Genomic DNA, 228631 nt, shown 5'->3' on the forward strand with positions numbered 1-228631 from the left:
GCATCCGGGAAAATATCGGGAATTGCATGAACCCGGGGCAGGGTTCAGCCGAAATAGAGGTCCCCTTCCTCGTTGATATACACTTCAATATTTTCCCTGATGTGGCGCGCTTTAAAGCGTTCCGGGGACGATTCCCTGAGTTTGTTGATCAGGGAGATCGTGTCATACTTCACCTTTATACCCAGTTTCGCGGCTTCACGGTAGATAAACGGCGCAACCTCGAGCAGATCGGATCCCGCGGGTATTGTGCAGAGATGCGTGGCATCAAGCGTATAGAGAAAGTCAAGGGTTTCCTTTGCCCTCCTGATGTTCTCCATTGCGGACTTCTCGATCGTACACACGTTCGCTTTGGACGTGTCGATTATATCCGCTATCTGTTGTTGTGTCAGACCCTGCTTTCTGTACCTGAGCACCTCCTTCTGGCGATCAGTGAGCAGCCCTTCCTTCATTATTACCCTTTAGGCATGGTAAACTTAAACACTTTTCGTTAACTTCGGGCGTACACGCCCCGGCTACTCCCTGCGTGCCATGGCGTCCCGGTGTAATCTATCGGAATCCAAAAAGACGTGAAAATGCAATGAAATTTAAAATGTGAAGAGGATTTCAAAATATTTATATGTGCACGTGCGAATAGTTGACTGTTATACCCAAAAATTTTGAGGTGTACTATGGTAGTTAAAGTTGGAGTAGCTAAATTAGGCAATATTGCAAGCGGTGTCATGGCAGAACTGCTGCTTGACGAGAGAGCTGACCGTGAGGACATGCAGACCTTCATGGCGACCAGCGGCACGAAGCTGCAGCCCGAAGACATCGACCGGGTCGTCAACAACATGATCGCCTGGAAACCTGACTTCGCAATCGTGGTCTCCCCGAACGGAGTCCTTCCCGGACCCACCGGCGCCCGGGAGCGCCTTGCCGCGTCCGGCATCCCCTGCGTAGTCATCACCGACGACGTGACCACCAAGAAGGAGTGGGAGCAGATCAAGGAGAGCAAGTTCGGGTACATCATCATGAAGGCCGACGCCATGATCGGTGCACGCCGGGAATTCCTTGACCCCGTCGAGATGGCAGACTACAACGGGAACCTCGTAAAGGTCCTTGCTCTGACAGGAGCCTTCAGGAAGCTGCAGGCCGCCCTCGACCAGGTCATCGACCAGGTGAAGGCCGGAAAGAAGGGAGCCGACCTGGTGCTGCCGAAGATCGTCATGACTTCGGACAAGGCGGTAGACGGAGAGTTTTCCAACCCCTACGCAATGGCAAAGGCACGGGCTGCCTATGAGATCGCCCAGTCAGTTGCGATGGTCAACGTGAAGGGCTGCTTCATGACCAAGGAATGGGAGAAGTATATTCCCATCGTCACCAGCGCCCACGAGATGATGCGGGCAGCAGCGGTCCTCTGCGATGAGGCCCGGGAGATCGAGAAGGCCGGCGATGGCGTGGTCCGCAAGCCCCACAAGAAGGACGGCGTGATCGTTGCCAAGACCAAGCTGATCAGCAAGCCCGAATAAAACGGGAAAAAAATATTATCCTATTTTTCGAAAATTCGATCCCAGTTCTTCCGGGAGCGTAAGGATCACCGGTTCGAGATGGAGCCGTTCCATGAATGCGGTGTCCGCGAGCGACATTCCATTCGGATTGATCCTCGATATCATCGAGGAAAATGCCCGGAAACTTCCATCGCCCCGATGAGAATCGAAGAACACCGACATATTAATGGAGTGCGTGCCCTGCGTCCGGAAGTATTCGAGCACCCTGATTATCCCCTCGGCGAACTCTACGACATATGATTCGAAATCTACGAGAGAGGCAACCGGCAATATCCCGCGAACCTCCCGTTCGCCCTGCGGGACAGCCGATGCCAGCCAGGTAATCTCGTCCCCGAAGAGGTACCGTTCCGAGTCCTTTTCACCTTCGACCAGATCTTCCCAGTAGCAGCGCCCTGTCCTGACCCTGTACCGCGTGGAGCCGAGAAGATATTTCTCTGCAAGGACGGTGGGGCGTCTGTCCACCAGGCCCTGCAGGTGCGGATGGGCGATGCTCGCCCCTGCCGAGGGGAGGTAGTTCCAGTTTATACTCGGGTAGCCCCTTGCATCGGAAAGCGATCTCACCTGGCCGGTCAATGCGTCGGCGAGCTGGCGGACCGTGAAACGATCGACAAGGTGGTCACGAGTGATGACGGTAACCGTGTGCCATTCCGCGAACGGGAACAGGTTTGGAAACGTGACACTCTCCCCCACGAATATCCGTTCCCCGTTTGGGAAGGTCGGGGTGGCGGTGAGGATCTGATCTTTGCAGAACGGACACCCTGCCTGGACGGGTGGGGGAACATAGGGCGCGTCGAGACCTCGCTTCAGGCGCCCGGGGGAGATCTTGCACCGGAGACCGGTGAGGTGATCTTCCCTGAACTGGAGCACACCTTCGGAGTTCCTTATCTCTGTAATCGAAAACATCAATTACTCAAATAGATGGGTGGATCCCACAGGATAAAAGCAGTTTTGGAAAAATAGAGGGATCCGAATTCGGGCCCTCTTGGTCTTATACGACGTACTTGCCCAGCAGGCGGATGGAGTTGATCATGTCGGGGCCCAGCGGGGATCCGAAGATGATCTGGGTGACTCCTGCCTTGGCAAGGTCTTCGCACTTCTGCTTTACCGTGTCGGGGGTTCCCGCAATGGTGAAGGCATCGACGGTCTTGTCGTCGACGTTCTCCCCGGCAGTCTTGAAGTCGAACTTTGCCAGGGCGGCCTTGATGTTCGCCACCTTTGCGGCGTCGAGGCCGTGGCGTGCGATCAGGTCGGGTGGAGACCCGGCTGCGATGAATGCCGCAACGATCTTTGCCGCGTTCCTTGCCTTCTTCTCGTTCATGTCGATGGACATGGCGGTGTAGGCACCGACGTCAAAGCCCTTCTTGCCGACCTTGTCGCATGCGGCCTTGATGATCGGGATTGCGACCTGGAAGTCCTTGGGGTTTGAAGCGTTGATCAGGGCACCGTCACCTACGCGTCCGGCGAGGTCGAGCACCTTCGGGCCCTGTGCGCCGACGTAGATCGGGATGCCCTTCTTTCCGGGGAGGTTGACACCGGTCAGCTTCGCACCGTCGTAGTCGAAGAACTGCCTTCCCTGCTTCTTGACTTCCTCGCCCGCGGTGAGCTGCCGGATCACGGCGATTGCTTCCTCGAGCCTTCCCACCGGCTTCTCGGGCTGGATTGCCAGCTTGGGAAGGGTGGACAGGTCACCGGGTCCGATACCGAGCACCGCACGGCCGTCGGAGATCTCATTGAGGGTGCAGGCGAATGATGCCATTGCCGCAGGAGTGTCGGTAAAGGCGTTCATGATGCCCGGGCCCATCTTGAGGGTGGTGGTGTTCGCTGCGATCATGGCAAGGGTCGGATAGCAGTGGCGGTTGTTGTAGTGGTTGGTGATCCAGGCGAAGTCAATATCCTTTGACTCTGCAAGCTTACACATGTTTACAACTTGCTTGACATTGACATTGCCCGGTACAAATTCTATTCCGTAGGTTACCAAGGTTCGTTCACCTCATGGAGTAGTTATCGAACAAGGAGTTATATAAATTATGATTTAAAGCTCACATTTTGAAAATATTGTCACGGAATCATTGCGAATAACGAACGCTCCAGCCAGATCGGGTTTGGGATCGGGAAAAAAAGAGGTAAGGCGCAATGAGATTTCCTTCACCGGGTGACTTTGCACCTTTCTTTTCCACTCCCGGTTTCAACAGTTGACTCCGGAACGGGTTGTTCGGCTACAATATCCATCGCACTTGCCAGACACTCATTGTCGTCCCTTGACATTTCGGGCCGTACCGGGGAGGAATGACACCGAACATGACCCTTTTGTCCGGGAGACGGCGGCATTTTACCGGATTAACCCGGTTGCCATCAGAAACACTATAATCCTTCAATTACGAATATCTTTCACATTGGAGAACCCTGGCCCCGTTACAGGGTTCTCATGACAGTTGAGAGGCTTTGGACAGATGCAGGTATTGATGGTGGGGTTTGGAGGGGCCGGATGCCGACTTGTGGATCTCTTTCTCGAAAACGATCTCCGTTCAGGAACGATACGCTGTGTTAATGCGATTGCAGTCGATAAAAACGCCGAAAGCCTGGAAAACCTGAAAACAATCCCGGCATCCCAGAAACTCTACTTCCATCCGCTCGGCCTTACCCACCAGGAAGAATATATCTCGACGGTTGTTCCCGAAGAGGTCATCTCCCGTCTCCAGGGCATCGATCCGGGAGATATCGATGCGATCGTGCTTTGCGGTGGCCTTGGGGGAGGGCTTGTAGACGACGCCGCCCGTCTGGTGGCCCACATCCGATCCGCAATGATTGAACCGGTATTCGGACTGTTCACCCTTCCCTGCACCGCCGAGGGCCCTGCCGCATCCGCCAGGGCGGGAGCACAGATCCGGTCCCTCAAACCGATCCTCGACGGCCTGATTCTTTTTGATAACGAGTTCTGGTACCCGCGGGTCAGGGAGAAGGTCGAACTTCGGCAGGAAGCCCTCTCCACGCAGCAGCGGCGTCTTGCCTTTCAGAAGCCCGCACCCCTCCCGGATATCCGGGAAATGATATACAGGGAACTGAACATGCTCATCGTCCGCCGCATAGGGCTGCTCTTCAGGGCGGGCGAGTTTTCCGAGAAGAGCGGGGCCGAGCCCGCCGAAGTGGTGCTCGATGCGGGTGAGGTGCTGAATACGATCCGGGCTTCGGGATTCATCACAGTGGGATATGCGGTGGAACCCGTGGTCCAGGGAGGAGTGGATCTTTCACCCCGGGCACTCCTTCGCCCCGCATCGGTATCAGTGGACGAGGCCTATAAAAAGGCTTCACGGATGGTAGACCTTGCGAAACGGGCGGTGCAGGAAGAGAACTCCGTGCCATGCGATCCCTCGTCCGCCCGGAACGCCCTGGTCCTCATTGCCGGACCCACCCAGGAGATGAGCATGAAGGGATACATGACCATCCGAAAATGGATCGACCGGACCGTACAGGGAGAAGTCCGGGCGGGCGATTATCCGGTGAAGAGCAGCAGGTTCCTCGCGGTGGTGATCGTACTCGCCGGCGTGGAGACTATCCCCAGGGTGGAAGCGCTGTATTCCCTCGCCGACCATCCGGGATCCTTGGGTATCCGGCCTCCGCAATCCACGGGGGATGAAACCGTTATCGTTTCTGATGGTGCAGGGGAGACGAATATTCCCATACCCGGTTCGCCATTGTCATTGGAAAAAGAGTAATTTACCCGTGATCTCCCGGCAATCGGTGAGACCGGGTACCACATGGGACGTTATTTCCGGGAATATGCAGTTCACCTGGCCCCGGCCGACAGGTTCCAGTGATCCCGGGAAAAAAAAGCATCCCCGGAATGCTCACTGCATTATCTTTGAGAACGGAATATTTCCCGCCCCAATCTCGGTCCTGATAGGTATTCCTCTCTCCACGGTGTATCCGATGAAGTTCATACCTGAAAATGAAATAATTGAGAGCCTGTACGGGTCGTATTTCAAATTGAAAGCCCGCGTCCCCATTGCCACCGGGAACATGAACCCTGCGTTCTGCATCTGAGAAATGATCTCTTTTACCTGGCTCTCGGCGGCGGCCGGGACTTCCCGCACGTTTGCGAGTGCGATACCCGTTCCGGTTTCGACGAACTCGGACAGTGAGGTCAGCCCCGCGGATATGAAAAGCTGGAGGGGATCGATTGTAGAGCCCCGGTAGCCTATCAGGTCCCGGAATTCTACAGGATTGCCCCGGTCCATGGCCAGGCGTCCCCCGTAGGCCATCCGTACGGGGATGCCCCTGCGCTGGAATACCCCGTCCATGGTAATGCTGCAAATGGTCATTATCCCGGCCTGGCCGTGCGGAACCCGCGGATCGTTCTCGATAATACGGTAGGAGGAGAAGAAGCCGCACCGTGCGGCTATGATCTTGTCGTAGGTCTCCTGCACTTCCTCGATACGTTCCTCGGGAACAAAGGAGAGGTTGTAGGCAACATCCCCTGTCCCGGTGACAGGGTCGAAGGTGCTGCGGAATGCCAGCCGCTCCAGTTTGGAGATGATAAATCCAATCCTCTCCCCCACCAGAGCGCTCTCCGTCTCCTCCATTCCATAGGGGGTCAGGACTCTTCCCAGGTTGCCCACCTTCTCTGTGAACCCCATGTCATCGAGGTAGCGGAGGTAATACTGAACGGCCCTGTCGGAGAGGACAAAACCCCGTTCGGCCATCAACTCTGAGAGCCTTTTCGCCCCCATCGGTTCCTGGTGCTCCTTCAGGATCCGGAGAATTTCGATATACTTTCTCTCTGTTCGCAACATGGTTCTTACCTTGCTTCTATTGCACCCTTGCTGTCCTGGTAGCGGCCCTCGTACAGCGGTGCGCCATCGGATACCTGATGCAGGATCATCTGCACCACGCGGTCATTCTTACGGAGTGCGATATGCTCCGATCCCATATTTACGAGGCACAGGGTCAGCTGACCCCGAAACCCGGGATCCACGAACCCTGCAGTGATTATCACTCCTCTTCGCCCGAACGATGACCTGCAGCGGAGCGTTGCCGCGAGATCGGCAGGCAGCTCGACCCATTCCAGGCTGGGCACAAGGGTACATGTCCCGGGCGGGAGGATCATATCCTCGGATACCCTCAGATCGTAAGAGGCCGGTTGCTGGCACTCTTCGCCGTAAGGCCTTATCACCAGTTCTCCTTCCTGGCTGCTCTCTCCCAGGCGGCGGACTATCTCGCGAGATGACAGGATCATAGGATAGCTACAGTATCACACGGAAAATGCTTAATATCTTGCGATTCCAAAAGGTGAGAGGATCCATGGGGTAGAGGATATCCTCTTGGGCTTCGGACCCAAGGACGCGGGTTCGATTCCCGCTGGGTCCGCTCCGTTTCTCTCATACCACGGAATCTATTATGTGAAATGTTGTTCCCCGTCTCCTGGTCGTTTCAAAAAAAAAAAATTACAGCCTTCTTCGTCCTCTGCTGTAGGTCCGCCTGTTTTTTAACCTGATGGCGAGCACTACACCGGCTATCGCGATCACCGCGACAATAGCGACTATCCAGAGGAGTCCCAGGTCCATATCCGGCTGCATGTTTACCGTATAACTGACAGAGGTGCTCCCTGACGGCACGACAAGGTCAAGTCCTCCCGGCTGGTAGCCTTCTTTCGTGGTATTGATCACTACCGGCGAATTGACGGTTATATGAGTGGAGAATTGCCCGTGTGCATCGGTGGTCCCGGCTTCCTCCCCGTTGATCAGCACCTGTGCCCCCGGCACCATCTTGCCATCGGGCTCCTGGACATACAGCAGAACCGAAGCCTGTCCGAACCTGATGGGAAGGATCACATCCTGGCCGTCCGACGTTAACATAACCGTGGTATTGGCAGGCTGGTAACCCTCCTTCGCGGCGGATATCAGGTACGTTCCGGCGAGCAGATCCGACACTGAAACCTTACCATACGTGTCCGTGACTGCAGAACCGGAACCGTTCACCTGGATGGTAACCCCGGCGACAGGATGGTTCTCCTGGTCGTAGACCATCACAAACGTCTTATAACGCGCTTTGTCGATGGGTATGGTAATGAGTGCATCCTCTTCCCTGATGATCTCTTTATCCGAATACTCCTCGTAGCCCTCGCGGGTAACCCTTATATTGTAAATCTTGCCCCGGGGAAGATCGAGAGTGATCGCCCCCTTTGAGTCGGTGATACCCTTGCTCACCCCGTCCACGAATACTTCGGCGTCCTTCACCGGGGAACCGTCCGCACTGTCCTTTATCACCAAGGCAAACCGGTCATCCCGGTAAAGGAGAAACTGGACCGATTTCGAGTCCAGCGCCATCTCCACGTCCGCACTTCTCGCCTGGTAATTCGGGGCCCGGACGTTTATAGTATAGGTATCCCCGGCCAGGACCCTGAATTCCGCGAGCCCCTGTTCGTTGGTCTGTTCCTGCTGGGAGAGGACAGGGCCGGTCAGGTACGCCTCGGCCCCGGATATCGGGGTGAGCATATCGGCATCGTAGACCTGGACACTGAGGGTAAGGTTCTTTCGCATCAGTTCGACAAGGAGATTGGTGGCATTCGCTCCCAGTGTGCCGGACCATTCATCATAACCGGTCTTTACCACTTTCACGGTCAGATCCGAGATGCCGGGATGGGAAAACTGCAGCATACCCTCACTGTCGGTTTTTCCCACCGGGGCACCGTCCGCGTAGACCGACGCCTGGGGGATAAAAGTGATGTTTCCCTCCTTCTCGTACACACTCACCGCTACCGTTGTTGCGCCTGCGACGGTGACGATGAGAAAAAGAGAGAGGACCGCAAGCATTGCGGTGTGCTGCATCCGGATTTGCATAATGAGGTATCTTTTTTCCTTCTATATAGGAGCATTGGTCTTTTCCCCCATTTTATATATCTGGAATGTGTATTCAATCAAAAAGAAGGGGTTATTCCCATCTTGATTCATGGGGGACCCGGTCGAGAAGCATCCCTTCGACTACTACCGGCATCAGTCTCCTGCCCTCCTCTATCGCCCGCTGGAGACGCCAGGAACGCTCGGCGAAAATCGTGAATATCGGTTCTCCTGCCTTGACCCGGGCCCCTTTCTTTGCATGGAGAAGAATTCCCGCGCCGCGGTCATGGGGGGCTCCCGCAGATCGTGCGAGGCTGATCAGGGACTTGTTGTTGAGCTCGATAACATAGCCCGTCGCAGGAGCATTGACCACAAACATGAACTCGCCTGAGGGAATATCATCCGATCTGACCCCGGGGTCACCTCCCTGGATCTCTATTATTTGCCGGAATTTACTGAGGGCGTCTCCTTTTTTGAGGATATCCGATGCCATCGTACTTCCTGCTCCCTTTGCGGCCTTTCCCGACATCTCCAGGGCAATGCCGGCGATGGCAACGCTCTTCTGGAAGAGGGAGCCGGGGACCTCCGCCCCTTCGAGAATCTGCAACGCTTCCCGGACCTCGAGATTCGGGCCTATCGCCCTTCCTACAGGGGAGTCCCCGTAGGTCAGTGCCGCCTCCACCTGTATTCCCAGACGATCGCCGAGTTCAATAAAATCTCTGGCCAGTTTCCTCCCCTCAAGGACCGTGGCGACCTTGGCATGAGTCCCGACAGGGATGTCTATCACCACCAGGTCAGCCCCGACTGCAAATTTTTTCGCCATCACGCTGGCAAGCATCTGGCCGCGGGCGTCTATCCTGAACGGGTACTCCTGGATGATGATCTTGTCGTCCGCGGGGGCGATATTTGTCGCTCCTCCCCATACAATGCACCCTCCCACTTTCAGGGTCATCTGCTGGACCTCCTCCGCCGAGAATTCAACCCCGGCGAGAACCTCCATGAGGTCCGCGGTCCCCCCTGCACCGGTAATGGCCCGGGAACTGGTCTTCGGGATTTTCAGACCGCTTGCGGCGATGATGGGGACCACCAGGAGCGAGATCTTGTTGCCGGGAACTCCCCCTATTGAATGTTTGTCTACGATAGGGTGGGAGTGGAACGTGAGGTGGTTCCCGGTCTCCACCATCGCACGGGTCAGATGCTCCACTTCGTCCATATCCAGGGCGTTGATGTAACTTGCAGTAATATACGCGGTGAGTTCTGCCGGAGCAAGGGTGTCGTTTACCACATCCCTGACGATCTCCAGGGTCTCTTCCTTATTCAGGCGCTCCCCGTCCATCTTCTTTTTTATAAACTGAAGGGATGCAGGGCGATCTGCCATCCTGACTTCCACCGTATCACCGTCGGAGAGCCCGAGTCTCCGGTTGGTGAGCTGGTATATGCCTATAGTCCCTTTGGGGATGAGCGTGTTGGTGGTGTCCACAAATGCAGCCACCGATATCCCGGTATGCTCGTTCAACACCTGTACACGGTCGCTCGTGAGGACACCGATATTCTTGGCATCCCCGAGGTTCAGGAGCACCTCGTGGGTGCCGATATCGATGAGTTTGACGGTTAGTTTCATGGTTATCAAGCCAAAACTACCAGCCTCTCCGGGGCGTGCCGGAGAACGCTGCCATACTGTTCATTGGGAAAATCCCTTAATATGTTCTTCTCCTGAACACCCGGACGTAGCACAAATTCTTACAGGGTTCCGGAGACCAGGACAGCCCGATGCCGTACACTCTGGAATATGAATCGGGGCTGTAAAAAAAAGGAAAAATTGTTGGGTTTAGTGCTTCCGCACGATGAGGAATGCCACTGCGCCAAGGCCGATCAGGGCAACCAGTGCACCGAATCCCGGAGTTGTCGGGGTCGGGGTGGGGGTTGGCGGAACGGTGGTCGGCACGGTGGTCACTACGGTGGTCGGCGGGGCAGTCGGCGTGGCAGTCGGGGTCGGGGTCACTTCAACGACGTTGAAGAGCGCGGACGCGGACTGGCTCACGGTGATGCCGGACACGGTCACGATGTACTCATCGGGCTTGAAGGTTGCTGCATCTACCGGGAAGGACCAGGTGTTGAATCCGTCAGTGCCCTTCTGCACCTTTACAGTGCCGGTGGCGCCGCTGAATTCTCCGCTCTGGGTCTTCTGGGTGGGTGCGAAGGACGAGGAAACGACCTCTACGAGGATCTCGTCATCGACGGCCAGGTTGGTGGTTCCGCTGATGGTGAACTTGGAACCGACGGTCTGCTCGCCGATCGGGTTGATCCTGATGGTGGGTGCCTCGATCATGAACTGGAGCTTGGTGTAGGTATCGTCTACGCTCGGGTTGTTCAGAGCCTGGACCAGTGCCTCTGCAGCGTCAGAGCCCTGCAGGCTTCCGGGTCCCTGGAGTTTGAACAGCACAGAGTTCGGGGACGGGTAGCTGCCGAGTACAAGGTCGTACGGTGCGTAGGTCTGTCCGCCGTAGGTGAATACTGCGGTGTTGGGGTACACATCGAAGATGTCGTTGTACATCGGGTGCTGAACTACGACGAAGTACTGTCCGGCTGCCATGTTGGCAGTGACGCCCTCGTTGATCTCCTTGGAGAAGGTAGAGTCAGAGTTCACGCTTACAGTGCTGTAGTTCACGAAGTTCTTGCCGAGGATCCAGATTGCGACACCCGGAGAGGGCTGGCCTTCTGCGGTTCCGTCGACGTAGAACTTGTCACCAGCCGCCACTACAGACTGTGAGGCGGTTGCAGCGACGAAGGGCTTGCGGATGATGATGGATACGGTTCCATACTGGGTGTTGCCAAGGTTGTCCCGGTTGTTGGGGGTTGCAACGCCATATACGGTGTAGGTACCGGCATCGATGTTCAGGTTGGCGGTCTGCCACTTGAACGACCAGGTGTTGTCTTCCTGGACGTCCGCACTGTCGAAGGTGCTTGCGACTCCGTCAACCACGGGGGTCCTGGGGTCGGTCAGCCTGCCGCCAGCTGCGGGGAGGTTCGGACCGGTGATGAACAGGTACACGTTGTCAGTCTCGGAGTCGGTACCGGAGAGCTGGACTTCCTGTCCCATGAAGTAGTTCTGGTCGCCGGCTGCCACGATGGTGACAGTTCCCTTCTCGACAGTCACGTCAACCTCGTCGTTCTTGTAAACGCCGGGGCTGAGCTGCTGCTCGACCTTGATGGTGTACTTCTGATCCTTAGTGTCGGCAGTGGTCATCCACCCGATGGTCCGGGTGCCGCTGTCGGAGGTCAGGATGTATGCATAGTAGTAGGTCCCGGATGCAACACCGTCCCAGTTCGCGGGTACGTCCTGGGCGATGGTCCTTCCATTGCCACCCTCATACTGGTAGGCACCGATGTCAATGGCGGTGTAGCTGCCGGCGGGGGGGTTCTGGTTGACGTTGCTCTGGTCCTGTACGATGAACGGGGGCATGTCGTTCGGCAGTCCGGTCATCTGTCCGGTGCCCTTGATCCACAGGTAGTAGTTGGAGTTGGGGCGCCCGGTGACGGTTACTGAGAACGGGTTTCCACGGACGACGGTGTCCTTGCTCGCCTCGATCTTCACGGTGTCGGTGGCGATGGTAAGGGTCGTGGTCGCGGATACGGTCTTTCCGGTGTAGTCGTTGCCGGAGGGGTCCTTGTAGTTGTCCTTCATGTGGTTGACGTTACACTCTGCCCAACAGGTGTAGACACCTGCCTTGTAGAGACGGGCATTGAGCTGGTCAACTGCACCGGTGTTCCATCCTGCGTAGGGAGTCTGTGCTCCGACCAGGGGTGCAGTGGATACCCAGTAGAACGGCTGGGCATTCAGGTTGACCTTGAGTAACGACGTAGAGATGGTCGTGGTCTGGTAAAGAGCAGTGTACACCGCACCGTCAGAGGTCTTCACCTTGATAGTGATCTGGCCATCAGTCGCGGGGTTGTAGCCCTGCCTGTTGGCAATGGTGTAGAGATTGCTCTCAATCCTGAAGTTCTCGATGTTCCCTGCAGGAACTGCCTTACCGGAAACATCCTTCTGGCTGTTCTGGTCCCAGATCTTCAGGGCGATGTTGGGGTCATTCACATTGAATGCCTGTCCCTGGTTGGTTCCATCCCAGCGGTACCAGTTTCCGGTCTTACCAACGAAGTTGGACGGCGCGATGTAGAAGTCAGCCGCGTTTCCAACAGATATTACTGAATTGGGTACATCGGTGTTCGGGTTGGTTCCCGATGCGAACCAGGCAATCTGTGCGAAGCCTCCGGTTGCATTGACAACGTTTAATCCCTGTTCACCAATGAACACGTCATCGCCCTGATTGATTACATTCACCACGGCCGAGGCCGGCAGCACCAGCAGCGCCAGTGCAAGGCATGCAATCAGTGCAAGGCCTATTCGCTTAGTCATCATGTGAGTCCTCCTTACTCATGTCCAAATTCTGAACGTTCAAATCCAATGCACACGACCGAACCGCATCGACAATGGTCGAATTACGGTTCATTGTGCTCCATACTCCGAATAACGGAATATGATTCAATATTAGTGGAACACTTAATATATCCTTTTTGGTCGATCAGCCCCTGGGATAGAGGAATGTACGGGGAAAAATCGACAATTCGTATGAGGAACGCTGTTTTTTCTGCCCCGGGACTGCCGGCCTGAAGATCACACCAATCCGTCATTGCACGAAGAACGGTATCTCCCACGCGCAGCAACGAAAGGAATTGCAAACACCGTATAATTTTGCTCAATGCCCGGATATAGTTACCTGTTGCGGTATCAGGGATAGCGAGCGGGAGCGGTCCTGAGCCTGCGCCCCCCCCCCGGATGCGGTCCGCAGTCTTTACCTCGTACCTGATCAAGTACCATGTATGAGGTGTATCAGAGCCCCCACCCTTTCACATGCCCATGAACAGGTCATTAAGACGATACTCGAGAGAGGGTGGATCCTCCGGACCGAAGACGGTGAAGATACAGTCGAGGCCGAAGGGGTGGCGATCCGGGTGGAGGAGCCCGGAAGAGAGCCCATGATAAGCCCCTCCTCCCGGTTCCAGAGAAAATTCATGGAGAAATATGCCCAGGACCTGCTGAACGGGTCGGCGAGTGTGTTCGAATATGATTATCACGACCGGTTATTCAACTGGGGAGAGCACCTTGAAAAAGAGGGGACTCCGGTCCACGTGAACCAGATACAGTATATTGTGGATAAACTCCGGGAGTCGCCGGTCAGCAGGAGGGCGATCGCAATAACCTGGAACCCTGCCACCGATGAGACACTCGCCGATTGTCCCTGCCTCCAGCTTGTCCAGTGCCTGATAAGGGAGGGGAAACTGCACATGAAAGTGGTCTTCCGGTCCAACGACATGCTCACCGCCGCAGGGGCGAACATGTTCGCACTGGCAACGCTGCAGGAATATATTGCGGGACAACTGGGGATCCCGTGCGGTTCCTATACACACATTTCACTCGTCCCCCACATCTATTTCAGGAGGGATATCACCGATATCGAGCCTTTCTGCGGGAAAGGTTCAAAAATCAGCCCTATCCCGGAGGTATGCAGGGCGTGCGGGAAATGTCCCTGATCATGCGGGATAAGCCCCTGGAACCCGTGATTGAGGGCGGGAAATCCGGTCCAACCAGTCAGATTAATTATCCTGTATGTCCAAGGAAATAAGGTACATCGGGAAGCCCGGTAGTGTAGCGGTCAATCATGCGAGACTCTGGATCTCGCGACAGCAGTTCGAATCTGCTCCGGGCTATCGCTTTTCCTTTATCTTTTCTTACCGTCTTCACCCTGGGAGTCTGGATTCTCCCTGTCGTCCGGGATTCATGGATTGGACGTACCGGACATTTCGAGGTCCGGCGGTCCGGGAAAAAAAGGCTAATCCCTGGCACAGATCAGTGCCGCGTGGTCCTGGTGATAGGGGGTGAGCCAGACCGATTGTCTGACCTGAAGGCCCCCGGACCGAAGGGCCTCCTCTGCTTCGGCAAGAATATCCGGCGGACTTCTGGAGACGTCGATGCTCCGGGTCTTGAGGACCAGCACCAGATTTCCTCCCGGTTTCAGGAATACCGCATTGTTCAGGGCAATTGAGACCTGCCCGGGTTGGGCGACGTCCTGGTAGACCAGGTCCACCGATTCCATCAGGGGCGCATATTCCATGGGCCTCGTGGCATCTGCCATGATCGGCACGATATTTTTCCTCCTTCTCGCAACTTCCAAAAGATCCTGCATGGGTCGCGGAGCGTACTCCACCGCATACACCACCGAGGTATAATCGGCAACATGGGAGACAGTGGTCCCGTTCGCCGCGCCGAGGTAAAGGACGGTCTGGTCGGGCCTGAGCTCAGGCCCGGCGCCGAGGTAATACATCGCAGCGAGCTTGCTTCGGTAAGGGTCCCAGACACGGTATCCCTGCAGGATGCGCTCGCCGTATACACCCCCGGCGCCCTCCGAGACCAGTACTCCTTCGATCCAGATCATTGTTCCTCTCCCGCCCGGTTGACGGCTTCATCTGCCCTGCGCAGGAACTCCTCGTCCGGAACCCCCCGGTAATAGTCCAGCCGGGCGGCAATACCAAGTTTCGCAGCAAGTGTGCGGGATACCCTCCCCCGTACCCGGAGCGGGGCATTGTGGACCCGCCGATGCTGGAATATTATCCCGTGTTTCGGCGGGGGAGACCCCCCCCGGATATGGGAGAATAGTGCGGTCCGTGCCCCCAGGACTTGGATGGCGCTCCCCGGAAGCCGGGCGAGCTCCTGGAGACCCCCCGCATAGGAGAGAAGTCGCGCCGCCACAAGCCCGCCGACGAGTGCGCTGCAGTTCGGCATCAGCAGGTCCGCCCGTGTGGAGACATCCCGCATCAGGGAGGTACGGAGTTCCCCCATTCTCTCGATCTCGTCAAGCATGGTGCGAAATACACCTCCCTGTCCTCTCCTCATCACCGCGACCATCTTTTTTGCCGGGAGGTTCCGGTATTTCCTGGAGAAATCGGGTTTTTTTACCTTGTACCATTCGGTGAGCCGTTCGGTGAGAAGATTGATCACCTCGTCCAGTTCGTCGAGAACCCTGACCATCTGGAGCAGCTCGATGTCCGGGCGCTGGAAATGCTCCCCTATCTTCTGTTCCGCCATGAAGAAGCAGAGTTCGCGCAGTCTCGCCAGGTACTCATCCCGGGTGGGGAATATCCCACAACGGACCACCATCTCCCATTGGATCGGGGTGTAATGCTCCGGTTCGGCCGCGATCCTTTGCATGCGATCCCGCATCGCGGCAAGACCTCCCTCTGCCGGACTACAGGTCGAGCCTTCCACGTCCCCGAACCAGTATGAATTCATCAGAACAGATGGAAGCTCAGGAAATAAAAAAGTGAATCCCCTTACCTCGGCCCGGGCACCGCGGGTTCACTGCTGTTTCACAGCAGCGGCAGCCCGAACGAGTACAGGATCACTGGCACCGCGACGGCCCCCATACAGTGTACCCTGGGTACGTTCACCAGATCCGGGACAAAGCCCACGATGGATGCGAGGATCAGCACCGCCAGTCCGAAGGGACCGGCAAGCATGAAGCTGAGCAGCACCAGGAATACGATGACGCCGGTATTGAGCCTTTTCCGATCCAGGCCTGTGAGCATTCCGGCCTTGCCTGAGAACCAGATACAGAGTAAAAACGCGAACATTGCAGCGAGTGCGGCGCCGGCGAGCAGCACCGTGACCGGTGGCGGCTCAATCCCCGCGATAGCCGCCATTACTCCGTTTCTGGTCCGCGCCACCGCATAGAAGGCGGCAATGCCGAGGAATGCGTTTGCTGTATTGGCCGCCCCTGTGGCGAGGAGATAACTTCTCCCGTCATCACGGTAATTCACGGCTGACGCGAGAACCGCATTTGCAGTGGCATTTGAGAGGCCGGGGAGCCAGCCTACCATGGTTCCCGCAATAGTGCCTCCCGCTGCACTCCTCCGGAGTTCACGGTCCCCGAGTTCCAGGCCTGAATAGGACTGCGGGGGGACGGGGCCCGGGGCGGCGGTGAGGAGGAGAGGGACCCCGAACAGGCCCGACAGGAGCGGCATCAGGACTGCGCTGCTCTCTCCCGGCCCTCCCAGGTAGGAGAAACCGAACGAGAACAACCCAAGAATACCCGACACGATGAATATACCCCCGCACCACGCGGGAGATTCTTCCCTGAGCACAAGGTATCCCATTACTCCGACCAGAAGAATCCCGATCCCCCAGTCTATGTAACCCTGGACGATGGGGATCACCCCGACAAAGACGAGCACGAGGGGCACTCCTGCAGTCGCGCCGAGCGCGCTCCCGAGCGCGGATATCCTGACCGCCTCCTCACCTTTTCCCTGCATGCACAGTGCATGTGCCGGAAGGACTGCGATTGCCGTATCAGGGTCCGGGACACCGAGAAATGTACTGGGGACCGCATCCAGGAACGTGTGGGTCACGAGTGCGCTGATCATTGCAACCGCCACCATCGAAGGCCCGAATACCGGTACCAGGGCCGCGCCGGCTGCGAGAAGGATTCCTGCCATGGTATTGGCGTGGATCCCCGGGATAAGGCCACTCACCGTGCCCAGCAGCACGCCCACCAGGACTCCGGCAAGGATGTCCCACATTTAAAGCCAGAACGGGAGGGAATGGTGATAAATCAATCGAAACTAATACAGTGGTACCGGGAGGACGCGGGAATGAAGATCGCGATCACAAGGCTCGAGGGAAAAGAGGGCTCAGATAATGCCCGCTGCGCGAAATTCGGCTTTGAATGCTACAGGGTATCCCCCCTGCGGGCCGAGATACAAACGCAGGTGATCGGCGAATTCGTACGCCGGGTGAACGAGGAACACTATGACTGCATCTTCTTTACCAGCGCCCTTCCCGCCCGCCTCGTGGCACCCCTGCTCACCCGCTGGCCGAGGATAATTGCAATAGGCCCGCAGACGGCAGGGACTCTGGAGGAATACAAAATTCCGTGCGAGACGCTCCCCTCCCATTATTCCCGGGCGTTCGTGCCCTACCTTGGAAGCTGGATAAGGGGGAAGAAAATTGGTATCCCCCGTGCGGATGTTCCCAATCCCGGCCTGATAGAGGCGATACGCGATGCCGGAGGAATACCGGAAGAGATGCGTTGTTATGCGCTCATCCCCACGGAAGAACCCCTCGATCTTCGGGGGGCCGACGCAGTGCTCTTCACCAGCGCCATGTCATTTACAAGAGGGGTATGGGAAATGAGACCGGGCCTGCTCGTCATGGCTATCGGGGAAGTTACCGCAGACGCAATCAGGATGGGTGGGATAGATCCCGGGATCACCGGTGACGGGACCCTCGAGGGTACGCTTTCGGCTCTCCAGGGATACCTGCAGAAAAAAGGACACGTGAAAACCCCGTTTCAGAAACGATGACTGACAGGATGCCGGAAATGAATGTTCACAGAGGCTGGGACTTCGGAGACCCGGGGATCCTGGTCGTCGATAAACCAAGGGGGCCCTCGAGCCACCAGGTTACGGCCTGGGTCGGGGAGATTCTCGGCACCTCGCACGTGGGGCACAGCGGGACCCTCGACCCCATGGTCTCGGGGGTCCTGGTGGTGATGCTGGGCAATGCGGTCCGGTTGGCGCCCCTTCTCCTCCAGGAAGAGAAAGAATACATCTGTCTCGCGAGGCTCCACGGCGACGCATCAAGAGAGGAGATTGCGCGGGTGGCCGGCGAGTTCACCGGGAGGGTCTACCAGCGGCCGCCGGTCAGGAGCGCAGTCGCCCGTTCCCTCCGGATCCGGACGATATACGAGCTCGAGATCCTGGACGTGGAGGGGAGACTTGTGCTCATGCGGGTCAGATGCGATGCGGGGACTTACCTTCGCTCACTCTGTCACGACATGGGCCTCGCCCTCGGCACCGGGGGCCAGATGCAGGAGCTCCGCCGCTCAAGGTCGGGTCAATTTTCGGTCGATGATGCGTGTACGTTGCAGGATCTGAAAGATGCCGCGGTACTCGCACGGGAGGGCGCGATATCAGGGCTCAGAAAATTCATCCGGCCGGTCGAAGCCGCGGTGTTGCCGCTTCCCCGGGTAATCGTAAGGGATACCGCGGTGGACGCGATCTGCCACGGTGCGTCACTGGCATGCCCCGGGATTCTCTCCTTCGAGGGGGGGTTCCGGAAAGGGGAAATGGTGGCGGTAATGACCATTAAAGAAGAGCTCGTCTGCCTGGGGCAGGCGCTGGTCTCCTCGAAGGTCTGCCAGCCCGGCGGGAACGGGCTCGTCGTCGCCTCCCGGACGGTGTTCATGAAGCCGGGAACGTATCCCCGCGGATGGACATCGCACCCCCCCCAATCCGGACCCGTGTAAGCCGTGGTTTTGCAGGTGAACCGGGTGTATTGAGATAGGATTAAAAAAACCCGCGCCCAATAGTATGGATACACTCTTCTGCTGAGGTAGTCTAGTGGTAGGGCGCAGGCCTGGAAAGCCTGTGGGGCATTTGCCCCTCGGGAGTTCAAGTCTCCCCCTCAGCGTTCTTTCTTTTCCAGGAGGCCGGTTATCCTGTCCCGGGTGGCGGTCCCATGGAATGGCCCAGTCGCTCGAGTGCAAAATCGAAATATTCAGGGACGATCTCAAACCCCAGGAAATGTCTGCCCTCCTCTTGCGAAGCCACTGCGACCGTGCCCGAGCCCAGGAATGGGTCGAGGACCGTATCACCAGGGTTGCTTGAATACGCGAGGATTTTTTTTACCAGAGCCGAAGGGAGCTTGGTAGGGGTTTTTTTCTTTCCTTTCCAGTATTCCCGGTTAATGACCCAGACGTCTTCAGGATAATGGTCGATCTTGTGAAACGTGTAATTTTTAGGATTTTTTACCGCGAAGAGGATATGATAATGGCTGGTCACGAACCTGTTCCTGGTGAATACCCCGAACTGGTACTTCCAGATCAGGTGGTTCATGGTGATAAAACCGGTATCGTCGAGGGCGGACAGGACGTCTTTTAACCTGTTCCACCCCGAGAAGAGATACATGCTCCCTGAAGGGGCGAGTGCCCGGTAGGCCAGGCCGACCCAGTCCCGGGTGAACGCAGCGTAATTCTCGGCCGGGATCTCCCGGTACCCCTCCAGGACATGCCCCCCGGTCCTGTTGTAGTTAAGCCGCTGTGCCCGGAAATCAATAGCGAACGGGGGATCGGTGATGATGAGATCGACGGATCCCTCCGGGACCCGGGAGAGAAGTTCAAGGGCATCACCCTGGTAGATGCGGTCCCGCTCGAACGGCCCGAGATTTTCGGATTCTCGGGAGAGGCCGGCCGGCAGGTCCGCGACACCCTTTCCGCGGGTCCGGGACGTTCTTCCGGGGTTCATCGGGGGGTGATCCGGTCTCCGCATTCCTTTCCCGCGTCTCTTCCCAGCTCGAACGCCCTGATGTTTGTCTCCACCGTTTTCGCAGGGACCTGGAGTTCCATGGCTTTCCGGAGTGATTCGTATCCCAGGGGGAGGAAATGCGACGCTGCACCCATCATTACCACGTTCTGGGTGAGGGGGCTGCCCGCCTGTACCGCCAGGGCTTCGGCGTCGACCAGGCACAACCGGAACCCTTCCAGTGCCTCTTCGACCTGAGTGATGGTCGGTGGCGGGGTTCCGGCCATGTGCACCGAGGTGGGGACCACCAGCTGCCTGTTCACCACCATTACTCCTTCGGGCCTGAGGTAATGCGCGTAACGCCGGGCTTCCAGAAGGTCGAAGCCGATGAGCAGGTCCGCCGTGCCGGGAGGTATAAGCGGACCGAACACTCCCCCAATCCGGATATGACTCTCAACGGAGCCTCCCCTCTGGGCCATCCCGTGGGTCTCGGCACCCTTCACCGGCTTTCGCTCCAAAAGGCAGGCTGACCCGAGAATATTCGAGGCGAGGATGGTCCCCTGGCCTCCGATCCCCACGATGATTACGTCGAAGCTCTTCTCCCGGGTCATTTCTTCCCTCCCTTCCTGATGGCACCCGAAGGACAGATTTGCGTGCAGATCGCACACCCGCTGCAGAGATCGGTGACCCTGACCCCCTGGCCGGTGCGCTCGATACCCGGACAGCCGAACTGGATGCAGAGCCCGCAGTCGGTACAGACGTCCTGGTCGACGGTAAAGACTCCCCGCTTGATTCCTGCCCTACGGGCGGAGATGACGCATGCCTGCCGGGCGATGATCACTTTAACCCCCGGACGTGCCTTCGCATCCTTCAGCGCCGTAGTAAGGGAGACGAGGTTGTAGGGGTCGACAGTCTCTACAAAGGAAACCCCGCACGCCCGGCAGATCGCCTCGAGCGATACCGGGGGAGAGGGATCCCCCGTTGCGGTAACTCCGGTCGTGGGGTTCGGCTGGTGGCCGGTCATAGCGGTGATCCGGTTGTCGAGGATCACCACGGTCATGTCCGCACCATTATATACCGCGTTCAGGAGGCCCTGGATCCCCGTATGCAGGAACGTAGAGTCCCCGATGGTAGCCACCACATCGCGTTCCTCGCCTGCGTGCTTCATCCCGCTCCCTACCGTTATAGAGGCCCCCATGCAGATGGTGGTGTCGACCGCCCCCATCTGGAGTCCGAGGGTGTAGCAGCCTATGTCCGAAGGGTAAAGCCCGTCCTTGAAGATCTTCCGCATCGCGTAGAATACCGCCCTGTGCGGGCATCCGGCACAGAGGATTGGAGGTCGGGGCGGGACGTCGGGAGCCGGGGTCACCTTAGGATATGTGACCGCAGGGGAGATGCCCGCAGAAGAGAGGATCCCGCTGACGAGCCCGGGAGAGAACTCCCCTTCGTAGGGAGAATGCCCGTCCTTTTTTCCGTGCACCTCGACCGTGCCGGAGACCTCCCGCACCGCCCCTTCGATCACCGGGGCGAGCTCTTCGACCACCACGACCTTACGATGAAGCCGTACAAAGCCCGACAACCATTCCTCATCGATGGGATATGCCCCGATCTTCATGAACGAGACGTTGTCCGGTAGTACCTCGCGCACGTATTCGGCGGCGATACCCCCTGAGATAACCGCCACCTCACCCCGGACCTGGTAGTGGTTGTACCCGAGGTCCACCAGCCGTTTTTTTATCCCCGGTTGTTTTTCGTTCAATTTTTTGTGGAGCACCCGCGTATGGGCAGGTATAACCACGTATTGCCGCGGGTCACGGTGGAATTCTCCCTTCCTTCCGGGTTTTGCCGCATCTCCAAGAACCACGTCGCCCTTGGAATGGCATATCCGTGTTGTCGGCCGGAAGAGCACCGGGAGCGCGAACTCTTCCGAAAGCCTGAATGCATCCCTCACCATATCGTGCGCCTCCTGGATGGAGGCGGGGTCGAGACAGGGAATCCGGGAAAATTGCGCATAACACCTGCTGTCCTGTTCGTTCTGCGAACTGTGGGCAAAGGGATCATCTGCGCTCATGATCACGAGGCCCCCGGTAACCCCGGTATAGGCGCTGGTCATCAGCGGATCGGCTGCAACGTTCAGGCCCACGTGCTTCATGGTGCAGAGTGCCCGGACCCCGCACCATGCGGCGGCCAGTGCATTTTCCAGCGCGACCTTTTCATTGACCGACCATTCGACGTAGTATCCCCGGCCGGGGCACACCCGCAGGATATCGATGACCTCCGACGAAGGGGTCCCGGGATACCCGCAGGCGAGATCGATCGGTGCTTCCAGGCACCCGTGGGCTATTGCTTCATTTCCCAGAAGATATTGTGGCTCCATCTTCCTCTCACCGGATCTTCATATCGTTCCTTACGCACACGAGACTCTCCGTTCACGACCTTCCCTGTGAAAACCCGGAGGGGTCTTCATACCGGCAGCCCGAAAACCGCGTTCCCGTTGTCAGGGTCATAATCCAGAAAATGGCCGGGCCATTTTCATTGCAGAAGATACGTCTTTCTGTGGTTTTAAACTACTGCCGGACACAATCCATAACCTATAAAAACTAGGGACGATTTAACTAATAAGGCAACGCGAGGGCCCGTAGCATAGCCAGGTGGTGCGCCCGGCTGATAACCGGGAGGTCATGTGTTCGAATCACATCGGGCCCATTCTTACACCTTTTTTAGCAAAAACGTGACATTATCTGAAATTCCTGGCGAGATATACCAATAAATCCCGATAATCGCCGGACATATTCCTGACTGCCGGGCCATTTCCCGGAGCCAGCCCGGGCCCATGTTTCAGCGGATTGATATAGTCTTCAGGCTAAGTCATGAGCATGGACAGAAACCAGATAATCCTGCTTGTTGCAGGCCTTGTTCTGGCTGGAATTATCGCGGTCGTCGTTGATGTCTATGTCGGCCTTATTATTTTGGTGATAGTTCTTACCCTCTTCATGTCGCTCCTTATCATGGCGGACAGCACCATTCTTCCCGACGTGATCGCCACGCTCTCGGGGGACGCCAAGAACGTCAGGGTGACCAACAGGGGAAACGCCCCGGCATATTCCATTCACGTCGCCATCGTGCCGTTGGATAAGGAATATGATATCCCTGTCCTCCAGGTCGATGAGGAGAGAACTTACCACTTCGAAAACATGATTAACGAGGCGAAAGCATCGGTGGCGTTCAAAAACGAGCGGGGGGACAGGTACGAGAAAACATTCCGCCTTTCCGCCCTCAAGGGCGGAGATGAGGATCTCTTAAAACCAATGTTTCCGTTATTCAAATGGAAGTAAGAACTTCCCCTACTTCTCCATTTCCTCGGGATGGAGGAAATCAATTGTTTTTTGCAGGGCTTCCACCAGTTCTTTTTCCTCGGCCAGATAATCCCGCATCGCACGATAGAGCATGAACATGATCTCGTACCCGTAAATCTCGAGGGCCTCGCGGGGATCGATCGGGTTCCGGAAGGAATCCACGATAAATCCGTCCGAACTGTACATGAGCTCGTAAAATTTTCCCTCTTCCGATAAGACACAGAACTGGTCGGTTACTTTTTTACTGATATCGTCAGGCCGGTATTCTGCGGGATCGGTCTTTCCGAGGACGATCATCTTCTCCTTGTAGAACTGGGTATCGTACAGTTCTCCACAGTTGTCCGTTTTCCCCCGCTCGAGCATGACGAGGCCGATACCGGAGATTACCGGGGCGGTCTCCTCCCCCATCCTCGCCAGGAGAAGAGCCTCTTTCTGTACTACCGCACCCTTCAGTTGCTCTTTCTTCTTCTCGTATTCCTGCACTTTCGTTACTAATGCATCAAATCCCTTCTCGATGGCGTCCATGATTCACTTCCCACTACATCCGCGTCCCCCGGGGGCCATAAAACGGTGCGGACGTGATGAGAATCAGAAGGATTCGAACGGCAATAACCTTTTTTAGGCGAACGCCATTTTTCGGCTATAAACCCTATGATGCGATATACTAATGGAGAGAAGAATGAGTCCCCGGGCGGAACAGAGAAGCGAAAAGAGAGTATATCCTGGCGGCGACCGTTCGGGGCAGGATTACCCAAGAACGATCGCCCTTCTTTTTTTTGGAGGTCTTCTTATGGACCGGATGGTTCGCACCGTTCACCGGTCAGATAATACATCCGTTCCCCGGTAATCCGCGCATGACACCTGAATCCGGGGGGAAGGTCTTCGCGAAGTATGACATTGTGATATTCGGGGGTCCTTGCCGAGACCGACCCCTCGCGGATCCTCTCGGTCACCACGAGCGGGACGGTCTTCCCGATCCACTGCCGGTTTAATTCATGGTAGATTGCAGTCGCGTGTTTTAACAGCAATCGCGACCTGTCCTTTTTTATCCGGTCGGGCAGGTCGCCCGAATGTGGTATAATCGTCAGAGGACGCCACGAATAGCGGGTGATGTTTACTTTATTCGGTTTGACCCGGTAGAGCAGGTCGATCGTCTTTCCGATGTCCTCCTCCGTTTCTCCCGGAAACCCGCAGATAAGGTCGGTCATAAGGTACATCGAGGGAAATTTCTCGCGGAACGCATTCACGATCCGTTCGAAATCGTCGACACTGTAGTGCCTCTGCATCCCTGCAAGCACCTGATCGGAACCGGATTGCACGGGGAGGTGCAGAAATTTGAAGACCTTGTCATCGCGGAACGACCGGATGATCTCCGTGAGCAGCGGCAGGAGCGTCGCCGGGTTCATCATGCCCAGCCTGAGGAAGAAGTTACCCGGGACACTGCAGAGGCCGGACAGGAGATCGGGAAGGTCTTCGCCCCGATCGAGCCCCCAGGCGCTCACGTCCTGGGCGGTGATCCTGATCTCGCATGCCCCTCCCCTGGCCAGCTTCCGGGCGTGTTCCACGATCTCTTCCCGTGGAAAACTTCGCAACGGTCCCCTTGCTTTCCGCGTGATGCAATATGCACAACTCCCCGGGCAGCCTGACGCGATCTGCACGATCCCGACCGGGGATGCGCTCACCGTGTTCACTCTCCTGTACTCCCGCTGGATCTCCCCGGGAGAAATGAACCCGGGAGCGGCGACTTCAAGGATCCGGTCTCTCTGCACCACCCCCATACACCCGCTTACGTAAAGGGGTCTGTCCTTCAGGTCCGCGATCAGGCGGAGCATTTTACGTTCCGTCGATGCGATTACCGTGCAGGTGTTGACGATAACTGCTTCGGCATCTTCCGGAAGATCGACGATGGTGCATCCCTGATGTTTCAGGACTTCGGCGATCTTTCCGGCATCTGCCTGGTTGTAGGTGCAGCCGAACGTCAGGACGCACACCTTTACGTCCCGGACCGACCGGAGAACATTCCCTTCGGCGGGGTCTGGTAAAAACCCGGTCATGATGAAATTCTTCCCATGATCATCTGCCGGAGAACCGATTAAGCATCCCTTTCTTCCAAACGGTCAGTTTACGTCCATCTTGTCAGGATATACAGGATTCAGGCCGGGAAAAACCCATTCGGAGTAATGAAAATCCTTAACCGGTGGTAGGTGTCTATTTATAGGTGATGATCAGGATCGGGCTGGTAGGCTGCGGAAATATCGGACATATCATCGCAAAATACAGGGAAAATATCGAGATTGTCGCAGTTTATGACCTGATTTTTGAGAGAGCCCGTGAGCTCGCCGATGTATGCGGAGCGACCGCCTGCGAGGACTTCCCTTCATTTCTGGACATGGATTTCGACTATGCGGTCGAAGCGGCATCAGTCCGGGCGGTGCACCGCTACGCCGGGGACATCCTGAAGCACGGAAAACACCTCGTGGTGATGAGCGTCGGAGCCCTCTCGGACAGGGAGTTCTTGGAAAACCTGAAAACGATCGCGAGGTCATCGGAGCGCCGGATCTATATTCCAAGTGGCGCAATATGCGGGCTTGATAACCTGAAAGTCGGGCGTATTTCGAAGATCAACCACCTTCTTCTCCGCACCACAAAGACCCCGGAATCGCTCGGGATCGTCACCAGGGAGCGGAAAATGATCTTCCTCGGGAAGGCGAACGAATGCATCAAGGAGTTTCCCAAGAACGTGAATGTATCCGTCGCACTGAGCCTCGCGGCGGGGGCGGATGCGGACGTGGAACTGTGGGCCGACCCGGATGTCGAACGGAACATTCATGAAATTTTTGCCGAGGGTGAATTCGGGGACATTTACATACGGGTGAACAACGTTCCGAGCCCGGACAACCCTGCAACGAGCTACCTGGCCGCCCTCTCCATCCTCACGCTCCTCCGGGATCTTGAAGATCCGCTGGTGATCGGTACATGAACTACCGTGAAGAGATCCGGAGGCTGAAAGAGCGAAAATCGGCAATAATCCTGGCACACAACTACCAGCCACCCGGGATCCAGGACATGGCCGATGTCGTCGGGGACAGCCTGGAATTGGCAATCGCCGCAAAAGCGACCGATGCGCCGGTAATAATCTTCTGCGGGGTTGATTTCATGGCCGAAACGGCAAAAATTCTCAACCCCGGCAGGAAAGTGCTTATTCCCGTAAAGGACGCGACATGCCCTCTCGCGGCCCAGCTTACCCCGGAGATGATCCTTGCGGCAAGAAATGAACATCCCTCGGCGGCGGTGGTCCTTTATATCAACAGCACTGCACGGTGCAAGGCATATGCCGACGTGATCTGCACCTCCGCGAATGCGGTGAAGGTCGTCAGTTCGCTCGATTCCCGCGAGGTGATCGTGGGTCCCGACGCAAACCTCGCGGCGTATATCCAGGATAAGGTTCCCGGGAAGTATATCATCCCCCTTCCCGCTCATGGACACTGCTACGTGCACCAGATGTTTACCGAGGACGACATCCGCGAGGCCAGGATACGGGGTGGAAGGATCATCTGTCACCCTGAATGCAGGCCGGAGATCCAGAAAATGTCGGACCTTGTGGCGTCGACCGGCGGAATGGTGCGGAGCGCCCCGGAGGCCGGCACATGGAACGTGTTCACCGAAAGGGACATGGGATACCGCCTGAGGACCCTGTATCCCGGTAAGACATTTTACATGAGAGAGGACGCAGTCTGCGAGGACATGAAAAAGATCAGCCTGGAGGATCTCCGCGATTCCCTCGAATATGAACGGTTCGAGATCATCCTCCCCGCCGATATCATGGAAAAGGCGAGATCTGCGATCGAAAGGATGATTGAGATAGGGAGATAGTGAATTCCATGGTCGACCGTGAACAACTCCTCGGGTTCCTTTCGGAAGATGCACCTTACGGCGATCTCACCAGCGAACTCCTGATAGACCCTTCCCTCACCTGCCATGGCGTGATCCAGTTAAAAGAGACGGGTATAATCGCCGGGCTCGAAGAAGCCGCTGAAATCTTTTCGATCCTGGGGGTCGCGGTGAATTCGAGAGCCCGGGACGGTGAACTGGTGGTCCGTGGCGGGATCCTGCTCGAACTCGAAGGGCCGGCAAGGGGAGTGCTCCTCGGGGAGCGGACCGCCCTCAATATCATCGGAAGAATGAGCGGTATCGCAACAAAGACCCGGGAGATCGCAGATAAGGTCCGGGAAAAGAATTCATCGTGCACCATCGCCTGCACCAGGAAAACGGCCCCGGGGCTGCGGGTCCTGGACAAAAAAGCCGTTGCACTTGGCGGGGGGGTGCGTCACCGGTTTGGTCTGTCCGATGCGGTTCTGATCAAGGACAACCACCTCCTGCTCCTGCCCCTTGAGGAGGCGATATCCCGGGCGAAGATGGGGTCCGTATATCATCGGGTCGAGGTTGAAGTCAGGGATGCGGACCAGGCGAGAAGGGCGGCGTTGGCCGGGGCGGATATCATCATGCTGGACAACATGACCCCGGAAGCTGTCGCTGGCGCCGTAAGGGCTATACGCGGCGTTCCCGGCGGGGATTCGCGTATCATCGAGGTCTCAGGCGGGATTTGCGAGGAGAACGCGATCCTGTACGCCCTGCCGGGTGTGGATGTCATCAGCATGGGCTGCCTGACCCATAGTGTGGTGAATCTCGATGTAAGCCTCGATTTTTTACCTGACCTGTAGCCCTGCGGGTTCCGGACGTATTTGAACAGTAATATATAAGGCGGCATACCTCACAGATTCGCATGAGTACAAGACACCATGCCTGCGGAAAAAGATGAAGTCCCTTCACCTGCCGCTCCGGGCCCGGATGGGCCAGGGCCGGATATCGATCAGGTGGTGATCCGGCGGAGAGTTCAGTATTTTCTCGAACTTTTGGAAAGCCGTTACCTCGATGAGCGATGGAAAGCCGCCGAAGCACTCGGCGAGCTCGGGGACCCCTCCGCAGTCGAGCCCCTGATCAGGGCTCTCGAAGATCCGTATGTCGACGTAGGCTGGATCGCCGCGAAATCCCTGGGCAGCATAGGAGACCCCAGAGCGGTCGGGCCATTGATCACCGCACTGGCCTCGAAGGAGAAGTGGATGAAGATCGGGGCATCGATAGGGCTCGGAAAACTCAAAGATCCGCGTGCAGTGAAACCCCTTATAGCGACGCTGAAAGACAAGGACCGCTTGGTGCGGAGGCATGCAGCGTGGGCACTCGGTAACATCGGTGATACCGACGCGATACCGGCCCTCGAGGTCGCGGCGAAAGACCCCGATGAGACGGTTCGGACCGCCGCCGAGGTCGCCCTTCACATGTTGAAACAAAAAAAGTAACCGGGTCCAGCACTGGGGGCCCGGGATCGTTCCGCAGGAACCTATGACCGGGGCGCTGTCACATTCTTTTTAATTGTCATATCTCGGGAATATCGAAGAAAACACCCCGATTTCCGAATTTCTTATTACTCGCAGAGAAAGAACCTATGTATGCTCGAATTTGCTCTTCTCCTGACCATCGTTGCATTGTTGATCCTCGTGGTCTTTTACCTCAGACTCCGGGGGGCGCTCGAGTCGAGAGCCGAAGAGAAGTTCCGGCAATGGAAGAACACTACACTGGAATCCGAGGCGAGCGCACTGGCCACGCTCTATACCCGGGAATGGACGGGCCGGGAAGAGGACCGCATCAGGAAGGACGCGGTGAAAAAGAGTGAGTCGGTGATCCAGGGAAAAGTTACCGAGCACCTGATCCCGTATTTTCCCGGGTTTTCATATAATCCAAAGGATGCCAGGTTTCTTGGCTCTCCGGTGGATTTCGTGATATTCGACGGGCTTTCAACCGGTGACCTTAAGAAAGTGGTATTTATTGAGGTAAAAAGCGGCAGGAAACCCACACTATCCAGCCGGGAACGGATGGTGAGGGATTGCATAGGGAACCTCGCGGTCTCCTATGAGGTACTGCACCACCCCGGGGCTTCGGGCGATCAGGATACCTCATCATCCTGAGCATCCTCGCGGGGGGTGCTCCATGATCCGGATGCCTACGGGAACCCGGGCCCGACCTTGAACGGGCAGGTAGCAGCCCCGGCAAATAGAATTATCGAAGACCGCATGGCGATTAATCACGAATAATTTTCAGGTCGCCGGGAGATTCCACAAGGATTTCTTTTTCCCCCCGGTAGACCTGCACGACCCCGTAGAGTGCCGCGTGGTCTCCCACCGCGATAGTGAGCCCCTGCGCTGCGGCCGACGGGACGAATACATTCACCCCGTTAACTACCATCTGCAAGTGCGCTCCGTCCTGTGTCCAGGTCACCTTTTCGACCGCACCCTCGAGGAATACCTGTGCTCCTTCCTGGGCTGTACTGGTGAACGGACTATAAAACGGGCCTTTCCCGACTGCCTCCAGGACAACTGCCGCCACGGTTACCGTAAGCGCGACCGCGATGAGCAGGGCGAGTGCAATCCGTTCTTTCCGGTCAAGCATGAAGAGCTGTCATTATGCATTCTTATAATACCGATAGTTTAATATGTTAACAGCGTTAACATAGATACTATGAGTGAGGTGAACCTTCCCCCATCATCAAAGACCGTCCTGAAGATTCTGGACGAAGGGGGTGCGATGACTCACAAGGAGCTTGTGAAGAAAAGCAAGCTCGCACCCCGCACTGTAAGGTATGCACTCAAGAAACTGAAGGAGAAACACCTCATAATTGAGAAATTCAACTTCAGGGACGCCCGGCAGATCATCTACCAGTACAGAGAGTCCGTGGTGGCCGCATGATGGGGAGGGACTGCGATATCATGGTATGCGATGCCATGGTTCGCAAGTACCTTCCTGCAATGAGAGCCGAAATGGTCTATCGTCTGGTGAATAATCAGGGTTTTTCCCAGAGTGATGCCGCGAAAAAACTGGGAGTGAGCAGGGCTGCGATATCCCAGTACATGAGCAAAAAGAGGGGCGGGTCGGGAGCGATCGAATTCTCGGGCGATCTCGACGCGCTCATCGACAGGTGGGCCTCCGCAGTACGCGGCGACGGGTCCATCATTACCCTCTGCGACCTCTGCCGTTGTGCGATGAAAAAGAGTTAGAACCGCACCCGGCTGCTATCACCAATTAAAAGACTTTTCCGGATTGTTTTCCGCGGGGACATCCCGTGCACGCCCGGGATCCTGTTACATTATCTCACTCTTCTCCTTCGGAGCGTAAAGTAAACCGCAAGGACCGCTAACACCGCGAATGCAAGGCCGACTTTCAGGTAATCAGGTCGGGGAGTGCCCCCCGTTTCCACCCGCCCGCTGTTCCAGTCATCCTCGAACACTTCCGAAAAGTACGCCCCGACCCCGGGATGCTCGATGATGACTCCCGCCTCCCGGTTGAAGGTCGGGGAGTTCTCGTTCCAGTTGATGCTGCTGATCAGCACTTTTCTCCCGTCCACTATCACCCCCTTGTTATGCACCTGCATGAGGTTGTTTCCTTCAAGGTCGGCGAGCCGGGCCTGGAGCGGGAGCGCTTCCTCGACTGCGATCCGGTTGATGTTCGACACCATCTCATCGTTATCCGTGTCCTCTGCCACGTTGTACCACGACGAGTCAAGGATTACGCGTACCCGGACTCCTCTTCGCGATGCATTGATCGCTTCGGCGAGATAGGGATTCAGCTGCCCCGGGCTCCTGTCGGTGATGTATGCCTGTTCGATATCGATCCGGTCCTCCGCTGATCTGATAAGATCTGAAATCAGGCCGCTGCTATCCGGGGATATAACTGTAGTCACCCTGGCCGAATCGAATCCATAGGGCTCGAATTCCGGAGAATACCGGGAATTTTCCACTGGATCCTCAGGGAGGCCCGGATCTGCCGGTGATGCCGGGTCAACCCAGGCACCCCGGGAATCATGATAGAATATTCCGGAGAAGTACTCTGCCAGTTCCCTGCTTTCCAGGACCGCACCCCAGCCCCTGTTCCCCCGGGCGACCGGAACCGGGAACCCGTGGTCCTTGAAGTTCTCGCTGGTGATGAAGACCCGGGATTCGTCCACCACCATGTACTTTGCATGGTCGAACCGGTAGGGCGGATGGGCTTCCTGCTCTCCCGTCATCAGGTAGACCGGTATGCCTGACTGATTGAGCGAAAATATCACCCCCTGCTCCTCCCGCGATATTCCTCCTACGGGCCCTCCCTCCAGCAGCACCTCCACGGAAACCCCGCGATCCCGGGCCTCCCCGAGCAACGATGCCATCCGGGGGCTCGTAAATTCGTAGACATTCACCAGGATACGGGATGACGCCCCTGCTACGCAATCAGAAAACACGGAAAATGAGGAGTCCGGCGCGGCAAACACCGTCCCTCGGACCCCTTCGCAGGTTACCGGAAGTACCCTGGACTGTCCGAGCATGAGCACCCGGGGGTCCCATGTCCCGTCGTAGTAATGGACCTGCCCCTCCCGCGCCGTGACGTCCTCCGGCCAGGACACCGTTTGCACCAGCCTGTTCTGATCGTGGTAGAGAGAGAGCTGGTCCCCTTTGTTCGCCAGTTTCAGGGTCCCGCTCCGGATAACGTCTTCGATGAAGGGTGAGGTGTCGTACCATTCGTACCGGGGAGGGGTCCCGTGCACTGCCTGGTACGCGGTCCCGTGGGAGGCTATGATAATTTCCCCGTCAATACTCGCCCCGGTAGGAAACCTGAATCCTCCCTCCCCATCCGAGATCACCACTCCGTCCAGGGATCCCACTCCTGACAGGACCAGGTACTCGTCCGCGTCTTCAGGAAGATAGGTATCCGGGCAGAACTCGGTGATCTGCACCGCTGCACAGGGAATTGCGATGAAGATCAGGAGGAGCAGGAGAACCGGGATAGGGCGAGTCACTCCTGAAGAATGGCAACCTGTTTTTAATCAATCTGGTGAAATAGTTCTGTTATGCGGACGTCGCTCGTGGTGAAGATCGGAGGGAGCCTGATGGACCGGGTACCTGACCTGATCGCGGAACTGCGAGAGTTTCGTGTGCTGATCGTCCCGGGCGGAGGGAGTTTTGCAGACCTGGTACGGGCCTCTCAGGTCGGTGACCAGGACGCGGCACACTGGATGGCCATCGCGGCGATGGAACAGTACGGATGGTATATCTCTTCGTTCGGTCTTCCCGTGACCGAAAGACCCGAGATCCCTCGGGCAGCCACGGTACTGCTTCCCTATCGCGCGCTTCGCGATCTCGACCCGCTTCCCCACCGTTGGGAGGTATCGTCGGACACGATCGCCGGGTGGATCGCAGCGCGCCTCGGACTGGAGCTGCTCCTGGTAAAGTCAGTGGACGGGATCCGGTCCGGGGGGGTCCTGCTTGATCGGATTTCCACGCCGGTGGAGACCGGGGACGTGGATCCCTGTATTATCCCGTTCGCCCTTGCCCGCGGCGTGAAGGTATGCGTAGTGAACGGACGGCGTCCCGGGCTCCTTCGCGGGGTGCTGGGAGGAGAATCACGTGCCGGCACTACCATTTGCATTTAAGTCACATAAGAAAGATATTCTAAGGAACGGTTCGAGGATAAGCTATGTCAAATAAAAATTGTACCTCGTGTAACGCACCTCTGGCTGAGCAGGGTGCAACTGAATTCAAGTGCCCGGTGTGCGAGCAGAAGATCTACCGGTGTTTCCGCTGCAGGGAACAGAGCATTCCCTATATCTGTGCAAAGTGCGGGTTCCGGGGGCCGTAAATCATGGGAACTGTCGCATTGATCGCGCGGGTAATGCCGGAATCTCCCGAGATCGACCTCGTGGCGCTTACCGCCGAGATCAGGAAACAGGTTCCCGGTCTCCAGGATGTAAAGGAAGAGCCTATCGGATTCGGGTTGAAGGCGCTGAAGATCGCGGTCATCGCGGATGACGCGGCAGGCGTGAGCGACGAAGTAGAGGCCAAACTCAATGCGATCAAAGGCGTGGAACGTGCCGAGATCATTGAGGTCACCCTTACCTGATACTTTTTTTAAAAACGAAGTTACGATTTTACGGGTTTTTCCGGATACGGCAGTTCCTTCTCTATCAGGGAATGAACCTCGCGGGTGATTCCCCTGATCTTTTCCACCGATTCACGGAACTGTATCACTTCTTTTTCATCGATTTTGATCGGTACCGGAAATACACCTGCCCTGTTGATTCGTGCGGGAACTCCGATACATACGTTTCCTATCCCGTGCACCTCGGTGCGGATGTACGCGGATACGGTCAGAATCCGGTTCTCGTCCCCGAGCACGGTGCGGACCAGGGTGGCGATAGCCTCTCCGGGGCCGTATACCGTCGAACCCTTGTTCCGGATAATATTCTCTCCCGATGAGAGCACGGTGTCGACCATCTCCTGCACAGGGAGATGAGAAAATGCAGGCAGGTTGCTGATCTGGATACCGCCGATCGTGGTCGCCGACCAAAGGGGCACCATACTCATTCCGTGTTCCCCGATGATCCTGGTGTGCACTTCGCTCACATGGACCTTGAAATATCCGGCGATCAATGATTTCAGCCGCATCGAATCCAGGTGCGTCCCCAGCCCGAATACCTGGCGCGGCTCGAGCCCGGAATACTTGAGAGCAATCGAGGTCATCACGTCGACCGGATTCGTAATCATCAGGAGCATCGCGTCCGGGGCGACTTCGCCCACCGTCCGGGAAAGTTCGGCCACGAGCCTCGCGTTACCCACCGCAAGGTCGAGACGGTCCTGTCCGGGTCGCCGGGGGATCCCCGCGGTGCATACCACGATATCCGAATTACGCAGGTCGGAGAGATCGGTGCTCCATGAAAGCCGTATTGAGTTGCCGCATGCGGCAAACGAGTCCTGCAGATCCTGGGTAATTCCATTCAGCAGATCTTCGCGCCCGGTTCTGCCTATGAGCAGGATGTCCTGCACGTGAGGTATTTCAGAAATAGTATGAGCTGCGAAGGTGCCGACGTTGCCGGTTGCCCCGATAATGGTCACTTTCGGCATGATCACGACCTGCAAAGTGGGGACACGTTCTCGGTCGACTGTACGTCTCTACCCTCGCTGGAGCACCCATCCTCCGCCCCGCAACCCCATGGGCGCCGAATGTTCACGGTAAGTTTGCTCCCTTCCGGGCCTCAACCGGTTCCCGCGACAACAGGTCGCCACCCCCTCCGGGGCTTTGATCCCTGTCCACCGACCTCACAGGACGAGGTTTCAACGTCAGGACACAACAGTATCAGGCAGCTCGTTGCAGCCTTCCTCGAACTTCGCCCCCCGCATACCGACGGTCTCGGGTTATAGGTGACGCCGAACCACCCGGGCTAGTCCCCGTATAATTATGGCACGACTAGGGGATAAATACCTCGCCGGAGGCATGCTCCTTCCATCTTTGCAATGCACGGTCTACCCTTACCCGGTCCTGTTTTTCAAAGAGATCCAGGACCGTGAGGACCCGTCCTTCCGGAACAACCTTCGGGAGAAGGGCGTAATCCCCCTGGTAGACTTCCACGACCTGTTTCCCTGTCGCCTCCGCGATCTTCTCCGGCCCGTCGAGAACCGGGGTCTTTTCGATGGCTTCATAGTGTTTCAGGATGCGGATCTCATCGAGGTCGAGGAATTCCTTGTTCACGGACAGGTTAAACGCGGTCCAGAATGCGGCGGCATACCAGATGTCATTGAAGATCAGGTGGGGAACCTTCATCCTGCCCGCGGTGAGCCCGAGCGTACCAACCCCCGACGACGCGTCCACAAACACCTCGGGCCGGGCGGCACGGATCCGTTCTTCGACATTGGCGATCTTCGGGTTAAACTCCCTGGGAAACTCGATGTGAATCCGGGACTGCTGCTTGTACGTGACCACGGGGCCGGCAGTGGTCCGGAATACATCGGCACGTACGTCGCAGCCGGCGAGGAGCGTATAGGTCCTGGGAGTCTGTGTGCGTTCGGGGTCAGCAACTCCCGGAACGAAATTGCCACCTCCCACCACGCCCCGGATCTCGGGCACCTCTTTCTCCATCCTGGCCGCGATCTTTGTATCGGCCACCCTCGTCACCAGTACCAGCGAACCGGGCGGCAGGAATGGCGGGGAGTTCATGAAAAAACCGGGATGGATAAGGGGGATTCCGACTGCGCCGAGGGGCTCCTTCCCGGTGAACTTCCCCTCTTCGACAAGAATTGTATAGAGATGGGAGAAGACCTGGTCGATGAATCTCTTCTGGCATTCGCAGGGTTCGGCCGGGGGACCTGCGGGAGGCGGCCTGGACTTGTCGAGTACCGTGGCCCGGCAGGACGAACATCCCGAAAACACGTCCGGGAGCGTTGCGATCAGATCTCCCGCCTGGGACACACAGTCGTTCCCGCACACTGGACACTGCATAAAGGTGCTCTATGCTACCGGGGAATAGAAATGTTGTGAAATGAGCGGATCGCTGACGGCGGCATCGACTGAATAAAGTGGGCCCGATGCGATTTGAACGCATGACCGCCCGGTTATGAGCCGGGCGCTCTGACCGGACTAAGCTACGGGCCCCGATCTGGATGGCTTCCGGTATCCGGCATAAACCCGGAACCACACTGTATTGGTGCCGTTAATTCAAAAATTTTTGCGCATGCCACAAAGCTTCCCGGGATATTTCCCGGGCGTTTCCGACGACAGGTTTTCCGGAGGCGGCATTCGCGGGTGGCCGCGTCTGCACGGGAACTCCTCACCGAAACCCGGCATACCCTTGTCCGGGTGCTGGTGATAACGCTAAAAGGTGAACTCCAGGGAAAAAATAAGAATTGAACGCCGCCAACAGGACTCGAACCTGTGACATGCTGGTTAACAGCCAGCCACTCTACCAACTGAGTTATGGCGGCACGAGATGTGCCTTAATAGATTGTCCTCGGGTGTTTTTAAAGATACCGTTACGGAATACGTCAGGTACCGGCCGCACTACAGGGTTATCCGCCATCGGTTTTCATCGAAGAGAGAAGGCCGATCATCTCGTCCAGCCCCTCATCCAGATGAAGGAGCAGTTCCTCTGCCTGACGGGTGGCCATTGCGCCCGACGGCGAGGCACGAATGTATCCCATCTGCTCCAGTACCCGGAGGGAATACCGTATCCGATGAAACGGGAGGTTCAGCTGCTCGGAGAGCTTCATGATTCCGATCGGCTGCGATGCCACCACGGCCCTGAGTATGACGATATGGCGCTGCATCAATTCGATCTCGTGCTTGACCTTTTCCAGCATGATGTCGACCCTCCCCCCCCTCACGCGTTCTCATCGAGCCAGACTTTTGTAGTGTAATACCCTTTCCTGAAATAATATCCCAGTACCGCCGCAAGGACGAAAAATATCAGCGCGAGCGGAATGGCGAATCCCTGCGGTGCTTTGAACAGGGCTACGAACCCCACCGCAACCAGGATGACGATTATATTGAGCATTACGGCAAGCTTGTAAAATTTCCACTTGAATCGCTCTTTCGTGGGCTCGTCCATCACATCGTACCTGGTATGTTATGATAAAAGTACTTGTGGTATCGCGACATAATTCGAGGGTATTATGGACGCGCTGGACCAGATGCTGAAGAAGACCGGGGGAGGGGGATTCGTGGCGTTCGGCTCCTCGCAGGACGCAAATGTCCGATACCTGACACAGTTTACCAGCTCGGACCCTGTCGTATATTTCAGGCGGCGGGGTGAAAAGGGCACCCTGATTGTCTCCCAGATGGAAGCCCGGCGTGCGGCGCAGGAGTCGTCAGCGTCTGTGATGACCAGGGCCGAAGCGGGCCTTCTCGATATCGTCAGGGAGGAGAAGGACCGGGTGAAGGCGCTTGCCATGATGATCACGCGCCTGATCGATGGCGAGATCTTTGTTCCCGCCAATTTCCCGTTTCTCCTCGCGAAAGAGATGGAGCAGTTCCGGCATGTCCGTGCCGACAGGGGCACGGTTGAAACGATGCGTGCGGTAAAAACAACAAGTGAGGTAGGGAATATCGAAACCGTCCAGCAGGCGACCGAATCTGCGATGAACAAGGCCCTCGACCTGATCTCCGGGGCGAAGATCCGCAAGGATATGCTGTACCGCGGTGCGGCACCGCTGACCTCCGAGTTCGTGCGGGAGTCAATGCAGCGGGTCCTTGTCGGGGCGGATTGCCACGCCATGGAGACCATCGTCTCCTGCGGCGAAGAGAGCGCCGTACCCCATATCACCGGCTCGGGGCCGCTGCACGCGCACCAGCCCATCGTGATCGACATATTCCCCCGGAGCGAGAGGACGGGATATTATACCGATATGACCCGCACCGTGTGCAGGGGCGAAGCTTCCCCCGAGATCCGGGAGATGTACCGGGCCGTGAAGGGCGCACAGGCGCATGCGGCCGAAAGAATCCGGCCGGGCGCGACCGGAGAGGAGGTCCACCAGTCCGCGGTGGAGTTCTTTAAGGAATGCGGCTATGAGAGCGGAGACCGGGGGTTTATTCACAACCTCGGCCATGGAGTGGGGCTCGAGGTGCACGAGCTTCCGTCTATCGGCCCCGGGGGAGAGACGATCCGGGCAGGAAATGTGGTAACCAACGAACCGGGCCTCTACTATCCGGGACTGGGAGGCGTCAGGCTGGAGAACATTGGCGTGGTCACCCGCGACGGCTGGCGCTGCATCACCGCATTTCCGGAAACGCTGGAGATCTAAGCCATGGACCAGGAGGTATTCGATCTCTACATTGAGGCGGGAAAGATCGCCTCTCGCGTGCGTTCGGCGGGGGTCGGGGTGATCCGGGTGGGGGCCGGGTTCCTGGAAACGGTCGAGACAATCGAGGCGATGGTCACGGATACCGGCGCAGGCCTGGCCTTTCCGCTCAACATCTCGTTGAACGAGGACGCGGCCCACGACACCGCCTCGACAGGGGACGGGAGAGTTTTTCGTGAAGGAGATGTGGTGAAACTCGACCTGGGCGTTCACCTGGACGGCTATGTGGCCGATACCGCCACTACCATCGACCTCGGAGACCGCCCTATGCTGATCGAAGCGTCCAGGGAGGCGCTTGCCGGGGCGATACGCCTGGTGCGACCGGGAACGACGGTAGGCCAGCTCGGCGAGGCGATACAGAAAGAAATAACCCGAAGGGGATTTCTCCCGGTGGTAAATCTGACCGGTCACGGTCTAGGCAGGTATATCATTCATTCGCCTCCCAATATCCCCAATATCGCGATCTCGGGAGGTGCGACACTGGAAGCAGGGATGGTCTTTGCTATCGAACCGTTCGCCAGTACCGGATCCGGGCACGTAAGTGAGAAACCGAGGACGGAAATCTACCAGCAGATTCTGGAAAAACCGATCCGGATGCCCCAGGCAAGAAAGATCCTGGACAGTGTTCGCCCCCGCAAGGGTCTGCCGTTCGCAAAGCGATGGCTTCCAGGGACCCGGCTGGATATTCCTCTTAGTACCCTGGTGAGAGAGCAGATACTCCACGCTTATCCGGTGCTCTCGGATATCCCCGGCTCTTACGTGTCGCAACATGAACACACGATAATTGTCACCGAAGACGGGTGCATAGTGACCACTGCATGAGATACTCTTATGCAACCTAAGGAAGAATACTAAAGGTTACAGCCATGTCCGGAGAGGATGAATCCCTCAAGATTCTTGAAGTGCTACTCACCGCCGAGATCTTCAACCAGAATACAAACCTGGATGTCAACGACCTCACGCCGGAACTCCGTGAGCTTTTCGGGGTCCCCGATTCCGGGGAGGTGAAGCGGCCGCTCTATGTCAGCGAAGGGATGGTGCGAAAGACCCTGGGAATCGCCGATGCCTGCAAAAAGCTCCAGGCTAACCCGGTGGTCACCTGCGAGGAGTTCGGTCAGCGGATCAAGATCACCACCCTGGAGCCCGCGTCCCGCTGGTTCATCAACAAGGGCGGACTCCCCCTGGTAACGGCAAACCCGGCCCTGGCATATTTCTTCCAGAATTTTGATTCGGTGAAGGTCTCCTACGATGAAGTCAGGGAACATAATCCGCTCTTCCAGGATACAAGGGTCTTTCTTGCGGCCAAGATCTCCAGGATCACTGGGGACGACCCGAAGATGAAGAGTGCGCTCGACCTGGTGATCGTGAGTGCTCCCGAAGAGATCGAACAGCAAATGGCAGATCTTGTCTGCACCCCGGAGCAGAGAGAGGTTATTGAAAAAGTGAAACTCGCCCGCCGGCACACCGAGGAACTGCGCCGCCAGAGGATCCACGAGGTCGGAAAGCTACTCTTCGTGGGACCACCGGGAACGGGAAAGACTTCCCTCGCACTCGCCCTCTCGCATGAGATGCACCTCCCCCTTCTCGAAGTCCGGCTCTCCATGATCACCTCCCAGTACCTTGGAGAGACCTCGAAGAATGTCGACCGGATATTCGAGATCGCCAAGGAGATTGCACCTTGTATCCTCTTCATCGACGAGTTCGATTTCGTGGCAAAGAGCAGGGTGACCGACGACCACGGGGCCATGAAGAGGGCGGTAAATTCGCTCCTTAAAAATATCGACCAGATCAGCCTGGTGAAGAACCACGTCCTCCTTATCGGGGCCACGAACCATCCCCAGCTCCTCGACGAGGCGGCATGGCGCAGATTCGACGAAGTTGTCGTCTTCGGGCTGCCCGATGCGAAGATGCGGCAGGAGATTCTCAGGAAAGTGACCTCATCCATGGACTGCCGGTGCGATTTTTCTAAGCTCGCGGAAGAGACCGAAGGATTTTCGGGAGCAGACCTTCGGATAATGGTAAAAGAGGCATTCCTGTCGGCACTCATGGAACGTCGCAATTACATTACGGAGAACGATATAACCCGGGGAAAACTCGTGGTGGAAAACCGGAACGAGCTGCGCCAGCTGAACTGGTTGTAGTATGAAGCTCACGCTGCTCGGGACGGGGGACGCCATCGGGACCCCCAAGGTGAACTGCTCCTGCCCCAGGTGCAGTTATGCACTCCGTTTCGGGATCCAGCGTTTACGGACCTCCCTCCTCATCGAGGGAAACGGCGGGAACGTCCTGGTGGACAGTACTCCCGACCTGCGCCAGCAGCTCCTGCAGAACGGCTCTCCCCACATCTCCGCGGTCATCTGGACTCACGGGCATTACGACCATTTCATGGGTTTCGGGGAATTTTACCGCGTACAGCAGATCCCCGACGTTTATGCCGCCCCGCCGGTAATGGACTATTGCGGAGGGATTTTCTCGTTTCTCTCCTTCCGGCGCCATTACCAGGAGCCTTACCGGGCATTCTCCCTGTTCGGAATGACGTTCACCCTGGTCGAGGTGAACCACCCCCCGGCGTATACCTGCGGGCTGCTCGTCGAGGGGGACGGGTACCGGGTTGGATTCACCTCGGATACCAGCATGGATCTCCCCCGAAGGACCCTCGATCTCCTGGAGGGTGTGGACCTCTTACTGGTGGATGCGCTGGTCCCCCCCGAATACCATATCGCGAAGCACATGAACTACAAGGATGCACAGGATCTTGCGGAAACCCTGGGAGTCAGGGACTACCGTTGCGTGCATATCTCCCATAATATGCCGTGGGAGCTTCCAAATCTTGGAATGGACGGAGAGAAATTCTGCTTTCGGGAATCCCTGACAAGCGGCCGTTCCGGGAGCAGGGAGTGACATCCATCCATACCTATATAGAACTCAGGCCTCCATTTATAAGTGGATGAATATTAAGATACTCGAGCTGGAAGAGAACAAGGTCAGGATGGTAATATCGGGGGAGAGTCATACCTTCATGAACCTCCTCACCGAGGAGATCCTTCGCGACCCTGACGTGGACGTCGCCCGGTACGTCATAAAATTCCAGTTCTCCGATCCGGAGCTCCTGGTGACCACAAACGGAAAGAGATCACCCCTCGCCGCGGTGCAGGATGCGTGCGGGCGCCTGTCGGGATACTGCGTCAAGCTGATGGATGACCTGAAAAAAGAGGCCGCATAACAACCGGACGCCCGGCCGGTACTTCCGGCGCTCCGAATATCTGAAAAGTCAATCCTTTTTCCCGATACCTTCCCGGCCTTCACCCCGGGGGCCGCGTGTGCTTCCCGGATGGCTTTCGGATGGAAGACTGAATTTCCGGCTTATTGAGATCCGGGAGAAAAAAATATTGATATGACCTTATTCGGCCCTTTCCGTGAAGACGATGGATCCCGATACCCTTGTGACACGTACCTTGACCTGCTGTCCGGGCTTTGAATGCGCGACATAGATCACGTACTTGCCTCTCCTGACTACGCCATCCCCGCGCTTGCTGACTGACTGAATCTCGAGATCGAGGATAGAACCTTCCTGTATCTCGTTGGCCGGCGGTTCAATCCGGGCTTTGCGCTTCTTCACCGGGCGGTGTCCTCCGCAGGCGTCGCAGCGGAGCATAAGGACCCTGTCATCCTTTACCAGCCGTGTGTCCGGTTTCCCGCACTCCGAACAGATCACGTAGTCGTCCACATAACTCTTGACCAGGCTGTTGATCAGGGATGGTTCGAACTTGCCGTTGAACACCGCCCGGTTTCCGTCAATCTTTCCCGCAGTCCCCAGCTCGCCCAGGAGGAATTTCATCAGGTGATCCTGGTCCCTTCGCAGGATACCCGCTATCTCTGCGAAATTTTCAAGGACCGTTGTTTTCCCCTCAATGTAGGCCTTTGCTTCCGGGACGTTGAACCGTTCCGTGGACTCGGTCGGTTCGGTCACGTTTGCGTATGCCCGCTTGAGGAGGCTCTCGTACGTCTCCACCATGCTCATATATAGGGGGGCGCGGCATAAAAAAGGCCACATCAGACCAGTGCGGGATGGTTTTTTAGGTAGCGCAGGAGACATTTCCTCATGCTATCCACCGAGGACCAGGAGATCATCAGGAAGTCCCTGGGACGAGAGCCCACCGATGTCGAGACCGCCTGCTTTGAGAACCTTTGGAGCGAGCACTGCAGCTACCGCTCGACGAGGCACCTCTTAAAGACCCTCCCCACTACCGGGGATGCGGTGCTCCTCGGGCCGGGTGATGATGCGGCGATCGTACGGTACGACGAGGACCTGGCGCTCGCGGTGGGTATGGAAAGCCACAATCACCCGAGTTACGTCGATCCGCACGATGGTGCGGCGACGGGCGTAGGCGGTATCGTCAGGGATGTGCTCTCCATGGGCGCCCGGCCGGTTGCGCTCATGGACCCGCTGTATTTCGGACCACTCGACAGAGAGAAGAACAGGTATCTCCTGGAGCACGTGATCGACGGGATCGGCGGATACGGCAACTGTATCGGGGTGCCGGTAGTGAGGGGAGACCTGGTTTTTGACGAAGGGTTCAACGGAAATCCCCTGGTAAACGTGGTCTGCGTGGGGATCGTACATCCTGACCGTTACATCACCGCCCGTGTGAAGAAACCGGGCAGCCGCCTGGTGCTGATCGGTGCCTCTACCGGAAGGGACGGCCTGGGCGGCGCCTCTTTCGCCTCGCGGGACCTCTCCGAGGACTCCGAGGCGACCGACCGGCCCAGTGTCCAGATCGGAGACCCTTTTACCGAGAAACTCCTCATCGACGCAATTCTCGAGATGGCGGAGACCGGGAAGATCCTCTCGTGCAGGGACCTCGGTGCTGCGGGCCTGGCAGGTGCGTCCAGCGAGATGTGCAGCACGTTCGGAGGAAGGCTCCGCGCCGACAGGGTGCATCTGCGTGAGCCGGGGATGAAGCCGGTCGAGATCATGCTTGCCGAATCGCAGGAGAGGATGCTCATAGAGGTCGATCCTTCGGATGTACCCCTCATGGGGAAGATCGCGGAGAAGTACGATCTCGGGTGGAGCGATATCGGGGAGGTTATCGCGGAACACCGCTATATCGTGGAGTTTAATGGAAAAACGGTGGCTGATATTCCTCTTGATCTCCTTGTAGGGGGAACTCCGGGCTGCAGCTGGGAGAAAAAATCTTACAACGCGGTAAAACCGTTTACCATGCCCGCAGGGGACCTGGAGTCCCTTGCGCTCAAAGTCCTCTCGTTCCCTGAAGTCGCCTCGCGGCAGTGGGTTGTCGAACAATACGACCATGATGTGCAGATCAGGACCGTGACGCTCGCCGGGGACGCCGCGGTGCTCAGGCTCGGGAACGGCGGCCTTGCCCTCTCCTGCGGGTGCAATCCCCGGCACATCTATCTCTCACCTTATGCCGGGGCCGCGAATGCGGTGCTCGAGAACGCCGCGAACCTGGCCTGCGTCGGCGCCACCCCGCTCTGCATCGTAAACTGTCTCAACTTCGCCAGCCCGGTCCACCCCGAGATCTACTGGCAGCTCGAACAATCCGTTCTCGGGATGGGGGCCATGGCCCGCACGCTGGGGACTCCTGTTGTGGGAGGTAACGTATCGCTCTACAACGAGAGCGACGAGATGGGCACCCAGATCAAACCCACCCCGTCGATTGGGATGCTCGGGAAATGCGAGGTGCGGCACCCGGCGCGCCCTTCCGACGGCTGGGTACTCGCTCTGGCAGGAGATACCGGCGACCATTTCGGAGGGTCCGTCCTGGACGCGGTTACCGGGTGCGGAGGCGCCCCCCCGCCGCAGGCCGATCCCCGGCTCCTCCTGGCGATCAGGGATCTGATGACCAGGGGACGCGATATCGCGGTGACCGATCTCTCCCAGGGGGGCCTGATCGCCGCACTTTCAGACCTTGCACCCTGCGCAGACATCACGCTCCGGGGTCCGCTGGTGAAGATGCTCTTCGCAGAGACCTACGGCCGGTTCCTCGTCGCGTGTCGGGACGAGAGAGCACTCGAGGGGCTGGCTGCAACGCGTATCGGTGAGATCGGGGGTGACTCGCTCATTCTGCGGAGCGGTTCAGAGAAGGTCGTCATCGAACAGGACGCGCTCACCCGGGCACGAAATTCCCTCTCGGCGATCCTGCGGCATTAACGCAACCGGAGACGATTACCTTTTTTTAATCCTGTCAGCCAATTTTTCCTTATCCTATCCTCACTTCAGTGACGTTCTTATAATTCGACTCCGGGAAGTATGGTAGAAGGGCCTTTTTGCTTTTTTTGGAAAGTTGGCTTTCTTACTGCGCGATGGAGCGACATCAAAACCAGTTGGCTTTCTTTGATAAAGCTGGCGGGGGTTTTTAAAAAAGTCCATTGTGGTTCCGCCTGAATGTGGAAGAACGATTAATTAATTTGATTCATCAATTAAAACCCGGAAACGCGAATAATTACCTGTTCCAGCCTGATCGGACCTTGTCAGTCCTGCCTACGGTATGCCCGGGATTCGAAAAAATAAACGGGGGATCTCTCAAGAGTCTATTTCTTCTTGAACTGGGGCATGAGGTCCCGGACCTCTTTTCCCACGATCTCAACCAGGTGTTCCTCGTCGGCCTTGGTCAGCGCATTGAAAACCGGGCGGTTTACCAGGTTCTCGAGCATCCACTCCCGGGCGAACTCCCCGTCCTGGATCTCGCGCAGGATCTCCTGCATGGCGACATACGCCTCGGGGCCGATAACCCTGGGGCCCCGGGTAAGGTCGCCGTATTGTGCGGTATTGCTGATTGCGCTTCGCATTTTGGTAAAGCCACCTTCGTAGATAAGGTCCACGATCAGCTTGGTCTCATGGAGCACCTCGAGGTACGCCATCTCCGGAGCATATCCCGCATCGACGAGGGTCTCGAACCCCGCTTTGATCAGGGAGGTGATACCCCCGCACAGTACCGCCTGCTCTCCGAAGAGATCGGTCTCGGTCTCCTCGCGGAAGGTCGTTTCAAGCACCACCGCGCGGGTCGCGCCTATCCCCTTGGCATAGGCGAGGGCAATCTCGTGGGCATGGCCGGTATAGTTCTGGTGCACTGCAATCAGGGCGGGGACCCCTTTCCCCTCTTCGTACTGCCTGCGCACCATGTGTCCGGGGCCCTTGGGAGCGACCATCACTACGTCGACCGTGGGCGGGGGCACAATCTGTCCGAAATGGATGTTGAACCCATGGGAGAACATGAGGCATTTGTTCTCGGCGAGGTGGGGCATGATCTCCTGCCGGTACAGCGCGCCCTGCATCTCATCGGGGACGAGCACCTGGACTACATCCGCGGCCTTTACCGCTTCCGGGACAGGATGTACGCTGAAACCCTCTTCGCTCGCGGCCTTCCAGCTCTTTCCCGGACGAAGCCCGATGATCACATTGACTCCGCTATCCTTGAGGTTCAGTGCCTGTCCTCTCCCCTGGGAGCCGTATCCGATAACTGCCACCTTTTTGCCCGAAAGGACGTTCAGGTCGGCATCGGATTCATAAAATTTTTTCATCATGGTCGCACCCTTAGGTATCGATAACAGAGCTCTTAAATATTATATAAAAAAAATTTAACCTCACACCTTTTCGGAACCATCGATATGGAGCGATGAGCTATTCACGAAGTACTGAGTCCGGACCGCGGACGGGAACTGCCGGATGTGCAATCCACTACTCCGGACGTGAGGATCAACCTCACCCGCGTAGGCGTAAAAAACGTTAAAAAACTGGTAGAAGTCTCCAGGCCGGATAAAAGGCCTGTAATATTTATCTCCACCTTTGATGTTTTTGTGGACCTTCCCGGCAGCCTGAAGGGGGCGAACCTCTCCAGAAATTTTGAAGTGATCGACGAGGTCCTGCAGCAGGCCATCGACGGGGATGTAAAAGAGATCGAGGATCTGTGCAGCATCGTTGCCAGGAAACTGCTGGACCGCCACGAGTATGCCGACCGCACCGAGGTGCTCATGCAGAGCCAGTTCATGGTGAAACGCGAGACCCCTGTCTCCCACACCAGCTGCCACGAGGTTGTGACGGTCCACGCCCGCGCCGTGGCCAGGAGGACATTCCGGGAACCCATCGTGAGAAAGAGCATCGGGGCCGAGGTAACCGGCATGACCGCCTGCCCCTGTGCCCAGAATATCATGAAGGAGCGGGCCATGTACGTCCTCCAGGACCTGGGCGTCGAGGACGAAACCGTGGAGAAATTCCTTGAAAAGGTTCCCATGGCCACTCACAACCAGAGGGGAAGAGGATTTCTCTGCATCGAGATTGACGACGACCAGCACTTAAAACTGGAAAAGATCATAAGAATACTCAAGGAATCGATGAGCGCCTCAATCTACGAGCTCCTGAAACGGGGTGACGAGAGTTATGTGGTGCTCTCGGCGCACAACAATCCACGGTTCGTGGAAGATTGCGTCAGGGAGTGCGCAAAGAAAGTCCTCGCCGAGTTCAGTTACCTTCCGGGTGACTCCCTGATCACCATAAAGCAGACCAACGAAGAGAGCATCCATCAGCATGATGCATACGCCGAGAGGAAGGCCACTATGGCGGAACTTTTCGTGGAACTGAATGGGGAGCACCAATAAATTTTTTCTTTTGTCCGCCGTTTCGAAACCACTGCAAAGGGCACCCCGTTTAAAGGCTGAACAGAACTTAAATCAAAAAGCGCAGCGTTTTTAAGGGTTTTTTTGATTTTGATGCCGGCACCCCCCTTATCAAAGTCAAAATAAGCCCAATTCTCGGTTTTTCCGGGTAAGAGAAGGCGGGGGAGCCGAGAATTATTGCAAAGCAGATATATAATAGGAGCCGGTTAAACTATTTTGAACGTACTAAGTACGGTCAACCATCTTTCTACGGAAAGATGTGCGTGGATTTACGACGGTATCGTGATATGAACAACCCAATAAAATGAGGCGATAATATTGTCGAAAGTTGTAGAGATTTCCCCAACCACGAGGCATGAAGGACATTCCAAGCTCGTCCTCAAGGTGAATGATGAGGGCATCATCGAGCGTGGTGACTGGCTTTCCATTACTCCCGTCAGGGGAGTAGAAAAGCTTGCCATTGGCAAGACCATGGACCAGGTTCCAAAGATTGCATCCCGTGTCTGTGGTATCTGCCCGATTGCCCACACCCTTGCAGGTATCGAAGCGATGGAAGGTTCCATCCGCTGCGAGATCCCCGAGGATGCAAAGCTGCTCCGGGTCATTCTCCAGGCGGCCAACCGCCTGCACAGCATTGCACTGCACAACATCCTGATTCTGCCCGACTTTTACATTCCGGGCACCGAGACCAAGATCAACCCGTTCACTCCCGAAGAACCGGTCCGGAGCGTTGCCAAGCGCATCCAGCGGATCCGTGAGATCGGGCAGACTATCGGTGAGATCGCCGGCGGTGAAGCGGTTCACCCGAGCAACCCCCGTGTGGGTGGGATGTACAAGGCCTGTTCCGAACGGGCGGTCTACAAGATGTACGACCTGGCCAAAGAGGGACTTACCCTTGCCCACCAGCAGATGGAGTTCATGCTGGCCGTGCTGAACAACATGAAGAAGCGCGACTGGACGGACGTTGCCGGGAAGCAGATCCCCCTGCCGAAGACTCTCGGATACCACGACCTGGGCTACATGGCATCGCACCCGATGTATGCAAGCTCCAACCTTGACGAGATCCCCGGGTGGGACCCCGACCGGTGGACCGACGTCAGACCGTGGGACTGGTACATGGGCGAAGTCGAGGTCAGCCTCGCAGATCCGAGCTACCCGATCGGTGGAACCTCGCCTGTCGGCACCAAGGCCAACCCCCAGATGGAGGCCTGCACCGGTGTCCCGCTCTATGACGGCGCACCCGTCGAGGTCGGACCCCGTGCCCGGCTGGCGACCTACAAGAACTTCACTGAGAAGGGAACGTGGGCCCAGCACGTCGCACGTCAGCTCGAATACACCGACTGCTGCTACACTATGATCAATGCACTCGACGCGTACAACCCGTCAGGCAAGGTCCTTGCCGACTGCATCCCCCAGGGTGACGGATCCATGGGCTGGGCGGCAAACGAGGCCCCGCGTGGTTGTGACGTCCACCTGGCAAAGGTCAAGGATGGACGGGTCCTCTGGTACGAGATGCTCGTGCCGACCACCTGGAACTTCCCCACCTGCAGCCGTGCACTGACCGGTGCCCCGTGGCAGGTTGCCGAACTGATCGTCCGGGGATATGACCCGTGCGTCTCCTGTGCGACCCACATGATCGTGGTCGATGAGGACAAGAGGATAGTTGCCCAGAAACTCATCCAGTGAGCGTAACTAAATGCTGTTTCCAGAGATCGTAATCACAGGGTGCGGAAATCCCCTGTTCGCTGACGATGGGTTCGGTCCTGCCGTAGTGGAGGAACTGCAAAAACTCCAACTTCCCGACAATGTCAAGGTGATCGATGCCGGCCTCGGAGGCCCGCATTTCATTTTCACCCTGATTGACCCGGAAAAAACGAAGAAGTTGATAATTATCGATATCGCTGACTTCGGTGCGGAACCGGGCGACCTTACGTTGCTCAGGGTGGAAGACCTTCCAGCGGGGAGTTATCGGGACGCCCATTCATGGGACCTGACCGAGCCGTTGCAAAGGCTCAAAGATCGTGTGGATATTACGGTCATCGGATGCCAGCCAAAGCATGTTACTGCCCCCGATTTTGAATTGGGGCTCACTGAAGAGGTTTCAAATGCAGTACCCAAAACAGTACGGACTGTACTGGAATTAATTGGGGTGGACTATGGGATGGCTATCGAGAATCTTCGGAAAGAAGAATGCCAGCGAGCCTTCGGCGAAAGCTGAAGTGAAAATGGCTGAAAAAACTAAAAAGGAGGATAAGCCTGTGGCAGACAAGATTACAGTAGGCCATGTACACATGAGTGGATGTACTGGCTGTCTTGTGTCCTTAGCAGACAATTACGGTGGATTGTTAACCATTCTTGACAGGTACGCTGACCTGGTTTATGGTCTGACTCTTGCAGATGTCAGGCATATTCCAAAGATGGATGTTGCACTTGTCGAGGGATCCGTCTGTATTCAGGACAAATTAGCAGTTGAAGAGATCAAACAGACCCGTGAGAAGGCGGCAGTCGTGGTTGCAGTAGGCGGATGCGCCTGCTATGGCAACATCACCCGGTTCGGAAGGGGTGGACAGCCCAACCAGCCCCAGCACGAGTCGTACCTTCCCATCGGGGACCTGATCAAGGTCGATGTCTACATCCCCGGGTGTGCACCGACTCCCCAGCTGATCAGGAACGTATGCGTGATGGCCTACCTGCTCCTGAAAGGAACCAAAGAGCAGAAAGACCTGGCGACCGCGTTCTTAACCCCGCTCATGCAGCTCGCAGACCGCGGAACTACCGCCTGCGGGTGCGACCTGATCTATGACGTCATAAACCAGGGGCTCTGCATGGGATGCGGATCCTGTACGGCGTCGTGCCCGGTCAGGGCGATCACCATGGAATACGGGAAGCCCAACGTGAACCGTGAGATGTGCATCAAGTGTGGTGCCTGTTACGCGCAGTGCCCGAGGAGCTTCTTCAATGTCGATGTGGTGAACCAGTACGAAGGGATCATGGAAGCCATCGATGGAGCACTCAAGTGAGGTGATTTAAATGGGAACTGAACTTGGCGTTTACAAAACCTGTGTTTCGGCACGCAGCACCAGCAAGGAGATCCTGAAGAAGGCCCAGGACGGGGGCATTGTCACTCAGCTCTTCGCCTATGCACTGGACGAGGGCATCATCGACGGAGCCATCGTTGCAGGCCCGGGACCCGAGCCCTGGAGGCCGATGCCCATGGTGGCACTCACCTCCGAGGAGCTGATGGCGTCCCGCGGAACGAGGTACAACCTCAGCCCGAACGTTGCCCTGATCAAGGAAGTCACCAGGAGCTACGGCCTTGACAAGGTCGGTATCGTAGGCACCCCCTGCCAGATGCAGGCGGTCCGCAAGGGCCAGCTGTATCCCGCAGGACTCAGGGACGTCCCCGACAAGATTGCACTGGCAATCGGCATCTTCTGCATGGAGAACTTCCCCTACCAGAGCATCAAGCAGCTCGTTGAAGACCACGCAGGAATGGCACTCCCGGCCGTCAAGAAGATGGAGATTGGCAAGGGCAAGTTCTGGGTATACGGAGAACGCGGACAGGTCGTAACCCTCCCGCTCAAGGTGACCCACAAGTACGAACAGCCCGGATGTCATGTCTGTCTTGACTACGTGGCAAACCTCGCCGATGTCTCAACCGGTTCCGTCGGGTCCCCCGATGGCTGGAGCACCGTCTTTGTGCGGAGCAAGAAGGGAGACGACATCTGGAGCAAGGCGATGGCAGCCGGCTGCTTCGAGACCAAGCCGATCGAGCAGGTCAAGCCCGGCCTGGAACTGGTGAGCAAGCTCGCAAACGAGAAGATCTCCAAGAACCAGAAGACCGTCGAGTCCCGTGCGACCTTCGGGGTCAACAAGGCGCTCCGTAACCCCTACGTATCTCCCAAATAAATCTTTTTTTTATTATTTCAGGGTCGGGGTAAGATCCATTGAGAACAGGAAGGGGCCTCATCTACTTTGTGGTCTCATCAAATCTTTGTCGGGGGTTGTTTAGAACACAAATCTATAGATTATGGCGCTCCTGGGGCTGCGCCCCGCCACTGCGGCGCCCCAACAGGATATGCCGGACGGTCGGTAGGTCCAGGATCTTTTGGTTATTTGATATTGTGCGATATCTGCCGTGGTTAAACTTTTTTTCATAGATATCGCGCCGGGGGCTGCCGCAGTGGCGGGGGCGAAGCCCCCAAGAACGTCACAGGGTAATGATGTCAACAAAGCCAATAAAGCTCGTTTTTGGAGAAAAAAAGGTTACAGGCAATGATACGGGGGAAACCCCGTCGGTCCTGGAAAATTATTCCGGATAGAGGTTACTCCTCCCTGATCACTTCCACCGGGCTGATGGTGGCATTGATGAGCAGATCGAACGAGATCTCATCCAGCCATCCCGTCTTCTCGAACATGTTCATGAAGCATACCCCTATCTTTTTCGCATCCGGGTACCGGGACAGGACTTCCTTCATCTGTCGTACCTCGACCGGGACGTTTGGCATGGAGAGGCCGCCCATAACCACGAGGACGACAGGCTTCTTTATCGTGATCTTATCCGTCGCCTGCATCCCCACTTCAGGGACGAGGGTAAGGCTTCGGGCTCCCTGTTCATCAACATAGGGCACGAATACCTGGGTAAACTTCAGGCTCCTCACGGCAAACCCGAGCAGCTCCACGAAAGGAGTGCACGTGCCCGGGCATCCGTAGTACACGATCTGGTCTCCGGGCGCAAATCCTCCGGTTTCAAGGAATTCACGAAAAGGCCTGAGCATCCCGGGGACACCCTGGAACACCTCTTTCTTTGTCATCAATCTCCTTCGGCCCGCATGATTGTTTAACCTTGTCCCCCATCCGAACCGGGGATCCTACCGGCACCATTTTCTCTCTTCATTCGCTCAAGTGTATCGGGAAGGTCGATCCAGAACATGAAGAAGATAGTGCTGGTCTGCTATGCCAGCCGTTACGGTTCAACCGGTGAGATCGCGGAAGTTATCGCCGAACAACTGGAAACGATGGAGGTCTCCACAGAGGTCGCCAGGGTCGAGGATGTGAAAAGTCCTGCGGGATTTGATGCCGTGGTCCTGGGAAGTCCCCTGTATATGGGAAAAATGCTGCCGGAAGCGCGTGAATTCGTGCACAAATTCCGGGGTCCGCTTTCGGGCATGCCACTCTACGTGTTCGTCGCCGGATATACATTCCGGGAACGGCTCGAGGAATACCTCCGAAGCGGGGAGGACGCAATCGATGCGATAAGGCTGTACGTCACCCCATTGGGTACCGGCTATTTTGCGGGACGGGTGGATCCCGACCGGGTGAGCGGGCCGGACCGGGAGATTCTTATCATGGGTGGTGTGCATCCAGGCGATTTCAGGGAATGGGACAGGATAAAGAAATGGGCAGTCCAGATAGGGGAAAAGATCCTCGAAATGTAACTCCTTGCAATCAAACATTTTTGAAAATTACGGGATTTGCTGAGCGCTTATCGTTTTCCTGGCGTTCTCGGGACTTTTCCCCGCCACGCACCAGCCCGGGGTGCATTACCTCCGGAATAAGCCTGACCCTGCCTGGTGCTGCGGAGAATCAACGAAAAATCCTGGACACACGGTGACGGGGCATATCCGTTCGGAGCGCGGAAGCGGCGGGGCAGAGCCTGTGTAACTTTCAGTAACGCAAATCCCCCTTCTTCGCGTATCCTGGAATGGTATGGAGATACTCAGCCGCGCCGAAACCTCTTACCCGATCATCAGAGGTCCCCCACCAGTCCGTCGACAAACGTAGAAAGTGCCTGCCGGGCGCTTTCCCCGTCTCGTGAAGATATATCGAAGGTCTGCGTCGTATTGAGGGTTTTTCTCACCATTGAGGGGCACGCTTCGACCATGTCGCACTTGTTGAGCATCACCGCGAGGGGGATGTTCTTTCCGGAAAGATACTCGTAGAGTTTTCGGGTGAACTCATCGACCTGACAGGTGCAGTCGATCACAAGAATCGCCGCATCCATTCCCCTCATGATGATCTCCCGCACGAATTCGAACCGTTCCTGCCCGGGGGTCCCAAAGAGGAATATCTGCATGTTGTGCAGGGTTATTCTGCCGAAATCGAACGCTACCGTGGTGCTCCCTTCACCCCCCTGCGCCTCGATATGGCGGGAATTCGAGTCAATAGACTGGATAAATGTTGATTTTCCGGCATTAAACGATCCAAAGACCACAATTTTCAGCTTCCCGCCTGCCATCGACGAGTTATAGGTGAGCGGAGTTTTTACGTTTTCGATTTCTTTGCCTCTTTTCCACAGGTCCTCTATTCTTCATGGCATAGTCACCGGCTCTTATGGTACGCCCCCCATCGAAGAATGGATGATAAGATTTTATAAGTGCAGGAACCGATTCAATCCAGAATATTATGGCAGAGACGATACATCCCCCCGGCAGCAGGGTCAGGCTCGAGACCACTATGGGCACCGTCACCATCGAGCTCTATGCGGATATGCCCATCACCGCAGGGAATTTCGAGAAGCTTGCAAAGAGCGGGTACTATGACGGAGTCATCTTCCACCGGATCATTGCCGGGTTCATGATCCAGGGCGGGGACCCCACCGGGACTGGAAGGGGAGGCCCAGGGTACACCATCAGGGACGAACTCCCCCGGAATAACCGGAACGACCGGGGGACCATCTCTATGGCAAATGCCGGTCCCAACACGGGGGGAAGCCAGTTCTTCATAAACCTGGTAAACAATAATTTCCTTGACGATAAGCATCCGGCCTTCGGAAAAGTGATCGAGGGAATGGATATCGTGGACAAGATGGGGAAGGTGCGTACCGACCGGAGTGACCGGCCCCTCCAGGAAGTTAAAATCATCAAGGCGACGGTTGTCGAAGGATAACTTATTTTTTATTGTAAAATGTAAAAAAACTTTAAAAATCTCTTTTTCCATGGATTTCGGGGTATTTCATGTTCCTACGCTCCCGCCTTTTCCTCCCTTCGGGAGAGGGCAGTAATCACGATAATTTTTAGTCTTAATCTCACTTGCATTGAACTGCTCGGTACATTCTCACGGATATTCCCCAGGGGGCGCTGTTGCACGGTGCAGGGCGATGAGAGTGTCTTATCTTCGAGTGAACCTGTTCCTGAAGTTCACGAGAGGACGGGAAATATCTTCTGAACCTGTGTAATTCTCGAGAAAAGAACGCAAAATTGTCTAATAGCGAAAAAAAAGATTTATGCGAGGTAATCCGCAGGAGTGGGCATCTGCTCTTTCAAGCCCTTCCGCTTGCGGATACCGGTTACAACTTCCTTTACCATGCCCTGGGGCACAAGTTCGAACCCGGCGAACTCGGTGCTCCACATGGCCCTTCCCTCGGTCGCGGACCGGATGTCCCCGGCGAACCCGAAGAGTTCCGCCACCGGGGCCTTGCCGACCACGGTGATGGTGTCTCCCTCGCTGTTCATGTCGAAGACCTGGCCTCTCCGGCCCTGGATCTGGGAGGTCGCACTGCCCATCTGGTCGGTGGGAACCGTGATCGAGATCTTCTGCATGGGCTCGAGCAGGGAGTCTCCCGCCATAAGGAGCCCGGCCTTTACTGCGGCACGGACCGCGGGAATTACCTGCGCAGGGCCACGGTGGATTGCGTCCTCGTGGAGCTTGACATCGACCAGCCGGATCTTGACGTTCTGTACCGGCTCGTCCGCGAGCGGGCCGCCCGCCAGGGCCTCGTGAAGACCTTCGATGATCAGTTCCATGGTCTCGTTCAGGTACTGGATACCCTTGGTCATGTCGACGAACATGTTGGTACCATAGATGTCCTTGACACTCTTGGACTCGTCCTTGTCCATACCGGCAGCCATGAGGGTGTCCCTCCGCTTGAGGGCTTCCTGGTTCATGGAGACCTCCCCGCCCTTGATCAGGTTCACGATCTCTTCCGGCAGGGGTTCGAGCTCGATGTAGAACCTGTTGTGCCTGTTGGGCGACTTCCCCTCGACCGGTCCCGCCTTCATGACGGCGGTCTCACGGTAGACCACGATAGGCTCAGAGGTAATGATCTCCACACCCTTGTCACGCTTGATACGGCCGGTAATGATCTCCAGATGCAACTCGCCCATCCCGCTGATCAGGTGCTCACCGGTCTCCTCGTTGATGGTCACGACGAGGGTGGGGTCTTCCTTTGCCACCTGGCGGAGGACCTCGACGAGCTTGGGCAGGTCCTTCATGTTCTTCGCCTCCACCGCCACGGTCATGACCGGTTCGCTGTAGTGTTTCAGCGATTCGAACGGTGTCATATCCAGGAGGTTCGTCACGGTAGACCCTACGATGGCATCCTTCAGCCCGGTTACCGCGGCGATGTTCCCCGCGGTAAGCTCCTCCACCTCGACCCTGGTCGGGCCCATGAAGATCCCTACCTGCTGGAGCCGGTTGCCCCTTTTCGCGGTGCCCATCACGAAAAGTTCGGTACCTCTCTTGAGACGTCCTGAGAAGAGCCGCCCGGTGGCGACCTCACCCGCATGAGGGTCGAACGAGATGTCGGTGACCATCATGGAGATCGGGCCGTTGGGGTCGCAGTTCATCATCGATTTGCCTTCCGGGCTCTCGGCATCGCCATGCCAGATGATCTTGATCCTTCTCTTCTGGGCATCAAGGGGGTTTGGAAGGTGCCTGACGACCATGTCGAGCACGACTTCGCTCAGGGGGCTCTTCTTCGCGAGGGTCTTCATGTCCCCTGCTTTGCAGCGGTCGTACACTTCCTTGAAGTTGACCCCCGACTTCTGCATGTACGGTACCGAAACCGCCCAGTTATAGAGAGCCGACCCGAATGCTACGGTCCCTTTGGTGGCATCCAGTTTCCATCCACCCTCGTACGCGGCCTCGTTCATCCCTTTGATAAGCTTGTTGACCTTGTCGATAACCCGGCCGAGACGGATCTGCATCTCCATGTCATCGACTTTCAGCTCGTTGATCAGCCGGTCGACCTTGTTGATGAACAGGATCGGGCGGACACCCTCTTTAAGTGCCTGCCGGAGCACCGTCTCGGTCTGGGGCATGGTGCCCTCGACTGCATCCACCAGGACGACTGCTCCGTCCACCGCACGCATCGCGCGGGTCACGTCGCCCCCGAAGTCCACGTGGCCCGGGGTATCGATCATGTTGATCAGGTATTCCTGCCCGTTGTACTCGTGCACCATCGAGACGTTGCTCGCGTCGATGGTGATCCCGCGGGCCTGCTCCTCCTCGTCCGAGTCCATGAAGAGCTGCTTCCCAGCAAGTTCCTCGCTGATGATCCCCGCTCCCGCGAGCAGGTTGTCCGAGAGGGTGGTCTTCCCGTGATCGATATGCGCCACAATCCCGATGTTCCGGATGTGTGCGGGCTCACTCATGAGCTCGATTACTCTTTCAATTGATTTTTTGCCTCTGGCCATTACCAAACACCACAAAAAAGTAAAATTATTTATCGGGCGGATTTTGCGATCCGCTCGCGTTCTTCCTTCTTGTTCACGGAGTACGTCTTCACGTCGCCCTTGGAGGCCGCGATAAGTTCGTCCGCGAGACAATTAGCCGCAGGTTTTTTGCTCTTGTGAGCCCCTTTGCGGACCGCCTCGGAGATGAAGTAAAGGGCCGAGTTGACCCTCCGGATGGGAGCAGTGTCCACCGACTTGGGGACATTGATACCGCCGTACTTGAGCCTTACCGTCTCTTCACGCGGTCCGGTGTTCGCCACTGCCTCAACAAGGACCTGGACCGGGTTCTTCTTGGTCTTCTTATAGATGATCTCGAAGGCATCACGGACGATACGGATCGCCAGCTGCTTGTTACCGGTGTTCATCTCGGTCTGCATCAGGCGGTTGATCAGCCGTTCGACGATCATCATGTTTGCCTTGTTGAACTCCTGACGGGTTAATTTTCCAAAGGTATGGGGTACGATGACAGGGTCAAGGTTGACGTAGCGTACGAGCCCGGGGTCGGTGATCTGGACTTCGGACAGGTCCCAGCGGTTGAACAGGAGATGCTTTGCGGTCTCTACTTCTGCCATGATACGTTACCTCCGCGGTTTCTCCTTTCGCCCGATCACAAGTTCGTGAAGCGAGACGTTGTTCACCTTGGTGACCACGAACCGGACCCCGGGGATATCTCCCATGGAACGGCCCAGTCTGCCCCCGATCCCTTCGATCTCCACCTCATCGTGCTCATCGATGAAGTTAATCGCACCATCGCCCACTGCAAACGCAGTGACCTGGCGGCCGTTCTTGATCAACTGGACCCTGACGCACTTGCGGATGGCGGAGTTGGGCTGCTTGGCCTCCACCCCGATCTTCTCCAGCACGATCCCCCTGCCCTGGGGAGCCCCCTCGAGCGGGTCGGATTTCAAATCCAGTCCGGTCTGACGCCTGGCGTAGTTGATGTCACTCCACCGGAACTTTTTTGCGTCATTCTTCAGTTTTCTGGCTGCAAATTTTCCCTGTCCCATGAAATACCCTCATAGACTCATTTACCACGTTTGATAGAGATGGCTCGCGAGAGACATGCCTGAACGCGCGTGATTGATTTATATGTTGTGGATTCACCCACGTGTGCTTGTATAGGTTGCACCGCATGGCTAATAATATTATATCTCCCTCGGCCAAAATCCTGTACAATGAATTCCCGGATTTACAAAGAGGCGCATTTTGATGCCAGCCATAGGCTGCTCCATTACTGCGGGAAATGCGCAAACCTCCACGGACACCGCTGGAAAGTGGAGGTCTGGATCGAGGGGGCGGTTGACGATACTTCCCTCATACTTATGGACTACAATGCCATTAAAAACATCGTGGACCATTTCGACCACCAGATCATCCTGAACCGGGACGATCCTATGGTGGAGTGCATAAGCCAGTTCCAGGAGGTCATCACCACCCCGGGTGATCCCAGCAGCGAACTGCTGGCAATGCTCATCAGGGACATGATCCAGGAGTATTGCCGGGAACAGGGCTCACAGGCGGTGGTTTCCAGGGTCCGGGTCTGGGAATCGCCGACGTGCTGGGCAGAGGCAGTCGAATGAAGGTCTGCGAGGTGTTCCGGAGTATCCAGGGAGAGGGGAAGAGCCAGGGACGGCCCTGCACTTTTATACGGATGGCCGGGTGCAACCTGCGATGTTCCTGGTGCGACACCGAATACGCCAGGGAAGGAGGGGAGGAGATGACTCCCGAAGAGTTGTTTTCCCGTGCGGTGGAGCTCCGCGGACGTCTGGTATGCATCACGGGGGGGGAGCCGCTCCTCCAGGGAAGCGACCTGCTCCCCCTTCTTGCCCGGCTTCGCGAGTACGGGTTCTCCATCGAGATCGAGACCAACGGAACCGTCGATTTCCGCAGGTGCCAGGAGTATGCGACCGTGTGCATGGACGTGAAGTGCCCTTCCTCGGGAGAGACGAGCGATCTCTCGCTGCTCTCGCACCTTAAACCTGGTGACAGCGTGAAGTTCGTAGTCTCGGATTATTCCGATTGTGCCTACGCGGAACAGGTGATCCGCTCCCACCCGATCCCGGTGGAGATATTCATCTCACCGGTGTACGGGTCGGATTACCGTATCCCCGCAGAATTCGTCCTCGCAACCGACCTCCCCGTCCGCCTGCAGCTCCAGCTGCACAAGATCCTGGGGGTGGCGTGATGCGGGCGGTATGCCTCCTCTCCGGGGGGATGGACTCGACCACCCTCGCATACGTGGCAAAGGACATGGGGTACGGCATATACGCGCTGCACTTCAACTACGGCCAGCGTACTGAGAGAAAGGAAGGGGAATGTGCCCGGAAAATTGCCGGTCTGCTCCCGGTGGAAGAACTGCGGGAGATCGACCTTCGCTATCTCTCCATGTTCGGCGGAAGCAGCCTCACCGATCATCGCATGGCAGTGGATGACTTTGACGAGGACCGGGAGGGAATTCCCAATACCTATGTGCCGTTCAGGAATGCGAACCTCCTCTCGATCGCCACCAGTTTTGCGGAGTCCAGGGGTGCGGAGGCGATATTCATCGGGGTGCAGTCCCAGGACTACAGCGGGTACCCGGACTGCCGCCCGCAGTTTATCGAGACTTTCCAGAAGCTGATCGACGTCGGCACCAGGGATGAGACCCGGATCCGGCTGATGACCCCCTTTATCAACCTTACAAAGACGGATATCCTCAGGATCGGGGCGGGACTCGAAGTCCCCTACCGGTTCACCTGGTCGTGCTACCAGGACGAAGAGCAGGCATGCGGGACCTGCGGGGCCTGCCACTTCAGGAAGAAGGCGTTCGCGGAGATCGGGATCGCCGACCCCATCCCCTACAGGGAGGGATAATGGAGATCTACCGGGGGACGCGGCTCTCAATAGAGAAACGCGAGATTACGCTCCCGGATGGAAAGGTCGTTGACCGGGTGGTGGTCCATCCCGGCGACGCGGTCGCGATCCTCCCGGTACGGGGTGACTCTTCGTGCTACCTCATCCGCCAGTACCGCTTCGCGGTCGGGGATTTCATCTACGAGGCCCCGGCCGGGACGCTCGATCCCGGAGAGTCCCCCCTCGATACCGCTCACCGGGAACTGATCGAGGAGACTGGCTTCCAGGCAGAAACCCTCATCCCCCGGGGGTTCATTTATACCACGCCCGGATTCACCGACGAACGGATCTATCTCTTCGAGGCCCACAACCTCACCCCGTCCTGCGAATTCGAACAGGACGAGGACGAGGTCATAGAGGTGGTGAAGGTGACGTTCGCCGAGATTGCCGCGATGATCACCGACGGCAGGATAAGTGACGCCAAGACAATCTGCCTCGTGTACCGCTGTCTCGGTGAGAGGAGATGAGTCGGGGATCGGCCGCCCCTTTGCTCCTGCTGGCGCTGGTTGTTTCGGGGCTGGTCATTTCCACCGGCTGCACCAGCCCGGTGCCCGGGGAAAAGAGTTATTCGGTGGCACAGGACGGCGGTCTTTCCCTCTCCTGCGGGGAGCCCTCGGTCTCTTCGCATATCACCTCACAGGAGGGTGGAGTGGTCACCGAAAGGCTGGTCTTTTCGGACGATAACGGCCCGGTCTATGCCCTCCTCGCGTCCCCGGGCACCCCCCGTGCCGCGTTCGTCCTCGCTCCCGGAGCGGGGGTGAAGAAAGAAGGGCATCTCCCACGTGCACTCATGTACGCCCGCGAGGGGTACGCGTTCATGGTGCTCGACGTCAGGGGGAACGGGGGGGAAACCCCGGGCTATCCGCTCGATTTTAATGCAGATTTTACCCGGTTCGAGAAGGGGGAGTGGCCCGAGTACTATCTCTCGATCTGTGATATGATTCACGCCGAACAGTACCTCTCGGAACGCTACGGGGTCCCGGTATATGCAATCGGAGAGAGCAACGGCGGCAGGTACGCCGCGATCGCCGCGGCACTTGACCCCGGGTATGCCGGTTTTATCGGTATCTCCACCTCGGGATTCGGCCGTGCCGGAATGCAGTACGACGGTGATGCCCGCCGGTTCCTCCTCTCCGTGGACCCCGACCTGTATATAGAGAAGATCGCACCGCGGGAGGTCTGTATCTTCCATGCAGAGGCCGACCCGATAATCCCGTTTTCGGAAGGAGAGGCGCTCTATAACCTCTCGCTCCCTCCTCACCGGTTTGTCGCCTTCAACGGGACCCACGGGATCAACGAAGAGGTGGACCGGGCGATCATTGGGGAATGTACTCAGATTTATGGCGTTCAGGGATGAACATATATAAGCTCAGATACTGGTGAGAGGGGAAATGACCGAACAGGCAGAGATGGACGACGCGAGGAAACGCTACGAATTCAAAAAAATGCTGGAGAAGCTCGAGGCGAAGCAGGGGAGCGGCACGGAGCTGATCTCCATCTACATCCCGCCGGATAAGCAGATCCACGACGTTACCGCCCAGCTCCGCGACGAGTTCGGGCAGTGCGCCAACATCAAGAGCAAGCAGACCCGGACGAACGTCCAGAGCGCCATCTCCTCGATCCTCTCCCGTTTGAAATATTACAAAAATCCCCCGGAGAACGGGATGGCCATCTTCTGCGGGACCATCGAGCTCGGCGGTGACCGGTCCGATCTCCAGTGCACGGTGGTGGACCCGCCCGAACCCCTCAACCTCTACATGTACCGGTGCAGCTCCAATTTCGAGCTGGAGCCTCTCCGTGAAATGCTGGAAGAGAAGAGCGTCTATGGCCTGCTCGTCCTCGACCGGAGGGAGGCCTTCTGGGGCTTTTTACGGGGGAACCGGATCGATCCCGTTGCGGGGGTGACCTCCACGGTTCCGGGAAAACAAAGGAAAGGCGGGCAGTCGAGCGCCCGTTTCCAGAGGCTACGCGAGATCGCGATCAACGAATTCTATACAAAGATCGGGGAGCGTTCGAGCGCGGCATTCCTCGCGGAGAAGGATTTCTTCGAGCGGTTCAAGGGGGTCCTCATCGGGGGCCCGAGCCCCACGAAAGAGGAGTTCGAGGCCGGACAGTACCTCCACCACGAGGTGCAGAAGCGGGTCCTGGGGCTCTTCGACGTGGCGTATACCAACGAGAGCGGGCTTGCGGAACTGGTCGACGCTGCGAAGGACGCGCTGAAGGGCGTGGAGGTGATGAAGGAGAAGGACGTCATGAACCGGTTTTTGAAGGAGCTGGTCAAGGACGACGGTCTCGCCGCGTACGGTGAGGACAGCGTCAGGAAGAACCTCGAGCTCGGGTCGGTCGACGTCCTCCTGCTCTCCTCCGGGCTCCGGAAATCACGTGTCACCATCAAGTGCCAGGCCTGCGGGCACTCCGAAGAACGCACCATTGCCATGGAGCCGGGGAAGACCGTGTCGGATATCCTCGCGACCACCAACTGCAGGAAGTGTACCGGACCTATGGTGGTCGACACGGAGGTGGACATCATCGAGGAACTCACCCTGCTCGCCGACCAGAGCAACGCCCGGGTGGATATCATCTCGGACGACTTCGAGGAGGGGTCCATGCTCTATACCGCATTCGGGGGCATCGCCGCAATTCTTCGTTACAGGACGGGGATATGATGTACAGGGACGTATACCTGGCAATCGAGCGTGAACTGCGCTCGATGACCGGCATTTTGGATATCGCGCTTACCGACGGGGGAGAACACGCGGATCTCGCCTCTCCCGTGGCATTTGCGCTCGCAAAGGAACGACGGAAGGCACCGGCAGCCATCGCGAAAGAACTGGCAGACCAGCTTTCGGAATTTGCCGCAAAGAACGGCATCACTGTTGAAGCCGCCGGGCCGTACCTCAACTTCAGGCTGGGGGACGACCATGTCCGGCAGGCGGTCAGGGACGCGCTCGCACCGGGCTACGGCGATCTCCCGGCGCTCCCCGAGAGACTGGTGCTCGAGCATACCAGCGCCAACCCCAACGGTCCTCTCCACGTCGGACATATCAGGAACTCCATCATCGGAGATACCCTTGCCCGGTGCCTCCGCAAGGCCGGCCATGCGCTCGAGGTGCAGTACTACGTGAACGACATGGGACGGCAGATCGCCATCGTGGCCTGGGGATTCACGAACCTCCCGAACGAACCCGCACCGGATGAGAAGGGCGACCACCACGTGGCCCGGATCTATATCGCCGCCAACCGGGCGCTGGAGGCGGACCCGGAGATCGTGTCATCCGTCGACAGGCTCATGCAGCAGGTGGAAAAGGGCGATCCGGCAACCGTCAGGCTGTTCCGCGGGGCGGTGACCGAGTGTCTCGACGGCTTCAAGGTCACCATGGCCCGGCTCAACGTGCGCCACGACAGGTTCGTATGGGAAAGCGATTTCGTCCGGAACGGGGATACCGACCGCCTGCTAGGCCGGATCTCCCACATGAAGGAGGTCCACCAGGACGACCGGCTCTGGGTCGACCTCACGGAGGCCGGCTACGAGAAGGAGTATGTGCTCCGGAGGAGCGACGGGACCTCGGTCTATGCGGCCCGCGACCTCGCTTATCACATCTGGAAGGGGAGGAACTTCGGGCGGATGATCGATGTGCTCGGAGCGGATCACAAGCTTATCGGGGGGCAGCTGATCGCAACCCTCAGACTTATCGGGGAGCAGTACCCCGAGATCGTCTACTTCGAGTTCGTTTCGCTGCCTGAAGGGTCGATGAGCACCCGGGCGGGGAAGTTCGTCTCGGCGGACGAGCTGATGGACGAGGTGACCGCCAGGGCATTCCATGAGGTGACCGTAAGGCGCCCCGAACTTCCCGAGGAGGAACGGCAGCAGATCGCGAGATCTGTGGCAATCAGCGCGATACGCTACGATATCGTGAAAATATCCCCGGAGAAAAGCACGGTCTTCGACTGGAAAGAAGCGCTCGACTTCGAGCGGCAGAGCGGGCCGTACATTCAGTATGCTCATGCCCGTGCCTGCAGCATCCTCGAGAAAGCAGGAGCGTTCGAGCCCGCCTTCGAGCTCGCGAGCCCGAGCGAGATAGCACTCGCGAAACAGATCGCCCGGTTCCCCTTTGTCCTGGAGAAGGTCGCCGGGGAGCTCAAGCCCCATATGCTCGCAACCTATGCCAGGGACCTGGCCGATCTGTTCAACGCGTTCTATCATTACGAACCGGTGCTGAAGAGCGAGGGGATTACCCGGGCGAGCAGGCTCACCCTGGTAAAGGCCACGCAGAACACGCTGCAGGAAGCCCTCGGGACCCTGGGGATCGATGCCCTCCGGACCATGTGACGCCTTGAAGAGGCAGGGGTACCAGTTCGTCCTCCCCGGCTCCTCTGCCGCGGTAAAACCCTGCCTCTGGTGCAAGAAGGCGTTGAAAGGTGGAGACCAGTGCTATAAGCACCAGTTTTACGGTATCGAGAGCCACCGCTGTGTCCAGATGACGCCTACCCTCCGATGCAACCAGCGCTGCCTGTTCTGCTGGCGGTCGATGGAGCACGAGGTGACAGAGGAAGAGGAGTGCCCCCCGGAGCTCATTATCGGGGCCCTCGCCCGGCTGCAGAAGAAGGCACTGTCGGGATATAAGGTGTCCCCCTACGTGGCACACGAAAAATTCGCCGAGGCGCTGGCACCGCGGCACGTCGCGATCTCGCTCTCCGGGGAACCGACCCTTTACGAACCCCTCCCCGGCCTGATCCATGCGCTCAATGCCGGGGGATACACGACGTTCCTGGTGAGCAACGGGACCCGCCCATGGGTGCTGGAGCAGTGCGACCCGTTCCAGTTGTACGTCTCCCTCGCCGCACCCGACCCCGATACCTACCGTGCCCTCTGCAGACCGAGAGAGGATTCATGGGAAAGGCTCATGGAGAGTCTCGGACTCCTGGGATCGAAACGGTCGGCGATCCGGGTCACCCTTGTCGGAGGAGAAAACAACAAGAGCCCTGAAAAGTATGCCAGGATGATCCAGGACTCAGGAGCCCGGTTCGTAGAGGTGAAGGGATATATGTATCTCGGATACAGTAGAAAACGTTTGAAAAGGGATAATATGCCGGGGCACGAGCAGGTAAAGGCGTTTGCCGGACAGATCGCCGCAGAGTGCGATTACAGGGTCGCGGATGAGAACCGGGCGAGCAGGGTGGTCTGCCTGGAGCGGGAATCATGAGATTTGATGTGAACTATTTCAGGGATCTCTCCAGGGAGAACTTCGAACGGGCATGGCACGAGGGCCCCGGCGTCCTCACCCCGGCACGGGGGGAAGAACACTACCCCCGCCTCGCCTATCGCAGGGCTCGCCCTCACCCGGTCTTCGAGACGGTGCAGCGGCTCAGGGAGGTCTATCTCGCCATTGGGTTCGATGAGGCATCGAACCCTCTCATCGTCGAGGAGCAGGAGATTTACCGTCAGTTCGGGCCGGAAGCGAGCGCCGTTCTCGACAGGGTGTTTTATCTCGGGGGGCTGGAGCGGCCGAACCAGGGGATCGGGAAGGAGGAGCTGGAGGGCATTGCGACCATAACCGGGAAGCCGGTATCGAAGGACGAAGAGGACCGGCTCCGCGAGATCCTGCAGTCCTACAAGAAATCGGCGATCGACGGCGACGACCTTGTCCACGCGACCTCCGAGGCCCTGGGGATCGACGACGGACTGACGGTAGAGATCTACGAGCGGGTCTTCCGGGCGTTCCGGGAGCTCACCCCGAAATCTTCACGGAACACCCTGCGGAGCCACATGACCAGCGGGTGGTTCATGACCCTCTCCGCGATCTGGGACAGGAGCCCCCTGCCGATCCGCATGTTCTCGATCGACCGTTGCTTCCGGAGGGAGCAGGAGGAAGGCCCGACGAGACTGATGAGCTACCACTCGGCGTCCTGCGTGGTCGCGGGCGAGGACGTGACCATCGAGGACGGAAAAGCCGTGAGCCATGCGCTGCTCTCCGCGTTCGGGTATACGGATTTCTCGTTCAGGCCCGACGAAAAACGTTCCAAGTACTACATGCCGGATACCCAGACCGAGGTCTACGCACGCCATCCGGTCCACGGCTGGGTAGAAGTGGCGACATTCGGGCTCTATTCGCCATCAGCCCTCTCAGAGTACGGGATCGGGATCCCGGTGATGAACCTGGGGATGGGAGTCGAGCGGCTGGCGATGATCGCCTACCAGTCTTCGGACGTGCGCCAGCTCACCCACCCCCAGTTTTTCCCCAGGGAGCTCTCGGACCTGGAGATCGCCCGGGCGATCCACTACCGGGAAGACCCGGGGAGCCCGGAGGGTCTCCGGCTGGCAGAGGCGATCACAACGACTGCGACTACGAATGGCTCCGCCACTGGTCCCTGCTCGTTTCTCGCGTTCGAGGGGGCGATTGCCGGGCGCGAGCTTCGGGTCTTTGTGGAAGAGCCTGAAGAGAACGCCAGGCTCTGCGGACCTGCCTGCGGAAACGAACTCTTTGTGTACAACGGATCGGTGCTCGGCGTCCCGGACAACGAGAAATGGAAAGAAGTCCGGGAAAAGGGGGTTCCCGCGGGGATCTCCTACCTCGGGGCGGTTGCGGCCCTCGCCGCATCACGCATCGAGGAAGGTGCACGCTGCGGCAACCCGGTCCTCGTCCAGGTGAAGATGGCCAAGCTGCCGAGCGACATCAACCTGAGAATCGAAGAATATGCCATGCGGTCCATCACCGACAATAAAAGGAAAGTGGACGTGAGGGGGCCGGTCTTCCTGACCGTCCGCTCCATCCTGGAATAATTTTTTTTTCAGGCTTCTTCCGCAGGGGCCGGGACTTGCGGAAGGGCGGGTGCCGGCGGCCCTTTTTTCATTTTCCGCATCGCACCCTGCAGGTTCTGGCTGTATTTTGCGACGAACGCGCCCACGATGGAGGTGACGATGACCATCGCTGCGATGGTGCCCGATACCACCGCAGACCCGTACAACGCCGCGATTGCAATGGAAAATTCTCCCCTTCCGATGGTATTCGACCATATCTCTACACCGGAAGATGAGCTCTTATGTATGACTTTCCCGATGGCGATCCCCGAGAGGAGTTTACTCCCTATTGCCAGCAGGCTCACCGCGATGATCGCGAGGATCGAGACCCCTCCTGCGAAGATATCGACGCTGATCCCGAAGAAGACAAAGAAGACCACCAGGAACACGTCCTTGAACGGGCGTGAGTGAAGCTCGAACGCGATGGGATCGATGGTGCCGAGGATCGTCCCGAATGCGATGACCATGAAGGATTCGGGGATCCCGATAGACACCGCGAGGGCGGCGATACCCAGCACGGCCGAGAAGGTGAGGAGCACGGGGAGTTCGTCGTCCCTTTTAAGGACTGATATGATATACCGTTTCCCGTAATGGGTGATGGCGATGATCGCCCCGAGCACGACAAGGATCTTGGCGAGGATTATCAGGGGGTGCTCGGTTGTGGTCCCGATGAAGGCCAGGAAGATTATCAGGACAATATCCTCGAAGATCATCAGCCAGACGATCGTCTCCGACTCCCTCATCAGGAGCTTCTTGTTCTCTATCAGGGAGGTGACCGCCATCGCGGTGCTGCTGATGAAGAACGCCGCAGCGACGATGATGGAGTCAAAGAGGGTGAATCCAAGCGCATACGCGGCGAGAAAACCTATGAGGCCGTTGATCTGGAGGTCTATTAACCCGCTCTGGAGTATTGCCGACTGGTTGTGCCAGATACGGTCCGGTTTGATCTCGAGTCCCAGGAAGAAGAGCAGGAAGAGCAGCCCGAGCTGGGTCAGGAACTGGGAGACCGCGTCGGAAGCCACCAGCTGTAGTCCGCTCTGGCCCAGGAGCAGCCCCGCCAGGATGTAAAAAGGTATCGAGGGGAGGGAAAGCCGCTTGGTGATGAGCGCGAGTATCAGGCAGACGAATAAGGCAAGGACGATGCCTTCCATTACCCCACCAGTATTTCACGCTCGAACTTTTTCAGCTGGTCCGTCTCTCCTATCGCGACCACGGCATCCCCTGCCTGGAACACGAAACTGGGAGGCGGGTTAATTACGTTCTTGTCTCCCCGGGAGACGGCGATTATGGTTACCCCGGTCTTTGCCCTCACCTGGAGATCTTCCAGGCTTTTACCGGCCATCTTCTTCCCGAACACGAAGGTGTGGACGCTGATCCGGAGATCGGACAGGGCCGAGAATGCGATCTCGACACTCTCCCGGTCGGCCTCCATGATCGCCCCCGAGAGTATGGTCCCCAGCCTTCGTGCCTCCCCCGGTGAAAACTCCACCACGCTTGGCTGAGGGGTGTCATGGGGGAGCGTATACATCTGGATGTTGCCGCTTTTCAAAAAGAATATCGCGATCAGATCGTTCTTCTCAGTTTCCAGTTCATACTTGGTCCCTATCCCGGGAAGATTTATCGACCGAAGGCCCATAATTTCCGGTTCGCTGCCTGATATGAAATATATTGCCTAAAATTCCGGGAATCTATAGGAGATACCGTTTTAAAATGAGGAAGATTTTAAAAAGACGCTTCCCTACCGGTTCGAGGATCGCGGGAGCCAAAATCGACCGTGGATTGCCGAACAATTAAGGGATCGCAAAGACCGTTCCCTCGATCGCGCTTTCCTGACCGGCCGGGCACATTTCAGGAAATTAAACCCGTTGATCTGATCGCGTCCTGAAAAGGTAATCACACAAGATGCGGGATGATTTCCGTGTTCACCGGGGTCTCCCTGCTTCCGGTACATTCAGCCCGCACGCACATTCCTCGTCTTCCTCGAGGGGGGAGCTGGTTATCCTCTCGAGCACCTTCCCGACGAACGCATCGAACGAATCGATCTTTCCCCAAGATTCCCGGGTATAGATCTCGCTGCTCTGGGGACTTCGGATCACCAGGACCTCTCCCCCCGCGGTAGGGGTGGTGATGAACTTCCTTCCCCATATGCGAGGGCTCTTCACCACTTTGGTCATCCACACGGTCACGTCCCACCAGTTCACCTGCTCGTGCGGGTCGATGGTGACATCGTGGTCGTTCTCGAACTTTTTTATCAGGTCAATCGTCTTCGCCTGCATCCGGAAATTCCTCCCGAAGGATACGAGGTGAAGTGGCGGCTGGCATAAAAAAGTTTTCGCCCGGGTTTCACGGAGCACACGGACATCCGTTCTGTTACACCGGAAAAACGTAACAAAAGGTTTATGGACGCTATCCCTTCATAAAAACCCGGTCCCTCGGCTCAGGATACTCCCCCGGGCATCCACGCAGGAGAAGAAAAGAGAGGACGGGGTTTTTCCTGCCCCGCGTTAACGGTACCGCGAAAGGAGCCTGTCCCTCAGTTCCTGGAATTTCGTTCCGGTATCCTGGGGGGTTTCGGAAGATCCCCCGCCCGATTCTCCGTCGGCAGGGGTCATCACTACGTCGATGTCAAGGATCTTTCCCGCAAGGGGCGTGCCGGGGAGGGGTTCGTTGTAGGTAGTGTAGCCCTTTGCCGTCACCTCGATCGTGCTGTACGGGGTTCCGGTGGTATACACCCTGGCGAGCAGCATCCCCAGGCGTATCATTCCCTGGTAGACCCCGTCAAAGAACACGGTGGCACCATCCACGTTGCAATTGATCCGGTAATACCCTATACCTCCGCCTATCCGCGGCCCCGGACGATCGATCGACCCCGGAACCGGGAGCACCGCGGATACCGTCTGGACCATCAGGCCCATAAGCAGGAGCAGTGCACACACGGCGAGAACACGTCTCTTCCCGATCATGTCTGCTGAGAAGTTCACCCCTTAGAATACATAATGGGTATGGCTGCCAGGGAGCATTTTCCCTGGAGTGTCAGATCGAAAAGAGGGTGGCAAACCCTCGCCAGGGTTTACCTGAACCATTCAAGGTCTGGGTGCTGCAGACAGGAGGCCGGAATCTTCCGTTGCGTTCCTGTGGAAGAGGGGGTTTTCCTCTGCCTCCCTATTCATTACCTCGATGAGTCCCTTTTTAAACGAACGCCATGCGCGGGGTGAAAGTGGAAGGATCTGTTCGGTGGTATCATCGCACCCGGGGAATACCTTCAACGTCAGGGATAACGTACCATGACCGCAATGCAGATCCAGATCGTCGCCGCGGGGAAGATCAGGGAGTCATACCTGCTCGAGGGAATCCAGGAGTATGTCAAAAGATTACGCCCCTATGCCGATCTTTCCATCGCGGAGATTTCAGAAGTGGCGGTCCCTCCGAGGGCTTCCCCTTCGGAGGTGCGGACGATCCTCGAACGGGAGGGCGAACGCATCCTCGCGGCGTTGCGGGAGCCTGCAGTCACCGTCGCCCTTACCCCGGACGGGGAAGAATGGACGAGCGGGGAGCTTGCCGGGTTCCTGGGCACGCTCGAGATAGAGGGAAAAGGGAGGGTAGCGTTCCTGATCGGGGGGAGCCTCGGGCTTTCTCCCCAGGTCCTTTCTCGTGCGGAAGTGCGCCTCTCGCTCTCCAGGATGACGTTTCCCCACCAGATGTGCCGGTTGATCCTGCTTGAACAAATCTACCGGGCATTCCGGATTAAGACCGGACAGCCCTACCATAAGTGACAGGTCACCCCATCTCAAAGGACGTCACTCCGAAGATCTCCCGGAGGGGGAGGTCGGGGACATTCCGCGTATACATCCTCGCGGTCTCGAACACCAGTTCCATTCCGTAGCGGGCGGCGAGCAGAATCCCGTCACGGTTCGGTTCGGGAACGTCGAGGAAGACCGGGAGGCCGGGTGCATATGCTGCCAGACCCCGGTACAACCTGTCCGCCGCCTCCGGGCCTCCGGCAAAGAGGGGTCCAATCTTGAACCCGGAAAAACAGGTCCTGATTGTCCCGAACCCTGCAACACTTCCGTCCTTTCCAAACTCTACCAGGGTCCGGCTGTCGGCCTGCGATAGCCAGGCTTCCAGAAATGGAGAGCGGGGAGCGGGGAAATGGTCGCGGTCGAAGCGGTCGATCTCCCGGAAGGAAACCTCCCTGCCGGGTACGAGGCCTTCCGGGACATCTCCCCCGCCCCGCCCCTCAAAACGCTTGTTCCTGTACGCGAAGATAAACCCGTCCCTCTCTGCATATTTGGGTTGCATGGCCAGCACCCCGTCGATCCCGAGGTTCCGCGTTCCTGCATGGGCCATTGCGTGGCGGGAGATGCAGGTTCCGGCGCCCTTTCCCCGGTATTCAGGATGGACGATGAAAAGTCCGCCGAATGAGAATTCAGAGGAATAATTCGCCACGACCGCCGTGGCCACCGGCTTCCCGCCGGTTTCGGCGATAAAAAAACCCGAGGGATCGATCCGGTAGAAACATTCGCCGTCGTGGATCCCGGGGTTCCAACCCTCCTGTTCGGCCCACGACAGTGCAAGGTCCACCTCGCCGGGTTTCATAACCCGTACTTCATACGATTTCTCCATGCCAGTACAGGAATGATGGCTTCCTTCTGATATGCCTTCGTTATTGGACAGAAGCCCGCCCGTGTCTGCATGTCAGCGTACCGGGAGAGAATTCACGGCCCGCGTGCAACGGCAATTTCTCCGTCAGAATTCCTGGTTTCTCCCCTGTTCAAGGGAAGAACCTGAAATCCCGGCGATTATTTTTTAAGCCGGTGCGATGAGGTAGGGATATGACAACAGATTTCATCGACAGGGTCAGGGGATTTCTGCAAAACCCGGTCGAAGCGTTCCGGAAGTCCAGGGGGGACAGTTTCGGCACCTCCTTTACCTACTATATCATCCTGGTCATCATTTACGCGGCTCTGTCCACGGTTATCGCCGCAATAATCGGAGCCGCCGGAATGTTCCTCGGACTGCCCGGCCCAATAGGGGCGATGTTACCCGCGTTCGTTTTCATCTATTCGATCGTCGTCAGCATCGTGCTCTGGTTTGTCTTCGGGCTCTGGCTCCATCTCTGGGTGTATGTCCTCGGCGGAAGGAAAGGGATACTCCAGACCGTCAATGCGGTGTATTACGGGAATACGCCGTACCTCCTGCTGGGCTGGATACCGTTTGTGAGTATCATCGGGATTGTCTGGAGTTTCGTGCTCTGGATCCTCGGCGTACGGGAACTGCAGGAGATCTCCACGGCAAAAGCAATCGCCGCGGTCGTTATTGCGATTGCCATTGTTATCATTGTCCTTATCCTCATTGCGATGTATTTCATCGCCACCCTGATCTCTGTCACCCCCCTTGGTCCGATATACGGCTCGGGGCCGGCATTCTGACCTTTTTTCTCCCTGGGCCCCGGGGCCGAATATTTCAGCACGGATGCGGGAGATAAACGGGCCCCTGCCCCTGTGAAAGAACCGGGCGAACACGGCAATGCATCGCAGGTGTATCCGGGCGGGTTTCCGGAAAGGGTCGATCAGGTGCAAACGGCGATGGTCGGATATCCATTACCCCGAATCAGGGGATTATCTCGCAACCGTTGTACCGGGTATACTGGAAATCCTCTTCCCGCAGGACCCCCCCGGAGATAAGTTCCTTAATTCTGGGGATCTCGGTGCGCAGGGCATCATGGAGGTTCTGCACGGTGCTGCAGACGATTTTACGGTGGTCCGGCGGCCAGGGGTTCACCAGGTTTGCGTAAAGGCACCTCCCCCCGCAGAACGAGGAGATCCCGCACCCTTCACAATTCCGGTCGTATTCGAAACGGGGAAGGTCCCGGGGGTCCGACACGGCGACATGTCCAAGGTAGTACTTCTTCATCCCTATCATCACCGGGCACGGGACGATATGCCCGTCGGTAAGGATCGTGTAGTTGGAATGCCCGGCTCCGCACCGCAGGGGGGAGGGACGATCCGCCAGGAGGTCACGGACGGTCCCGAGAAACGGGTACCATTTCTGCACACTTCCTTCATCCTGCATCCTTTCCACCCATTCCCGGACGAGCAGTCGTATCCCCGGGTTGTAACTCGTCTCCACCCATTCGCGGAAGCTACGTTGACGGTAATCCGCCCAGAAATTGGCATCGATCTGCCAGTGGATCGAACCGAACGAATAATCGTTGTTGTCCGCGAGGAACTGCACCTCCCGGTGGATATCGGTCGTCTCGGTCACGGTCATCCGGGCGATAAGTTCACCCTGAGCGCCGCAGTCACGGAGCGCCTGGACGTTCCGCATTACCCGCCGGTAGACCCCCTCGCCCCTGTTACGGTCGGTAAGGTCGGGGGATCCGTCCAGTGAGACCAAAATTGTCTCGAACCTCATGAGATACTCCGGCCCGAGCCGGTCGAGCCGGAGGCCGTTCGTCTGGATCATATACCGCTTCACCGGGGCGCGGTCCATGATCTGCCGGACCAGGTCGTCCCGGAGAAGCGGCTCTCCTCCGTAAAAGGTCAGCACGGCGTCCGGGTCCTTCCCAAGGAACCTGAAAAGAATTCCGAGGTCGAGATCGAAGTCCGGCGGAAGCCCGATATCAACATCCACGGCGCCGGGGCTTTCATCCTCGAGCGCGAATGCCTTTCCCCTGCAATACGAACAGCACAGATTGCACGAATCGGTCAGGATCAGGTGATAAAACAAAACGGTCACTCCCGGGTTTCTGGTGGGTGCCCTGCACGGGGGAGGTCGGCAGGACGACCCCGGCTGCTGCGGACTACCGGTATTTCCCGGTCCTCCGGCAGTATATGAGGAGAAGAATACCTAACGCACCGCATACCGGCAGGCAGGAGACCGGCGCAGAGGGGGTCGGCGAGGGGGTAGGGGTAAGCGACTCCAGCGGAGGCGGAACCCCTCCGGGGGTCTGGGACGGCACCTTGAACACCGTCTCTACCGCTTTCCTGCCGCTGAGTGCCTGTTCCATCTTGGGGTTGATCTGAAGAGCCACCGAGTACGCATCCATCGCTTCCTGGTACCGGCCAAGACGGTAGAGAGCATCCCCCTTGTTCGCCCATATCCGGGCATCATAGCGGGCGTCGTTAGGGTGTTTCCGGACCTCGTAATCAGCGAGCCTGACGACATCCCCATAGAGCTGCATGGCCTCGTCGGGTTTTCCCAGTTCCTGGAGACACATCCCTTTATGGACCATTGCATAAAGATCGTTCGGATTGATCGCTATCGCCCTGTCATAGGCGTCGATCGCATCGTTACAGCTGCCCAGGTAGGTGTACGAATCCCCGAGGTTATCCCAGGCGGTCACATAATAGGGGTCAATCTCCACCGCTTTCTTGAAGGCTTCCGGGGCTCCTTTGACCGCACCCATCTTCAGGAGCGCCATACCTCTCCCGTTCCATGCCAGGCTGCTGTACGGGTCCTTCTCGATCGCACTGTCGAACGCGATCAGGGCATCCCCGTACCTCCCCTGGACCAGCAGGTCGTTCCCGGTCTGGACCAGGGTGACGGACTCTTCCATCTGGGTCGTGGCTGCGACAGGCATCACCATGGTTCCCGCGAGGAGCACCACCATAAAAACTGATAAAATTCTCGCGCCGCGGGAAATACACAATCCTGGCATTTAAAGTTCTCAGGTTAAGCTTCGGTGCTCAAGAAATATTATCCTGTCGAAGGTTCCTATTGCGGTATCCGTATCTGACCGGAATTTCGCATGTCGCCCCATTTTCCATGATTTTTTTATTTGCATTTCCCTTTTCGGATGTCCCCCGCCTCGTCCTTGGAGATCAAACGCTCTTATGGGAAGGACGACGGGCGTGGGTAATACAATCCAAGAACCGGGATTATTTCATGCCGGCAAGAGAAGGAAAACCTGCGGAGAGGATCTGCGGGAGCGCCTCCCCCGTACCGTTGATGATGAACTGGACGGCGATCGCGAGGACGAAGACCGCCATCAGGCGGGGAATGACCTTCATCTCGTGGTGACCGACGAACCTGAACAGGAGATGCGAATAGCTCATCGCCAGGTACGAGACGATGATGGCGAATATCACCGCCACGTACACGGACACCAGCTGGGGGACATTCGTGGCCTCCGAGGTAAGGAGGATCACCGTGGTGATCGTCCCTGCCCCGCAGGTGAGCGGAAACGCGAGGGGGACCACCGCGATATTCTCGAGCTGGTCCGCGGAGTACTCTGTAATTTTCGGGTTAAGCATGGAGAACGCTACCCCCACCAGCAGTATCCCTCCGGCAATCTTGAAGGCCGGGAGCGTCAGGCCCAGGATGGAAAAGATCAACTGTCCGGTGAGGGCGAAAAAGATCAGGACGAACAGGGAGAGTTTCATTGCGGATTTCATCACCCTGATACGGTCCGCTTCCGGGGTCTCCTCCGTGAGCACAGAATAGACCGCCGCGGTGCTTACTGGGTTCATGATCGCCAGGACAGAGGTCACGGCCAGTGCCAGAAATTCAAGGTCTGCGATGAGATCGGCCATATGCTCTCCACTCTCACTTCCCGGTGGACGAGTATCTTTCCCTGCGGAGATTACTTAACTATTTTGACCCGGAGGTCCTGCCAACCCTTTTGATATTCTTTTCGGGTGCCCCGGCAACCTTCTCCGGGGAAGAGCGGCCGGGTCCGCAACCGGCATCCAGGGACTCTTCTATGCGTCCGACCTGGTCCCGGAAGAAAGAGAATTCTTCCTTCCTGGCATCGATCTCGACGAGGAATGTCCCCATGCACCGTTTGGAGAACGGGAGATAGATTTTCCCGGATTTTTCATCCAGACCGACCAGCATAGGGCAGGCGAGGCTGATCCTGGTCTCACGAAAGATCACGACGTCCGGGGGGATCTCCACGAATTCGCTGCAATGAGTCCTGATATAGCGGTTCACCTCCTCCGGAGTGCCGTCTTTTATGGCAAACCTGTCGCCAAGGTTGTTGATACAGCGGAATACCATCGTGTCGTTCCCTTCGGGCTCGTACCCGATGTGCGGTACGTTCACATAAGCCTAACAGGTTCCGGAAAAACAGATGATGGGCTCGTCGTGATTCGAACACGAGATCTTCGCCGTGTGAAGGCGACGTCATGACCAGCTAGACCACGAGCCCAAATGCATCGACCGGGAATTGAACCCGGGCTATAGGCTTGGAAGGCCTAAGTCATGCCACTAGACCATCGATGCGAATGTGCCTTGATAATTTGGCGAAGAGATCTATTATTACTTTCTCATTGCCCTCAGGAGTGCCGGATCCGGTGGCAGGCATACATCGCAGGGACGGCACGGAAAAAAATAAAAAAGGGGGCGGGTTACTCCCCCCGGAATCAGTAACCCCGCAGTTCAAGCTCGACTTTTTCCAGGTTCGCGATTCTCTTCTCGAGCGGCGGGTGGGTGGAGAAGAGCTCCATGAGCGTCCTCCCCGAGAGCGCCGGGATGATGAAGAAGGCATTCGCCGTCTCGACCTGCTGCTTGGCCTGCGGGGGGACGTAATCCATCTTGTTCGAGATCTTCTGCAGGGCGGTGATGAGGTCCCTCGGGCTCCGGGTGATATAGGCGCTTCCCCTGTCCGCCGCGAACTCACGGTAGCGCGAGAGGGCCAGTATGAGCAGCTGACTGACGAAGTACACGATGATGGCCACGATACCCGCAATGATCCACGGGCTGTCGCGTTCACGGGAGAACATCGCCGCGAAGATGAAATTGTTCATGATCAGGGCGGCGAGCATGGCCAGGAAACTGGCCAGGGTGAGGGTGAGCACATCCCGGTTCTTCACGTGGGAGAGTTCGTGTGCGAGCACGGCTTCGAGCTCCCGGGGCGAGAGGAGCCTGAGGATAGAGTCGGTGACCGCGACCACCGCGTGCTTCGGGCTCCTGCCGGTCGCGAATGCGTTCGGGACCGGGCTCTGCATGACTGCTACCCGGGGTTTAGGGATACCTGCCTCGCCGGCAAGCCGTTCCACCATCCGGTGGAGTTCAGGGTATTCGTCGGGTGCTACGACTCTCGCCCGCGTGCTCCAGAGTACCAGCTTGTCCGAGAAGAAATACTGTACAAACGCCAGTACGAATACAATCCCGATGAGGAACGGCAGCCCCAGCCCCAGGTACGCCAGGACTGCGATGAACACGAGGTACACCAGGAAGAGCAGGAACATTGTGAGCCAGATCCTCATGGTGAGGCCCCAGTCGCGCTTCCATTTCATAATTTAGATCTATATGAGATCAGGCTGATAAACATTCTCTCGATACCATTCCGGATTCCGGAAATAACGGAAAATAATCCGGAATCAGGGGCTGTTTGGGACCCTGGTGTCCCACGGCCCGGGAGGTGCGCGAGCAAAACGGCCCCCGCCTGTCATGACTGCTCACTGCAGACTCCCGCCGGGACCGGCGGGTATGCCCGGGGCTACTTGGAATCACTATAATACCGTTCCGGAATAAGATCTTAGGAAGTGATCCGGATGGAACTGAACGAGATTACCATTAGCAGGGCCATCGTTGCCACCCAGATGGACCTGCTCCTCGACTATATGGAGATGGATGTGGCGGTGGTGGGAGGGGGACCTTCGGGCCTGGCCGCCGCCGCCCTCCTTGGGAAAGAGGGACTCAAGGTGGGAGTCATAGAGAAGAAGCTCTCCATCGGTGGTGGAATGTGGGGCGGTGGAATGATGTTTCCCCGGATCGTTGTCCAGGAAGAGGCGAAGAGACTGCTGGACCTTTTCGGGATACGCTCCAGGAGGTATGATGAGGGATACTACGTCGCCTCCTCGGTCGAATCGGTCTCGAAACTTACCGCCGCGGCTTGCGAGGCCGGTGCCGAGTTTTTTAACCTCACCTCGGTGGAAGACGTGATGATCAAGGATGACGGCAGAGTAAGCGGTCTTGTGATCAACTGGACTGCTGTCGAGATGGGGGGTTTGCACGTCGATCCTCTTACCCTCGGCTGCCGTTATGCCGTCGACGCGACCGGCCACGACGCGGTAGTGGCGAGACTGGTGGCAAAGAAGGGGAAAGGGCTCGAAGTGAAGGGTGAAGGCTTCATGTGGGCCGATCGCGCCGAGTCCAGGATCCTTGCCCATACGAGGGAGGTCTACCCGGGTCTGATCGTCACCGGGATGGCGGCCAATGCGGTCTCGGGCGAGAACCGGATGGGGCCGGTCTTCGGGGGCATGCTTCTCTCTGGCGAGAAGGCCGCTTCCATCGTTCTTGAACAGCTTCGCGGCTGATTCTTCAAACATAACCTTTTTTTGCCGATTCCTTCAATTCAGTACACATGAGCGATGTCGAGCCGGATGCACTGGCCGATGTAGCATACGGACTGTTCGAGCTGATGCTGAACCAGGAGCTCCGGGCCCGGGGGGAGGCGCTCTACCTGCTGGTGGAGGGGAACACCGACTTCCGTATGCAGTTCGACCAGATCTTCGACCGGTTTTCGGGAGAGTACCCCCAGCTCGCGGAGGCCCTCCTTTCCCGTTTTACCGACACCGATACCATCTATGGACTTATCCGGGAGGGCGAAGGAGTCACTCCCAGCATGACGACGCAGATGTACTGGATCGTCCAGGACGCTCCCGGCGTTGCCCCCGAGGCAATCCAGGACGAACTCGCGGGAAAATGGCTCATCTTCCTCCCCCCCGAGGAAGTCGACGACGCCTGGAAGAAGGTCCGTGATGCCACCTGGCGTGGTGAGCTCGGGATATCCGCGAAGGTGAGCACCGCAAAACCGAACCCCGACTCCCGGGACAATATGAAGGTGATCTATGTCTATACCCCGGACTGGCGTGACGAAGAGGACGTCATGAGGGTCAGGGAACGTTTGAGAGGACTCGGGTTCGTGGATCGCATCGGCTATAAGAGAAACATCGAAACATTCCAGGGCCAGTACAGCCAGAAAGGGAAAAAAGTTACGTTCTATAGTGCCTGAGTGATCAGGCCTTGCGCTCTTTATTCTTGGGACGAAGGTTCTGGTACCCGCACTTCCGGCAGCGGGTCGCGCGCATCGCATTCCGGGCGTTGCAGCGCATGCAGATCTTCACATTCAACGTCCGTGCTTCTGCTTCAGGGAATCTTGCCATTCTTATACACCACTTTCCTGTCTTATATAAAATGTCATATTCAGTATTAACGGTTACCTATCTTCCCGTTCCCGGTCGCCGGAGAGGAACCAGTCCCTGAAAGCCCCGAGCGCCCTGGCCCTGTGGGATATACTGCTTTTTTCCTCTATCGGGAGTTCCGCCAGGGTTTTCCCTTTCCACTCGAAGATCGGGTCGTACCCGAACCCGCAGCTCCCCCGCGGGTCCACGATTCGTCCCTCGATCCTTCCTTTAAAGACCCTGATCCCCCGATGGTCCGCGTAGGCGATAGCGGTCTCGAAATTCGCATCCCGATCGGGTTCCCCCTCCATGAGCTTGAGGATTCCCCGGTTGCCGAGGGTGCGTAATACGTAGGCCGCATAGGGCCCGGGAAAATCATTCAGGGCACTGATGGAAAACGCGGTATCATCCACGATCAGGGGGGTCTTCAGGGCGGACCAGGCGAATTCCGCCTTCTGCATGGCGATCTTTCCTACGTCGTCGTCACGGTATTCGGGGCATTCCAGTGCGACATGTGTCACGGTAAGGGTGCCGCCGAAGAACGACGCCACTTCTTCCGCCTTGTGGGGGTTGCTGGTAACCACGGTAAGGTTCACAGGTACCTCCCCCGGCGTTCGATCTCCAGTTCCCGTTCGAGAACTGCCCCCGCTTCCGGAAACGCGGCGCGGTAGCCCCGGGAGAATGCCTCCTTCAGGGAAGGGTATCCGTCCGTCGTGCTCTCCAGGGTCTGGAACAGGACGTGGACGTCCACCCCCCGGGACTCGACCTCGCTCGAATAGTATGCCAGTCCGAAATCGATCAGGACGCAGCGGCCGCCGCGGAGGATAATATTGCTCGGGGTCAGGTCCCCGTGAATGATCCCCGCTCCATGGAGCTTCCCTGCGGTCTTTCCCGTCTCTTCAAGGTGGTCCTCTTCCAGGGCATCTCGAAGGAGCGTCCCCTTCACCCGCTCCATGACGATGGTGTCCGCACGGACGTCCCGGATAAGCGGCGTCGGCACCCCGGCCCTCCGGGCCATGGCGATAAGCCGGGCCTCCGCCCGGGTCCGCTCGGTGATCAACCTCGAATCGAGCCCGGGAACCCGGTAGCCCTTCGACACCCGGGTCTTGATCGCCTCGTCCGGGGTGAGGGCGACCACGGCTTCGGCCCCCCTCGCCTCGGTCATCAAGTCGAGTGCGGGTCGGTGTTCCTTCTCAGGGACATCCCTCCTCCAGGTCACTTCCACCTGGTCCGACCGGAACGATGGGTCGACCTGGGAGTCCGCGAGCTCGAGCGTATACCCGCTCTCCAGCATGATCTTTCCCGTGTAGGCGATCATGGCCCCGTTGTCCCCCAGGTACTTCCTGGGAGGGACGTGGAACGATGCCCCCCGCTCTTCGCACATCGTCGCGAGCATCTCCTGCAGCCGGGAGTTCGCTCCCACCCCCCCGACCAGCATGACCTCGTCCTTCCCTGTATGGGCCAATGCTCTCTCGGTGACCTCCACGCACATGGCAAAGGCAGTCTCCTGGAGGCTGAAACAGACGTCCTCGAGCCTGGCACCGGTTTCCCGTGCAGCGCTTACCAGGCCGGAGAAGGCGAGGTCCATCCCCTTCACCGTGTAAGGAAGGTCGATGTAGCGCCCGTCACGGGCGAGTTCCTCGATCTTCGGCCCGCCGGGATGGGGGAGGTCCTTACTCCGGGCGAACTTGTCGAGCGCGTTCCCGATCCCGATATCGAGCGTCTCGCCGAAGATGCGGTACCTCCGGTTGAGGTACCCGATCACCTGGGTGTTCGCTCCCGATGCATAGAGCACGATAGGATCCTCGCACCCCGTCGCGAACCGGCCGATCTCCACGTGAGCCACGCAGTGGTTCACCCCCACGAGAGGAACCCCGAGCGCGAGGGCCAGCGACCGCGCCGCGGTTGCCACGGTCCGCAGGCAGGGCCCGAGACCCGGGCCCTGGGAAAAGGCCACCCCGGTAATGAGGGAGGAGTCCCCGATCACGCGGGAGATCACCCCCTTCATCTCGGTTGCATGGGCCTGGGCGGCCTCCCGGGGGTGGATACCCCCGTGGGGTGGCTGGTAAGGCTTCGAATACAGCGCGATAAGATCGGTATCAAAAAGAGCGGCGCTGAGGTTCCAGGCAGTCCCCTCAATCCCCAGTATCTGCCCAAAAACAGGCATTCAATTCTTATTTTTTGAATTCGGTATAGCCGCACCTGCCGCAGGCGACACGGTCCTTGTGCTCCGCGAGGATCACTCCGGGCCCGCACCGGGGGCAGAATCTCTTTTCCAGGACGACCTTATCGCCTTCCTTTTTGTAATAGGAACTCCGGGCCACAGACCGGGTCTTCGCTTTCTTGGCTGCCGCCATTATGCACCCTCTTCTTCCTTCGCCTTCGGGACTCCGCGGGTGAGGAGATAGCCACGCTCGACCTTGTTCCGTTCCTCTTCACTGTCGTAGATCCTGGCTGAGCCCGAGAGCTCCATGACCCCGAACCGGGTCTTCATGGTATCAAGCACGACCGTGTTCTCGGCGACGTTCATCATTGCCGCAAGTTTTCCGGTAACCTGCATCCTTGAAGGAGTGGGCCCTTCGAAACGGAGTTCAAAATCGACTTCTCTCCGCTTCAGGAGCGCATTTCTGGTATCCCTGGTAACCTCAAATTCCATCGATATCCTCTTATTATTCGTGGTGCATTTATTTATACCCTAGCGTTATCCATCCCGGGCTGCGCGGGACGGGGGTCACGACTCGTCGATCCGATCAAAGAGCGCGAGCATCTCTTTTGCCTTCTCCTTCGCCGTACCGTCCACTTCCCTGAACACGACTCCTTCCCCCGGCTGGCCGTAGAGCACGACCCCGCCCTCGTCCGCCGCAATGACCAGGGGGATCACCGCGAGGTCTTCCTCGCCGTCCACGTAAATCAGGGTGGGAGGGTCGGCGAGCGCAAGGTCGAGGGCTTCGATCAACTCGTCGGTGATGGTCCCCGGAGGGTTTTTCACCCGGATACACCGGGGGAAGACCGCGGGGGAGCGGTTGCATGGCGTGCGCATGGAATGACCGTCGATGATCGCGACATCCGGCATGATATTCCGATCTATCAGCCGGGCTGTGACCACGTCACCGACAGAGTATACCCGTTTCCCGGCGAGGGTCGGAATTCCTTCGTCAAGAGAAAAAAACAGGACCCCGAAGGGAGCCTTGAAAAAAGAACGTTGTCCCGGGGGGAGGCGGAGCATTCAGCGGACCTTCAGCGCGTATCTTCCGGGAAGCTTGATATTCATTTTTTTCGCCACGTCGGAGTGCGCAGGGTCGATTATCACCAGGTAGCCCGCCCAGTCGGTGGAGAGGTTGGTGGTCCCGCAGATCACACAGCTCTCTCCGTCCACTACCCGGTGACACTCACGGCAGACAGATACCTGTTTCTTCTTAATGGCCGCCACGCTCTCCTCCTTTCTCCTTCTCCTTGTCCTTCTCCTTCGCGAGGTCCTCTTCCAGCCACCGCAGCGTCCCGAGCCCGGACTGGCGCATAGTAAGCCCTATCTTGCTGTCCCTCGGCTCACGTTCGTTCAGGGAGAGGGTGACGACCCTGGCTCTCACCGGGTCGCCGACTCCAATGAACCTCTTCGATTCCTGGCAGATCAGACGGGAGTTCTTCTCGTCGTAGTTGATGTACTCGTCAGAGATCTGGCTCACGTGGAGCATGGCATCGATGGGCCCCAGGCTGATGAATGCCCCGAAACTGGTGGTCTCGACGGTCAGCCCTTCCACGATCTCCTGCAGGGTGAGCCGGAGCACCACCGCCTCGAATTCCACGTCGTAATACACTGCACCGTCGCCGGGGACGATCTCCCCTTCCCCGATATCCAGCACCTTGGTAATGGCGATGAATATGCCGATCTCCTTGTCAATACTTGCCTCAAGCTGTTCCTGAAGCACGTCGAGAATGACCCGGGAGAGCTCTTCCCCCAGGCGGTGGGGTGGAACCCTCACCTTGTCCGCCAGTTGCATCCGGTAATACATAACCCACCTATCTTCTTATGATATCCAGTTTTTGCTTTCCTATAAGGGATATTACGGGGATTTGAAGGTCAAGAAGCCTGTTCCTCAGTGCCCGGTCGTCGGAGAAAACCATGCAGCGGTGCGCCTTTGCATAGGACACGATCCTGTCATCCACGGAGCCTTCGCCATCTGCCTCAACCACCGTACATTGTTCTGCGAGCATCAGTCCATAGCGGGCTGCGCGAGCATCCTTCCCCCGCCCCCGGGCAAGCCCTTCCAGCTCTGCCCGTACCTCTTTCAGTATCAATGGTTCATACGCCCCGATAAGGTTTCTCAGCGCCTCAAAGATATCGATCCTGAACCTGGCCGGGATCAGGAGCGCATTGGTATCGAGGAGGATCACTACTCTGTCAGGACTCCCATTCCTATCAGGCGCCATCGTGCTCCCAACTGGCGGCTGATCGCGATCCGTGCGCCTAGCTCGGCACAGACCGGCCGTTTCAGGACCACTTCCACGAGTTCCTTCTTGGTGTTGGTGACCACGCCGACGGTGACCGCGGTCCCCACCGAGAGCATCAGCGGCTCGTGATGTTTCACCGGCTCGATGTTCTGTTCGCTGGTGGCACCCACGACCCGTTCCATCAGTGTCACACGGAATTTCAGCTTGTCCCAGACCGGGGGAAGGGCCCCGACATGTCCGGCTACCTGGCCGGCAAGGGCATCGCTCTTGGTGAGCGCGGGATCGAGCTTGGTGCCGATGGCCATAAGGCCCCCGGGCGTGGCTTCCATCACCTTTCTCGACCCCGCATTGATGGTGGTGATCTTGGTGGTGATTGGTTCCCACCTGGTACGGTTTTCGGCCTGGATCTGCCGTCCCGGCCGTATCTCGATATCATCTCCCTCTTTTAAGACACCGCGGATCAACGAGCCGCCGACAACTCCGCCCTTCACATCCTTCCAGCTGCTCCCCGGTTTATTGATATCGAACGACCTCGCGATCAGCATGAGGGGGTCCGCAGAGGGGTCGCGGTCCGGCTCGGGGATCGCCTCGTTGAGCGCCTCTATGAGGGCACCCATATTGATGTTCTTCTGGGCGGAGACCGGTATTATAGGGGCGTTCTCGGCGACCGTTCCCTTGATGAACTGGCGGATCTGCTCGTAATGCTTGACCGCATCCTTCTGGGAGACCACGTCTATCTTGTTCTGGACGATCACGATATTTTTGATCCCCACCAGTTCGAGGGCCATGAGGTGCTCCTTCGTCTGGGGCTGGGGACACGGCTCATTCGCGGCGATCACGAGCATGGCGCCGTCCATCAGCGCCGAACCCGAGAGCATGGTCGCCATGAGCGTCTCGTGACCCGGTGCATCCACGAAAGAGACCGAACGGAACGGGACGGCTTTCTCGCCGCACTGGTCGCAGGCGGGCTTCGGGGTATAGGCATCGGCCCCTTCGCACCCCTCGCACTTGTAGAAGACGGCATCCGCGTACCCCAGTCGGATGGAGATCCCCCGCTTGATCTCCTCGCTATGCCTGTCGGTCCAGGATCCGGTCAGTCCATAGACCAGGGTCGTTTTCCCGTGGTCTACATGGCCGACCACACCTATGTTGACACTTGGTATTGTAACATCCCGCAAATACGATCGAACCTCCTTAATACTATATACCCATCCTACTTATACATACTCGCAAAGATCGGCAGGAACCATCCTTTCTCATAATTATCCCCCGTTAGGCCCGGATCCGGAACGGGCGGGGAGATGCCCCAACCCCCGCCCCTGTAACACCAAGTATTACTCCCTTGGTCGAAATTTAGAAACATTATAAAGGAATGGCGAAGAGAGATCACATTGACGGGGTATCCATGACCATCGATAACGAACTCTCCCGGATAGGGATCTCCCTTCCCAAAAATCTCCTCGATAAATTCGATGACATTATCAATATGAGAGGGTATTCATCCCGGTCCGAAGGAATCAGGGACGCGATCCGGAACTACATCACCTATTACAAGTGGATGTCCGACGTGAAAGGCGAACGTCACGGGGTGATCACCATGATCTACGACCATGAGCAACGCGGGCTTCTCACCACGCTCACAGACATCCAGCACGAGTTCATGGAGATCATCCAGGCGTCGCTTCACTCCCACGTGACGCACGACCGGTGCCTTGAGGTGATCCTGGTGAGGGGCGACGGGTCGCAGCTGAAAAATCTTGCCGAACGGCTCATGTCCCAGAAAGGGGTGGAATCGGTGAAACTGACCACCATCCCGGTGACCGATTAACCTCCGCCTTCGCAGCTTTGATCGGAATGGGATACCGCCTCCTGGAAGGCGGTACCCGAATAATACTCCCGTTCCTCCTTTATTTTTTCCAGGTTCCCCTTCTCGTTCGCTTCCCGGGCTTTTCCCGCCTTATCGGCCGGGACGAGCTGGTCGACCCGGTAAAAGAGGTGCGTGCTGTCCAGTTCCGCGAAAGTCTCTCCTTCATTCTCCTGCAGTGCGATCACCCTGCCCGTGGTGCCCGTCCGGGTGTACCGGACCTTCATCCCGACTTCGACGCTCCCGGCATTCATACATAGGGGGGTTTTCTAAAAACTATAAAGGTATTTTTATCCCAATAGTACATCGATGACGACACCGCCGCGTTCGCTCACCGGCAAGGACGATCCCGAATACCATAGGGCTGTCGATCCGGACGACACCCTGGCAATGCTCGAACCCATATCGGACGAGATCGGAGTCCTCAAGATCCGCGACCTTACCGGGTTCGACAGGGTCGGGATCCCCTGTATGGCAGCCTACCGGAAGAGAGTGACGAGAAGCGGGTTCCCGTTCCTCCTGGGCGCGGCCCCGGACGAAAAACATGCCCGGATCGCCGCGATAATGGGCGTGGTCGAGCGTTTTTCCGCAGAGTTACGGGGCGATCCGCTCGAACTTGCAGCGTACGAGACCCTCGGCATCCACCGGGCACTCGACCCGGAAACGCTGATCCTCCCCCGCCCGCTCTCCCTCGGCGAGGAGCTCCACTGGCTCGAAGCCGATGATCTCCTCGACGGGAGCAGGGTGTTCATCCCGGGCAATGCAGTATTCTGCCCCTATGATTCCCGGGGGATTGCAACACAGCTCTTCTCCTCGGATACCCTCGGCCTCGCAGCAGGTATGGTCCGCGATGAAGCGATCCTCTACTCGCTTCTCGAGGTTATCGAGGCGGACGCCCTGTCCCGAGCGGAGAGGGGGAGGGAACCCGGACTCATGCTCGATGCCGAAGGTTCCGCCGCAGAGGAGTTGCTCTCCCGGTTCACCCGCCAGGATATCGATATACACCTCTGGATCCTTCCCGGGCGAACACGTATCCCCACCGTGGTCGCGGCCGCCGACGATCGCCGGCTGGAGGACCCCGGACTCCTGGTGGTGGGTTCGGCCGCACACCCCGACCCGGCGTTTGCAACCATGAGAGCGCTCTCCGAGGTCGCCCAGCGAAGATGCGTCAGGCTCGGAGGGGAGTTCGAGAACCCCGAGCGGACCGCCTTCCTCGAAAGGACCGGATACGAAAGGATGAAACGGATTAACCGGCAGTGGTACCTTGCCGACCGGGACACCGTGGCGCTTGGTTCGCTCCCCGACATGTCCACTCCCTCGATCGACGGGGATCTGAAACTGGTCCTCGGCGAGTTGCGGCAGCAGGCCGAACGTGTGCTGGTAGCGGATCTCACCAGGACCGCAATTCCAGTGGTCAGGGGCGTAATACCGGGTTTCGAGGTCTCGTGCAGGAACAAGGAAAGGATCCGGCGTCACGGATAAGTCCCTGTTCAGAACATCATCTTTTTTAACTGGGATACTATCCGCAGGGTGCTTTCCCTGGCGGTTCCTCCATTGTCCGGCACGGGTCGTCCCCCGAGCGCGGCAAAGATCTCGTTCACCGCAGGTCCGATCGATGGTCCGTATCCACCCTCGAGTACCAGGGCGAGAGGAGCGTCGACCGCCTCCATCAGGACCCGGGTCATCACCCCGAAGTCCGGGGGGATCAGGGTCATTCCCCCGTCGGGGTCGTCCCAAAGGGGGTCCTCGCCGGCCGAGACGATGAGCAGGTCGGGGCGGAATTTCGTTATTGCGTTCGCAAACGCATCCTCCATTACCGATCGGTAATCGGGGAGCGAAGCGCCTTCCCGTATCGGAGCATTCAGGGTGAACCCCTTCCCCCTTCCCACGCCGATCTCATCTATCCATCCGGTACGGGGGAAAAGGTTTCCCTGGTGCACCGAGCAGAATAAAACCCTGTCGCTGTCGTAGAATATCTTCTGGGTGCCGTTGCCGTGATGGAGATCCCAGTCCACCACCGCGACCCGGTCCACTTCTTCGAGCGCCCAGGCAGCGGCTACGGCCGCGTTGTTGAAGAGGCAGAAGCCCATGGCCCGATCCGGCTCCGCGTGATGCCCCGGGGGCCTGACAAGGGCGAACGCGTGCGTGCCCTCGAGCGCTCTCTTCGCCGCGAGGATAGCGGAACCTGCGGCCATTGAGGCTACGTGGAAAGAATCGGCGGTGACATAGGTGTCCATATCGATATACCGCCGGTCCCCGAGTGAAGAGAGATCGGAGATCATCCGGATATGCCGCGGGGTATGGACACGTTCAAGGTCGGCCTGCGAGGCCGGTTCGGGGTCCAGGAGGCGGATTCCAGGGGGAACCCCTGAGAGCGCCCGTTTCAGGCGTGCGGAGGTCTCCCGGTGGAGGTCCATATCGTGCCGGGTAAAGACCTCCCCGGAGATCGCCACACAGGGAAATGCCATTTAATTGACGGTAAGCCCCTGCATTACCGCCTCTTCCGGGACCTCGAACCGCGTACCCGTCCCCGCGATGCGGTAGCTTCCGGTGGCTCTTACCCCGTAGGGATTCCCGGTGGTTGAGTAGGGGACCACGAACTCCCCGTCCGTGCTGGCCTGGCGGTAGGTGAACTGCCTCCCCGTATCGGTGACCAGGTCGACCTCGATAACCCCCTCTCCCTTGATCCGCGCCCCGGGCACATACTCGAATACCTTGACGTATTTTATATCCGCACTCCCGTCCGAGACCACGTTGCTCGGCGATTCATGGACCAGCCGGTAGTGCCGGAGCGCGGGGATCGGGTCGAGCGGCTGGAGGATGGAGACTGCGTACACCCCGGCATGGGTACCCGGCGCCGCCTGGCTGTTATACTGGTCCGCCATGGCGTACGCATCCGCAACGGGCATCAGCTGGGCATTGGTGGCGACCGGAATGGGTGCCCCGGCCGATGCGGCGTCACGGTACTCCACGTAGTACGCGTTCCCCGGGACCACCATCGAGCCGTCGAAGTTGTGGAGCCGGGAGATCATGGTCCTGAAGTAAGGCGCCTCATAAAGCGCGAATGCGGAATAGGTGCCGCCCTGGCTGTCGGGGACCAGCATGCTGGTCTGGTAGGGGGCGACCCCGGCCGAGGTATTGTACCAGGTGGCCATTGCCCAGAATTTCTGGATGTCCATCTCGATGTCCGTGATTACGTACCGGGTCCCCTGGTGATCCGCGATCCGGTTCACTTCCTGTTCGGATTCGGTGATGAAGAAACTCGCCGCTCCGTACTCCCCTGCCACTCCGGCCTGGAACGGGTTCGCGTTCGGGATGCGCATGGCGATATAGGTGATCATGTGCCCATAGTCCCACCAGCTCATGACCCCGTACGACTGGGGCGGGTAGGTGAAGGAGGCCTTATCGTAGATGGTATAGTAATCCACCCCGGTCGCCGGGGTGTTCTCCCCCATCCACTGCAGGGACTCCTTCCAGTCCTGGTTCATCCTGATCCCCCCGGACCCTGCTACCTGGTACTCGAACCCGAACGATGACACAGCGAAAAGGGCCAACAGGACTATTACCACGGCGAGAAGTCCTATATAGAGTGGATTCACGTCCTTTGACGATGGTTTTGCGGCTTTCTTCTCCGGTTTTTCAGCCGCCTTCTTCTGGCCCTTGCCCTTTCCCTTCCCGGATGAGGCGGCCTCGGGTGCCGGAGTCTTGGCGGGGATACCGCCTTTCACCAGCGCCCGGATACCTGGTTCCGACTTATTGATGGCAAGCCCGACGAAAAGCCCCCCGAGAACCGCGAGCGGGACCGCGAAGTAGTATTCGTACCGGATATGCTGCCAGGTCGAGAATACGATGATCAGGGACCAGATAAGGATGAGCAGGTGTTCTCCCCGTTTTTCCTTCCAGAGCATCCAGCAGAGGGTCGCAAACCCGCCTGCCATCAGGATCAGCCCGTAGTTGAAAGTGGTCCAGGCCTCGGCGAGCGTCCAGGAACGTGCCTCCTGGATGGTGAGGTAGAGGGCGTTCTGGCCGAAGAACTCCACGAGACCACCTACCAGGCTGAAATACAGGTCGGGAGCCGCCACGAAAAGGATCGCGAGCGCCGCGATGATAATGCCCGCGATCACCGCCGGGTAATAGTGAAGGTTTTTATCCTTCATTGCCCGGGAGATGAGCCAGAGGATGACCGTGCTCACCATGACCAGGATGAACGCCACGGGGTGTGCGATGGTGTAGAAATTAAACTGCATCCCCGGGGTACCCGGCCAGAAGAGGAAGAAGGCCACAGTGACCACCGCAAAAAGGATCACGTTGAGCACTACCAGGTAGAAGGAATCTATCCTGCGGTAATGGTCCCATATGAACTGCACGAGCGTGTAGATGGCGATAATCATGGCGAACAGGATCATGGTGGGCATCACGAGGAACCCCACCAGGTAGGCGAACCCTGCGATGACCGCCAGGATGGCGGGTTGCTTCAGGGTCTCCGGGTTCCGGGGGTCGATCACATGGCCCCTGGACCTGGCGATGGCATAGATATAGACAAGAATGAATATGGTGGAGAAGAGCACTTCCGCGATGTGGTGGTCCAGGTACCCGAAGAGCGACCGGTAAAAATACTGGCCCGATACCAGGGAAATCATAAATGCGGCGGCGAGGCCTGCTTTCCAGTCCATGAGCTTCCTGACCAGGAAGAAGGAAACCGGGACCATTGCGGCTGCCATGATGGGGGGGATGGTGAGCGCGACCGAGATGATCTCGGGCCGGGTGGTTGCCCCGGCGAGGATGCAGGCGGCGCTGCAGATCCAGATAAACATCGGACCCCAGTGGATCGTCTGGCCCACAGGATAGAGGGTCATGGGGTCGAACCAGGCGTAGCCCGGGAAGTTCGCAAGCATCTGCTCGATCTGGCGCAGGTTATAGAGGGGGTCGTCGCTTCCCGCAAGGTTGAGCGGGTCGGTGACCCCGAGGAGTTCTGCCGGGAGCAGCCGGATCCAGAGCACCATTATGATAAAAATGACGAGGAGCCCTGTCACCAGGAGCAGTCGGGTCTTATTTTCGGGAAGTGCTATCATGCCATCATCCTTGTAATTTTAGAGAATACAGCTATTATCTCCTAACGATGCAAGATATTTGTTTTGTCCGTCCCATTCGCCGGGGGCCCGCCCCCGTTCAGGAAGATCTCCGGGCAGATTCCTCGACCATCATCCGGGCCTGCCGGGCGAAGAGATCATAATCGAATCTTTTCGCCCTTTGCAGGGACCTGTCGGCAAAGGACACCGGATCGGCTGAAATTTTTCGCACCGCCTTCTCGATCTCATCCGGATCCGGGCCGACCAGGATCCCGGTCTCACCGTCGATCACCGTTTCCAGGTACCCGCCTTCCTTGGTAGCGACCACCGGTTTTCCCGAGGCCATGGCCTCGACGGGGGTGTACCCGAAGTCCTCGTCGATCGCCGTGGTGACAAAACCCTCGCATCTCGAATAGAGGTCCCGCAACTCGTCTTCTTTCACATTCCCCAGGAATTCCACGTTCGGAGGGGAATTGGTCACCAGGTCGCGGTAGCCCGGGTAGACCTGGCCTACCACGCGGAGCTGGCGCTCAGGGATCTGCCTGAACGCCTCGATCTGCAGCTCGATCCGCTTCCACTTGTCCACCCTTCCCACCGACAGCCAGAAGGGTTCCGGCTCCCTGTTCCGGTAGAGGGAAGTCCTCACCGGCGGGTAGAGGACCCGGGCGTCCCGGAGGTACGCCTTGAAGATACGGTTCCGGACGTTGTGCGAGATGCAGGCGAGCTCCTTAACATGGTGGTTCACGAAACGGCGGTCCAGGTATTTCATCACGTTCAGGCCCGCCCGGTACGCCGGTCTCAGGAGGGGAGAGACCGATGCGAGATAATGATAGTACATGTCATACATCGCCCGCCGGGGGGTAAGCATGTAGTAGAGGTGGGGAGCACCATGGCGGACCGCACGAACGGCCATGTCGTCGATGCACACCAGGAAATCATAATCCCGGTCAAGGTCCGCTCCCGAGAAAAGCCTCATCCCGGCCGGCTGCCGGAACGGTTCGGCGGGCAGGGCTCTCCCCAGGGCCCTGACGCTCGCCCCGCCAGCCCGCCCGTACGCCCCGATTACCCCCGGGTCAACGGACGGTGCCACGACCTCCCCCGAGAGCGCTTCCGCCAGGTCAAGGATCAGGCGTTCGGCCCCGCCGATAAATTCGAACCCGCTCCCGGTCAGGATCCCGATCTTCACGAGCGGTCACCTCCCTGCGACGTCCCGGGGCCGTCTTCCTTTACAAGGTCGCCGCACAACTCCTCCCACCGTTCGGCGACCCGGTCCCACCGCAACTCTTCGGGGACCGGGTAGTTCTTCTTCTCCTTCAGGACCTTCGTGATCCCTTCGACGACCCCCCGGGTGTCTCCCGGCCGGGTGAAAGTCGTCCCCTGGTACCCCCCCAGACTTTCGACGAGGCCACCGACCTCCGACGCCACAACAGGAAGTCCGTACGCCATGGCGATATGTGCCACACCGCTCTGGGATGCCCGGGTATAGGGGATCACCAGGAGATCCGAGGCCGAGAAGAGGAGCGAGATCTCCCGGTCCTCCACGTAGCGGTCGATCACCGTGATCTGCCCTGCATATGCGGAACTTCGGGCCAGCCGGACGGATTCCTGGTCTTCCCACGCCTCTCCCGCGATCACCAGTCTCGATTCGCTGCGGAGCGACCCGGGGAGTTCTTCAAACGCGTGAATCAGCGTGGGGACACCTTTGTAGGGACGAAGCAGGCCGAAGAAAAGGATGATGTTCTTCTCTGCAAAACCGAGATGTTCCCGGGCCTCGCTTTTCCCGAATACTTTATACTGGTCGTAAAGTCCGTGAGGGATTATAGTAACCTCCTCCTCCGGGATCCGGTAATGCGTTGTTATGAGGGATCTGTCCGCATCCGAATGGACGACGTATCGTACGGCCCGGCGGCGGATCAGGGTGCCCATGAGCCGGGCATAGTACCGGATCGGCAGGATCGACTGCTCCAGGGGGTCGACGACCTCGTGGAACTCTATCACTACCGGGACCTTCCTCCGGTTCATCAAACAGAGGGCGAGATACATGTGAGCGACGCTCGAGGTCCACCACTCCAGGACGATCACCTGCTGCCGCCGGAGCGTCCGGTACGCCTTTGCCCAGGTGAGAGGGTTGTACCAGTCAAGGATCTCCTCAACCCTCACCCCGGAGTCGAACTCGAGCTCGGTAATCTCGCTTCCCACCCGGCGCCAGCCGGGAAAGAGCCTGGTGGGGAGCATGTTTCTGAACAGGACCGCGGTAACCCGGTTGCCGGGCGCGAGGGCATTTGACAGGCGCATGGTGAAGTAACTGATCCCGGATAGAAACCGGGGAGAAGGTCCGAGGATCGCCATCATTATCATCCTTTTACCTCCGGATTCTCCCTGGTTCTGGACCATGGCCACCACGCTCTCTATTCCACCGTGACGCTTTTCGCGAGGTTCCGGGGGGTGTCGATCTCCCGCTTCAGTCTGACGGCCGTATGGTAGGCGAGCAGTTGCAGCGCTACCGTCGCACCGAAGATATGCTGGACCGAATCTCCCTCGGGCAGGGGAATGAACACGTCGGCAAACTCCTCCAGGTCGAGATCCCCCTCCTGGCCGAGTACAATCAGGGGAACTCCCCGTGCCTTCATCTCCTTGAGATTGGAGACCATGACCGGGTAGGTCTCTCCGGGAAAACAGAGCCCTACCGCGGGGGTTCTCGGGGAGAGGAGCGCAAAAGGTCCGTGCTTTATCTCACCGGCGGCATAGCCTTCGGCATGGATGTAGGATATTTCCTTCATCTTCAGCGCCCCCTCAAGCGCCACAGGATAAAACGGCCCGCGCCCTACGAAGAATATGTGTGCGGCTTCGGAGCAGAGGTCGACTGCCCGGTCCATACTCGAGAGGAGCACCTGCTCCATCGCCCGGTTCACTCCGTCGAGGCTCTTTGTGAGCTCTCCCCTGCTTATCGCGTCCACAAGGTGAAGCAGGACCGCCAGTTCGGCAATGAATGATTTCGTCGCCGCGACGCTTATCTCCGGCCCGGCTCCCATGTAGAGGGTATGGTCTGCGGTCCGGGTGATCGTGCTGCCGAGCACGTTGGTTACGGCCAGGGTCGGGCTCTGGTAGGCCCGCGCCTGTTTCAGGGCCGCGAGCGTGTCCGCGGTCTCCCCCGACTGGGTGATTCCGATCACCAGGTCGCGGGTCGGAGAGGGGTAATACTTGAACTCCGACGCGATCTCGATCCTCACCGGGATCCCGCACCGCTCCTCGGCGAGGTACTTGAACACCATGCCCGCGTGGTAGGACGTGCCGCAGGCGACGAGGGTGACCGCCTTCTCGCGGAGGATGCGGGACGGGATCTCCTCCCGCCGGAGCGTCCGGATGGTATCTGAAAACACCTCGGGCTGCTCGAAAATCTCCTTCTGCATGTAGTGGGCAAATCCCCCCTTCTTCACCTGTTCCACAGTCCATTCGATCTTTTCAATCGGTCTGCATGCAGGAACCCCGTTGTTCCACACCAGGAGCTGCCCGGGGGAGAGGGTGGCGAGATCGCCGTCCTGCAGGTAGACCACGTTCTGGGTGTACTGGAGAAGGGGAGTCATATCCGATGCCGCATAGACGGCCTGATCTGCGATTCCGACGACGAGCGGGCTGTTCTGCCGGGCCGCCACGATCCGTTCGTCCCCTTCTGCGATCGCCAGCAGGGCGTACGATCCGTGGAGGTGGGGGATCGCGCATTTAAACGCCTCCAGGAGGTCCCCGTGGTATTCCTCCTCAAGGAGGTGGACTATCACCTCGGTATCGGTATCGGATGAAAAGCGGTGTCCTCGCGCGACCAACTGTTTCCGGAGCTCGTGGTAATTCTCGATGATCCCGTTGTGCACGATGGCGATGGTCCCGGTGCAGTCGACGTGGGGATGTGCGTTTTTGTCATCCGGGACCCCGTGAGTGGCCCAACGGGTATGCCCGATACCGGTGGTCCCCGGGAGGGTCCTGGCCCCCGCGACCCCCGTGGAGATACGGCCCTGCTTCTTGAAGACTTCGATCCTGTCCCCGATCGTAGCGATCCCGAACGAGTCGTACCCCCGGTATTCCAGTTTCTTTAGCCCGTCGATCAGCACCGGTGCCGCGCTCGATATCCCGGAATAACCGATAATCCCGCACACTTCAGATCACCAGTGCCGAATCAACCGCTGCAGAGAGTCCGCGAACACGGACATTGCCGTTTATCCGGACGTTGTTCCCCACGATCGCTCCCTCGAAGACGGTGAAGGGGCCGGCCGTGACCTGGTCGCCGATGACCGCCCCGAAATTGACTTTCATCAGAGCCCGCTCGATCTCCAGGAGGGTGGGGGAAGGGAGCACCGTGGTATGGCTCCCGAGGATGCTCCTCTCTCCCACTACCGCTCCGTCGATACGGGAATGGGAGCCCGTCGTGACATCCTTCATCAGGATCGAGTTGGACACTACGGTGAAGGGCTCTACGACCACCCGGTCGCCGATGCTGGTTCCGGGCATGATACAGCAGTGCGGCCCTATCTCGCACTCCTCTCCGATTATCACCGGCCCCTGTATCACAGTATGGGAGCCGATGGTCGTCCCTTTTTCCACCCGGACCAGGCCGCCGATCACCGCGTCCCTGCCCACCGTTCCGGCGATACTTCCCGGGATCGTCTCCAGCAGCCTCCTGTTCATGTGGAGCAGGTCCCAGGGATACACCGCGTCCTGCCAGTCATCCGCGGGGACCGCACGGAGGGTGCCCCCCTGCCGGATCATCTCGTTGTAGGCGTCGGTAAGGTCATTGGTACATATATAATCGAGGAAATCAGGCGTCAGCGATGCAATCCCGGTCGATATGGTAAAACTCTCGGTTTTTTCAGGTTTTTCCGTGATCCCGGTGATGGTCCCGTCCTGCATCGAAACCACCCCGAAGTTCGAGGGGTAAGGATGCTGTTTGACCAGCATCGCGTTGACCTCCCCTGCGACCCTCCGGATCGAGGTCCCGTCGATGTAATTATCCCCCGGAAGCACGAGAAAGTCCTCGTTTATGAGTTCCGCTGCACACTTCAGCGCATCCGCCGTTCCCAGCTGCTTGTGCTGGATCACCACCTTGACCGGGAGCTCCATCCTGTTCAGGTGCCGGAGCACGTGTTCCTGCCGGTACCCCACCACCACGATGATGTCACGGATCCCGCTCTCCAGAAGTGCGTGGACAGGGTAATCGAGGATAGGCGCATTGGCCACCGGGATCAATGCCTTCGGCCTGTTCCTGGTGAGCGGCCTCACCCTCTTCCCCTCTCCCGCCGCAAGTATTACCGCCTGCATCCTTACCTACCTCACTCGCGTGTTGTTTTCGACCGTTCCCTCGACCAGGGTATGGGGAGCGACCGAGACGCCGCTCCCGATCACCGCCCCCGGGTTCACGGAACAGTTAATCCCGAATTTCACCCCGTCACCGATGATGGCCCCCATCTTTACCCGGCCCGTGGAGATCCCTCCCGCTTTCACCGGGTTGTGATCGTGCCGGAGGTTCGCAACCTTGGTCCCCGCCCCGAAATTGCAGCCGCTCCCGATCACGCTGTCGCCGATATAATTGAAGTGGGGGACTTTCGTGTTCTCCAGGAGGATCGAGTTCTTCAGCTCCACCGCGTGACCGACGTGGCACCCGTCCCCGATGGCGGTTGCCCCCCGCAGGTACGCATGGGGGCCGATACGGCAGTTCTTCCCGATCAGGCAGGGGCCCTCGATATAGGTCCCCGACCGGATTACCGTTCCCTCGCCCACCTGGACCGGCCCGGACAGGTATACCCCTTCCTCTATCGTCCCCTTGTTCCCGGCCGGTAATCCTGAAAGGTAGGACTCGTTCGCCGCCAGAAGGTCCCAGGGGTGCCCGAGGTCCCTCCAGGTGTGGAGGTGGTGCCCCGTCAGCGTGCCTTCCCCGATATAGTGCCCGAGCGCGTCGGTGAGCTCCAGTTCCCCCCGGGAGGAATGCCGGACTTTCTCCAGCAGCGGAAAGATCTCCCGATCGAAAAGGTACGCACCCGCGTTGATCATGTTCCCCCGGGGTTCCCTCGACTTCTCCTCAAGGCCGGTGATCCTGTCTCCTTTCATGGTCACCACCCCGTAATCCTCGGGCCGGTCGGTGGTCGAGACTCCCATGGCGGGGGCGTCCCGGGCCATGAGTGCGGCGATATCGTCCGCGGAGAGGATCATGTCGCCGTTGAGCATCAGGAAACGGTCAGAAACGAGGTCCTTTGCGGTGTTCAGCGCATCTGCAGTCCCCTTTTGCCGCCGCTGGCTGACGTACCTGATGGAGATGCCCCGGTCCTTGCCGTCCCCGAACCACGACCGGATCGACTGTTCTTCGTAGCCCACCACCATGACCAGTTCGGATACCCCCGCGGCGACCACCGCATCGACAAGGTGAGCAAGCATGGGACGGTTGCCGATAGGGAGCATCACCTTGGGGCGGTGTGCGGTGAGGGGGCGCATCCTTTTCCCCTCGCCTGCCGCCAGGATCACGCATTGCATACTCTACTCTTTCCTCCCGCCTAAATGCAGTTTTCCCTCGCGAAGGAGCGCCCTGCCCTTCTCCATGTAGAATTTCGCCCGCTCCATGGTCTTTCCCTCGGCGGTGATCCTGACCTTCTGCTCGGTGCCCGAGGCCCGGACGAGGAACCACCCGTCCTCGCCCTGCACCCTGATCCCGTCGGTCGGGTTCGTAGCTCCCATGAGGGAAAGAACCTCACGGGGGCGCTCGACCCGGACCGATTCCCTGATCATCGGGTATCCCGGGATATCATCGAGTTCGGCCGCGATATCCCACTCTCCGGCCATCTCGCAGAAAAGAGCGGCTGCATACGGCCCGTCCGGGCAGAGGGAGTGCCGGGGGAATATCCATGCTCCCGACGGCTCACCGCCGAAGTCCCCGAAGCTCCGCAGCTCCCGGGAGACATAACTATCTCCCACCGGGGTCCTCCTCACCTCGGCGACCTCCTCCACCGCCATGGACGCGTCCACGGTGGTCACCACCCTCTTTGCATCCAGGTACCGAGCAAAAAGAATGAGCATCCGGTCACCGGTGATATACCTGCCCCGGGCATCGAACGCCATCATCCGGTCCGCATCGCCGTCGTGCACCACGGCTCCTGCCGCGCCGCTGTTTCTGACGAGCGGGGGGATATGGAGGAGGTGTTCCTCCAGCGGTTCGGAAGGTCTCCCGAACCGGCCCTGAGGGTTACAGTTGACGCACTCCGCCCGCACTCCGAGGGCGGAGAGGAGAGCGGGAGAGACCGTGCATCCTGCCCCGTTCCCACAGTCGAGCACCATCTTCTGTCCGTCCGGGACGTGTCGTCCCGCGATGACCGCTCGCGAATAAGGTGTGCGTGCATCGCGGGGAAGGAGGCGGCCCTGTTCTTTCCACCCGGCGTAGGATTCTCCGGTGAGTTTCTGTTCCAGGAGGTCCTGCCGGTCGGTCGAGAACGAGGACCCGTCAGGGTTGAAGAGTTTGATGCCGTTGTCCTGCTCGGGGTTATGGGATGCGGTGACCATGCAGCCGGTATCAAGGTCCCGCGCACAAAACGCCACCGCCGGAGTGGGAACGATCCCGCAGGAATGGACCGTCCCCCCCGCCGCGAGAATCCCTGAAACAAGCGCATTTGCGAGAAGCGGGCCGGTTGCACGGGTATCCCTGCCGAGCGCCACTGCCGCGCCCCCCTCCCCGAGAACCCTCCCCACCCGGAGGGCCAGGGTGACCAGGTCACCGTCGTAGCGCCTCCGGATCCCCGAAGAACCGAAAAGCATGTGGAATTAGTGGAAGGGGAGAGAAAAAGAACTATCGCTGCCCGAAGGGGCACCAGTGGGGGATATTCTCGAGTGCGGCGACTCCCGCCGTTGAGGGGCCGAGAAAGAGGACCCGTCCGGTATTCCCGGAGGCTTCCAGAAGGTCGCCCGCCCCCGGGGCGATCATTCCTTCGCCGGTGACCAGAACTCTGTCCGCATCGCCGGCGTGTCGTATTCTGTGTCTTTCGTGCTCGCCGGAAAGCACCCCGCAATCACCCAGTACGAAGACGGAGGATGCACCGATCTCCTCCCTGAGCCCGGCGAGGCAACGGGCGTGACAATCCGGGTCGCAGGAACGCATCACCCGCGATATACAGAAAAACCCCGCCAGGGCGTTCGTAATCGCCGCTGCCGCCGCACGCTGGGCGGGTTTTTCGAGTGCCGCGCCGAACATGAACCCCGCCCTCGTGGTCGCCCGGGTGGGGTTGTCGGTGACGAACTCCGCCGCCCGCCCGGCAAATACCGCCTCCATGCAGGCTCCGCGTTCGTACTGGCAGTACTTCCGTTCGGGATCCACCCGGAGCACTACCGTCCCGTCCTCGCACCCCGAACCCTTCGCCGTTTCTTCGAGTTTTTTTACCGCATCGACCAGCAGATCCATCTCTTCACCCTCCCGTATCCCGTTATTCTCCCTCGTCCTTCCATAGCATGACCCTGCAGGGAGCCCCATCGAGCCCGGAGAGTTTCAGGGGCAGGGCGGCGACAGTGTAATCCCCCTCGGGGACCGCGTCAAGGTCCAGGAGCTCGACCACCACCACGCCATGCGACAGGAGCTCGAGGTGCACCTCGCCGGTACCTGAGAATGATTCGATCGAAGGGCTGTCGATCCCGACCATGACCACCCCGTTTCCTGTGATCATCCGGGCGGCCTCCGGGGTGAGCGCGGGATAATCCGATGAGAATTCCTTCTTACCGGAGAACTCCGTCTTCAGCAGGACCCTCTCCGCCCCTTCGATCCGCCCCTCGAGGTCCCGGGCCCCGATCTCGCTTCCTGAGTCCCTCATGTCCAGGACTCTGCATTTCCCTATGAGCTGGCCGGGGGGGATCTTCTCCACCGAGCGCTCGTCCTTGAGGTAGTGAGAGGGTGCGTCGATGTGGGTCCCCGAATGCGAGCTCATGCACAATTCCGAGAGCAGGTACCTGCCCCGGTCTTCCTGGCAGAACCGGGGGATAAAATCTCCCGGATAGACCACCACCCCGGGAGCCAGGTCCCTGGTGGCATCGAACCATTTTACGCTCATAATTTCCAGCCGTATTTTCCAAGGAGGGGAACGAATACCACTCCACCATGTGATTCGCGGGTGAACTGTTCTCCCTTACGGATCAGCCTCACCAGATCCTGGAGGTCGCGGGACCCCACCGGGGCCACAAGCCGTCCTCCATCCGCGAGCTGATCCATCAGCGGCCGGGGGACCTCGGGGGTGGACGCCGTGACCAGTATGGCGTTGTACGGCGCCCCCAACGGGTACCCCTCGGTCCCGTCGGTGACCTCCACCTGAACATTCAAAATTCCCAGGTGCTCCAGGTTTTTTTTTGCCTGGTCCGCGACTTCGGGGATCCGCTCGATCGTGACCACTTCGCGGGCGAGTCTACCGAGGATCGCTGCCTGGTAGCCTGACCCCGTCCCGATCTCGAGTACCCGGTCTTCCGGCGATATCTCCAGGAGTTCCGTCATCCGGGCGACGATATAAGGCTGCGAAATCGTCTGGCCCTGCCCGATGGGGAGGGGCGAGTCCTGGTACGCCGCCGCACGGTACGGCTCGGGGACGAAGAGATGTCGCGGAAGCTCCCTCATGACGGTGAGCACCCGCTCGTCGCGGACTCCCCGTGCTGCGATCTGGTAGTCCACCATCCGGATCCGTTCCGGTTTCCGGGAATCCTCATTCATCGGAGTACCTTTGCGTGCACCATCTGGTGCTCCACGCTTAAAAACGATCCGCCAGGAGCGGGGGTCAGAACCCGCTCTTTTCCGCGGCGTCGATGGCCGAGTCGATCTGCGTCTGGAGGACTTCGGGGAGGCCCGCGATCTTCACGTCGAGGAATCCCCGGATGATGGTGGAAGTGGCGACTTCCTCTGAGAGCCCCCTCGACATGAGGTACTCGATCTCGTCCCTGGCGATCTTCCCCACCGCCGCCTCGTGGGAGAGCTCGGTGTCCACCACGTCCCCCTGTATCTCGGGGATCGCGTGGATGGTCCCGTCCTTGAGGATCAGGCCCTTGCACTCGATATGTCCCCTGGTGTCCTTCGTCTTGCCGTGGATCATCCCCCGGGAGATGATGTGCCCCCCGGTAGTGATCGCCCGGGTGATCAGTTCGGCACTGGCACCGGGGGCGCCGAGTACCACCACCGATCCCAGGTCGAGGTGCGACCCTGGCAAGCCCACCACGATGCTGCTGAAACGGGCGACCGAGTTCTTCCCCTTCAGGGTCGCCAGGGGGGCCATCTGGATCTTCCTTACCGGCTGCATGCAGACGTAGTTCGAGATGAACACCCCGTCTTCCTCGACAATCGCGGCGCTCCGGGGGAATACGCTGATCTCCTCGCCCCAGTAATGAATCATGGTCGAGGTGACCCGCGCTCCCTTGCCGATATAGAACTCAGTGACCCCGAGGTGCGAACCTGCCTGGGTATGGCTCGCGCTTGCGCATCCCGAGATGATATGGAGTTCCGCTCCCTCCTCCGCGACCACGATGTTGTGCACGTGCTGGACCGGGGCACCTGCAAGAAAGAGACATGCCTGGAGCGGGTATACGGTTTTACTCCCTTTCCGGGCGATAATTGCAAAGCCCTTGGGGTCGTGCTCCTGACCGGCGACGTACCGGGTATACTGGTCCTTGTCCCGCGGGACCGCATTCCAGGAGTAGTCCCGAAGCCACTCGTACTTTTCGAGGGCCTCCTTGATGGTGAGAACCTCCACCCCCTTTTCCGTCGAGGCCACCTGTTTGATCTCCTGGTCGATCTGGAAGAAACTCCCCGACCGGTTCTTCATCTCCACCTCGAGCCCGGTGAGTGCGAGCCGTTCCCGGTCCTCCGGGGAGAGGTCATTCATCCGCTCTATATCTTCTGGCATGCAATGCACTCCTTGTATCCCGAGGTCTTGATCACTTTCAATATCTCCCTCGGGTTCCCGTGGCACCGGAAGACACCGTCGCACATCACGTGCCCGAAGTCCGCATCGAGGTAGTCGAGGATGTACCCGGTGTGGGTGATCACCAGCCCGCTCTTCTTCCGGTTGACGATATGGACGTCCTTTTCCAGGAGCTTCGCGATGGCACTCCCGATCAGGGTGATGTTTTCCAGGTCGACCCCGCTCTCGGGCTCGTCGAGCATCACGAAGTCCGGGTTCTGCACCATCAGCTGGAGCACCTCGCTCCGCTTAATCTCGCCGCCGGAAAAGCCCTCGTTGATGGCCCGGCCGAGGAACGAGTCCATATTGAGGTATTTCGCGAGATCTTCCACCCTGTCCGAGGCTCCCTTCGAGGTCACTTCAAGCAGCTTGCCCAGCTTGAGCCCTGCAATGGTGGGTGGGCGCTGGTAGAGCATTCCCATCCCCATCACCGCCCGCTCGTGGATCGGGAGCCGTGTCACGTCCTTTCCCCTGAAAAGTATCTTCCCCTCGGTTATCGTGAGGCCGGAAAATCCCATGATGGTACGGAGCAGGGTTGTCTTGCCTGAACCGTTGGGTCCCATGAGCACATGGGTCTCCCCCTCGCCGATGTGGAGATTGATATCGTGGAGCACTTCCCTGCCCCCGATCTCCACATGCAGATCCTCGATGTCCAGCATGCAAATCGCGCAAGTACATCGGAGCTCAAGAGTGATAAAACTGGTTTTTGTCAAACGTTTCGGGGGCCGCAGGGGCAGGCCCTCATCGGTAACGAGGGCAAAACATATCCGCTCGCGGGAATATCATTCCTGATTGATGGCATCCGGAACCGCCAGGCCGGTAAAGGTGACGGACAAACCGGGAAAGGCCCGGATACGGAAGGGGACCAGGGAGGCACGGTCCGCGTACGCCGTCCCGGACTCCCCGGGGATACTTCCCCTGGTGAACCGGATCATCTGCGGTGACGCCCGGGATGTCCTCTCTTCGCTCCCGGATGAAAGCGTGGACATGGTGATCACCTCGCCGCCCTACAACTTCGGCCATGCCTATGCCCAGGACCCCGAGGGCGACACGCGGGACTGGAACGACTATTTCGAGAGGCTCCGCGGCATCTGGGCGGAGTGCGTCCGGGTGACCAAGCCCGGGGGGCGGATCGCAGTCAATGTACAGCCGCTCTTCTCCGATTACATCCCCACCCACCACGTCATCTCCGGGCAGCTGCAGGAGCTCGGGATGCTCTGGAAGGCGGAGATACTCTGGGAGAAGAACAACTACAACGCGAAATACACCGCCTGGGGGAGCTGGTGTTCCCCATCCATGCCCTACCTGAAATATACCTGGGAGTTTATCGAGGTCTTCGACAAGATAAGCCATAAGAAGTCCGGAGAGCGGGCCCGGATCGATATCACCGACCTGGAGTTCAAGGAATGGGTCTACGGGAAGTGGACGTTCCCCCCCGAACTCCGGATGAAGGAGTACGGACACCCGGCGATGTTCCCCGAGGAACTCCCCCGCAGGCTCCTGAAGCTGTTCACCTACCGGGGGGACGTGATCGTCGACCCGTTCAACGGCGCCGGAACGACCAGTCTTGCGGCGTGGAAACTCGGGAGGAGGTTCATCGGGATTGACACGTCGCTCGCCTACTGCCGGACCGCGATGCACCGGATGGAGGGGGTGCAGCCTCCCGGGGATTCCCCCCTGCCGATGCCGGCCCCGGAACTGATCACCTGGGGCGAAGGCCCTGGATCCGGACAGGCCTGATCAGTCCCGGTCCCCGGGAATAATTCCCGTCTGGTATTCTTTCCACCCCCTGATTTTTCACCAGGGGGGGACAGGGGATGTCAGGCCTGAATGCCGGTACCTCCGGATAGGTCCCGGTAGAGTCCTTCACGGTCGTACAGCCGGGACATGATGGTATTATGGATCTCCACCGCCCGGTTATACTCCTCTGCTATCGCCCGGTAACGTTCGAGGACCGCGTTGTACTCCCCGACGAGCCGGTTATATTCCTCGACACGGGCGTTATAGGCCGAGACGCTGCCCCCTCTCCGCAGGCTCCGGAGTATAGCGTCCATGCCGTCGATCCGGGCGGACAGCTCTTCCATGTCCCGCTCCGTCCGGTTAAGCTCCGGACCCGACTCCTCCATTCGCCCGATCGCCTCATTTCTTGCGTCCCAGATGTATCCGGTCTCGTTGCAGCGGGCATACAGGGTCCCCCCGGTGCTCACCGGGATCACCCGGGGTGCGGAGGTCAGGGTGGTCCCTCCTTCGAGTTCAAAGACTGCAACACCCACCAGGGAGAACTTTGTGGTCTCCACGTACGCGAACCCGGTGTCCCCGTACAACCCCTCCGTCGCTCCCACTCCCACTGCCATGTGCTTCTCGTCCGGGAAATAAAGGAGAGAGACGCGATATCCCTCGCGGCTAAGCAGCGCCGCGAGAAGTATGCTCTTGTCGTCGCAGTCGCCCGCCCCCTGCACCAGCGTCTCGACCGGGTAAAGGGGGGCGTTAACCTCTCCGGTACGGTAGGGGATCTGCTGGACGAACGAGGCGAGGAGCTCCAGGTATTCATCCTCATCGAGATCCTGTTCGTCTCGTATCACCCGGAATTCGCCGAGAACCCTGTCGTATGCCGGTATTTCTGCAGGGTCGAGGATCATCGCCCGGTAGAGGCCTGCCGTCCATTCGTCTTCCCCTACGGATTCGTCGTAAATCGTGGCCGTTTTATCCTGGGCGGCGGCCGCCTCGTATATCCCCCGGTCGACCGGAAAGGCGAGGGTATACTCGCCGCGCTCAAACCGGAACGGGTATTCCGGCGTGGCAAGGTCTCCCCGGCCGGACTCCGGTGAAAGTGCCGGATACACCACAGGGGGGTGGAAGAAGGGGAGACTCCCCGTGCACCCGGAGAGTACTACCGTCGCAAGGACCGTCGATGCAAGAACGAAAAGTATGGCCGGCCTCATTTCAAAGCATTTTTTCCAGACCCGCGAAGGTATCGATGATGGCCGTGGGGGTCACCGGGGACGCGCGGGTGACTTCGGGGCGGAACTTGCCCGTGCGGACGAGTATCCCCTTCATGCCGCACGAGATCGCCCCACCGATATCGGTCTCTATGTCGTCCCCGATCATTGCGACGCGTCCCGCTGGGAGGCCGACGGCCTCGAGTGCCAGGCGGAAGAACTCCGGCGAGGGTTTCCCCATGACCAGGGCAGGTTTCCTGGTCGCGAATTCCAGCGCCTGGACGAAGGGGCCCGCCGAGAGGGCCAGGCCGTCTGGAGCCATCCAGTACCGGTCCTTCTCGAGCGCGACTATCCCGGCGCCGTCCATCACGAACCGGAAGGCCTGGTTCATCCGGGCGTAGGAAAAGTTATCGCCGGCGTCCCCCACCACCACCTGTTCCACATCCCGGTCCACCGGAGAGTACCCGGCATCCAGGAACTCCGTATCGACATCGCCGGTGGTGACCAGGTGTACCCGGGGAGCGCCCTGTTGTGCAAGCCATGCGATCGCGGCTACCGCCGGGGTAAAGATCTCCTCCGGCGCGACCGAAAACCCCATCCCCTGCAACTTCCGGCATATGGTCCGTCTTGATTTCCTCGTGGTATTGGAGACGAACCGGAATGGGATATTTTTCTCCCGGATGACCTCCAGCATCCCGGCGGCGCCCGGCGTACCTTCATCGCCCACGTAGAGCACCCCGTCCAGGTCGATCAGCAGTCCCTCTATTGCCATCGCCCGTTCTCCATCGAGGCGAACCTGTTCACAGTCTCCCTGCAGAGCGAGATGCTCCGATCCAGGTATATCCGGGTATCCGACAGGATTTTCTCTCTCTGCGGTTCATCCAGGGTCTTTCCCCACCGGGCGATGATCTCTCCGGTGACTTCCATGTGAAACTGTACCCCCAGTGCGGAACCGAGCGAGAACATCTGGTGGGGGACCCGCTCCCCTTTCACCATCAGCCGGGCGCTTCCGGGGAGGTCGAAGGTGTCCCGGTGCCACTGGAACACGAAGAAGTCTTCCGGAACAGGTTTTCCGGGGAGAGGTACGAGCGAGCTGACCCGGTTCCACCCCTTCTCCTCGATGCCGGGATAGACGCGACAGCCCATCGCCGAGGCTATCATCTGGGCACCCAGGCAGAGCCCGAGTACAGGACGATTGTCCGCGATGCATCTCCGTATCAGCGCCTTCTCCTGGGAAAGGAACGGGTACTCCTTCTCGTCGTTCACGCTCATCACTCCCCCGAGGATGACGAGCCGGTCGGGAAGGATCGCGGGATCGACCTCTCCGGTGCGGTAGAGGGGAACGACCTCCGCCTCGTGCCCACCCTCCTTCAGGATATCAAGGATTACCCCTGGCGGTTCCTGTTCCCCATGCTGGAAGATGGTGATCATAACAGGATCGTTATCTTCAGGGAGTATAATCGCTTTCCGGGCCGGACGCACTGATCCACTTTCACTCCGCACCCGAACCCTGTATATCTGCAGGGCAGGAACTATTGACCTGATCAGATGAACTCACCCCTGGCCTACGACGCGATCAGCAGGCAATGGCAGGAAAGGGCGGACGCAGGAAGGGATTACACCGTAATCCGGAACGATAATATCTTCCGGAGCAGTTTTTCCGACTCCTACATCTTCGAATCCGATTTCCGGAGCGCGGGGACACTGCTCGCATCGCTGGTGGACCGTTACGGGGGGATCCCGGTGGAGGACGCGGTTCCTGGCACGGTAGAGGAGACCGGCGAGGGGACGTGTTACCGGATCGATACCCGGATCCCCCTGCAGGTACCGGCATACGGGGAGACGAGAGTGAAGGAGCGGCTTCTCTCCGAGCTGACCCTGATATGGGGGATCGGGAACAAGACCGAAGGCGAGCTGAAGAAACGGGGATACCGGAGGATACCGGACCTGGTCCACCACCGGAAATACCAGCGGAGAGCGGCCGAATGCCTGTCCGTCATATCCGATGCGGATCCCGAAACCCTCACCCGCTGGGTCTCCCGTAAGAGTTCCCCTGCGCACCCCCTCTCCATGCTCGCTTCCGGGCTTTTCCCCCCGGAGCGGCTGGTATTCCTTGACCTGGAAACGCTGGGATTCTTCTCCCGGCCGATCATCCTCTTTGGGATCGGGAGGTTTTCGGGGCAGGAGCTCGTGGTGTCCCAGTACCTCCTCCGGGGGATCGAGGAAGAACTGCCTTCCCTCCTCCGGGCCTCGGAACTCCTCGGACCGGGGACGGTGGCGGTCACCTACAACGGCAAGTCGTTCGACATTCCCTACCTCAGGGAGCGACTTGCATTCTACGGGGAGTTTCCTCCCCTTTCAGGGGTACATTTCGATCTCCTGCACCACTCGCGGAGGAGGTGGAAGGACCGTTTCCCCGACTGCAGGCTCTCTACGCTGGAGAAGCGGCTTTTCGGGGTGCGCCGCGAGGAGGACGTGCCGAGCGCCATGGTCCCCGAGTTCTACGAGACGTACCTGCGCACTGGCAACCCCGGGCCCCTGGTCCCCATCGTGACGCACAACTGCCAGGACGTGGTGAGCCTCGCACGGCTCTTCGCCCTGCTCTCGGAGGAGTGCCATGAGTGTGCATGAGCTCCTCCGCGATATCCGGAACGACCCGGGATTTGCGCCCGCTATCGCCCACGTAGAGAGCATTCCCCCGAGGGTTGCCGATTACGGCCCGGTCCCGGCCATGCTCTCGCCCCCGGCCCGGTCTTACCTCGAGCGCAGGTCAATCCGCCCGTACTCCCACCAGTGCCGGAGCATGGAGACGCTCAGGGAGGGAAAACACCTGATCCTCACCACACCCACGGCATCGGGAAAGACCCTCGCTTTCACCCTCCCCATCTTCGACCGGCTCTGGGAGGACCCCGATGCCTGCGCACTCCTGGTCTACCCCACCAAGGCACTCACCTACGACCAGCTGCAGGCCGTCCGGGAGATGGAGGAGGGGACCGGGATCAGCGCCTATCCCGCGGTATACGACGGCGACACCCCACGAGAGAAGCGGCCCCGGATCCGGGAACTCTCCAGGGTGGTCCTCACCAATCCCTACGAGCTCCACCACATCCTCCCCTGGCACCACCAGTGGGCGAGGTTCTTCTCACACCTCCAGTTCGTGGTCTTCGACGAGGCGCACCGCTACCGGGGGGTCTTCGGCTCCCAGATGGCGTATCTTATCCGCAGGCTGCGGAGGGTCTGCCGGCACTACGGGTCCGACCCGCAATTCGTCCTCTCCACTGCGACCCTGGCAAACCCGGGTGAGTTCGGGGAGCGGTTGTGCGGGGTCCCGTTCCAGGTGGAGAGCCGGGACGGGTCGCCCGCAGGGCCCCGGCAGTTCATCCTGTACAACCCCTTTTACGCGGGAGTGGAAGGGCACTCGGTCCACCGCGAGACCGCGGACCTGGTCGCCGCCTGCGTCCGTCACGGGTTGCAGACGCTCTGTTTCACCGGTTCGCGGAAGATCGCCGAACTGGTGTCCACCTGGACCAGGGAGGCGCTCCCCCCCGGGCCGAGCGGGGCCGCGGGAGCGCCGGGCAGAGGGATCGCCGCATACCGGGCGGGGTACCTCCCGGAGGAGCGGCGGGAGATAGAGCGCAGTCTCAAGAACGGCCTGTTGCAGGCGGTGGTCTCCACGAACGCCCTGGAGGTGGGGATCGACGTGGGCTCCCTCGATGCGGTGATCCTTTCAGGGTACCCGGGCACGATGATCTCCACCTGGCAGCAGGCCGGCAGGGCGGGACGTTCCGGGCAGGAGTCGGCGGCGCTGATGGTGGGGTTCGCCAATCCCCTTGACCAGTATTTCATGCGCCACCCCGGGTCGTTCTTTTCGGCCGGGCACGAACATGCCATCATCGACCTGGAAAACCCCTACATTCTCTCAGGGCAGGTGCTCTGTGCGGCCGCGGAACTGCCCCTCTCCCCCGAGACCGACGGGGCACTCTTCGGCCCCCATCTCGAAGGAATTCTGACCGCCCACCGGGACTGTTCCCTCGTCCGCCCCACCCGGAGGGGGTGGGTCTACTCCGGAAGCAAGAGGCCCGCGGAGCTGGTCGGGATGGGCGACGGGGGCCGGGAGAGTTATCAGGTCGTATGCGACGGGTCGGTCCTGGAGACCATGGACCGGGCGCAGGCGTTCAGGGAGGCGCACAAGGGGGCAGTCCTGCTCCACCAGGGAGACCAGTATCTGGTGTCGGAGATGGACCTCTCCCACCACCTGGTCAACGTGGATAAGGTCGAGGTCGATTATTACACCCGCCCCCTGAAGTCGGTGGAGATAGAGGTCGTCCGGACCATCGAGCAGAGAAACGAGAACGGGATCGATCTCGCCTTCGGGGAGGTCAGGGTTACGGAACAGTACTATGCGTACCGGATCATGCAGTACGACGCGATCCTCGGGGTGGAACCTCTGGAACTCCCCGCACTTAGTTTTGTCACCAAGTCCCTCTGGTTCGAGGTACCCGAACGGATCGAGCGGCAGGTGCGGACCTCCGGGGGCGACCTCGGCGGCGGGATGCACGGGGTGGAACACGCGTTCATCGCAATGATGCCGTTCCATGTGCTCTGCGACCGTTGGGATATCGGGGGGCTCTCCACCCCGTTCCACCCCGGGTTCGGGGCACCGGTGATCTTCGTATACGACGGGTACGAGGGGGGTATCGGGCTCTCTGAAAAAGCGTACCGGATCTTTTTCGATATCTGCGACACCACCCGCCGGCTGGTCCGGGACTGCGGGTGCGAGGAGGGGTGCCCTGCCTGCATCCTCTCTCCCAAATGCGGCAACGATAACCAGCCCCTTGACAAGCGGGCCGCCATGGTCATCCTGGAGGGGCTTCTACACCGTGACGACCCCGCCCTCCAAGGAACCGCGGGATCGTCCGGAAACGAGGTCGTTTCCGGAACTTCTTCCTAAAGATGAGAGGGTGGGATGATACCACCTAAATCTTTTCGCCCATCTCTTTGCCCGTGATGAGCCTGAAAAGACCCCCCGGTATATCACCCCGCGTCGGTCATCCAAATAGCTCAGGCCGGGAGCTCCCGGACTCCGGAACGGCAGGGAGTTTACCATTACAATCTAACGCCTCTCGTGAGCCGAGGCCGCTGCGGGCAGGAAAAACTGCCCTTCAGATAAGTTTTAAACCAGGTCAAAACCGAATGTCCGGAGGACTCTCCGCGAACACGAAAAAAAGAACCGGGAGTTCCCCGTTATTCCCTATCTTTCAAGACACAGATCGCCCCGGGCTCACGGATAAGCAGGGCGAGGCTCTCGGTGATTGAAAACTCCAGGCTGTCCCCCACCGGGCCGATGTACCCTATGGTCATGTCCTGGCCGAGAACGATGGAGGCGTACATCTTCCCTGAGGCGATCAGCACCCCGCCGCTCTTCAGAGAGGGGGCCTTGTAGACCCCGGCGGAGACGATGCTCTTCAGGTTCTCGAGTTCAGTGCCGGTCCCCTGGATGAATGCCCGATACAGGAGGTTGTACCGCGACGGTGCGAGTGCAAGGCTGTATGGGCCGTGGAACCCCGCCTCGTCGAGCTTCGTCAGGGCCTGGATGATATCGTCCGCGGCCTTCCCGACGGTATTCCAGGACGCGAGCTTGTGGGAGTTTGCACCCTCCACGCTCATCAGCCCGGGGCATCCCTCGACTCCTTCGAAGACCAGGGCGTCTTCCTGCCCCGCGCACTCGAGGGCGGCGGCTGCCACCGGCGATGCAGTGAACGGCAGGCCGGTCTGCTCGTATGCCATAAGGTCCCTGATCCCCAGGCAGAAGGTGGTGTAGAGCATGGTGACCGGGACAAACTGGCTGGTGATCATACATTCGGATACCTGGCAGTCCTCGAGGGGAATTCCCTTCAGTCCCAGCCCGTACGGGCCTTCGATATGAAGGAGCTTCCGCCCGGTCAGGATGCTCTTTGCCGCGCCCGCCATGGTCGCATCGAGCATCTTCCAGGTCTCGCCCCCGATAGGGGCTTCTTCACGTGCGAGATATTTTGATGCCATAATTTCCTCCTCTCCTTATTCCTTCATGGACCCGATGGTCAGGTCCGATGACTCTTCGGCCGGTACTGCGGGCTCTTTCCCTGACACGCGGGCGATCATCGCCTCGACCTCCGCGGTGCCGTCTGCATAGAACCCCGCTTCGTCCGGGGCGAGTTCAATAAGCAGACGGATGAACTCGCCGGCGTGGACACGTTCTTCGTCCGCGATGTCCATGAGCACCGCCTTTGCGAGGGGGTCGTCGGTAGACTCCGCGAGCTGGGTGTAAACCTGGATCGCCTCGTACTCGTCTGCGACGCTAATTCGTATCGCCCTGACAAGCTCGCTTTTTGTGAGTTTTCTCTCACTGTTTTTTCCCGAAAATGGGGTTGAAAATTCCACCATATGTCATTGCTCCAATTTATTTTTCCAAACGGCTCCGCCGTTTTTTATGGGTCCTGCATTTTTGGAATACAGGAATCGCGGTGAGTGTTAAAAGGGGATCCTCACGAACCCTCTACCCGTAATATACCCTATGGGACATATATACGTATGCCTCAAGCAGCCCTGAAAATGCCCGGGAAACTCCCTTCCGGCCATAAATTAGATATTACCGCCGCCGGGGTTCCTGCAGAGTACCCCCGGCCTTTCCGATTCGTTTTTATTTTCCGCAGGCTTTCCGGGATACTGTCTATTCCAGCAAAACCAGCCCGATGGAGGTGATGTTACCATGTACCACCTTCCCGTACTCGAGGTCCTTGCAGGGGATTGTGCGGAGCATCCACCCTGCCCGGGCGGCGGTGGCAAAGACGTCCATACCGGCGGCTTCCATGCTGGGACGGACCAGATCCATGTGCCGGCACCTCCTGCGGGAGCTCTCGTCCACCACCCCCTCGCACTCCTCCGCGATGCACTCCTCGCAGTAGATGCAGGGATACCCGCCGAACCCGAAAGCCTTGTAAAAGCCGTCGTAAAATGCAGTTTTTTCCAGGAGGTGCACGGTCGTGTTCACCCAGAGGATAAGGTCCCTGTAAAACCCGTGGAAGTCCTCGGGAATATCCTCCGGGCCGAAAGACTCATGACCGGGGACCCCCTCGAAACGGAGCAGAATCGCCGTCTGGTACTCGTTCACCATGGCCCGCGTTTCCCGGGGAGAAGGAGCGTACGGCGGGCATGAAAGGTGTTTTGCATACCCCTTGCATCCGAAACGACACTTGAACCGCACCCATTCTGCGATCACCACGTCTTTTGCGGGAATTGCCCTGACCTGGACTCCCCTGTCGGAGGCTATCCCGGTCAGCTTCCCGATCTCATGCTCGAGCACCGGCACCATCGTGAGACCTCTCGATGGAGGGTCTTTTCACCGGGAACGATAATGGTTTCCCGGTTTCTCACCCGACAGGTTTCCGCCAGTGAGCCAATCCGGGATATTTTTCGTCTTCACCCCATTGCAGGGGATATTGACCGCGAATCGAAAGGAAACAGACCAGGGGCCGGGTCTCTGGTAAAAAAGTGAGTGTGAAGAGCGCGCGTCATCCGCTTCGTTCTTCGCAGTTGTAACGCCCGAGGATCTCCTTGATGATCCTCCTCGAACTGCAGAGAGGGTATTCCTCCGAAGGGCCTATCCTGACCAGGTCGATTCCCGCGAGCCCCCTCTCCTCGAGCCCCCCGCGGATCTTCTGCTCATCGAAGTGCTGGTTGAACCCGAAGGTGATTACTGCCGGCCGGATCTCCTCGATTGGCCGGAACATATCCTCCCGGTCCCCCAGGACCACATGGTCTGCTACCCGCAGCGACTGCATGATCTTCAGCCGCTGGTCCTCGGAGATGATGGGGCGGGGCTTGTGCCGGACATTCGCGTCGCGGGCGACGATCACCCAGAGTTCGTCCCCGAGCTTCCGCGATTCCTCCAGATAGTAAATATGCCCCGGATGGAGGAGGTCGAAGGTGCCGGTGGCCACCACCCGCTTCATTCCACCACCTCGAGATCCACGGGGGTACCGTCTGCGGAGAAAAAGCGCCAGTCGCCGGCCTCGTACGGGAATCCGACGATACAATGGAAACGTCCTCCGACCCGGGGGAAGAACGAGAGGTCCGCATCCGAGGGGATCATGACCCCGTTCGGGTGGGAATGCGCACTTCCGGCGATGTGAGTGTCAAGCGGCATCATGTCGAGAAAGAGGCGTGCGCTGTGCTCGTTGCTCGTGGTCCCGGGGAGAAGGTTGAGCTCCCTGATGACCCCTTCCTCTTCCCGGAGCACTCCTGCAAACTCGTGCGGGTGTTGTTCTTTCCCGATAGAGAGGAGCAGGTCCAGAAGGTCGCGTGAAATTCCCCGTATGTGCATTGCCGGGAGTTATATTGTGCGGAATGCATGATAACCGTGGCGGGGAGGGCCTGTCAGAACGGCCCGTCCTGCTCGAAGCTCCGGCCGAACCGTATGGCAAGCTCCGCTTTGTAGAGTTCCTTTCCCAGGTACGCTGCATGATCGAGGAGGGAGACGTTTCCCCGGGCGAGTATGGTGTAAAAGACATCGGACCACGTGTCCCCGCGGATGGCCTTCCCGTCGAGCTCGGCCACGATCTGCCCGTCTGCTACCCCTATCCTGAAGTTTCCCCGGGGGTCGTAGACGATATCCCGGGGCATCGGCGAAGCCGGGTCGACCTGCCGGTACGTGACCGGCGGTTCCCTTCTCCTCCTTTTCTCCTTGATCACCAGCAGGTCGACCCCGAGGTCCTTGGGGTACGGCCGGTTCCGTGAAAGGGCCATCATCTCCGTGGCCCTCCGCATCTCTTCCACCGCCCCCCGGGTCTTGTCGGAGTGCTCGCTGGTAAAGATCACCGCTGCCCCCGCCTCCATTGCCAGGCCGGCGAGGAGGGCGTTCATCCCCACGGAATCGGCATCGAACAGCTCCACCACGTTCCCGGCCCCGAAGAAGAGGGGATAGCCGTATTCCTTCATGCACCGGAGAGATTCGAGCAGCCCCGAGCCCGCGGGCTGCAGGAGCGGATCGGCGAGGATGACCTCGATCCCTGCCTTTTCTGCCAGTGTTATCGTGTGTTCGAGCCCCGCCCTCCCCGGCACCACCACAGCCCCTGCTCCCGCGTCCGCGACCGCCCGCCCCGCCCGGTCCATGTTCTCCTCCTGGAGGGAGAGCACCAGATCCGCACGGGGAAGTGCGGCCTCGATCAGGTTCGGATCCTGTGAATCGACGGCCAGTGGGGCATCGATCCCCTCCAGGTCCGCGAAGACCCTGCGGACCTCTTCCGGTGTCGCGTCGAACCCAAAGCCGAGGTCCACGATGTCGGCTCCGGAGGCGAGGTACTCCCGAACCTTCTCACGGATGCCGTCCACCCGGTGGGCATCCATTATCTCGGCGAGGACCTTGATCCGTGCGTCGCCGCCGATCTTCACACCCCTGATCAGGTACCGGAAATTCGCTTCCTGTTCTGCAAAATCCAGCGTGATATACGCCTCTTTCTTTCTCATCCCGGCGATGAAATCATCGGCCGGCGTATCCCTGGACAGGGTGATCGAGTCGAGAAGAGGGAGGACGAGCGCGAGGTCCGCGGCATGCCGGGGACCGCGAAACACCGGGATCCCGGTCTCCTTTTCCACCGCTGCGAACGATGCGGTGGACATGCCTGAAACCAGAACCATGTCATAGTGCGTTCCCTGCAGGAGGTCCTTCAGTTGCGAAGGGGTGAGGAAGGACGCGATCTCCCCGGTGACGATTACGTCGGCATCGAGCCCGGCTGCCGCCGATTTGACGATGGAGTACGTAATTCTGCCGGTGGGAAGGAGAATACGCATAAGTTCCCTTAATATCGGAGAGATATAAAGATAGATCACCATGCTCGCCTGCGACCTGCATATCCACACCCGTGCGTCAAGGGATGGAGAGAGCAGCGTAGAGGCTATAATCCGCAGTGCCGAAGCGGCCGGCCTGGACGCGATCGCGATCACCGATCACGACACTACCGAGGGAGTTGCGGCGGCACGTGCCGTCAGTACAAGGCTGGTGATAATTCCGGGGATAGAGGTGTCCACCCGGCAGGGACACCTCCTCGTCCTGGGCGTGGAGAAGGTCTTCCCCCGGGGGATGGACGTGATAGAGACCATCCGGATGGCGAAAAACGAGGGCGCCCTGGTGATTCTCCCCCATCCCTACCATATGTGGCGTCACGGGGTAGCACGGAAGTTCCGTACCGCGCTCTGGGAGGTGGACGCGATCGAGACCTTCAACAGCCGGTACATCGTGGGCTCGGCAAATATGAAGGCCGCCAAGATGGCCCGGAGGCTTGGCAAGCCCGCCGTGGGGGGGTCCGATGCCCACAACGCCCGTTTTGTCGGGTTCGGGAGGACTCTGGTGGACGCCGAGCCGGATACGGCCTCCATCCTCGCGGCGATCCGGAACGGAAAGACCATCGCCGGGGGGAGGATGACCCCCCTGCGAACCTATACCAGGCAGTCGCTCTCCAATACATGGAAAAAGATCGCGAGGCGGGTGCACCCCCGGTAAGGCTGGCGTTCCGGTTCGGGTACCTCGGGGACCGGTTCGGAGGATCCCAGGTCCAGGCAGAGGAGCGGACGGTCGAGGGCGAGTTCATCGCCGCGTGTATCCGTTGCGAGCTGTTTACCGATTTTCGCGAGGCCCGTTTCCAGACGGGGGGGAGGACGGATCGGGGGGTCCATGCCCGCGGTCAGGTCGCGGCATTCACTACCCACGCACCGGACCGGGCGATAAAGGCATTGAACTGGCAGCTGCCCCCCGATATCTGGGTGAACGGATACGCGGAGGTCGAGCCCCCGTTCAACCCCCGGTACGCCGCAAGGAGCCGGACCTACCGGTACTATTTCCCCCCCCGGGGACTCGACCTGCACTCGATGGCCGATGCGGCTCAGATTTTCCTGGGGACTCACGACTTCTCTGCATTTGCCCGGATCCAGGGAAAAGACCCACGACGAACGGTACATTCCATCAGGGTGGCAGCCGAGGATGGTCTTGCATTCATCGAGGTCCGTGGAGAGAGTTTCCTCTGGCACATGGTCCGCTACATGGCCGCCTCCCTGCTCCTGGCAGGGCAGGCAAGGATCAGCCGCGATGATATCGCCCGCCATCTCGAGACCGGGGAAAAGTGCTGCCATACCCCGGCACCGGCATTCGGGCTGGTGTTGTGGGATGTGGACTGCGGGATAGTGTTCGCCCCGATCCCCCCCGACTCAAGGACGGAACGACACCTCGGGCAGCTCCGCGATCGGCACGCGGTCATGGAGAGGATCTGCTCGGTATTCGAGGAGTCTATCGGGTAAGGCGGGAACACCCGTGCCACCCCCCCGACACAACATATTTTCACCCGTTTCCGTGGAACCGGGCCATAAATGCCTCCGCGGTCTCGACGTGCTTCCGGATGGTCGCCTCCTCCATCCGTTCCAGCATGGGAACCAGCACTCTCATGCGGGGGTTCCTGCGGAACACTTCCCGGTACCGGGCGATGAACCGCCAAAAAAGCCCGTCCCAGATATCGCACCATCTTCCTTCGGGATAATTCGCCATTCGGGTGAGGTAGTGCGAGGAACTGATGTAGGGCTTGGTGGTGATCAGCCCCCCGTCCGCGTACTGGGACATCCCATAGACGTTCGGGACCATTACCCAGTCATAGGCGTCGATAAAGTTCTCCATGAACCAGCGATAGACCTCGTCGGGATGGATCTCGCAAAGGAGCATGAAATTCCCGAGTACCATCAGGCGCTCGATGTGGTGGGCGTAGGCTCTCTCCCGCACGTTGCGCACGACGGTATCCACCGGCAGGATTCCTGTGGTCCCTTCATACAATGAGGCGGGCATGCTCCGGGCGACCCCCCAGAAGTTCGACCGCCGGGCAGTCTCCCCTTCCGTGAGATATACCCCCCGCATGAACTCCCTCCAGCCGATGATCTGCCGGATGAACCCCTCGAGCGAGTTTATCGGGACAGGGTAGATCTCCGCGAACTGGAGCGCCCTGGTCACGACCTGGTCGGGGGTGAGGAGGCCGGTATTGAGGAGCGGGGAGATCAGGGAATGGCATATGAAAGGGTTGTCAAAAGAGATGGCGTCCTGGTAGGGGCCGAAGCAGGAGAGCCTGTCCGCCAGGAACCGTTCCAGCCAGACGTCGGCATCCTTGTGCCGCACCGGGTAGATGAAACCCTGGATCTGCCCGGGGTTGTCCGGGAATTCGTTCCGGACGTATTCTTCCGCCTCACGGGTCCACCTGTTCTCAGCAGGTGGCGTGACCTTGGCGAGTTTCAGCCCCTCGGGGACGGTCTTCCTGTTCTCGGTATCATAGGTCCACCTCCCCCCGGCCGGTTTTCCGTCGACCATCAGGATCCCCAGTCTTTTGCGCTGTTCCCGGTAGAACTCGGTCATGGAGTAGTGCGCCGCGTCCGAGAAGAACTCCTCGATCAGGTTCCGCGGAGTCAGGAAACCGGGGGATTCCTGGTAAGAGACCCGGATACCCAGGTTCCGCGACCACTGTGCGAGGATTCGTTCCAGGGTGTGGTCGCAGGGGTCCGCGAGCCGGATGGTGGATACCCCTGCATCGGAGATCGTGGAGAAGAGACGGGGGATGGTCTCGGGCCCGGCATGGGGAATATACTCCACCTGGTAGCCCTCCCCCTCCAGCCGGGAACGGTAGGCCTGCATCGAGGCCCGGTGGAACACCAGTTTATGCCTGCAGAACCGGAATTCAGAGAAGAACCGATCGGCCTCCACCAGGTACACGACCCGTTCCGTGTCGAGCGCCGGGTGGCGGGCGAAGAGCTGGTGGGGAAAGACGAGTGTGACCTCACGGCCCATGCGGCCGCGCCTCCTTCCCTTTCCACCGATCCATCATTCTCTAATTGTCCTGATTCGCACACTATAAAAGATCGCTCACCCCAGTGTTCTTCTGACACCATGGGAAATTCGTCCTGCTCCCGGTGCGGGAAGTGCTGTATCAGCCTGGGAAAACACATGAGCCTCGCGGCAAGCCTCTCCCCCCGGTCGCACTACCTCAGGGTCGGGGTCACCGGCGAGATTCTCCCGGTCACCGTACCGCCGGACTGCGCCGATCTCTTCGCGAAAAGGGACCCGGAACATTACGACCCTTCGTGGTGCCCGTTCCTCAGGCGCGTGGAAGAAGGTACGTTCCTTTGCACGATCTACCCGGCGAGGCCGGGGATCTGCCGCCAGTTCAGGTGCTTCACCCTTTCCGTCACCGATGCCTCCGGGAAGGTTGTCGGGCGGGTTGTCGGGCGAAAAACCCTGGAGAGTACCGATCCTGCCCTGATCCATGTCTGGAACGAACAGGTGAAAGGGATCCAGGACTCAGACCTGGTCGTCTGGCGGGAGAAGGCGGAGAAAATCCTGAAAGATGCGGGTTTCGGGGTGAGGTCCTGGGAAGATTAACCCCGGAAAACGGACAGTCAGGTATATCAGAATATTGTTCTATCCGGGGAAGATCTCCACTCCGGTGGGAAGAAGCGCCTTGACCAGGCGGGAAGAGGCACGCTCCGTCGTCAGGATCGTCAGGGAGAGATCTGCAGAATCTCCCTCCGCTCCCAGATACACCGCATCGACCTGGTACCCGGTATGCGAGAGCACGAACCCGAGTGAACGTGTCTCCGCGGTCCCCCGAGCGATTGTATGCGGTTCCCCGGGGGCGAACTGTTCAGGAGTCCTCTCCAGCACGACCTTAAGGGTCTCTCCCGCGTCGACCACCACCATTGGGACCCCGGCGATGAGGACCTGCTGGCCGGGGGGGATCACCACCGAGTAGGTGGTGGAATAGGGATACGTCGCACCGGGGACCGGCGGGAGGCCGATATCGATCACCATGGTGCCGTACGCAGCGACGGCGATGGCGAGCACGATTACCAGCCCCACTGCGAGCGCCGTGAGGGCGGGGTGGCTTCCGGTGGTGGCGTATTGTACCGGCATTCCTTCGCTATCCGTTTCGAATCCGGCCGGCCCGCGCTCTCCGCGTTCTTCTTTATCGTCCTTCCCCGGACCTGCCTCGCGCTCGTTCTCCCGGGTAACCTGATCCATTTCCCCGATCTCTCTCAGGTATGAAGGGGCTGCTTCCTAAAAATATGCATTGGTTCATTCGAATCCCGAAAAAAACCCCGAAAATGAACAAAATCCCATTAATATACTCTTATTACACATGGCCAAGATATAGTACTGTTTGATCGAATGACGGAAATCCCGAAAGAGGAGTATATTTTAAAATGCACCTCGGCATGCGCCGGCTGCAGCACGTCGCTCATCCTGCGGTACGTGCTCAAGGCCGCGGGCCGGGACACGGTGCTGGTGATCCCTGCCTGCTGTACCAGCGTGATCCAGGGCATCTATCCCAATACCGCGATGAACATTCCCATTTACAACGTGGCGTTCGCCGCGGCGGCCGCATGTGCATCCGGCATGAGCGAGGCATTCAGCGCGGCAGGGAAGAAGACCAACGTGATCGTCTATGCCGGGGACGGGGGCACCGTGGATATCGGGATACAGTCCCTTTCGGGTGCCTTCGAGCGGGGGACCGATTTCCTCTATATCTGTTACGACAACGAGGCGTACGGAAACACGGGCATGCAGCGTTCGGGTGCGACCCCGATCGGGGCGAGGACCACGACCACCCCGGGAGGAAAGATCCACGCCAAGAAGGACCTCGACGGGATCGTTGCCGCCCACAACCCGCCCTATATGGCCACGGCGTGCAGTGCCTATCCCCAGGACCTGTTCAAGAAGGTGCAGAAAGCCCTGTCCATCCGGGGGCCGAAGTTCATCCATATCCTCGCGCCCTGCCCTCCGGGATGGCGGTTCTCTTCGGAGAAGACCATCGAGATGGGCAAACTCGCGGTGAAATCGGGGATGTGGCTGCTCTACGAGCGTGAGTACGGCGCGGTGACCATCAACGGCCCCTCGAAGGCGGCCATGATCAAACCGGTCCCGGTGGAGGACTACCTCGCCCCCCAGGGCCGGTTCAAGGGGATCAGCAAGGAAGCGCTCGCGATGCTCAAATCGCAGGCGGAAAAATCTGCAAAACGGCTGAAACTGGAGGCTGACGGCGTATGCTGACCATTGCAACGGGGAACAAGGCGGTAGCGGCTGCGGTCAAGGAGGCCAGGCCTTCGGTGATCGCGGCCTACCCGATCACCCCCCAGACCGAGATCGTGGAACAGATCGCCGATTACGTGACCGGAGGGTCGCTCGACAGCAGGTACATCCCGGTGGAAAGCGAGCACTCGGCGATGGCTGCCTGTATCGGGGCCAGCGTCACCGGGGCCCGGACCTTCACCGCGACCAGCTCCCACGGGCTGCTCTATATGCACGAGATGGTGAACTGGGCCGCGGGGGCACGGCTCCCCATCGTGATGGCGAACGTGAACAGGTCGCTCGGACCGGGCTGGAACGTCTGGGCCGAGCATACGGACGCATTCCAGGAACGGGACACGGGGTGGCTGCAGGTCTATGTAGGCACCGTGCAGGAGGCGTACGACGCCACGCTGATGGCGTTCCGCATCGCAGAGCACGAATCCGTCCTGCTCCCGGTGATGGTCAACCTCGACGGTTTCGTCCTCTCCCATATCATGCAGTCGCTTGAGACCGTGGATCTCGGCGACTTCATCCCGCCGCTGCGCCTCCCCCACGCGATCGATATCGAGCATCCCCGGGGGTATGGAACCCTCACCGGGCCGGACGAATATTTCAAGTTCCGGTGGGACATCGAACGGTCGATGCGGGACTCGGTCCGGGTCATCGAGGAGACCCAGAAGGAATTTGGAAAGAGGTTCGGAAGGTCCTACGGGTTTACCGAGGACTACCGCTGCGAGGACGCGGACGTCCTGGTGGTTGCCATGGGGACGCTCGGCAAGGAGGCCGAGGTCGCGGTAGACAACCTCCGGAAAGAAGGGGTGAAGGCGGGTTCGATGCGTATCCGCTGGCTCCGTCCCTTCCCGGAGCTCGATATCGCCGGGCGCGACGTGGTGGTGATCGACCGTGACTACTCGTTCGGGTGGGGCGGGGTCATCGCCCGCAGCCTGAAGGCGAAGTACCGTGTCGAGCCGTTCAGCGTGATCGCGGGGCTCGGAGGCCAGGAAGTGACCTTCGACGATATCGCCGGGTTCGTCCGCGACAGGGAGCCCGGGAAGGAGTATTGGTTCGGGGTGAATGCGTAATGTACGAGATACGGATCCATTCCCGTGGCGGCCAGGGCGGGGTTACCGCCGCCCGGCTGCTCGCACTGGCGGCGTTCCGCGACGGCAAGTATGCCACCGCCTGTCCCTTTTACGGGGCCGAGCGGAGGGGCGCCCCGGTAGTCTCGTTCGTGCGGATCGACGATCACCCCATCAAGGTCTATTCCCAGATCAGGAACCCCGACCTGGTGGTCGTGCTCGACCCGAGCGTGATGGACGTAGTCGATGTCCTCAACGGGTTGAAACCCGGCGGTACGGTCTTAGTAAACGCGGCCCATGCCCCGGAATTCCCGGGATACAAGACGAAGGCGGTCGATCTGACCGGGATCGCTCTGAAACAGAACCTGGTGATCGCGGGGAGCCCGATCCTGAACACCCCGGTGATCGGTGCCCTCGCAAAAATGGGGATCGTCACGGTGAAGTCCGCGAAATCGGCCATCTCGGAGATGTTCGCGGACGAGCGGAACGTGAAGGCCGCCGAAGAGGCCTACAAGGAGTTGAAGGTATGACGGTAAAGGACCGGCTGGCGATGAGCAGGCCGAAAGAGGGAGCCTGCGGGAAGACCGGGTCGTGGAGAGTGTTCCGGCCCGTGGTCGACAAGGAGAAATGCAACGCCTGCGGGCTCTGTGCCATGTACTGCCCCGAGGGTGCGATCAACGAGGACCTGGAGATCGATCTCGACTTCTGCAAAGGGTGCGGGATCTGTGCCGAAGAGTGCCCGAAGAACGCGATCGAGATGAAAAGGGAAGAGAAGTAATTTTTTCGTTTTTTTTTTCGGTCGGACCATTCACGAGAATTAAGACGCTCCCAGGGGCTGTCGCCCCTGCCGCTGCGGCGAACCCTAACGGGATAGTCGGTTCATCCTGGTTGTCTTGAACTTCGTAGTGCCACCAGCCCACGGTCTTTACCGTGGGGGAGGGCCGGGGAGGGGCTCGTCCCCTCCTGTTGCATATCCCGGTCAGCAATTATCACATCTTAAGCCCGGAGTTCCTTCCAACCGCTGCTACGAACTCCCAAGTGACAGTCGGTTCAATCCGGATATCCTGATCTTTTTTATCTGGCAATCCACGGCCTATCCTGTGGGGGAGGTTCAAGGAGGGGGCTCGCCACCTCCTGTCGGAGTGTTCGCGTGAAGGGAACAAAGTCTGGAAAATCTTATAAAAGTGACTAAACAAAAAAAACGGGGATTTTACGGAATTCACTCCTCCGGTTTCCCCTCTTCGAAACACGGGATACACACTTGTTTTCCTTTCACCGTCCGCGTCTTTGCATCGGCTACCGGCTCCCCGCACCCGGCACAGGTTATTGAGGTGAAGATCCGGGCCTTTATCGGGGGTTCTATCCGGACCTCCTCAATTTTCAGCACCCGGTCGACCGGCAGGACGAGGAGGTTTTCGGTGACCTCGTGCATCAGACAATAGAACCGGGCGCTCTCCTGCTCGTCGGCAATCCCCGTGAACACTTTCTTCCGGAGTTCGTCCATTTCGGTCCGCTCGCGCATGTCGTTCTGGCATATCAGGACCCTGACCGCCCGCCCGCTTTTCCGGTCGAAAAAAGTAAAGACATGTTTTCCATAGTCCCTGATGATCAGGTTTCCTTTCCCGGCGGTACACCCGGTCACGAACTGGACTGCGTCCACCCCGCAGGCATCGGTCTCCGCGATGGCCACGAGCTCTTCGTCCTTCGGCCTTTCGACCCCGAGCGCCTCCATGGCAGCGATCGCCGCCCGGTATCCCATTGCGAGACCGGGGCAGGCATGCCCATGGAACCTGACGGTCTCTTCGAAACTTGCATATCCGGTCATGGAATTTCCCTTATCGTTGTTGTTGTAGTTCATTTCAATTCTCCTCATTCTGAGGTAACATTGTCAGCGGGTGCATGGTCTTCAGGATGCCCCGGGATGACGCACCGGACGCCCTCGAGATCCCAGATAAGGACGGGAAGGCCGTAGACTTCCTCGATGATTCCGGGTGTCACTACTTCGTGCCCGCCCTGTGCATGCACCGCCCCGTCCTTTAAGAAGATGAAACGATCCGCGTAGCGGAGCGCCTGGTTGAGGTCGTGCATGGTCATCACTGCCGCGATCCGGTGTTCGCGGACGATATGCACGATGGTGGTGAGTATCTCCACCTGGTTTCTCAGGTCAAGGTTGCTCGTCGGTTCGTCGAGCAGGAGGACCTTCGGCTCCTGGACAAGCGAACGGGCAATCGCAACTTTCTGGAGTTCTCCTCCGCTCATCTCGTCGATGTACGCCAGCCTGAGAGGTTCCATCGAGAGGCGGCAAAATACCGCATCCACGATCTTCAGGTCTTTCTCGGTGACGTCCCACCCGATATGGGGCCGCCTTCCCAGCAGGACCGCGTCGAACGCGGTGAGACGCCCGGTCTCAACCCGCTGGGGAACATAGCCGATCCTCCGGGCTATCTCCATAAGGTCCAGTGCCGCGAGCTTATCCCCGTCGAGCGTGATAACGCCTCCTTTCGGGCGGAGAATGCGGTTCAGGCACTTAAGGAGCGTGGTCTTTCCCACACCGTTCGGCCCCAGTATGGCGACGACCTCTCCCTCGCCGAGGGAGAACGCGACCTCCCTGAGCACCTCCCGGTTCCGGTACAGGAACCGGAGTTCGTCGACGGAGAGTATCATCGCCGGTACCCCCGGAGGAGGAGGTAGATGAACACCGGGGCGCCGAGGAATGCGGTGATAACCGCCACGGGGAGAACATACGGCGCCACGATCAGGCGGGCGAGGGTATCGGAAGCGAGCATAAGGACCGCCCCCATCACGCAGGATCCCGCGATGAGATAGCGCTGATCGTCCCCGATGATCCGCCGGGCCATATGGGGGCAGACCAGTCCGACAAACCCGATCACTCCCAGGAATGCCACGACCACCGCGGTGACCAGCGCCGCGACCACCATCCCGACAAGCCTGACCCTCTCCACGTTGACCCCCAGCCCTTTTGCGGTCTCGTCCCCTGCATCAATGGCATTGTAATTCCAACGGTTCGCGACGAAGAACAGGCTTGCCCCCGCGACGATGACCGCCATGAGCGCTAATTCGGGCCAGCTCGCCCTCCCCACGTCCCCGAATGTCCAGAATACCACTGCGGCGAGCTGGGTGTCGTTTGCGAAAAACTGGAGGAACATGGTCCCGGCGGTAAAAAGGGACGCGAGCGCCACCCCGGTGAGGATCATCACCTCGGGGGACGCACCCCTGATCCGGGCGATGAGCAGGATAATTCCGGTAGCCACCAGGCAGAAGATAAACGCCATGATGGTGGTGACGTAGGGATTGTGTATCGTGACCGCGTCGGCGACCCTTGACTGCATCACCCCGGTACCGAGGACGATTACCGAGAACGCAGCCCCGAACGCCCCGGCATTGGATATCCCAAGCGTATACGGGGAGCCCAGTGGATTTCTAAGGATGGACTGCATCGCGATCCCGGCCACCGCAAGGCCTATCCCGGCCACGATCGCGGTCAACGCCTGGGGAAGGCGGATGTTCCAGATGATCGCGTCCCATTTTCCGGAGATGTTCTGTCCGAAAAGGGTCTGTACCACCTCGAGGGGCGATATCGCCACCGCGCCTACTGAGATTGAATAGACAAAGAGCACGAAGAGGAGCACCAGCCCCCCGATGATCCAGAAGACCTTCCGCCGGACGTAGCGAAGGTAGTCGGCCGGAAGGTCCCCGTCGGCAAAGTGCATGTTCTACCTCTCCTCTCCCCGTTCGTGCCCTTTTTTGCTCATCATAGCGGGATCTGCGTGAATCCCAGGTTCCCGTACTGGCTGTTCAACCCGGGGAATACCGGTTTTCCTACAAAGAATGTGAAGATCTCGTCTGCTTTCCGGTCGGGATCGATATCCGCGAACCGGTCCGGGTAGAGCGTCTTCCCGATATAGTACGCATCCGCGAGCACCGACTCGTAGTTGGTGCTGTAGAAATTGTAGGGAAGCACCGCGTAGACCCGGCCTGTCCTGACCGCAGTAAGCCCACTAAGAGCGGGATCGTTCTTCAGCTCCCCGAGTGCACCCTCGTCCTCTATCTGGACGGTCCCTGCGTCGATGAAGATATACTCTGGATCCCAGTCCACCAGGGCCTCTTTGGCGACATCGGCGTGCGCCACACCCATCCCTGATGCGACGTTCGTTGCATGAACCCAGAGGAACGGCGGGTATGCGGGTTCGGTTGAGATGATCCCGTGTGCCCCCGCGTAACTTATACCGCCAATGTAGACTGTTTTCCGTTCGGATTCGGGAATGTCGGCGGTACGGTTCTCCAGGTCCGCGAGTGTCGCTTCTACGTAGGCAATAACCTCTTCGGCACGATCCTCTTTCCCGATTGTCCCGCCCATCACACGAAGCGCATTGCGCATCTCTTCCGTTTCAACCGCATCCCGCAGTCCCCCGGAGGGGAATGCCACGACCGGGATGCCGGTCTTCTCCTGGAGCTTGTCGGCATCCACTGCACTCGTCGCGTATGCCGTCCCGGTCGCGCCGGTCTTGAAAATAATCGCGGGCCCTATCCCGACAATCTTCTCGGGGTCGTCGTTTCCCCGGAATTCGCCTATCAGGGGGAGTATTTTGAATTGCGGTCCGTACACCAAGGCGTAGGGCCGTCCCTCGATCGGCTGGTCCTTATTCTCGATGTCGTCGACCCCCACGACCAGGTCCTGGCCCTGCAGATACACGAGGTAGCGGAGACAGCCCGAACCGGAGCAGACCACTCCTCCAGGGTGCGCCGGCACGGTGACCGTCCGCCCGAAGCCGTCGGTAATGATCCTTGTCCCGCCCTCGGGAGCGGCAGGAAGGCCGGAGGCATCCGTTGCCCCGGCACCCTGATTAAGGCAGCCTGCACATAACATGCTGACCAGTACGATGGCGATGCAGGAAATTACCAGAAAATTACGTTTTTTCATCATTCCACCATGAAATATCGTTCTTAATCTGAACGATCATTGAGGTTGTGGCACACAATATTAAATTTTTTTATTTTTGTGTTATCAAATTGACAAAAATTACAGAATTTTATAATTATTTTTTATTATTTCATGTTTAGTAATAATTATTTGAATTACGCGGACGATATTACTGGCAAGACATTTTTATTGACCGCACCAGGACCCCGGGAAGAAAAGAAGGTCAAAATAGGGTATGTTGTGGGCTACTCGATCGGGCACTGCGCGACGTATTCCAGGTCGAACTTGTAGAAATGGGTGAACCCGCAGTTCCTGCACCGCACCGTGAAGTGGTTGCATCCAATCGCCATGTCATGGGGACCGGTGACGTGACAATGCCGGCACTCCGCATCGGACACGAGGGACCAGAGGTCGTAGCACCCGATCCTCGTAAAACTCCCGGGTTTCGAGACGTCCTCGTTGCGGGGGATGAATATCCTGGTCGCCCCGCAGTTCCCGCACTGCACCTGCGCCTGGTAGGGCACCGCCTTGATCACCTGGTCCGCGTCCTTGCCGCAGTGGTAGCAATTAGTGCGGTATTTGGTGAAGATGAACCGGTCCTGCATGGACTATAGTATCGGACAGGATCTTTTAAAGATACCCCATGAACTGAGCGGATCTCCGGCCCGGATCCCGATATCCGCGAAAAAAACTGGAAAAAAGGAGACAGGGAGGTATGGACGGGTTTAGAAGTCGCCCATTCCGCCCATGCCGCCCATTCCGCCCATGCCACCCATACCTTCCATACCGGGTGCTCCTCCCGGGGGTGCCGCGGACTTGGACGAGGCGATCACATCGTCGATCCGGAGGATCATGGTTGCCGCCTCTGCTGCGCTCGCGATTGCCTGGGTCTTGACCCGCAGGGGCTCGACCACACCGGCCTTGGCCATGTCCTCGGTCTTGCCCTCGAACACGTTCAGGCCGTAGGTCTTCTTGCCCTTCTCGTGGGCCGCACGGAGCTCGACCAGCATATCGATGGGGTCGAGCCCTGCATTCTCCGCAAGGGTGCGGGGGATGATCTCCAGTGCGTTGGCGAACGCCTCGATGGCGAGCTGGGCCCTGCCGCCGACGCTTGCCGCATACTCGCGGAGCCGGAGGGAGAGCTCGATCTCGGGTGCACCGCCGCCGGCGACAAGTTTCTTGTCCTCGAAGACCACACCGACGACCCGGAGTGCGTCCTCGATTGCCCGCTCGAGCTCGTCGACCACGTGCTCGGTTCCTCCGCGGACGATGATGGAGACCGCTTTCGGGTTCTTGCACTGCTCGACGAAGACCATCTCCTCGCCGGATACCTTCCGCTCCTCGACGATCCCTGCAAACCCGAGCTCGTCGGGGGTGATCGCGTCGATGGAGGAGACCAGTGCGCCGCCGGTTGCCCGGGCGAGCTTCTCCATGTCGCTCTTCTTTACCCTGCGTACGGCAAAGACGCCTGCCTTGGCCAGGTAGTGCTGGGCGATGTCGTCGATACCCTTCTGGCAGAAGAGCACCGTGGCACCGGATGCGACGACCTTGTCGACGATGTTCCGGATCATCCGCTCTTCTTCGTCCAGGAATGCCTGGAGCTGCTCGGGGCTGGTGATGTTGATCTCTGCGTCGACCTCGGTCTTCTTGAACTCCACCGCGGCGTTGAGCAGGAGGATCTTGGCGTCCTTGACCTTCTTGGGCATAGCGGGGTGCACGCGTTCCTTGTCCACCAGCACGCCCTCGACGATCTCGGAGTCGTCGACCGAGCCGCCGACCTTCTTCTCCACCTTGATGTAGTCCTTGTCAACGGTGCCGTCATCGTCTGCCACCATGGTGACCGCCTTGACCACCAGCTCGCAGAGCTTCTCCTTCGAGGCCTCGGAGCCCTTGCCGGTCATCGCGGTCTCCGCGATCTTGCAGAGCATGCCCTGGTCCTTGCCCTTCAGGGTGATGGCGATATCTTTCAGGATCGCCTGGGCCTTCTCGGCCGCCTGGCGGTACCCGTGGGCGATCACGGTCGGGTGAACGTCCTGGTCGAGGAGCTCCTCGGCACGCTTCAGGAGTTCGCCGGCGATGACCACCGCGGTGGTGGTGCCGTCCCCGACTTCATCGTCCTGGGTCTTGGCGACTTCCACCATCATCTTGGCGGCAGGGTGCTCGATGTCCATTTCCTTGAGGATGGTGACACCGTCGTTGGTGATGACCACGTCGCCGATGGTGTCCACGAGCATCTTGTCCATGCCCTTGGGCCCAAGGGTAGTCCGTACTGCACTTGCAACCGCTTTTGCCGCGGCGATGTTCATGCCCTGGGCGTCACGCCCGCGGGTCCTTGAACTTCCTTCTTTAAGAATGAGGATAGGTTGTCCTCCAAGCTGCGCTGACATCGTATTTCACCACTTGTAGCGATAAAATTGGTTTGTGGTTCTATATAAAAATTATGAATTGTTATCGATCATTTCGATCAGTTCTGACCCGTCTTTCAGGCTCTGAAGGCGCTCTTCCCCGATTACCAGCGTTTTTCCGATCTTCTTCTGCTTGTCGTAATCGGTGAGCACGCACATGGCATAGGTCCCGGTCACCGAGGAGATATTCCCGATCAATTCGGCCCGTTTCACCACTTTCTGGGCCGTCCCGTACCCGGTGAGGATCGTATGCTCCGAGTATTCGATCAATGCCTGGAACGGTGCCCGGTGCATGGCATGCAGCCGCATCCCTATCCGCTCCAGAAAGTTCATGGGCTGGTCCTCCGGTTGCGGGCCGGCGCCGGCCTCGAAGTGGGACTTGTACTGAAGGAGGTCGATGGACTGCACGAGCCCGGTGTCGAAGATCTCCTCGATCTTCATGGCGATATCGAGCGTTGTCCCCATCCCGCCCTCGTACTTGCTGATCGTCCGCCGGGAGACGCCGAGGAGGGTGCCGAGATCCCCGAGGGAGAGGTTTCTCCTCTCCCGGAGCTCGCGAAGGGCTTCGCCGTTGATGTTCACGTAAAGGCCCCCGGGAGACGCGTAGACCAGCGGGGGGACGCCTTCCACGAAGGCGTCGTAAAAAGTGGAGAGGCTGGTCGCATAGATCCCGTATCGCACGTACACGGCGCCCCGTTCGAGCTCCGAGTCCCTCGCCCGTTCACCGATGATGAGCGGGGACCCTTTCAGGTAGCGGGCAATGTTGTCCAGGTCCCGGGCTATCTCCTCGCTCACACTGTCGATGTGCGAGACCACTTTTATCACCAGCAATTCCCCTCTCCTGGCCGCGATAAGATCGAAGCTCCGGGGTCGCATCGAGAACCGCTCGGAGACCCGGAACCCTGCCATGATAAGGACGCTGACCGCCATCTGGAGGAGTCGTTCCTGTGACATTGCCCTTTACGAAGGGATATAGTCCGGGGGAAAATATAAAAGGTAGGGATATGCGCATCGGCATCGACGACACCGATTCCCCCCGCGGCATGTGCACCACCTACCTCGGGGCATTGCTCGCACGGAGGCTCGCTTCGGCGGGAATGGTCGTCCGGGAGCTCCGCCTGGTCCGGCTCAACCCCAACGTGGCGTGGAAGACGCGGGGGAATGCGGCCATCGCGATCACGGTCGACGGGAGCCCGGCCACCGCCTTCGAGATGGCCTGCAGGGCGGTGGAGGAGTACGCCGACATGGATTGCGAGAATACGAACCCGGGCGTGGTAGTGGCGACCCGTCCGCTGGACCCGGCATTTTACGTAAAGGCGGTCCGGGACTTCTGCGAAATCGAAGAAGCGGAACAATTTCTGGTTTCTTCCGGGGCGATATTCCGGGGATACAAGAACAAGAGGGGACTGATCGGAGCCGCTGCAGCGGTTGCAAGCGAATTTCCGGATTGTACCTACGAGCTGCTGGCCTACAGGGACGAGGGCCGCTGGGGGACCCCGAGAGCGGTCGACCGGGAGAGCATCTTTTCTGCGGATTCCCACACGTTCCCCCACACCTGGGACTCGGTGGACCGGGAGAACCGGGTAGTGGTCTGTGTCCCCCACAGCCCCGACCCGGTGCTCTTCGGGATCCGGGGGGAGCGGCCGGGATGGCTCTCCCTCGCGAGGGAGCACATCATCTCCGAGAAGCCTTCCCTGGAGCAGGTCTTCGTCACCAACCAGGGAACCGATGCCCACCTCCTGGAGGAGCCCGCCGGCCGGATGAAGGAGGGATGTTCCTATCTTCTCAGGGGCACCGTTGCCGGTCCGGCAGTGACCGCGAAAGGGGGTCACGTCTCGTTCCCCCTCGAATGCGAGGATGGTACCTGCGTGCAGTGCATGGCCTACGAGCCCACCAAGAACTTCAGGGAGATAGTGAGGAGCCTGCTCCCCGGCGACCGGCTGGTGGTCGCCGGGAGTTACAAAGGGGGGAGCATCAACCTCGAAAAGCTCAGGGTTGTCGTCGTCGCGGCCCCGGTGACCTCCCGGCCTCCGGTCTGCGAGCGGTGCGGGAAGAGGATGACCAGCGCCGGGACCGGGAAAGGATTCAAGTGCAGGAGGTGCGGGGGGAGGAGCCGCGAGGCGGAGACCCGCCAGGTCTCCCGGTCGCTTGCGCCGGGATGGTACGAAGTCCCTCCCATCGCCCGCAGGCACCTGGCCCGGCCCCTCTGCCGGGGCGACCCCGGGAGCAACTTTATTCCGGGGAGGAGTACCTGATACACATGCACTGCGGGGACCCGGTGGAACAGGTGGCGCTCCGGCCAGGAATGACGGTAGGAGAACTTGTGGACGCCCTTTCACGAGCGGGGGCCTATAACGGCGGGGCGCTGGCGAAGGCGGCCGGAATCTATGAGCGGATGCTCCGCGACCCCGAAGCGGTGAAGTTCTTCGGGCTCGCGGGGGCCATGGTCCCTGCGGGGATGGGACGGATCGTCTCCGACCTCATCGACCGGGGGCACATTGACGTGCTGGTCACCACCGGGGCCAATATGACCCACGACATCATCGAGGCCCTGGGCTGCCGGCATTTCCACGGGACCGCCGAATGCTCGGACATCGAACTCCGCCACGACGAGATCAACCGTATCTACGACGTCTTCCTGCCGAACGAGGCGTTCATCCGGTTCGAGGAGTTCATGCAGCAGGCGCTCTCCGAACTTCCCTCCGAGCCGGTGTCCATCGCACAACTCTTACAGCACCTCGGCGAGCGGCTGGACCGGGGGATCCTGGCCTCGGCGGTGAGGGAAGAGGTCCCGGTATTCTGCCCCGCGGTGGCGGATTCGATGATCGGGCTCCAGTACTGGCTCTTCTCCCAGACCCACAGGGCGACGGTGGACACCTTCTCCGACATGAAGCCCCTGATCGACCTCTGCTTCTCGGCGGAGCGGACCGGTGCCATCCTCGTGGGCGGCGGGGTGCCCAAGAACTTCATCCTCCAGAGCATGCTGATGACCCCGAACGGGTTCACCTACGCGGTGCAGCTCACCGGGGACCGGCCCGACCTCGGCGGGCTCTCCGGGGCCACCCTGGACGAGGCAAGGTCCTGGGGGAAGATCACCGAGGAGGCCGAGGCGGTCACGGTGTACGGGGACGCGACCATCACCCTGCCGGTCCTCGTGGCCGCGGTGTGGGAGAGGCTGTCCCATGCCTGACCTTATACTGGCCCTGGACCCCACCGACCGGGAGGAGGCGCTCCGGATCGCCGGTCTCGCCTCCCCCCACCTTGACGCGATCAAGATCGGGTACCCTCTGGTGCTCGGTGCAGGCCTTTCCATCGCCCGAGAGTTCGAGGCGTTCGGCCTCCCCCTGATCGCCGACTTCAAGGTGGCCGATATTCCCAACACCAACCGGCTGATCGCCGACCAGGTCTTTGACGCCGGGTTCCACGCGATCATCTGCCAGGGGTTTCCGGGGAGCGATTCGGTCCTCGCCTGCGTGGAGTCCGCCCACGGGTATGGGGGTGAGTGTTACGTGGTGGCAGAGATGAGCCATCCGGGCGGGACCGAATTCTTCTCCGGCGGCGTCGCCGAGCGGATCGCCCGCCTCGCAGTGGACTGCCACGCGGACGGGATCATAGCCCCGGCTACCCGCCCCGACCGGGTCAGGGCGCTGCGGGAGATCGTGGGAACCCGGAAGATCCTCTCCCCCGGGGTGGGAGCCCAGGGCGGCGATCTCTCGCAGATCGCGGACCTCGTGGACGGGGTGATCGTCGGGCGGGCCATTTATGGCGCCGATGACCCCGCTCTGGCCGCACAATCGTTTTCCCTGCTCCGCCGATGATGAGACGACCGGGCTGACACAGGATGATGAGCCCTATGAGTCACCTGAGGCGGAGTCAGGGTAACCAGAGCGACTGTTTTATCGTTTCGCCTGTCTATTGGATAGCATGGAGTGGAGCGAGGAACAACGGGAACTGGCACGCAGATTCAGGAGACTTGAGGATATTCCGGCAAACGAACGCCGCTACAAGTGTTATACCTGTCATCTTGTGGTCGACGAATCCCCCTGCCCGCGGTGCGGCGAGGAGCACCTCACCATCATGTGCCCCCTGGACCACTGCCACTGTTCCCACGAAGTGCTCTCGAAGATAGAGTACTGCCCCCTCTGCGGGGAACCGGTATGCCCGGAGTGCGGGTCGCACGACGTGGTCCAGATCAGCCGCGTCACGGGGTACCTCCAGGAGGTATCCGGATGGAACGCGGGGAAACAGCAGGAACTTAAAGACCGGACCCGCTATACCGTCGCATGAGGTATTATCTCCGCGACGGGTCGCTTTTTATCAGGGGCCGGTTCCTGGCCGCGAGTACCGGGATACAGGGCGGGGTCCGCCGCGTCTCCACCATTCTTTCTCACACGGTCCGCCCGGACTGGGACGGCAAAGAACCCGAGCGGGAGCTTTCCCTGCAGGTCGCACGCGCCGGTCTCCCGCCCGATTATTTCGGGCTTCTTACCGCAGTCCCGATGCGGAACCTCTGTGTACTCTCCTACGGGACGCTTACCGTTTTTATCACCGCGGGGGTCAGCAATCCGGACCCTGAATTCCATCCGGAAATTTGCCCGGACGAGCGGGCCCATACAATCAATATCATCCTTCACTCGGGCGAGGGGATGAGCGAGGGGGCGTTGCTGGAGTGCATCATCACCGCCACGGGGGCGAAGGCCGCAGCCCTTCACTCGCTGGGTTACCCCTTCTCTGGGACCACCACCGACGCGGTGATCGTGGCATGCGAGGGGGAGAACGTCCATCGCTACGCCGGTACGGGCACCGAACTGGGGAAGCGGATCGCCCGGGCCGTCCTCCACGGGGTCCCCGAGGCCCTGAAGCGCCAGCAGGGGGAGATATCCCGGGATCGCCCCTCGTTCTTCATCTTCTCCCGGTACGGCGGGGAGCACTGGGTGGAATGGGTCCCCGAGGACTGTCCTTATTATCCCTGTCACTTCCCCGGCCAGCGGTGCGATTTCTGCTACTGCCCGTTCTATCCCTGCCGGGATGAGGGGCTCGGCCAGTGGATGGAAAGCTCCTCGGGCGGGAAGGTGTGGAATTGCAGCCGGTGCACGCTGGTGCACGAGCCCGAGGTGACGGAGTATCTAAGGGCCCACCCTGAGGCGTCGCTCGCGGAACTTCGCGCGGTAGAGAAAAGGCTTAAAAAACCCCGGGAATCCTGAAATCCCTGAAATCTGTCCGAATGAGTCTTATCTCATACGGACACGCCTGAAGTCATTTTTTTCACTTCGTGGCGTTGTTGCCAGGATGCCCTGCAGCACCCCCGGCGGAAAAAAAATTATTCGCTGATCCCGAGCGCGGTGAGGAGTTCCTCGAGGGGAATCCCGTGTGCCTGCGCCGCCTCGCGGATGGTCTCGCCCCTGGCGATGGCACACCCGACGCACCCCATCCCGAATTTGAACAACACTTCGGTTGATTCGGGCTTGGCCTTGAGGAGGTCGTAAATCGTGCTGTCTGCTGTGACTTTTTCCATATCTTTAGTAATGTACCGATAGGCTACTTAAACCTGCACTTGTGGGCCCCATGGGGATCAGTTTCACCACCCGCTCGAAGCATTATTACCCGGACGGGAACGAAGTGATCACTGGAGATGTATGAACATGGATTTTTCCGAAACTGCAGAAAGAATCTCCCAGAAATTTGCGCAAAAAGGCTATGAGGCCGATAAGTCCTCGATCGAGAAGAAACTCCGCCGCCTGGTCCAGGAGTTCGGAGTCCCCCCCGCCGAGGCGGAGCGGACCGTGACCAACGAGCTCTCCAAGCAGTTCTCCATACCCCCGACGAGCGGGGGCGGCCCCGGGGCCGAGCAGGAGAAGGAGATCAACGGGCTCTCACCCGGAGAATGGGTCACCCTGAACGGAAAGGTGGTGGCCCTCACCCGCCCGCCGTCGCAGGTGATCGCCCAGACCGGTATTTTTGCCGATCCCACGGGGGCGATACGGTTCGTGGTCTGGGCAAAGGCGAACGCCACTCCGATGGAGATGGGCAAATGGTACCGGATCGAATCCGCGGTGGTGGACGAATACAAGGGAGTGGCGAACCTGAAGATCCACTCCGGGAGCACCGTCAAGGAGATCGAGCCGGGGCCTTCATTCTTCCCCCAGGTCACCCCTGTCAGGGACCTCGCTCCGGGGGTGGGCAGCGTTCGTGCCAAGGTGATCCAGGAGTGGGAGGTCACTCACGAGCGGATGTTCCAGTCCGGACTTCTCGCCGACGAGAGCGGGACCATCAAGTTCGTGATCTGGCGTGAAGACGGGGTCGAGAGGCTCGAGGAGGGGAAAGTATACAACATCTTCTACGCCCAGGTGGACGAATACAACGGCCGGCTCTCCCTCAACCTGAATACCGCGACCTGCCTCGCCGAGGAAGGCGATATCGAGGTCGCATCCGGGGACACCACCGCCACGGGGGCGTTCGTCTCACTCACCCAGGGATCAGGCCTGGTGAAGCGGTGCCCGGTGGAGGGGTGCAACCGGGTCCTCTCCCGGCAGAACTACTGCCCGGTCCATGAGATCCAGCCGGACTTCAAGTACGACCTCCGGATCAAGGGATGGCTGGACAACGGGGAGAAGACCTGGGACGTGCTGGTCCAGAAGGCGAACGTGGAGACGCTCACCGGGATTACCCTGGACCAGGCGGTGGAGATCGCGGAGAACAATCCCCTGGGGATGGACGAGGTCTTTCTCCGGATGCGGGATACCATTCTCGGGAGGTACCTCACCTGCCGGGGCCGGGAGATCGAGGGACGGATACTGGTCTCGTCCTGCAGTTTCGAACATTTCTCCCCCGATACACTTGCTGCGCTGCTCAACCGGGCGGGAGGTGAGTCCTGATGGCGAACGGTGCACGGACCGGCCCCCGGAGGGACGCCCCCTTCGAGCGCGAGGCGGCGAGGAGAGTCTTCTCCCAGGAACTCAGAGAAGCGCGAATCCATTTCAAGGACGGGGAGGATGAAAAGAGTCCCACCTACGTCCTCCTCCCCTCGGGAGAGCGGTGCAACCGGGTCTTCCTGGTGGGCACCCTTACGGAGAAGCGGAAACAGGGGGAGCAGAACGTATTCTACCGGGGACGGGTGGTGGACCCCACCGGGACGTTCATGATCATGGCCGGGAGCTACCAGCCGGAGGCGATGCAGCAGATCGCCCGCATCGAACCCCCGGCCTTCGTGGCGATCGTAGGGAAACCGAACGTGTACGAGACGCCCGACGGAACATTCCTGATTACCATCCGGTGCGAGTCGGTGACGGTGGTGGACAAGGAAGTGCGGGATACCTGGGTTCTCGATGCCGCAGAGCGGACCCTGGACCGCCTGGACCGGTTCGGGACCACGCCGGACTCCGAGCGGGCGAAGAAAGAGTACGGCATCGATCCCGCTCTATGGCGGAAGATGGTCTACGATGCCCTGGCCCAGATGAAATTATAACCCTTTTTCACGTGAATTTCGCGGAATACTTCCTTGGATTTTTCCGGAAGATCGAAGACCTCACCTTGTTTTTTTACGGGATATTTGCGCTCGTCCGGTATGGATGCATGACTACATTTATGCCTTTTAAAAAGAGCCTTAACTATATCGAGAGAACCGGCGGCCGGGTCCGGGGTGGCATTCCGTTTGATGGCAGGGGTTTTTCCATACCAGTGATGTGCACACGTGAGCGCCACGCTCCCGGTTACCGGGTTCCTCACGCGGGAGGAAAGGGCGTCTGAAGAAAAACGAAGAGCGGTTCCGGAGGCTGGACCGGAAGATCGAAGACCTCAGATCGGCCACCCTGGAGACTGAGAGCCAGGAAGAGACCGGCTCTTTGATCAGGGAGTGCGGAGAGGTCCTGAAAGAACTGGAAGCGGCGTCACGCGATCTCGGAGAGCGGGAGCAGCAGCTGGAATCGCACTATCATGCACTCACCGGAGAAAGCCGGAGGTTCTGGGCCCTGTTCTCCGAGACCCCGCTGGGGTACCTGGTCACCGACAGGGAGGGAGCGATCGAAGAGGCCAACCCTGCATCGGAAGAACTTCTCGGGATGACCTCCCCCGAACTCCGGGGGACCCTGGTGTTCCGGTACATCCCCCCGGCCCGGGAGCAGGCTCTCCGTAAGGCCCTTAACAAGAGCGTGACCAGGAAGAAGAGGGAGCGGCTCGAGACGGAACTGGTAAAGAAGAGGGGAGACCATCGCCCGGTGGAGATCACCATCGTCCCGGCATCCGTAGATGACTCCGGAACTGAACTCCACTGGACGATCCGGGACGTCTCCCTCGAGAGACGTGCGGAAGAAGAGACCAGGGAACGTGCCCTCCTTGAAGAGCTCTTCGCCGGTATCTCCCGGAGGTTTATATCCCGCACTTCCGGGGACACCGGGGAGATCTTTGATGAGGCGCTCCGGGAACTCGGGACTTACGCCGGCGTGGACCGGTGCGTCCTCCTCATCCTGGACCCCGGTGATGTGACCATCACGGGGGTCTCGGAGTGGTGCCGGGAGGACACCTCACGCATCGCCGATTTCCTTCTGGGGACATCCCTCGAATCGTTCCCCTGGCTGCTCCCTCAGATCCGGCTCGGCGAAGTGATCGAAGTACCCCGGATGGAGAAACTCCCTCCCGGGGCCTCGGCAGAACAGCGCTACTGGAAGAACCTGAAGGTGCAGATGGCCCTGGTCATCCCCCTCCTGGTGAACGAAGAACCCGCCGGGGCGCTATTTCTCGAGCACACCCGGAAAAAGAAGCGCTGGGCGGCGGCACGGGTGGAGATGATCCAGACTGCTGGGTCCCTGTTCGCCAATATGGTGGCCCGGTTACGTGACGAGGAGGCGCTCAGGGTCAGCGAGGAGCAGTACCGCACACTCTTCGAGAACTTCCTAAACCCGGTCTTCATCGCGGGGGATGACGGGCGGTTCACCGATGCAAATGTCGCAGCGATGGACTTCATGGAACGATCGGTAGAGGACATCCGCGAGCACAGTCTCGAAGACTGGCTCCCCGGCATCAAGGCGATGATGCCCCCCGCACCCGAGCGGCAGATCGTTCCCCGGACCATCGAGACAGAGTACACCGTAAACGGGAAGACCAAGACGCTTCTGATGAACGTGGTCCCGTTCCCGATCCGGGGAAGAACCCTGCTGTACGGGCTGGGACAGGACATCACCGCCCGGAAGATGGCCGAGAAGGAGGTGGAAGACGCCCGTGTCTTTGTGGAGGGGATCATCCACGCCGCTTCGCCCTCGATGGTGGTGGTCACCAGCGACATGAGGGTGGCATTTGCAAACAGGTCATTTTACGACGCGTTCGGGCTTTCCAGCGAGGCAGTCCTGCACCGGGTCTTCTTCGATATCGGGAAGGCCGACTTCGGCGCGGGAGGGCTCAGGGATAAGATCGCGGAGGTGTTCCGGGGAGGCACACCGCTGGTGAACTTCGAGTTCCAGCACATGAACACACGGGGGGAGCTGAAGGTCCTGAATATATCGGCCAGCCTGATCCGGCGGAGCGCCCCCTTCGCCCCCATGGTGGTCATCGTTATCACCGACATCACCGAACGGAAAAAGATGGAAGAAGCGCTCGAGCGAAGCAGGGAGCTCTACCGGTATATCGCCTCCTTTACCCAGGAAAATCCCTCCCCCATCCTGGAAGTGCGTGAAGACGGGAGTGTCGCCTTCTCGAACGTCGCAGCCGGCCTCGCCCTCCGGAGGAGGGGGTTCGAGAACCCCGAGCGCTTCTTCCCGATGGACATGCCCTGGATCCTGGCCGAATTGAAGCAGGGAAACAACGGGTTCTTCTTCCGGGAAGTGCAGCTCGGCGAGACGTACTTCGGTGAGACCATCTACCTCTCGCCCGAGCAGAAGACGGTCCGGATTTATGCCCAGGACCTCACCGCACAGAGAAAAAAGCGGACAGGGGAGGGAGACCGGTGACGGGGAACGGTCCTGATGGTGATGGCCCGGGGGGTGTAAACCCAAAATTTTTTATTCTCGGCCCGGCATGGATAGATAACCGTCAATCCGGTCAGGTCGCAGCAATGCATTGCGGAAGAACATGAGAGGAATGTGAGAGATTGACACCGGAAGAAGAGAAAGTTGAGATACTTTTGATCGAGGATAATCCGGGAGACGTACGGCTTATCAAGGAGGGGTTACGGGACAGCAGGGTGATCAACCATATCCATGTGGTGCAGGACGGGGAAGAGGCGAGCAATTTCCTCTTCAAAAATAACGGGTATTCCGACGTGCCCACCCCCGATATCATCCTCCTGGACCTCAACCTCCCCAAGAAGGATGGGAGAACGCTGCTCGCCGAGATAAAGAAGGACGAGCAGCTGCAGAAGATCCCCATCGTGATCCTGACCTCCTCCAAGGCCGAGGCCGATATCGACATGGCGTACCAGCTCCATGCCAACAGTTATCTACGAAAACCGCTTGACCTTGCCGAGTTCGTGGCCATGATACAGTCGTTCGAACAGTTCTGGCTGACCCGCGTAATCCTGCCGAGGAAAGCGAGATAATCCTCTCCCCGCCTGACCCTTCTTTTTCTTTTTAGTACTGTTGACCTCCCTTACTTCGTGACATTCCCGGAGTTTTCGCCCAGATCGCCGGGGCAGCCCCGGCACGACATCTCTGGAAAAAGGATAATCCTGGCGTATATCGCTCGCCTTCAATCAATAAAAAGATCCTGAACCACGACAGTCCGAGCATATCCTAACCGGAGGAAGCCCGGAAGAGAACGGAGAGGAAAGAAGTCGTACTCCTCCACCCCGCGGCGGAGATCAGCCGGGGCGGATCCCGGTAACACGAAACTGTCATCCCACGTGGATGACCTGCACCGGGCAGGCCTCCGCCGCGTCGTCCACGCATTCCCGCATCTCCAGCGGGGCGTCTCCCTCGTCGATGTGGTCGTGTACCCGGTAGGGCGGGGTGACCGTGCTCAAGGTGTCCGAAGGGCTGAGCTGAAAAAATTCGGGACATATATCTTCGCAGGATCCGCAGCTTATGCATCCGTCACGCTCGATCAGCACTTTCGTCATCGATAATACTCCATATCGACATCCGGTGAACATGATGAATTATAAAGATATCTGGTGGGCGCCATTACCCGCGGGGAGAACGCGGGCTCTGTCCTGCAAACCCGGCCTCCTGGCGGACCCCCCGGAACTAACCGTGGAACCGGAGCAAGAGTGAAAAAATTCGGGAGAATTTCAGGAGATGTTCTCCCGCGATCCACTTTTAGAGGTAGGAATGGGAGGATGGAGGTACAGGAATCTGTGGGATTATGACCGCGATTCCGCTTCCCAGGCGGAGATCACGTCGGATCCCTCTACAAAGATGATCCCGTGTTTCTTTCCGTAGGCACGGGCGTCCTCCTTGGAGAGTGCGAGCCCGCTCTCGTTGTCCAGCATCTCGCAGACCACCACTGCGGGGGTGATCCCGGCCATCTCTGCCATGGCGATGGAGAGCTCGGTCTGGCCCCGGCGCTGTGAGAGCAGCCCCTCCGCGGCGCGGAGCAGGGCGACGTGCCCGGGGGTGCGGAACTCGGCCGCGAAGTTGTGGCCGCCGCCGTTCAGCGACCTCCTCACCTGGCCGGCGATGGCGTTGATGGTCACCGCCCGGTCCCGGTCGGTGATCCCGGTGAAGGTGCTCCGGTGGTTCACCCAGAGCGAGAAGGAGGAGTGGTTCCTCCGGTCGTAGGGGATGTCCCCCTGCTGTTCGACCGCGGAGATCCCGTGGAGGAGGTCCGAGGCGAACGGGAGTCCCAGCCGGGCTGCGGCATCGGGATGGACCGCGGTACAGATCAGCCCGCCGCCGTCACGCCGGAGGGTCACGATCTTCTCCGGGGTGACCGCGTCCGCACGGATGATCAGGTCGGTCTCCCGTTCCCGGTCGTCAAAGTCATAGAGCAGTACAAACTTGCCTTCACGCAGCGCTTCCAGCGCCTCCTTCATCATAATGCCACCTCCACCTGCACTTCATCATTGTCCGCGACGCCCAGGGTCTCCCTGAGCGCCACCGGTGATACGAGCTCGACGATATCCTCGGGGTAGTGCGTCCTCCCCGGCACCACGATCCCGCAGGGCTGGCCGTCGATCCTGCAGGGCAGGCATCTTGCCGCTCCGAAGGTCCTCTGGTCCGCGGTAAACCCTTCGATCGGGATCCATTCCAGCATATCCAGTTTCTTCCGGATCTGGACGCTGGACGGGTTGAGCCTGATATTCAGCGTCCCCGGGTAGGGCTCGAATCCCAGCTTCTCCCTGAACTGGCGGCGGTAGGGCTCGAGACCCATATAATACCGCCCTTCGCCGAGACCGGTGATCACATTGCCGGTCAGGGTATAGTGCACTCCTTCCCGATCGAATATCCGGCAGTACTCCGAATATTCCCTGCGGAGCTCCTCTTCTCCGGCGGGAGTGAGCGCGATGTACTGTCCGTCGGGGCGGATGGCCCGGGTCACCATGAGTTTCCGCTCCAGGGACTGGAGCCTGCGGGACGCGGTCTGGGGACTGGTCCGGAGCTCGGTTCCCAGGCTCTGCGAGGATATCCAGACAGGGCCGCGGCACCCTCCCATGAGGGCTATCGCCTTTAAGCACTGGAGATCCTCGGGTATGATCATACTTATCAATTCTGGGATGCTTACTATTTATGGATATCTTTCCTGCGCGGGGCCTGCAGGGCTTGGAAAAAAATACGTGAAATGTCGAATACCCATTCGTTAATTATATTACCCCCCCACTCCCCACCTATAGGACATGAAGTCCGGACTGCGCCATCAGCTCGCCGAGAAGATGGCGGGCGAGATCACGCTTTCCGACTCGCCAGGCAAGGCACTCAAGAAATGGAGGATGAGTTTTGCCATCCCCCAGGCCACGCTTTCCGAGCACCTCGACGTCTCCCCCTCGGTGATCAGCGATTACGAGAGCGGGAGGAGAAAGAGTCCCGGGACCGCGGTGGTGGGGAAGATCGTAGACTCCATCCTTTCCATTGACGAGGCAAACGGTGGAAAATACACCAAAAAATTCGCAAAACTCCTTTATTCTGATTTTGACGACGATGTCATCTATGACATGCACGACTATCCCACCCCGGTGCCCCTGCAGGCATTCGCCCAGGCGATCGGCTGCACCACCCTGTGCGGGTCGCTCGACCTCTCCATCTTCGGGTACACGGTGATCAACAGCATCAACGCCATCACCCAGCTCTCCTCGAACGAGTTCAACAGGATCTACGGGTGGAGCACCGAACGGGCCCTGATCTTCACGGATGTCTCCTCGGGCAAGTCGCCCATGGTGGCGATCCGGGTCACCCCGTTCAAGCCCCGCTGCGTGGTCCTCCAGGGGATAGAGCCCGCAGGCGTGCATCCCCTCGTGCCCAAGATGGCCGAAAAGGACCGGATAACCGTGCTGTGCACCATGACCGACATCGATCGAATCATCAGCGTGCTGAGGGAAGAACCATGGTAGGAATCATGACCTACGGTGTCTACATACCGAGATACCGTATCAAAGTGGAAGAGATCGCCAGGATCTGGGGTGCAAACGCGGAGGATATCTCCGGAGGGCTCGGGGTTTACTCCAAGTCCGTCCCCGACCTGGACGAGGACACCGCCACCATCGCGGTGGAGGCTGCACGGGCCGCACTGGCCCGGAGAGCCATCGACCCGGCGAAGATCGGGGCGGTGTACGTGGGAAGCGAGTCCCACCCCTACGCGGTCAAGCCGACCGCATGTACCGTGGGAGAGGCCATCGGCGCCACCCCGAACATGACCGCCGCGGACTACGAGTTCGCCTGCAAGGCGGGAACTGCGGGGATCCAGACCTGCATGGGGCTCGCCAAGAGCGGCATGATCACCTACGGCCTGGCCGTGGGTTCCGACGTTGCCCAGGGTGCACCGAGCGATGCCCTGGAGTATACCGCTGCGGCGGGCGGTGCGGCATACGTGATCGGGTGCGACGACCCCATCGCCACCATCCACCACACCTGTTCGTACACCACCGACACCCCCGATTTCTGGCGGCGTGAAGGGCAGGACTACCCCCGTCACGGGGGGAGGTTTACCGGGGACCCCGGGTACTTCAAACACGTCCAGGGTGCCGTGAACCTGATCTTCGAACAGACCGGGAAGGGGCCGAAAGACTACGATTACGCGGTCTTCCACCAGCCGAATGCCAAGTTCCCCCAGCGGGTGGCGAAGATCCTCAAGTTCACGCCCGAACAGATCAAACCCGGCCTGGTGGTCCCCAGGCTCGGCAACACCTACAGCGGCTCCTCCATGATCGGGCTCGCCGCCACCCTCGATATCGCCAGGCCGGGAGACCGCATTTTCGTGGCCTCCTTCGGGTCGGGCGCAGGGAGCGACGCATTCGATATCGAGGTCACCGACGCCATCGGGTCGGAGAAGTTCTCCCGGGACGCGGCTCCCACGGTGGAGAAACTCCTCGCGAACCCCATCTGGGTCGACTACGCACAGTACGCCAGGCACAAAGGAAAAATAGTGATGCAGAAATGAGACCGGTAGCAGTGATCGGTGCAGGGTGCACCACCTTCGGAGAGAAGTGGAACACCTCGTTCCGGAACCTCTTTGTCGAGGCGGGAATGCTGGCCCTGGAGGACGCGAACCTCTCCGGCGAGCAGATCGACGCCATGTATGTGGGCAATATGAGCGCCGGGCGTTTCGTGGAACAGGAACATATCGGGGCACTCATCGCAGACTACTCGGGGCTGGCCTCCCACCACATCCCCTCGACCAGGGTCGAGGCCGCCTGTGCCTCCGGAGGGCTCTCCTTCCGCCAGGCGGTCATCGCGGTCGCCTCCGGGATGGAGGATATCGTGGTGGCGGCAGGCGTGGAGAAGATGACCGACGTGGCCACCGGGGCGAGCGTGGACACCCTTGCGGGTGCAGCCGACCGGGAGTGGGAAGGGTTTGCCGGGGCGACGTTCCCCGGGCTCTACGCGATGATCGCCACCAATTACACCCACCGGTACGGGCTCACCCGGGAGCAGCTCGCACAGGTCGCGGTGAAAAACCACTTCAACGGGGCGAGGAACCCTATCGCGCAGTTCCAGCAGGAGATTACCATCGATACGGTGATGAAGTCCTCCCTGGTCGCTGACCCCCTGCGGCTCTTCGACTGCTCTCCCATCACCGACGGCGCAGCGGCGGTCATCGTGGCCCCCCTGGACCGGGCCCGGGAATTCACCGACACCCCCATAAAGGTGATCGCGAGCGCCCAGGCGAGCGATACCATCGCGCTCCACGACCGGCGTGACATCAGCACGCTCGACGCGACCGTCGCGGCAGGGAAGCGGGCCTTCGAGATGGCGAAACTCACCCACAAGGACATCGACATGGTGGAGGTGCATGACTGCTTCACCATCGCGGAGCTCTGCGCCATAGAGGACCTCGGGTTCTGCCCCAAGGGACAGGCCGGGAAGCTCACCGCAGAGGGGGTCACCGCACTCGACGGCGACCTGCCGGTCAACACCAGCGGCGGACTGAAGGCCTGCGGCCATCCCGTCGGGGCGACCGGGATCAAGCAGGTCTTCGAGATCGTCCAGCAGCTGCGGGGCGAAGCGGGCAGGCGGCAGATCGACGGCGCCCGGATAGGGATGACCCACAACGTGGGAGGCACCGGGGCCACGGTCGCGGTACATATCCTGGAGGTGTAAGATGTCGGTCGCACGATTCTGGAGAAAGATCCCCCAGCGCTACAACCTGGTGGGGACCCAGTGCACCACCTGCGGGAGTTACTTCTTCCCGCCGAGGACGTTCTGCCCGGAGTGCAGGAGGGCGGGGGTCATCGTGGAGCACCGGTTCAAGGGGACCGGCGAAGTGGTCACCCACACCGTGGTGCGGAGCGCGAGCGAGCAGTTTGAACAGATGACCCCCTACGTGCTGGCCATCGTCCAGCTGGACGAGGGGCCCCGGGTCACCGGCCAGGTGGTCTGCGCCCCTGAAGAGGTGAAGATCGGGATGAGAGTGAAACCGGTCTTCCGCCGCATCTCCACCGACGGGGAGAGCGGGGTCATCTACTACGGGACCAAGTACATCCCCGACGAATAATTCTTTTAATCTTCTTTTTTCTTTGATTCGGCTTCAATGAGGAGTGACTCGTTCACGCCTCCCTGAAAAACGCAGGCTCGTCGCGGTATGATCCGAGGCCAGGCCCGGACCGTCGAGTGCCGAGTTATTTTGAGTGAGTTTTAATTTTTTCTTAATTCGAAGATGTTTCCCGGAGACGAAGCCCCTGCCGCTGCGGCTCCCCCGGGAGATATCTCGCGAAAGTTTAGCCCTGGCTGATATCGCTCAAATAAAATCGATAAAAAAATCCTGGACCCGTGAGCGCCCAGGCATATCTCATGGTTTTACTCTTCGTTATGGATCCGGTTCACGTCTGTTCGATCTTCGATCCTCCCTTAAAAAAGAGCATCAGGAATAACGTCGAGCCGATCCCCGTGACGATCCATGGCAACCCGAGCAGGAGTAAGGTCATGGAAAATACCGGATAGAAATATACGATGCATATCAGGGGTGTGACTAAGAAATTCGCCAGGAAAAACCACTTAACCCACTTCTGCACCCCCCGGTTCGAAAACAATGGCACGGCGAACAGCGTCGCCAGGCCAAGTGCGATGTAGCCCAGTGCATCCACGGTCCAGAACAGGGAGTGCGGCGTCTGGTTCAGGACCGGGTTCGCGTCGGGATAGGGGATCACTGCCGTCAGCTGGACGACGTAGTTGAAACTGACGAAAAGTGCGTATATTACGGAGAAGAGGAGGGCCGCATGGCTCCAGTACCTCCTCCCTTCGGGTGTAACGTAGTGAAGTGCGAGAAACGCGAGCATTAAAGGCGTGGCGATGCAGAGTGAAAATCCGTAGATCAGGACTGCATCCCACGGATAGCGGGGAACGCCGAAAAGCTGTGATATTTGCGCGACCGAAAAACCAACCATCGCAATAAATGCAACGAGAGAGACCCAGAACCCGATCCTGTAAAGATTTTTGTCCATTACTATACCCCAGATGAGGGTAATTTGGACAGGTTTATATAAATATATTATTTTTTCCATTTGTTTATAGAAATGGATTCATCGATACCGATCCGGCTGCCGGAAATTTAAGATGCACGTGAAATATGTCCTGCTTTTCATTACGATAGGGCTGCGCCCGGGATTACCCGCAACCATGATTGCCCCCCGATTCTCATAGTATCACACAATACGTGACGAAGGCATGACAGAGCGGGAGCAGTGGTGCATGAAAGTCCCCTTGCGCGAGGGGGAGAAGGTCCGGCAGGAGCTTGCCGGGAAGGACCTCCTGGACCGGAGTCTCCGGCCAAAGGCTCTCGAGGGCTGTCTCCTTATCCCGGTGCTCGCTCCCGGTCCCGGCAACCTGCGTTGCACATTCCATTCACTCCCGCCCCAGGAAGAGCTCCCCCGGCACGAGCTCGTGGGGGGGATTGCGATCATGCCCGAGCGTGACGTGGGGGCGGCGGAGTTCCTTCTCCGGGCCCGTCCCGTCATCCACACGGTCCTTTTCCCGGAATCCGAGGTCGAAGGGGAGTTCCGCACCCGGTCCTTCGAGGTCCTCGCCGGGGAGCCCACCACGAAAACGACGGTGACGGAGTACGGGCACCGGTTCGTGATCGACCTCTCCGCCGCGTACTTCTCCGCCCGGCTCGCAACCGAACGGCAGCGGGTCCTCGGGCAGGTCGCCCCCGGGGAGTCCGTGCTAGACATGTTCACCGGGGTGGGGCCGTTCGCCATTACCCTGGCAGACGTCGCGTCGTTCGTGGTCGCCTCGGACCTCAACCCCGGAGCGGTCCTGCTCCTGCTGGAGAATATCCGGCTGAACAGGGTGAAGAACGTGCTCCCGGCCTGCGCCGACGCAGCCCGCCTTGACCGGGTGCTTCACTGGAAGTTCGACCGTGTAGTCATGAACTATCCCCTGGACCCGGTCCCCTTCCTTCCTCACGCCATGCGGCTCTGCCGGCCGGGTGGATGGATCCACTGTTACATGCTGCAGTCCGAAGAAGGGGCACTTCTCCCCTCCCTGCACGATTACCCGGTTGCTTCCTGCACCGAACACATGGTGCGTTCGTATTCCCCAGGCAAGTGGCATGCGGTGTATGATATCAGGCTCGAATGAGGCTGATCAAGTGACATCTTATTCATACCATTTGAATTGGCCCAGGCGCGACCAGAACGCAGGCGTCGCGCCGGCCCCATGAAGCGGGGTGGGGGGTATCATCTCCGGTATACGGTCCATGCTTCCTGGTTATCTCAAATTCAATTGCATGGCACAATCAAAAAAATGCTCTTTGGAAAACTTATTCCTGTTCCTGAGTACTTTCAGGTTTCTCTGTCGAATCTCCAATTAAGGTCTTATTGATGACCGTGCTGATTTTTCCTCCTATCGTCGCGAGCATGATCACGAAAATAGCGATGAATATCCCGCCGTACAGCGCAAATCCTGTGGCAAGTGTCACCGTTCCCGCCAACGTGTCGAAAATGACGATGGACAGAAAATATACCAGTATGGCACAGGCACCGAATAACCCGCTCCAGAAACCCGACCAGATACCGGTTCCACCATCTCCTTGGGTAAGTATCCCTGCAATGAGACCTCCGATCAGGGCAATAATGAATGTAAAAATAAAAAAGAATAATAGTACGTTTCCAGGTCTCGCCATTAACACGGTGATATAGAACCATACGGCGATGAGACATGCACCGATCGATATCCCGAACCATTTGTTCCTGCGTTCAATCACCATGGCCGTCATATTTTATCGCAGGGACTTTCCCTGCCCCTCTTTCGATACTTTCAACAATGCCCATCTTGCCACACCTCCAATACCCCCTCCCACCGTTGCGAGAACGATTGCAGCCAGAAAGAGGTATACTCCTATTACAAGCTCCATTCCTTCTGCAAATCCAGGTACCCCGCGAATCGTGTCGTAAATCAACAATCCCAGTATTGATATCAAAACAATGAGGCCCCCGGCAATACCGCTTAACAACCCGAACCATATACCGTCCCGCATCTTCCGGGAGAGGTACACCCCTGAAATGAAGCCTCCGAAGACAAAAAGGAGGACCATGGTGTAAAATACGATCATCCCGAATAGCGTGCTATACGCGCCTCCCGCGATAATACAGGCACCGATAAGTATCCCAATCCATTTATTCCTGCGTTCAATCTCCATTGGTAGTTCCCCCCGGTTCTTATTCCGTGGAATTTTCCTGAGTCTCTATTGACTCTTTATACCAGGCCCTCTTCGCCAGTACCCCGAACGCCCCTCCTGCCGCGGCAAGAACAATTGCAGCAAGGGAGACAAATATCCCTAAAAACAGTGCCATTCCTGCAGCAAATCCTGCAGGCAGTCCGTTAATCGCATCAGAAACCAACATCGCCAGGATAGGTATCATAATGAAAAATGCACCGATAATCCCGCTCAACAATCCGTACCAGATACCGTCCCATACTTTGCAGGAGGTGTATATCCCTGAAAAGAGACCCCCGGCCATAAAAATCAGGGCCGAGTATACCACTAAGAGAAGGTCATTTCCCGGACGGTGTAACAAAATACCGATATAAAATCCTGCACCGATAATGATGGCCCCCATTATAACCCCAATCCACGTTTTCCTCTTCTCTTTCTCCATCTCAAATGAATATCGATGTAATTGTAATAAAAATCTATTATAAAATTCTCTTCGTCGTTCCACCCTGACTGACGGCCGGTTTACCACCGGTGTCGGTATCCCGGACGGCGACCGCAACCAATTTGCTTTAAGAGCATTCCGGTCAAAAGGAAGAACCAGACACCGGATTCAGACCATGGCCCCAGACCTACCCCTCTCCGAACCAACCAGGATCCTGATGTTCATCGCCGGGATAATCATCGTCCTTGCCGGAATGAAGGCGGCATCTCCTATCATCGCACCGATTGCATTTTCGGTATTCCTGGCGGTCATCTTCGGGATGCTCTTCTCCTGGCTGGAAAAGAAGGGGCTCTCGACCCGGCTGGCCCTCCTGATGACCCTGGCAACTTTTTTCACTATCATAGCGGTTTTTATTGCCGTGATTGTCGGGTCTCTCTTCCGGATTCTCGCGGAGATACCGAGCTACCAGCTCGATCTGGAAACCAACCTCGGGATGGCCGCGCCCTACCTCAATGCGGCGGGATTCGATCCGGCATGGCTATCCCTTCCCAGTCTGGTCCGTTTCCTTGCAACAAGTGCGGGCGGATTAGCGGCCGGGTTTCTTGATCTGGCGATCGTTTTTTTTGTGATTATCTTCACCACGGTCTTCCTGATCCTCGAGGCCGGAGGTTTCTCTGCCAAGATCAGGGGCGTTATCGGGACGTACCGCCCCGGGGACGTGGAAAAGTTTACACTGCTCGCCCGGAAGAACGTTGATTATATTATCGTCAGGACCGAAGTGAACCTGGCCATGGGTATCGGGACCGCACTCCTGCTCACGGTGATTGGAGTTGAATACGCCATTTTCTGGGGGTTCCTTGCGTTCCTGCTCGGGTTCATCCCGTATGTCGGTTTCTGGCTCGCCGTTATCCCCCCCATGCTCCTGGCCTGGTTCCAGATAGGTCCCCTTGCTGCCATTGCGGTGCTGGCCGGGTGTGCGGTGATCAACACCCTGGTCGAATACATTATGTTCCCCCAGATAGCGGGGCGTTCACTCTCCTTATCCCCCGCCGTGGTGTTCATCTCCCTAATCTTCTGGGGATTTATCCTTGGGGGCATAGGTGTCCTTATCGCCGTTCCCCTGACCCTTGCCGTCCAGATGGTTGCCGAACTGTTTGAGGAGACCCGGTGGATCGCGATCCTTCTCGGGCCGTCTCCGAAGGATGACCCGGGGACGGCATAAGAACGGATCCGGTAATGATCTCTTAATATCGAAGATGTTTGGTCCGGACAATCCATGACAGGCCTTGCGGATACCTGCACCCCCGCGATGGATCCCTTTCCACGGATCACTCCAGCGCAAGCCTGATTATCATTATATTAGTATTACTGGGTATGCCATCTGAAACCTTCAGATACGACTTATTGACCATCACCCTGATCTTTCTCATCCTCGCCACCGTATTTGTCATCTATTATCCTCTCGCAGCAACCATCATCCTCGGCCTGACGGTTGCCATCGTGGTGCATCCTCTCAACCGCAAACTGTCCGCACGGATGACTCCTGCAAGAGCAGCCGGGCTCACGACCCTCCTGGTTGCGGTGGTGGCGGGATTCGCGCTCTCATTTCTCGCAGCCATCCTGATCGGGGAAGGCAGTTTAATCTTCAGCATGATCCGGTCAATAACCGTATGGATGTCATCGATCGCTCCCACCGCGATAATTTCCGGGGCTATCGTGGCAGAAACAATCGACAGCGTAGTTATCTTCATCAAGGTAGCAATCATTCCGCTTCTGACTTCGGTACCGATCATCCTGTTCCATGCGTTCATTCTCTTTCTCACGGTCTACCTTTTCCTGTTGAAAGGCCCTGATATCTCCCGGCAGGTCATGTCGGCCCTGCCGGGACGGCTGGGAGAATCGATCGAGAAGATCTCGGGGCTGGTCGTCAACACATTGTACGCGATCTATATCGTCAGCGTCGAAGTGGCGATTATTTCATTCATCCTTTCATTGCCGTTCTATTACCTGCTCGGGTATCCGACGTATCTCCCGCTGGCGATTATGACCGGACTGGCGATGTTCATCCCGATCTTCGGTCCTCTGTTGATCATGGTATTCCTCGTTTTCTATAACCTCGCGATCGGAGACATCCCGGGTTTGCTGGTTGCCCTGTTCGTCATCTATCCGGTGGCCCTTTGGTTACCGGGCGGCTATATCCGCCCAAGGCTGATGGGAAGGAGGGTCAGTATTCATCCTGTGCTGATAATGATAGGGATACTCGGCGGCATCTCGATCATGGGCATCATCGGACTGATCCTGGGACCGTTGTTCATCGCTCTCCTGGTCGCATCATACCAGATACTGATCGACCAGCTGACCATGGCCAAGAACCAAAGCAGCGACCAGACCCCTTCCTGATTTTTTTACAGGGTAGTTCGTGATTGCCACATCGCTACAATCCTCGTGGAAACGGGCTCAGACAAGAGCGTTAAACCGGAGACACGCGGGGATGATATGCCCTTTCCACTATTTTCCTTCATTTCATGACAAATTACCGAGAGAATAATTAAATAATAATTTTATAAGGACGGTTTTTGTTCATCTCTCAAACCTGCTCCCAGCCAGCCCGGGGACGGATAGGGTAATTGTCATCCCCGCCAATATAGATCCCATGGACGAGTACCTCGCCCGTCTCCGTGCGGGAACCCTGAAACTCTATGCCCTGGAGCAGGAGCTTTCCCCGGGGGAGGCGGTCTGGCTCCGGCGGCGCTATATCGAAGAGGAGACCGGGGTATCCCTGGAGAAGGTCGGGTCCTACACCATCGGTGTGGACCGGGTGGTAAAAAAGAACTGTGAGAACATGATCGGGTGCGTGCAGGTCCCGGTGGGAGTCGCGGGACCGCTCGCGGTGAAGGGCGAGTACGCGAAAGGGTCCTTCTGGCTCCCGCTCGCCACTACCGAGGGGGCGCTTGTCGCTTCGGTGAACCGGGGTGCGAGTGCCATTACCCGGGCGGGAGGAGCGGAGGTCCGCGTGCTCCACGACGGCATTACCCGTGCCCCGGCGTTTGCTGCCGACTCGGTGGTGCACGCCAAGAACGTGGCCGGATGGGTGGAGTCCCACCGGGCGGAGATCGCCGCGGCCGCCGAGAGCACCACCTCGCACGGGAAACTCACCGACGTGGTAACCACCATCACCGGCACCACGGTCTTCGTGCGTATGGAGTTCGATTCAAAAGACGCCATGGGAATGAACATGGTCACCATCGGGGGCCAGAAAGCGGCCGAACTTATCGCGAAAGAGACCGGCGCCCGACTGGTGACCCTCTCGGGGAACATGTGCACCGACAAGAAGCCTGCCGCGGTGAACCTTATCCGGGGGAGGGGGAGGAGCGTGGTCGCGGGGGTGCACCTGAACCACGACCAGATCCGGGATATCCTGAAGACCGACGCACGGACGCTCGTCGAGGTGAACACCCGGAAGAACCTGGTGGGTTCCGCGACGGCGGTCTCGCTCGGGTTCAACGCCCACGTCGCGAATGTCATCGCCGCGGCCTATATCGCCTGCGGGCAGGACCCCGCCCACGTGGTCGAAGGGAGCATGGCCATCACCACAATGGACCCCACGGAGCACGGGGTGTACGCGGCGGTGACGCTCCGCGATCTCCCCCTGGGGACCGTGGGAGGAGGGACCGGGGTGGAGACCCAGGCGGAGTGCCTGAAACTGCTCGGCGTCGCCGGGAGCGGGGACCCGCCGGGATACAATGCCAGGAAGTTCGCCGAGATCGTCGCGGCAGGGGTGCTTGCCGGGGAGATCTCCCTGGTCGGGGCCCAGGCGGCCCAGCACCTTGCCCGTGCGCACCAGCAGCTCGGCAGGTAAAACCGGGACCTCTTTTTACTATGAAAATCACCCGGGCATTTTTATCCCGTAACCTGGGATCCTAAGATTTTTTTCAAGGATAGACCAGGCCCGGGCGGTCAGATCCCGAACCACTTCATCATCACGACCGCGTCCTCACCATTGGCATAGTACTTCGCGATCTGGAATACCTCCCGGTACCCCAGGATCCGGTAAAAACGCTGTGCCGGGAGATTTGCGAGCCGTACTTCCAGTTGTATCCCCGAAGCGCTCTCGATGATGAACTGGTGCTCGAGACGGCGGACGAGGTCGCGCCCGATCCCTGTCCGCCGGAAACGGGAGGAAACTGCGAGATTACAGATATGCCCGTAGATCTCTTCCCCGGTATCCTCGAGCCCCCCGGCGACGAACCCCGCGATATCCGTGCCCGTATCGGCAACAAAAAAGGTGGTGGGGGAGTACTCCAGCAGCTCCAGGAACGTGCCCGCAGTCCAGGGATCGGGGAACGATTCGGCCTCGATATCCACGATTACCGGGATATCTGCCATCCTGGCCCGCCGGATTGTGGCACGACCGGTCATGAGTGCTAATGTATGGGTGTCACTGCTATAATATACTGTCAGGAAAAAAGAATAAAGAGGTTTCACAGGGTTTATATGGTTCATATTTTCCGTTTTGCGGGCGTCCGGCCGAGGGAATCCGAAGCGCCGCGGATTGCGGCGGTGCCGTACGATGTGGTCACCACCGAGGAGGCCGCCGCCTGCATCCATGATAACGGCCTGAGTTTCCTGCGGATAAGCCGGCCGGATGCCCTCCTGCCCGATCTCCCCCCCACCGACGACGAGGTGTACCGGACCGGGAGCCGGAACTTCCAGGAGTTCCTCGCGAAGGGGCTGATGGTCAGGGACGGGGAGCCATCCATGTACATCTACCGGGTCTCAGCCCCGGGCCAGACCTACATTGGCCTCTGTTGCGGGCTCGATGTCCAGGACTACGAGAAGGAGGTGATCCGGCGGCACGAACTCACCCGGTACGACAAGGAAGAGGACCGCACCCGGCACATCGACGCGGTGAACGCCCACACAGGACCGGTGGTACTTCTCTACCGGGACGCGAACGGGGGGCAGGCCTGCCTCGAGGCCCTTATCGCAGACATGGTGCCGGTCGCCGAAGTGGCGTGGGAGGGAGATACCCTGCACCAGGTCTTCCATATCAGCGACCCGGCGGCCCTCTCGCGGCTGGAAGCCCTGTTCGATCCGGTGGAGCGGCTCTACATCGCCGACGGGCACCACCGGGCGAAATCCGCGGTGAACGTGTCCAAAAAGAGGAAAGAGGAAGGGAGGTGGTGCGGTGAGTGCGACCACTTCATGGGCGTCCTTTTCGCCCACGACGGGGTAAAGATCCACGGGTACAGCAGGCTTGTCACCGACCTCGGCGGGTATGCCCCCTGGGCGTTCATGGCCCGGGTGCGCGACCGGTTCGAGGTCCGGCCCTGCGGGAAGGTGGACGCGTGCGGCTTTCATATCCCGCCAATCCCCGAGCATGCCCGGGGCTACCACGTGATCCACATGTACCTCGCCGGGGAATGGTACGAGTGCTCCCGCCCGGTGAGTCCGGGGGAGGGGCCGATCGAGAACCTCGACGTCTCCGTCCTGCAGCGCGAGGTGCTTACCCCGCTCCTCTTCATCACCGACCCCCGGGGAGACCCGCGGCTGCAGTACCTGGGAGGCGCCCGCCCTCTCGCGGACCTCGAAGAGATGGTGGACCAGGGGGAGTACGAGGTGGCGTTCGCGATGCAGCCCGTTAAGGTGGAGACCGTGCTGGAGATCGCCGACAAGGGAGGGATCATGCCCCCCAAGTCCACCTGGTTCGAACCGAAGCTTCTCTCGGGGCTCGTGGTCCATACCCTGGACTAGACCGTTACCATTTTTCTCTTTTCAGGTCATCTGATTGTGCATGATAAGTATAGCATTGCCCAAGGGCAGCCTCGAGGCCCAGACCCTCCAGCTCTTCAAAGAGGCGGACCTGGAGGTGCGCCGGGGTGAACGCGATTACAACCCCCGGATCGACGACGCACGGATAGGGAAGGTGAAGATCCTCCGGCCGCAGGAGATCCCCAAGTATGTGGAGATGGGGTACTTCGACCTGGGTATTTCCGGGCTCGACTGGGTGAAAGAGACCGCGGCCCGTGTGCGGGAGGTCTCCGCCCTTCACTACAGCAAGACCGGCGAGGGGAACGTGAAGATCGTGGTGGCGGTCCACCAGAGCGAGGATATCAACGACGTGGGGCAGATCCGGCCGAACAGCCGGGTGACCACCGAGTATCCCGAGATCACCAGGGAATACTTCGGCAGGCTGGGGATCCCGGTGGAACTCTTCCACTCCTACGGGGCGTCTGAAGCGAAGGTGCCGGATCTCATGGACGTGGTCGTAGACCTCACCGAGACCGGGACCACGCTCCGGAAGAACGGCCTGAAGATCATCGGGCAGATCATGGAGTCTTACACCATGATCATCGCTAACCGGGAGAGTTTCGAAGACCCCGGGAAGCGGAAGGCCATAGAGGAGATCGTCACCCTGCTCCAGGGGGTGATCGAGGCCCGCCACCAGGTGCTCCTCACCATGAACGTCCCGGAAAAGTCGATGGACGTGGTGATCGCGGCTCTTCCGGCCTTGAAGACACCCACGGTCAGCAGGCTGCACGGGATCGACTACTACAGCATCCAGACGGTGGTCGACAAGGGAATGGTCAACACGCTCATCCCCAACCTTAAAGCCGCCGGTGCGGTGGACATCCTGGAAATTCCCATTACAAAGATCGTGCGGTAGGGTTCATGGGGCATCGCCCCTACGAAATTTCTTTTTATTTTTCACTTCATCCTGCGTTCTGCCGGGGCGAGGCCCCGCGAAAATTTTTTTGGATTTTTTCCGACCCGCCTTCGGTACACCCCCAGGCGAAGGGACCCGGATTCCTGCAGGAACTCCCACGATGAGGGAGCGAGCACTCGCCCGCTCCGCCCGTGCCGGGTTGTCCTGGTTACCGGCGCCGATTGTGCCGTGCCGGATCTTGCCGGGACGAGATAGTGATCTTTTTTAAAAGGACACGTCCAGGGGGTTTTCCAGGCGGTTGCTCCTGGAACGGGTTCTCGCTGCCTGCGCCCGATTAAAAAACCCGGATCTCAGTACCTCCGGTTTTCCTTATTCCTATAGAGAATCGGAGGAATAATTTTAAGTATACTCGCGTGAATCCTTTGTTATCAGACCGGGAGTGTGAGGCAGCATCGGTGGTAACCACCTGATTCCGGACGAGAACTCCTGCCCGGCAGGAACCCGCCAAGCGCCCATGCTCTCTCTTTTTCTTCAAAAATCCTCTCCTGAATCGCTCTTTTTCGAAGGAATTCATTCCTGCACCCAATCTTTTCCGGACGTGGACGCGATGGACAACAGGATCGATATCATGGTGGACGGGAGCGGCGACGGGCACTCCATCGCCCTGTTCCCCGGCGAAGAAGTGTACGTGGCCTACGAACGCGGTGCGTCGAACAACGAGGCCGAATTCAACGCGGTAATACTGGCCCTTGAAAACCTCCCCGCACGGGCACGGGCCCGGATCCGGACCGACAGCCAAGTGGTGGTATGGCACCTCACCCGGAAGAACAAGACCACCCCGCCCGCGTTCTTCAAAAAGAGCCTGGCGATCCAGGACCTGATCGTGGAAAAAGACCTTTCGGTGGAGATCCGCTGGATCCCCCGGAGCGAGAACGGTGCCGACCGGCACCTGCGCCACTATATCCAGAGCCTCTGCGGTGCCGCGGGGAACGAACCGCTCCACCGGAAGGTACGGCGGCTCGAGGCGGAGAACCTCCGGCTCAAGGCGAAGCTCCGGAAAGCGATGAAGATGCTGGAGAACCGGCCGGTGATCATCAGGGATGCGGTGCAGCCTTCCTGGGAAATGATGGAGAGCTGAAGAAGGGCGCAATCCGCCCGGTCTCATCCCTACAGAGTGTGAACATTTGTCCTGAGGTCCCGATGGACATCCAATAGGTGGACAATTTTCCGGAATATCTTACGTTTTTATAATGCAATCCTTTATATTCTGTGATGGGATTAAAGGGGGAATATGCGAGCGTGCAGGAACCTCTGGTACCCAGCCCTGATCATTATTAGCCTGGCCTTGCTCCTTTCGGGCTGTACGAACGCCCCGGAGAACCCTGTACCCGAAGGGACGGGATTTTCGGTGGTCCCGACCGCGGTATACGTTCAGTATCGGAGTCTTGCTGAGGCCCTGAACGCACTCGACGAGTCGATCTCCCTCCAGAGCAATAGTGCCATGCTTTACCGGATCTACTATATCGAGGGGGACAACGTCAGCTCCGACGGGAAAGCGGAGCAATGGATCCTGGGAGTGGCACAGGAGGGAGATCGTTACTTCTTCGTTCATAACCAGGGTGGAAGCAGTATTACTCCTTGGCGGGCATGGCTGCCCTCGCAGGAAATCGTCCTCGATCAGGTGATCTCCCCGGCAGCCCTTATCCAGGGTTCAACCCTCCTCTACACCGTCAGGATCAATTCCCTGATTCTTACAGACGGAGTCTATACCCTCACCTATCCGGACCAGGACGGGACTATCGTCACGGTCCGGTTCGATGCAAAGAGCGGGAAACAACTCTGAATATTATTTTCCGTCCCTGAACCGGGGGGTCTTACGCGATTATCCGTCTGACCCTTTGGATTCGCCGGTCCGATTCCTCCTTTCATGCCCGGCACTTTCCCCCGGATGAAAACCCTGGAACAGGAATCGCGAAGATATGGTGATTCAGGACTATGTTGGCCACTGTATCGCATGCCGTCCCTGGTACCTCCGGAAAAAGTGTAATCCTGGTGATATCCGGGTAAAAAGATCCGGACCTGCGATAGTTTACTCAAATCCTTTTGGGGCTCTGCAGCGCCGGGGCGCAGCCCCAGGAACATCTACTATCTCAGATTTGTGATCGTACACTACCCCTGGCAAATCCTTGAGAATTGACCATGAATGAAGGAGATCGGGGTGTCGTCAAGAGCCGTATTTCATTCAAATTTATCCGAATCCCCTGATGACCCCGAGTGGCCCGGATCGTTCCGCAGGAACGGTAAAAAATGGGGGTTATATGAGATGGATATACGCGGTCTGTGTCGGCTGTCCTGCGGGCGGGGCAGGCGGCGGGGTCCCTATCACCGGTCCAGGGGCATCGATCGCGTTGGCGACCACCCTGAAGAGGACCTCCCCGGGAGGAAGGAGTACCAGGGGATAGCTGAACTCGCCGGGCTGATTCGCCTCTTCGGGGGTGAGCACCCGGGTCCCTATCTGGATCCACTGCTGGCCCCCGTCATTGGAGACATGGTAGATCTCGGTCACCTGCAGCACGCCGGTATAGTGCCGGTCCCAGGTCCAGGTGACGTATTCGATGCCCCCCTGGTTCTCGTCCGAGCCGGGGGTCACGTTGGTGATGTTCAGTTCTCCGGGTGTAATCCCGGTGGTGACCTGCCCGGGAACCGCGGTGATGAAGGTCGCGGGCAGGGGGAGGGTGGATTCCCCGTTGTTGAAGACGATGGTAGACAACGGGCCGAAGACATTGATGTTCCCGTCCACCAGCACCCGCAGTTTGTAGGTCGCTTCCCAGACCTGGCCAAGCCTGACCGTCCCCACGTCGAAGAACAAATGATAGGGATTCGCGGGGTTATTCCACTGGCTGCTCTGGTTGATGACCGTATTGACGAAGGTGGTGGTATCGTTGTAGGAGTGGATCCGGGTGGAGGTCGTACCGTCCCCTATGTAATCGAAGACGCGGTAGGTCTCGTTCATGGCCACCAGTTCGTTGTTCACCTCGACCTGGCCGTAGTCGAGGTCCATCTGGGTATTGACTCCCGCCTCCGTACGGAGTTCCCCTGCGATGGCGGTGTACACGTCCGCGATGTTCGTGGCGCTCGCTTCGTAGTATTTTCCACCGGTGAACAGGGCGAGTTTCTGGAGGACGTCCCTTCCTCCTGAAGATATGGAATTTGCAAAGGCGATGGTATAGATCTTGATCCCCGAGTTCTTCGCATACACTGACATATTCTGGTTAGAGAACTGTCCCGAACCGAGCCCGGGGTAAATGTAATAATTCGTGGTCAGGTCGGAGAACCTGCTGTTGTCGGGGGAATACGCGGAGTACCCGGTGCCACGGGCCAGCGGGTCGCCATAGAAGTTGTAGTCGCCGTCCGAGAGGAGGACGATCGCCTTGATGGCTTTCGGACGATTCGTTTCGTTCAGTCTCTCGATGGAGAGCCGGATCGCTTCCCGCATAGGGGTGGCGTAGTCCGGGACGATCAGGTCGAGCTCTGACTTCACCGACGGGAAGTCGTTGGTCAGGTTCCTGTCGTATGTGGCATAGCCGTCGTAGGTCCGCGGATAGACGTAGACATTATTGATGTACGACGTGGACAGCCCCGAGTTATACCCTGGACGGGGAATGTACCCGTTCATGCCGAACGAGACCAGGCCTGCACGGTCACGGACTTCGCTCAGGTTGTCGAGGAAGACCTTGCCCGCCTCCCTGACGGAGTACATCCGGTCGGGATTGTCGTAGAGCATGCTCCCCGACCGGTCGGTGGTCAGGATCACGTCGATCGGGTCCGGCTGCAGCGCCCACCCGTCCCCCCGGAGCTGGATGAATACCTCCACCACGTCGGAGACATTCACCGTCTCAGGGGATACCAGGGCTGTGATGCTCAGATAAGGATAATTCTTCCAGGAGAGGGTGAGCTGGTTGGTCGCCGAATACCCCGAAGTGGTATTCTCCCAGTGGGCCGTGACCACCGCCTCGCCGGTCGCGGTCGGGTCGTAGAGGGGGTCTGACGAGTTGACGGAAAAACCTCCGGGGATGAAGTTCACCACCGCGAACCCGTCGGCATCGGAGAGTGCGCTCGTGGCCGAGAGAGAGGGGCTCGAGGTCACATTGTACGGCTCGTTGTAGATCGGGGGGCCAAGGCTGAAGGTAACCGGTTCGCCCTCGACCGGGTTACCGTTCTCGTCGATCACCTTGGCACGGAGTTCTCCCGGAGCCCAGGAGAGCACGTCCCTGCTGGGCATCGATTCCGGCTGGGCGGAGAATTGCATGTCCACGGCCTGCTGGCTTACGAACCAGACCTCTTTTTCCACCTGGAGGGTCTGGTTCGCCAGGGACTGGGCTGAGACCGTGATATGCCCGATGGAGGTCTTCGGCCCGTAGGTCAGCAGGGCCTGGCCGAACTGGTTCGTGTATACGGTCTGCTCCTCCCCGGGGATCGAGGTGGTCACCCTGATGGGGGAATTCTGCACCCCGTTTCCGAACCGGTCCTGTACCAGGTATACGATCTGGTAGAGGCTCACCCCGTCGGCGTACTGCCGGGGAGGCTGGCCGAGGTATCCCTCGGGGTTGAAGAACTGGGTCAGGGAGACGGGGGTCGCGTTCGCCACCGCCTGGATGAAGAAATACCGGTCAGGGACGTCGCCGAAGAGCGGGGGGACCGGGTGGGCGAGGACCACGTTGGTCCCCGGAGTGGTGCTCGCGATCAGCTGGACGTTCACCCTCCCCTGCCCGTCTACCAGGACCTGGATGGCCGTCCCCGGGGGGTTCGCCCCGGTGAAATGGGCCATTCCGGCAGGAGGGGTCGTATCGGGAGATGACACCTCGAAGTAGACCTCCTCGACGAAATGGCGGTTATCGACCGGGTTGCCGTACCGGTCGGTATAGAAGAGGGTGAGGTTCCCGGCCGACCCCACCTGGATCTCGGAAGGGACGGTGTAGGACGCGAGTTCGAAGGGAGGCGCATGGTCGATGTTCAAGAGGTAGTTCCAGGTCTTGGTCTTGGTCGGTTCGGTGATATCGGACTGGTTGACCCGGTAAAAGATGGTCGCGGTGATATTCGCCACTCCGCTCTTCGTCCCGGTCCGGAACACCGTCTCCGCGGCCCCGTCCGAGGTGATCGTCGTGGTAGGGTTCAGGGTCCCGAAGACCGAGTTGTTCACCGAGAACATGACCGCAAGCCCGTTGATCCCGGCACTCTGGTTGGTGACGAAAGCCTGGATGATCGCGGTATCGGACCCGTTCGCCACCACCCATTCCTTGTTGATGCCCCATAGTACTTGGTCAGGCACCAGGGCGGAGGCGGATCCGAGTAAAAGCAGAGCGGCCAGGAGCCCAAGTGCAATGAGTCTTGCACCGTTCATTTTCCCGACTCCCCGATTGGATTCACCCCTGAATAATTTTATGAATATAAATAATTATGGATGGATCGGGTGTCCCGCAGTTGATTGGGCGGGAAATTGAGGAGAGATTACGAGTATTTCGTCATTCCGGGGGAGATTATTGAGTATGCAGTACCCGGAACGGCGATATTTTTTTATAATAACAAGGGCTCCTCCACACTAGGGCTTTCCGTGCGAAAATGGAGCCTCGCGAGTACCTGTAATGATCGGCGATTCAGGCCAGCTGTCTATCGACTTCCTCATCGGTTTCAGTATCTTCATGATCACGATCATAGCCACGGCAACCTTCGCGTCGGGTCTTCTCGCGGGGCTCCAGAGCAAGAGCGTGGACTTCGATGCCGTCGCATACCGCACGGGGGTGATCCTCGCCGAGGACCCGGGCCAGCCGAACGCGTTTCCTGGAGTGGTGGTTCTCGAACCGGTCAACGAGTGGGAGTTCGTGGGGAGGTCCCAGAAGGACCTCGTGCTCAGGTTCGGATTGTCCAACTACAAGAGCACGCCTCTGATATTTTCGCCGACCAAACTTGACGCGTTCGATAATTCGGAGATCTACGATATCCCGCTGGACTATCAGACAAGGATGATCTTTGGGAACTATCCCTATCACTACAACGTAACCGTGAGTACACTAGACGGGACCGTGCTCTCCCAGGTGGGCGAACCGTTCAACTACTACTCCACTTATGGCCGCATCCGGAGAGTGGTCCTGGTAAAAGAGCCGGGAGAAGCGGTGTTCGACGCCGGGATGTACGCGTACTCTCCCCCTGATTCCCTCCCGTTCCGCATCTACATCCGTTCCGCAGAGCTGTTCGACTCCCGCAGGGGGCCCACGTACTGGATAGACCCGATGAAGGAGGAGCTCCGGATAAATCTCACGGGTCTCTCTTCAGCGTCGGTGAACGGGACCGATGTGACTCTTTATTCGCTCAGTTATTCCTATTATTCCAATATTTCAGGGGGTTACATCTCCCCGCCGGGGAACAGCCTCCTCACCTATGCAACGACCGATAAGGGGACGTCGACGAACCGGATACAAGACTACGTGTACCTCGATATCCCGGCGGGGTACTTCATCGGGAAGGTGTCAGAGATCGCAGGAAACCAGGTCACCCTCCGGATAAACTATGACTTCGGAAGCACTGCGAGATTTAACGCCACCAGTCCGCTGCAGGCGAACTATGCCACCCCCCTCCCCGGCCCTCCGCCACGGCCGGATCTGGTCCCCGCCATCATGGAGGTCCGCATATGGTGAACAGGGACGAGGGGCAGGTCTACACTATCGAGGGGATCGCCGCCTCGGTGCTGCTGGTAATCACGGTGTACACGGTCCTCTCCACAACCACGATCCTCACCCCGGGGGACACGCACATCATCGACCTCCATCTCGAGCAGACCGGAAACGACGTGCTCGCGGTGATGGATACTCCTGATTATTACAGCGATATCTCCGGGACTTATAACGAGAGCGCTCTTGCCTTCTCTATCCGCACCGGGGACGAGGCCGGGTTCGGGTCGCAGTTCTCTACGCTCGCCGACACCACCACGCTCCCTGACCACCCCGACAGGATAAAGTACAATGCTACGGTGTATTACCGGAACGCCACGTCCGGACAGGTGGAGGGGCACCCGTTCGGCGGGGACCTGTACCGGAGGGAAAACGCGGTGAAGGTGACCAGGTGGGTATATCTCGATGGATCGGCGCCGCTGCCCGGGTACCTCGACCCGCGGTCGCAGTCGGTGCTCCTGGAGGTGCTGCTGTGGCGGTGATGGACCGCGAATCGGGGCAGTGGATCATCCTTATGAGCATGATCCTCTGCGTGGGCATCTTCTTCCTGGCGGTCATCCTCAACCAGTCGATCCTGGTGGGGCAGACCACGGCCGAGAGTGCGCTCGAGTTTCCCAAGTCCGATATCCACGACCTGCGGGCCGAGGTCTACACCATAAGCAGAACTCCGGCGGGGACCTGCCCGGAGTGTTTCCGGGATCTCACGAATATCTCCCTCGAACGGAAGAACGCGGTAATATACGTGGCGAACAACTCGGGGACGTGGACGATACATTATGACAACGGAGTGACCTCATATGAGGAGACGATCGGGTACTGGGACTTCTGAACGGGCGGACCCTGAGTCCGGGGTCTCCCCCATGGTAGAGTACATCATCATCAGCGGGATACTGCTCCTCCTCCTCGTCATCGTGGTCCCGCTCGTTACCACGGTCTTCATCGACCAGCCGACCAACCAGCTGATCACCTATGCGTTCACCGACATCGGCAACGGGGTGAGCACCCGGATCGTGGATCTCTACGCGGTGGTCCCATTCTATAATACGGCCACGATCACCACCGAGTTCAACATCCCTGACGAGGTGGCGGGGAAGGACTACCGCGTCGATATCGTGCCAGGCCCGCCCTCGCGCCCCTACGACAGTCAGATTCTTATCTCCGGCGGCAACTATCAGAGTGAGATATCGCTCGCAGGGATCGGGGCCACGGTCTTCGGGACTGCGGAGGGGAACACCACCGCGAGCGGCGTGAACGAGATCTACTATCATTATCCGTAAGGAGGGAAGTGAACCAATGAAATCCACACCACATCGGGAAGGAAAACAATACCTGGCAGGGGCACTCTCCCGGAGAGACGACGGCAGGGAAGCTGGAGTCTCCGAAACGGTCGGGTACATCCTCATCTTCGGGATAATGATGGCAGGCATAGCCTTGGTTACACTTTACGGCTATCCTCTCCTGTTAAACCAGCAGGCGAACTCAAACATCCAGAATATGGAGCGGAACATGATCTCCCTCCAGACGGACGTGAACTCCCTCACCTACAAGAACGTCCCCTACAAGGAATCGACCGTCCAGGTCTCGGGCGGCACGCTCTCCGTTTCGATCCCGGATTCCAACACCCCGTTCTTCAGGATCGTCCCGGAAAACGGAGCACCGGTGGCGTTCCAGCCGGGGAACATCCACTACCTCGATGACTCCCAGGGGGCCTATGTCGAGCTCCTGAACGGGGCGGTGGTCCAGCGATATAATGGGCAGGTGGGATCGGTGATGATCTCCGACCCGCGATGGTACTATGATCCCGGTCAGAACATCCTGGTTGTCACATGGATCGGGATCACTGCCGATGCCGCGTACTCTGTCACCGGGATCAGCACCGTCCAGATGGCGATCACCGACCCTCCCCTGGAGTATACTTTCGACAATCCGGGGACGGTCGATATCTCCTACGGGCAGGACCCGGCCTACCACAACAGCGATGACATCTACCGGGAAGCGTGGAGCAATTACCTCACCGGGGGCAAGTTCGGAATGACGAAAACGCCCAATGTATTCTGGGACAATTACACGTTCAGCCCGGCGACCCCGCTTTCACAAATGGTGGTGAAAATCTATACCGTGAAGATACTGAACCTGTAACCGTCACAATGGGAGACCTGTCCTCACACACCTATTGCCGCCAGGGTCCCCGGTCCGTTCGTGAACACCCAGTAGCCCTTACCGGGAGAGAGCGAATTCAGATCGCTGTGACTCCCGCTCCCCCCGTTAATGATCGACGGCTCGTAATACTGGTATTCGGCATCAAAGCCCAGGACTATGGACCAGATAGTACTGATCGAGGAGAGCGAATCCTTCGCGGATGCGGGAGTCGTATCGGAGAACCCGATACTGTTCCATCCCTTGTACATGGGTTTCGTCGGGGGAGTCTGCACGGGATCGTTCTTGAATTTCAGGTTTATCTGTGTGTGTTGTGCCGAATAGACCCATATCCCTTCGAGCGGCCGGACCTGGTCGTCCGCCCCGAGTGCTGCCCATGACTGCGACGGGGTATCGTACCGGTAGATCGAATGCGCCTGGGTATTTACCTGCGAGAACACCACCTTTGCGGTATCATACCCGGATTTCAGGGTTTTCGGGGTTGAGATAAAGTTCCAGCCGGGATGGAGGTCAAGGGTTATTTCGGCAGGCCCGGCTGTGGGCGTTGGGGTGACCGTGGTCGTGATGGTGGCCGTCACCGTAGGACTCTGGGTCGGCGTCGGGCTGGTCAGCGACGGCGAAAACGTCAGGTCCAGCTGCTGGCTGCTTCCGGGATTGAACCGGACCTTCTCTCTCGCTTCCTTTCCGTTCATCCAGAACGAGATCTCCGGGTATCCCGCAGCGATCTCGGCCTGGGTGAGCACGATCTTCAGCCGTTGATCGAAGGCCCCCGATCCTCCGTATCTCCCGGCGGATACGAGTGAAATCCTTGCTTTCTCATCGTTTCCGATTTTTGCCAGGATTATGGATCCCTCAGGGGCAGCAGCACCGCCATCGGTTACCTGTCCCCACAGCTCCATCGGTGGGACCTCGTTAGGGTTTGCGGTCGTGGAAATGGTGGTCGGGGTAATGGTCGTGGTGGTCGGCTGCGTGGTCTGGGTCAGGGTGGGGGTGGGGGTTGTGAGAGTGGGGGTGGGGGTTGTGAGAGTGGGGGTGGGGGTTGTGAGAGTGGGGGTGGGAGTGGGAGTATAAACAATTGAGAGCATGGTTGCGGCATTCGCAAGTCCATGCCCAAACACCGGATCATTTCCGGGTACACCGAGATCGGTGGCCGATGAAAGAAGCGCCGACCTGATCTCATTCGCAGGAATCGATGGATTCGCACTCCAGATCAGGGCTGAAATTCCCGCAACGTGAGGTGCCGATGCACTTGTTCCCCTGAAGGGATTTGAGAACCCGCCTGCCCCGGTGACTCTTACGTTATCGATTCCACAGATATCGGGTTTTATCCGGGTTTCCCTATTGGGGTACATAATGGTGACCGGTCCTTGTGAGGAGAACGGTTCAATATCGTTATTCCCCGGATCCTGACTGTCGATCGCCCCCACAGCGATAACCTCATTCACCGCTGCATGTTCAAAAATTGAATCGGAAGGAATCATATTGAAAGGGTTAACATACGCCGATCCGGAAGTCATGACAAACACTTCAAGATATTTATCTTGTGAAACCCCAGTTTTTTCTACAACAATTGTACAATAATGAGTCTGACTCGGGTCGATATTTTGTATAATGCAGATCTCCAGAGGATTATCGTTCCCGTTTTGATATTCGGTGGAGGCTGCTGCCAGATTACCGTATTCATCAAAAATACCTAAATCATAGTCATTACCAGATTGCCCCCATTTGTCGGACCATTGCAGCACAACCGTCGCCACTCCTCCTGGTCCGAGCGCGAAATACAGGTCTTTATTCTCGAGTTCTCTTCCACTGCTGAAATCATGAAAATGATTTCCTTGATCGTAAAAATAGCCCTGATAGTGATTTCCCGCGAGATTTCCTGCAGAAGTGACATAGACAATGTCATTAGAACTGAGGATATTTTTCACATTTGTGGCTACCGCTCCGTCCTCAAATGACGGCTGGTCCGGCAATGTAAGATCATCACAAATAATATCGCACCCTGCATCCCTCAAGGCATTCACTGCATTGTTGAAACCTGTGGAGCTCCCACCGCCGTCGTGGAAATAGAGCTCTGCTCCGGGTGCGAGATCGTGGATAATCTCAAGCATTGCGATTCCTTCATCGGTATGAGCGAACGGGTTAGAATTCCTCAAGACATGTACATTAGAGGGAAGATCACCGGTTGCCTGCGCATTTGCTAGATGATCAACACTGTCTGAAATCACACCGACTTTTATCCCGGTTCCACGAAATGGGGTATTCAATCTCACATCAGAGACATGATGGATCCCATCTCCTTCGGAAGTAACTGATCCGACATGAGGGATAGATGGAACAACAAATTTTATGAAAGCAATTACATCCTGCTTCGCCAACGACTCGATATTTTCGAGCGGCACATACGCGATAACAATCCCACTTGTGAAATCCTGATCAACAATCGCGAATAAATCGGTCTGAGACAAGGTCTTGGGAAAGGAGGGGTCGAACTGGACTTCTACCAGAACCAGATCCTTGTCACACGACAGATTATCCATGATAGCCTGGTGGGCTGGAATCAATAGGAGTTGACTTTCGAGTTGGATCCTTGGCGATCCATTTCCGAATGCAGATGGACTTGTTGAATTGTCAATCAATTGCAATAGCTGAAATGATAGTTTAGATCGCCATGTTTCAGGTTCTTTTTCGATTCCGAAACTGTCAAGCCGAACCGCTTTTTCCTGATCCGTAGAGAAATAACTCTTCAGGGATTTATCCAATGTGAAATTTTTCAGTGGCAACTGTCCAGCGTTATCTTTAATCGAATTTGCACCAACGTTTCCAATAATACTTGAAAATAATACTAAAAAGAAAAAAGCTAAAAAATAATATTTCGTGAAAAATACCCCCTAGACAACTATGGTTACCTATTCCGAGTATTAGAATATTTTTATTTTATGTTTCATTCAACATTATAACCCATACAACTGCCTTAATTTCAAGTATTTTCAATTCTAAATGGATTTTTTATCCAAATTTTTTTAATAAAAGAATATATGTGACCTTACCTTCCGAACACAGAAGAAAATGAAAAATACCCATTTTATCTATTTTTTTCAATGTATCAATGGCCTAATACAATTGTTTATAATGGAGCCTTTCAATAAAATTTACTTATATGCCGGGTAGCCGGGCAATCTCCCCCGAAGATGCAAACCTCTCTATTGACTTCATCGTAGGATTTACGATTTTCATGATTGCATTCATCTTCGTCGCCACCATGATGTCCGGGCTGCTGGTGAGCCTTCAGAGCCGTACTGTAGATTACGACGCCGTTGCATACAGGACGAGTGTTGTGTTAGTGGAGGACCCGGGACAACCAAGGACATGGAATCTTCTCGATCTTTCCTATCCCGAACAAAGAGACTCGTTGAAGCGTCTGGGCCTTTCAATAGCCCGAGGATATCCCGGAATTCTCCAACAGGAAAAGGTTGATAAATTTTTTACTTACACAACAGGGTCTTGTTCTGGGGACCAGCTTTGCTATCCTTCAGAATACAAAAATAAACTTATTTTTGGAGATTATCCCTATAATTTCAATATCAGTTTGAGAAAACTTGACCAAACAACTGTCAAGAGTGTTGGGGATCCTGTGCCTTTACATCAAAAAACTGGATACATTCGCCGAGCCGTGGATATAAAACAATCGGGTGCACAAATGCAGATTGAAACAACCTCTAATTCGCTCAATTTCACTGCAATAGAGATGGATTTCAGTACACTCTATATTTTGCCTAATCAACTGTATAGAATTGATCCCCTAAATGAAGAGGTCAACATTTCATTTAGCAATATTACCGTGGCAAACACGCATTTCACTCAACCCCCTAGTGTTTGTGTATATCCCACTGGAGGTGGAAGCCCCACCTGCATTCCAATTCCAGCAAATTCTCCAACTTTGCGCCTGTATATCGACAGTGTTACTGCTGAACCAGACTGGACCACCAAAGCCTTGACGAATAATTCTCGTATTATCATTGAAGACGGATTTTTCAAGCGTATTGGATTAGATCAGTATAGTAAAGTTGCAATAAGCCTGAATACCGATAATTCCATATTTACTTTTGATTATCCTTACATTTTCAATTATACTACAGCGTTATTACTCCCGCCCGAACCTGCAGTGATGGAGGTCAGTGTATGGTAAATGATATTGGCCAGCTCTACACAATTGAAGGGGTTGCTGCGGGAATTTTGATGATCGTCACTGCCTATCTCGTTATTAGCAGTACAACAGTGATCACGCCACAGGATGTCCATATAATCGACATGCAACTCGAACAGCTGGGAAACGATGCATTGGCCATAATGGATACGCCAGATAGCTGGATGGATAAAAGCATGCTCCAGACCCAGATTGAATCGTCGGATCCCAATAGAGGAGCTCTTTTCGCACAAAATTTTTCCCAAATCATAAATAGCACCACGAGCGGGGAGTGGGATTCGATGAAATTTAATGCGACTATTACCCATAGGGATGTTAATGGCGACCTCAGAACTGTGAATTTTTATGGACCGGAATATCTTCGGGAAAAGGCGATGAAGGTCAGCCGCTGGGTTACTATCGATGGCTCATCAATCCCGGGAATGAGAAATGAAAACCAAGTCGTCTTGTTCGAGGTGCTCATATGGCGAGGTTGAACGACGAAGGGCAGTGGATTGTATTGATGGGATTTGTGATCAGTATCAGTATTTTCATTCTCGCGATTATTGTTAGTCAATCTGCGCTGGTAGGACAAACCACCTCTGAAAGTGTCCTTGAATTTTCGAAAAATGATATTCAGGACTTAAGAAGTGAAATCATGTCACTGAAAGAGAGGGGTTTAGTGAATGACACGAATTTAAAAGATGATATTGTATCAATAGCACTCCAAAAACAGAATGCCGTTATCGTAATAGAGAATCGAACAGACAGTGTATCTCGCACTGAGTTCATCAGCATTCACTTCAACAACGGGATAACGATTTATAATGAGACGTATGAAGAGAATTACTAGCAGGGAAGGGGGCCCATACAAAGATTATGCGGTCACTACGATGCATGAATATCTGATTATTAGTGGCATCCTGCTCGTCCTTATGGTAATAATGACCATTACGCTGACCGCTGGGATCATTTCTCCCCCAATTCAGCATTTGAAAGAATATTCTTACATTGACATTGGAAACGGCGTTAGCACTAGAATCGTCGACCTCTACGTCATTGCCCCGAATAGAGGCAATATTACCACAAAATTTGACATACCGGATGACGTCGCTGGAGAGGAATATTTCGTATTAATTGGAACAGGCGCGACCGGAGATCAGGTGAGTGTCTTTAAGGACACATTGAGCCGTAATGTGTCTCTCGCAGGAATCGGGTCAACCCTCCGAACAGGGGGATATACAACCGGGCATGGTCTTAACCAAATAACGTATAGATCAGAGGCATTTCCATGAAAAACAGAAAATCCGGGCAGATGAAAGATTGTGCAGTGTCCGAGACCATTGGGTTTGTCCTAATCCTTGGTATTGTGATAACCGGTATCGGGCTTGTTACGCTCTATGGATACCCAGCATTGATGGCTCAACAAGCAGAAGCAAACATAAGAAACATGGAAAAGACTATGATCGTGCTCCAGACTGACGTTAATACGATGGCTTTTAAGAGTGTGCCTTATCAGGAGACTACAATTCAGGTGGCAGGAGGAACATTATCGGTCGTATCGTCTGACGATGGAAGCGAATTAAATAATAAATTTTTCAGAATTACTAATCAAACCTCCACGATTCTCCCCGATACTAAAATAGGACAGATAAAATACCAATCTGAAAATGAACCTGTTATCATCGGTCTTCAGAATGGAGCTGTTGTGAAATGGCAATTAGATCAATCTGGAGGGGGCTCCACCATGATGTCAGAACCTCGATGGTTTTTTGATTCTACATCAGGAACATTGGTCGTTCCCATTACCTCAGTATATTCAACCAACGCTCTAACTAACAGTGGTATCAGCACGGTTAGACTGATTCTTACGGAAGAAAAACAGGATGAATATCCTTTTTCTCCTTCCGAAACAGTCCACATTACCTATAGCGATCTTTATGGGGACTATAACACCGCATGGAAGAATTATTTTAATACCTTTGAATCAACCCCCAATCCCACTGTCGATATCCCAAATGTAAACAAGCTTGTGGTGAAACAGTATAAAATCACAGTTTTGTCACTATAACCCATATTTTCGCTAAAAAACAGAGTTTATTGAAGAAGAATGTATATCCCCGATTGGTTGAATGTCGTTTCTTCCTGAACCCTTTGCGGTGAGGGTGCATCGATAGCCCTTCCTGTCAATCTGAAATCTACTGTGACCGGAACTCCGGGAGTAATAAGGTCACGGATATCATATCGGAATTTGCCAGTATTTTCATCTCGGGCTTCTTCCGGGGATAAAATTCGTTCTCCTACCTGTGTCCAAGTATGCCCTCCATCGACCGAGACGAAATACTGCTCTTTCAACGGGAGGTCCCCCGTGTAATCTCGCTGCCAGGTCCATTCGTAGAGAGTATTTTCTATATTTGTCACTTCGAACTCTGTTTCATTGAAGGTGCCATAGCCTGCCCCCTCACTTTGTAACAAAGAGGCAAAGAGATAGGTGTCGGGCAGAGGCAATGACTGGCGTCCGTCATCAACGGTGTCAAACCATACAGCAGGAACTGAATTGTTGAATAACTTGATGTTTCCGCTCATATTGACCCGGAATGTCATCTTCGCTTCCCACCAGTCATTGAGATACATCGTCCCTATGTTGAAGGGGAAACTCTGGTCTGTTTCCCAACTCGATGTATGGTCAATCCAATCGTACTCGGTCGTTAATAGTTTCGAGTTGTATTTAGTCGTATTTGTGGAAAGGGGTTCAGTTGCTATGTAATCCAGGACATCCGATCCTGGAAGGATTTGCGTATTTACCTCTACGGTTCCATAATCAATCCCCATCTCGGTATTTACCCCGGCTTCTTCCCTGAGCTGTCCGGCTATAAGATCATAAATTGTCAACAAATCGGATCCAGTGGGTGCGACATAGTGTCGTCCACCGGTTCCTTCCGCTAAAGTTTTTAGGGTACTATTTGTCCAGCTGGAAATATCACTTGAAAATGCGATGGTATAGATTTTGATATTATTGTCATATGCGACCCTAGAGAGGTTTTGATTGGTCAAATCCCCAAATCTTGTATAATCCTGCGTTCTGTCCGTATATGAGGTTACAGATTTCTGAGCGGTTGTATAACCGATTCCTCTGGCCAATGGATCTCCATACCAGTTATAATCCCCGTCTGTAATCAGAATAATTGCTTTCACAGCCCCATCTCTTGGGTTGTTGTTAATTTCCTTTATCGATTTGTATAAACCGTATCTTAGTGGAGTACCTCCCATAGGTACTAACCGATTAATTGCATTCGTCACATTCGTTGAATCAAAATCAAGTGCAGGATTCGTATCTACAGTCGCATAATCAGAGTAATACCTATTATTTCCCGGGTAATGTGCTGTTATATATGTAGTGTCATCATCATGCCAGTTCTGCCACTCACAGACATCATCACATTCATCCCAGCAATACCACCACCAGCATACTGTATGGCAGTCCTGATAACAAACATACTTCTGATCGATTCCAGCCCAATAATGCTGGTCATAGTTGTAAATATTCGTTGTTCCGTAATTTCCGAACGAAACTAGACCTTTCCGATCCTGATCAACAGTATTTTGTACGAATGAGACCGCTGCAGCCATTGCAGAAACCATTCTATCCGGGTTATCCTTGAGCATACTCCCAGAACGATCATGGCATATGATCACGTCGATCGGTTTTTTCTCCATTTTATAACCGTCACCAACGAGTCTTACCGTCACCTGTACAGTATCTGAAACATTTACCGTCTCCTTGTCGAGGAATGTCAAGACATTAAGATATGGATAATTTTTCCATGTAACCTCGACTTGTTTGTTAACTTGAACCCCTGAAGGGTTGGTCCAAGTAGCAACTACGTAACAATGCCCAGTAGCGGTAGAATCATAGTTTGGATATGTCGTGGTGAATTTTCCCGGTTTGAAATTCACGATTGCATAGCCATTTTCATCAGTAACAGCCGAACTCGATTCTAGGTACGGAGCCTGGGTTACAGAATAGGATTCATCGTAGTGAATATTGCTAATTGAGAATGTAACCGACTCATTTGATACTCCATCACCTGCGTCGTTAATAACTTTGGCTTTTATCTGGGATACGGCAGTTGATTTTACATCCAAGCTGGCCATAGTTTGTGGATTTGCAGTAATAATAAGGTTCGTGGGATCCGTGCTGATGAAATCAAGCATGATCGGATTTGCAGTAACATTCCTGTTATCAGCCGGAACCGCATTAACAACGACATCCCTTATAGCCATCGATCGGGGTCCGTATTGGAATGAGGCATACCCCGTGGCATTAGTCACAATTACATAATCTTCTCTTTCAGCACCAGCCAGTATGGATATCTCAATTGGTTCCAATTGAAGTCCATTCCCAAATTCATCTGTTACATGATATGTAAGTGTAAATTTTCTTGAATCATCTGAAGGATCGGTACCAGTGTATACCCATGGATTATTCCCCGCTTCACCAACTGGTAGAACATAACCTACAATTCTTGTCGGTATTCCTGTCGCGACTCCAACAACCTGGATATACTTATCTGCTACTGTGGTGACTAGGGGTCGTATAAGAACATAATTAATTCCCGGTTTGGCATCAACTTGGAGGATAGTTTCTGCAATTCCCGATTCATTTACTGCAAATGTAGCATTTTGCAAAAAGTACGATCCATCCCAGACTTTTGCCATATGTGGATAGTATCCCAGTGACGGTGAAGACTCTACGGAAAAAAACACCTCTTCGGGGGTTCTACCCTCATCGGTTTCCCTCTTGCTGTCAATCACATTTCCATACTGGTCAAGCATTCTGACAATAATTGGGGTGGTATTTGCAACCTGCACTTCGGATTGGTAATCGGGATAGTCAGGCGAATCAAATTTGTACGGGAAATTATGATCAATTCGCTGGAGATATTCTTTTGAAACCAGATGTGTATTCTCTCCTTCTCGGTATACTGCAGTCGCATTGATAGTAACATTTCCACTTTTTGTTGATGGCGTGAATTTAACGACACTAATCCCTTGAGAATTTGTTTTCGCAGTCGAAAGGTTCAGCACCCCCATTGTTGAGTCGGATAATGTGTATGAAATATCTAACATCGGAACAGGATTACTCTGGTTGGTGGCAGTAAATACCAAAGTAGAGGGATGTGAAGTGTCACCTGCAATTACCCACCTGGGAGATCCAATTAAAGTTGTGTCGGGGTATCCTTGGATATACAATTTCCCAGACCAGTACCCATAAGGAGAGGCATTGACAGTAACTTCAGCTGTTCCTGTAAGACTATTCGGCGTGAAAACGGTTTGTGCATACCCATCGATCCCGGTCGAGGTATCAAGTGGAGAGAGCTCACCTAAAGAAGGATTATTCACGGAAAAATGGATTGGAACTCCAGGAATCGGATTGCCGGTTGATTGGTCCTTAACAAGGACTGAAATTGTAGCCGGATTTCCGTTTACTGTAAGGAAATCGTTATTCACAGTGACAAGAAGACTCGTCTGCTCCGCCGCCACCAGCGGGACGCAGATCAGCGAGATTAATATCAGTACTATAGCCACCTTTGCGTTCATCGGAAGAACCCCCTTAGTAAGTTGAGATTCGGTTTCCTAGATATATATAAATATGGATATCAATAAAGCTGAAAATTCAATGATATACGGATATTTTCTTGAAATACCTCTTTATTTCGTTTAAAGTAATAAAAGGAGTCCGGGATTATTACCGGTATTTGGATCGACGGGGTTACTCCCCCGGAGTTTAGTTAGACACAGAAGGGAGCTGATATCGCTTTCCAAAATTCGTTCATATAACCGTAGAATTCCAGGCATTTCAGGCATGTGCAGATTAACGAGAACCTTGGTCCTGCAGGTTAGCCATATGCGAATACATTCAAAAAAACACCGTTATATAAATCGAATAAAAGGCCACAATTATCTTCAAGCTTTCACCTTATTTCCCCTAAACAGTTGAATTAATCGATATTTTCCAGTCGGGTGAGCTGTTGTTCCGTTGGAGTATGAGGGTAGAAGCAAATCGGGGGCCGTAACGGGGTAATCTGGGGGACCATTATGAGGGATAATGGCATCAGGATGATCCGTATTTCCCCTGGAAAATCGTGGAAATGCCTGATTTTTAGGGGAGTGCGAATTGACGGAGATGATATCTGATGGGGAAGGCCATATGAGATTACCTCCGAACGAACCCCTTGATGTGAATCGAATAAAAGGATACAATTATCTTCAAGAATTTATCTCATTTTTCTTAAATAGTCGAATTAATCGATATTTTCCATATGAGTGAGCTGTTATTCCGGTGGAAGGCAAGGGCCGAGGTAAATCGGAGGCCGTAACAGGGTTATTTGAGGGACGGTTGCGAAGGGTGCTGTTGCACAGAAAGGGAAGTTCCGGAAGAGAGGGAGTAATGAACCGGAAAAATACCGGAGAAGCGTTGCAAAGAGTGTGCGAGTGAGCTGGCCCGGTAGTCGGCGCCGTGCTCATGAACTGGATAAAGCGCAACTGCAAAAATCGGATATTTCAAAAAAATAACGTAATTTATTGAGTAAATTAAAAAAGTGGTCCCGGATTATTTCACAAATACCCGGCCCGGCGGAGCCACTCCACCTGGGGCCCGGTATAGCGGTAGATGATGTCGCACTTGTCGTCCTGGAAGGACCACGGGATCACGATGAGGATGTCTCCTTCGCGTATCCAGACACGTTTCTTGATCTTCCCCTTTATACGGCCCATCCTGGTGACACCGTCGCCACATTTCACCCGGATGTGATTGGCCCCCATCATAAGTTCGGCAATTGCGAAAATCTCGCGGTTTCTCTTCTTCGGGAGACGAACCCGGATGATCTCCCCGGACTCGTTCTTCTCCTCGCTCTGGTCGGTGATAAATTTCTTAACGGTCAGTACAACATCTCCCGTGCGTCCTCGTTCTTATCAGCATCAGCTACTGCAAACCTTCACTCGTATCAGCATCAGTTACTGCAAGTGGTATACATTTGTTGTACCAGCTTATAGTATTATCCTGCGTGATTTTCCGGATTTCCGTCCGTTATTCTCTCCTTAATGGACCGGATAGTTGTCCCGGGAGGGGATTTGAGGATGAAAAACCTTATAAATATGCCCGGAGGGGCATTTCCAGTCCGCCGGCGGGAGAATGCCAGGTCCGGCTCCCGGTCTTTCCCGATCAGGAACCCGTTTTCCTACCACGAATTATTTATAATTTATGAAATGAATGTACTGCAGTCAATGTTGCTGCCGCTACGCGTATACCGTCAGTTCCTCCCGGGGGTGGACCCCGCATGGATGAAGTGACCCGGATCCTGCACGACCTTAAGAGCGACGACTGGACGGTCCGCCAGGAGGCCGTGGGGAGGATTGGGCAGATCCGCGATCCCGAGGTTCTTAACCACCTGCTCTCAAGGCTCCGGACCGAGAAGTGGTACATCCGGGAGGCGGTCGCTTCCGGGATCCGATCCCTGAACGATCCCCGGGTCGCGGAGCCGCTGGTCCGATGCCTCTCGGACGACGACGATATCGTGCGGAACGCGTGCGCCCGAGCACTCGGGAACATGCATTATAAGAACGCCGAAAGAGCGCTTGAAAAAGCGGCGAAAGATCCCGACAGCAGGGTAAGCAAATCGGCACGCGCCGCCCTGGAAAAGATCCGGGGATAAGAATTCACAGGAGACGGAGCATCTCCTGTTCTGAACTTTTTCAGTTTCTTTCCTGTAATTCGGGACCGGTCAGTCTGCCGGACTATCCCGCCCGGGGTCGCATCACCACGTCTCCCCACACCGTCAGCCCGGAGCGGGACTGCTATTTCCATCCGGCCGCGATGCCGCGATGGTCGGACCCGGGCGTCCGTCAGCGGTCTTTACGCTCGCCCTTCAGCCCGTAATGCCGCTGGAGGAACTCACGGACCTTCTCGGACTCCAGGTATCCCCGGTCCAGACGGCTGATCAGCCCGTCGATCTTTGCGATCTGGTCCAGGATCCGGTTCCGGTCCGGTTCCCGGTCGAGCATCATCTCTCCCATGATCACCTGGAGCGGGTTCCTGATCTGGTCGTTTAAGACCGCAAACTGGACCATGTTCCGGGAGATCTGGTCCAGGCTCTCAGCGAGTTTTTCCTGGAATATCTTTCGCTCGGTGATGTCCCGGACGATGGAGAGGACCACCTTCCGCCCCCGGAACTCGAAAATATGGGCGCTTATCTCAACCGGGACCTGCTCGCCGCTCTTCTTTACGTGAACCCCCTCGAACGTGGCATGCCCGTTTTTGGCAAGCTCCCGCATCACGGCAGGGACGTGGTCGCGGGTCCCCGGGGCATCGATATCCTCCGGGGTCATCGTAAGGAACTCTTCCCTGGAATACCCGAGCCGCTCGCATGCGACCCTGTTCACCTCGATGAACCTCCCCGGAGCGTCCCACGCATTCAGCTCGTGCAGGAAAATCACGTCGCCCGCGTTGTTGAACAGTTCACGGAACTTCTCCTCGCTCTCCTGCATGGCGAGCTCCGCGTTCCGGCTCTCGGTCACGTCACGGATGTACCCCCCGATGAAGATCGTGCCGTGCTCAGGACGCACGAGGAACTTGCGGGTCTCGAAGATACGGTCGCCGGCCCGTTCCTCGGTGATCACCGGCTTTTCCGAGACCAGGGCCTCGTTGTCGGACGCCACGCATTTCTCCGCCGCACCCTCTTCCATAAGCTGGAAGTCCGTCTTTCCCACGATTCCTGCTTCCGGGAGCCCGAAAAACCGCTGGAGCTCGGCGTTCGCCACCACGTACCGGTGGTCCGGGTCCTTCAGGAAGGCCATATCGTTCATGGAGTCTATGAACGTCCGGTACCGCAGCTCGCTGTTCTCCAGCGCCTCCCTCGCATGCACCTCGGCGGTGACGTCCCGGATGATGCCCTGGTACCCCGTGATCTTCCCCGTCCCGTCCCGTTTCGCCACACTGGTGATCTGGGCATGGATCCGCGTCCCGTCCTTCTTCTGCAGCAGGACCGGGTACTCCACGCTGTACCCCCGGGAATCGATGACCGAGAGGTGCCGGGCCCTTTCCTCCGGGTCGGCGTAGATATCGATCACCGGGGTCTTCATCAGTTCCTCCCGGTCCCGGTACCCGAAGAGTGAGACCGCCGCCTTGTTGACATCGATCCAGCCTCCCTCCTTCGAGGTGATGAACACGCTGTCCCGGGATGTGGAGAAGAACGCCCGGTATCGTTCCACGCTCGCCTCAAGCTCCCGGTCCTTCTTCCCCCGCAACCGTTCGAAATACACCACACCGCCCGCGGCGATCAGGATAATGGCGAATACTCCGAAGAAAGCGGTCCATCCCATGAACCGGCTTCGCTCCACCACCAGCGACTGGTCCATGTCCACCCCGACCAGGCCGGTGACGGTCCCGTCATCCGCACGTACCGGAGCGTATCCGGAGAGCACGCTCCCCCACTGGTCGGTGGTGAAGTCGCGGTCCGCAGAAGGGCGGACGAACCCTTCCCGCATATCGGGGGGCGGGTCTGGATACACCTGCCCGATCTTCGCCGCATCTGGGGCGGTTCCGTAATCCGCGTCCACCACGAAGACCACACGGTCCGCTTCCTCGCGCATGATATAGGCGAACCGGATCGACGGGACCTCATCCCGTGCCCGGGCCAGCTCGTCCCGGAGCGCAATGAACTCCGGGGTGCCCTCGTCCCCGGGTGAAAGTGCGGCCACCCGGTCCCCGTCGACCCGGGCGGCGATCAGCGTCGCCGCAGTGATCAGCTCGTGGCGGGTCTCCTCCTTTACCTGGTTGGTCGCCTGCTGGTAGGCATAGGTAAAGGTCCCGAAGGTGACCAGAAGAATGATCAGCAGGAAGATGAGTCCCCCACGGCGGGTAAGCAGCGTAGAGATCCGGCGGTTCTCCTTTTTCGGGAGATCTCCGGCAGATTCCGTCATCGCGGCAGGGGGGGACCGGCCCGGGTCCTCCATAGATTCGTACGGAAGTGGTTGGAGTGCCTATGGTTTAATGGTGACTGTAGTCCCGATCCATAAACAAAATAACACCTTTCAACCTTATTTTCCCGGGATACCGCCACGAAATGCGTCAGAATCCGTTCGATCCCCCCCCTGACCCGGGTGACTGAAGGAGACGGGGAGAAGCCGGCGAAAAACTCTTTATCGCTCCCGGTCCGGGTGTTCCATTCCGGTAACGCGGGGTACCCGAACCTCTGACGACCTCCTTGAGCCCCGAAACCCGTAAGAGCCGGAAAATGTTCAGAAACGACTGGAGCTGCACAATTGACAAGGAGACAGGGCTGCGTGCCCTGCCCCCGGGAAATCCGGCCGGTTCATTCGACCGGTTTTGCGTACTTCTCTGGAAGCAGGGCGATCACCAGCGAGGTGACCACCAGGGTTGCCGCTACCTCGGGGAGTATCGCCACGGCGGTCCCGACATAGAGGGGGATGAAGGGAACACCGAGCGTCAGCGAGGCGATCCCCTGGTGGAGGGGGAGGAGGAAGACGTAGTAATACACCGGGAGCGAGGCCATCCACAACGCTGCGCGTGTCCATCTCCCGCCGCCGGACTTTATGGTCCACCGCCAGATCACCGCATACCAGGCACCCCACAGGAACCCGGCGAGCATGTGGGACGGGATGTTCCGCTCCGGGGCATAGAGGACCCCCTGGAGAAACCCTACGATAAGCCCTCCGTAAGGCCCGGAAAACGCCGACCCGAGGGTCACGAATATCTCGCTCGGCTCGGCGATCATCCCCTGGCCGAGCGGGATGGAGATAGAGGTAAAGAGGGTGGCGGCGGCGGCGATGCCGAATGCCAGGGCCACTGCCAGCTGCCGGGCGCTCAGGCGGGGGGTGAGTAGCCCGGGTTTCCGATCTCCCATGTACCTCCACCATGGGAGCGAAAACCAGTAAATGGTTGCGGGAGGGTGCGTCTTATCCGGGAATGCCACCGGAGTATTTTCCCGTTTGACCAGTGACGGGATACCGAATCCGCAGTAAACGGCCGGACCCGGAAAACGCGGGATGCGGTCATCCGGGGTGGAAATATATAAATAGTGCGATAGCCACTATCGACCTGGCGAGTTATCATGCCGTCATTCAAATGCAAAAACATCGGAATGGACTGCCCCTTCGAGACTTCCGCTCCAACAGAGGCGGAGCTCGAGCAGAAGATCGCGGACCATGCACGAAGCGTCCACAATATCAAGACCCTTGATAAGGATATGTGGATGAAGATCAAGAAGACCATCAAGTAAACAAGGTGGTATCGGCCGGGCACTCCGGCCGGAACCCCCACCAAAGATCCCCATTGTGAAGTATTCACCCTTAACGAAGCTATAGCGTTCCTTCACCCAATCGGGTCAATTCCTGCAATCCCTGGTATCTTTATCCGTAGGTTGACTGCCTGGCACCCGACCGGCTCCCTTTGCGATCATGAGACCGCCCGGGTTCACGTGGTTTGGGGTCTAGCCCAGCCTGTCAGACCGGGCCGATGAGCTTTTTCCCATAGAGTTCCCCGGATTTTCCGATCTCCGCACCGGCCAGGAGGTCTTCGAGCGCATCGTTCACCGCAACGGGGGAGACCCTGATCCGGTACTGCCGGAACAGGGCTTCCGCCAGCTGCCCGGAGGTGAGGACCTCGCGTTCCAGGATCCGCCCGCAAAAACCCACTACATCCTCGTGGACCGCCCACGGGTAGATTATCCACCGCCACTCCTTCTCCTCGCGGGCGAAATAATCCGGGCGGAACACCGATCCTGACTTGTGCTGGAGCACCGCCGTCCGGATCTCCCGGGGCGAAAAACCCTGCAGATATTTGATCGCGTACTGCAACGTCTCCCCGGAGTCGGTGACATCGTCCACCACCAGGACCTTCTGCCCCCTGATATCCACCGCGATCGGGAACCGTACCCTGACCTCCGGTTTCTCTCTCGCTGCGCTTCCCCAGTGCTCCATCTTGAAACTGGTGAGCATGTCCTGGAGCATAAAATCGCAGACCACCCGGGCGGGCACGTACCCGCCGCGCCCGACGGCGATCACGATGTCGGGGGCGTAACAGTCCTCCTTGACCATGCCGGCAAGCGTCCGGGCCATCTCGTAGCTGTCCTGCCAGGTCACCAGTTCGCAGGGAAATTCATCGGGGATCATCACCCCCCCTCTGCCCTCCAAAATATTTGAAGTACCCTCCCCGGCCCCCGGCTGCCCCCCGTTCACCCGGGTGCCCGGGCGTCCATTGCCAGGTCTTTGGGAGGTGGCCGGCGGACCGGGTGCAGATATATTCCCGGACTCCATTACACTACTGTACTGATACGAAGTCCGTAGGGGGCCGTTCTTGTGATCGAGGTCTATATCCTGGTGTTCTCATTCGCGGTGCTGGCATTCGGGCTGATCTCGCACCGCATCGAACGGATGGTGATCACCGCTCCCATGGTCTTCGTCATCGCCGGCCTCCTCACCGGGAGCGCAGGGTATGTCGCCCCGGAATACGGTCTCGGACAGGACCTCGTCCTGATCCTGGTTGAACTTACCCTGGTCCTTACACTCTTCACCGACGCCGCCCGCATCAACCTGCCCCGGCACTGGGGAACCGTCTCCATCCCCGCCCGCCTCCTGGCGATCGGCCTCCCGCTTACCATCGTCGCGGGAATGGCAGGTGCCGCATTCCTCTTCCCCGGGCTCACCCTCCTCGAGGCCCTGCTCCTCGCGATCATCCTCACCCCCACGGATGCCGGCCTGGCCCTCCCGATCGTCAACAACAGACTGGTCCCGGTGCGGATCAGGAACGCCATAAACATCGAGAGCGGGTTAAACGACGGGATCGTGTTCCCCCTGTTCGTGATTGTCCTTGCGGTCCTTGAGAGCGAGATCTTCTCGATCTCCACCGGGTCCATACTGACATTCCTTCTCGAGCAGGTCGGGCTCGGTGTCCTGACCGGGATTTTCATCGGTCTCGCGGGGGGGTGGCTCATGAGCAGGGCGATCGGACGGGGATGGATGACCCCCACCTACCAGCGCCTGGGCTTAGTCGCGCTCGCCTTCATCACCTGGGCGCTCGCCGGTGAGATCGGGGGGAACGGGTTCATCGCAGCGTTCACCGGGGGGCTCTTCGCCGGGTACGTGATGAAGGCGATGGGCAAAAAAGTGATAGATTTCGCCGAGGCCGAGGGGCAGCTCCTCATCCTGGCGGTCTTCTTCATATTCGGTATCTTCATGGCAACACTCCTGCCAGGGATGACCTGGCAGTACGTGGCGTACGCGGTTATCTCCCTCACCCTGGTCCGCATGATCCCGGTGAAGATCTCATTTGCCGGCTCCCACCTCCGGCCCCAGACCGGCTGGTTCGTCGGCTGGTTCGGACCGAGAGGGCTCGCGTCCATCGTGCTCCTGATCCTCGCCCTGCAGCAGCTCTCATCGGATGCCTTCTCCCGGACCATCTCCCTCGCGGTGGGTGCTACCGTGACACTGAGCGTCTTTGCCCACGGTATCACTACCATGCCTCTCATCGGCAGGTATGCAAAAGCGGTCTCCGGAATGAGCGCTGAAGCACCGGAGAAGGAAGAGGTCGAAGAAGTGCCCGCCCGGTCGAGCGTAATCTTCGGTCACCATAAGGAAGATTAGGGTACGGCCGTCCCGAAACGATCCGTTCAGGCACCGGACCGGGTTTCCCGACGGTTCCGGGACCGGCAGAGGCAACCGTTATTATCACCGGAGCATCCAGTAGTTGACATGAAGATCCAGTTGTTCCTCCTGGCGTGCTCGTTCCTTGCCGCCGGGGTGTTCGTCTCCGGCTGCAGCCTGCTCTTCAAGGACCCGGAGATCTCGGTGAAGAGCGTGGTGCCCACTTCGTTTTCTCTCAACGAGATAGCCCTCAACGTGACCCTCGATGTGAACAACCCGAATTCGATGGGTATCACCCTCAAGACCCTCTCGTTCGACGTCTACTACCAGCAGGGGAACGACTGGGTATACCTCTCCCACGGCGAGCAGAGCGGGGTCCGGGTCAACCCCGGCGAGAACGAAGTCACCATACCCGTCACGGTAAACAACGTGCAGCTGGGCAAGTCGCTCATCAGCCTGGTCAGCCAGGGGCAACTGACCCTGCAGATCCGGGGCTACGCCGCCCCCGACATCCTCGGGTTCGGCCCGAAGATCCCCTTCACCCATACCACCACCGTCTCCCTCTAAGGGGGACTCCCCCTTCCCCCTTTCCGGCCTTTTTCCTGGTGGCCGACCGAATCCTCTCCCGGTGTCCCGTGAGGGGCTGATCGTCCGGAATGGCCGGCACCGGAACACGAAAGTATCCTCCTTTCGCCTGGATCGGGAAATCGGCGGGCATTATCAGGGAGTATGGATTTGCCGGAACACGCCGGTCCTGGATATCGCGGTTTCGGGAGATTATCCAAGAGCACCATTGTCGATTCCGATCGGACGTCAGGCGACTCGTAGTGCAGGTCCTTCTACGGCCAGGTCCCAAAACAGCATACCTGCATCCGGGGAATGCTCCGGAAAAACCCTGGGAATATCCGTATTCCCCTTTATATCGTAAGAAATCCACGGGGAACCAGGCTGGTGGCGAGCATCACACTGTTTATCTCTTCGTGCTCCTTCCAGGTGGGTGCATCCCTGTTTACGGCGTCCAGCCAGAACTCGCTGAGGGTATCGGCCAGGAGGAGATACTCGTCCAGCTCTGCCACCTGACGCTGCAGAGACGTCATCTCCCCGAACACGCCCGGACGCTCTTCGATCAAGTCCCCGATCATCCTCACCCCCGAGAGCCCGATCGCGAGCCCGAGCTCCCTGAAAGCGAGACGGTAGGTGGCGGGAAGACGGAGGGTCCCGCTCTTCACGAACGATTTGAGGCCGGTCCGGGCAGCGCTGAGGACCGTCTCGATCAGCCCGGGGGAGCGGATGGCTCCCCCCGCCATGAGCTGGGCGATCCGTGTAGCGTCGGAAAGGAGACTCCCCACCCCCAGGGGGTCGTCCGTCGGCACGACCGACCCGCGGCAGATCTCCGCGAAGTCCGCGATCTCGAGGCGAAGGTCAGGGAGTCCTGCGGAAGGGAACATGGAAGCGGTGGTCATCTGCAGTTCGTGGCAGGTGACGAACCCGTCGAGGGGGTCGTGGAGACCTATCGAAGCGACCTGCGGGAAGGAGAGATCGATGCTCATCTTCCAGTACATCATCCTCTTCCCCCCGTGCGGGGAGTTGTACGTAAACGCTGCGTGAGCCGCCCTGGCAAGCTCCATCGCCCACCGGACGTACGTCGGGTCGCCGGTCGCCCGCCCGACCCGCCCGAGGGCGTGCATCCACCGGGTCAGGTAATGGAAGTACTGCCCGTCACGGTCCCACTCGAGCATATCGTCAGGAGGATCTCCTTTGCGACGCTCGGGGAGCGTTTTTCCGATGCGAAGACCTCCCCGGGTAGGACTGACTTCTCCCTCCTCCTCCGACAGCCCGCTGATCCAGCCTTTCCGGGAGTCGTCCCCCCGGTGACGGCCGAGACTGTGGTGCACCTGGTATACCAGGGCCAGGGCCAGGTCCCTGCAGGACCCCGCCCCCATCTGCCGGAACAACTCAAGGTAGTTGCACACCGCGAACGCGTCCGTCCACAGGTAGCGCCCGGGGCGCTCCCGTTCCGGCGAAAGCCCGGTGCCGCGGGCAAAGTCCCGCATGATATCCCCGGCAATCGCAATGGTCTCATCCTGGTCCATCTCGTCACATCCTCTCGGGCCGGCCCGCACCTGCATAAGAGCAGCCCGGATATCGTTATCAGGGTTTCGGGTACCGTCCCCCGGTCCGGGTTACTCCCCCCTCCCCGGGGTTGGCGAAGGTCCCGCCTTCTATGCCCCGACGGTCGGCAGGGCCCGGGTCACGGAACGTTGCAGGATACCGGATCGGACTTTTCGCCTGACGACGGGCAACGTTACCCACATCTTTTTATGCAGGCAGTCCCAGTTCACCTCATTACATCGAGGTGTCAAAAAACCATGGATACTGAACGAGAGAAGATCCTTCTGGCAGCCGTCCACGCCACGACCTTCAAACCCGACTACATGACCAACGATAAGCTGGAGGCGGCGACCCGGGGGCACGGCGCCCTGGTGATCCCCGTCTTTGCCGCGGCCAACTCGCTCGCAGAGGACATCTTCTGCAGCGTAGGGATCCCCGAGATGCACCTGATGGACCGGATGACGGTGGTCGATGCCTCCGCGGCCCAGCTCCCACTGGACATGGTGATCGAGAAAGCGGTGCGGGAAGCAATGCGGGCGGGTGCGGAGCCGGCAAACGCGGCGCTTATCGTGGCGGCACTGGCCTACTTCTCCGGCAGCTGCGCCCGGGCGGGTGTCCCGCTCGGCAACCGGAAGCTCGGGGCGATCGCCAGGATGCACGCCGGGGCGGACCGGACGAGCGCCATCGCCCTGACCACCAACAAGTTCACCCACCGGGTCCCGTCTTTTCCCGCGTACATGGCCATCTACCAGAACCTGATGGACAAGAAGCTCACCTCCCTCGACGGGGCGGTGCTTCCACCATTTGTCGCGGGCGGCGGGGTCATGGGCCATGCCGCACTGGGAGAGGACTACAATATTCCTGAACTGGCCCGGAATGCAGCAAGGGTAGGGACCGAGGCGCTCATGAGGAGCATGGAAGGGGCCGGGACCACCCCCTATCCGCTCTGGCCCGCGCTTATCGGCGCCGCGGTGACCATGGAGCTGGTCCACCCCGACGCCATGCTCGGCGAGGCATTCGGCAAGTTCGGTGAAGTGGACTCGGCCTACCTTGCGGGAAAGGGGGCCATGGAAGCGGCGAAACTTCCGGCGAAACTCCACATGCGGGGGACCGGGGAGGAGTACGACACGGCCCGGGTGGTCGGCGACTTCGGACTTATCCTGAAGGACATCGGGGGGCCCTCGGTCATCGGGTCGATGGCTACCAACGAGATATTCGCCTGTTTCCAGGAATCTCCCATTATCGGTGCGGGCTTCTCCGGCGGGCCGGTGAACGTCCCCCTCGGGCACCTCGCAGGAGACACCGTCCCCGCCCTCCGCCTGCTTCTCAGTCACGGGGGGGATGTAGACGCGACCGCGGAGGCAATCCGGGACTATAAGCTCCAGTCCTTCATCGACCCTGAGCTCGCCCTCTGCGCCCTGAACACCATCTCCCGGAAGGCGGAACAGGTCACCCGCGGCTCGGTCAGCCAGGCCTGCGTCCTGGCCAGCGAATCGGTCCGGGACCGGGCGATCTACCGCCGGGCCGCCACGGTATACGAGATGATGAAGGCCGGGAAATCCATCGAGGATGCCGCCCGGGCGCTTGACGAGGAACGGAAAGCCACCGTGGAGGCACGGGGCTCCGCCGTCCTTTCCGCGTTCACCGGGAAGAAGATCGTGTTCAAATTCACCGAGATCGCCCCCCAGGCACGGCGGACCGACAAGTTCACCGCGAAATACTGGGGTTTCGACGCAAAGTGCTCCTACGATATCTCCATAGACGGGAAGACCCTGCACATCGATAACCTCACCGCCAAAGTGGTCCCGGACTACGCCCTCAAGGGCAAAGGGAGAGACAACCCCGACATGGGCACCGCGATCTTCGCCGGGGCCGTACTCATCCAGGAGATGCAGTACATCGGCAACACCATCCTGAACATCACCGTACCGGCCGCAATCGCCGGTGCGATGGGGATGGATCCCGCGGAGGCCGGGAAGAGGGCCGCGAAAGGGGCGTACCTCACCAACGCGATACCCGGCGGGAAAGAAACCGCGACCAGGGTAGCAAAGGTCGCAAAGATGGTCTATGCCAGGCTCAACGAACCGTTCCCCTGAAAAAATACTCATAAATACCTCTTTTTCGGGAATCCTGAGAATCAACGTTTTTTCCGGAGATATCGACACTGTCCCCGGTGGAGTGTTCCGGCTCACGGATGAACACGTCCCATAAAACTACCTGAAATGAACGCGGATTCAGGCCTCTTATACTCTATAGTAAAAGTGTAGTGCGAGAGGGGGACCTGTACTTTGTCCGGGGTGAAGCGGTGGCCATGTTCCTGAGTGGCGGCTTCACCCCTGGTTACATTCCCGTCCTTCCAGTTCCATTATCCGTGCTTCCGCCCGGGCGAGCTTTTCCCGCGCATACCGCCTCTGCAGGGCAACTCCCGCCTGCCGCACGAACGCCTCGATCGTCTCCTTGTTCCTGATTTCATTCCCCTTTTTCAACCGGATTGTTACCGAACCGTAAAGTCCGCCCCTGCAGACGCATCCCATGGCATAATTCTTACCCAGTTCGAGCTGCTCCTGTATCCTGTCGCACAGTTCCTCCGGGAACATCCGGAAAAGCTGGAGGTAGAGACGTTCCGCACCCTCCTCCAACTGGCTCATGGTAAGAAAAGGGGTCGCTTCCGGGGCATTTTCCATTGCAAAAAGAGAGCCTTCGGGGGAAATACCAAGGCCACTGAAGAGCCCCTGGATCAGGCCCGGATCACCCCCGACCGCGGCGAGGAGGAGCGTATTTGTCCGGGGATTGACGGAGCTGACTCCTACCATGCTTCCGGGGACAAGTTCCGCGGTCCGGTCCGCAATATACTGGTAAATGTTCTCGTCGTCTCCCATGTCGGCGAGCGTCGCCGATGTCCTGGCGAGGAATTCAAGGTTGTGAAGGTACTCCATCTGCGCCGTAAGATCCTTCAACAGGACCGTGGTTCCCCGGACCCCGTCCTCAAAGAGCGTGGGGACGCCCCGGGCTGAGAAATGGAAGACATTCTCCCGCGGGCCTGGATCACCTTTCCGGAGAGTGAACTCACGGGTGATCTCCTTCTCTCCGCAGAGCCCGGAAACCAGGGCTGCCAGGTACGGGACCTCCCTGACCGGGGTGGGAATATTACCAATATCCTTTCCCTGGATTGCTAAATCGTCTTCAATCCCGAAAAATTCACGAAATTGTGGATTTGCAGCGAGCAGGCAGTCATGCTGATCCACCATGCAGATCAGTTCGGAAGAGAACATCAGCAGGGCCTGTGCAGGGACTCTTTTCATCGGATAAAACACCCTGCAGACCCCGAAAGTCCGGTATTCCGCTTCACCTTTCGCCACAAGGATCTCCAGGTACTTGTTCACCGAGTTCCGGTTCATCTTCTGGCGTCTCGCGATCTCCTGGACGGTCAGGCCCCTCCGGTTGCACTCGAGGATCCCTTTTATCTGATACTCTGCATCCTGCGGTTTCATAACCGATACGCTGCGTTTCGTACCAGGCATATTAAAAGATAGCATGATCGGGGAGCAATTTCCTGGAGAGCCTTTGAACTCACGAGGATTACCTGACGATCAATTCGCAGGATCACGGACCTGTGAGCGGGATCCGAAGAAACAACCCCTGGGGGTCCAGGTCAGGACATCCTGGTTGCCGTGCGCTTTTCTACAGAAGGACCATCTTTCCCGTTTTCTCTCGGCTCCTGTCAGCGTCCTGAAGAATCACTCATCAGATATCCCCCGAACCCCAGCATCCAGACCAGTACCGGGTATACGATCCACCGTTCGACCCCGCCGATCCCCAGGGGGGCAAGCGGGGCCGACTGTCCCAGTGCAAAATACGAGACGAGGGTGAACAGGGTGATAACCCCCAGTATCACCGAAAAGTACCGGAAGGGAACGGTCTCTACCCGGTACGCGGCAATGGCGGAAATCCCCCCCGCGAGGAAGGCGAGAAGGGCGAAGATGGCGTGCACGGTGCCGTAGTTCCCGGGAAAGATCCCGACCCCCAGGACCCCGGCACCGAGCAGGGTCAGGGGGATGGAAACGAGCAGGTATCCGAAGGCCCGGTGGACGAAAAAGGAGGCGGCGATGATGAGCAGCCCCGTGACGATCATCGTTGCGTTGAAGATGGTCGCGGACGGCTGGACTATGATGTCCGGAGGAACAGACGCACCGAGGTCGCTGATCGTATTCTCCGCCGTACTGTAGCCGGGGTAGAGAGCTTCCGCGGAAATAATCCCCATGAGTGCAATCGCCCCCGCGAGAAAAAAAACAGCTCCGGCTGCCACCCGGTCCCGCACAGGACTGATTTTCATCATATTCAGCGCCGGACCCAGATATATACCGATATCGCCGCGATCCCCGCGGCTATCGCCAGCCCGAATGCAAGGATATCGCCGGTTCCGTTCCAGGTGAGGGTCTCCCCGAGAATGAGCACCGCGAGGGCGATTATCACCAGCCCCAGGAGTTTGTCCTTCAGGTCGTCGAGATCGCAGATCTTCAGCCACCCGGGGAGCGGTGCTTTTGCGATGAAGAGCTCGTAGAGGCCCAGGGCGATGATGTAAAACACGGTAGCCACGAGGAAGAGGTCTATGATCTCGATGAAGACCGCCAGAATCTCCTTGATCATGTTGATATCAAGCGTCATTTCTGACACCGTGGAAACGATGGTCGATATCGTGACCAGGAAACCCAGGATAAAGAGGAATATCGCGATCAGTGCCGTTCCTATCACGGCGAGGAAGAACAGCCACCTGCTCGAGTCCGATATCACCCGGATCGTCCGGTCCCCGGAGTCCGCCGGTTCGCATGCCTCAGGTTTCTCATTCATGGTCGGTTCCCTGTTATTCCTCGGTTGTCGTCCGGGATTATTACATATTCCCCCGGTCATTCGGGATAAGTATCCCTTACTCTGTGATCCCGACGCCGACCCCGACTCCCGGTGAAAACGGTTTCACTGCTGGAGTCGGTTTCCCCGTCCGCCGTGATCCACGGATGCATCTGTACATTTGCCTGTGCTGCACGGCTCCAAAAAAATTAAAAAATGCGACGATGCGAGTGGCAGGATTCGAACCTGCGAACTCCTGCGAGAATCGATCTTGAGTCGATCACCTTTGGCCGCTCGGTAACACTCGCGCAGCATGATATATGTCGCCGGATGGTATAAGCGTTTGAGCTTCGTAGGGAGGAGGGAAAGGAACGAACATACCTGTCCATTCCCTGTGTTTCCCCGACCAGGCCGGAGCTGGAACCCGAGGGTCGGATCAGGTGAACGACTCCGGTCCTTAATTCCGCTCCGATCGTTCCTTCGCGATGATTCTCGCTCTCGCATACGATACCCCGCCAGCGACGAACGCGAGGACCCCTGACAGCCCCATGATCAGTGCGGCGGCGAACGCGAGCACTTCGTTGTTCGCTTCGAGAACGGGGCCCGAATACCCGGAGAACCCGATGCCCACCACCAGGAGGATCGACCCGAGGGATGCACCGAGGGCCATGCCCAGGTTCCTCACCGTGGCACTGATGCTGGAGGCGATCCCCACCTTCTCGGCGGGGAGGGCACTCATGATCTCGGTGTTGTTCGGGCTCTGGAAGAGGGCGCTCCCCACGGTCATGGGGAAGAAAGCGGCGATGATGAGGAAGAGTTCCATCCTGATCGCGAGCCCGGCGAGCACGAACATGGAGATCCCGGCGACCACCATCCCCGCCATGGGATAGTACGGGGAGTAGTGGTTGTCATGGAGCCACCCGGCGATGGGCGATCCGACCACCATGACCAGGGGCATGATCAGGAATACCAGCCCCACCTGGGAGGGCGGCAGATCGAAGACCCCCTCGAAGTAGAAAGGGCCCACCAGGTTGATCATGAAAAGGGCGATGAAGTAGAGGAATGTCGCCAGGACCGGGAGACTGAACTTGAGATACCTGAAGATAGAGAGGTCGAGGAGCGGGTCCTTCACCCGGGCCTGGGTGATGATGAACCCGGCGAGCGAGGCAAGGAATACTCCTCCGGTGACTATCACCGGCAGGCTCAGGGCGAAGTTTTCGGCGAGCTCGGACATGGTCAGGATCAGCAGCACCATGAAGGTCACCAGGAAGAACGCCCCGGCCCAGTCCATCCGGATCGATCTCCGGGGGAACTTCATCGCCCTGAAATAGTGCACCGCGAGGGGGACAAATACCGCCCCGATGGGTACATTGATCAGGAAGATATATTCCCAGCCGAGCGCATCGACGATGAATCCCCCGAGGACCGGCCCTGCGATGCTCCCGATCGCCACCGTGGCCCCGATATAGCCCATCGCCTTCCCGAGCTCCTCACGGGGATAGAGCTGGTAGAGGATTGCGCTTGAGAGCGAGAAGAGCATCGCTCCCCCGATGGCCTGGATGACCCTGAAAAATACAAGCGCAGAAAGGGAAGGGGCGAGCCCGCACGCCAGGGACCCGAGAGTAAAGACCAGGAACCCTGTGGTAAAGACCCTGCCCCGGCCGAAATACTCCGAAACACGGCCGAAGATCAGGAGCAGGCTCGTCATCGTGACCAGGTACCCGGTGACCACCCACTGGGAGAGGCCGACGTTTACCCCGAAGTAGGTGGTGATGGTGGGAAGCGCGATGTTGACCACGCTCCCGTCGACCACCGCCATGAACACCGCCACGAAGACGATGAACGCGACCAGTCTCGGGGGTCGTGCCTCCTCTTCAGGGAGATTTCCGCTCGGTTCCATGAAGCATTTCTCCAGTACTTTTCTTCCGGCTACATGATAGGGAGATACTATCCCCGGGACCGGCCGGACACCCCGGGGGCAACCGACCCGGTATTCCCGTGTTCAGGCCGCCCGACCTTGCGACAGGGGTTCCCGGAGACTAATTCATCCATTCGTGTCACAGGATTGCCCCTTATCCGGATCTTTCTTCTCAGGCTGAGTGCAAATACCAGGATTTCCGCCGCGAACACATCACGATCGCCGGGGATAGCCCCGCGCAGCACCGGTAATGGACACAGCCCGGTCATTCATCGATCCGCCGGGTTCGCGCCCTCAAGTTACGCCTGTATCCTGACCCTGTTTCCCCCGCTCCCCGGGGACTCGATCGGGGGTGTATTTCCGATACAGTTCAGCATCCCGGACCCCTCACGACCTGTCACCGGTGAGCGCCTGCACCCCGGCAATGAGCCGGTCGACCTCTTCCGCGGTGGTATAGCACCCGACCGAGGCCCGGATCGTCCCCCGGCAGTCGAAAGAACTTGTCAGGGGCTCGGCACAGTGCATTCCGCTCCGCACGCAGATCCCGTCCAGGTCGTCGAGCGCCCGGGCAAACCCGTTCGGTTCCCTGTTCTCCACCCCGAACGATACCACCCCGGTTCCTTCAGGGCTGTACACGCTCACTCCCGCAATCCCCGAAAGACCCCTGCACATACGGGTTCCAAGCTTCTTCTCGTGCCGGTGGATCAGGTCCACGCCGAGCTCTTCCACCAGGCCGATGGCCGGTCCGAGCCCGATCACGCCGGGAATGTTCGGCGTCCCCGGTTCGAACTTTGCCGGCGGGGGGAGGAGTTTCACCTCCGTGAGTGAGACGTGCTCCACCATTCCTCCCCCGTAGAGGCAGCATTCCAGGGAATCCGGGTCCTTCATGTAGAGGGCGCCTGTGCCCTGCGGTCCGAGAAGCCCTTTGTGGCCCGGGATTGCCAGGTAATCGATGTGGGTAACATCCACCGGGAGGTGCCCCACCGACTGCGCCCCGTCGACCAGGATCGGGACACCCCGTTCGTGTGCCATCTTACCGATCTCCTCCACCGGCTGCACCGTCCCGAGCACGTTGGGCATGTGAGTGATCGCTACCAGCCTGGTTCTGGGCGTGATGGCCTCCGCAACCGTCACCGGGTTGATATACCCGTTTTCATGGGGGACCACCGTCACCCTGACCCCTTTGTCCCGGAGCATCATCCAGGGGAGCAGGTTTGCATGGTGCTCAAGCATGGTGGTGATCACGTGATCGCCGCGTTTCCACCGGAAGCCCCTTGCCACCATGTTCACCGACTCGGTGGTGTTCTTGGAGAACACGATCTGTTCGGGGGACGCTTCGAGAAAGCCGGCCAGCTGTGCCCTGACCTTCTCGTACTCTTCGGTGGTCCTGCGGGCGAGGTGATGGGCGCCTCTCCCGTGGTTGGCGGCATACTCATAGAAATAGGTGCACATGGCCTCGACCGCCCTCCGCGGGGTCTGGCTGGTCGAGGCGCTGTCCAGATAGACGCAGCGGGAGAGGACCGGGAACTCTTCCCGCAGGCGTACGAGGTCGTACATCACTATAGATTCCCTGTACCTCTTCATGTGTCTTGCCTCGGGACAGGAACCCGGACACGGGAGCATACGTCGTAACGAGACCACACTGTCAGGAGCTGATTGCCAAAAATTGCAGTATCGGGAACCGGATACGGGAATTGCACTATCAGGAACCGATACCAGGGACTATCTATCGGAAACCGGATTCCGGGGAAGACCGTACGGGTGAGTCCTATCCCTCCCGTAGGGGGATGATTATATTATCACTGCATTCCCTCTTTCGATCACCGGAGAGGAGAGGGGGTAATATGTCACGCTCACTGGTGATAATCGGCGGGGGGGTTGCCGGCCTCGCCGCAGGCTGTTATGCAAAAATGAACGGATTCGACGTGGAGATTCACGAGATGCACCACCAGCCGGGCGGTCTTTGCACCGCATGGAACCGGTCGGGGTACACCTTCGACCTCTGCATCGACTGGCTCACAGGGTCGGCACCCGGGTCCGGACTCTACCCGGTCTGGGAAGAACTCGGTATCGTCCAGGGGAGGAAATTTATCGACCCGGAGTACTTCGGGATCACCCTTGACGAGACCGGAGACCGGTTTACCGCCTGGACCGACCCGGATCGGCTTATGCAGGAGATGCTCCGGATCGGTCCTGAAGACGAGAAATTCATACGCGAATTTGTCTCCGGGATCAAACGCCTGATGAAGGTGGAGATGCCGATAGATTCCGGGCTTGCGGCTCTCTTGAAATTTCTCCCTGCCCTCGGGACCTATAACAAATACTCGGTCCCGGTCTCCACGCTCACCGAAAGGATCACCAACCCGCGCCTGCGGGAATTTTTCAGGAACACCTACGACTGGCACGACCAGTCGGCGATCTTCCTGATGTTCATGCTCGCCTACATGGCACGGAGATCCGCCGGGTACCCGCTCGGAGGGTCCGTCCCGCTGGTCCGGGCGATGGAGCAGCGCTACCTCTCCCTCGGCGGGCTCATCCGGTACGGTTCGAAAGTGGCCGAAATCATGGTTGAAAACGGCCGTGCCGCGGGCATCCGCCTTCAGGACGGGACCGCCGTACGGTCCGACCTGGTCCTCTCGGCCGCCGACGGGTACTCGACCATATTCCGGTGGCTCCCGGGAAACTACGCGGACCCGCGGATCCAGGAGCTGTATCGTACTCTCGAGCCATACCCCCCGCTCGTATTCGTGTCCATGGGGGTCAATGCCGATTACTCGAAGGAACCCTGGACCCTCTCGTTCCCCCTGAAACACCCGATCCGGATCGGTGAGAAGGAGGTAACCCGCCTCCTTGTCAGGAACCATTCCCGGGACCCGTCCATGGCCCCCCGGGGCAAATCGGTATTCACCACCCCCATCGAGACCGACTACGCCTTCTGGGAGGGGATTCCGTACCATTCCGATCATTACCGGACGGAAAAAGACAGGTTATGCAAGGAAGTCCCGGCCGCTCTCGAGGAGGTATATCCGGGAATACGGGACCAGATCGAGGTGACCGATGTGGCCACTCCTCATACCTTCATACGCTACACCGGGAACTGGAAGGGGTCTTATGAAGGATGGCTGATGACGAAAAAGACCATGAACCTTCGTTTCCCCCAGAAACTCCGGGGTCTTTCCGGATTTTATATGGCCGGGCAGTGGGTGTCCCCCGGCGGGGGGCTCCCCGGTGCGGCTACTTCCGCCCGGAGCGCGATAAAACTCCTCTGCAAGGACGAAAAACGGTCATTTGTCACTCAAACAGCGTGAGTTTGGAAAGGAGTGCCACTAATTTTTTAACAACAACGCCGGAGGAGTTCTGCCCTCGATTTTTTAAATTCGATGCATTTTCGACATCCTTACTCCCCTGATGTTCTTGAGGAACGTCATCCCCGCTGCTGCAGCTGTCCTCCGGAAGGTTGACCGGGCGCGGGGGGCATCGATCCTGCTTTTAGGACAATTCACGGATATGACCGGTTCGTCGGGATGCAGGTATTTTTTTCGGGATAAATCGACATTGCAGGTTCCTTATCCGCCGCCGGGGCGCCCTTCGGGGGCGGCGGAATCATCATGCCGAACTTCCGAACGGGTTTTCATATATCCATTCCTCCCTGCTGTTTCTCGGCTTTCATTGTGAAAATTCCGGGCTAAAATAGTACAGGCAAAAAAATCAGAAAAGACCAAAATTTCCCAATCACATGAAATCCGCGAGCCCGAGCTGCTGGGACTTCTCCTGCCCGAACGTCGACTCGATAGCCCGGTCGAGGACCATCACCCGCTGGCGGGTATAGTCCGATACCTTGTATTTCTCGCACATCTGACGGGACATCTCCAGGTATTTCTTCACCGAGCCCTCGTGCACCGTGGGGATGATATTCCCCCCGCACCGGGTGCACTTCCCGGCGAGCGGCATCCTGCGATAAGAGTGGTTGCACTTCGTGCACCGGAACTTCTGCTTCGAGAACGCGGAGAGGTTTCCCATCAGGTCGCGGATGAAATGGGTGGTAAGCACCCGTTCCGCCACGTCGTCCGCGTCTACCGCCCGTATCATCTCGGCGAGCCGGAGCTCGGCTTCCAGCTTCTCCACCATGGTCTTGAGCTGGGTATAGGTCGATTCGAGGGGTCCCGCGGAGATGTCCGAGGTATCGTGAGTAAAGAAGAATCCCTCGAGCTGGGCAGGGGTGCCCAGGCGGTGCTCCACCCTGTCCACGAGCTTCTCCACGTCCCTGGGGTGGGTATACTTCAGGGCGGCGAGGTAGATCTCGAGCGGATAAGAGGTCCCCACGTCCAGGTTATGGCTCTCCTTGTCGATCTCCGAGGGGTCGATCCGGCTGGTGAGCACAAGGGGGGCGTCCATCGACCCGCCCCGTGTCTCCGGCAGGAACGAACGTGAAAAGTTGATCAGCCCGTCCAAAAGGAGCATGACGCAGTCCTCGTCACCGTCGCACTGCCCGGTGAAGATCCCGTTCGCGAGCACCGTATGGTCCGTGTCCACCGTGATGCAATACACCCTGTCGTCCGGACAGGGGACCGTATCGATGTGCGTAATGTGGTCCGAGATTACGTTCATCCCTGCCATCACCGGGACCGCGTCCCCCACCTTCACCTCGACCGCGCGGATCTTCCGCAGGTAACAGAGGTCCCAGACCAGCATCGCATGGTCAGGGGTGACCGCAACGACCTTACCGGTCCGGGTCTCGAACCGGATCAGCACCTCAGGCGCCTTGTGGATGGAGACCGAGGTCACCTTCCGGAGGTGGTGCTGGCCTGACGTATCGATCGCCCTGACCAGGTACGACTGCCGGGGGTCGGAGTAGTAAGTCCCGAGCCGGTCGATACCCGGTCGGGAGACATCGAAGTTCTCCAGCACGAAACGGCGGATGGGCAGTTTCTGCCAGTTCTGGTTGCACATGACCTCGATCTCGGTGTCCCCGAAGAAACAGTTCCTGCGTTTCGCCGCGTGGAAGAAGGGATGGCCGTAGCCTACGTTCGCCCGGGAGAACCCGATGACCCTCGCGAGCACCCCGGCGCTCGTGTGGGGGGCAAGCCCGATCACCAGGTGGCCGACCAGGTCGGCCCTGCCGTTCATCTGGTAGAACGGAGGCAGGCCGTAGCATTTTTCAAGGAGGTCGTCGATGAACCGGGCCACATTCACCATGTAATCCGCACAGGACTCGGAGATGAGGATGTCCTGGGCACGGAGTTCCAGGACCTGGTCCTGACCGGCCAGCGGTGTCCCGTGAATGTCATAAGTATACCCCAGTTCGCGGAGCCGGGCCACGGGGACGCTCACCTCGCGAGGGCGGAAATGCGTCAGGGGCAGGTCGATCATGTCGAACCGCACCGTTCCGTCCTTGAACACGAAGAGGTCCCGCTGTGCCCGGAGGATCCCTTTCTCGATGATCTCGAGGGGTTTTTCACGGGAGATGAGTCCTTTCACCCCCTTGACCAGCTGCACTGCATTCTCCCGTACCCCTAACCGCTCGAGCGCTTCCTGGTACTCGCTTCGCACATTGAGGGTCACCGTCTGGGAACAGACCGCCGTGACCTTGCATCCCGGGCAGGTATCGGTCTCCAGCTCACGTTTGCACCGGGGGCAGGTGAACACCGGCTCGGTGTGGATCCCGCAGTCGCACCGGTTGTTGTAAGTGATCGTCCCGCAGGCGGGACAGCGTCTCTTCCCCGTCTCGATGGTGATCACCCCCCCGTCCTTGTTGGCCTGGGGGGACCTCGTGGAAGCCTCCTGGAACGACCGCCTTGACCCTCCCGCTTCTCCCAGCGGGAAGAGCGAATGCGGGGGCGGACTCATCTTCCGGGGTTTCGATTTCCCAGGCCGCCCCATCCGCCCCCCGATTCGGGTCCCGGCCCGGGACCGCAGGGAGAACCCCGAGAGGTGCATCACGAGGCCGAGCGGATCCCCGTCGGGGGCATCGTCCCAGGTGTTTCGCCTGGTCATCTGGAGGTCGAGCCCCAGGCAGGCAAGAAATACCATGTAACAGCCGGTGATGCAGATCATCCCTTCCCTGACCTGGTGGGGGAGGAGGATCTCCTCGAGGAGTTCCTTCGCCACGGGATCGTTCGGCAGCACGAGGACATCATGGAGCACCTTTCCGTTCGCCGAGACAAAATCCGCCAGTTCCCGGACCTGGGCGCAGGTGAGGTCGTCCCAGAGGAAGGTGTAGTCGGGATGGAGATACGCTCCCTCGAAGCACATGGAGATCGCCTCCACCTCGTTCTCCGGGGTGCTGCCGCCTCCCTCCAGCACCCACCACTCCTCGCAGTATGCAGGGGGGACGAGGAGGTGGTTGTTCTCCATGAACTCGCCGTAACTGATAAGAATCTCCCCGATATCGAGGATCCGCTCTACGCGGGGTGCCAGTTCTTTGGCCGATGAGAGGTCGTCGATGCGGAGCACGTCCCCGTTCGTAAGCCGTACGGTCGGTCCCTGGATAGTGTCCACCGGCACGATGCCGGCCGCCTTTCCCGGCCGTTCAGTCTTCATCTGGGTCCCGGTAGCCAGGAAGTCCCCGAGAATATGCATGGTCGCCGGGTTGATCCCCGCCGCTGCAAATCCCGTGTTCCTTGACCGGCCGAGCCTGAGCCGGAAGCCTCCCTTCCGCATGGGGTAGGAAAAGACCGGCCGGCCACCGATAAGGTCGCGGAGGTACTTATCCTTGGGCTTGACGTGGGCACCCTCGTCCTCGTCACCCGTCTTCTTCCCTCCCCCGATAAGGTCCTCCAGCCACTCCCAGCCGTCCATCTTCATTTTCCGGACATTTTTCTGGACTTTCGGGGCCTTGAGCGCGAGCCCTTCCGCGATGACAAGGGCCATTCCTCCCCGGACCGTGTTGGTCTCCACCCGTTCCAGGTTCCTGTGCCCGGAGACCTCCTCGGTCTCGGTCCCTTCCCCGTCGATGCACACCGGGCAGTTGTTCACGATGAGCCGTATCTCGTTGTCACTCGGGAGATACTGGAGGTTCATGATGGTATTGTACTGCCGGATCTCCTCGATGTACCGCTCCACCTCCTCTTCCCGCGGTTTATAGGCCGCTATCCCAAGTGCCCTCCGGACGTAGTCGCCCACCAGCACGGAGAGCGCCTGGGCCGTCCCCCCCGCGCTCCGTATGGGCCCGGCATAATAGATCTTGAGGTATTCCGTCCCGTCGTCGTTGTTTCCCGTCCCGATCTTGGCGATACCCTCGGTCGGGGCGGCGACGACGCCCTCGGTGAGCAGGGCCATGGCCGTCCTGATGGCGTGGTCCAGGATCTCGTCCCTCCCCTTCTCGCCGAACATGCACTGGACGAAGTCGTCGCCGATCCTGAGGGCGACCTCCTCACGAGACATCTGTTGCTCCAGCTCGCGAAGCCTCGCGGCGACTCCCCTGATCGCGAGAAGGGCTTCCACCCGGTCGGCCAGGTCGTTCGCCACCGGTATCTCCACCGCGGTGCGGGGGTCGATCCCCGCTTTCCTGGCCTGCTCCGCGACCCCCATCGCCCGGACGAGCTCCTTCTGCAGACCGGCCAGGTACTCCTCCATCTCCGCGGATGCCCGCATCATCACCATCTCATGGTTATGCTCGGACTTATGAGGATCGATGAACGTTTCCTCCTCTCGTCCCGCGGGCGTTTCGTCGCCAGGCATCAGGAAGATTTCCCCTCATCTCCCTGCCCGGAAGCGGGCGGGGGGTTCCGGGAGATATGGTAGCTCTCCACCATGGTGGAGATCCCTCCTTCCCCCATCTTCCACAGGGTGAGCGATGCGCACTGGCGGACCACCTCGTCTGCGTCATTGAGGCGCTTTTTCAGGGGTTCCAGTGCGGGTTCCCCGATCCGGCACAGCGCCATGGAGAGATATCCCCGGAGCGCGGGGTCCGCGTCCTTCATGGCGTCGATCACCGGTTCAACCGCAGGTTCACCGATTGCCCCCAGTGCGGCAGATGCATACTCCAGGAACTCTTTTTTCCTCTCTTCACGCATGGCCGCGAGTATGTCCCCGATCGCAGGCTCCCCGATCCTCGCCAGGGCGGCCGCGTAATACCACCGGATGTCGTTCTCGCGGGCGTAGTCCAGGGCGGCAATGAGCGGCCCGACTGCGGGAGAACCGATAGCCGCCAGGCGCCGGACGGCAGATCGTCTCGCCTCAAGCGGCCCCTGCTCGATCTGGCGGATCAATGCATCGATCTCTTTTTTCTCGTCCATCGAAAAACCCCCTTCCCGGATTGAGCCCGGGCTCCCCGTACGGTATCCCCTCACGGACGGGTTCGCTGACACATATCTCCCCTCCGGAAAAATTATACTTGTTTCCGCAGGGTGAATGTAAGACTCCCTTACCCGGTACCGGGGCCCTGCCTGCGCTCCCCGGTAACCGTCACGTCAGGGATGTCTCCGGCCCCCAGGTTCCGGAGGGCTTCCCCGACCAGGAGCCGCGTCTCGCCGTCCGCATGTTCCAGCATCTGGAGCAGCGGGGCGATCGCCTCCTCCCTGCCCAGCCTTCCGAGCACCCGCACGGCATTTTGCCGCAGGCGAGGTTCCCCGGATTTGAGGAGCTGCTCCAGTTCCCGGAATCCCGCGTCGCCCATCCCGTCTATTGCGGCCACTATCTCCGGGTTCACCTCCCCACCGGGATCCGCCGAGGCCTTCACGAGGGCAGGGACCGCCCGCGGGTCCCCGATCTTCTCCAGGGCCAGGACCGCCCCCCAATGGACCCCTCCCTCTTCATCGCCGAGCACGGTTGTCAGGGCATCGACCGCGGGGGCGCCGATCATCCCCAGCGCCTGCGCCGCCCTGCTTTGCACAAAGCGATCGGGGTCGGACAGGACCCCTATCAGCGGTGCCACACCCCTGGGGTCCCCGATCTCCCCGAGGGCGATGGCGGCCTTCCAGCGGACGTCGTCGTCCGGGTCGGCAAGGGCCTCGATAAGGGCATCGACCGCGGGCGGGCCGATCCTCGCCAGGGCTTCCGCGGCTTTCCAGCGGACCCCGCTGTATTCATCGCCCCGAAGGGCTTGTGCAAGAGGGCCGACCGCCGCCGGGTCGCCGAGGTCTCCGAGCGCCTCGGCGGCCTGATACTGGATCGCCGGGTCCTTATGGTCGAGGGCACGGACCAGGCCCCTGGCATCGCCCGCTTCCCGGAGCCTGCGTACGTTCACGGAGGTGATGATCCGGTCCCGGAGGTCCGATATCCCTTCCTTCCACCCGCCGGGTGCCGTCGCCGACTTGAGGGCGGCATCGGTGACTTCCTCGAGCATCCTGGCCTGTTCCCGGCGCATCAGGTCCACGACCGCACCAATCACCAGCGCGACGGCCACCAGGATGCCCGCCCGGACCAGCGACCCGGGCACTACGTCGCCGGTGAGGTACACACCACCAAGCACCTGGATCCCGCCCAGCAGGGCCGCAACACCCACCGATCGCACACCGTACCACACCGCGGCGAGCACTACCGGGATATAGAAGAACTGGGAGTACACCACCTCGATGCCCATCACCCAGTGCAGGATCACCTCCATGGCCAGGGAAAAGATCACCAGGACCGCTACGATTATCGGTTTATAAGTGCTGATTCCTCGAAATCCAGGGCTCTTCTGCGCCATGTTGCCAGGGAGTTGTTATCCGCACACCTCAAAATGGATCCGTATCTTCGCGGCCGTTCGCGGCCGCGCGCCGGGTCACACGCTCCGGTGAAGACAGCGAAAATCCCCCCGTTGGCGGGACCGGCCCCCGGTTCCATCCCTGCTGAAGCAATGATTATCAGGCCGGAGATTTGACGCCTCTAAGGACAGGCGGTCACTATCTATGAGCTATTACCATGCGCTCATCGAACGAAAGTTCCGCGACGTAGCCGGGTCGCGATACGAACAGATACTGAAGGAATACCGGGATTTTATCCCTACCGAGGAAGAGTTGCAGGTCCCGCCGGTGACGTCGGTGCTGGTGCTGCTCGACTTTTTTTCCGGGGAGATTCCGGAAGAGGTATCCGGCCTCTTCCTGACCTACCGTGCGCCGGTCGCCATCGTCTATCTCATCGACGACCAGGTGATGCGGGTGGTAACGGAGTCGCTCGGCCGCGATTCGGGAATTAAATTCCTGGAACGGGAAGAGAGCCGTGCGCGGGAACTGGTTGCCAGGAACTGCGCGCTCGTGGAGCAGTCCGGAGTCTCCTGCCGTTCACTCGTAAGGACGGGAGTCAAAGGAGACGAGGCCCAGGCCCAGGCGGGATCGTGCGGGCTCCTGGTCATCGGAAAGAAGTTCGGCATGACCGCCGGCGATAACGGCGATATCAGCCCGATGGTGCTTCGCCTTCAGAAAGCCGCGCCCTGCCCGGTCGTCATTTACTAGGCTCTCTTCGGTGCTGCATGATACCTTACGAACTAATCGCTATTGCGGTATTCCTCTTCACCTACGCCCTGATCATCGACGAGCGGATCCACCGTACCGTTGCCGCGATGGCCGGTGCGGCGATCGTCGTGGCTCTCCAGATCGTGCCCTGGGACGAGATCCCGGTCTACCTGGACCTCGGTACCATCTTCCTGCTGATGGGCATGATGATCATCGTGAATACCGCACGACTGAGCGGACTTTTCGAATACATCGCGATAAGGACGGCAAAATTTGCAAAGGGGAGCCCTCTCAGGGTGCTTATCCTTTTTTCCATCCTCACCGCGCTGGTGAGCGCCTTCCTGGACAATGTAACCACCGTGCTGCTGATTACCCCCATGATCCTCTATCTTGCCCAGGTGATGGAGCAGAACCCGGTCCCCTTCCTGCTCGCGGAGATATTCTCCTCGAACATCGGAGGGACCGCCACGCTCATCGGCGACCCCCCGAACATCATGATCGGGTCCGCGTCGGGGCTCACCTTCAACGAGTTCATCCTGAACATGGGCCCTATCGCGGCGGTGGATATGGCCGTGGTGCTCCTCATGCTCTACCTGATCTACGGGAGGACCCTCAGGGTGCACCCGGAGAAGAAGGGAGCGATCCACGCCGCGCTCGAGGGGCTCGACGAGCGGGCGGCGATCAAGGACCGGTCCCTGTTCAATAAGTCGGTGATCGTCATCGCCGGGGTGATCGTCGCCTTCTTCCTCCATAGCTACATCGGGCTGGAGCCGGCGCTCGTCGCCCTCATCGGTGCCGCGGCAATCCTCATCTGGACACGCCAGCCCCCCGAAGAGATCCTGGAGAAGATCGAATGGCCCGCACTCTTCTTCTTCGGCGGATTGTTCATCGTGGTGGGCGCCCTGGTGCAGACCGGGGTGATATCCCAGCTCGCCGGGTTCGTGGTGGCCCATGTCCATACCACCGGGGAATCCATCCTGGTCATCGCCTGGTTCTCCGCCTTCGCCTCGGCGGTGGTGGACAACATCCCCCTTACCGCGACCCTGATACCCCTCATAAAAGACCTCGGGGGAGCGATGGAGATCTATCCCTTATGGTGGGCGCTCTCGCTCGGGGCATGCCTCGGAGGGAACGGTTCGGCGATCGGGGCATCCGCCAACGTGGTCGTCCTGGGTATCGCCGAACGGGGCAGAATAAAAATATCTTTCATGGAGTTCCTCAAGATCGGTATGCTGATCCTGGTAGTCACCGTCGCGGTGGGGGTCGGGATTTTGTGGATCCGCTACGTGGGGTTCTGAGAGAATGAAGATACTGGTATTACTTGACGGCTCGACCTGGAGCCAGAAGTGCGCGATCCACGCATTGCAGGTCGCGAAAAACAGGGGCGCGGAGGTGACGTTCTTCTCGGTGCTCGACCGGAACGAGGCACGGGCCCTGGCGTTCAATTTCTGTGCGCAAAGTGAACTCTGCAGCCAGATCAAGGATTACGAGGAGCAGATCTGGCGGGATATGCGGCGGAACATCAACAGCGAGATGAACGACCTCTCCATTCACTGCGCCAGGGAAGACGTGAAGTGCAGGTCCATGGTCGTGGAAGGCCCGGTCCAGGACGAGGTCATCCGTGAGGCAAACAGCGGGGGTTACTTCCTGGTGGTCATGGGCGCGTATGGAAAAAGCGGGAAGTCGCACTGCGGTTCGCTCTCCGAACTGGTCGCAGGGAAGATCACTCCGCCGCTGCTGATCGTGAAATAGGCCAGGGATATTATTTTTTTAAAATAGTTCATTCATGCCCGGGATGACACCCCCGGTATCCGCACCCACTTCTTAGTTTTATGGAGCTCCCGTCGCCACCCGGATGCACTCCTCGGTGGTACCCAGTCGCACCGCAGCCCCGCACATGTTAGGCACATAGGAGAAGGCTTTCCCCGAGTTGACCATGATAGTCCCGAACCGTTCCATCGCCGGGGAGACCACCATGCAGGTATCGGCAAAGACCCTGGCCCCACTCTTTTCTATGGCCGCCACCAGGGGCTTCTGTTTCTCCATGACCCCACGGGCTGCGAAGACATAGAGGGGGATGCGGACCGTTTTTCCTTCAAGGAGGGACGCGATCCGGGATAGTTCCTGCTCCGAGCAGTGGGGGCAGCCGAGCGCCACCGCGTCCACAGGGGCATCCTGAAAGACGTCCGTGATCTCCTCCCACACGACCGGGATCGTTTCCAGGCTGCGGGTGTCGTAGGTGAAGATACGCGCCTCGGGGGTGATCCCCTCCACGTGGAACAGCGCCACCGCACCGGATGCGGCCATTGCCGCCCCGAGCGTCTTCAACTGGTCACGGGTGGGACGGATCCCCGAAAAGATGGGGATCCTGTTCCCCGCAATGGATCCGACCCGGTATCCAAGGGCCCCGTAGTGGGCCGTTTCCAGCTCGTGGCCGTCCGTCTCCACCCTGATCGCGAGCTGCGGGGCCCGTACCGCCACGAGGTGGAGGCCGTATTCCGGCGTCCTCCCTACGATTGCTGCCGCAAGGGCGCTCGGCCCGCCCTCCCGGTTCGTCCGTGCTCCCACCACCGAGTTTGCGTAGGCCACCGCCGAGGACTCCGACCATGCCAGGTGGTCGCCGTAGTGGATCAGGTGCAGGTAGTAGGGGGTGCAGGTGCACTCCAGCCGCACCCCGAGCCGGCGGTAGGCCTCGATGACCTCCTCCTGCTTCGCAGCGAATCCCGGGTCGATCCCCATCTCCCTCCACCGGGACCGGTCCATCCCCACCGGGTTGAGCATAGTGGGGACCGCGACGGTGGAATCGAGGCTCCGGAGCCAGGAGAGGCCGTATTCCCCGATGGTCTTATATGAAGCGCCTGAGACCTGGACGCTCCGCACCGGGACCATCCGCTCCGCACCGAAGACTTTCCCGAGGGCGACCAGGATCTCCATCATCTTCATCCTGGTCTCGCCCTCTTCGCCCTCGAGGATCCGCTCCTCCTCCCCGGTCAAAAACATCGGCTACCACCCTGCACGGAGGAACTCGCGTTCCCGGCCGAGCTCCATGGTGGCGTCGACCCCTACCTTGACATTGGTCCCGTCCTCAGCCTGGCAGGGATCGAGCGAAGAGCCCCGTGCGCCGGGTATTATCAGGATGTCCTTATCGCCCCGGACCCTGGTCGCGATGGCGAACTCGACGTCCTTCGGGTCGTCAGGGTTGATATCCTCATCCACCACCACCACGTGTTTGAGGGAGGTATGGGCCGCAAGGGCGGCGAGAATGGCGTTCTTGCCGTCGCCCTGGGTGTTCTTCCTGACCTGGACCACCGCGTGGAAATAGCCACATCCCCCGGTGGTGAGGACTACGTTCTTCACCTCGGTCACCCCCGCTACCGCGCGGTAAATGACCGGCTCGTACGGGGCTCCCATCAGCATCTTGTGCTCGTTGCCTCCCGGGAGAATCCCGTGGTAGATGTAGTCAGGGGCAAGGTGCATACCAGTGAACTCGATCACCGGCTGCTGCCGGATCAGGTCGTAGGTCCCGGTGATGTCCACGAACGGGCCTTCGGCGGTCTTTTCACCGCCGATATACCCTTCCAGCACGATCTCGGCGGGCGGGACCAGCACCCCGTTCGGGCACCGGGAGACCCGGAGCTCGCCCCCCATCAGTTCCGCAGCGAACTCGAGTTCCTTCCCCCGCGGCACGCGGGTGCAGCTCGCGAATATCACTGCCGGGTGTACCCCGATGGCCATGGCGACAGGAAGCCGCTCCCCGTTCTCCAGGGCCGCGCGGAGCATGGTATGGGTGTGCCGTCCTTCCACCAGCCGGGCCGCGACCCGGTCCTTAGAGAGGACCAGCATCCGGTGGATGGAGGCGTTCTCCACCTCGTCGTAACGGGAGAAGACGATCCCTGCAGTGATGTACGGGCCGGCATCGAGCGGGAAGTGTTTCATAACCGGAAGGCGGGAGAGGTCCGGTTTTTCCATGGAAAGCGTCCCCTCGCGGATCACGTCACCTGTGTATTCCATCCCAGAAAGCCGTTTCACCATCCCAGTCTGGTCCATCCCCAGTGCGAGGGCCAGGGATTCACGGTTGGCGGTGAGGTTCATCACCGCCCGGTGTCCCGAGAGGTTGTGGAAGAAGAGCAGCCTGTCCGTCCCTGCCGCCATTTTCGGCGCAGCGAACTCTTCGTCACATGCCCCCTCGATATCCGTCACCAGTCCGCGTTCCCTCATCCGCGCAATAAACTCCCGCATCACTTCACCTGGATTCAGGTTGGAGACCGAGGCTCATAAATCGATATCCAGGTACAGGTGTTTTCCCCCTGCGATCACTACCTCCTGTTGACAAACAATTCCGGGGCCTCTTGTTCCACGGGTGGGATGTTCCAAATGCCTGTGCTAAGAGAACCGCAAAATCGACTTTGTTGGCATCCTTACCATGTGACGTTCTTGGGAGCTTCGCCCACGATACTGCGCCAGCCCCCGGCGCGATATCTCCCGAAAAAGTTTAACTCTTGCCGATATTGCTCAATATCAAATAAGTAAAAAGATCCTCGACCTGCGACAGTCCGGAAATATCCTGTCGGGGCGTCGCAGCGGCGCGGCGCAGCTCCAGGAGCATCATATACCATAGAGTGTGTTCTTAAACTACCCCGGGCAAAGCCTCGGGAATATAGTCATCAATGAAGGAAATCGAGGATGTCAACCAAGCCGAAAATATCAAAAACACAAAATGGGAACCCGGTAATCGTATTCCTAGCGGCCGCCGGGCCGGCCGAAAAAATTACCCCCTGGGGGGGGAATAGAACCGGTACCGGAACTGCGCATCCTCGAGTTTTTGTGCCGTGCGGGGGTCGAGCTCGCGCCGCACCGCACGAACGATATTGTTCAGGATGTTGAGCTGCTTGAGCACGTCCAGATCGTCGTCCCCGTATTCGTTGAGGAAATCGAGGAGCTCGTTCACGTGCTTCAGCACGGTCGGTCCCGCAACGAGGTTGAGCCGGTTCAGCGTATGAGCCAGGCGCATCTTCGCCCGGTCCCTCGCATACGGGTCGTCACCCGCTACGTTCAGGTCGGTGATGGCATGGAAAAGGTCCTCGTAGACCTTTTGTTTCTGCCGGTTCCTGACCAGGGAGAGCTCCCTTCCCTCGGAATAAATATAGGAGAGACAGAGCGCGATTACAATCGCCACCACCCCTGTCGTGACCACAATCCAGTCTTCTATCATCCAAACACCCGCGTCATCCGAGGGCCGTTATAAACCCCTCGTTGTGAGGTGCGCGTTTCGAATGATAAACGTTGCCGTTCTGTTCCGCCTCCGCACCAAAGACTATCCTTCCGTTATAAGCCGTTTCTGGGTAGTAACGGGCCGGACGTGGAGCACCTCGGCGGCCGCCCTCCCCACCGCCTCCACGTGGGCGGGAAGAGTATAAACCCCCACCCTCCACTGGCCCTTCCTGGTCTCGTTCAGGGTGGTGAGGATGGGCGAGACCTCCCCCAGCCCGAGCACCCGGTGGCGGTTCTTGACCTGGATGGGAAGGGACATGTCGGAGGGGAACTCAGGGATATCCACCAGCACCAGGTGCGGGGGAACCCCCGCCCGGTCCGCGATCTCGACCGCGAACACCCGTTCGTCATGATGGGAGGCTTTCCCCGCCAGGTTGTAGGCATTGACCTGGTCCTGTCCGACATACAGGGCTCTTTTGTACAGCCGCCGGGCGTAGAGACCCTCGGCAAGCTCCCTGGCAACCGTGACCGGAGAGGTAAGAAGGGTGTGCATGCATTTGGCATCGTCCATCCTCATCAGGGCGAAAGCCTCCCCGCGGTTTCCCGAGAGGTGGGCAGTCACCGACAGGAGGAACATCATCTCCGCGATCCTGCTTACGTGGTGGTAATAGACCGCGGGGCGCATCAGCGTCCGTGCGATCAGGAGGGACTCCGCGGCATTGATCCCGCTCTCGTGGAGCACGATCTGGTCTTTTGCCCGGAGCGTGCTCCGTATCAGGCGGTGCGCATCGACCGTCCCGTAAGGGGCTCCGGTGTAATGGGCATCCCGGAGCAGGTAGTCCATCCGGTCTACGTCCAGCTCCCCGTGGATTATCCCCGAGAGGGGATGGTCGCCGTCGATCAGCGAGACCAGGTCGGCGGGGCTGATTCCCTGTCCTTCCAGCGCATCCCTGGTATAGGGGTCCTCGAGCAGGGGGCGGATATAGTGGTGGGGGTACCCGAGCAGGTCCTCCATGAGCGGCTCGATGGCATGGGAGAACGGTCCGTGCCCGATATCGTGCAGCAGTGCCGCTGCAGCGACCAGTTTCTGCTCCTCTTCATCGAGCTGGAGCTGGCGGGCCATCAGGTCGGAAAGGTACATGGTCCCCAGGGAGTGTTCGAACCGGGTATGGTTCGCTCCCGGGTAGACCAGGAAAGAGAAGCCCAGTTGCTTCACGTAGCGAAGTCGCTGCAGAAGGGGTGAGTCAAGAAGCGGAAGGACGAAATCCGCCACATCGATATACCCGTGCACCGGGTCCTTGATGATCTTCATCCAGGGTTCCCCATGATTTCTTCCTCTTTTTTTAGGTCCTCTGCTCGTGAAGTGCCGGAGCGCCTGGCATCACGGTTTTTTTCAACTTCCCGGATCGTTCTTCCCGGAGAATGATCTCCGCACACCTGCGTCGCGGTCTTCTCGCCAGGGCCCTCACATCGGGGTCGCCCGGCCTCCGCGCGGAATGCGGGAAAAATTATCCTTCCATTCCGGATAGTACCCAATCTTGATATATGACAGGTTAAAGTATGTGGATATGATTACCTTCCTTTCCGGCGGCACCGGAACCCCGAAACTGCTCAGAGGTGCGCGAATGGAGCTCCCCGACCCGCAGATCGGGGTGGTGGTAAACACCGCCGAGGACCTCTGGATCAGCGGGAACCACCTCTCTCCCGATATCGACACTGTGATGTACCTCTTCTCCGGCGACCTGAACACGGACACCTGGTGGGGCATGAAGGACGACACCTTCGCCACACACGAAGAAGCCAAAAAACTCGGTGTTGAGGAGTTCATCAGGATCGGTGACCGGGACAGGGCGGTGCATATCGCCCGCGGGGAACTTCTCCGGAGGGGGCTCTCTCTCTCGGGGGCGACCGAGCAGCTCTGCCGGGCGATGGGTATCGGCGCGAGGATATTTCCGATGTCCGACGCGGAGGTACGCACCCTGATCCGGAGCGGGACCACGACCATGCACTTCCAGGAGTACTGGGTGAAGAACCGGGGTAATGTCCCGGTCGATGAGGTGATCAGGTCGCCGGCATCCCCGGTGGACGCGGGTGACCCGGCCCTCACCCTGATTGGGGAGAGCAGTGCAGTGGTGATCGGGCCGAGCAACCCTATCACCAGCATCCTTCCCATCCTTGAGTGCCGGGGGGTCCGAGAACTCCTGGAAGAGCGGTTCGTGGTCGCGGTGAGCCCGTTCATCGGCGACGCCCCGGTGAGCGGCCCCGCGGGGGAACTGATGAAGGCCCGTGGCTTCGAACCGAACTCGCGTGCGGTCCATGGGATCTACGACCCCCTGGTCGACCTCTTTGTGCAGGACATCCGGGACCCGGTCACGGTCCCCGGTGCGCTCCGTTTCGATACCCTGATGACCGGACCGGAAAAGAGCCGGGATCTTGCCCGATTTATCCTTAACGAGATCCGTTCGCGGGGAATGGCGGTGTAGGGGTATCCTCCGGGATCTCGATATGTATTTGAGATTGAGGGCAGATACAGTGTAATCGAGGAGGAAATGGGCCTATTCAAATCGATATTCGGGGGTAACGCCGAGCCGGAGGACTTCCGCGTGGGGGCGGTGGGGATCTCCGACCAGGTGGAGAAGGCGCTTGCCTACGGGGACGTCGACGACCGGTGGAACGCCATCCGTGCGGTAGGAGAACTCGGGGGACCGTTCATCGATCCACTGGTGCACGCATTAAAAGACGATTTCTGGATCATCCGCCGGGGTGCCTCGGATATGCTGGGCCGGATGGGCGCCCCGGCGGTTCTCCCCCTCGTCGCCATACTTGCGGAAGAGGACGAGGCAGTGAGGAGAGAGACCGAGCGGGCGCTCATTCTCATCGGCGACCCCTCGATCGAACCGCTTGAGAGGGCGCTCTCCGATTCAAATCCTCATATCAGGAGGGGCGCCATCGAGATCCTGGGCCTGATGCGGGTGCCCCAGGCGGTCCCCGGGATCATCCGGGCACTTTCCGATGAGAAACCGCTGGTACGTCAGGAAGCGGCGATCGCGCTCCGGCGGTACGACGAGCAGTCGTCGGTCACCCCCCTGATCGGTGTCCTCCGCGACGATTACGGGTATGTCAGGATGGCCGCAGTGGAGACCCTGTGCCTCCTTGGAACGAAAAGCATCGAACCCCTGATAACGGCCCTGGGAGAGGGGACCGGAGAGTACCAGCAGCGGGTGTCCCTGGCCCTTATCTCCATCGGCTACCCTGCGGTGGATTCCCTGATCGGCGCACTCGGTAACGAGAATGTGGATGTTCGCCGGCATTCCGCCAATATCCTGGGCCGGATCGGGGACGCCAAGGCCACAGCGGCCCTGATCCGGTGCCTCGATGACAAAGAGAAGAGCGTTCGCGGGGAGGCGACGAAAGCCCTGACCGATATCTGCGACCCTGCCATACCGGCTCTTGTCAGAGCGTTCCATGACGGTGACCAGATCGTCAGGAACTGTGCCATGGAGGCGCTCTGGATACTGGGGACCCGGTCGACTCCCCCGCTCCTCGAGCTCCTCGACGATCCCAACGCGGACGTGCGCCGGCGGACGGCAATCCTGCTCGGAGAGATAGGGGATAAGAACTCGCTCGAAGCCCTTTCGCGGAAGCTGACCGACGAGAACCCTGCGGTGCGAAGGGAAGCGTTCGAGGGGGTGGAGATGATCAAGCAGAAATGCGGCATATCCCGTCCGCTCCCGGAAAGGACACCCCCGGCAGAGATCGATCTTGGAGACCCTCCCGCGGAGAACGATCCCCCCGAAGAAAAAAATAAAAAAAATCTCTGGTAATCTACATTCTTTTTTCAGGGCAACAGGGTAAACGTCGAGGTCTCCGAGAGATTCCGCACCGTAAGCGCGGTGATGGTCACGACGTACTCGTCCGGGACGAAACCGGCGGTATCCAGGATGTAGGACCATGAATTGTTACCCGGCGGGACTCCCTCCTCCACCGTGACGACTGCCGACGCGCCGGAGAACGCGGTGTTATTCTCCTTCGGGGCAGGCCCGAACGAGACCGAGGTCACTTCGATGAGCAGCTGGTTCCCCCCGGAGAGGATGGTGCTCCCCGAGATCAGGATCTCGTCCCCGACGTGGTACGTGCCCCCGGGAACGTAACGGATCGGACCGGGAACGGGAGATGTTCCGGAAGGAATTGCAGTGACCGCCGGAGTGGTCTCCACGGGGGAGACCGTGGCGGTGGGAACCGGCGTGGTGGGGGGAGGGGTCGCCGGACCCCCGGGATAGTACGCGCAACCCGCGGCGAGCACCATGCACCCCGCTATTGCGACCAGGATCCATCCTGAAGAGTTCATGCATGACTCTCCCGCCCGGGACACATTAAGGTGCGGTTCTGACCGGATTCTGACCCGGCTGTCACGGCACCTTCTTTCGGGGGATCCCCTTCCGACCGGAGGTTAGGAAACTGTCTCATCCGGGGAGGGTTATTCAGCCTGGCCACACCCCCGGGAAAGTTCCCGGCTCGCGGTCTCCGGGATCCCCCCTCCGGTCCCCCGGGCAGCCGGAACCGGCATGGGGACATTCGAAACCTTATCGTCGATCCCGCCGCAATAAAAAGGGTACATGCGGTTCGGGATCTGTCGCACCATTAGCGGTAGGCGGGGAGGCACGTCATGAGCGGCCGCGACCGCCCGTCGACCGGAGAGGAGGTCCTCTTAAAGCTGAACAGCAAGTTCCCGGTGGCAAAAAAGCTCTACGGTATCACCAAACTGGGCATCTTCGACGCCCTCGCCAGGGGCGAGGAAGAGGAGGACGGGCGTATCGATGTCCTGGTGGAGTTCCAGTCGGCCGGGGAGAACCTGAAAAATTTCTGTGAGCTTTCAACCTTCATCGAGGAACTGCTCGGACGGAAGGCCTGGCTGGTCACCACCCGCGTCCTTGCGGAGCACCCCCCGGAAATGAAAGAGGCACCTCCCTTCGATGGCAGGGGAAAAGACCTTTCGTGCATCGAAAAGATCAGGGAGGAGGCCGGGTTTCTCCTGGAATACCAACAGAAGGCAAATTTCCGACAATTTTCCCTGGAAGAGCCTTCGAACAGGAAGGTATCCCTTTCCCTGGACACTATCGGGCGTTGTGCGGTCCAGGTCTCTCCCGGGGAGAAGATGCGTAACCCGCAAATCCCCTGGAACCTCCTGATCTGTTTTCATAACAGGCTTATACACCCGTATTACGGGCCAGATCTCAAGATCGCCTGGAGTGCGGTTACCGATCTCATCCCTCCGCTGATCCAGGACCTCGACGCAATCATTGCACACCTGCAGAAGAGTCCCCCGGCCCGGGAGCCGCCCGGGGGCTCATCGGGAGAGCATTGACGGTTCCGGTCGTTTCAGCATGGTTATTAGGGGAGAGCACGAGAGATCCAATAGTGAGCCTTCATCCAGGGATACGGACGTCCGCCCTGGTGAAGGAGCCGCACCAATTCCGGGTCGTGACGCATGAGTTCCTCGTATAACCTCTCCCCGCCCCTCAAGGCCCTTCTGGATTATGCCGAGAGCGCGCTCGGCACCGAGATCGTTCTGTCCCGGAGGATGGATGTCCCGCCCCACGGTCTGCTGGTGGATGACTACACCTTCGGCACCGGGAAGAATATCATCGCGTTCCCGGGCTCCATGCTCGGTATGCTCAAGGACTTCGTCATCGCGAAAAACTGCGTCCAGCTCCTGTTCCGGGGAATGGCTGCCAGGAATGGACAGTACAGGGTCCTCTCGTTTACCGAGGAGAGCGCGATCAGGGGTGCAAACCAGATCTACCTGGATACCCTGAAGGACGAGAATACCCGGAACATGGAGATCTGGCGAAAAAAACAGCTCATCTTTTATCTCTACATGCTCTTCCACGAGACGCTCTCGGACCTGCCATGGAGCGTGCTCGCGAATATCCTTGTCGCCAAGAAGTATCCCATGATGCGCAATGCGCAGATCTACTCTCTGGTAAAGGAGAGCATGCGTGACATGCACGACCTCGTCCCCGCAAAGGAGTTCCTCCCCCAGCGCTACTTCGTGATGCACAACGGACTTTACTACGGCAGGGATATGATCCTCGCCTACTACCTCTCCGAGAACAAGCTCAACCCGGTCATCAATATCCCCGAACTGCAGAAGTTCCGGAACCTCGATGTCAAGGAGATGATGAGTGTCCGCTGGTCCAGGTCCCCCTGGTACCACACCAAGATCGTGGGTGATGCAATGTCGAACGTCCTCAAGCTCAGCCTGACCGTGGACTTCGAACGGCCGATCGGGGATGACCTCTTCTCGGACCTCTACCGCCAGGGCGAAGAGATCGCGAACCGGTGGATGGTGATGATGGCCATGCCCAACTGGTACCCGTGGGAATCCCCCGGGCACCTGAGAGAGGCCGAGAAACAGAAGGACCGGATAGAAGAGGCCACGCAGGCCCACGTGTTTGGGGACGCAGAAGGATAACGGTAAGTACTCTCCCGGCCCGGTTCACACGGCCGAGGGGGCAAAACCCATGTGCCCGGAGATCGCATAGCTATAGGATTTGATATGCGGATACCGATACAGGATGTGACCCCCGAGACCGGCACTGCCGAAATTTTTGGGTGGGTCCATGAGGTCCGGGATCTTGGAGGGCTCGCATTCTTCCTTATCCGGGACAGGACAGGAATTATCCAGGTCACCGTACCTAAGAAAAAGGCATCCGAGCATGTGCTCACCGCGATAAAGGAGGTCTCCCGTGAGTCCGTGGTCCGGATCTCCGGGACCGTGAAGGCGATCGATAAAGCCCCCGGGGGCCGGGAACTGGTCCCCGAGGTCTTCCAGATCATCTCCCGGAGCGAGAGCCCCATGCCCCTCGACGTGGTGGAGAAGGTGCCTGCGGAGCTTGATACCAGGCTTGATTCACGGTTCCTTGACGCTCGCAGGCCCAGGGTTGCGGCAGTCTTTACCATCAGGTCCGCGGTGATCCACAAGGTCAACGAGTTCCTCTTCTCCCACGGGTTTGTCAATATCACCACCCCCAAAGTGGTGGCCGCGGCGACCGAAGGAGGGACCGAGCTCTTTCCCATCGCGTATTTCGAAAAGGAAGCGTTCCTCAACCAGAGCCCGCAGCTCTACAAACAGATGATGATGGCCGCCGGGTTCGAGAAGGTCTTCGAGATCGGGCCCATCTTCCGGGCCGAGGAGCATAACACCACCAAGCACCTGAACGAGGCGACATCGATCGATGTGGAGGTCTCGTTCGCGGACCACTACGAGGTCATGAACCTGCTCGAGGACCTGGTGCGGGATACCTACCTTCATGTGGCGGACCACTGCCAGGATGCCCTCGCCAATCTCGAGATCAGGGATTTCGCCGTTCCCGACTGCCCCTTCCCCAGGCTCAATTACGCGGAAGCCATCGCTATCGCGCAGAAGAAGATCGAGGAGCCGATCGGGTACGGGGACGATCTCAATTCGGCGGCGGAGAGAGCCATCGGCGAGGAGATGGGGTGTCATTACTTCATCGTGGACTGGCCGACGGAGATCAAGCCCTATTATGCCATGCCTTTCGAGCACGACCCCTCGATCTGTAAGGCGTTCGACATGATGCACCCCCGGATGGAGCTCTCCAGCGGAGCCCAGCGGGTCCACCAGCACGACCTGCTCGTACAGCAGATCAGTGCGAAAGGTCTCAATCCCGAGAGTTTCGAGTTCTACCTGACCCCGTTCCGCTACGGCATGCCGCCCCACGCGGGATGGGGGCTCGGGGCGGAGCGGGTAGTGATGACCATGCTCGGGCTCGGCAACATCCGGGAGGCGGTCCTCTTCCCGAGGGACCGGCACAGGCTGGTGCCATGAACCTCATTCCCGGCGCGCCGCTCCTTCCCACGACCGTGGTGGGGAGCTATCCGGTAGTGCAGGGCGGAGGGCTCTCTTCGCTCGTAAATCCGCTCCGGTCCGCGATGAAGCGGGCGGTGGAGGACCAGATCAGCGCCGGGATCGATATCATATCGGACGGACAGGTACGGGGCGATATGGTGGGTGCCTTTACCTCCCGCCTCCCCGGGATCCGTGGACAGGAGGTGGTGGGAAAGGTGCTCCCCGCATCCGCGCCCATCACCGCGGCGGATGTGCGGTATGCCCGCCGGAGGACCCCCCTCGTGAAAGGGATCGTCACCGGGCCGACAACCCTCGCCCATGCCCTCCACCTCGCAACACCGCTCTACCGGAACCGTGAGGAACTGGTCCCGGACCTCGCTTCGGCGCTCGCGCTGGAGGCCCGTGCACTCCAGGAAGAAGGGATCGCGGTTCTCCAGATCGACGAACCGATCCTGTCCACGGGTATGGGCGACCTGGAGGTCGCGAAAAAAGCCATTGCGATAATCGCCGGACAGGTCTCGGTCCCGGTCTGCCTCCACGTCTGCGGGGACCTGGGAGCAGTAGTGGACGACCTCCTCTCCTATCCCGTGCAGATCCTGGACTTCGAGTTCTCCAGGAACCCTGGCAATATGGAAATAATCTCCGGAAAAGACCTTGGAGGGAGGATGATCGGGTTCGGGTGCGTGGACTCGGCGAGCCCGGAGGTCGAACCTGCTGATGTCATCCTTTCCAGGATCAGGGGTGGTGTAGAACTCTTCGGCCCGGAACAGATGCTCGTCGACCCGGACTGCGGGCTCCGGATGCATTCACGGGACACGGCGTATGCCAAGCTTTCTCACATGGCAGAGGCCGCGAAAACGGCAAGAAAAGAGTGTCAGGGGTAGGTTATACCACTCTCGAGGTGGTGGAGAGTTCGATCCCCTTCTCGGTGATGTTGAACGGGATAAGCCGTTTCGGCACCGCCATTTTATGGGCTTTGTGAACGGCGAGCTGCCGCTCGATCTCGTTCATGAAGATCACTTCCTTGAGCTCGATTACCACGTCGGCCCGCCGCAATACCTGGAACTCTTCGACGCCGGAGTGGAGTTCAGGGTAGACGGTGAACATGATGTTCGCATTCCGGGCAGCCACCTCTTTCTCGGCGGCGATCATGCAGTCCAGGGCTTTCTCGATCCCGAATTTGAGGATCACCGAGGAAAGGGAATCCACCACGAGGCGGTCTCCCTTGTAGAGCGGGACAAACGCCGAGGGATCGATCCCTCTCGCATCGATCATTCCTTCCTCGATCTCGGCGTCCATCATGAGATAGGTCCCGGGTTCGTTGTCCACCCGCCAGAACTGCCGGGTGATGTGCTCGATACCGGTGAGAGGGGAGCCTATGACCACTATGGTGGTCCCGAGCGGATAGCCTCCCTCCATGGCCTGGTCCAGACCCCCTACACCGCTGGACCTGCGATCTTCCCTTGGCAAAAGGATTTCCCCGAATTACTATTCTCAAGCCGGCCTGATAAGTGTTATCGGGATTGTTTCACCCGAACTGTTCGCGGAGCGAGCGGCGGAGCAGTTTCCACCCGTGAGCCCGGGGAAGCGACGGGAGCACGATCATCTCCCTCGGGATCTTATACCCGGCCATCCGGGCCCTGCAGAACTCCTCCAATTCTTCTGCGGTAAGGGTCTCCCCGGCGACCAGCACCACCGCTGCGACCGGGATTTCTCCCTTCCGGGGGTCGTCCCGTCCGAATACCGCGACATCCGCGACCTTCGGGTGCTGGAGGATCACGTTCTCCACCTCCGTGGGATAGACCTTCCACCCCGACATGATGATCATGTCCTTCTTCCGGTCGGTGATAAACAGCACTCCCCCGGGGTCAAGGTAGCCGATATCGCCGGTGAGGAACCAGCCGTCGGGCCGGAAGTGTTCCGCGCTTGCCTCCGGGAGGTTCCAGTAGCCGAGCGCCACCGCCGGCCCGCGGAGGGCGATCTCTCCGGGTTCGCCTGAGGAGAGCATGCACCCCGGGTCATCCGGGTCGACAATCCTGACCTCCGAGTAGCCTACAGGGCACCCTACGCTCTGGTAATTCCGGGTGAGTTCCGGATGATCCGGGATGGTCGCGGTCCCCGTTCCCACCACGATGGTCTCAGAGAGCCCATAGGAATTCGCGATCGGGATCCCGTATCGCAGGTCGAACTTCTCCCAGATAACGGGCAGGAGCTGCCCTCCGCCGCTGATGATTACCCGCACGGTGCGCAGGCTGTCCTCGGTTCCCTGCGGCGCTCCGGCGAGGGTATGGATCACCGGCGGCATTGCCGCGAGCACGGTTACGCAAAAGTCCCTGCAGATGTCCAGATACTCCTGCTCCGAGAAACGCTCCATGATCAGGTAGGTCCCTCCGGCGCGGAGCGCCGCGATCCCCCAGCTCACCCCCACGTGGCCCATGGGATAGATCCCGAGGTAGACATCCCCGGCACGGAGGGAGAGGACCTCCCGCTCGGCATCCAGGGCGGCCATCCAGTTCCCGTGGGTGAGGACCGCCCCTTTCGGCCGGCCGGTGGTCCCGGCGGTATACTGGAGCTGGCAGGGGTGATCGAACCCGCAGTGTTCCGCAGGCAGTTCCGGTGACGCCGTGAGAAGCACTTCGTCCCAGGATTCGCCGAATCTTCCTTCCCCGACCCGGATCACCACATCGACACCGGGGACTCCCTTCACCGCGTCTTCCGCGATAACCGCCGCAGATCCTCCTGCACAGATAAGGCCACGTGCCCCGGAGTCCCTGAGCACGTGGGCCAGTTCGTCGGCCTTGTACACGATGTTGGCCGGGACGGCGACCGCCCCTATCCGCCACAATGCGAAGTAGCAGACGAGGTAGCGGGGAGAGCTGTCGAGATAGATGCAGACCCGGTCTCCCTTCGCTATTCCCCGTGATTTCAGGCCGTTCCCCAGTCGGCATGCCTGTTCGAGCAGTTCCGCATAGGTAAGGGATTCCCCGGTGTGTGGCACCCTGAGCGCGACGAGGGCCGGGTCGCAAGCGTGCTGATCAAGGAACGTGGTCACGTTGGGCATGGGTTCACTCCGGGAAATGCTCTCACAGGAATATACACTGATGTATAATTGTGTCCATTTTATCACTTAATCCTGCCTGTTTCTGGCGGCGGAAAACGGCTTCGCCGTTTTCGTGATGACGTTGAATCAGGACACTCCCGGGGCTCCGCCTCGCCGCTGTGGCGCCCCTGGACGGGATATTACCGGGTCGTCGTTATGCAGAATATTTCCAGGAATCTCGACAGGAAAGGTTCCTGATCCGCCGCGGGGCGCCCTTCGGGGCGGCGGCGTCTATCCCGTTTGAAGAAAACTCGAACTGACTGGTGAGATTATGCGTTCTTCCCTAAAAGATGGAAAAATGTGAAATTTGGATAAAAACCGCGGATGCGGTTTTCCGCCGGAAATTACTGGTATTCGGGTGGCTGCACTTCTTTCGGCAGGCCACCCTTGAAGTGCTGCCGGATACGGCCGTATGATTCACGGAGCCGCTCGTTCATGGTGGGGTGCACCTTGTCCAGGCTCTGCTCGAAGTGTTTGAGCGTGACGTTCTCCGCACCTTCCCGCATGGCGAATATCCCCGCCTCCCTGCAGAGCGACTCGATGTCAGAGCCGACGTAGCCTTCCGACCGGGCCGCGATGGCGGAGATCAGATTGTCCCTCGGTTCGTCCTTCAGGACGAGGCGGTGCTGGACGAGCACGTCCACCAGCTGCTTCCTTCGCTGGCCCCGGTTGAGCACCTTCTCCTTTCCGGGGGTGATCTCCTGCACGAGGGGTGCGATCTCTTCCACGGTGACTTCCCGGTCATCCCCGAGTTTGTCCACCAGGTTCGTGATCCCTTCCTCATCCAGGCGTTCGACGAGGGTGACCAGTTCTTCCATCCGGGAACCGTCCACAGGCATGTACCGGGTGTGAATGCCCAGGATCTTCCTCCTGTCCACTGCCTCGGGCTCTCCCACGTAGACCAGCCGGTCGAACCTCCCGGCCCGGAGAATCGCGGGGTCGACGATATCGGGACGGTTGGTGGCTCCCATCACCACCACGTCCTTTAAGTCTTCGAGCCCGTCCATCTCCGTGAGGAACTGGTTGAGTACGCTCTCCATTACGTGCGAGTCCCCTCCGGTCCCCCTCGCCGGGGCGAGGGCGTCGATCTCGTCGAAGAAGAGGATGGACGGAGCCACCTGGCGGGACTTCTTGAACACCTCGCGTACGGCCCGTTCGCTCTCCCCGACCCACTTGGAGAGGAGCTGTGGCCCGCGGATAGCGATGAAGTTCGCCCCGCTCTCGTTCGCCACCGCTTTCGCGATCAGCGTCTTCCCGGTCCCCGGCGGACCATAGAGCAGCACACCTCTCGGCGGTCGGATCCCGAGCTCCTCGAACCGTTCCCGCTGAGTGAGCGGATACTCCACTGCTTCGCGGACCTCCTGCTTGGCCTCCTCGAGCCCACCCACTTCCTTCCAGGTGACGTGGGACACTTCCAGCATCACCTCCCGCATGGCGGAGGGGCCGACGTCCCTGAGTGCGCCCCGGAAGTCCCCGGAAGTAACCTGGAGGGTGTCCAGGACTTCCTGGGGGATCTCTTTCTCATCCAGGTCGATCGAGGGGAGGTAGCGGCGGAGCGCCCTGATCGCCGCCTCACGGGCGAGCGCCGCGAGGTCCGCCCCTACGAACCCGTGGGTCTGCTGGCTGATGAGGTCGAGGCTCACGTCTTCCGAAAGCGGCATTCCCCGGGTATGGATCTTCATGATCTCGATCCGGTCCGGCTCGCCCGGGACCCCGATCTCGATCTCCCGGTCGAAGCGTCCGGGCCTGCGCAGCGCGGGATCGATGGCGTCCAGCCGGTTGGTCGCCCCGATCACCACCACCTGCCCCCGCTCCTCGAGCCCGTCCATCATGGTCAGCAGCTGGGCGACAACCCGCCGTTCCACCTCGCCGGTCACCTCCTCGCGCCGGGGAGTGATGGAGTCCAGCTCGTCGATGAAAATGATCGAGGGGGAGTTCTCCCTTGCCTCCTCGAAGACCTCGCGCAACCGCTGTTCGCTCTCCCCGTAATACTTGGAGATCACTTCCGGCCCCGCGATGGAGATGAAGTGGGCGCCGCTCTCGTTCGCCACCGCCTTCGCGATCAGCGTCTTTCCTGTCCCCGGAGGGCCGTAGAGGAGCACTCCCTTGGGAGGCTCGATCCCCAGTTTCTGGAAGAGCTCGGGATGGCGGAGAGGGAGCTCTATCGTCTCACGGAGGCGCTGGAGCTCGTCTTTCAAGCCCCCGATATCCTCGTAGGAGATACGTTTCAGGCCCTCGAACCCCGCGGCGGGCTTCTCGGAGAACTCTATCCGGGTGTTCTTGGTAATGATCACCGCTTCCTCCGGCTCGATCTCCACCACCTTGTAGGAAACGATCTGGGGCTGGATGAAGGGCAGCCCGATGGTGATGGGCACCGAATCGTTCAGCATCACCGGAAAGTCGATCAGGGCGTTTAACGCATTGGGATTGTTGGCGACGGGGATATTCTTGGGGAGGTCCTCCGGGGGCGCCAGAACGACCACCTTCGCCTCCACCTCGTCCTTGATGGGTATTATGCGCACCGTGTCGCCGATGCTCACCCCGGCGTTCACCCGGGTGAAGTTGTCGATCCGGATCTTGTTCTGATTCCAGTCCTCAACCAGGGAGCGCCAGACTTTGGCCACCGTACGGCGTTTCCCTTCCACCGCCACGATGTCCCCGGGGGATATCTTCAAAAAAAGCATCGTCTCGGGATCGAGCCGGGCCTTTCCGCCCCCCTGGTCTCCCGGATACGCGCTATCCACCTTCAGATAAATCTCCGGCATGACCTAAAGGTCATATATACGGGGATTTATAAGTACTTGTTCAACCATGCGAATTCTTGTCCTCGATCCGTTCCGCGGGGCCGCGGGAGACATGATCACGGGATCCCTCCTCCACCTCGGGGCGGACCGCGACCAGGTCATCGCAGCAATGGCATCGGTGGTGGAAACACCCGAGATCGCCACGGTCAACAGGGTCGGGATTACGGCTTTTAAGGTCCATACCAGGGCGGGGCATTCCCACCGGACTCTCGACGAAGTATTAGACCGGCTTTCATCGGCAAAAGCCCCCGCTCCCGCACTTGAGATGGCAGGGAGGGTTTTTTCGCGGATCGCAAGGGCGGAGGAGGAAGTCCACGGAAAGACGGCCCATTTCCACGAGGTGGGTGCGGACGATGCTGTCGCGGATATTATAGGAGCGTGCACCGCCCTTCATACGCTCAACGTCGACGGTATTTGGGCGTATCCTGTCGCACTTGGCGGCGGGATGATCCAGGGCCACCACGGGAGCTACCCCGTCCCCGCCCCGGCGACCCTCGTCATCCTCCGCGACTCGTCCCTCGAATCGTTCCTGGGAAGCCCTGAGGACGGAGAACTCGCAACTCCTACCGGCGTCGCGCTGCTCGCGGAATTCGTCGCGTCCCTGCCCGGCGGTCCGCTCACCGGCCGGGTCACCGGCGTGGGGTACGGGGCGGGGACACGGGATTCCCCCCGGACTCCGAACGTGTTCCGTTCCATGATCCTGGAAGGAGAGGGAGGTACCCCCGGCCAGGTGGACATCCTGGAGACCAACGTGGACGACGTGAACGGTGAGGTGCTCGCCTCGGCTTTTTCCCGGATAATGGACGCAGGGGCCCGGGACGTAAGCGCAATTCCCTGCCTGATGAAGAAAGGCAGGCCCGGCTACCTCATACGGGTTATGGTCTCCCCGCACAAGAGCAGAGAGATGGCCAGGATGCTCGCCGCCGAACTCGGAACGCTCGGGGTGCGCTGCATTCCCTCCGTGCACCGGTTCGTGGCCGATCGTGAGTTCCGGAAGGTGACTGTGGAGGCCTTCGGCCAGCAACGGGCTATTACGGTGAAACTCGGGCTCCTGGAGGGGAAGATCTTCTCCCTGAAGGCGGAATATGATGAACTGGCGGCGTGGGCCGACGAGCTGGGAGTCCCGGTCAGGGAGCTTGCGCTTATCGTGGAGGACAGTGCCAGGGCAGCCTTTCGTGAGGAAAGGAGCACCTGATGGCGGATGCTCTCCTCCCGACGGGGAGCCCGGATCTCGACCGTCTCCTGGGAGGAGGAGTGGAGCCCCGGGTGATTACCCAGTTCTTCGGGGAGCCTGCCGGAGGGAAGAGCACCATCTGCGTGATGATCGCGGTCTCCTCGCTCCGACAGGGCAGGGGGGTCATCTTCATCGACACCGAGGGTTTTTCCATCGAGAGGTTCCGGCAGATTGCGGGTGACGATGCACTCGGTCTTTCCGAGAGGCTGATCCTCTTCGAACCCCATGACTTCGAGGAACAGGGTGTGGTGATCGGGCAGCTCGACCCCCATCTGAGGGGCGGCGATATCGGGCTCATCGTGCTCGATTCCGCAACCGGACTCTACCGGACCCGTCTGGCGAAAGGAAAAGACGCCATGCAGAAACTGACTGCCCAGATGGTACAGCTGCTGGGGTATGCAAAACGCTACGACATCCCGGTGGTGATCACCAACCAGGTCTACATGGACATGGTGAAGAACGTGTACATGGGCCTCGGGGGGACCGCGCTCGAGCACATCTCGAAGGTCATCGTGCGGATCGATCGTATTGATTCCCACCGGAAGGCCACCCTGGTCAAGCACCGGTCTCTCCCTGCAGGGGGAGTGCTCCGGTTCGACATTGTCAACGAGGGTATCCGCCCGCGGGAAAACCCGGTTTTAAAATAAATCTTCTTTATACCGCCGGCTGTGCCCGAAATTCGCTGGAAACCCGGCACGCTGTAGAACAGGAGCCTGTGCAGCACGGTCTTTCGCACGGTAACCCATCTCCCGGATATGCCGGGGGCCATATTTTATTAAATCATGATCCTGATTCTTTTCATGGATATGCGACCGCCGAATATGCTCATCGCCCTTATCGTCCTGATCCTGGTGGCGGCAACCGCCTTATCAGGCTGTACTTCGACCCCTCCGGTCACCCGGGGGGCTGAGGGCACACAAACCCGGGACACCCTGCAGGGTGAGGCCTGGCACCATTACGCCCTGACCGATGTCGTGAGCGGGACACAATTCAACGTCGGCGGGATGCGTGGAGAGCCGGTGCTCGTGTTTACCTTCACCCTCTCCTGCCCGATATGCACCCGGCAGCAGCAGGAGATACTCCGGCTCTCACAGATGCCCGATGTATCGTTCCAGGCGGTGGGCCTGGATATCGACCCGAACGAGAAAGCCGCAGATCTGAAGGCAAACGTCGAGGCAAACGGATACTATGGGTATTACGCCCTGTCCCCGGTCGATGCCACACAGATGCTTGTGGACTGTTTCGGGGTGCAGGTGATCACCCCCTCATCCGCTCCGGTAATCCTGGTTACTCCGGACGGGACGGCGCAAATGCTTCCGGCAGGAATAAAATCAGCCGAAAGCCTCCGGGAACTGATCCTCCAGGTGAGTTCGCACAGTGGATGATCTCTCCGCGTGGGGCATTTCCTTCGTCGCCGGGGTGCTCGCACCCCTCACCTCCCCCTGTGTCCTCCCGCTGTATCCCGGGTTCATCGCCTTTCTCTCCCGCCAGACCGGGAACACCGGGTCACGTTTTACCCCCGTTCTTCTGGGGCTCGTAGTGACTGCAGGAGTGCTGCTCTCGATGGCAGTGTTCGGGGTGATCGTCTCCTCGTTGTTCGCGGTCCCGCTCTCCCGGATGATCGGGATAATCTCCCCGGTGGCGTTTGGGGTACTGGCCGTCGCAGGGCTGCTCCTCATCCTGGGGATCGAACCGGGTATCCCCGTCTCCATAAAGACCCCCCGTTTCCGTTCCCCGTATCCGGCCGCGTTCGGCATGGGCCTCTTCTTCGGGATTGTCATACTTCCCTGCAACGCTATCTCCTTCGTGGTATTGATCGCCCTTGCCACGACGTTCACCGGTCTCCTCGCAAACCTGACGACCTTCATCGCGTTCGGGCTGGGAATGGCAGTCCCGCTCTTCCTCATCGCCGCGCTTTCGGCCAGAGGGGGTCCCGGGATGGTGGAATGGGTGACCCGGCACAAGAGGGGGATCGACCTCGTCACCGGGATCATCCTGCTCGGGATCTCTCTGTATTTCCTTGCGGAGTTCTTCGGGATTACGCCCGGTTGATTCCCCGGTATCGCTATACCGGTACCCTGAGCAAATCGGCTATGCCACCTTCCCGAAGAGGAACCATACCAAAACTCTTTTCGATCCTTATCGGGACATAGCTGCATTCGACTCCGGTTAACCCGGGAGACGGGATGGCAGGATTCGCAGGCGCCGGGTGCAGCGCATCGCACCGGTCGGAAGGAGGAGAGTGAGGAGTGTCTACGGTGCTGTTTACGGTTCTGGTTGCGCTCTGCATCATATCGGCATTCATCACCTGGGCGCTTGGTTTCACTATCCTGGCCAGGAACACGGCTTCCCTGACCCACCGTCTTTTTTTCCTTGTTATGGTGGCCGCAACCTACTGGGCATTCGGGGAATATTCCCTCTGGATGGCGGGCTCGTACGACGGGACCCTGTTCTGGCTTAAATTAAGCTCGTTCTGGCCCCTTGTCCCCGCGGCGACGCTCCATTTTATTCTGGTCCTGAGCGGCAGCAGCCTTTTGAAGCGGTCCAGGCCGTGGGTCGTTCCTCTCCTCATCTACCTGCCTGCCGTTCTCTTTGCATGTGCGGGGATCGGGACATCCCTGATCTACACCGTGGAGTTCGTGCCAGGGACGGGGTTCGTGTACCAGGTCGCCAGTGAAAGCTTCGTCTACATCGCCGAGAGCGCCTACACCCTCGTCGTTATGGGTGCTGCCCTGGCCGTAAGTACCGGTTCCTGGCTGAGATCCCGCGAGGAGAAGACCCGCCGCCAGTATCGGCTGGTGAGTGCGGGAATCGCCCTCGTGATCGCGTTCGGCATTCCGTCCGGAATACTCCTGCAGATCTATGGCATTTATCTTCCCAACCTGGTGTTTACCGGGATAATCCTCTTCTCGGTCATTATCACCTACAGTATCATCAGGTACGAGCTCTTCACCCTGAGTCCCGGCACTGCAGCGCCCGACATCGTCAGAATTCTCCCGGACGGCTTGATCATCGGCACCCTGGACGGGAGCATCGTCATGGCGAATGCCCGGGCGTCAGCGGTATGCAAGGCTCCCGGAAAGGACCTGGCCGGTAAAAAAATCACAGAATGTATCAGCGACCCGGCACTCTCTTCGATAATTCCGTCCCTTGTTGAGAGGGAGACCCTCTCCGACGTGGAGGTACTCCACCGGGGGGCGCACGGGATCGTTGTTCTCAGCATTTCGGGCGCTCTCGTCCGTGACCCGGCCGGGGACCCGGCCGGGTTCATTCTCATTCTCCGTGACATTACCCGTCGGAAGGAATCCGAACACGCCCTCAGGGTGGCGAACGAGAAGATCTCGCTCATGACACAACTGACACGGCACGATATCACGAACCTCGTCACCGCCCTGTGGGGATACCTCGACCTCCTGAAAAGCAGCCGTCTCACCCCGGACGAGAATAATTATCTTGAAAAATGCCTCGAAATAGTCGAGAAGATAGATCAGCACCTCATGTTCACGAGGGATTACCAGGAAATCGGGCTCTACAGACCTTCCTGGCAGCCGCTCGAAACGTTGTGTGCAAAAGCAGTCGCTGATCTCCCCGCCGGAAAGGTCGCGATAGTCCGAAATATCGACGATGTGGATATCTATGCCGACCCACTCATCTCAAAGGTCCTGTATAACATACTTGAAAATGCGTTCCGGCACGGGGGGAAAATTACACAAATTGATATATCCACGCAGGTGGGCGGAAGCGGGGACCTTCTTTTGGTGATTGCCGATAACGGCACGGGAATACGAAATGGCGAAAAGGAGAGGATTTTTGGGCAGGGGTACGGCAAACACACCGGAATCGGCCTCGCGCTTTCACGGGAGATCCTGTCAACCACCGGGATCACGATCCATGAGAACGGAGTGCCGGGAGAAGGTGCCAGGTTCGAGATCCGCGTTCCCGGACCGGCATGGAGAGATCACGGGAATGCGGGCTGAATCCCCGGTCGTTCCCAGATCCTCGGCCCTGGATCATGTTCCTCTTCTTTCCGGTACGTGCTCCTTCACTAGAATGGAATGGATCCTGAAAAAACCGTGACGGCCGGACCCTTCATCCGGGTCTCCTTGCCGAGGGAGATCACCAGGTTTCCTCCCGGAGTCTCCACGTCCACCTCGTCTCCCACCATCCCGAGTTTATGGGCCATCGCCGCGGCAGCGGTCGCCCCGGTCCCGCACGAGAGGGTCTCTCCCTCGATCCCCCGCTCGAAGGTCCGTATCTTCAGGGAGTTCTTCCCGGTGATCTGCACAAAGTTGACGTTCGCCCCCTTCGGGAAGCTCGCATGGTTCCTGATGGAAGGGGCCAGCCCTTCCAGGTCGACCGCGTCCACATCTTCCGCAAAAACGATCGCATGGGGTACCCCCGTGTTCACCGCCCGGACATCGTATCCCAGCACGTTCTCCAGGTATTCCCCCTCGCCGGTGGCCGGTATGTCCTTCCGGTCGAATTTCGGGTCGGGCATTGAAATAACGGCCATGAACGTGTCTTCTTCGTAGGCCATCTCCACCCCGATCACTCCCGCGAGGGTCTCCACCCGGCACTTCTCCTTCACGTATCCCTGGTCGAACGCATACTTGGCAAAACAGCGGATCCCGTTCCCACACATCTCGGCCTCGCTCTCGTCCTCCTGGAAGAGGCGCATCCCGAGGTCCGCGCGCTCCGAAGGGGTGAGAAAGAGTACCCCGTCGCCGCCGATCCCGAACCTGCGGTCGCAGAAGAGACGGGCAAACTGGCTTTTCATCTCGTCGGGGATGACCGTGCCCTTGTATTCGTCCACAAGGATGAAGTCGTTCCCGTTTCCCTGCAGCTTAGTGAAATCGATCTCCATGAGAACACCTACGAATAGCCCCAGAGTTTTAGCGCTCTTTTTAGTTCATAATGATGGTGTGCATAGTCGGTGACGCTGATCCCGGCCATATAGGCATCGACCGCCTGGCGCATCGCCCGGGCCCCGGCAGCGGTCCCGTCGGGATGCCCGTGTATCCCGCCGCCTGCCTGGAGCACGACGTCGGTCCCGAGGATGGAGAGCTCCCCCGCGACGAGCCCCGGGTGGAGCCCTCCGCTCGCGACGGGGAAGGTCCGCTTATGGCCGAAACTGGGCTCGGTAAGGGCCAGGTTGTCCGCCAGCACCTCGTCCCGGTCATGGTCCATCTTCCCGCTCACCGTTCCGGTGTGCAGTTGATCGGCCCCGAGCATCCTCGCCAGACGGGCGAACACCCGCATGGCGATGCCGTGCTCCCGGTTCCGGGTTAACGCGGCATGCATCGCCCGGTGCACGTGGATGGGCACCTTGATCGAGGGATCCTCTCCGAGGGCCTGGAGGGCCCCGAAACCAGTCAGGAATACGTCCACCATGATCATGTTCGCCCCGAGCTCGATCGCCTGCGTCGCCCGGTCGACGATCCGGTCCGGTCTGGTACTGACATTGACCGCATACAAAACCTGCCGGCCTGTCTCGCTCTTCGCCTCCTCGAGGCGAGCCATAACCGCAGGTACCCTCGCTTCCATCGGACAGAACGGCTGGTCGGTGAGTGTCTCGTCGTCTTTTATGAGGTCGACTCCCCCGATGGCGGCGTCATAGGCAACTGCACCGGTGTCATCCGGGGTAAGTCCGACCTTCGGCTTTATGATCGTCCCGATGTGAGGACGGTCGGTCGTGCCGATTATCCTCCTTACCCCGGAGATGCCGAATTTCGGACCGGGAAAGCTAATCAGCTCGTCGGTAAACTCCACGTCTACCAGTCGCACCGTTTCCAGGAGGCCGAGCCCGAAGAGGTTTCCCGCAACTACCGAGAGGTACTGGGACACGTTCCCCGGTTCGAACAGCTCCACGGGATAATGGATCCTGGTGACATACCCGGACCCCGAAGGGAGCACCGATTCCACCGTCCCGTCCAGGCGCCGGATGTATTCCACCCTTGTGGTGACTCCCGTCCACGTCCCGGTACTCTCCTCTTCGGCGATGGCTCTTGCGGCCTCCCCCGGGTCGGTGCCATGTTTCGGCCTGAAATAATAGGTTGCAGTGACGTCTTTTCCCGGTGAACCCGGCGTTCCTGAAGATTCTTTACGCGTCATATGCAGAGCTCCGTTTCATTCCTGCGGCTCACGGATTCCCTGCTGAACTCTTCGAGATCCCAGCCAAGGTAGTCCCTGATGATGATATACGCCATCTGGGGCGGGATGGCACCCCGTTCGGTCACGATCAGGTCCACGTACTCCGCGGGGGTCACGTCGAACGCAGGGTTCCGGACCCGGACGTGAGGGAGGCCTTCCTGCAGTCCGGGAGACAATACCTCGGCAGGGTCTCGTTCCTCGATCGCAATCAACTCCCCGAGAATGGTACGGGGCGCAAACTTGTACGTTTCCGCCGCCACCATGAACGGGGTCCGGGCCTCGTGTGCGGCCAGGGCGATTTGTGAGGTCCCGATCTTGTTCACCACCGCTCCGTTGACCGTGACCGCGTCGGTGCCGACCACCACGAGGTCCACGTCGTTCATGAACGAACGCACCGCCGAGTCCACGATATAGCTGGTCCGGATGCCCGCATCGTTTAAGACCCGGATCGTGAGCAGCCCCTGGTTCCTCGGGCGGACCTCGGTCGCGAAGACCTCGAAATCTTTCCCATCCCTGGACGCCGCGAGGATGCATCCCAATGCAGCCTCCGAATTGCAATGGGTGAGCACGATGTCCCCATCCCGGATATGGCGGGCCCCGATCGCCGCGATCCTATTTACAGCCTCGCCGGACGACCGGATGAACTCGTCTGCGGCCGCTCTTATCCGTTCCCTGGCGTCCTCAACGTCCCTTGCCCCGGCGAGCGCCGCCATGACGGAATGGACCGCATTCGGCAGGGAGACCGCGGTCGGCCGTGTCTCGAGGAGGATCTCCGCAGCCCGCTGCATCCCGGACACGAAGCCCGGAAGGTCGGAGGCGTCGATCTCCCCGGCATGGTCCCGCAGGGCCGCCGCCGCCGACCGGGCGATCCTCCCGGCCCCCCGGATCTCCATGGACCGGATCTTCTCTGCAGTCTCCGAAATCACCATAACATTCCCAAGAGTAGATGAGGATACACTCCAAAGAACTTTCCGGGAGAGGCAGGGATGTCGGTTGCCGTGGTATTTGACAGCGCAGGAACGCTCCTGCACACCTACCGGGTGGCAAAGGATGTGGTGAACCAGCACCTGCTGCCTGGGATCGAGACGGTCACCCTGACGTTCAGTTCGCCCGAACGGGTCCTGGTGGTTATTCACGTGCATTCCCGTGACATCATCGAGACCCCGGCAGACGTCCCCCTCGCGGAATACCTGGTCGACCACCAGGCCGGGTTCGGTATAAGCTGCACCAGGAAGGTCATCACCGCCGAGGATGTGGGCACGGCCCTGTACAATGATACCCGTGCCAGGGTAGGCGACCTCCAGGACTGCATCCGGAACGTCTGGTCGGTGTGCAAGAGGGAATCGGTGGTCACCATGAATAGCGGGGTGATCCTGAACATGCTGCTCGGTGGCATAGAATTTACCGTTACCACCGGCGGGCGCCCGTTTGAAGGAGCCAGGGAGGCGATCACCGAACTGCACCGCATGGGTGTCCCCACGTATATCGCATCCGGGGACAGGGTGGCGAAACTCGAGAAGATGGCGGATTACCTCGGTATCCCCCGGGACAGGGTGTACGGGGTGGCCACCCCCACCGTGAAGGCACAGATAGTCGCGGACCTCCAGGCGGAATACGACTCGGTGGTCATGGTGGGGGACGGGATAAACGATCTCTGTGCCATGAAACGTGCCGACATCGCGGTCCTCACCGAGGAACAGGCCGGGGACAAACCCCAGGAATTATATCATACCGCCCACTACGTGGTAAAAAACGTGAGAGGGGTCGTGGATATTGTTAGAAATCTTATTACTCCCTGAATCTTCATTTATCGAGATATAAAAGGTAATATGTTTTCAGTTCAACTATACCTACAGAGAGGTTCGTCATGCCCCCCCTGATCACCGTGGATTCTTTATGCATGGACTTCGATGGAAAGCGAGTCCTTGACAATATTTCTTTTACCCTCGAAGAAGGAGAGATCCTGGGAATTATAGGCCGAAGCGGCGCAGGCAAAACTGTGTTGATGCACCTGATGAGGGGGGTCGACCAACCCCCCACCTCGGGAAAGATCATCTACCATGTCGCCTCCTGCAGCGGGTGCGACTATCTCGACCTGCCGGGATCGTCCGGTAAAGCGTGCCCGGTCTGCGGAGGCACCCTGAAACCGGAGGAAGTGGATTTCTGGAACCCTGCCTACGAGGAGAAAAAACGAAGAGTCATGCGCCGGACGGCGATCATGTTCCAGCGGACCTTTGCACTCTACGGAAACGACAGGGTCATCGAGAACGTCCTGCACGCACTTGACGATATCAATTATCCCCAGGACCAGGCGATCAACCGGGCCGCGGACCTGATCGACCAGGTACGCCTTTCCCACCGGATGATGCATATCGCCCGAGACCTCTCCGGCGGGGAGAAGCAGCGGGTGGTGCTGGCCAGGCAACTTGCGAAGGATCCGTTTCTTCTCTTCGCAGACGAGCCCACGGGGACGCTCGACCCTGAAACCGCCACCCTCGTGCACGATATGCTGGTCGACGCGGCCAAGACGAACCACATGGGGATGGTGGTCACCTCGCACTTCTCGAAAGTGGTCCAGGACGTCGCATCGAGGGCCATCCTCCTTGAGGAAGGAAAAATACTCAAGATTGGAAAACCTGCCGAGGTCATCCACCGGTTCATGGAAGACTTGAGCGACACCGAGGCCTACGAACCGATCGAGATCGGCGAGCGGATCCTGACTGCCAGGGACGTCTATAAACGCTATATTTCCGTAGATCGGGGAGTGGTACGGGCGGTTAACGGGGTCACATTCGACGTGCATTCGAAGGAGATCTTCGGGATCATAGGAAAGAGCGGTGCGGGGAAAACGACGCTTTCACGGATAATCTCCGGGATCATAGAACCCACCAGCGGGGAGATGCTGATTCGGATCGGTGAGGACTGCGTGGACATGACCAAACCCGGTATCGAGAACCGCGGGCGGGCAAAGTCCTACATCGGGCTGCTCCACCAGGAGTACGACCTCTTCCCCCACCGGACCATCCTGGACAACCTCACCGATGCAATAGGTCTGGAGTTCCCGAAGGAACTTGCGATGCGAAAGGCGATACTCACCCTTCGCATGGCGGGATTCTCGGAAACGAAGAGCAGGGAAGTGCTCGACCGCTATCCTTCACAGCTCTCCGAGGGTGAGCGGCACCGCGTGGCCCTGGCCCAGGTGCTGATTCGCGAACCAAGGCTGGTCATCCTCGATGAACCGACCGGCACCATGGACCCCCTCACGAAGATCGATGTGAAGCATTCGATCCTCCACGCCAGGGACGACATGGAGGAGACATTCATCGTGGTCTCCCACGACATGGAGTTTGTCCGGGATATCTGCGACCGGATCGCCCTGATGAGAGGCGGGAAGATC

Annotated in this window: 224 protein-coding genes, 9 tRNA genes and 1 other RNA gene (1 of these 234 only partly in view); 111 read left to right on the top strand and 123 right to left on the bottom strand. The window is 58.7% G+C overall.

Annotated features, from left to right (window positions below; translation table 11 throughout):
• Nucleotides 1-44: 44 nt before the first annotated feature.
• Nucleotides 45-449 carry a Tfx family DNA-binding protein gene (locus J2741_RS05375; RefSeq protein WP_209673987.1) on the bottom strand — a complete coding sequence of 135 codons (405 nt, stop codon included), beginning with the start codon at nt 447-449 and terminating at the stop codon, nt 45-47.
• 219 nt (nt 450-668) lie between these two features.
• Here J2741_RS05375 and J2741_RS05380 point away from each other — a divergent pair, with 219 nt between their 5' ends.
• Nucleotides 669-1508: a F420-dependent methylenetetrahydromethanopterin dehydrogenase gene (locus J2741_RS05380; protein WP_209673988.1), complete on the top strand. Its 840-nt coding sequence runs from the start codon at nt 669-671 to the stop codon at nt 1506-1508.
• Between the two features lie 15 nt (nt 1509-1523).
• Here J2741_RS05380 and J2741_RS05385 read toward each other — a convergent pair whose 3' ends face one another.
• Nucleotides 1524-2450: a galactose-1-phosphate uridylyltransferase gene (locus J2741_RS05385; protein WP_209673989.1), complete on the bottom strand. Its 927-nt coding sequence runs from the start codon at nt 2448-2450 to the stop codon at nt 1524-1526.
• 85 nt (nt 2451-2535) lie between these two features.
• Nucleotides 2536-3465 carry a 5,10-methylenetetrahydromethanopterin reductase gene (locus J2741_RS05390; protein ID WP_245249416.1) on the bottom strand — a complete coding sequence of 310 codons (930 nt, stop codon included), beginning with the start codon at nt 3463-3465 and terminating at the stop codon, nt 2536-2538.
• Nucleotides 3466-4009: 544 nt separating this feature from the next.
• Here J2741_RS05390 and J2741_RS05395 point away from each other — a divergent pair.
• Complete coding sequence (locus J2741_RS05395; RefSeq protein ID WP_209673991.1) at nt 4010-5260, top strand: hypothetical protein; 1251 nt, start codon at nt 4010-4012, stop codon at nt 5258-5260.
• Between the two features lie 132 nt (nt 5261-5392).
• Here J2741_RS05395 and J2741_RS05400 read toward each other — a convergent pair whose 3' ends face one another.
• Complete coding sequence (locus J2741_RS05400; protein ID WP_209673992.1) at nt 5393-6337, bottom strand: DUF128 domain-containing protein; 945 nt, start codon at nt 6335-6337, stop codon at nt 5393-5395.
• A gap of 5 nt (nt 6338-6342) precedes the next feature.
• Complete coding sequence (locus J2741_RS05405; RefSeq protein WP_209673993.1) at nt 6343-6780, bottom strand: dCTP deaminase; 438 nt, start codon at nt 6778-6780, stop codon at nt 6343-6345.
• Nucleotides 6781-6839: 59 nt separating this feature from the next.
• On the opposite strand from J2741_RS05405, the gene J2741_RS05410 reads away from it, so the two are divergent.
• Nucleotides 6840-6911: transfer RNA gene (locus tag J2741_RS05410), tRNA-Arg, on the top strand.
• Between the two features lie 77 nt (nt 6912-6988).
• On the opposite strand, the gene J2741_RS05415 is transcribed toward J2741_RS05410, so the two are convergent.
• The 3 genes from J2741_RS05415 to J2741_RS05425 form a co-directional block, all read right to left on the bottom strand.
• Nucleotides 6989-8383 carry a carboxypeptidase-like regulatory domain-containing protein gene (locus J2741_RS05415; RefSeq protein ID WP_209673994.1) on the bottom strand — a complete coding sequence of 465 codons (1395 nt, stop codon included), beginning with the start codon at nt 8381-8383 and terminating at the stop codon, nt 6989-6991.
• 91 nt (nt 8384-8474) lie between these two features.
• Nucleotides 8475-10001, bottom strand: coding sequence for an AMP phosphorylase (locus J2741_RS05420; protein ID WP_209673995.1), 1527 nt, complete (start codon nt 9999-10001; stop codon nt 8475-8477).
• A gap of 207 nt (nt 10002-10208) precedes the next feature.
• Nucleotides 10209-12797 carry an MEMAR_RS02690 family S-layer glycoprotein gene (locus J2741_RS05425; RefSeq protein WP_245249419.1) on the bottom strand — a complete coding sequence of 863 codons (2589 nt, stop codon included), beginning with the start codon at nt 12795-12797 and terminating at the stop codon, nt 10209-10211.
• A gap of 461 nt (nt 12798-13258) precedes the next feature.
• Here J2741_RS05425 and J2741_RS05430 point away from each other — a divergent pair, with 461 nt between their 5' ends.
• Both J2741_RS05430 and J2741_RS05435 read left to right on the top strand, forming a co-directional pair.
• Nucleotides 13259-13969: a thymidylate synthase gene (locus tag J2741_RS05430; protein ID WP_209673996.1), complete on the top strand. Its 711-nt coding sequence runs from the start codon at nt 13259-13261 to the stop codon at nt 13967-13969.
• A 104-nt stretch (nt 13970-14073) separates the two neighbouring features.
• Nucleotides 14074-14146 (top strand) — tRNA-Gln (locus J2741_RS05435).
• 122 nt (nt 14147-14268) lie between these two features.
• Here J2741_RS05435 and J2741_RS05440 read toward each other — a convergent pair.
• The 3 genes from J2741_RS05440 to J2741_RS05450 form a co-directional block, all read right to left on the bottom strand.
• Nucleotides 14269-14871, bottom strand: a complete 603-nt coding sequence (locus J2741_RS05440) for a fibrillarin-like rRNA/tRNA 2'-O-methyltransferase (protein ID WP_209673997.1) — start codon at nt 14869-14871, stop codon at nt 14269-14271.
• A complete protein-coding gene (locus J2741_RS05445; RefSeq protein ID WP_209673998.1) occupies nt 14868-15725 on the bottom strand; it encodes an RNA-processing protein in 858 nt (285 codons plus the stop codon). Before J2741_RS05445 ends, J2741_RS05440 begins: the two co-directional genes overlap by 4 nt.
• A 77-nt stretch (nt 15726-15802) precedes the next feature.
• A complete protein-coding gene (locus J2741_RS05450) occupies nt 15803-17011 on the bottom strand; it encodes a tripartite tricarboxylate transporter permease (protein WP_209673999.1) in 1209 nt (402 codons plus the stop codon).
• A gap of 21 nt (nt 17012-17032) precedes the next feature.
• Between J2741_RS05450 and J2741_RS05455 the strand changes: the two genes are divergently transcribed.
• From J2741_RS05455 to J2741_RS05465, 3 genes are all read left to right on the top strand, one after another.
• Complete coding sequence (locus J2741_RS05455; protein ID WP_342452234.1) at nt 17033-17794, top strand: uroporphyrinogen-III synthase; 762 nt, start codon at nt 17033-17035, stop codon at nt 17792-17794.
• A 17-nt stretch (nt 17795-17811) separates the two neighbouring features.
• On the top strand, nt 17812-18738 hold the full coding sequence (locus tag J2741_RS05460; RefSeq protein WP_209674000.1) for an RNA-guided pseudouridylation complex pseudouridine synthase subunit Cbf5: 927 nt from the start codon (nt 17812-17814) through the stop codon (nt 18736-18738).
• Between the two features lie 80 nt (nt 18739-18818).
• Nucleotides 18819-18902: transfer RNA gene (locus J2741_RS05465), tRNA-Ser, on the top strand.
• A 23-nt stretch (nt 18903-18925) separates the two neighbouring features.
• On the opposite strand, the gene J2741_RS05470 is transcribed toward J2741_RS05465, so the two are convergent.
• From J2741_RS05470 to iorA, 3 genes are read right to left on the bottom strand one after another with little or no spacing between them, the layout of a single operon-like run.
• A complete protein-coding gene (locus J2741_RS05470; RefSeq protein WP_209674001.1) occupies nt 18926-19735 on the bottom strand; it encodes a DNA-methyltransferase in 810 nt (269 codons plus the stop codon).
• Nucleotides 19732-20343, bottom strand: coding sequence for an indolepyruvate oxidoreductase subunit beta (locus J2741_RS05475; protein WP_209674002.1), 612 nt, complete (start codon nt 20341-20343; stop codon nt 19732-19734). The genes J2741_RS05470 and J2741_RS05475 overlap by 4 nt, the downstream gene beginning before the upstream one ends.
• The gene (iorA, locus tag J2741_RS05480; RefSeq protein ID WP_209674003.1) at nt 20340-22109 is read right to left on the bottom strand and encodes an indolepyruvate ferredoxin oxidoreductase subunit alpha; all 1770 of its coding nucleotides are present in this window, start codon (nt 22107-22109) and stop codon (nt 20340-20342) included. The genes J2741_RS05475 and iorA overlap by 4 nt, the downstream gene beginning before the upstream one ends.
• Before the next feature lie 255 nt (nt 22110-22364).
• Between iorA and J2741_RS05485 the strand changes: the two genes are divergently transcribed.
• A tRNA-Ile gene (locus tag J2741_RS05485) sits at nt 22365-22438 on the top strand.
• A 170-nt stretch (nt 22439-22608) separates the two neighbouring features.
• Entirely contained in the window at nt 22609-23067 is a 459-nt protein-coding gene (locus J2741_RS05490; RefSeq protein ID WP_209674004.1) for a hypothetical protein, read from the top strand.
• A gap of 9 nt (nt 23068-23076) precedes the next feature.
• Here the strand turns inward: J2741_RS05490 and J2741_RS05495 are convergent, their stop codons facing one another.
• Complete coding sequence (locus J2741_RS05495; protein ID WP_209674005.1) at nt 23077-23613, bottom strand: hypothetical protein; 537 nt, start codon at nt 23611-23613, stop codon at nt 23077-23079.
• Between the two features lie 263 nt (nt 23614-23876).
• Nucleotides 23877-25142: a radical SAM protein gene (locus J2741_RS05500; RefSeq protein WP_209674006.1), complete on the bottom strand. Its 1266-nt coding sequence runs from the start codon at nt 25140-25142 to the stop codon at nt 23877-23879.
• Nucleotides 25143-25309: 167 nt separating this feature from the next.
• Here J2741_RS05500 and nadX point away from each other — a divergent pair, with 167 nt between their 5' ends.
• The 5 genes from nadX (at nt 25310) to J2741_RS05525 (ending at nt 29111) form a co-directional block, all read left to right on the top strand.
• The gene (gene nadX, locus J2741_RS05505; RefSeq protein WP_209674007.1) at nt 25310-26068 is read left to right on the top strand and encodes an aspartate dehydrogenase; all 759 of its coding nucleotides are present in this window, start codon (nt 25310-25312) and stop codon (nt 26066-26068) included.
• On the top strand, nt 26065-26961 hold the full coding sequence (gene nadA, locus J2741_RS05510; RefSeq protein WP_209674008.1) for a quinolinate synthase NadA: 897 nt from the start codon (nt 26065-26067) through the stop codon (nt 26959-26961). Before nadX ends, nadA begins: the two co-directional genes overlap by 4 nt.
• Nucleotides 26962-26969: 8 nt before the next feature.
• A complete protein-coding gene (nadC, locus tag J2741_RS05515; RefSeq protein WP_209674009.1) occupies nt 26970-27809 on the top strand; it encodes a carboxylating nicotinate-nucleotide diphosphorylase in 840 nt (279 codons plus the stop codon).
• A gap of 78 nt (nt 27810-27887) precedes the next feature.
• Complete coding sequence (locus J2741_RS05520) at nt 27888-28445, top strand: HEAT repeat domain-containing protein (protein WP_209674010.1); 558 nt, start codon at nt 27888-27890, stop codon at nt 28443-28445.
• A gap of 150 nt (nt 28446-28595) precedes the next feature.
• On the top strand, nt 28596-29111 hold the full coding sequence (locus tag J2741_RS05525; RefSeq protein WP_209674011.1) for a Holliday junction resolvase-like protein: 516 nt from the start codon (nt 28596-28598) through the stop codon (nt 29109-29111).
• A 112-nt stretch (nt 29112-29223) separates the two neighbouring features.
• Here J2741_RS05525 and J2741_RS05530 read toward each other — a convergent pair whose 3' ends face one another.
• Nucleotides 29224-29592, bottom strand: a complete 369-nt coding sequence (locus J2741_RS05530) for a hypothetical protein (RefSeq protein ID WP_209674012.1) — start codon at nt 29590-29592, stop codon at nt 29224-29226.
• 69 nt (nt 29593-29661) lie between these two features.
• On the opposite strand from J2741_RS05530, the gene J2741_RS05535 reads away from it, so the two are divergent.
• Both J2741_RS05535 and J2741_RS05540 read left to right on the top strand, forming a co-directional pair.
• A complete protein-coding gene (locus J2741_RS05535; protein WP_209674013.1) occupies nt 29662-29889 on the top strand; it encodes a winged helix-turn-helix domain-containing protein in 228 nt (75 codons plus the stop codon).
• Nucleotides 29886-30197: a transcriptional regulator gene (locus J2741_RS05540; protein WP_209674014.1), complete on the top strand. Its 312-nt coding sequence runs from the start codon at nt 29886-29888 to the stop codon at nt 30195-30197. Before J2741_RS05535 ends, J2741_RS05540 begins: the two co-directional genes overlap by 4 nt.
• Nucleotides 30198-30286: 89 nt before the next feature.
• On the opposite strand, the gene J2741_RS05545 is transcribed toward J2741_RS05540, so the two are convergent.
• Nucleotides 30287-31972: a phospholipase D-like domain-containing protein gene (locus tag J2741_RS05545; RefSeq protein WP_342452235.1), complete on the bottom strand. Its 1686-nt coding sequence runs from the start codon at nt 31970-31972 to the stop codon at nt 30287-30289.
• Between the two features lie 51 nt (nt 31973-32023).
• Here J2741_RS05545 and J2741_RS05550 point away from each other — a divergent pair, with 51 nt between their 5' ends.
• From J2741_RS05550 to J2741_RS05560, 3 genes are read left to right on the top strand one after another with little or no spacing between them, the layout of a single operon-like run.
• On the top strand, nt 32024-32605 hold the full coding sequence (locus tag J2741_RS05550) for a uridylate kinase (RefSeq protein WP_209674015.1): 582 nt from the start codon (nt 32024-32026) through the stop codon (nt 32603-32605).
• 44 nt (nt 32606-32649) lie between these two features.
• On the top strand, nt 32650-32811 hold the full coding sequence (locus tag J2741_RS05555) for a zinc finger domain-containing protein (protein ID WP_209674016.1): 162 nt from the start codon (nt 32650-32652) through the stop codon (nt 32809-32811).
• A 3-nt stretch (nt 32812-32814) separates the two neighbouring features.
• The gene (locus J2741_RS05560) at nt 32815-33072 is read left to right on the top strand and encodes an elongation factor 1-beta (RefSeq protein WP_209674017.1); all 258 of its coding nucleotides are present in this window, start codon (nt 32815-32817) and stop codon (nt 33070-33072) included.
• A 20-nt stretch (nt 33073-33092) separates the two neighbouring features.
• Here J2741_RS05560 and J2741_RS05565 read toward each other — a convergent pair whose 3' ends face one another.
• The 7 genes from J2741_RS05565 to J2741_RS05595 form a co-directional block, all read right to left on the bottom strand.
• A complete protein-coding gene (locus J2741_RS05565; RefSeq protein WP_209674018.1) occupies nt 33093-34073 on the bottom strand; it encodes a malate dehydrogenase in 981 nt (326 codons plus the stop codon).
• Nucleotides 34074-34089: 16 nt separating this feature from the next.
• An RNA gene (ffs, locus tag J2741_RS05570) (signal recognition particle sRNA) lies at nt 34090-34401 on the bottom strand.
• A gap of 15 nt (nt 34402-34416) precedes the next feature.
• Nucleotides 34417-35445 (bottom strand): hypothetical protein, encoded by a 1029-nt coding sequence (locus tag J2741_RS05575; RefSeq protein ID WP_209674019.1) that lies wholly within the window; start codon nt 35443-35445, stop codon nt 34417-34419.
• A 78-nt stretch (nt 35446-35523) separates the two neighbouring features.
• Nucleotides 35524-35598: transfer RNA gene (locus tag J2741_RS05580), tRNA-Ile, on the bottom strand.
• 256 nt (nt 35599-35854) lie between these two features.
• A tRNA-Asn gene (locus J2741_RS05585) sits at nt 35855-35927 on the bottom strand.
• 84 nt (nt 35928-36011) lie between these two features.
• Nucleotides 36012-36302, bottom strand: coding sequence for a hypothetical protein (locus tag J2741_RS05590; RefSeq protein ID WP_209674020.1), 291 nt, complete (start codon nt 36300-36302; stop codon nt 36012-36014).
• Nucleotides 36303-36322: 20 nt separating this feature from the next.
• The gene (locus J2741_RS05595) at nt 36323-36550 is read right to left on the bottom strand and encodes a hypothetical protein (RefSeq protein WP_209674021.1); all 228 of its coding nucleotides are present in this window, start codon (nt 36548-36550) and stop codon (nt 36323-36325) included.
• Nucleotides 36551-36614: 64 nt separating this feature from the next.
• On the opposite strand from J2741_RS05595, the gene J2741_RS05600 reads away from it, so the two are divergent.
• Genes J2741_RS05600 through J2741_RS05620 form a run of 5 tightly spaced genes read left to right on the top strand, consistent with a single transcriptional unit; the run spans nt 36615 to nt 41022 of the window.
• Nucleotides 36615-37742, top strand: coding sequence for a M24 family metallopeptidase (locus J2741_RS05600; protein ID WP_209674022.1), 1128 nt, complete (start codon nt 36615-36617; stop codon nt 37740-37742).
• 3 nt (nt 37743-37745) lie between these two features.
• The gene (map, locus tag J2741_RS05605; RefSeq protein WP_209674023.1) at nt 37746-38621 is read left to right on the top strand and encodes a type II methionyl aminopeptidase; all 876 of its coding nucleotides are present in this window, start codon (nt 37746-37748) and stop codon (nt 38619-38621) included.
• Nucleotides 38622-38665: 44 nt separating this feature from the next.
• The gene (locus J2741_RS05610; RefSeq protein ID WP_209674024.1) at nt 38666-39940 is read left to right on the top strand and encodes an ATP-binding protein; all 1275 of its coding nucleotides are present in this window, start codon (nt 38666-38668) and stop codon (nt 39938-39940) included.
• A gap of 1 nt (nt 39941) precedes the next feature.
• Entirely contained in the window at nt 39942-40700 is a 759-nt protein-coding gene (locus J2741_RS05615; RefSeq protein WP_209674025.1) for an MBL fold metallo-hydrolase, read from the top strand.
• Between the two features lie 46 nt (nt 40701-40746).
• Nucleotides 40747-41022: a DNA-directed RNA polymerase subunit L gene (locus J2741_RS05620; RefSeq protein ID WP_209674026.1), complete on the top strand. Its 276-nt coding sequence runs from the start codon at nt 40747-40749 to the stop codon at nt 41020-41022.
• A gap of 177 nt (nt 41023-41199) precedes the next feature.
• Here the strand turns inward: J2741_RS05620 and J2741_RS05625 are convergent, their stop codons facing one another.
• Complete coding sequence (locus J2741_RS05625) at nt 41200-41814, bottom strand: translation initiation factor IF-2 subunit beta (RefSeq protein WP_209674027.1); 615 nt, start codon at nt 41812-41814, stop codon at nt 41200-41202.
• An 87-nt stretch (nt 41815-41901) separates the two neighbouring features.
• On the opposite strand from J2741_RS05625, the gene purL reads away from it, so the two are divergent.
• Nucleotides 41902-43974 carry a phosphoribosylformylglycinamidine synthase subunit PurL gene (purL, locus tag J2741_RS05630; protein WP_209674028.1) on the top strand — a complete coding sequence of 691 codons (2073 nt, stop codon included), beginning with the start codon at nt 41902-41904 and terminating at the stop codon, nt 43972-43974.
• A 380-nt stretch (nt 43975-44354) separates the two neighbouring features.
• On the opposite strand, the gene ilvC is transcribed toward purL, so the two are convergent.
• Nucleotides 44355-45347, bottom strand: a complete 993-nt coding sequence (gene ilvC / locus J2741_RS05635; protein ID WP_280897430.1) for a ketol-acid reductoisomerase — start codon at nt 45345-45347, stop codon at nt 44355-44357.
• A gap of 135 nt (nt 45348-45482) precedes the next feature.
• Between ilvC and mptA the strand changes: the two genes are divergently transcribed.
• From mptA to frhB, 5 genes are all read left to right on the top strand, one after another.
• Nucleotides 45483-46418, top strand: coding sequence for a GTP cyclohydrolase MptA (gene mptA / locus J2741_RS05640; protein ID WP_209675535.1), 936 nt, complete (start codon nt 45483-45485; stop codon nt 46416-46418).
• A 336-nt stretch (nt 46419-46754) separates the two neighbouring features.
• Nucleotides 46755-48122, top strand: a complete 1368-nt coding sequence (gene frhA, locus J2741_RS05645) for a coenzyme F420 hydrogenase subunit alpha (RefSeq protein ID WP_209674029.1) — start codon at nt 46755-46757, stop codon at nt 48120-48122.
• A 10-nt stretch (nt 48123-48132) separates the two neighbouring features.
• The gene (gene frhD, locus J2741_RS05650) at nt 48133-48654 is read left to right on the top strand and encodes a coenzyme F420-reducing hydrogenase, FrhD protein (protein ID WP_209674030.1); all 522 of its coding nucleotides are present in this window, start codon (nt 48133-48135) and stop codon (nt 48652-48654) included.
• Nucleotides 48655-48661: 7 nt separating this feature from the next.
• Nucleotides 48662-49456: a coenzyme F420 hydrogenase subunit gamma gene (gene frhG / locus J2741_RS05655; RefSeq protein ID WP_245249422.1), complete on the top strand. Its 795-nt coding sequence runs from the start codon at nt 48662-48664 to the stop codon at nt 49454-49456.
• Nucleotides 49457-49466: 10 nt separating this feature from the next.
• Nucleotides 49467-50345 carry a coenzyme F420 hydrogenase subunit beta gene (gene frhB / locus J2741_RS05660; RefSeq protein WP_209674032.1) on the top strand — a complete coding sequence of 293 codons (879 nt, stop codon included), beginning with the start codon at nt 49467-49469 and terminating at the stop codon, nt 50343-50345.
• A gap of 416 nt (nt 50346-50761) precedes the next feature.
• Here the strand turns inward: frhB and J2741_RS05665 are convergent, their stop codons facing one another.
• Nucleotides 50762-51250 (bottom strand): DUF2124 domain-containing protein, encoded by a 489-nt coding sequence (locus J2741_RS05665; protein ID WP_209674033.1) that lies wholly within the window; start codon nt 51248-51250, stop codon nt 50762-50764.
• Between the two features lie 117 nt (nt 51251-51367).
• On the opposite strand from J2741_RS05665, the gene J2741_RS05670 reads away from it, so the two are divergent.
• Entirely contained in the window at nt 51368-51874 is a 507-nt protein-coding gene (locus J2741_RS05670) for a flavodoxin domain-containing protein (protein ID WP_209674034.1), read from the top strand.
• Nucleotides 51875-52185: 311 nt separating this feature from the next.
• Here the strand turns inward: J2741_RS05670 and J2741_RS05675 are convergent, their stop codons facing one another.
• Entirely contained in the window at nt 52186-52674 is a 489-nt protein-coding gene (locus J2741_RS05675) for a GTP-binding protein (RefSeq protein ID WP_209674035.1), read from the bottom strand.
• Nucleotides 52675-52841: 167 nt separating this feature from the next.
• Between J2741_RS05675 and J2741_RS05680 the strand changes: the two genes are divergently transcribed.
• The gene (locus tag J2741_RS05680) at nt 52842-53324 is read left to right on the top strand and encodes a peptidylprolyl isomerase (protein WP_209674036.1); all 483 of its coding nucleotides are present in this window, start codon (nt 52842-52844) and stop codon (nt 53322-53324) included.
• A 335-nt stretch (nt 53325-53659) separates the two neighbouring features.
• Here the strand turns inward: J2741_RS05680 and J2741_RS05685 are convergent, their stop codons facing one another.
• Genes J2741_RS05685 through J2741_RS05695 form a run of 3 tightly spaced genes read right to left on the bottom strand, consistent with a single transcriptional unit; the run spans nt 53660 to nt 56898 of the window.
• A complete protein-coding gene (locus tag J2741_RS05685; protein ID WP_209674037.1) occupies nt 53660-55852 on the bottom strand; it encodes an elongation factor EF-2 in 2193 nt (730 codons plus the stop codon).
• Nucleotides 55853-55881: 29 nt separating this feature from the next.
• Complete coding sequence (locus J2741_RS05690; protein ID WP_209674038.1) at nt 55882-56463, bottom strand: 30S ribosomal protein S7; 582 nt, start codon at nt 56461-56463, stop codon at nt 55882-55884.
• Nucleotides 56464-56469: 6 nt separating this feature from the next.
• Nucleotides 56470-56898 carry a 30S ribosomal protein S12 gene (locus J2741_RS05695; protein WP_209674039.1) on the bottom strand — a complete coding sequence of 143 codons (429 nt, stop codon included), beginning with the start codon at nt 56896-56898 and terminating at the stop codon, nt 56470-56472.
• A 168-nt stretch (nt 56899-57066) separates the two neighbouring features.
• Here J2741_RS05695 and J2741_RS05700 point away from each other — a divergent pair, with 168 nt between their 5' ends.
• Genes J2741_RS05700 through sepS form a run of 9 tightly spaced genes read left to right on the top strand, consistent with a single transcriptional unit; the run spans nt 57067 to nt 65564 of the window.
• Nucleotides 57067-57471: a 6-carboxytetrahydropterin synthase gene (locus J2741_RS05700; RefSeq protein WP_209674040.1), complete on the top strand. Its 405-nt coding sequence runs from the start codon at nt 57067-57069 to the stop codon at nt 57469-57471.
• Nucleotides 57468-58076 (top strand): 7-carboxy-7-deazaguanine synthase QueE, encoded by a 609-nt coding sequence (locus J2741_RS05705; protein ID WP_209674041.1) that lies wholly within the window; start codon nt 57468-57470, stop codon nt 58074-58076. The genes J2741_RS05700 and J2741_RS05705 overlap by 4 nt, the downstream gene beginning before the upstream one ends.
• Nucleotides 58076-58744 carry a 7-cyano-7-deazaguanine synthase QueC gene (queC, locus tag J2741_RS05710; protein ID WP_209674042.1) on the top strand — a complete coding sequence of 223 codons (669 nt, stop codon included), beginning with the start codon at nt 58076-58078 and terminating at the stop codon, nt 58742-58744. The genes J2741_RS05705 and queC overlap by 1 nt, the downstream gene beginning before the upstream one ends.
• Complete coding sequence (locus J2741_RS05715) at nt 58744-59250, top strand: NUDIX hydrolase (protein WP_209674043.1); 507 nt, start codon at nt 58744-58746, stop codon at nt 59248-59250. The genes queC and J2741_RS05715 overlap by 1 nt, the downstream gene beginning before the upstream one ends.
• Entirely contained in the window at nt 59247-60140 is an 894-nt protein-coding gene (locus J2741_RS05720) for an alpha/beta hydrolase (RefSeq protein ID WP_209674044.1), read from the top strand. Before J2741_RS05715 ends, J2741_RS05720 begins: the two co-directional genes overlap by 4 nt.
• 34 nt (nt 60141-60174) lie before the next feature.
• Nucleotides 60175-61449 carry a peptide chain release factor aRF-1 gene (gene prf1 / locus J2741_RS05725; RefSeq protein ID WP_209674045.1) on the top strand — a complete coding sequence of 425 codons (1275 nt, stop codon included), beginning with the start codon at nt 60175-60177 and terminating at the stop codon, nt 61447-61449.
• Entirely contained in the window at nt 61449-63113 is a 1665-nt protein-coding gene (gene argS / locus J2741_RS05730; protein WP_209675537.1) for an arginine--tRNA ligase, read from the top strand. The genes prf1 and argS overlap by 1 nt, the downstream gene beginning before the upstream one ends.
• Nucleotides 63094-63987, top strand: a complete 894-nt coding sequence (gene twy1 / locus J2741_RS05735; protein WP_209674046.1) for a 4-demethylwyosine synthase TYW1 — start codon at nt 63094-63096, stop codon at nt 63985-63987. The genes argS and twy1 overlap by 20 nt, the downstream gene beginning before the upstream one ends.
• The gene (gene sepS, locus J2741_RS05740; RefSeq protein ID WP_209674047.1) at nt 63984-65564 is read left to right on the top strand and encodes an O-phosphoserine--tRNA ligase; all 1581 of its coding nucleotides are present in this window, start codon (nt 63984-63986) and stop codon (nt 65562-65564) included. Before twy1 ends, sepS begins: the two co-directional genes overlap by 4 nt.
• Before the next feature lie 8 nt (nt 65565-65572).
• On the opposite strand, the gene J2741_RS05745 is transcribed toward sepS, so the two are convergent.
• The 4 genes from J2741_RS05745 to J2741_RS05760 form a co-directional block, all read right to left on the bottom strand.
• Complete coding sequence (locus J2741_RS05745) at nt 65573-66733, bottom strand: cation:proton antiporter (protein WP_209674048.1); 1161 nt, start codon at nt 66731-66733, stop codon at nt 65573-65575.
• Nucleotides 66733-67218, bottom strand: a complete 486-nt coding sequence (locus J2741_RS05750; protein WP_209674049.1) for a cation:proton antiporter regulatory subunit — start codon at nt 67216-67218, stop codon at nt 66733-66735. Before J2741_RS05750 ends, J2741_RS05745 begins: the two co-directional genes overlap by 1 nt.
• A gap of 286 nt (nt 67219-67504) precedes the next feature.
• On the bottom strand, nt 67505-67858 hold the full coding sequence (locus tag J2741_RS05755) for a hypothetical protein (RefSeq protein ID WP_209674050.1): 354 nt from the start codon (nt 67856-67858) through the stop codon (nt 67505-67507).
• Nucleotides 67859-68086: 228 nt separating this feature from the next.
• Entirely contained in the window at nt 68087-68563 is a 477-nt protein-coding gene (locus tag J2741_RS05760; protein WP_209674051.1) for a hypothetical protein, read from the bottom strand.
• Between the two features lie 303 nt (nt 68564-68866).
• Between J2741_RS05760 and rlmH the strand changes: the two genes are divergently transcribed.
• Nucleotides 68867-69355 (top strand): 23S rRNA (pseudouridine(1915)-N(3))-methyltransferase RlmH, encoded by a 489-nt coding sequence (gene rlmH / locus J2741_RS05765; RefSeq protein WP_245249424.1) that lies wholly within the window; start codon nt 68867-68869, stop codon nt 69353-69355.
• Nucleotides 69356-69359: 4 nt separating this feature from the next.
• Here rlmH and J2741_RS05770 read toward each other — a convergent pair whose 3' ends face one another.
• Nucleotides 69360-70205 (bottom strand): GNAT family N-acetyltransferase, encoded by an 846-nt coding sequence (locus J2741_RS05770; RefSeq protein WP_209674052.1) that lies wholly within the window; start codon nt 70203-70205, stop codon nt 69360-69362.
• A 209-nt stretch (nt 70206-70414) separates the two neighbouring features.
• Here J2741_RS05770 and J2741_RS05775 point away from each other — a divergent pair, with 209 nt between their 5' ends.
• The gene (locus tag J2741_RS05775; RefSeq protein ID WP_209674053.1) at nt 70415-71011 is read left to right on the top strand and encodes a YIP1 family protein; all 597 of its coding nucleotides are present in this window, start codon (nt 70415-70417) and stop codon (nt 71009-71011) included.
• Between the two features lie 181 nt (nt 71012-71192).
• Here J2741_RS05775 and J2741_RS05780 read toward each other — a convergent pair whose 3' ends face one another.
• From J2741_RS05780 to htpX, 7 genes are all read right to left on the bottom strand, one after another.
• A complete protein-coding gene (locus J2741_RS05780; RefSeq protein ID WP_342452237.1) occupies nt 71193-72320 on the bottom strand; it encodes a TIGR04084 family radical SAM/SPASM domain-containing protein in 1128 nt (375 codons plus the stop codon).
• Nucleotides 72321-72384: 64 nt separating this feature from the next.
• A complete protein-coding gene (locus J2741_RS05785; RefSeq protein WP_209674055.1) occupies nt 72385-73194 on the bottom strand; it encodes a tetratricopeptide repeat protein in 810 nt (269 codons plus the stop codon).
• Nucleotides 73195-73462: 268 nt separating this feature from the next.
• The gene (locus J2741_RS05790) at nt 73463-74116 is read right to left on the bottom strand and encodes a MarC family protein (protein WP_209674056.1); all 654 of its coding nucleotides are present in this window, start codon (nt 74114-74116) and stop codon (nt 73463-73465) included.
• 58 nt (nt 74117-74174) lie between these two features.
• Nucleotides 74175-74627 carry a DUF1894 domain-containing protein gene (locus J2741_RS05795; protein WP_342452238.1) on the bottom strand — a complete coding sequence of 151 codons (453 nt, stop codon included), beginning with the start codon at nt 74625-74627 and terminating at the stop codon, nt 74175-74177.
• A 32-nt stretch (nt 74628-74659) separates the two neighbouring features.
• Nucleotides 74660-74733 (bottom strand) — tRNA-Val (locus J2741_RS05800).
• 3 nt (nt 74734-74736) lie between these two features.
• Nucleotides 74737-74807 (bottom strand) — tRNA-Gly (locus tag J2741_RS05805).
• A 140-nt stretch (nt 74808-74947) separates the two neighbouring features.
• Nucleotides 74948-75823, bottom strand: a complete 876-nt coding sequence (gene htpX, locus J2741_RS05810; RefSeq protein WP_209674057.1) for a zinc metalloprotease HtpX — start codon at nt 75821-75823, stop codon at nt 74948-74950.
• Between the two features lie 258 nt (nt 75824-76081).
• On the opposite strand from htpX, the gene J2741_RS05815 reads away from it, so the two are divergent.
• A complete protein-coding gene (locus J2741_RS05815; RefSeq protein ID WP_209675543.1) occupies nt 76082-76846 on the top strand; it encodes a sulfide-dependent adenosine diphosphate thiazole synthase in 765 nt (254 codons plus the stop codon).
• A gap of 47 nt (nt 76847-76893) precedes the next feature.
• Nucleotides 76894-77544, top strand: coding sequence for a putative phosphothreonine lyase domain-containing protein (locus J2741_RS05820; RefSeq protein WP_209674058.1), 651 nt, complete (start codon nt 76894-76896; stop codon nt 77542-77544).
• Between the two features lie 4 nt (nt 77545-77548).
• Here J2741_RS05820 and J2741_RS05825 read toward each other — a convergent pair whose 3' ends face one another.
• From J2741_RS05825 to J2741_RS05870, 10 genes are all read right to left on the bottom strand, one after another.
• Entirely contained in the window at nt 77549-77695 is a 147-nt protein-coding gene (locus J2741_RS05825) for a 50S ribosomal protein L40e (protein ID WP_209674059.1), read from the bottom strand.
• A gap of 53 nt (nt 77696-77748) precedes the next feature.
• Nucleotides 77749-78309 carry an RdgB/HAM1 family non-canonical purine NTP pyrophosphatase gene (gene rdgB, locus J2741_RS05830; protein WP_209674060.1) on the bottom strand — a complete coding sequence of 187 codons (561 nt, stop codon included), beginning with the start codon at nt 78307-78309 and terminating at the stop codon, nt 77749-77751.
• A complete protein-coding gene (locus tag J2741_RS05835) occupies nt 78306-79880 on the bottom strand; it encodes a bifunctional N(6)-L-threonylcarbamoyladenine synthase/serine/threonine protein kinase (RefSeq protein ID WP_209674061.1) in 1575 nt (524 codons plus the stop codon). Before J2741_RS05835 ends, rdgB begins: the two co-directional genes overlap by 4 nt.
• 7 nt (nt 79881-79887) lie before the next feature.
• Nucleotides 79888-80070, bottom strand: coding sequence for a 30S ribosomal protein S27ae (locus tag J2741_RS05840; protein ID WP_209674062.1), 183 nt, complete (start codon nt 80068-80070; stop codon nt 79888-79890).
• Nucleotides 80070-80369, bottom strand: coding sequence for a 30S ribosomal protein S24e (locus tag J2741_RS05845; RefSeq protein ID WP_209674063.1), 300 nt, complete (start codon nt 80367-80369; stop codon nt 80070-80072). Before J2741_RS05845 ends, J2741_RS05840 begins: the two co-directional genes overlap by 1 nt.
• Before the next feature lie 75 nt (nt 80370-80444).
• Nucleotides 80445-80939, bottom strand: coding sequence for a GTP-dependent dephospho-CoA kinase family protein (locus tag J2741_RS05850; protein WP_209674064.1), 495 nt, complete (start codon nt 80937-80939; stop codon nt 80445-80447).
• On the bottom strand, nt 80940-81143 hold the full coding sequence (gene spt4 / locus J2741_RS05855) for a transcription elongation factor subunit Spt4 (protein WP_209674065.1): 204 nt from the start codon (nt 81141-81143) through the stop codon (nt 80940-80942).
• Nucleotides 81130-81723: a DNA-directed RNA polymerase gene (locus tag J2741_RS05860; protein WP_209674066.1), complete on the bottom strand. Its 594-nt coding sequence runs from the start codon at nt 81721-81723 to the stop codon at nt 81130-81132. Before J2741_RS05860 ends, spt4 begins: the two co-directional genes overlap by 14 nt.
• Before the next feature lie 7 nt (nt 81724-81730).
• Nucleotides 81731-82105: a type II toxin-antitoxin system VapC family toxin gene (locus J2741_RS05865; RefSeq protein WP_342452239.1), complete on the bottom strand. Its 375-nt coding sequence runs from the start codon at nt 82103-82105 to the stop codon at nt 81731-81733.
• Nucleotides 82105-83340, bottom strand: coding sequence for a translation initiation factor IF-2 subunit gamma (locus tag J2741_RS05870; RefSeq protein ID WP_209674068.1), 1236 nt, complete (start codon nt 83338-83340; stop codon nt 82105-82107). Before J2741_RS05870 ends, J2741_RS05865 begins: the two co-directional genes overlap by 1 nt.
• 227 nt (nt 83341-83567) lie before the next feature.
• Between J2741_RS05870 and nikR the strand changes: the two genes are divergently transcribed.
• Nucleotides 83568-83990, top strand: coding sequence for a nickel-responsive transcriptional regulator NikR (gene nikR, locus J2741_RS05875; protein ID WP_209675545.1), 423 nt, complete (start codon nt 83568-83570; stop codon nt 83988-83990).
• Here the strand turns inward: nikR and J2741_RS05880 are convergent.
• On the bottom strand, nt 83987-84280 hold the full coding sequence (locus J2741_RS05880; RefSeq protein ID WP_209674069.1) for a DUF2098 domain-containing protein: 294 nt from the start codon (nt 84278-84280) through the stop codon (nt 83987-83989). The genes nikR and J2741_RS05880 overlap by 4 nt on opposite strands.
• Before the next feature lie 55 nt (nt 84281-84335).
• Between J2741_RS05880 and J2741_RS05885 the strand changes: the two genes are divergently transcribed.
• Nucleotides 84336-85508, top strand: coding sequence for a YcaO-like family protein (locus tag J2741_RS05885; RefSeq protein WP_209674070.1), 1173 nt, complete (start codon nt 84336-84338; stop codon nt 85506-85508).
• Between the two features lie 8 nt (nt 85509-85516).
• On the opposite strand, the gene J2741_RS05890 is transcribed toward J2741_RS05885, so the two are convergent.
• The 13 genes from J2741_RS05890 to J2741_RS05950 all read right to left on the bottom strand — a co-directional run bounded on the left by J2741_RS05890 (nt 85517) and on the right by J2741_RS05950 (nt 100706).
• On the bottom strand, nt 85517-86494 hold the full coding sequence (locus tag J2741_RS05890; RefSeq protein WP_209674071.1) for a histone deacetylase family protein: 978 nt from the start codon (nt 86492-86494) through the stop codon (nt 85517-85519).
• Nucleotides 86495-89098, bottom strand: coding sequence for an oligosaccharyl transferase, archaeosortase A system-associated (locus J2741_RS05895; RefSeq protein WP_209674072.1), 2604 nt, complete (start codon nt 89096-89098; stop codon nt 86495-86497). It lies immediately after the preceding gene.
• Between the two features lie 97 nt (nt 89099-89195).
• Nucleotides 89196-90281, bottom strand: a complete 1086-nt coding sequence (locus tag J2741_RS13105) for a glycosyltransferase (protein WP_209674073.1) — start codon at nt 90279-90281, stop codon at nt 89196-89198.
• Complete coding sequence (locus J2741_RS05905; RefSeq protein ID WP_245249632.1) at nt 90278-91489, bottom strand: glycosyltransferase; 1212 nt, start codon at nt 91487-91489, stop codon at nt 90278-90280. Before J2741_RS05905 ends, J2741_RS13105 begins: the two co-directional genes overlap by 4 nt.
• A 14-nt stretch (nt 91490-91503) precedes the next feature.
• Nucleotides 91504-93243 carry a glutamine--fructose-6-phosphate transaminase (isomerizing) gene (gene glmS / locus J2741_RS05910; protein ID WP_209674074.1) on the bottom strand — a complete coding sequence of 580 codons (1740 nt, stop codon included), beginning with the start codon at nt 93241-93243 and terminating at the stop codon, nt 91504-91506.
• Between the two features lies 1 nt (nt 93244).
• Nucleotides 93245-94402, bottom strand: coding sequence for a sugar phosphate nucleotidyltransferase (locus J2741_RS05915; RefSeq protein ID WP_209674075.1), 1158 nt, complete (start codon nt 94400-94402; stop codon nt 93245-93247).
• A gap of 6 nt (nt 94403-94408) precedes the next feature.
• Nucleotides 94409-95608 (bottom strand): bifunctional sugar-1-phosphate nucleotidylyltransferase/acetyltransferase, encoded by a 1200-nt coding sequence (glmU, locus tag J2741_RS05920; protein ID WP_209674076.1) that lies wholly within the window; start codon nt 95606-95608, stop codon nt 94409-94411.
• 3 nt (nt 95609-95611) lie between these two features.
• Complete coding sequence (locus tag J2741_RS05925; protein ID WP_209674077.1) at nt 95612-96880, bottom strand: phosphopentomutase/phosphoglucosamine mutase; 1269 nt, start codon at nt 96878-96880, stop codon at nt 95612-95614.
• A gap of 31 nt (nt 96881-96911) precedes the next feature.
• Complete coding sequence (locus J2741_RS05930; protein WP_209674078.1) at nt 96912-97520, bottom strand: hypothetical protein; 609 nt, start codon at nt 97518-97520, stop codon at nt 96912-96914.
• A gap of 22 nt (nt 97521-97542) precedes the next feature.
• Complete coding sequence (locus J2741_RS05935; protein WP_209674079.1) at nt 97543-98160, bottom strand: cyclase family protein; 618 nt, start codon at nt 98158-98160, stop codon at nt 97543-97545.
• A complete protein-coding gene (locus tag J2741_RS05940; protein WP_209674080.1) occupies nt 98157-98807 on the bottom strand; it encodes a protein-L-isoaspartate(D-aspartate) O-methyltransferase in 651 nt (216 codons plus the stop codon). Before J2741_RS05940 ends, J2741_RS05935 begins: the two co-directional genes overlap by 4 nt.
• 64 nt (nt 98808-98871) lie before the next feature.
• Nucleotides 98872-99990, bottom strand: a complete 1119-nt coding sequence (locus J2741_RS05945) for a SufB/SufD family protein (RefSeq protein WP_209674081.1) — start codon at nt 99988-99990, stop codon at nt 98872-98874.
• Entirely contained in the window at nt 99975-100706 is a 732-nt protein-coding gene (locus tag J2741_RS05950; RefSeq protein WP_209674082.1) for an ABC transporter ATP-binding protein, read from the bottom strand. Before J2741_RS05950 ends, J2741_RS05945 begins: the two co-directional genes overlap by 16 nt.
• A gap of 136 nt (nt 100707-100842) precedes the next feature.
• Here J2741_RS05950 and J2741_RS05955 point away from each other — a divergent pair, with 136 nt between their 5' ends.
• Nucleotides 100843-101787 (top strand): DNA-methyltransferase, encoded by a 945-nt coding sequence (locus J2741_RS05955; RefSeq protein WP_209674083.1) that lies wholly within the window; start codon nt 100843-100845, stop codon nt 101785-101787.
• Nucleotides 101788-101867: 80 nt separating this feature from the next.
• Here J2741_RS05955 and J2741_RS05960 read toward each other — a convergent pair whose 3' ends face one another.
• The 3 genes from J2741_RS05960 to J2741_RS05970 are packed head-to-tail and all read right to left on the bottom strand — an operon-like array spanning nt 101868 to nt 104417.
• Complete coding sequence (locus J2741_RS05960; RefSeq protein WP_209674084.1) at nt 101868-102989, bottom strand: hypothetical protein; 1122 nt, start codon at nt 102987-102989, stop codon at nt 101868-101870.
• A 1-nt stretch (nt 102990) separates the two neighbouring features.
• Complete coding sequence (locus J2741_RS05965; protein WP_209674085.1) at nt 102991-103758, bottom strand: TIGR01458 family HAD-type hydrolase; 768 nt, start codon at nt 103756-103758, stop codon at nt 102991-102993.
• Nucleotides 103749-104417, bottom strand: a complete 669-nt coding sequence (locus J2741_RS05970) for a type 1 glutamine amidotransferase (protein ID WP_209674086.1) — start codon at nt 104415-104417, stop codon at nt 103749-103751. The genes J2741_RS05965 and J2741_RS05970 overlap by 10 nt, the downstream gene beginning before the upstream one ends.
• 117 nt (nt 104418-104534) lie before the next feature.
• On the opposite strand from J2741_RS05970, the gene J2741_RS05975 reads away from it, so the two are divergent.
• Both J2741_RS05975 and J2741_RS05980 read left to right on the top strand, forming a co-directional pair.
• Nucleotides 104535-105617, top strand: a complete 1083-nt coding sequence (locus J2741_RS05975) for a ribonuclease H-like domain-containing protein (RefSeq protein WP_209674087.1) — start codon at nt 104535-104537, stop codon at nt 105615-105617.
• Complete coding sequence (locus tag J2741_RS05980) at nt 105604-107937, top strand: DEAD/DEAH box helicase (RefSeq protein WP_209674088.1); 2334 nt, start codon at nt 105604-105606, stop codon at nt 107935-107937. The genes J2741_RS05975 and J2741_RS05980 overlap by 14 nt, the downstream gene beginning before the upstream one ends.
• Nucleotides 107938-108230: 293 nt before the next feature.
• Here the strand turns inward: J2741_RS05980 and J2741_RS05985 are convergent, their stop codons facing one another.
• From J2741_RS05985 to J2741_RS06010, 6 genes are all read right to left on the bottom strand, one after another.
• A complete protein-coding gene (locus J2741_RS05985; RefSeq protein WP_209674089.1) occupies nt 108231-109028 on the bottom strand; it encodes a family 1 encapsulin nanocompartment shell protein in 798 nt (265 codons plus the stop codon).
• A gap of 15 nt (nt 109029-109043) precedes the next feature.
• A complete protein-coding gene (locus J2741_RS05990) occupies nt 109044-109409 on the bottom strand; it encodes a ferritin family protein (RefSeq protein WP_209674090.1) in 366 nt (121 codons plus the stop codon).
• Between the two features lie 286 nt (nt 109410-109695).
• The gene (locus J2741_RS05995; RefSeq protein ID WP_209674091.1) at nt 109696-110337 is read right to left on the bottom strand and encodes a DUF2284 domain-containing protein; all 642 of its coding nucleotides are present in this window, start codon (nt 110335-110337) and stop codon (nt 109696-109698) included.
• A gap of 199 nt (nt 110338-110536) precedes the next feature.
• Complete coding sequence (locus tag J2741_RS06000; RefSeq protein ID WP_209674092.1) at nt 110537-110977, bottom strand: adenylyltransferase/cytidyltransferase family protein; 441 nt, start codon at nt 110975-110977, stop codon at nt 110537-110539.
• A complete protein-coding gene (locus tag J2741_RS06005) occupies nt 110974-111348 on the bottom strand; it encodes a Mov34/MPN/PAD-1 family protein (protein ID WP_209674093.1) in 375 nt (124 codons plus the stop codon). Before J2741_RS06005 ends, J2741_RS06000 begins: the two co-directional genes overlap by 4 nt.
• Nucleotides 111349-111401: 53 nt before the next feature.
• Entirely contained in the window at nt 111402-112814 is a 1413-nt protein-coding gene (locus J2741_RS06010; protein WP_209674094.1) for a dihydropteroate synthase-like protein, read from the bottom strand.
• 40 nt (nt 112815-112854) lie between these two features.
• Here J2741_RS06010 and J2741_RS06015 point away from each other — a divergent pair, with 40 nt between their 5' ends.
• Complete coding sequence (locus tag J2741_RS06015; protein ID WP_209674095.1) at nt 112855-113523, top strand: CehA/McbA family metallohydrolase; 669 nt, start codon at nt 112855-112857, stop codon at nt 113521-113523.
• Complete coding sequence (gene truA / locus J2741_RS06020; RefSeq protein WP_209674096.1) at nt 113487-114314, top strand: tRNA pseudouridine(38-40) synthase TruA; 828 nt, start codon at nt 113487-113489, stop codon at nt 114312-114314. The genes J2741_RS06015 and truA overlap by 37 nt, the downstream gene beginning before the upstream one ends.
• Nucleotides 114315-114354: 40 nt before the next feature.
• Here truA and J2741_RS06025 read toward each other — a convergent pair whose 3' ends face one another.
• Complete coding sequence (locus J2741_RS06025; RefSeq protein WP_209674097.1) at nt 114355-115836, bottom strand: cryptochrome/photolyase family protein; 1482 nt, start codon at nt 115834-115836, stop codon at nt 114355-114357.
• Between the two features lie 99 nt (nt 115837-115935).
• On the opposite strand from J2741_RS06025, the gene J2741_RS06030 reads away from it, so the two are divergent.
• The gene (locus tag J2741_RS06030; protein ID WP_209674098.1) at nt 115936-116427 is read left to right on the top strand and encodes a YkgJ family cysteine cluster protein; all 492 of its coding nucleotides are present in this window, start codon (nt 115936-115938) and stop codon (nt 116425-116427) included.
• Between the two features lie 39 nt (nt 116428-116466).
• Here J2741_RS06030 and J2741_RS06035 read toward each other — a convergent pair whose 3' ends face one another.
• On the bottom strand, nt 116467-117066 hold the full coding sequence (locus tag J2741_RS06035; protein WP_209674099.1) for a hypothetical protein: 600 nt from the start codon (nt 117064-117066) through the stop codon (nt 116467-116469).
• 147 nt (nt 117067-117213) lie between these two features.
• Between J2741_RS06035 and J2741_RS06040 the strand changes: the two genes are divergently transcribed.
• Genes J2741_RS06040 through J2741_RS06055 form a run of 4 tightly spaced genes read left to right on the top strand, consistent with a single transcriptional unit; the run spans nt 117214 to nt 119970 of the window.
• Entirely contained in the window at nt 117214-118095 is an 882-nt protein-coding gene (locus tag J2741_RS06040; RefSeq protein ID WP_209674100.1) for a thiamine pyrophosphate-dependent enzyme, read from the top strand.
• On the top strand, nt 118089-119195 hold the full coding sequence (locus tag J2741_RS06045) for a transketolase C-terminal domain-containing protein (RefSeq protein ID WP_209674101.1): 1107 nt from the start codon (nt 118089-118091) through the stop codon (nt 119193-119195). Before J2741_RS06040 ends, J2741_RS06045 begins: the two co-directional genes overlap by 7 nt.
• A complete protein-coding gene (locus tag J2741_RS06050) occupies nt 119195-119722 on the top strand; it encodes a 2-oxoacid:acceptor oxidoreductase family protein (protein ID WP_209674102.1) in 528 nt (175 codons plus the stop codon). The genes J2741_RS06045 and J2741_RS06050 overlap by 1 nt, the downstream gene beginning before the upstream one ends.
• The gene (locus J2741_RS06055) at nt 119719-119970 is read left to right on the top strand and encodes a 4Fe-4S binding protein (protein ID WP_209674103.1); all 252 of its coding nucleotides are present in this window, start codon (nt 119719-119721) and stop codon (nt 119968-119970) included. Before J2741_RS06050 ends, J2741_RS06055 begins: the two co-directional genes overlap by 4 nt.
• A 441-nt stretch (nt 119971-120411) precedes the next feature.
• Here J2741_RS06055 and J2741_RS06060 read toward each other — a convergent pair whose 3' ends face one another.
• The 7 genes from J2741_RS06060 to J2741_RS06090 form a co-directional block, all read right to left on the bottom strand.
• Nucleotides 120412-121050, bottom strand: coding sequence for an FmdE family protein (locus J2741_RS06060; RefSeq protein ID WP_209674104.1), 639 nt, complete (start codon nt 121048-121050; stop codon nt 120412-120414).
• Between the two features lie 11 nt (nt 121051-121061).
• Nucleotides 121062-121856, bottom strand: a complete 795-nt coding sequence (locus J2741_RS06065; protein WP_209674105.1) for an ABC transporter ATP-binding protein — start codon at nt 121854-121856, stop codon at nt 121062-121064.
• Nucleotides 121853-122923, bottom strand: coding sequence for a FecCD family ABC transporter permease (locus J2741_RS06070; protein ID WP_209674106.1), 1071 nt, complete (start codon nt 122921-122923; stop codon nt 121853-121855). Before J2741_RS06070 ends, J2741_RS06065 begins: the two co-directional genes overlap by 4 nt.
• Before the next feature lie 41 nt (nt 122924-122964).
• Nucleotides 122965-124134, bottom strand: coding sequence for an iron ABC transporter substrate-binding protein (locus tag J2741_RS06075; RefSeq protein WP_394357424.1), 1170 nt, complete (start codon nt 124132-124134; stop codon nt 122965-122967).
• Nucleotides 124135-124379: 245 nt separating this feature from the next.
• Nucleotides 124380-124739, bottom strand: coding sequence for a hypothetical protein (locus tag J2741_RS06080; protein WP_209674107.1), 360 nt, complete (start codon nt 124737-124739; stop codon nt 124380-124382).
• Nucleotides 124740-124859: 120 nt separating this feature from the next.
• On the bottom strand, nt 124860-126521 hold the full coding sequence (thsA, locus tag J2741_RS06085) for a thermosome subunit alpha (protein ID WP_209674108.1): 1662 nt from the start codon (nt 126519-126521) through the stop codon (nt 124860-124862).
• A 51-nt stretch (nt 126522-126572) separates the two neighbouring features.
• Nucleotides 126573-127493, bottom strand: a complete 921-nt coding sequence (locus J2741_RS06090; RefSeq protein ID WP_209674109.1) for a transcriptional regulator — start codon at nt 127491-127493, stop codon at nt 126573-126575.
• Nucleotides 127494-127543: 50 nt separating this feature from the next.
• Here J2741_RS06090 and J2741_RS06095 point away from each other — a divergent pair, with 50 nt between their 5' ends.
• The 5 genes from J2741_RS06095 (at nt 127544) to J2741_RS06115 (ending at nt 131743) form a co-directional block, all read left to right on the top strand.
• Nucleotides 127544-128794 (top strand): tRNA(Ile)(2)-agmatinylcytidine synthase, encoded by a 1251-nt coding sequence (locus J2741_RS06095; protein WP_209674110.1) that lies wholly within the window; start codon nt 127544-127546, stop codon nt 128792-128794.
• A 5-nt stretch (nt 128795-128799) separates the two neighbouring features.
• Nucleotides 128800-129729 carry a deoxyhypusine synthase gene (locus tag J2741_RS06100; RefSeq protein ID WP_209674111.1) on the top strand — a complete coding sequence of 310 codons (930 nt, stop codon included), beginning with the start codon at nt 128800-128802 and terminating at the stop codon, nt 129727-129729.
• Nucleotides 129722-130357, top strand: coding sequence for an orotidine-5'-phosphate decarboxylase (gene pyrF / locus J2741_RS06105; protein WP_209674112.1), 636 nt, complete (start codon nt 129722-129724; stop codon nt 130355-130357). The genes J2741_RS06100 and pyrF overlap by 8 nt, the downstream gene beginning before the upstream one ends.
• A gap of 106 nt (nt 130358-130463) precedes the next feature.
• Entirely contained in the window at nt 130464-130826 is a 363-nt protein-coding gene (gene nrdD / locus J2741_RS06110) for an anaerobic ribonucleoside-triphosphate reductase (RefSeq protein WP_209674113.1), read from the top strand.
• On the top strand, nt 130823-131743 hold the full coding sequence (locus tag J2741_RS06115) for an adenosylcobinamide amidohydrolase (RefSeq protein ID WP_209674114.1): 921 nt from the start codon (nt 130823-130825) through the stop codon (nt 131741-131743). Before nrdD ends, J2741_RS06115 begins: the two co-directional genes overlap by 4 nt.
• Nucleotides 131744-131859: 116 nt before the next feature.
• On the opposite strand, the gene J2741_RS06120 is transcribed toward J2741_RS06115, so the two are convergent.
• Nucleotides 131860-132054, bottom strand: coding sequence for a DUF1858 domain-containing protein (locus tag J2741_RS06120; RefSeq protein ID WP_209674115.1), 195 nt, complete (start codon nt 132052-132054; stop codon nt 131860-131862).
• A gap of 127 nt (nt 132055-132181) precedes the next feature.
• On the opposite strand from J2741_RS06120, the gene J2741_RS06125 reads away from it, so the two are divergent.
• The 4 genes from J2741_RS06125 (at nt 132182) to J2741_RS06140 (ending at nt 137064) form a co-directional block, all read left to right on the top strand.
• Nucleotides 132182-133414 (top strand): nucleotide-binding protein, encoded by a 1233-nt coding sequence (locus tag J2741_RS06125; protein WP_209674116.1) that lies wholly within the window; start codon nt 132182-132184, stop codon nt 133412-133414.
• Nucleotides 133414-134004 carry an RPA family protein gene (locus J2741_RS06130; RefSeq protein WP_209674117.1) on the top strand — a complete coding sequence of 197 codons (591 nt, stop codon included), beginning with the start codon at nt 133414-133416 and terminating at the stop codon, nt 134002-134004. Before J2741_RS06125 ends, J2741_RS06130 begins: the two co-directional genes overlap by 1 nt.
• Nucleotides 134005-134380: 376 nt before the next feature.
• Nucleotides 134381-136477 carry a PAS domain S-box protein gene (locus J2741_RS06135; RefSeq protein ID WP_209674118.1) on the top strand — a complete coding sequence of 699 codons (2097 nt, stop codon included), beginning with the start codon at nt 134381-134383 and terminating at the stop codon, nt 136475-136477.
• A 140-nt stretch (nt 136478-136617) separates the two neighbouring features.
• The gene (locus J2741_RS06140; protein WP_209674119.1) at nt 136618-137064 is read left to right on the top strand and encodes a response regulator; all 447 of its coding nucleotides are present in this window, start codon (nt 136618-136620) and stop codon (nt 137062-137064) included.
• A 294-nt stretch (nt 137065-137358) separates the two neighbouring features.
• On the opposite strand, the gene J2741_RS06145 is transcribed toward J2741_RS06140, so the two are convergent.
• From J2741_RS06145 to J2741_RS06155, 3 genes are all read right to left on the bottom strand, one after another.
• Nucleotides 137359-137583 (bottom strand): ferredoxin, encoded by a 225-nt coding sequence (locus J2741_RS06145; RefSeq protein WP_209674120.1) that lies wholly within the window; start codon nt 137581-137583, stop codon nt 137359-137361.
• Nucleotides 137584-137826: 243 nt separating this feature from the next.
• On the bottom strand, nt 137827-138501 hold the full coding sequence (ribB, locus tag J2741_RS06150) for a 3,4-dihydroxy-2-butanone-4-phosphate synthase (RefSeq protein WP_209674121.1): 675 nt from the start codon (nt 138499-138501) through the stop codon (nt 137827-137829).
• The gene (locus tag J2741_RS06155; RefSeq protein WP_209674122.1) at nt 138498-139163 is read right to left on the bottom strand and encodes a DUF120 domain-containing protein; all 666 of its coding nucleotides are present in this window, start codon (nt 139161-139163) and stop codon (nt 138498-138500) included. Before J2741_RS06155 ends, ribB begins: the two co-directional genes overlap by 4 nt.
• A gap of 136 nt (nt 139164-139299) precedes the next feature.
• Between J2741_RS06155 and J2741_RS06160 the strand changes: the two genes are divergently transcribed.
• The 4 genes from J2741_RS06160 to J2741_RS06175 are packed head-to-tail and all read left to right on the top strand — an operon-like array spanning nt 139300 to nt 142610.
• Nucleotides 139300-140010 (top strand): helix-turn-helix domain-containing protein, encoded by a 711-nt coding sequence (locus J2741_RS06160; RefSeq protein WP_209674123.1) that lies wholly within the window; start codon nt 139300-139302, stop codon nt 140008-140010.
• Entirely contained in the window at nt 140004-141056 is a 1053-nt protein-coding gene (locus J2741_RS06165) for a hydroxymethylglutaryl-CoA synthase (RefSeq protein ID WP_209674124.1), read from the top strand. Before J2741_RS06160 ends, J2741_RS06165 begins: the two co-directional genes overlap by 7 nt.
• Nucleotides 141053-142216: a thiolase domain-containing protein gene (locus J2741_RS06170; RefSeq protein ID WP_209674125.1), complete on the top strand. Its 1164-nt coding sequence runs from the start codon at nt 141053-141055 to the stop codon at nt 142214-142216. The genes J2741_RS06165 and J2741_RS06170 overlap by 4 nt, the downstream gene beginning before the upstream one ends.
• A gap of 1 nt (nt 142217) precedes the next feature.
• On the top strand, nt 142218-142610 hold the full coding sequence (locus J2741_RS06175) for a Zn-ribbon domain-containing OB-fold protein (RefSeq protein ID WP_209674126.1): 393 nt from the start codon (nt 142218-142220) through the stop codon (nt 142608-142610).
• Nucleotides 142611-142935: 325 nt separating this feature from the next.
• Here J2741_RS06175 and J2741_RS06180 read toward each other — a convergent pair whose 3' ends face one another.
• Complete coding sequence (locus J2741_RS06180) at nt 142936-143556, bottom strand: hypothetical protein (protein WP_209674127.1); 621 nt, start codon at nt 143554-143556, stop codon at nt 142936-142938.
• A gap of 247 nt (nt 143557-143803) precedes the next feature.
• Here J2741_RS06180 and J2741_RS06185 point away from each other — a divergent pair, with 247 nt between their 5' ends.
• Nucleotides 143804-144694, top strand: coding sequence for a class I SAM-dependent methyltransferase (locus J2741_RS06185; RefSeq protein WP_245249428.1), 891 nt, complete (start codon nt 143804-143806; stop codon nt 144692-144694).
• A 181-nt stretch (nt 144695-144875) separates the two neighbouring features.
• Here J2741_RS06185 and J2741_RS06190 read toward each other — a convergent pair whose 3' ends face one another.
• The 3 genes from J2741_RS06190 to J2741_RS06200 are packed head-to-tail and all read right to left on the bottom strand — an operon-like array spanning nt 144876 to nt 146214.
• On the bottom strand, nt 144876-145322 hold the full coding sequence (locus J2741_RS06190) for a hypothetical protein (protein ID WP_209674129.1): 447 nt from the start codon (nt 145320-145322) through the stop codon (nt 144876-144878).
• A gap of 12 nt (nt 145323-145334) precedes the next feature.
• Nucleotides 145335-145754: a hypothetical protein gene (locus J2741_RS06195; RefSeq protein WP_209674130.1), complete on the bottom strand. Its 420-nt coding sequence runs from the start codon at nt 145752-145754 to the stop codon at nt 145335-145337.
• 19 nt (nt 145755-145773) lie between these two features.
• Nucleotides 145774-146214 (bottom strand): hypothetical protein, encoded by a 441-nt coding sequence (locus tag J2741_RS06200; protein WP_209674131.1) that lies wholly within the window; start codon nt 146212-146214, stop codon nt 145774-145776.
• A 175-nt stretch (nt 146215-146389) separates the two neighbouring features.
• Here J2741_RS06200 and J2741_RS06205 point away from each other — a divergent pair, with 175 nt between their 5' ends.
• The 3 genes from J2741_RS06205 (at nt 146390) to hmgA (ending at nt 150073) form a co-directional block, all read left to right on the top strand.
• A complete protein-coding gene (locus J2741_RS06205) occupies nt 146390-147436 on the top strand; it encodes an AI-2E family transporter (RefSeq protein WP_209674132.1) in 1047 nt (348 codons plus the stop codon).
• A gap of 152 nt (nt 147437-147588) precedes the next feature.
• Nucleotides 147589-148614 (top strand): AI-2E family transporter, encoded by a 1026-nt coding sequence (locus J2741_RS06210; RefSeq protein ID WP_209674133.1) that lies wholly within the window; start codon nt 147589-147591, stop codon nt 148612-148614.
• A 253-nt stretch (nt 148615-148867) separates the two neighbouring features.
• Nucleotides 148868-150073, top strand: coding sequence for a hydroxymethylglutaryl-CoA reductase (NADPH) (hmgA, locus tag J2741_RS06215; protein ID WP_209674134.1), 1206 nt, complete (start codon nt 148868-148870; stop codon nt 150071-150073).
• 98 nt (nt 150074-150171) lie between these two features.
• Here the strand turns inward: hmgA and rimI are convergent, their stop codons facing one another.
• Nucleotides 150172-150633 carry a ribosomal protein S18-alanine N-acetyltransferase gene (gene rimI / locus J2741_RS06220; protein WP_209674135.1) on the bottom strand — a complete coding sequence of 154 codons (462 nt, stop codon included), beginning with the start codon at nt 150631-150633 and terminating at the stop codon, nt 150172-150174.
• Nucleotides 150634-150708: 75 nt separating this feature from the next.
• Between rimI and J2741_RS06225 the strand changes: the two genes are divergently transcribed.
• The 4 genes from J2741_RS06225 (at nt 150709) to J2741_RS06240 (ending at nt 154724) form a co-directional block, all read left to right on the top strand.
• Nucleotides 150709-151968 (top strand): DUF1015 domain-containing protein, encoded by a 1260-nt coding sequence (locus J2741_RS06225; RefSeq protein WP_209674136.1) that lies wholly within the window; start codon nt 150709-150711, stop codon nt 151966-151968.
• 40 nt (nt 151969-152008) lie between these two features.
• On the top strand, nt 152009-152881 hold the full coding sequence (gene hisG, locus J2741_RS06230) for an ATP phosphoribosyltransferase (protein WP_209674137.1): 873 nt from the start codon (nt 152009-152011) through the stop codon (nt 152879-152881).
• Between the two features lie 514 nt (nt 152882-153395).
• The gene (locus J2741_RS06235; RefSeq protein WP_209674138.1) at nt 153396-154019 is read left to right on the top strand and encodes an RNase H family protein; all 624 of its coding nucleotides are present in this window, start codon (nt 153396-153398) and stop codon (nt 154017-154019) included.
• Nucleotides 154020-154172: 153 nt separating this feature from the next.
• On the top strand, nt 154173-154724 hold the full coding sequence (locus J2741_RS06240; protein WP_209674139.1) for a hypothetical protein: 552 nt from the start codon (nt 154173-154175) through the stop codon (nt 154722-154724).
• A 471-nt stretch (nt 154725-155195) separates the two neighbouring features.
• Here the strand turns inward: J2741_RS06240 and J2741_RS06245 are convergent, their stop codons facing one another.
• On the bottom strand, nt 155196-158282 hold the full coding sequence (locus tag J2741_RS06245) for a VWA domain-containing protein (protein ID WP_209674140.1): 3087 nt from the start codon (nt 158280-158282) through the stop codon (nt 155196-155198).
• Nucleotides 158283-158523: 241 nt separating this feature from the next.
• Between J2741_RS06245 and J2741_RS06250 the strand changes: the two genes are divergently transcribed.
• The 5 genes from J2741_RS06250 to J2741_RS06270 are packed head-to-tail and all read left to right on the top strand — an operon-like array spanning nt 158524 to nt 161745.
• Entirely contained in the window at nt 158524-159573 is a 1050-nt protein-coding gene (locus J2741_RS06250) for a DUF7287 family protein (RefSeq protein ID WP_209674141.1), read from the top strand.
• Entirely contained in the window at nt 159567-160088 is a 522-nt protein-coding gene (locus tag J2741_RS06255) for a DUF7288 family protein (protein ID WP_209674142.1), read from the top strand. The genes J2741_RS06250 and J2741_RS06255 overlap by 7 nt, the downstream gene beginning before the upstream one ends.
• Nucleotides 160088-160435 (top strand): hypothetical protein, encoded by a 348-nt coding sequence (locus tag J2741_RS06260; RefSeq protein WP_209674143.1) that lies wholly within the window; start codon nt 160088-160090, stop codon nt 160433-160435. The genes J2741_RS06255 and J2741_RS06260 overlap by 1 nt, the downstream gene beginning before the upstream one ends.
• Complete coding sequence (locus tag J2741_RS06265; protein WP_449288784.1) at nt 160404-160883, top strand: DUF7266 family protein; 480 nt, start codon at nt 160404-160406, stop codon at nt 160881-160883. The genes J2741_RS06260 and J2741_RS06265 overlap by 32 nt, the downstream gene beginning before the upstream one ends.
• A 16-nt stretch (nt 160884-160899) precedes the next feature.
• On the top strand, nt 160900-161745 hold the full coding sequence (locus tag J2741_RS06270) for a DUF7289 family protein (protein ID WP_209674145.1): 846 nt from the start codon (nt 160900-160902) through the stop codon (nt 161743-161745).
• A gap of 23 nt (nt 161746-161768) precedes the next feature.
• Here J2741_RS06270 and J2741_RS13110 read toward each other — a convergent pair whose 3' ends face one another.
• A complete protein-coding gene (locus tag J2741_RS13110; protein ID WP_342452269.1) occupies nt 161769-164303 on the bottom strand; it encodes a S8 family peptidase in 2535 nt (844 codons plus the stop codon).
• Nucleotides 164304-164923: 620 nt separating this feature from the next.
• On the opposite strand from J2741_RS13110, the gene J2741_RS06280 reads away from it, so the two are divergent.
• Genes J2741_RS06280 through J2741_RS06300 form a run of 5 tightly spaced genes read left to right on the top strand, consistent with a single transcriptional unit; the run spans nt 164924 to nt 168020 of the window.
• A complete protein-coding gene (locus tag J2741_RS06280; protein ID WP_209674147.1) occupies nt 164924-165952 on the top strand; it encodes a DUF7287 family protein in 1029 nt (342 codons plus the stop codon).
• Complete coding sequence (locus J2741_RS06285; RefSeq protein ID WP_209674148.1) at nt 165946-166446, top strand: DUF7288 family protein; 501 nt, start codon at nt 165946-165948, stop codon at nt 166444-166446. Before J2741_RS06280 ends, J2741_RS06285 begins: the two co-directional genes overlap by 7 nt.
• Nucleotides 166434-166802 carry a hypothetical protein gene (locus J2741_RS06290; RefSeq protein ID WP_209674149.1) on the top strand — a complete coding sequence of 123 codons (369 nt, stop codon included), beginning with the start codon at nt 166434-166436 and terminating at the stop codon, nt 166800-166802. The genes J2741_RS06285 and J2741_RS06290 overlap by 13 nt, the downstream gene beginning before the upstream one ends.
• Entirely contained in the window at nt 166786-167244 is a 459-nt protein-coding gene (locus tag J2741_RS06295) for a hypothetical protein (RefSeq protein ID WP_245249432.1), read from the top strand. The genes J2741_RS06290 and J2741_RS06295 overlap by 17 nt, the downstream gene beginning before the upstream one ends.
• Nucleotides 167241-168020, top strand: coding sequence for a DUF7289 family protein (locus J2741_RS06300; protein ID WP_209674150.1), 780 nt, complete (start codon nt 167241-167243; stop codon nt 168018-168020). Before J2741_RS06295 ends, J2741_RS06300 begins: the two co-directional genes overlap by 4 nt.
• Nucleotides 168021-168046: 26 nt before the next feature.
• On the opposite strand, the gene J2741_RS06305 is transcribed toward J2741_RS06300, so the two are convergent.
• Entirely contained in the window at nt 168047-171550 is a 3504-nt protein-coding gene (locus J2741_RS06305; RefSeq protein ID WP_209674151.1) for a VWA domain-containing protein, read from the bottom strand.
• Nucleotides 171551-172567: 1017 nt separating this feature from the next.
• Complete coding sequence (gene eif1A / locus J2741_RS06310; RefSeq protein ID WP_209675553.1) at nt 172568-172876, bottom strand: translation initiation factor eIF-1A; 309 nt, start codon at nt 172874-172876, stop codon at nt 172568-172570.
• Between the two features lie 413 nt (nt 172877-173289).
• On the opposite strand from eif1A, the gene J2741_RS06315 reads away from it, so the two are divergent.
• Nucleotides 173290-173664 carry a HEAT repeat domain-containing protein gene (locus J2741_RS06315; RefSeq protein ID WP_209674152.1) on the top strand — a complete coding sequence of 125 codons (375 nt, stop codon included), beginning with the start codon at nt 173290-173292 and terminating at the stop codon, nt 173662-173664.
• A gap of 190 nt (nt 173665-173854) precedes the next feature.
• On the opposite strand, the gene J2741_RS06320 is transcribed toward J2741_RS06315, so the two are convergent.
• Both J2741_RS06320 and J2741_RS06325 read right to left on the bottom strand, forming a co-directional pair.
• Nucleotides 173855-175930 (bottom strand): PAS domain S-box protein, encoded by a 2076-nt coding sequence (locus J2741_RS06320; protein ID WP_209674153.1) that lies wholly within the window; start codon nt 175928-175930, stop codon nt 173855-173857.
• Between the two features lie 392 nt (nt 175931-176322).
• Nucleotides 176323-176874: a hypothetical protein gene (locus J2741_RS06325; protein WP_209674154.1), complete on the bottom strand. Its 552-nt coding sequence runs from the start codon at nt 176872-176874 to the stop codon at nt 176323-176325.
• Nucleotides 176875-177081: 207 nt separating this feature from the next.
• Between J2741_RS06325 and J2741_RS06330 the strand changes: the two genes are divergently transcribed.
• Entirely contained in the window at nt 177082-177249 is a 168-nt protein-coding gene (locus J2741_RS06330; RefSeq protein ID WP_280897442.1) for a DUF1059 domain-containing protein, read from the top strand.
• 223 nt (nt 177250-177472) lie between these two features.
• Here J2741_RS06330 and J2741_RS06335 read toward each other — a convergent pair whose 3' ends face one another.
• Nucleotides 177473-178141: a phosphoribosyltransferase gene (locus J2741_RS06335; protein WP_209674156.1), complete on the bottom strand. Its 669-nt coding sequence runs from the start codon at nt 178139-178141 to the stop codon at nt 177473-177475.
• A 186-nt stretch (nt 178142-178327) separates the two neighbouring features.
• Here J2741_RS06335 and J2741_RS06340 point away from each other — a divergent pair, with 186 nt between their 5' ends.
• Together J2741_RS06340 and J2741_RS06345 are read left to right on the top strand one after the other, a co-directional pair.
• Entirely contained in the window at nt 178328-179611 is a 1284-nt protein-coding gene (locus tag J2741_RS06340; protein WP_209674157.1) for a cation:proton antiporter, read from the top strand.
• Nucleotides 179612-179719: 108 nt separating this feature from the next.
• A complete protein-coding gene (locus J2741_RS06345) occupies nt 179720-180178 on the top strand; it encodes an LEA type 2 family protein (RefSeq protein ID WP_209674158.1) in 459 nt (152 codons plus the stop codon).
• Between the two features lie 350 nt (nt 180179-180528).
• On the opposite strand, the gene J2741_RS06350 is transcribed toward J2741_RS06345, so the two are convergent.
• Entirely contained in the window at nt 180529-181740 is a 1212-nt protein-coding gene (locus J2741_RS06350) for a hypothetical protein (RefSeq protein WP_245249434.1), read from the bottom strand.
• Between the two features lie 240 nt (nt 181741-181980).
• Between J2741_RS06350 and J2741_RS06355 the strand changes: the two genes are divergently transcribed.
• Nucleotides 181981-183819: a hypothetical protein gene (locus J2741_RS06355; protein ID WP_209674159.1), complete on the top strand. Its 1839-nt coding sequence runs from the start codon at nt 181981-181983 to the stop codon at nt 183817-183819.
• Nucleotides 183820-184053: 234 nt separating this feature from the next.
• Here J2741_RS06355 and J2741_RS06360 read toward each other — a convergent pair whose 3' ends face one another.
• The 6 genes from J2741_RS06360 to J2741_RS06385 form a co-directional block, all read right to left on the bottom strand.
• Nucleotides 184054-185214 carry a PAS domain-containing protein gene (locus tag J2741_RS06360; RefSeq protein ID WP_209674160.1) on the bottom strand — a complete coding sequence of 387 codons (1161 nt, stop codon included), beginning with the start codon at nt 185212-185214 and terminating at the stop codon, nt 184054-184056.
• A 230-nt stretch (nt 185215-185444) separates the two neighbouring features.
• Nucleotides 185445-186059: a DUF998 domain-containing protein gene (locus J2741_RS06365; RefSeq protein WP_209674161.1), complete on the bottom strand. Its 615-nt coding sequence runs from the start codon at nt 186057-186059 to the stop codon at nt 185445-185447.
• Between the two features lie 2 nt (nt 186060-186061).
• On the bottom strand, nt 186062-186571 hold the full coding sequence (locus J2741_RS06370) for a YqhA family protein (protein WP_209674162.1): 510 nt from the start codon (nt 186569-186571) through the stop codon (nt 186062-186064).
• 222 nt (nt 186572-186793) lie between these two features.
• Nucleotides 186794-186876 (bottom strand) — tRNA-Leu (locus J2741_RS06375).
• A gap of 149 nt (nt 186877-187025) precedes the next feature.
• Nucleotides 187026-188468 carry an MFS transporter gene (locus J2741_RS06380; protein WP_209674163.1) on the bottom strand — a complete coding sequence of 481 codons (1443 nt, stop codon included), beginning with the start codon at nt 188466-188468 and terminating at the stop codon, nt 187026-187028.
• 405 nt (nt 188469-188873) lie between these two features.
• Nucleotides 188874-190070, bottom strand: coding sequence for a cysteine desulfurase (locus J2741_RS06385; protein ID WP_245249436.1), 1197 nt, complete (start codon nt 190068-190070; stop codon nt 188874-188876).
• Nucleotides 190071-190330: 260 nt separating this feature from the next.
• Here J2741_RS06385 and J2741_RS06390 point away from each other — a divergent pair, with 260 nt between their 5' ends.
• Nucleotides 190331-191794, top strand: coding sequence for a phytoene desaturase family protein (locus J2741_RS06390; protein ID WP_209674164.1), 1464 nt, complete (start codon nt 190331-190333; stop codon nt 191792-191794).
• A gap of 424 nt (nt 191795-192218) precedes the next feature.
• Here J2741_RS06390 and J2741_RS06395 read toward each other — a convergent pair whose 3' ends face one another.
• The 3 genes from J2741_RS06395 to J2741_RS06405 form a co-directional block, all read right to left on the bottom strand.
• Nucleotides 192219-196082 carry a DNA-directed DNA polymerase II large subunit gene (locus J2741_RS06395; RefSeq protein ID WP_209675559.1) on the bottom strand — a complete coding sequence of 1288 codons (3864 nt, stop codon included), beginning with the start codon at nt 196080-196082 and terminating at the stop codon, nt 192219-192221.
• Between the two features lie 83 nt (nt 196083-196165).
• Complete coding sequence (locus tag J2741_RS06400; protein ID WP_209674165.1) at nt 196166-196723, bottom strand: HEAT repeat domain-containing protein; 558 nt, start codon at nt 196721-196723, stop codon at nt 196166-196168.
• 128 nt (nt 196724-196851) lie between these two features.
• Nucleotides 196852-198117, bottom strand: a complete 1266-nt coding sequence (locus J2741_RS06405) for a HEAT repeat domain-containing protein (RefSeq protein WP_209674166.1) — start codon at nt 198115-198117, stop codon at nt 196852-196854.
• Nucleotides 198118-198319: 202 nt separating this feature from the next.
• Here J2741_RS06405 and J2741_RS06410 point away from each other — a divergent pair, with 202 nt between their 5' ends.
• The 3 genes from J2741_RS06410 to J2741_RS06420 are packed head-to-tail and all read left to right on the top strand — an operon-like array spanning nt 198320 to nt 200614.
• Nucleotides 198320-198862: a hypothetical protein gene (locus tag J2741_RS06410; protein WP_209674167.1), complete on the top strand. Its 543-nt coding sequence runs from the start codon at nt 198320-198322 to the stop codon at nt 198860-198862.
• Nucleotides 198863-198879: 17 nt separating this feature from the next.
• Nucleotides 198880-200160: an ArsB/NhaD family transporter gene (locus tag J2741_RS06415; RefSeq protein ID WP_209674168.1), complete on the top strand. Its 1281-nt coding sequence runs from the start codon at nt 198880-198882 to the stop codon at nt 200158-200160.
• A 4-nt stretch (nt 200161-200164) separates the two neighbouring features.
• Nucleotides 200165-200614, top strand: coding sequence for a universal stress protein (locus tag J2741_RS06420; RefSeq protein ID WP_209674169.1), 450 nt, complete (start codon nt 200165-200167; stop codon nt 200612-200614).
• Nucleotides 200615-200692: 78 nt separating this feature from the next.
• Here J2741_RS06420 and J2741_RS06425 read toward each other — a convergent pair whose 3' ends face one another.
• The 4 genes from J2741_RS06425 to J2741_RS06440 form a co-directional block, all read right to left on the bottom strand.
• Nucleotides 200693-201862 carry an aconitase X gene (locus J2741_RS06425; protein ID WP_209674170.1) on the bottom strand — a complete coding sequence of 390 codons (1170 nt, stop codon included), beginning with the start codon at nt 201860-201862 and terminating at the stop codon, nt 200693-200695.
• Between the two features lie 3 nt (nt 201863-201865).
• Nucleotides 201866-203101, bottom strand: a complete 1236-nt coding sequence (locus J2741_RS06430; RefSeq protein ID WP_209674171.1) for a UbiD family decarboxylase — start codon at nt 203099-203101, stop codon at nt 201866-201868.
• A 529-nt stretch (nt 203102-203630) separates the two neighbouring features.
• On the bottom strand, nt 203631-204074 hold the full coding sequence (locus tag J2741_RS06435; protein ID WP_209674172.1) for a hypothetical protein: 444 nt from the start codon (nt 204072-204074) through the stop codon (nt 203631-203633).
• Between the two features lie 102 nt (nt 204075-204176).
• Entirely contained in the window at nt 204177-205385 is a 1209-nt protein-coding gene (locus tag J2741_RS06440; protein ID WP_209674173.1) for an HD domain-containing protein, read from the bottom strand.
• A 256-nt stretch (nt 205386-205641) separates the two neighbouring features.
• Between J2741_RS06440 and cofD the strand changes: the two genes are divergently transcribed.
• Together cofD and J2741_RS06450 are read left to right on the top strand one after the other, a co-directional pair.
• Nucleotides 205642-206556, top strand: coding sequence for a 2-phospho-L-lactate transferase (gene cofD / locus J2741_RS06445; protein ID WP_209674174.1), 915 nt, complete (start codon nt 205642-205644; stop codon nt 206554-206556).
• Between the two features lie 66 nt (nt 206557-206622).
• Nucleotides 206623-207897, top strand: coding sequence for a HEAT repeat domain-containing protein (locus tag J2741_RS06450; RefSeq protein WP_209674175.1), 1275 nt, complete (start codon nt 206623-206625; stop codon nt 207895-207897).
• A 14-nt stretch (nt 207898-207911) separates the two neighbouring features.
• Here the strand turns inward: J2741_RS06450 and J2741_RS06455 are convergent, their stop codons facing one another.
• Entirely contained in the window at nt 207912-208421 is a 510-nt protein-coding gene (locus tag J2741_RS06455; RefSeq protein ID WP_209674176.1) for a hypothetical protein, read from the bottom strand.
• Between the two features lie 318 nt (nt 208422-208739).
• Here J2741_RS06455 and J2741_RS06460 point away from each other — a divergent pair, with 318 nt between their 5' ends.
• The 4 genes from J2741_RS06460 (at nt 208740) to J2741_RS06475 (ending at nt 212830) form a co-directional block, all read left to right on the top strand.
• Nucleotides 208740-209438 (top strand): HepT-like ribonuclease domain-containing protein, encoded by a 699-nt coding sequence (locus tag J2741_RS06460; RefSeq protein ID WP_209674177.1) that lies wholly within the window; start codon nt 208740-208742, stop codon nt 209436-209438.
• Nucleotides 209439-209561: 123 nt separating this feature from the next.
• Complete coding sequence (locus J2741_RS06465; protein WP_209674178.1) at nt 209562-210548, top strand: hypothetical protein; 987 nt, start codon at nt 209562-209564, stop codon at nt 210546-210548.
• An 84-nt stretch (nt 210549-210632) separates the two neighbouring features.
• Nucleotides 210633-211925, top strand: a complete 1293-nt coding sequence (gene aspS / locus J2741_RS06470; RefSeq protein ID WP_209674179.1) for an aspartate--tRNA(Asn) ligase — start codon at nt 210633-210635, stop codon at nt 211923-211925.
• Nucleotides 211922-212830: a methionine synthase gene (locus J2741_RS06475; protein ID WP_209674180.1), complete on the top strand. Its 909-nt coding sequence runs from the start codon at nt 211922-211924 to the stop codon at nt 212828-212830. Before aspS ends, J2741_RS06475 begins: the two co-directional genes overlap by 4 nt.
• Before the next feature lies 1 nt (nt 212831).
• Here J2741_RS06475 and J2741_RS06480 read toward each other — a convergent pair whose 3' ends face one another.
• The 3 genes from J2741_RS06480 to J2741_RS06490 all read right to left on the bottom strand — a co-directional run bounded on the left by J2741_RS06480 (nt 212832) and on the right by J2741_RS06490 (nt 217811).
• Entirely contained in the window at nt 212832-213416 is a 585-nt protein-coding gene (locus J2741_RS06480) for an RAD55 family ATPase (protein WP_245249438.1), read from the bottom strand.
• Between the two features lie 58 nt (nt 213417-213474).
• Nucleotides 213475-215007, bottom strand: coding sequence for a class I adenylate-forming enzyme family protein (locus J2741_RS06485; RefSeq protein WP_209674181.1), 1533 nt, complete (start codon nt 215005-215007; stop codon nt 213475-213477).
• A 383-nt stretch (nt 215008-215390) separates the two neighbouring features.
• Complete coding sequence (locus J2741_RS06490) at nt 215391-217811, bottom strand: CDC48 family AAA ATPase (protein WP_209674182.1); 2421 nt, start codon at nt 217809-217811, stop codon at nt 215391-215393.
• Between the two features lie 46 nt (nt 217812-217857).
• On the opposite strand from J2741_RS06490, the gene larC reads away from it, so the two are divergent.
• The 5 genes from larC to J2741_RS06515 all read left to right on the top strand — a co-directional run bounded on the left by larC (nt 217858) and on the right by J2741_RS06515 (nt 223061).
• On the top strand, nt 217858-219045 hold the full coding sequence (larC, locus tag J2741_RS06495) for a nickel pincer cofactor biosynthesis protein LarC (RefSeq protein ID WP_209674183.1): 1188 nt from the start codon (nt 217858-217860) through the stop codon (nt 219043-219045).
• A complete protein-coding gene (radB, locus tag J2741_RS06500) occupies nt 219045-219731 on the top strand; it encodes a DNA repair and recombination protein RadB (RefSeq protein WP_209674184.1) in 687 nt (228 codons plus the stop codon). The genes larC and radB overlap by 1 nt, the downstream gene beginning before the upstream one ends.
• 153 nt (nt 219732-219884) lie before the next feature.
• The gene (locus J2741_RS06505) at nt 219885-220469 is read left to right on the top strand and encodes a hypothetical protein (RefSeq protein ID WP_209674185.1); all 585 of its coding nucleotides are present in this window, start codon (nt 219885-219887) and stop codon (nt 220467-220469) included.
• A complete protein-coding gene (locus J2741_RS06510; RefSeq protein ID WP_209674186.1) occupies nt 220462-221136 on the top strand; it encodes a cytochrome c biogenesis CcdA family protein in 675 nt (224 codons plus the stop codon). The genes J2741_RS06505 and J2741_RS06510 overlap by 8 nt, the downstream gene beginning before the upstream one ends.
• Nucleotides 221137-221333: 197 nt before the next feature.
• Nucleotides 221334-223061, top strand: coding sequence for an ATP-binding protein (locus J2741_RS06515; protein WP_209674187.1), 1728 nt, complete (start codon nt 221334-221336; stop codon nt 223059-223061).
• A gap of 68 nt (nt 223062-223129) precedes the next feature.
• Here the strand turns inward: J2741_RS06515 and dapF are convergent, their stop codons facing one another.
• Genes dapF through J2741_RS06530 form a run of 3 tightly spaced genes read right to left on the bottom strand, consistent with a single transcriptional unit; the run spans nt 223130 to nt 226163 of the window.
• Nucleotides 223130-223948, bottom strand: a complete 819-nt coding sequence (gene dapF / locus J2741_RS06520) for a diaminopimelate epimerase (protein ID WP_209674188.1) — start codon at nt 223946-223948, stop codon at nt 223130-223132.
• Nucleotides 223949-223956: 8 nt separating this feature from the next.
• Complete coding sequence (locus J2741_RS06525; protein WP_209674189.1) at nt 223957-225195, bottom strand: RuBisCO large subunit C-terminal-like domain-containing protein; 1239 nt, start codon at nt 225193-225195, stop codon at nt 223957-223959.
• On the bottom strand, nt 225192-226163 hold the full coding sequence (locus J2741_RS06530) for a ribose 1,5-bisphosphate isomerase (protein WP_209674190.1): 972 nt from the start codon (nt 226161-226163) through the stop codon (nt 225192-225194). The genes J2741_RS06525 and J2741_RS06530 overlap by 4 nt, the downstream gene beginning before the upstream one ends.
• A gap of 57 nt (nt 226164-226220) precedes the next feature.
• Between J2741_RS06530 and J2741_RS06535 the strand changes: the two genes are divergently transcribed.
• Complete coding sequence (locus tag J2741_RS06535; RefSeq protein ID WP_209674191.1) at nt 226221-227033, top strand: HAD family hydrolase; 813 nt, start codon at nt 226221-226223, stop codon at nt 227031-227033.
• A gap of 68 nt (nt 227034-227101) precedes the next feature.
• On the top strand, nt 227102-228631 hold the 5' portion of the coding sequence (gene atwA / locus J2741_RS06540) for a methyl coenzyme M reductase system, component A2 (RefSeq protein WP_209674192.1). The gene runs 93 nt beyond the window's last position; 1530 of the gene's 1623 nt are visible here — the first part of the coding sequence; the start codon lies at nt 227102-227104; the stop codon falls past the right edge of the window.

The sequence above is a fragment of the Methanolinea mesophila genome (genome assembly GCF_017873855.1).
Lineage (GTDB): Archaea > Halobacteriota > Methanomicrobia > Methanomicrobiales > Methanospirillaceae > Methanolinea_B > Methanolinea_B mesophila.

Bases quoted from the DNA above. Each gene is read 5' to 3' on its own strand.
- J2741_RS05775 (WP_209674053.1), top strand. From the start codon at position 70,415: ATGACAACAGATTTCATCGACAGGGTCAGGGGATTTCTGCAAAACCCG.
- J2741_RS05530 (WP_209674012.1), bottom strand. From the start codon at position 29,592: ATGCTTGACCGGAAAGAACGGATTGCACTCGCCCTGCTCATCGCGGTC.
- J2741_RS05915 (WP_209674075.1), bottom strand. From the start codon at position 94,402: ATGCAGGCGGTAATACTTGCGGCGGGAGAGGGGAAGAGGGTGAGGCCG.
- aspS (WP_209674179.1), top strand. From the start codon at position 210,633: ATGCGGATACCGATACAGGATGTGACCCCCGAGACCGGCACTGCCGAA.
- J2741_RS06400 (WP_209674165.1), bottom strand. From the start codon at position 196,723: ATGGACGAGAAAAAAGAGATCGATGCATTGATCCGCCAGATCGAGCAG.
- J2741_RS05425 (WP_245249419.1), bottom strand. From the start codon at position 12,797: ATGATGACTAAGCGAATAGGCCTTGCACTGATTGCATGCCTTGCACTG.
- J2741_RS05460 (WP_209674000.1), top strand. From the start codon at position 17,812: ATGAATGTTCACAGAGGCTGGGACTTCGGAGACCCGGGGATCCTGGTC.
- J2741_RS05385 (WP_209673989.1), bottom strand. From the start codon at position 2,450: ATGTTTTCGATTACAGAGATAAGGAACTCCGAAGGTGTGCTCCAGTTC.
- J2741_RS06050 (WP_209674102.1), top strand. From the start codon at position 119,195: ATGTACGAGATACGGATCCATTCCCGTGGCGGCCAGGGCGGGGTTACC.
- frhG (WP_245249422.1), top strand. From the start codon at position 48,662: ATGGCTGAAAAAACTAAAAAGGAGGATAAGCCTGTGGCAGACAAGATT.
- ribB (WP_209674121.1), bottom strand. From the start codon at position 138,501: ATGATGAAGGAGGCGCTGGAAGCGCTGCGTGAAGGCAAGTTTGTACTG.
- J2741_RS06295 (WP_245249432.1), top strand. From the start codon at position 166,786: ATGAAGAGAATTACTAGCAGGGAAGGGGGCCCATACAAAGATTATGCG.
- J2741_RS05990 (WP_209674090.1), bottom strand. From the start codon at position 109,409: ATGGTGGAATTTTCAACCCCATTTTCGGGAAAAAACAGTGAGAGAAAA.
- J2741_RS05455 (WP_342452234.1), top strand. From the start codon at position 17,033: ATGGTGATAAATCAATCGAAACTAATACAGTGGTACCGGGAGGACGCG.
- hisG (WP_209674137.1), top strand. From the start codon at position 152,009: ATGATAAGTATAGCATTGCCCAAGGGCAGCCTCGAGGCCCAGACCCTC.
- J2741_RS05595 (WP_209674021.1), bottom strand. From the start codon at position 36,550: ATGGACGAGCCCACGAAAGAGCGATTCAAGTGGAAATTTTACAAGCTT.
- J2741_RS06290 (WP_209674149.1), top strand. From the start codon at position 166,434: ATGGCGAGGTTGAACGACGAAGGGCAGTGGATTGTATTGATGGGATTT.
- J2741_RS05665 (WP_209674033.1), bottom strand. From the start codon at position 51,250: ATGACAAAGAAAGAGGTGTTCCAGGGTGTCCCCGGGATGCTCAGGCCT.
- J2741_RS06530 (WP_209674190.1), bottom strand. From the start codon at position 226,163: ATGGTGATTTCGGAGACTGCAGAGAAGATCCGGTCCATGGAGATCCGG.
- J2741_RS06315 (WP_209674152.1), top strand. From the start codon at position 173,290: ATGGATGAAGTGACCCGGATCCTGCACGACCTTAAGAGCGACGACTGG.
- J2741_RS05445 (WP_209673998.1), bottom strand. From the start codon at position 15,725: ATGAATTCATACTGGTTCGGGGACGTGGAAGGCTCGACCTGTAGTCCG.
- J2741_RS06165 (WP_209674124.1), top strand. From the start codon at position 140,004: ATGGTAGGAATCATGACCTACGGTGTCTACATACCGAGATACCGTATC.
- J2741_RS05850 (WP_209674064.1), bottom strand. From the start codon at position 80,939: ATGCTCCGCCTCCCCCCGGGACAACGTTCTTTTTTCAAGGCTCCCTTC.
- J2741_RS05565 (WP_209674018.1), bottom strand. From the start codon at position 34,073: ATGCCGAAAGTGACCATTATCGGGGCAACCGGCAACGTCGGCACCTTC.
- cofD (WP_209674174.1), top strand. From the start codon at position 205,642: ATGATTACCTTCCTTTCCGGCGGCACCGGAACCCCGAAACTGCTCAGA.
- J2741_RS06525 (WP_209674189.1), bottom strand. From the start codon at position 225,195: ATGACGCGTAAAGAATCTTCAGGAACGCCGGGTTCACCGGGAAAAGAC.
- J2741_RS06435 (WP_209674172.1), bottom strand. From the start codon at position 204,074: ATGATAGAAGACTGGATTGTGGTCACGACAGGGGTGGTGGCGATTGTA.
- J2741_RS06490 (WP_209674182.1), bottom strand. From the start codon at position 217,811: ATGCCGGAGATTTATCTGAAGGTGGATAGCGCGTATCCGGGAGACCAG.
- dapF (WP_209674188.1), bottom strand. From the start codon at position 223,948: ATGGAGATCGATTTCACTAAGCTGCAGGGAAACGGGAACGACTTCATC.
- J2741_RS05475 (WP_209674002.1), bottom strand. From the start codon at position 20,343: ATGACCCGGGAGAAGAGCTTCGACGTAATCATCGTGGGGATCGGAGGC.
- J2741_RS05820 (WP_209674058.1), top strand. From the start codon at position 76,894: ATGAGCGATGTCGAGCCGGATGCACTGGCCGATGTAGCATACGGACTG.
- purL (WP_209674028.1), top strand. From the start codon at position 41,902: ATGCTATCCACCGAGGACCAGGAGATCATCAGGAAGTCCCTGGGACGA.
- J2741_RS06175 (WP_209674126.1), top strand. From the start codon at position 142,218: ATGTCGGTCGCACGATTCTGGAGAAAGATCCCCCAGCGCTACAACCTG.
- J2741_RS05700 (WP_209674040.1), top strand. From the start codon at position 57,067: ATGAATTCCCGGATTTACAAAGAGGCGCATTTTGATGCCAGCCATAGG.
- J2741_RS06090 (WP_209674109.1), bottom strand. From the start codon at position 127,493: ATGTCACAGGAACGACTCCTCCAGATGGCGGTCAGCGTCCTTATCATG.
- J2741_RS05610 (WP_209674024.1), top strand. From the start codon at position 38,666: ATGTCCGGAGAGGATGAATCCCTCAAGATTCTTGAAGTGCTACTCACC.
- J2741_RS05450 (WP_209673999.1), bottom strand. From the start codon at position 17,011: ATGTGGGACATCCTTGCCGGAGTCCTGGTGGGCGTGCTGCTGGGCACG.
- J2741_RS06190 (WP_209674129.1), bottom strand. From the start codon at position 145,322: ATGGTGATTGAACGCAGGAACAAATGGTTCGGGATATCGATCGGTGCA.
- radB (WP_209674184.1), top strand. From the start codon at position 219,045: ATGGCGGATGCTCTCCTCCCGACGGGGAGCCCGGATCTCGACCGTCTC.
- J2741_RS06405 (WP_209674166.1), bottom strand. From the start codon at position 198,117: ATGGCGCAGAAGAGCCCTGGATTTCGAGGAATCAGCACTTATAAACCG.
- J2741_RS05680 (WP_209674036.1), top strand. From the start codon at position 52,842: ATGGCAGAGACGATACATCCCCCCGGCAGCAGGGTCAGGCTCGAGACC.
- J2741_RS06055 (WP_209674103.1), top strand. From the start codon at position 119,719: ATGACGGTAAAGGACCGGCTGGCGATGAGCAGGCCGAAAGAGGGAGCC.
- J2741_RS06100 (WP_209674111.1), top strand. From the start codon at position 128,800: ATGCACTGCGGGGACCCGGTGGAACAGGTGGCGCTCCGGCCAGGAATG.
- prf1 (WP_209674045.1), top strand. From the start codon at position 60,175: ATGACCGAACAGGCAGAGATGGACGACGCGAGGAAACGCTACGAATTC.
- J2741_RS05925 (WP_209674077.1), bottom strand. From the start codon at position 96,880: ATGCTTTTCGGTTCTTCGGGGATCCGGAGGCGCTACGACGGTGACCTG.
- J2741_RS05500 (WP_209674006.1), bottom strand. From the start codon at position 25,142: ATGACCGGGTTTTTACCAGACCCCGCCGAAGGGAATGTTCTCCGGTCG.
- J2741_RS05785 (WP_209674055.1), bottom strand. From the start codon at position 73,194: ATGGTGGTGCTCCTCGCGGGAACCATGGTGATGCCTGTCGCAGCCACG.
- J2741_RS06225 (WP_209674136.1), top strand. From the start codon at position 150,709: ATGGTTCATATTTTCCGTTTTGCGGGCGTCCGGCCGAGGGAATCCGAA.
- J2741_RS05895 (WP_209674072.1), bottom strand. From the start codon at position 89,098: ATGATAGCACTTCCCGAAAATAAGACCCGACTGCTCCTGGTGACAGGG.
- J2741_RS05405 (WP_209673993.1), bottom strand. From the start codon at position 6,780: ATGATCCTGTCATCTCGCGAGATAGTCCGCCGCCTGGGAGAGAGCAGC.
- J2741_RS05980 (WP_209674088.1), top strand. From the start codon at position 105,604: ATGAGTGTGCATGAGCTCCTCCGCGATATCCGGAACGACCCGGGATTT.
- J2741_RS06535 (WP_209674191.1), top strand. From the start codon at position 226,221: ATGTCGGTTGCCGTGGTATTTGACAGCGCAGGAACGCTCCTGCACACC.
- J2741_RS06485 (WP_209674181.1), bottom strand. From the start codon at position 215,007: ATGCCCAACGTGACCACGTTCCTTGATCAGCACGCTTGCGACCCGGCC.
- J2741_RS05390 (WP_245249416.1), bottom strand. From the start codon at position 3,465: ATGTGTAAGCTTGCAGAGTCAAAGGATATTGACTTCGCCTGGATCACC.
- J2741_RS05470 (WP_209674001.1), bottom strand. From the start codon at position 19,735: ATGAACCCCGGAAGAACGTCCCGGACCCGCGGAAAGGGTGTCGCGGAC.
- J2741_RS05600 (WP_209674022.1), top strand. From the start codon at position 36,615: ATGGACGCGCTGGACCAGATGCTGAAGAAGACCGGGGGAGGGGGATTC.
- J2741_RS05885 (WP_209674070.1), top strand. From the start codon at position 84,336: ATGACGACACCGCCGCGTTCGCTCACCGGCAAGGACGATCCCGAATAC.
- J2741_RS06365 (WP_209674161.1), bottom strand. From the start codon at position 186,059: ATGATGAAAATCAGTCCTGTGCGGGACCGGGTGGCAGCCGGAGCTGTT.
- J2741_RS06345 (WP_209674158.1), top strand. From the start codon at position 179,720: ATGAAGATCCAGTTGTTCCTCCTGGCGTGCTCGTTCCTTGCCGCCGGG.
- J2741_RS06130 (WP_209674117.1), top strand. From the start codon at position 133,414: ATGGCGAACGGTGCACGGACCGGCCCCCGGAGGGACGCCCCCTTCGAG.
- J2741_RS05715 (WP_209674043.1), top strand. From the start codon at position 58,744: ATGGAGATCTACCGGGGGACGCGGCTCTCAATAGAGAAACGCGAGATT.
- J2741_RS06430 (WP_209674171.1), bottom strand. From the start codon at position 203,101: ATGCGGGAGTTTATTGCGCGGATGAGGGAACGCGGACTGGTGACGGAT.
- J2741_RS05625 (WP_209674027.1), bottom strand. From the start codon at position 41,814: ATGGTGGAGACGTACGAGAGCCTCCTCAAGCGGGCATACGCAAACGTG.
- J2741_RS05695 (WP_209674039.1), bottom strand. From the start codon at position 56,898: ATGGGACAGGGAAAATTTGCAGCCAGAAAACTGAAGAATGACGCAAAA.
- queC (WP_209674042.1), top strand. From the start codon at position 58,076: ATGCGGGCGGTATGCCTCCTCTCCGGGGGGATGGACTCGACCACCCTC.
- J2741_RS05375 (WP_209673987.1), bottom strand. From the start codon at position 449: ATGAAGGAAGGGCTGCTCACTGATCGCCAGAAGGAGGTGCTCAGGTAC.
- J2741_RS05535 (WP_209674013.1), top strand. From the start codon at position 29,662: ATGAGTGAGGTGAACCTTCCCCCATCATCAAAGACCGTCCTGAAGATT.
- hmgA (WP_209674134.1), top strand. From the start codon at position 148,868: ATGGACGAGTACCTCGCCCGTCTCCGTGCGGGAACCCTGAAACTCTAT.
- J2741_RS06060 (WP_209674104.1), bottom strand. From the start codon at position 121,050: ATGAACTACAACAACAACGATAAGGGAAATTCCATGACCGGATATGCA.
- J2741_RS05540 (WP_209674014.1), top strand. From the start codon at position 29,886: ATGATGGGGAGGGACTGCGATATCATGGTATGCGATGCCATGGTTCGC.
- J2741_RS06200 (WP_209674131.1), bottom strand. From the start codon at position 146,214: ATGGAGAAAGAGAAGAGGAAAACGTGGATTGGGGTTATAATGGGGGCC.
- J2741_RS05720 (WP_209674044.1), top strand. From the start codon at position 59,247: ATGAGTCGGGGATCGGCCGCCCCTTTGCTCCTGCTGGCGCTGGTTGTT.
- J2741_RS13110 (WP_342452269.1), bottom strand. From the start codon at position 164,303: ATGGATAATCTGTCGTGTGACAAGGATCTGGTTCTGGTAGAAGTCCAG.
- J2741_RS06330 (WP_280897442.1), top strand. From the start codon at position 177,082: ATGCCGTCATTCAAATGCAAAAACATCGGAATGGACTGCCCCTTCGAG.
- J2741_RS05430 (WP_209673996.1), top strand. From the start codon at position 13,259: ATGAGGTGTATCAGAGCCCCCACCCTTTCACATGCCCATGAACAGGTC.
- J2741_RS05745 (WP_209674048.1), bottom strand. From the start codon at position 66,733: ATGGAAGGCATCGTCCTTGCCTTATTCGTCTGCCTGATACTCGCGCTC.
- J2741_RS05520 (WP_209674010.1), top strand. From the start codon at position 27,888: ATGCCTGCGGAAAAAGATGAAGTCCCTTCACCTGCCGCTCCGGGCCCG.
- J2741_RS05575 (WP_209674019.1), bottom strand. From the start codon at position 35,445: ATGCAGTGTCCAGTGTGCGGGAACGACTGTGTGTCCCAGGCGGGAGAT.
- J2741_RS05975 (WP_209674087.1), top strand. From the start codon at position 104,535: ATGAACTCACCCCTGGCCTACGACGCGATCAGCAGGCAATGGCAGGAA.
- J2741_RS06320 (WP_209674153.1), bottom strand. From the start codon at position 175,930: ATGACGGAATCTGCCGGAGATCTCCCGAAAAAGGAGAACCGCCGGATC.
- J2741_RS05825 (WP_209674059.1), bottom strand. From the start codon at position 77,695: ATGGCAAGATTCCCTGAAGCAGAAGCACGGACGTTGAATGTGAAGATC.
- J2741_RS06025 (WP_209674097.1), bottom strand. From the start codon at position 115,836: ATGGGCCGTGAGGTCACACTCGTCTTTCCCCACCAGCTCTTCGCCCGC.
- J2741_RS05490 (WP_209674004.1), top strand. From the start codon at position 22,609: ATGGACAGAAACCAGATAATCCTGCTTGTTGCAGGCCTTGTTCTGGCT.
- J2741_RS05995 (WP_209674091.1), bottom strand. From the start codon at position 110,337: ATGGTGCCGGTGCTCGAGCATGAGATCGGGAAGCTGACCGGGATAGCC.
- J2741_RS06245 (WP_209674140.1), bottom strand. From the start codon at position 158,282: ATGAACGGTGCAAGACTCATTGCACTTGGGCTCCTGGCCGCTCTGCTT.
- J2741_RS06410 (WP_209674167.1), top strand. From the start codon at position 198,320: ATGAGCTATTACCATGCGCTCATCGAACGAAAGTTCCGCGACGTAGCC.
- J2741_RS06455 (WP_209674176.1), bottom strand. From the start codon at position 208,421: ATGAACTCTTCAGGATGGATCCTGGTCGCAATAGCGGGGTGCATGGTG.
- sepS (WP_209674047.1), top strand. From the start codon at position 63,984: ATGAGATTTGATGTGAACTATTTCAGGGATCTCTCCAGGGAGAACTTC.
- J2741_RS06030 (WP_209674098.1), top strand. From the start codon at position 115,936: ATGGGAAATTCGTCCTGCTCCCGGTGCGGGAAGTGCTGTATCAGCCTG.
- J2741_RS06380 (WP_209674163.1), bottom strand. From the start codon at position 188,468: ATGGAACCGAGCGGAAATCTCCCTGAAGAGGAGGCACGACCCCCGAGA.
- J2741_RS05965 (WP_209674085.1), bottom strand. From the start codon at position 103,758: ATGGCAATAGAGGGACTGCTGATCGACCTGGACGGGGTGCTCTACGTG.
- argS (WP_209675537.1), top strand. From the start codon at position 61,449: ATGTACAGGGACGTATACCTGGCAATCGAGCGTGAACTGCGCTCGATG.
- J2741_RS05590 (WP_209674020.1), bottom strand. From the start codon at position 36,302: ATGCTGGAAAAGGTCAAGCACGAGATCGAATTGATGCAGCGCCATATC.
- J2741_RS05550 (WP_209674015.1), top strand. From the start codon at position 32,024: ATGCGGACGTCGCTCGTGGTGAAGATCGGAGGGAGCCTGATGGACCGG.
- rlmH (WP_245249424.1), top strand. From the start codon at position 68,867: ATGACCGCAATGCAGATCCAGATCGTCGCCGCGGGGAAGATCAGGGAG.
- J2741_RS06000 (WP_209674092.1), bottom strand. From the start codon at position 110,977: ATGAAGCGGGTGGTGGCCACCGGCACCTTCGACCTCCTCCATCCGGGG.
- J2741_RS06465 (WP_209674178.1), top strand. From the start codon at position 209,562: ATGAGTTCCTCGTATAACCTCTCCCCGCCCCTCAAGGCCCTTCTGGAT.
- twy1 (WP_209674046.1), top strand. From the start codon at position 63,094: ATGCCCTCCGGACCATGTGACGCCTTGAAGAGGCAGGGGTACCAGTTC.
- J2741_RS06010 (WP_209674094.1), bottom strand. From the start codon at position 112,814: ATGCGTATTCTCCTTCCCACCGGCAGAATTACGTACTCCATCGTCAAA.
- J2741_RS05840 (WP_209674062.1), bottom strand. From the start codon at position 80,070: ATGGCGGCAGCCAAGAAAGCGAAGACCCGGTCTGTGGCCCGGAGTTCC.
- J2741_RS06355 (WP_209674159.1), top strand. From the start codon at position 181,981: ATGGATACTGAACGAGAGAAGATCCTTCTGGCAGCCGTCCACGCCACG.
- J2741_RS06280 (WP_209674147.1), top strand. From the start codon at position 164,924: ATGCCGGGTAGCCGGGCAATCTCCCCCGAAGATGCAAACCTCTCTATT.
- J2741_RS05890 (WP_209674071.1), bottom strand. From the start codon at position 86,494: ATGGCATTTCCCTGTGTGGCGATCTCCGGGGAGGTCTTTACCCGGCAC.
- J2741_RS06145 (WP_209674120.1), bottom strand. From the start codon at position 137,583: ATGACGAAAGTGCTGATCGAGCGTGACGGATGCATAAGCTGCGGATCC.
- nadC (WP_209674009.1), top strand. From the start codon at position 26,970: ATGGTCGACCGTGAACAACTCCTCGGGTTCCTTTCGGAAGATGCACCT.
- J2741_RS05555 (WP_209674016.1), top strand. From the start codon at position 32,650: ATGTCAAATAAAAATTGTACCTCGTGTAACGCACCTCTGGCTGAGCAG.
- J2741_RS06265 (WP_449288784.1), top strand. From the start codon at position 160,404: ATGAGGAGACGATCGGGTACTGGGACTTCTGAACGGGCGGACCCTGAG.
- J2741_RS05440 (WP_209673997.1), bottom strand. From the start codon at position 14,871: ATGATCTGGATCGAAGGAGTACTGGTCTCGGAGGGCGCCGGGGGTGTA.
- J2741_RS06255 (WP_209674142.1), top strand. From the start codon at position 159,567: ATGGTGAACAGGGACGAGGGGCAGGTCTACACTATCGAGGGGATCGCC.
- J2741_RS05675 (WP_209674035.1), bottom strand. From the start codon at position 52,674: ATGGCAGGCGGGAAGCTGAAAATTGTGGTCTTTGGATCGTTTAATGCC.
- J2741_RS06210 (WP_209674133.1), top strand. From the start codon at position 147,589: ATGCCATCTGAAACCTTCAGATACGACTTATTGACCATCACCCTGATC.
- J2741_RS06155 (WP_209674122.1), bottom strand. From the start codon at position 139,163: ATGATCATACCCGAGGATCTCCAGTGCTTAAAGGCGATAGCCCTCATG.
- J2741_RS05415 (WP_209673994.1), bottom strand. From the start codon at position 8,383: ATGCAAATCCGGATGCAGCACACCGCAATGCTTGCGGTCCTCTCTCTT.
- pyrF (WP_209674112.1), top strand. From the start codon at position 129,722: ATGCCTGACCTTATACTGGCCCTGGACCCCACCGACCGGGAGGAGGCG.
- J2741_RS06450 (WP_209674175.1), top strand. From the start codon at position 206,623: ATGGGCCTATTCAAATCGATATTCGGGGGTAACGCCGAGCCGGAGGAC.
- map (WP_209674023.1), top strand. From the start codon at position 37,746: ATGGACCAGGAGGTATTCGATCTCTACATTGAGGCGGGAAAGATCGCC.
- iorA (WP_209674003.1), bottom strand. From the start codon at position 22,109: ATGGAGCCACAATATCTTCTGGGAAATGAAGCAATAGCCCACGGGTGC.
- J2741_RS05690 (WP_209674038.1), bottom strand. From the start codon at position 56,463: ATGGCAGAAGTAGAGACCGCAAAGCATCTCCTGTTCAACCGCTGGGAC.
- J2741_RS05395 (WP_209673991.1), top strand. From the start codon at position 4,010: ATGGTGGGGTTTGGAGGGGCCGGATGCCGACTTGTGGATCTCTTTCTC.
- J2741_RS06125 (WP_209674116.1), top strand. From the start codon at position 132,182: ATGGATTTTTCCGAAACTGCAGAAAGAATCTCCCAGAAATTTGCGCAA.
- J2741_RS05970 (WP_209674086.1), bottom strand. From the start codon at position 104,417: ATGATCACCATCTTCCAGCATGGGGAACAGGAACCGCCAGGGGTAATC.
- htpX (WP_209674057.1), bottom strand. From the start codon at position 75,823: ATGAAATGGAAGCGCGACTGGGGCCTCACCATGAGGATCTGGCTCACA.
- J2741_RS06440 (WP_209674173.1), bottom strand. From the start codon at position 205,385: ATGAAGATCATCAAGGACCCGGTGCACGGGTATATCGATGTGGCGGAT.
- J2741_RS06425 (WP_209674170.1), bottom strand. From the start codon at position 201,862: ATGTTTTTGACCGGGGAGGAGGAGCGGATCCTCGAGGGCGAAGAGGGC.
- J2741_RS06415 (WP_209674168.1), top strand. From the start codon at position 198,880: ATGATACCTTACGAACTAATCGCTATTGCGGTATTCCTCTTCACCTAC.
- J2741_RS05380 (WP_209673988.1), top strand. From the start codon at position 669: ATGGTAGTTAAAGTTGGAGTAGCTAAATTAGGCAATATTGCAAGCGGT.
- J2741_RS05755 (WP_209674050.1), bottom strand. From the start codon at position 67,858: ATGCAGGCGAAGACGATTGACCTGATAAAAAAGTTCGAGAACGACCAC.
- thsA (WP_209674108.1), bottom strand. From the start codon at position 126,521: ATGTCAGCGCAGCTTGGAGGACAACCTATCCTCATTCTTAAAGAAGGA.
- J2741_RS05880 (WP_209674069.1), bottom strand. From the start codon at position 84,280: ATGAATGCCGGGAGCGTCGAAGTCGGGATGAAGGTCCGGTACACCCGG.
- J2741_RS06015 (WP_209674095.1), top strand. From the start codon at position 112,855: ATGCTCGCCTGCGACCTGCATATCCACACCCGTGCGTCAAGGGATGGA.
- J2741_RS05770 (WP_209674052.1), bottom strand. From the start codon at position 70,205: ATGGAGAAATCGTATGAAGTACGGGTTATGAAACCCGGCGAGGTGGAC.
- ilvC (WP_280897430.1), bottom strand. From the start codon at position 45,347: ATGATGAAAAAATTTTATGAATCCGATGCCGACCTGAACGTCCTTTCG.
- J2741_RS05620 (WP_209674026.1), top strand. From the start codon at position 40,747: ATGAATATTAAGATACTCGAGCTGGAAGAGAACAAGGTCAGGATGGTA.
- J2741_RS06460 (WP_209674177.1), top strand. From the start codon at position 208,740: ATGAGCGGCCGCGACCGCCCGTCGACCGGAGAGGAGGTCCTCTTAAAG.
- J2741_RS06240 (WP_209674139.1), top strand. From the start codon at position 154,173: ATGCGAGCGTGCAGGAACCTCTGGTACCCAGCCCTGATCATTATTAGC.
- J2741_RS06250 (WP_209674141.1), top strand. From the start codon at position 158,524: ATGATCGGCGATTCAGGCCAGCTGTCTATCGACTTCCTCATCGGTTTC.
- J2741_RS05670 (WP_209674034.1), top strand. From the start codon at position 51,368: ATGAAGAAGATAGTGCTGGTCTGCTATGCCAGCCGTTACGGTTCAACC.
- J2741_RS05705 (WP_209674041.1), top strand. From the start codon at position 57,468: ATGAAGGTCTGCGAGGTGTTCCGGAGTATCCAGGGAGAGGGGAAGAGC.
- J2741_RS06350 (WP_245249434.1), bottom strand. From the start codon at position 181,740: ATGCAGGTGCGGGCCGGCCCGAGAGGATGTGACGAGATGGACCAGGAT.
- truA (WP_209674096.1), top strand. From the start codon at position 113,487: ATGGAAAAAGATCGCGAGGCGGGTGCACCCCCGGTAAGGCTGGCGTTC.
- larC (WP_209674183.1), top strand. From the start codon at position 217,858: ATGCGAATTCTTGTCCTCGATCCGTTCCGCGGGGCCGCGGGAGACATG.
- J2741_RS05985 (WP_209674089.1), bottom strand. From the start codon at position 109,028: ATGGCATCAAAATATCTCGCACGTGAAGAAGCCCCTATCGGGGGCGAG.
- J2741_RS06005 (WP_209674093.1), bottom strand. From the start codon at position 111,348: ATGCACATACGGGGAATTTCACGCGACCTTCTGGACCTGCTCCTCTCT.
- J2741_RS06395 (WP_209675559.1), bottom strand. From the start codon at position 196,082: ATGATGCGGGCATCCGCGGAGATGGAGGAGTACCTGGCCGGTCTGCAG.
- J2741_RS05955 (WP_209674083.1), top strand. From the start codon at position 100,843: ATGGCATCCGGAACCGCCAGGCCGGTAAAGGTGACGGACAAACCGGGA.
- J2741_RS06120 (WP_209674115.1), bottom strand. From the start codon at position 132,054: ATGGAAAAAGTCACAGCAGACAGCACGATTTACGACCTCCTCAAGGCC.
- J2741_RS06205 (WP_209674132.1), top strand. From the start codon at position 146,390: ATGGCCCCAGACCTACCCCTCTCCGAACCAACCAGGATCCTGATGTTC.
- J2741_RS06075 (WP_394357424.1), bottom strand. From the start codon at position 124,134: ATGAAAAAACGTAATTTTCTGGTAATTTCCTGCATCGCCATCGTACTG.
- J2741_RS06325 (WP_209674154.1), bottom strand. From the start codon at position 176,874: ATGGGAGATCGGAAACCCGGGCTACTCACCCCCCGCCTGAGCGCCCGG.
- J2741_RS05685 (WP_209674037.1), bottom strand. From the start codon at position 55,852: ATGGCCAGAGGCAAAAAATCAATTGAAAGAGTAATCGAGCTCATGAGT.
- J2741_RS05950 (WP_209674082.1), bottom strand. From the start codon at position 100,706: ATGCTGGACATCGAGGATCTGCATGTGGAGATCGGGGGCAGGGAAGTG.
- J2741_RS05935 (WP_209674079.1), bottom strand. From the start codon at position 98,160: ATGAGCGTAAAATGGTTCGATGCCACCAGGGACCTGGCTCCCGGGGTG.
- J2741_RS06420 (WP_209674169.1), top strand. From the start codon at position 200,165: ATGAAGATACTGGTATTACTTGACGGCTCGACCTGGAGCCAGAAGTGC.
- J2741_RS05400 (WP_209673992.1), bottom strand. From the start codon at position 6,337: ATGTTGCGAACAGAGAGAAAGTATATCGAAATTCTCCGGATCCTGAAG.
- frhD (WP_209674030.1), top strand. From the start codon at position 48,133: ATGCTGTTTCCAGAGATCGTAATCACAGGGTGCGGAAATCCCCTGTTC.
- J2741_RS06045 (WP_209674101.1), top strand. From the start codon at position 118,089: ATGCTGACCATTGCAACGGGGAACAAGGCGGTAGCGGCTGCGGTCAAG.
- J2741_RS05860 (WP_209674066.1), bottom strand. From the start codon at position 81,723: ATGTATTACCGGATGCAACTGGCGGACAAGGTGAGGGTTCCACCCCAC.
- J2741_RS05790 (WP_209674056.1), bottom strand. From the start codon at position 74,116: ATGGCCGATCTCATCGCAGACCTTGAATTTCTGGCACTGGCCGTGACC.
- J2741_RS06505 (WP_209674185.1), top strand. From the start codon at position 219,885: ATGGATATGCGACCGCCGAATATGCTCATCGCCCTTATCGTCCTGATC.
- J2741_RS05815 (WP_209675543.1), top strand. From the start codon at position 76,082: ATGGAACTGAACGAGATTACCATTAGCAGGGCCATCGTTGCCACCCAG.
- J2741_RS05420 (WP_209673995.1), bottom strand. From the start codon at position 10,001: ATGAAACTAACCGTCAAACTCATCGATATCGGCACCCACGAGGTGCTC.
- J2741_RS06390 (WP_209674164.1), top strand. From the start codon at position 190,331: ATGTCACGCTCACTGGTGATAATCGGCGGGGGGGTTGCCGGCCTCGCC.
- J2741_RS06035 (WP_209674099.1), bottom strand. From the start codon at position 117,066: ATGGATCAGGTTACCCGGGAGAACGAGCGCGAGGCAGGTCCGGGGAAG.
- J2741_RS06385 (WP_245249436.1), bottom strand. From the start codon at position 190,070: ATGAAGAGGTACAGGGAATCTATAGTGATGTACGACCTCGTACGCCTG.
- frhB (WP_209674032.1), top strand. From the start codon at position 49,467: ATGGGAACTGAACTTGGCGTTTACAAAACCTGTGTTTCGGCACGCAGC.
- rimI (WP_209674135.1), bottom strand. From the start codon at position 150,633: ATGACCGGTCGTGCCACAATCCGGCGGGCCAGGATGGCAGATATCCCG.
- nadA (WP_209674008.1), top strand. From the start codon at position 26,065: ATGAACTACCGTGAAGAGATCCGGAGGCTGAAAGAGCGAAAATCGGCA.
- J2741_RS06300 (WP_209674150.1), top strand. From the start codon at position 167,241: ATGAAAAACAGAAAATCCGGGCAGATGAAAGATTGTGCAGTGTCCGAG.
- J2741_RS06370 (WP_209674162.1), bottom strand. From the start codon at position 186,571: ATGAATGAGAAACCTGAGGCATGCGAACCGGCGGACTCCGGGGACCGG.
- nikR (WP_209675545.1), top strand. From the start codon at position 83,568: ATGACCATCGATAACGAACTCTCCCGGATAGGGATCTCCCTTCCCAAA.
- J2741_RS06095 (WP_209674110.1), top strand. From the start codon at position 127,544: ATGCGCATCGGCATCGACGACACCGATTCCCCCCGCGGCATGTGCACC.
- J2741_RS06305 (WP_209674151.1), bottom strand. From the start codon at position 171,550: ATGAACGCAAAGGTGGCTATAGTACTGATATTAATCTCGCTGATCTGC.
- J2741_RS05615 (WP_209674025.1), top strand. From the start codon at position 39,942: ATGAAGCTCACGCTGCTCGGGACGGGGGACGCCATCGGGACCCCCAAG.
- J2741_RS05945 (WP_209674081.1), bottom strand. From the start codon at position 99,990: ATGCCAGAAGATATAGAGCGGATGAATGACCTCTCCCCGGAGGACCGG.
- J2741_RS05750 (WP_209674049.1), bottom strand. From the start codon at position 67,218: ATGGGCCTTCGGTCGATAAATCTTCCCGGGATAGGGACCAAGTATGAA.
- J2741_RS06115 (WP_209674114.1), top strand. From the start codon at position 130,823: ATGAGGTATTATCTCCGCGACGGGTCGCTTTTTATCAGGGGCCGGTTC.
- J2741_RS05940 (WP_209674080.1), bottom strand. From the start codon at position 98,807: ATGAATGAGGATTCCCGGAAACCGGAACGGATCCGGATGGTGGACTAC.
- J2741_RS06285 (WP_209674148.1), top strand. From the start codon at position 165,946: ATGGTAAATGATATTGGCCAGCTCTACACAATTGAAGGGGTTGCTGCG.
- J2741_RS06270 (WP_209674145.1), top strand. From the start codon at position 160,900: ATGAAATCCACACCACATCGGGAAGGAAAACAATACCTGGCAGGGGCA.
- J2741_RS05835 (WP_209674061.1), bottom strand. From the start codon at position 79,880: ATGCCTGTTTTTGGGCAGATACTGGGGATTGAGGGGACTGCCTGGAAC.
- J2741_RS05845 (WP_209674063.1), bottom strand. From the start codon at position 80,369: ATGGAATTTGAGGTTACCAGGGATACCAGAAATGCGCTCCTGAAGCGG.
- J2741_RS06360 (WP_209674160.1), bottom strand. From the start codon at position 185,214: ATGAAACCGCAGGATGCAGAGTATCAGATAAAAGGGATCCTCGAGTGC.
- J2741_RS06260 (WP_209674143.1), top strand. From the start codon at position 160,088: ATGGACCGCGAATCGGGGCAGTGGATCATCCTTATGAGCATGATCCTC.
- J2741_RS05525 (WP_209674011.1), top strand. From the start codon at position 28,596: ATGCTCGAATTTGCTCTTCTCCTGACCATCGTTGCATTGTTGATCCTC.
- nrdD (WP_209674113.1), top strand. From the start codon at position 130,464: ATGGAGTGGAGCGAGGAACAACGGGAACTGGCACGCAGATTCAGGAGA.
- J2741_RS06235 (WP_209674138.1), top strand. From the start codon at position 153,396: ATGCTCTCTCTTTTTCTTCAAAAATCCTCTCCTGAATCGCTCTTTTTC.
- J2741_RS06185 (WP_245249428.1), top strand. From the start codon at position 143,804: ATGAAAGTCCCCTTGCGCGAGGGGGAGAAGGTCCGGCAGGAGCTTGCC.
- J2741_RS05930 (WP_209674078.1), bottom strand. From the start codon at position 97,520: ATGGATCTGCTGGTCGATGCGGTAAAAAAACTCGAAGAAACGGCGAAG.
- J2741_RS06335 (WP_209674156.1), bottom strand. From the start codon at position 178,141: ATGATCCCCGATGAATTTCCCTGCGAACTGGTGACCTGGCAGGACAGC.
- nadX (WP_209674007.1), top strand. From the start codon at position 25,310: ATGATCAGGATCGGGCTGGTAGGCTGCGGAAATATCGGACATATCATC.
- J2741_RS06040 (WP_209674100.1), top strand. From the start codon at position 117,214: ATGACGGAAATCCCGAAAGAGGAGTATATTTTAAAATGCACCTCGGCA.
- J2741_RS06065 (WP_209674105.1), bottom strand. From the start codon at position 121,856: ATGATACTCTCCGTCGACGAACTCCGGTTCCTGTACCGGAACCGGGAG.
- J2741_RS05905 (WP_245249632.1), bottom strand. From the start codon at position 91,489: ATGGTCCAGAACCAGGGAGAATCCGGAGGTAAAAGGATGATAATGATG.
- J2741_RS06160 (WP_209674123.1), top strand. From the start codon at position 139,300: ATGAAGTCCGGACTGCGCCATCAGCTCGCCGAGAAGATGGCGGGCGAG.
- glmU (WP_209674076.1), bottom strand. From the start codon at position 95,608: ATGCAATGCGTGATCCTGGCGGCAGGCGAGGGGAAAAGGATGCGCCCC.
- J2741_RS06170 (WP_209674125.1), top strand. From the start codon at position 141,053: ATGAGACCGGTAGCAGTGATCGGTGCAGGGTGCACCACCTTCGGAGAG.
- J2741_RS05495 (WP_209674005.1), bottom strand. From the start codon at position 23,613: ATGGACGCCATCGAGAAGGGATTTGATGCATTAGTAACGAAAGTGCAG.
- J2741_RS05560 (WP_209674017.1), top strand. From the start codon at position 32,815: ATGGGAACTGTCGCATTGATCGCGCGGGTAATGCCGGAATCTCCCGAG.
- J2741_RS06475 (WP_209674180.1), top strand. From the start codon at position 211,922: ATGAACCTCATTCCCGGCGCGCCGCTCCTTCCCACGACCGTGGTGGGG.
- J2741_RS06070 (WP_209674106.1), bottom strand. From the start codon at position 122,923: ATGCACTTTGCCGACGGGGACCTTCCGGCCGACTACCTTCGCTACGTC.
- J2741_RS06180 (WP_209674127.1), bottom strand. From the start codon at position 143,556: ATGGACAAAAATCTTTACAGGATCGGGTTCTGGGTCTCTCTCGTTGCA.
- J2741_RS06195 (WP_209674130.1), bottom strand. From the start codon at position 145,754: ATGGAGATTGAACGCAGGAATAAATGGATTGGGATACTTATCGGTGCC.
- J2741_RS05960 (WP_209674084.1), bottom strand. From the start codon at position 102,989: ATGAGGCCGGCCATACTTTTCGTTCTTGCATCGACGGTCCTTGCGACG.
- J2741_RS06080 (WP_209674107.1), bottom strand. From the start codon at position 124,739: ATGCAGGACCGGTTCATCTTCACCAAATACCGCACTAATTGCTACCAC.